151 protein-coding genes and 10 tRNA genes (1 of these 161 running past the window's edge) are annotated in these 187727 nt (G+C 63.0%); 94 read left to right on the forward strand and 67 right to left on the reverse strand.

The genetic code is table 11. The features are described from left to right. A protein-coding gene (locus tag MSG32_RS01125; protein ID WP_248377088.1) for a Dol-P-Glc:Glc(2)Man(9)GlcNAc(2)-PP-Dol alpha-1,2-glucosyltransferase crosses the window boundary here: on the forward strand, positions 1-316 show its 3' end. 1118 nt of this gene lie to the left of the window's left edge; the window shows 316 of its 1434 coding nt (coding positions 1119-1434); the start codon falls outside the window, past its left edge; the stop codon is at positions 314-316. A 44-nt stretch (positions 317-360) separates the two neighbouring features. Here the strand turns inward: MSG32_RS01125 and MSG32_RS01130 are convergent, their stop codons facing one another. The 7 genes from MSG32_RS01130 to uvrY all read right to left on the reverse strand — a co-directional run bounded on the left by MSG32_RS01130 (position 361) and on the right by uvrY (position 5938). After that, positions 361-813 (reverse strand): STAS/SEC14 domain-containing protein, encoded by a 453-nt coding sequence (locus tag MSG32_RS01130; RefSeq protein WP_248377090.1) that lies wholly within the window; start codon positions 811-813, stop codon positions 361-363. Positions 814-1156: 343 nt separating this feature from the next. Beyond that, a tRNA-Leu gene (locus tag MSG32_RS01135) sits at positions 1157-1241 on the reverse strand. A gap of 487 nt (positions 1242-1728) precedes the next feature. Beyond that, positions 1729-1802: transfer RNA gene (locus tag MSG32_RS01140), tRNA-Cys, on the reverse strand. 112 nt (positions 1803-1914) lie between these two features. After that, positions 1915-1989 (reverse strand) — tRNA-Gly (locus tag MSG32_RS01145). 156 nt (positions 1990-2145) lie between these two features. After that, positions 2146-2694, reverse strand: a complete 549-nt coding sequence (gene pgsA, locus MSG32_RS01150) for a CDP-diacylglycerol--glycerol-3-phosphate 3-phosphatidyltransferase (protein WP_043331361.1) — start codon at positions 2692-2694, stop codon at positions 2146-2148. 249 nt (positions 2695-2943) lie between these two features. After that, a complete protein-coding gene (uvrC, locus tag MSG32_RS01155) occupies positions 2944-4977 on the reverse strand; it encodes an excinuclease ABC subunit UvrC (protein ID WP_282459991.1) in 2034 nt (677 codons plus the stop codon). 298 nt (positions 4978-5275) lie between these two features. Further along, positions 5276-5938, reverse strand: coding sequence for a UvrY/SirA/GacA family response regulator transcription factor (gene uvrY, locus MSG32_RS01160; protein ID WP_043331360.1), 663 nt, complete (start codon positions 5936-5938; stop codon positions 5276-5278). A gap of 300 nt (positions 5939-6238) precedes the next feature. Between uvrY and MSG32_RS01165 the strand changes: the two genes are divergently transcribed. The 3 genes from MSG32_RS01165 (at position 6239) to MSG32_RS01175 (ending at position 7620) form a co-directional block, all read left to right on the forward strand. Continuing rightward, a tRNA-Ala gene (locus tag MSG32_RS01165) sits at positions 6239-6314 on the forward strand. Between the two features lie 74 nt (positions 6315-6388). Next, positions 6389-6464, forward strand: a tRNA-Ala gene (locus MSG32_RS01170). 283 nt (positions 6465-6747) lie between these two features. Continuing rightward, a complete protein-coding gene (locus MSG32_RS01175) occupies positions 6748-7620 on the forward strand; it encodes an AraC family transcriptional regulator (protein WP_248377092.1) in 873 nt (290 codons plus the stop codon). Positions 7621-7706: 86 nt separating this feature from the next. On the opposite strand, the gene MSG32_RS01180 is transcribed toward MSG32_RS01175, so the two are convergent. Next, a complete protein-coding gene (locus tag MSG32_RS01180; protein WP_248377094.1) occupies positions 7707-8786 on the reverse strand; it encodes an ABC transporter ATP-binding protein in 1080 nt (359 codons plus the stop codon). A 187-nt stretch (positions 8787-8973) separates the two neighbouring features. After that, positions 8974-9891 (reverse strand): ornithine carbamoyltransferase, encoded by a 918-nt coding sequence (gene argF, locus MSG32_RS01185; protein ID WP_043331358.1) that lies wholly within the window; start codon positions 9889-9891, stop codon positions 8974-8976. A 316-nt stretch (positions 9892-10207) separates the two neighbouring features. Here argF and grxD point away from each other — a divergent pair, with 316 nt between their 5' ends. After that, the gene (gene grxD / locus MSG32_RS01190) at positions 10208-10540 is read left to right on the forward strand and encodes a Grx4 family monothiol glutaredoxin (RefSeq protein WP_043331357.1); all 333 of its coding nucleotides are present in this window, start codon (positions 10208-10210) and stop codon (positions 10538-10540) included. 183 nt (positions 10541-10723) lie between these two features. On the opposite strand, the gene rnt is transcribed toward grxD, so the two are convergent. Next, the gene (gene rnt, locus MSG32_RS01195; RefSeq protein ID WP_054555724.1) at positions 10724-11419 is read right to left on the reverse strand and encodes a ribonuclease T; all 696 of its coding nucleotides are present in this window, start codon (positions 11417-11419) and stop codon (positions 10724-10726) included. 267 nt (positions 11420-11686) lie between these two features. On the opposite strand from rnt, the gene MSG32_RS01200 reads away from it, so the two are divergent. The 5 genes from MSG32_RS01200 to MSG32_RS01220 all read left to right on the forward strand — a co-directional run bounded on the left by MSG32_RS01200 (position 11687) and on the right by MSG32_RS01220 (position 18241). Next, a complete protein-coding gene (locus tag MSG32_RS01200) occupies positions 11687-12952 on the forward strand; it encodes an argininosuccinate synthase (protein WP_348983959.1) in 1266 nt (421 codons plus the stop codon). Positions 12953-13290: 338 nt separating this feature from the next. Beyond that, positions 13291-13578: an HlyU family transcriptional regulator gene (locus MSG32_RS01205; protein WP_306424366.1), complete on the forward strand. Its 288-nt coding sequence runs from the start codon at positions 13291-13293 to the stop codon at positions 13576-13578. Positions 13579-13630: 52 nt separating this feature from the next. Then, entirely contained in the window at positions 13631-14335 is a 705-nt protein-coding gene (locus MSG32_RS01210) for a glutathione S-transferase (protein WP_248377096.1), read from the forward strand. Between the two features lie 378 nt (positions 14336-14713). Further along, positions 14714-16012, forward strand: coding sequence for a diguanylate cyclase (locus MSG32_RS01215; RefSeq protein WP_248377110.1), 1299 nt, complete (start codon positions 14714-14716; stop codon positions 16010-16012). Positions 16013-16327: 315 nt separating this feature from the next. Next, positions 16328-18241, forward strand: a complete 1914-nt coding sequence (locus MSG32_RS01220) for a dihydroxyacetone kinase subunit DhaK (protein ID WP_248377113.1) — start codon at positions 16328-16330, stop codon at positions 18239-18241. A 181-nt stretch (positions 18242-18422) separates the two neighbouring features. Here the strand turns inward: MSG32_RS01220 and MSG32_RS01225 are convergent, their stop codons facing one another. Together MSG32_RS01225 and MSG32_RS01230 are read right to left on the reverse strand one after the other, a co-directional pair. After that, a complete protein-coding gene (locus MSG32_RS01225; RefSeq protein ID WP_131432527.1) occupies positions 18423-19307 on the reverse strand; it encodes a DMT family transporter in 885 nt (294 codons plus the stop codon). Positions 19308-19440: 133 nt separating this feature from the next. Beyond that, on the reverse strand, positions 19441-20292 hold the full coding sequence (locus tag MSG32_RS01230; protein ID WP_248377115.1) for an IclR family transcriptional regulator: 852 nt from the start codon (positions 20290-20292) through the stop codon (positions 19441-19443). Between the two features lie 253 nt (positions 20293-20545). On the opposite strand from MSG32_RS01230, the gene xsc reads away from it, so the two are divergent. Continuing rightward, the gene (gene xsc, locus MSG32_RS01235; protein ID WP_235506947.1) at positions 20546-22366 is read left to right on the forward strand and encodes a sulfoacetaldehyde acetyltransferase; all 1821 of its coding nucleotides are present in this window, start codon (positions 20546-20548) and stop codon (positions 22364-22366) included. A 164-nt stretch (positions 22367-22530) separates the two neighbouring features. Further along, on the forward strand, positions 22531-23544 hold the full coding sequence (gene pta / locus MSG32_RS01240; RefSeq protein WP_248377116.1) for a phosphate acetyltransferase: 1014 nt from the start codon (positions 22531-22533) through the stop codon (positions 23542-23544). A gap of 99 nt (positions 23545-23643) precedes the next feature. Here the strand turns inward: pta and MSG32_RS01245 are convergent, their stop codons facing one another. From MSG32_RS01245 to MSG32_RS01255, 3 genes are all read right to left on the reverse strand, one after another. Beyond that, the gene (locus tag MSG32_RS01245) at positions 23644-24948 is read right to left on the reverse strand and encodes a hypothetical protein (protein WP_248377117.1); all 1305 of its coding nucleotides are present in this window, start codon (positions 24946-24948) and stop codon (positions 23644-23646) included. Between the two features lie 194 nt (positions 24949-25142). Beyond that, positions 25143-26891, reverse strand: a complete 1749-nt coding sequence (locus MSG32_RS01250; protein ID WP_248377118.1) for a cobalamin biosynthesis protein CobT — start codon at positions 26889-26891, stop codon at positions 25143-25145. Further along, complete coding sequence (locus tag MSG32_RS01255) at positions 26888-28021, reverse strand: AAA family ATPase (RefSeq protein WP_248377119.1); 1134 nt, start codon at positions 28019-28021, stop codon at positions 26888-26890. Before MSG32_RS01255 ends, MSG32_RS01250 begins: the two co-directional genes overlap by 4 nt. Positions 28022-28192: 171 nt before the next feature. Here MSG32_RS01255 and thiO point away from each other — a divergent pair, with 171 nt between their 5' ends. From thiO to MSG32_RS01270, 4 genes are all read left to right on the forward strand, one after another. Further along, positions 28193-29332, forward strand: coding sequence for a glycine oxidase ThiO (thiO, locus tag MSG32_RS01260; RefSeq protein WP_248377120.1), 1140 nt, complete (start codon positions 28193-28195; stop codon positions 29330-29332). A 125-nt stretch (positions 29333-29457) separates the two neighbouring features. Further along, entirely contained in the window at positions 29458-29592 is a 135-nt protein-coding gene (locus MSG32_RS17935) for a hypothetical protein (protein WP_282460000.1), read from the forward strand. Beyond that, complete coding sequence (locus MSG32_RS01265) at positions 29589-29975, forward strand: nuclear transport factor 2 family protein (protein ID WP_054555520.1); 387 nt, start codon at positions 29589-29591, stop codon at positions 29973-29975. Before MSG32_RS17935 ends, MSG32_RS01265 begins: the two co-directional genes overlap by 4 nt. Positions 29976-30091: 116 nt before the next feature. Beyond that, complete coding sequence (locus MSG32_RS01270; RefSeq protein WP_197738684.1) at positions 30092-31555, forward strand: FAD-binding oxidoreductase; 1464 nt, start codon at positions 30092-30094, stop codon at positions 31553-31555. Positions 31556-31777: 222 nt separating this feature from the next. Here MSG32_RS01270 and MSG32_RS01275 read toward each other — a convergent pair whose 3' ends face one another. Next, a complete protein-coding gene (locus tag MSG32_RS01275) occupies positions 31778-33412 on the reverse strand; it encodes a PLP-dependent aminotransferase family protein (RefSeq protein WP_248377121.1) in 1635 nt (544 codons plus the stop codon). A gap of 487 nt (positions 33413-33899) precedes the next feature. On the opposite strand from MSG32_RS01275, the gene MSG32_RS01280 reads away from it, so the two are divergent. The 4 genes from MSG32_RS01280 to MSG32_RS01295 all read left to right on the forward strand — a co-directional run bounded on the left by MSG32_RS01280 (position 33900) and on the right by MSG32_RS01295 (position 37608). Then, positions 33900-34976: a TRAP transporter substrate-binding protein gene (locus MSG32_RS01280; RefSeq protein WP_248377122.1), complete on the forward strand. Its 1077-nt coding sequence runs from the start codon at positions 33900-33902 to the stop codon at positions 34974-34976. A 161-nt stretch (positions 34977-35137) separates the two neighbouring features. Further along, positions 35138-35746 carry a TRAP transporter small permease gene (locus MSG32_RS01285; RefSeq protein ID WP_248377124.1) on the forward strand — a complete coding sequence of 203 codons (609 nt, stop codon included), beginning with the start codon at positions 35138-35140 and terminating at the stop codon, positions 35744-35746. After that, on the forward strand, positions 35743-37086 hold the full coding sequence (locus MSG32_RS01290; protein ID WP_197738683.1) for a TRAP transporter large permease: 1344 nt from the start codon (positions 35743-35745) through the stop codon (positions 37084-37086). Before MSG32_RS01285 ends, MSG32_RS01290 begins: the two co-directional genes overlap by 4 nt. A gap of 45 nt (positions 37087-37131) precedes the next feature. Further along, complete coding sequence (locus MSG32_RS01295; RefSeq protein WP_216059931.1) at positions 37132-37608, forward strand: universal stress protein; 477 nt, start codon at positions 37132-37134, stop codon at positions 37606-37608. Positions 37609-37817: 209 nt separating this feature from the next. Here MSG32_RS01295 and MSG32_RS01300 read toward each other — a convergent pair whose 3' ends face one another. The 4 genes from MSG32_RS01300 to MSG32_RS01315 form a co-directional block, all read right to left on the reverse strand. Next, a complete protein-coding gene (locus MSG32_RS01300) occupies positions 37818-38576 on the reverse strand; it encodes an IclR family transcriptional regulator (RefSeq protein WP_225347069.1) in 759 nt (252 codons plus the stop codon). 171 nt (positions 38577-38747) lie between these two features. Beyond that, entirely contained in the window at positions 38748-40025 is a 1278-nt protein-coding gene (locus MSG32_RS01305; protein ID WP_054555518.1) for a TRAP transporter large permease, read from the reverse strand. A 10-nt stretch (positions 40026-40035) separates the two neighbouring features. Continuing rightward, positions 40036-40617: a TRAP transporter small permease gene (locus tag MSG32_RS01310; RefSeq protein WP_082388272.1), complete on the reverse strand. Its 582-nt coding sequence runs from the start codon at positions 40615-40617 to the stop codon at positions 40036-40038. Continuing rightward, positions 40617-41843 (reverse strand): TRAP transporter substrate-binding protein, encoded by a 1227-nt coding sequence (locus tag MSG32_RS01315; RefSeq protein WP_248377126.1) that lies wholly within the window; start codon positions 41841-41843, stop codon positions 40617-40619. Before MSG32_RS01315 ends, MSG32_RS01310 begins: the two co-directional genes overlap by 1 nt. A gap of 614 nt (positions 41844-42457) precedes the next feature. On the opposite strand from MSG32_RS01315, the gene MSG32_RS01320 reads away from it, so the two are divergent. The 3 genes from MSG32_RS01320 to trxC all read left to right on the forward strand — a co-directional run bounded on the left by MSG32_RS01320 (position 42458) and on the right by trxC (position 45940). Beyond that, the gene (locus tag MSG32_RS01320) at positions 42458-44101 is read left to right on the forward strand and encodes a choline dehydrogenase (protein ID WP_153636308.1); all 1644 of its coding nucleotides are present in this window, start codon (positions 42458-42460) and stop codon (positions 44099-44101) included. 79 nt (positions 44102-44180) lie between these two features. Next, positions 44181-45248 carry a YeiH family protein gene (locus MSG32_RS01325; RefSeq protein ID WP_225347067.1) on the forward strand — a complete coding sequence of 356 codons (1068 nt, stop codon included), beginning with the start codon at positions 44181-44183 and terminating at the stop codon, positions 45246-45248. 254 nt (positions 45249-45502) lie between these two features. Continuing rightward, on the forward strand, positions 45503-45940 hold the full coding sequence (gene trxC, locus MSG32_RS01330) for a thioredoxin TrxC (protein WP_043331344.1): 438 nt from the start codon (positions 45503-45505) through the stop codon (positions 45938-45940). Positions 45941-46081: 141 nt separating this feature from the next. On the opposite strand, the gene MSG32_RS01335 is transcribed toward trxC, so the two are convergent. After that, positions 46082-46936, reverse strand: coding sequence for an SDR family oxidoreductase (locus tag MSG32_RS01335; RefSeq protein ID WP_248377128.1), 855 nt, complete (start codon positions 46934-46936; stop codon positions 46082-46084). A 466-nt stretch (positions 46937-47402) separates the two neighbouring features. Between MSG32_RS01335 and MSG32_RS01340 the strand changes: the two genes are divergently transcribed. Then, positions 47403-47771 carry a hypothetical protein gene (locus MSG32_RS01340; RefSeq protein WP_043331343.1) on the forward strand — a complete coding sequence of 123 codons (369 nt, stop codon included), beginning with the start codon at positions 47403-47405 and terminating at the stop codon, positions 47769-47771. Positions 47772-47989: 218 nt separating this feature from the next. Here MSG32_RS01340 and MSG32_RS01345 read toward each other — a convergent pair whose 3' ends face one another. The 6 genes from MSG32_RS01345 to MSG32_RS01370 all read right to left on the reverse strand — a co-directional run bounded on the left by MSG32_RS01345 (position 47990) and on the right by MSG32_RS01370 (position 55743). Then, on the reverse strand, positions 47990-48325 hold the full coding sequence (locus MSG32_RS01345; protein ID WP_043331342.1) for a zinc ribbon domain-containing protein YjdM: 336 nt from the start codon (positions 48323-48325) through the stop codon (positions 47990-47992). 234 nt (positions 48326-48559) lie between these two features. Beyond that, entirely contained in the window at positions 48560-49501 is a 942-nt protein-coding gene (locus MSG32_RS01350; RefSeq protein ID WP_248377130.1) for a hydroxymethylglutaryl-CoA lyase, read from the reverse strand. Between the two features lie 5 nt (positions 49502-49506). Further along, positions 49507-51774 (reverse strand): acetyl/propionyl/methylcrotonyl-CoA carboxylase subunit alpha, encoded by a 2268-nt coding sequence (locus tag MSG32_RS01355; protein WP_248377132.1) that lies wholly within the window; start codon positions 51772-51774, stop codon positions 49507-49509. Positions 51775-51986: 212 nt separating this feature from the next. Then, positions 51987-52826: an enoyl-CoA hydratase-related protein gene (locus MSG32_RS01360; RefSeq protein WP_248377134.1), complete on the reverse strand. Its 840-nt coding sequence runs from the start codon at positions 52824-52826 to the stop codon at positions 51987-51989. Positions 52827-52909: 83 nt separating this feature from the next. Then, positions 52910-54517, reverse strand: coding sequence for a carboxyl transferase domain-containing protein (locus MSG32_RS01365; RefSeq protein ID WP_225347061.1), 1608 nt, complete (start codon positions 54515-54517; stop codon positions 52910-52912). Positions 54518-54573: 56 nt separating this feature from the next. Next, a complete protein-coding gene (locus MSG32_RS01370) occupies positions 54574-55743 on the reverse strand; it encodes an isovaleryl-CoA dehydrogenase (protein WP_043331338.1) in 1170 nt (389 codons plus the stop codon). A gap of 493 nt (positions 55744-56236) precedes the next feature. Between MSG32_RS01370 and MSG32_RS01375 the strand changes: the two genes are divergently transcribed. The 3 genes from MSG32_RS01375 (at position 56237) to MSG32_RS01385 (ending at position 58976) form a co-directional block, all read left to right on the forward strand. Then, positions 56237-56977, forward strand: coding sequence for an ATP-binding cassette domain-containing protein (locus MSG32_RS01375; RefSeq protein WP_248377136.1), 741 nt, complete (start codon positions 56237-56239; stop codon positions 56975-56977). Further along, a complete protein-coding gene (locus MSG32_RS01380) occupies positions 56974-58551 on the forward strand; it encodes a glycine betaine ABC transporter substrate-binding protein (protein WP_248377137.1) in 1578 nt (525 codons plus the stop codon). The genes MSG32_RS01375 and MSG32_RS01380 overlap by 4 nt, the downstream gene beginning before the upstream one ends. A 251-nt stretch (positions 58552-58802) precedes the next feature. Next, on the forward strand, positions 58803-58976 hold the full coding sequence (locus MSG32_RS01385; RefSeq protein WP_165873989.1) for a hypothetical protein: 174 nt from the start codon (positions 58803-58805) through the stop codon (positions 58974-58976). Between the two features lie 363 nt (positions 58977-59339). On the opposite strand, the gene MSG32_RS01390 is transcribed toward MSG32_RS01385, so the two are convergent. The 5 genes from MSG32_RS01390 to MSG32_RS01410 all read right to left on the reverse strand — a co-directional run bounded on the left by MSG32_RS01390 (position 59340) and on the right by MSG32_RS01410 (position 64192). Continuing rightward, on the reverse strand, positions 59340-60644 hold the full coding sequence (locus MSG32_RS01390) for a TRAP transporter large permease subunit (protein ID WP_043331336.1): 1305 nt from the start codon (positions 60642-60644) through the stop codon (positions 59340-59342). A gap of 1 nt (position 60645) precedes the next feature. After that, positions 60646-61203, reverse strand: coding sequence for a TRAP transporter small permease (locus MSG32_RS01395; RefSeq protein ID WP_043331335.1), 558 nt, complete (start codon positions 61201-61203; stop codon positions 60646-60648). Positions 61204-61463: 260 nt separating this feature from the next. Further along, positions 61464-62483, reverse strand: a complete 1020-nt coding sequence (locus MSG32_RS01400) for a TRAP transporter substrate-binding protein (RefSeq protein ID WP_248377138.1) — start codon at positions 62481-62483, stop codon at positions 61464-61466. Between the two features lie 224 nt (positions 62484-62707). Next, positions 62708-63619, reverse strand: a complete 912-nt coding sequence (locus MSG32_RS01405; protein WP_153636298.1) for a LysR family transcriptional regulator — start codon at positions 63617-63619, stop codon at positions 62708-62710. A 132-nt stretch (positions 63620-63751) separates the two neighbouring features. Further along, positions 63752-64192, reverse strand: coding sequence for a VOC family protein (locus MSG32_RS01410; RefSeq protein ID WP_248377139.1), 441 nt, complete (start codon positions 64190-64192; stop codon positions 63752-63754). A gap of 283 nt (positions 64193-64475) precedes the next feature. Here MSG32_RS01410 and MSG32_RS01415 point away from each other — a divergent pair, with 283 nt between their 5' ends. The 3 genes from MSG32_RS01415 to MSG32_RS01425 are packed head-to-tail and all read left to right on the forward strand — an operon-like array spanning position 64476 to position 66948. Next, positions 64476-65243, forward strand: a complete 768-nt coding sequence (locus tag MSG32_RS01415; protein WP_248377140.1) for a 5-oxoprolinase subunit PxpA — start codon at positions 64476-64478, stop codon at positions 65241-65243. Beyond that, positions 65243-65989 carry an allophanate hydrolase subunit 1 gene (locus tag MSG32_RS01420; RefSeq protein WP_248377141.1) on the forward strand — a complete coding sequence of 249 codons (747 nt, stop codon included), beginning with the start codon at positions 65243-65245 and terminating at the stop codon, positions 65987-65989. The genes MSG32_RS01415 and MSG32_RS01420 overlap by 1 nt, the downstream gene beginning before the upstream one ends. After that, positions 65986-66948: a biotin-dependent carboxyltransferase family protein gene (locus MSG32_RS01425; protein ID WP_248377143.1), complete on the forward strand. Its 963-nt coding sequence runs from the start codon at positions 65986-65988 to the stop codon at positions 66946-66948. The genes MSG32_RS01420 and MSG32_RS01425 overlap by 4 nt, the downstream gene beginning before the upstream one ends. Positions 66949-67402: 454 nt before the next feature. On the opposite strand, the gene MSG32_RS01430 is transcribed toward MSG32_RS01425, so the two are convergent. From MSG32_RS01430 to MSG32_RS01440, 3 genes are all read right to left on the reverse strand, one after another. Continuing rightward, complete coding sequence (locus tag MSG32_RS01430) at positions 67403-68398, reverse strand: class I SAM-dependent methyltransferase (RefSeq protein WP_248377145.1); 996 nt, start codon at positions 68396-68398, stop codon at positions 67403-67405. Then, positions 68395-70092 (reverse strand): AMP-binding protein, encoded by a 1698-nt coding sequence (locus MSG32_RS01435; protein ID WP_248378395.1) that lies wholly within the window; start codon positions 70090-70092, stop codon positions 68395-68397. The genes MSG32_RS01430 and MSG32_RS01435 overlap by 4 nt, the downstream gene beginning before the upstream one ends. Positions 70093-70436: 344 nt before the next feature. Beyond that, entirely contained in the window at positions 70437-70958 is a 522-nt protein-coding gene (locus MSG32_RS01440) for a MerR family DNA-binding transcriptional regulator (RefSeq protein WP_348983948.1), read from the reverse strand. 297 nt (positions 70959-71255) lie between these two features. On the opposite strand from MSG32_RS01440, the gene MSG32_RS01445 reads away from it, so the two are divergent. The 7 genes from MSG32_RS01445 to MSG32_RS01475 all read left to right on the forward strand — a co-directional run bounded on the left by MSG32_RS01445 (position 71256) and on the right by MSG32_RS01475 (position 79225). After that, positions 71256-72851: a CoA-acylating methylmalonate-semialdehyde dehydrogenase gene (locus MSG32_RS01445; RefSeq protein ID WP_248377147.1), complete on the forward strand. Its 1596-nt coding sequence runs from the start codon at positions 71256-71258 to the stop codon at positions 72849-72851. Positions 72852-73028: 177 nt separating this feature from the next. Beyond that, complete coding sequence (locus MSG32_RS01450) at positions 73029-74195, forward strand: acyl-CoA dehydrogenase family protein (RefSeq protein ID WP_248377149.1); 1167 nt, start codon at positions 73029-73031, stop codon at positions 74193-74195. A gap of 53 nt (positions 74196-74248) precedes the next feature. Next, positions 74249-75067 (forward strand): enoyl-CoA hydratase, encoded by an 819-nt coding sequence (locus MSG32_RS01455; RefSeq protein WP_054555504.1) that lies wholly within the window; start codon positions 74249-74251, stop codon positions 75065-75067. Beyond that, positions 75064-76248: an enoyl-CoA hydratase/isomerase family protein gene (locus tag MSG32_RS01460; protein ID WP_248377151.1), complete on the forward strand. Its 1185-nt coding sequence runs from the start codon at positions 75064-75066 to the stop codon at positions 76246-76248. Before MSG32_RS01455 ends, MSG32_RS01460 begins: the two co-directional genes overlap by 4 nt. An 85-nt stretch (positions 76249-76333) precedes the next feature. After that, on the forward strand, positions 76334-77248 hold the full coding sequence (mmsB, locus tag MSG32_RS01465; RefSeq protein ID WP_248377153.1) for a 3-hydroxyisobutyrate dehydrogenase: 915 nt from the start codon (positions 76334-76336) through the stop codon (positions 77246-77248). 63 nt (positions 77249-77311) lie between these two features. Then, positions 77312-77725, forward strand: coding sequence for a rhodanese-like domain-containing protein (locus MSG32_RS01470; protein ID WP_107336265.1), 414 nt, complete (start codon positions 77312-77314; stop codon positions 77723-77725). A 120-nt stretch (positions 77726-77845) separates the two neighbouring features. After that, the gene (locus MSG32_RS01475; protein ID WP_248377155.1) at positions 77846-79225 is read left to right on the forward strand and encodes an MATE family efflux transporter; all 1380 of its coding nucleotides are present in this window, start codon (positions 77846-77848) and stop codon (positions 79223-79225) included. Between the two features lie 159 nt (positions 79226-79384). On the opposite strand, the gene MSG32_RS01480 is transcribed toward MSG32_RS01475, so the two are convergent. Continuing rightward, entirely contained in the window at positions 79385-79672 is a 288-nt protein-coding gene (locus MSG32_RS01480; protein WP_043331318.1) for a pyrimidine/purine nucleoside phosphorylase, read from the reverse strand. 102 nt (positions 79673-79774) lie between these two features. Next, entirely contained in the window at positions 79775-80608 is an 834-nt protein-coding gene (locus MSG32_RS01485) for a pyruvate, water dikinase regulatory protein (RefSeq protein ID WP_043331317.1), read from the reverse strand. A 395-nt stretch (positions 80609-81003) separates the two neighbouring features. Here MSG32_RS01485 and ppsA point away from each other — a divergent pair, with 395 nt between their 5' ends. Together ppsA and MSG32_RS01495 are read left to right on the forward strand one after the other, a co-directional pair. Further along, a complete protein-coding gene (gene ppsA, locus MSG32_RS01490) occupies positions 81004-83391 on the forward strand; it encodes a phosphoenolpyruvate synthase (protein ID WP_043331316.1) in 2388 nt (795 codons plus the stop codon). A 383-nt stretch (positions 83392-83774) separates the two neighbouring features. Beyond that, a complete protein-coding gene (locus MSG32_RS01495) occupies positions 83775-85055 on the forward strand; it encodes a dicarboxylate/amino acid:cation symporter (protein ID WP_197738682.1) in 1281 nt (426 codons plus the stop codon). A 91-nt stretch (positions 85056-85146) separates the two neighbouring features. On the opposite strand, the gene rraA is transcribed toward MSG32_RS01495, so the two are convergent. Next, positions 85147-85647: a ribonuclease E activity regulator RraA gene (gene rraA, locus MSG32_RS01500; protein ID WP_043331314.1), complete on the reverse strand. Its 501-nt coding sequence runs from the start codon at positions 85645-85647 to the stop codon at positions 85147-85149. Positions 85648-85980: 333 nt separating this feature from the next. On the opposite strand from rraA, the gene MSG32_RS01505 reads away from it, so the two are divergent. After that, a complete protein-coding gene (locus MSG32_RS01505; protein WP_248377157.1) occupies positions 85981-86601 on the forward strand; it encodes a porin family protein in 621 nt (206 codons plus the stop codon). Positions 86602-86744: 143 nt separating this feature from the next. Here MSG32_RS01505 and acnB read toward each other — a convergent pair whose 3' ends face one another. After that, entirely contained in the window at positions 86745-89348 is a 2604-nt protein-coding gene (acnB, locus tag MSG32_RS01510) for a bifunctional aconitate hydratase 2/2-methylisocitrate dehydratase (RefSeq protein ID WP_043331313.1), read from the reverse strand. A gap of 420 nt (positions 89349-89768) precedes the next feature. Between acnB and MSG32_RS01520 the strand changes: the two genes are divergently transcribed. The 3 genes from MSG32_RS01520 to MSG32_RS01530 all read left to right on the forward strand — a co-directional run bounded on the left by MSG32_RS01520 (position 89769) and on the right by MSG32_RS01530 (position 95085). Continuing rightward, the gene (locus tag MSG32_RS01520) at positions 89769-90263 is read left to right on the forward strand and encodes a DUF1289 domain-containing protein (protein ID WP_192837576.1); all 495 of its coding nucleotides are present in this window, start codon (positions 89769-89771) and stop codon (positions 90261-90263) included. 16 nt (positions 90264-90279) lie between these two features. Further along, positions 90280-91092: a tRNA-(ms[2]io[6]A)-hydroxylase gene (locus MSG32_RS01525; RefSeq protein WP_248377159.1), complete on the forward strand. Its 813-nt coding sequence runs from the start codon at positions 90280-90282 to the stop codon at positions 91090-91092. Positions 91093-91170: 78 nt separating this feature from the next. After that, positions 91171-95085, forward strand: coding sequence for an AAA family ATPase (locus tag MSG32_RS01530; RefSeq protein ID WP_248377161.1), 3915 nt, complete (start codon positions 91171-91173; stop codon positions 95083-95085). A gap of 101 nt (positions 95086-95186) precedes the next feature. Here the strand turns inward: MSG32_RS01530 and MSG32_RS01535 are convergent, their stop codons facing one another. Both MSG32_RS01535 and MSG32_RS01540 read right to left on the reverse strand, forming a co-directional pair. Next, on the reverse strand, positions 95187-95960 hold the full coding sequence (locus MSG32_RS01535; protein ID WP_054555497.1) for a UDP-2,3-diacylglucosamine diphosphatase: 774 nt from the start codon (positions 95958-95960) through the stop codon (positions 95187-95189). Between the two features lie 152 nt (positions 95961-96112). Further along, positions 96113-96607 (reverse strand): peptidylprolyl isomerase, encoded by a 495-nt coding sequence (locus MSG32_RS01540; RefSeq protein WP_043331309.1) that lies wholly within the window; start codon positions 96605-96607, stop codon positions 96113-96115. A 238-nt stretch (positions 96608-96845) separates the two neighbouring features. Here MSG32_RS01540 and MSG32_RS01545 point away from each other — a divergent pair, with 238 nt between their 5' ends. Both MSG32_RS01545 and cysS read left to right on the forward strand, forming a co-directional pair. Further along, complete coding sequence (locus tag MSG32_RS01545) at positions 96846-98525, forward strand: glutamine--tRNA ligase/YqeY domain fusion protein (protein WP_248377163.1); 1680 nt, start codon at positions 96846-96848, stop codon at positions 98523-98525. Between the two features lie 202 nt (positions 98526-98727). Further along, positions 98728-100110 (forward strand): cysteine--tRNA ligase, encoded by a 1383-nt coding sequence (gene cysS, locus MSG32_RS01550; RefSeq protein WP_153636939.1) that lies wholly within the window; start codon positions 98728-98730, stop codon positions 100108-100110. 120 nt (positions 100111-100230) lie between these two features. On the opposite strand, the gene mtnN is transcribed toward cysS, so the two are convergent. Both mtnN and folD read right to left on the reverse strand, forming a co-directional pair. Next, positions 100231-100941, reverse strand: coding sequence for a 5'-methylthioadenosine/S-adenosylhomocysteine nucleosidase (gene mtnN, locus MSG32_RS01555; protein WP_043331304.1), 711 nt, complete (start codon positions 100939-100941; stop codon positions 100231-100233). Between the two features lie 84 nt (positions 100942-101025). Continuing rightward, positions 101026-101895, reverse strand: coding sequence for a bifunctional methylenetetrahydrofolate dehydrogenase/methenyltetrahydrofolate cyclohydrolase FolD (gene folD / locus MSG32_RS01560; protein WP_054555494.1), 870 nt, complete (start codon positions 101893-101895; stop codon positions 101026-101028). Between the two features lie 619 nt (positions 101896-102514). Here folD and MSG32_RS01565 point away from each other — a divergent pair. The 10 genes from MSG32_RS01565 (at position 102515) to MSG32_RS01610 (ending at position 112031) form a co-directional block, all read left to right on the forward strand. Beyond that, positions 102515-102591: transfer RNA gene (locus MSG32_RS01565), tRNA-Pro, on the forward strand. A gap of 86 nt (positions 102592-102677) precedes the next feature. Then, positions 102678-102754 (forward strand) — tRNA-Arg (locus tag MSG32_RS01570). A gap of 93 nt (positions 102755-102847) precedes the next feature. Further along, positions 102848-102922 (forward strand) — tRNA-His (locus MSG32_RS01575). Between the two features lie 68 nt (positions 102923-102990). Then, a tRNA-His gene (locus MSG32_RS01580) sits at positions 102991-103065 on the forward strand. Positions 103066-103380: 315 nt separating this feature from the next. Continuing rightward, positions 103381-104733: a trigger factor gene (gene tig / locus MSG32_RS01585; protein WP_248377165.1), complete on the forward strand. Its 1353-nt coding sequence runs from the start codon at positions 103381-103383 to the stop codon at positions 104731-104733. Between the two features lie 121 nt (positions 104734-104854). Continuing rightward, positions 104855-105475 (forward strand): ATP-dependent Clp endopeptidase proteolytic subunit ClpP, encoded by a 621-nt coding sequence (gene clpP, locus MSG32_RS01590; RefSeq protein ID WP_043331300.1) that lies wholly within the window; start codon positions 104855-104857, stop codon positions 105473-105475. Between the two features lie 84 nt (positions 105476-105559). Then, positions 105560-106849 carry an ATP-dependent Clp protease ATP-binding subunit ClpX gene (clpX, locus tag MSG32_RS01595; protein ID WP_043331299.1) on the forward strand — a complete coding sequence of 430 codons (1290 nt, stop codon included), beginning with the start codon at positions 105560-105562 and terminating at the stop codon, positions 106847-106849. 232 nt (positions 106850-107081) lie between these two features. Continuing rightward, complete coding sequence (lon, locus tag MSG32_RS01600) at positions 107082-109490, forward strand: endopeptidase La (RefSeq protein WP_107336273.1); 2409 nt, start codon at positions 107082-107084, stop codon at positions 109488-109490. A gap of 176 nt (positions 109491-109666) precedes the next feature. Beyond that, on the forward strand, positions 109667-109939 hold the full coding sequence (locus MSG32_RS01605) for an HU family DNA-binding protein (RefSeq protein ID WP_043331296.1): 273 nt from the start codon (positions 109667-109669) through the stop codon (positions 109937-109939). Positions 109940-110216: 277 nt separating this feature from the next. Beyond that, entirely contained in the window at positions 110217-112031 is a 1815-nt protein-coding gene (locus MSG32_RS01610) for a SurA N-terminal domain-containing protein (protein ID WP_248377167.1), read from the forward strand. A 217-nt stretch (positions 112032-112248) separates the two neighbouring features. On the opposite strand, the gene MSG32_RS01615 is transcribed toward MSG32_RS01610, so the two are convergent. Then, complete coding sequence (locus tag MSG32_RS01615) at positions 112249-113205, reverse strand: LysR family transcriptional regulator (protein ID WP_192837580.1); 957 nt, start codon at positions 113203-113205, stop codon at positions 112249-112251. A gap of 264 nt (positions 113206-113469) precedes the next feature. On the opposite strand from MSG32_RS01615, the gene MSG32_RS01620 reads away from it, so the two are divergent. The 3 genes from MSG32_RS01620 to MSG32_RS01630 all read left to right on the forward strand — a co-directional run bounded on the left by MSG32_RS01620 (position 113470) and on the right by MSG32_RS01630 (position 117477). Beyond that, complete coding sequence (locus MSG32_RS01620) at positions 113470-114468, forward strand: NADP-dependent oxidoreductase (RefSeq protein ID WP_043331293.1); 999 nt, start codon at positions 113470-113472, stop codon at positions 114466-114468. A 412-nt stretch (positions 114469-114880) separates the two neighbouring features. Next, positions 114881-116032, forward strand: a complete 1152-nt coding sequence (locus MSG32_RS01625) for an iron-containing alcohol dehydrogenase (protein WP_043331292.1) — start codon at positions 114881-114883, stop codon at positions 116030-116032. Between the two features lie 224 nt (positions 116033-116256). Continuing rightward, the gene (locus MSG32_RS01630) at positions 116257-117477 is read left to right on the forward strand and encodes a CobW family GTP-binding protein (protein ID WP_248377169.1); all 1221 of its coding nucleotides are present in this window, start codon (positions 116257-116259) and stop codon (positions 117475-117477) included. Positions 117478-117506: 29 nt separating this feature from the next. Here MSG32_RS01630 and MSG32_RS01635 read toward each other — a convergent pair whose 3' ends face one another. From MSG32_RS01635 to queC, 4 genes are read right to left on the reverse strand one after another with little or no spacing between them, the layout of a single operon-like run. Continuing rightward, the gene (locus tag MSG32_RS01635) at positions 117507-117794 is read right to left on the reverse strand and encodes a YkgJ family cysteine cluster protein (RefSeq protein ID WP_054555488.1); all 288 of its coding nucleotides are present in this window, start codon (positions 117792-117794) and stop codon (positions 117507-117509) included. After that, entirely contained in the window at positions 117791-118690 is a 900-nt protein-coding gene (locus tag MSG32_RS01640) for a 6-carboxytetrahydropterin synthase (protein ID WP_248377171.1), read from the reverse strand. The genes MSG32_RS01635 and MSG32_RS01640 overlap by 4 nt, the downstream gene beginning before the upstream one ends. 8 nt (positions 118691-118698) lie before the next feature. Next, entirely contained in the window at positions 118699-119391 is a 693-nt protein-coding gene (gene queE / locus MSG32_RS01645) for a 7-carboxy-7-deazaguanine synthase (protein WP_107336280.1), read from the reverse strand. Next, positions 119391-120134, reverse strand: coding sequence for a 7-cyano-7-deazaguanine synthase QueC (queC, locus tag MSG32_RS01650; protein ID WP_248377173.1), 744 nt, complete (start codon positions 120132-120134; stop codon positions 119391-119393). Before queC ends, queE begins: the two co-directional genes overlap by 1 nt. 744 nt (positions 120135-120878) lie before the next feature. Between queC and MSG32_RS01655 the strand changes: the two genes are divergently transcribed. Continuing rightward, complete coding sequence (locus tag MSG32_RS01655; RefSeq protein WP_248377175.1) at positions 120879-122606, forward strand: GGDEF domain-containing phosphodiesterase; 1728 nt, start codon at positions 120879-120881, stop codon at positions 122604-122606. A gap of 190 nt (positions 122607-122796) precedes the next feature. On the opposite strand, the gene MSG32_RS01660 is transcribed toward MSG32_RS01655, so the two are convergent. After that, positions 122797-123759, reverse strand: a complete 963-nt coding sequence (locus MSG32_RS01660; protein WP_043331288.1) for a LysR family transcriptional regulator — start codon at positions 123757-123759, stop codon at positions 122797-122799. 451 nt (positions 123760-124210) lie between these two features. On the opposite strand from MSG32_RS01660, the gene MSG32_RS01665 reads away from it, so the two are divergent. The 4 genes from MSG32_RS01665 to MSG32_RS01680 all read left to right on the forward strand — a co-directional run bounded on the left by MSG32_RS01665 (position 124211) and on the right by MSG32_RS01680 (position 129226). Then, on the forward strand, positions 124211-125542 hold the full coding sequence (locus MSG32_RS01665) for an MATE family efflux transporter (protein ID WP_215824600.1): 1332 nt from the start codon (positions 124211-124213) through the stop codon (positions 125540-125542). A gap of 410 nt (positions 125543-125952) precedes the next feature. Beyond that, positions 125953-127212, forward strand: a complete 1260-nt coding sequence (locus MSG32_RS01670) for a D-amino acid dehydrogenase (protein WP_248377177.1) — start codon at positions 125953-125955, stop codon at positions 127210-127212. 136 nt (positions 127213-127348) lie between these two features. Continuing rightward, positions 127349-127732 carry a RidA family protein gene (locus MSG32_RS01675; RefSeq protein WP_248377179.1) on the forward strand — a complete coding sequence of 128 codons (384 nt, stop codon included), beginning with the start codon at positions 127349-127351 and terminating at the stop codon, positions 127730-127732. Between the two features lie 267 nt (positions 127733-127999). Next, positions 128000-129226 (forward strand): LysR family transcriptional regulator, encoded by a 1227-nt coding sequence (locus MSG32_RS01680; protein ID WP_248377181.1) that lies wholly within the window; start codon positions 128000-128002, stop codon positions 129224-129226. 149 nt (positions 129227-129375) lie between these two features. Here MSG32_RS01680 and MSG32_RS01685 read toward each other — a convergent pair whose 3' ends face one another. The 3 genes from MSG32_RS01685 to phhA all read right to left on the reverse strand — a co-directional run bounded on the left by MSG32_RS01685 (position 129376) and on the right by phhA (position 131881). Further along, positions 129376-130569 carry an amino acid aminotransferase gene (locus tag MSG32_RS01685; RefSeq protein ID WP_248377183.1) on the reverse strand — a complete coding sequence of 398 codons (1194 nt, stop codon included), beginning with the start codon at positions 130567-130569 and terminating at the stop codon, positions 129376-129378. A 1-nt stretch (position 130570) separates the two neighbouring features. Then, positions 130571-130909, reverse strand: coding sequence for a 4a-hydroxytetrahydrobiopterin dehydratase (locus tag MSG32_RS01690; RefSeq protein ID WP_054555480.1), 339 nt, complete (start codon positions 130907-130909; stop codon positions 130571-130573). Positions 130910-130999: 90 nt separating this feature from the next. After that, positions 131000-131881, reverse strand: a complete 882-nt coding sequence (gene phhA, locus MSG32_RS01695) for a phenylalanine 4-monooxygenase (protein WP_248377185.1) — start codon at positions 131879-131881, stop codon at positions 131000-131002. Positions 131882-132293: 412 nt separating this feature from the next. On the opposite strand from phhA, the gene MSG32_RS01700 reads away from it, so the two are divergent. Together MSG32_RS01700 and MSG32_RS01705 are read left to right on the forward strand one after the other, a co-directional pair. After that, positions 132294-133847, forward strand: coding sequence for a sigma-54-dependent transcriptional regulator (locus tag MSG32_RS01700; RefSeq protein ID WP_043331281.1), 1554 nt, complete (start codon positions 132294-132296; stop codon positions 133845-133847). A 336-nt stretch (positions 133848-134183) separates the two neighbouring features. Continuing rightward, on the forward strand, positions 134184-134705 hold the full coding sequence (locus MSG32_RS01705; protein ID WP_052384225.1) for a MarR family transcriptional regulator: 522 nt from the start codon (positions 134184-134186) through the stop codon (positions 134703-134705). A gap of 164 nt (positions 134706-134869) precedes the next feature. Here MSG32_RS01705 and cfa read toward each other — a convergent pair whose 3' ends face one another. Together cfa and MSG32_RS01715 are read right to left on the reverse strand one after the other, a co-directional pair. Then, positions 134870-136048: a cyclopropane fatty acyl phospholipid synthase gene (gene cfa, locus MSG32_RS01710; RefSeq protein ID WP_192837591.1), complete on the reverse strand. Its 1179-nt coding sequence runs from the start codon at positions 136046-136048 to the stop codon at positions 134870-134872. 514 nt (positions 136049-136562) lie between these two features. Continuing rightward, positions 136563-136940, reverse strand: a complete 378-nt coding sequence (locus MSG32_RS01715) for a hypothetical protein (RefSeq protein ID WP_175088637.1) — start codon at positions 136938-136940, stop codon at positions 136563-136565. Between the two features lie 428 nt (positions 136941-137368). On the opposite strand from MSG32_RS01715, the gene fdhA reads away from it, so the two are divergent. After that, entirely contained in the window at positions 137369-138577 is a 1209-nt protein-coding gene (gene fdhA / locus MSG32_RS01720) for a formaldehyde dehydrogenase, glutathione-independent (RefSeq protein ID WP_054555477.1), read from the forward strand. A gap of 231 nt (positions 138578-138808) precedes the next feature. Next, positions 138809-140047 (forward strand): acetylornithine deacetylase, encoded by a 1239-nt coding sequence (gene argE, locus MSG32_RS01725; RefSeq protein ID WP_248377187.1) that lies wholly within the window; start codon positions 138809-138811, stop codon positions 140045-140047. Positions 140048-140089: 42 nt separating this feature from the next. Here argE and MSG32_RS01730 read toward each other — a convergent pair whose 3' ends face one another. Further along, a complete protein-coding gene (locus tag MSG32_RS01730) occupies positions 140090-141028 on the reverse strand; it encodes a LysR family transcriptional regulator ArgP (RefSeq protein WP_225347025.1) in 939 nt (312 codons plus the stop codon). A 135-nt stretch (positions 141029-141163) separates the two neighbouring features. Here MSG32_RS01730 and MSG32_RS01735 point away from each other — a divergent pair, with 135 nt between their 5' ends. Beyond that, complete coding sequence (locus tag MSG32_RS01735) at positions 141164-141769, forward strand: LysE/ArgO family amino acid transporter (RefSeq protein ID WP_248377189.1); 606 nt, start codon at positions 141164-141166, stop codon at positions 141767-141769. A gap of 358 nt (positions 141770-142127) precedes the next feature. Further along, positions 142128-143207: a 4-hydroxyphenylpyruvate dioxygenase gene (gene hppD, locus MSG32_RS01740; protein ID WP_216059963.1), complete on the forward strand. Its 1080-nt coding sequence runs from the start codon at positions 142128-142130 to the stop codon at positions 143205-143207. 126 nt (positions 143208-143333) lie between these two features. Here hppD and MSG32_RS01745 read toward each other — a convergent pair whose 3' ends face one another. After that, positions 143334-143822: an Lrp/AsnC family transcriptional regulator gene (locus MSG32_RS01745; protein ID WP_043331273.1), complete on the reverse strand. Its 489-nt coding sequence runs from the start codon at positions 143820-143822 to the stop codon at positions 143334-143336. 557 nt (positions 143823-144379) lie between these two features. Here MSG32_RS01745 and MSG32_RS01750 point away from each other — a divergent pair. Both MSG32_RS01750 and gltS read left to right on the forward strand, forming a co-directional pair. After that, on the forward strand, positions 144380-146104 hold the full coding sequence (locus MSG32_RS01750) for a 2-isopropylmalate synthase (protein WP_248377192.1): 1725 nt from the start codon (positions 144380-144382) through the stop codon (positions 146102-146104). A gap of 457 nt (positions 146105-146561) precedes the next feature. Further along, the gene (gene gltS / locus MSG32_RS01755) at positions 146562-147752 is read left to right on the forward strand and encodes a sodium/glutamate symporter (protein WP_043331271.1); all 1191 of its coding nucleotides are present in this window, start codon (positions 146562-146564) and stop codon (positions 147750-147752) included. A gap of 247 nt (positions 147753-147999) precedes the next feature. Here the strand turns inward: gltS and MSG32_RS01760 are convergent, their stop codons facing one another. Next, complete coding sequence (locus MSG32_RS01760; RefSeq protein ID WP_248377194.1) at positions 148000-149496, reverse strand: SLC13 family permease; 1497 nt, start codon at positions 149494-149496, stop codon at positions 148000-148002. Positions 149497-150019: 523 nt separating this feature from the next. Between MSG32_RS01760 and galE the strand changes: the two genes are divergently transcribed. From galE to ihfA, 15 genes are all read left to right on the forward strand, one after another. Continuing rightward, a complete protein-coding gene (gene galE / locus MSG32_RS01765) occupies positions 150020-151042 on the forward strand; it encodes a UDP-glucose 4-epimerase GalE (RefSeq protein ID WP_043337279.1) in 1023 nt (340 codons plus the stop codon). A 170-nt stretch (positions 151043-151212) separates the two neighbouring features. Next, a complete protein-coding gene (gene cysQ / locus MSG32_RS01770) occupies positions 151213-152040 on the forward strand; it encodes a 3'(2'),5'-bisphosphate nucleotidase CysQ (RefSeq protein WP_248377196.1) in 828 nt (275 codons plus the stop codon). 79 nt (positions 152041-152119) lie between these two features. Next, positions 152120-153970, forward strand: coding sequence for a sulfatase-like hydrolase/transferase (locus MSG32_RS01775; protein ID WP_248377198.1), 1851 nt, complete (start codon positions 152120-152122; stop codon positions 153968-153970). Position 153971: 1 nt separating this feature from the next. After that, a complete protein-coding gene (locus MSG32_RS01780; protein ID WP_107336295.1) occupies positions 153972-155324 on the forward strand; it encodes a UDP-glucose/GDP-mannose dehydrogenase family protein in 1353 nt (450 codons plus the stop codon). Then, positions 155321-156454 carry a glycosyltransferase family 4 protein gene (locus tag MSG32_RS01785; protein ID WP_248377199.1) on the forward strand — a complete coding sequence of 378 codons (1134 nt, stop codon included), beginning with the start codon at positions 155321-155323 and terminating at the stop codon, positions 156452-156454. The genes MSG32_RS01780 and MSG32_RS01785 overlap by 4 nt, the downstream gene beginning before the upstream one ends. 231 nt (positions 156455-156685) lie before the next feature. Next, positions 156686-157198, forward strand: coding sequence for a DUF2489 domain-containing protein (locus tag MSG32_RS01790; RefSeq protein WP_082388255.1), 513 nt, complete (start codon positions 156686-156688; stop codon positions 157196-157198). Positions 157199-157218: 20 nt separating this feature from the next. After that, entirely contained in the window at positions 157219-158373 is a 1155-nt protein-coding gene (locus MSG32_RS01795; protein ID WP_248377201.1) for an amidohydrolase, read from the forward strand. A gap of 277 nt (positions 158374-158650) precedes the next feature. After that, a complete protein-coding gene (locus MSG32_RS01800; RefSeq protein ID WP_043335655.1) occupies positions 158651-159526 on the forward strand; it encodes an OmpA family protein in 876 nt (291 codons plus the stop codon). A 338-nt stretch (positions 159527-159864) separates the two neighbouring features. Next, complete coding sequence (gene thrS / locus MSG32_RS01805; RefSeq protein WP_043335653.1) at positions 159865-161763, forward strand: threonine--tRNA ligase; 1899 nt, start codon at positions 159865-159867, stop codon at positions 161761-161763. Positions 161764-161797: 34 nt separating this feature from the next. Then, complete coding sequence (gene infC / locus MSG32_RS01810; RefSeq protein WP_082388253.1) at positions 161798-162337, forward strand: translation initiation factor IF-3; 540 nt, start codon at positions 161798-161800, stop codon at positions 162335-162337. 100 nt (positions 162338-162437) lie between these two features. Continuing rightward, positions 162438-162632, forward strand: a complete 195-nt coding sequence (rpmI, locus tag MSG32_RS01815; protein ID WP_043335648.1) for a 50S ribosomal protein L35 — start codon at positions 162438-162440, stop codon at positions 162630-162632. A 45-nt stretch (positions 162633-162677) separates the two neighbouring features. After that, positions 162678-163031, forward strand: coding sequence for a 50S ribosomal protein L20 (gene rplT / locus MSG32_RS01820; protein ID WP_043335644.1), 354 nt, complete (start codon positions 162678-162680; stop codon positions 163029-163031). A 358-nt stretch (positions 163032-163389) separates the two neighbouring features. After that, positions 163390-164409 carry a phenylalanine--tRNA ligase subunit alpha gene (pheS, locus tag MSG32_RS01825; protein WP_248377203.1) on the forward strand — a complete coding sequence of 340 codons (1020 nt, stop codon included), beginning with the start codon at positions 163390-163392 and terminating at the stop codon, positions 164407-164409. A 56-nt stretch (positions 164410-164465) separates the two neighbouring features. Then, complete coding sequence (gene pheT, locus MSG32_RS01830) at positions 164466-166850, forward strand: phenylalanine--tRNA ligase subunit beta (protein WP_248377205.1); 2385 nt, start codon at positions 164466-164468, stop codon at positions 166848-166850. A 26-nt stretch (positions 166851-166876) separates the two neighbouring features. Beyond that, positions 166877-167233, forward strand: coding sequence for an integration host factor subunit alpha (gene ihfA / locus MSG32_RS01835; protein WP_107336300.1), 357 nt, complete (start codon positions 166877-166879; stop codon positions 167231-167233). A 140-nt stretch (positions 167234-167373) separates the two neighbouring features. On the opposite strand, the gene MSG32_RS01840 is transcribed toward ihfA, so the two are convergent. Further along, complete coding sequence (locus tag MSG32_RS01840) at positions 167374-168768, reverse strand: potassium transporter TrkG (protein ID WP_248377207.1); 1395 nt, start codon at positions 168766-168768, stop codon at positions 167374-167376. Then, positions 168765-169418, reverse strand: coding sequence for a TrkA family potassium uptake protein (locus MSG32_RS01845; RefSeq protein WP_248377209.1), 654 nt, complete (start codon positions 169416-169418; stop codon positions 168765-168767). The genes MSG32_RS01840 and MSG32_RS01845 overlap by 4 nt, the downstream gene beginning before the upstream one ends. A gap of 433 nt (positions 169419-169851) precedes the next feature. Here MSG32_RS01845 and MSG32_RS01850 point away from each other — a divergent pair, with 433 nt between their 5' ends. Further along, positions 169852-171315 (forward strand): sodium-dependent transporter, encoded by a 1464-nt coding sequence (locus MSG32_RS01850; protein WP_248377211.1) that lies wholly within the window; start codon positions 169852-169854, stop codon positions 171313-171315. Positions 171316-171462: 147 nt separating this feature from the next. Here MSG32_RS01850 and lapB read toward each other — a convergent pair whose 3' ends face one another. The 3 genes from lapB to MSG32_RS01865 form a co-directional block, all read right to left on the reverse strand. Beyond that, positions 171463-172641, reverse strand: coding sequence for a lipopolysaccharide assembly protein LapB (lapB, locus tag MSG32_RS01855; protein ID WP_043335632.1), 1179 nt, complete (start codon positions 172639-172641; stop codon positions 171463-171465). Next, positions 172642-172947, reverse strand: a complete 306-nt coding sequence (locus tag MSG32_RS01860) for a LapA family protein (RefSeq protein WP_024952295.1) — start codon at positions 172945-172947, stop codon at positions 172642-172644. Between the two features lie 242 nt (positions 172948-173189). After that, positions 173190-173486 carry an integration host factor subunit beta gene (locus MSG32_RS01865; RefSeq protein WP_043335630.1) on the reverse strand — a complete coding sequence of 99 codons (297 nt, stop codon included), beginning with the start codon at positions 173484-173486 and terminating at the stop codon, positions 173190-173192. Between the two features lie 269 nt (positions 173487-173755). Here MSG32_RS01865 and MSG32_RS01870 point away from each other — a divergent pair, with 269 nt between their 5' ends. Both MSG32_RS01870 and MSG32_RS01875 read left to right on the forward strand, forming a co-directional pair. Further along, positions 173756-174031: a succinate dehydrogenase assembly factor 2 gene (locus tag MSG32_RS01870; RefSeq protein WP_043335628.1), complete on the forward strand. Its 276-nt coding sequence runs from the start codon at positions 173756-173758 to the stop codon at positions 174029-174031. Then, positions 173991-174845, forward strand: coding sequence for a hypothetical protein (locus MSG32_RS01875; protein ID WP_248377213.1), 855 nt, complete (start codon positions 173991-173993; stop codon positions 174843-174845). The genes MSG32_RS01870 and MSG32_RS01875 overlap by 41 nt, the downstream gene beginning before the upstream one ends. Before the next feature lie 36 nt (positions 174846-174881). Here MSG32_RS01875 and nadB read toward each other — a convergent pair whose 3' ends face one another. The 3 genes from nadB to MSG32_RS18055 form a co-directional block, all read right to left on the reverse strand. After that, positions 174882-176588 (reverse strand): L-aspartate oxidase, encoded by a 1707-nt coding sequence (gene nadB, locus MSG32_RS01880; protein ID WP_248377215.1) that lies wholly within the window; start codon positions 176586-176588, stop codon positions 174882-174884. Next, complete coding sequence (locus MSG32_RS01885) at positions 176585-177904, reverse strand: FUSC family protein (protein WP_248377218.1); 1320 nt, start codon at positions 177902-177904, stop codon at positions 176585-176587. The genes nadB and MSG32_RS01885 overlap by 4 nt, the downstream gene beginning before the upstream one ends. Positions 177905-178240: 336 nt before the next feature. Then, positions 178241-179173 carry a peroxiredoxin-like family protein gene (locus tag MSG32_RS18055; protein ID WP_248377220.1) on the reverse strand — a complete coding sequence of 311 codons (933 nt, stop codon included), beginning with the start codon at positions 179171-179173 and terminating at the stop codon, positions 178241-178243. A 71-nt stretch (positions 179174-179244) separates the two neighbouring features. Here MSG32_RS18055 and MSG32_RS01895 point away from each other — a divergent pair, with 71 nt between their 5' ends. Continuing rightward, positions 179245-180636: a class II fumarate hydratase gene (locus MSG32_RS01895; RefSeq protein WP_248377222.1), complete on the forward strand. Its 1392-nt coding sequence runs from the start codon at positions 179245-179247 to the stop codon at positions 180634-180636. 105 nt (positions 180637-180741) lie between these two features. Here the strand turns inward: MSG32_RS01895 and glpD are convergent, their stop codons facing one another. Then, positions 180742-182244, reverse strand: coding sequence for a glycerol-3-phosphate dehydrogenase (gene glpD, locus MSG32_RS01900; protein WP_248377224.1), 1503 nt, complete (start codon positions 182242-182244; stop codon positions 180742-180744). A 599-nt stretch (positions 182245-182843) separates the two neighbouring features. Beyond that, entirely contained in the window at positions 182844-183635 is a 792-nt protein-coding gene (locus tag MSG32_RS01905; protein ID WP_248377226.1) for a DeoR/GlpR family transcriptional regulator, read from the reverse strand. Positions 183636-184106: 471 nt separating this feature from the next. Here MSG32_RS01905 and glpK point away from each other — a divergent pair, with 471 nt between their 5' ends. From glpK to MSG32_RS01925, 4 genes are all read left to right on the forward strand, one after another. Next, positions 184107-185639 (forward strand): glycerol kinase GlpK, encoded by a 1533-nt coding sequence (glpK, locus tag MSG32_RS01910; protein ID WP_052384799.1) that lies wholly within the window; start codon positions 184107-184109, stop codon positions 185637-185639. A 2-nt stretch (positions 185640-185641) separates the two neighbouring features. Beyond that, a complete protein-coding gene (locus MSG32_RS01915; protein WP_052384798.1) occupies positions 185642-186364 on the forward strand; it encodes an MIP/aquaporin family protein in 723 nt (240 codons plus the stop codon). 216 nt (positions 186365-186580) lie between these two features. Then, entirely contained in the window at positions 186581-187303 is a 723-nt protein-coding gene (locus tag MSG32_RS01920) for an MIP/aquaporin family protein (protein WP_248377228.1), read from the forward strand. 347 nt (positions 187304-187650) lie between these two features. Then, positions 187651-187727, forward strand: a tRNA-Val gene (locus MSG32_RS01925).

Genomic DNA, 187727 nt, shown 5'->3' on the forward strand with positions numbered 1-187727 from the left:
CAATAGCTGGCTGTTATGGCTCAATGAGCACCCGGTGGGGCTGTGGGTCACCATGCTGCTGACCACCAGCATGGCGCTCTGGTGGCTGAGGGCACCGCTGCGGCTCGGCCATGGTGGTCTGTTGTTGGTGATGCTCGCCTTGATGATCTGCACGCGGGAGCTGATCGAGACGCGCTACATGCTGCCCTTGATCACGGTCTTCCAGCTGCTGCGCTGTGCAGAGCGTCCGCAAGTGGAGCGCGCAATGACGCTCTGGGCGATGGCGATGGGGGCGCTCTTGCTGGCGGGGTTGGTGCTGACGCGCACCCTGCCATGAGGCGGTGGCAGGGCGCTTTGGAGGCTCATTCGATGGCGGGGGCTTCAGGCCTGATGGCGTTTCGCCGCCGGGGTCTGGGCATCATGGCCGGTGGGGGCTTTATTGGCGCCAGCACCGATGCCAGAGCCACCACGCGGTGGCTCGGCGACCCAGGCGTAGGCAGCCTCGCGCTCGTCGGGCGAGAAGTGGCGCACCTCGATGGAACGCACCAGATGCTTGCTGAACTCGGTGACATGGCGCAGCCAGTCGGCCTTGCTGATGATGGCTTCGCGCTCGAAGTCTCCCAGGTGTCGCAGGGCATAGCCGATGTCATTGAGCAGGGCGGCGGGTGTGATCAGGCCAAAGCGTTCGATTTCCACCAGCAACGAGATTCGCTCATGGCGCGCCAGGCGTTCGTCGCATTCCTTGATGATGGGGGCGAGCGAGGCCTGATCGATATGTCCTGCGAGATGCAGGGCGACAACGTGATCGGCGGGACTCTTGAGCAGTGTCAGCATGTTTGGCTCCTGCACTGATGCATGTTGGCTGGGCGAGCCGTGCTGGAAGCCAGCGCTGGCGTCGCTACCTCTTCAGTGTAGTCGCATGTAAGCCGCTTGCTGGCGTCTGGCCGAGCGATTGTCGGCACTGTTCGTGTCGAGGAGCTGCCAGCAACGGCTATCTCCTTCGGCATCTGGCCGCGCGAGGCATGTCGAGCGGAGCAGTGCTCAGGCACCAAAAGCATCGGACACGAAAAGTATCAGACATGAAAAATGACCGGCTTGAAAAGTATCAGGCATGAAAAAGCGCCGCCCCTCGTGAGAGGAGCGGCGCTCTTGAATTCAGTATGGCGCTTGCTTGATCTGGTACGGCCAGCCGGACTCGAACCGGCACGCCCGAAGGCAGGAGATTTTAAGTCTCCGGTGTCTACCGATTCCACCATGGCCGCGCAGACTGGCGCATAACTTATCATATTTCAGATCAAGGTCAACTTTAATGGCGATGACACTCTACTGAATGCGTGATTTAACTGACTGTTATGCAATGAAATTGCGACGGTCTGTGGTTATCGTGAGCGGTGACATTGAGGAGGGAAAGCAGAGCGATTTTCACCCGGCATGATCGCGGCAAGCGACGCGAAAAGGCGCGCGGTGGAGAGGGGCGGGGCAACAGATAGTCAGTACCAAGCGCGAAGGCGCACAGGGGAAGTCGCTGACGGGTGCCGGAACACTGTCAGAATCACGGACAGATGAAAACAGAGAAATGATGTGGCAAGGCAATGGCTTGGCAAGGCGTAGATCAGACGATAACCAAGCGAAAAAGCGTCAGGGTTGCAGCAATGTAAATCGAAACAAGCAAGGGAAGTGTGACGACCCGAAGGGGGTGGGTGTCATAGCCATTCCAGAGGGAAACAGGGGATGTTTCGGTATCTGAAATGGAGGCTGGAGTCGGAATCGAACCGGCGTACACGGAGTTGCAGTCCGCTGCATGACCACTCTGCCATCCAGCCTCAATGATCGAGATGTCAGTCGAAACTGATGTCTGATCCGAGGAGTATCCACTGATGTTGCTGCAGATACATGAGTCAGTAAATCAGGTGAATGTTGCGCTACCTGTGTTACTGGAGCGGGAAACGAGATTCGAACTCGCGGCCCCAACCTTGGCAAGGTTGTGCTCTACCACTGAGCTATTCCCGCTGAACTCGAGGTCGAATTATACGGATAATTCCCATGCTGTCAAACAGTTAATGAAAAATTGTCTCGCGAGTCAGGTCACTGGAAACGAAAACGCCTACCGGCCAGAGGGGCGGTGGGCGTTGAGGCATTCGCAGCATCTCGTGGCTGAACGGGGTGTCAGACCGAGCGCACCAGTTCCGGCCAGGCGGCACGCAGGTAGCTGATCATCGACCACAGCGTCAGCGCTGCCGAGATATACAGCAGGGCCAGGCCGGCATCCCCCCCGACACTGCCCGGAGCGAAGAACAGCAGCATGAACAGTGCCAGCATCTGGGCAGCCGTCTTCAGCTTGCCGACCCAGGACACCGCGACGCTGCCGCGCTTGCCGATCTCGGCCATCCACTCACGCAGCGCCGAGATGACGATCTCGCGACCGATGATGACCAGGCTCGGGATGGTCATCCACAGGCTGTCGTAGCGTTCGATCAGCAGGCCCAGTGCCACCGCGACCATCAGCTTGTCGGCGACGGGGTCCAGGAAGGCGCCGAAGGGCGTGGTCTGATTCCACAGGCGGGCCAGATAGCCATCGAACCAGTCGGTGATGGCGGCCAGTGCGAAGAGCAGCGCCGTCAACGGCAGGCTCCATGCATAAGGCAGATAGAAACATACCACCAGCAGCGGAATGAACAGGATGCGGATCAGAGTCAGGATATTGGGGATGCTCATCGTGACGGCACGAGTCCTTGCATGAAGCGTAGGTGGCTGGGCGCAATCGAGGGCGAGTCGAGACCCTGAAGAAAGCCGATCGATTGGCGCCGCACAAGTCGTCTATTCTAGCCTGCCGGCGGCGCATTCAGCCATGCCAAACGGCAGGTTATTCAAGCCAACGCTCTGTCACTCTTCCTTGAGCGTTGAATCGATGGTGCCAGAGGCAGCCATGTCGTGCACGGGGGCAGCCATGCAGTGTCTGATCCATCAGCCATGCAGCGCCTGATGGATCAGCTCGGCGAGCGATTCGCTGATGCCGGGCACGCGCGCCAGTTCCGGTTTGGAGGCCTGCTTCACTCCCTGCAGGCCGCCGAAGAACTTGAGCAGCTCGCGGCGGCGCTTGGGGCCGACTCCCGCGATGCCCTCCAGGCTTGAGGTGCGCCGCGCCTTGTCACGCTTGGCACGGTGACCGGCGATGGCGAAGCGGTGCGATTCATCACGCACATGCTGGATCAAGTGCAGCGCCGGCGAGTGGCTGTCGAGGTCCAGGGTGTCATGCACCGTCTCGATGAACAGCGTCTCGAGCCCTGCCTTGCGGGTGGTGCCCTTGGCTACCCCGAGCAGGATGATGTCGGTCACGCCGAGTGACTCGAACACCCCACGCGCCATGTTGAGCTGCCCCTTGCCGCCATCGACCAGCAGGATGTCCGGGCGCTTGCCTTCGCCTTCCTGCAGACGCTTGAAGCGCCGCGTCAGTGCCTGTTGCATGGCGGCGTAGTCATCGCCCGCCGTCACGCCTTCGATATTGAAGCGGCGGTAATCCGACTTGATCGGCCCGTCATGATCGAAGACCACGCAGCTGGCCACGGTCGCCTCGCCATGACTGTGGGAAATGTCGAAGCATTCCAGGCGCTTGGGCACCTCATCGAGTCCCAGCGCATCGCGCAGCGACAGGAAGCGGTTGGATAGCTGCTGGCGGCTGGCCAGCTGGGTGGCCAGATGTTGCTCGGCGTTGGTCTGCGCCAGTGTCAGCCACTGGGCGCGATGGCCACGCACCTGATGCGCGACCCGTACCCGACGTTCGGCCTTCTCGCTCAAAGCGCCCTCCAGCAGGTTGGCGTCATCGAGGGCCAGCGAGGTCAGCACCTCATCGGGCATCTCCCTGTCCTGGCCGAGATAGTACTGGCTGACGAAGCTGGTCAGCAGTTCGCTGCTGGTCAGGTCCAGTCCATTGCCGGGCGAGAAGTGGCGCGCACCGAGCATGCGACCCTGACGGACCGAGACCACGCTGATGCAGAGCCCGCCGGGGCGCTCGGCCAGCGCCAGGATGTCGGCGTTGCCGGTGCCGGTGTCGACGTATTGCTTCTCCTGCATGCGGCGCAGCTGGGCGACCTGATCACGCAGTCGGGCCGCTTCCTCGAATTCCAGCCGCATGGCCGCGTCTTCCATCGCCTGGCTGAGCTCATCGGTGACCTTGTCGCTCTGGCCGTTCAGGCACATCACCGCATGTTCCATGTCGCGGCGATAATCCTGCTTGCTGATGTAGTCGACACACGGCGCGGTGCAGCGATTGATCTGATATTGCAGGCATGGGCGCTCGCGGTGGGCGAACACCGAATCCTCGCAATTGCGCAGGCGGAAGATCTTCTGCATCAGCGTCAGTGATTCGCGCACCGCGACGCTGCTCGGGTAGGGGCCGAAGTAGCGTCCATCGTTGCGCTTGTGGCGCACGCGCTTGAACTCCAGCGCCGGATAGTCGTGATGCTGGCTGATGAAGACGTAAGGGTAGGATTTGTCGTCGCGCAGCAGGATGTTGTAGGGCGGGCGCAGCTCCTTGATCAGGGTCTGCTCCAGCAGCAGGGCCTCGGTCTCGCTGCGCGTGATGGTGACCTGCACATCGGCGATGCGCCCGACCAGCGCCTGGGTCTTGGCATTCAGGCCGGTATTGCGAAAATAGCTGGAGAGGCGCGCCTTGAGGCGCTTGGCCTTGCCCACGTACAGCACGTCACCGGCGCTATCCAGCATGCGATAGATGCCGGGCGCGTCGCTGACATGCTTGAGGAAATGGCGGTCGTCGAAGCCGGTCGCCTCGCTGCCCTGCAGCAGATCACTGCTCGCGTCGCTGGTGATCAGGCGGCTCGAGACACGCGCGGCGTCACTGCGTGCGCGGCTGTCAGCCTGCGCACTCGCTGAGGACGCAGGTTGGGCATCAGGCTGGCTGGTGGTGCCTGCCGGCTCCTCATTCTCGGGCGACTGAGAAGTGGTGTCCGTCATCGTGGGATCAGTGTGCTGCTTGGCCATGAGGTTCCTCGTCCAGAGATGCCTCGAGTCTATCAAACAAGGGCGATTGCTCGCAGGCATGGGGGCAACAGGGCCATGCTGCAATGCCTGCTGTCATGGCCGCGTCTGTGAGGGCGTGCCATTCACGAACATCTCAGACAGAAACGCCTCATGCATGAACGTTCCAGACAGAAACGCCTCATGCAACAACGCCACCCGGGAAGGTGGCGTTGTTGCATGAGGCGTTGTCGGCGCTGCTCGGGAGTGTCATGAGTAGCGCGGGCCTGCAGTGTGTGACGGGCTGGCAAGTTGTGCTTGTTCAGGCCTCGTCAGGACGGTCCAGCACGTAGTCATCCAGCAACTGGTGCCGCATGGCCAGATGCGTCATCTCCACGTCGCTGGTCACGCCAAGCTTGTCGAAGATGCGGTAACGGTAGGTGTTGACCGTCTTCGGGCTCAGGTGCAGGCGGTCCGAGATCTCGCTGACGCGATGGCAATTGACGATCATCGTCGCCACCTGCAGTTCTCGGCTCGACAGCTGGTCGAAGGGATTGCTGCGCTGGGTGTCCATGCCCGAGAACACCAGGCGCTGGGCGATTTCCGGGGACAGATAGCGTTCGCCAGCGGCCACCTGATGGATGGCGCGAATCATCTCGTCAAAGGGCGTGCCCTTGGAGATGAAGCCGAAGGCTCCCGCTTCCAGCAGGCGTTTGGCGAAGGACTCTTCCAGATAGGCGGTCAGCACGATGACTCTGACGTCGGGCAGGCTGCGCACGATCTTCTGTGTGGCTTCCAGGCCATCGACGCCGGGCATGCGAATGTCCATGAGCACGATATCCGGGCTGTGCTCACGGCAGAGTTTGATCGCGGTTTCGCCATCCGAGGCTTCTGCAATCACCTTGAGCCCATCCTCTAGCTCAATGGTACGGACGATGCTGGTACGCACCAGGTGGTGGTCGTCAGCGACAAGAACCTTGATCAAGGCGGCTCCAGTAAAGATGTCAATAAGCAGTGAAGTGAATGCGGGATCCAATGTACCCATTGGACAAGGGCTTGTCGATGCCCTGTCATCCAGTGCGTCGCGTTCAGGATAACCACTACTGATATAGTGCTAGCGTGTTACCTGCTCCTTGTCGTCGACCGTGAGGCAGTGAGCGAGCCCCTTAAGGAAACCGTGCTCCACTATGCGATCCGCAGACTTCGCGCGCTCCACAAAGCGCAGCAAAAATAAGAGGTTGACGACGTATTCGTCGCTCTGTAACATGCGCTCCATCGTGAAGACGGGGCCTTAGCTCAGCTGGGAGAGCGCAACACTGGCAGTGTTGAGGTCAGCGGTTCGATCCCGCTAGGCTCCACCATGATTCACGACAAGCCTGTCCAGATTTCATGTGCCTCTTGCCTGCAAGTGACATGCGAAATGACAGTCTGATTCGGGGCCTTAGCTCAGCTGGGAGAGCGCAACACTGGCAGTGTTGAGGTCAGCGGTTCGATCCCGCTAGGCTCCACCAGAATTCTTGAAAAAGCGGTCATCCTTCGGGGTGGCCGCTTTTTTTTGTGCCCGGCTTTCAGCTCGTTCCGTTCTGCAGCTCGCCCCTGTCTGCTGCTCGCCCCTGTCAGCAGCTCGACCCTGTCTGCTTCACATATATAGCCGCCGGTGCCCGGGTCTGCCAATACTGAGAGGAATGGACGATAAATCTCACCCGGGTTCGTGATCGGCTGAAATTGCCGTCAATCGTTGCCTGATCGTCTCAAGTTGTTGATGAGAGGCAGGCATGGCGCTAGATTGGCGACATGAGCAGACAAAAGATCACACGACTCGTGGCGAGCCTCGCCCACGAGGAAGGCATTCGAGAGACCGCAGTGAAGGGCGTGCAGCTCTTTCGCATGACGGAGCCCGTGCGTTGCGCGCCGGCCATCTATGAGCCCGCCGTGGTGGTGATCGTCAGCGGTGCCAAGGAGGCGATACTGGACGGCGAGCGGCATGTCTACGACAGCCGCCAGTATCTGTGCTGTCCCATCTCTATGCCGGTCGAGGCGGGCGCCCCCGCGGCGTCGCCAGAAACCCCGCTGCTGGGTGTCTACCTCTCGCTGGATACGCGGGTGATGACGGAGCTTGCCATCGAGATGGAAAGCGCCGCGGGTCTCGTGCGCCAGCCGGCCCGCGGCCCGTTGCCGCCGGGGCTTGCCCTGGCGCATTGGGACGCCGCCTTCAGCGATGCCTTGTTGCGACTGCTGCAGGTGGCACAGAGCCCCGCCGATGCGGCGATATTGGGTGAAGGGCGGCTGCGGGAGCTTTATTACGCCGTCCTGAAGGGCGAGGCGGGGGAGTCGGCGCGACGTGCCTTCGGTGTGGGCAATGAGATCGCGCGGACAATCGATTACCTCTCCAGCCGACTGGATGAGCCGGTCAGCATTGAAGACATGGCCGGGCGGGTCGGCATGAGTCGCGCCGTCTTCCACCGCAAGTTCAAGCAGGCGACCACGATGTCGCCGATCCAGTTCGTGAAGTCCATGCGCCTCAACACCGCCGCCATGCAGATCGCCAATGGCAAGACCGTCAGCGAGGCGGCCATGGCCGTGGGCTATGTCAGCTCCTCGCAATTCAGTCGCGAATTCAAGCGTCTGTACGGGCAGTCGCCCAAGCAGTGGAGTCAGTTCAAATAGCGACACGCCACCAGCGGGGCAAGAAAAAACGGCCATCCGAAAGGAGGCCGTTTTTTCATGGTTGGCGATCATCCTGCGCGTAGGCGCTAGAGCACCGCTTCACTCTCCTCGACACGCTCGAAGAGGATCAGGTGATCGGCCTGGATACGCAGCATGACCTGCTCACCGGGCTGGTAGTCGTGATGACTGTTGAAGGCCGCCTCGACTTCCCGCCCGGAAGGCAGCGCCAGCCGGTAGAGGGTACTGGTACCGGCGAAGGTCGCGCTGAGCACGCGCGCCTTGAGATCGGTGGTTTCCGACTCCCCTTCGGCCAGCACCAGGTCATCCGGGCGCAGCAGCACATCCACCGGCGTGCCGGGTGCATACGGATAGGCACGGTTGCCGCGAATCACGCCCAGCTCCGTGCTCACGCATTCGTTGTCCTTCAACGTGCCGGGGATGAAATAGCCCTGGCCGATGAAGTTGGCGACGAAGCGCGTGGCGGGTTCGTGATACAGATTGAACGGCGTGTCCCACTGCTGCAGATGACCGCCGTGGATCACGCCGATCTGGTCGGCCATCGCGAAGGCCTCATTCTGATCATGCGTGACCAGCACCGCGCTGATGCCGAGGTGCTTGAGAATCCGCCGCACCTCCTGACTCAGCTGACGCCGCAGCTCCACGTCTAGATTCGAGAACGGCTCATCGAGCAGCAGAATGCGCGGCTCCGGTGCCAGCGCGCGTGCCAGGGCCACGCGTTGCTGCTGGCCACCGGACAGCTCATGCGGGAAGCGCTCGCCGAGATGGGCGAGGCCGACCAGCGTCAGCAGCTCCGTCACCTTGTCATTGCGCGCTTCACGCGTCATGCGGCGCACGCCGAAGGCCACGTTGTCCGCCACGCTCAGGTGGGGGAACAGCGCGTAATCCTGAAAGACCATGCCGACATGGCGCTGCTCCGGCGCGGTCAGATGAGTCGCGCTGGACAGCACCTCGCCTTCGAGACGAATCTCGCCCATCGCTACCGGTTCGAAGCCGGCAATCGCGCGCAGCAGCGTGGTCTTGCCGCATCCGGAGGGGCCGAGCAGGCAGGCAATGTCACCCTTGTTGAGGGAGAAATTGATGTCGCGAGTCACGACGGTGGTGTCGTAGCGACATTCCAGCGAATCGATCTGAAGGAGCGGTTGCATGATGGCAGGTCAGTCCGGATGGCGATGAAGGCAGCGGAGCAGGGGAGTGTCCGTCTCGCTTGAGCATACGCGAGCGCCGCCTGCGTGGATGCAGGCGGCGGCAGGGCCCCCCCTTCGGCTTGCTGGGCGGCGGCTCAGTCCTTGGGTGCAGCCCTGAGCTTCAGTGCTGAAATTCAGCCCTTGAGGCTCAGTCCTGGCGACCCAGCATCAGGAACTCGAGCAGTGCCTTCTGGGCGTGCAGGCGATTGCCCGCTTCCTGCCAGACGACGGCGCGCGGGTCATCCAGCAGACCCATGCTGATCTCTTCGCCGCGGTGTGCCGGCAGGCAGTGCAGGAAGATGACATCGTCGGCGGCCTTGTCGAGCATGGCTTCATCGACCTGGAAACCGGCGAAGTCGGCTTCACGCTTGAGCTGCTCTTCTTCCTGGCCCATGGAGGCCCAGACATCGGTGGTCACCAGGTCCGCGCCCTGCACGGCTTGCTGCGGGTCACGATGGATGCTGACGCGCTGGCCAGCCGCCGCGACGATCTCGCTGTCCGGCTCGTAGCCTTCCGGGCAGCAGATGCGCAGATTGAAGTCGAACTGACGCGCGGCGTTGATCCAGGAGTGGCACATGTTGTTGCCATCGCCGATCCAGACCGCCGTCTTGCCCTTCACGGAGCCACGGCATTCGGTCCAGGTCATCACGTCGGCCAGCAGCTGGCACGGATGATAGTCGTCGGTCAGCGCATTGATGACCGGCACGCTGGAGGCGTCGGCGAAGGCTTCGATATCGGAGTGGGCGAAGGTGCGGATCATCACGCCATCGACCATCTCGGACAGCACGCGGGCGGTGTCGCCGATCGGCTCGCCACGGCCCAGTTGGGTGTCGCGCGGCGACAGGAACAGCGCATGGCCACCGAATTGCGCCATGGCCGTCTCGAAGGACACGCGGGTGCGCGTGGAGGACTTCTCGAAGATCATCGCCAGGGTGCGGTTGGCGAACGGCGTATAGACCGGACCTTCCTTCTTCAGCCCATCCTTGATGGTGATGGCGCGCTGGATGAGGTAGTCGAGTTCTTCCGGAGAAAGGTCAAGCAGGGTCAGAAAGTGCCGGGTGGCCATCGAGCGGGCTCCTGTCAGGGTCTCGGGCAGCACCATCGAAAAGGGCGCCATGCGTCGGAGGGAAGGAAGTCGCCGACGATCACGGCGCCCGGATGGCGCTGCCTGTCAAAAGAGCCATCCTAGCCAGCTCGGCTCGAGCGTGCAACGCTCGCGCCGTTATCAGGGCGGTCATGACGCGCGCTGCAGGGCCGATGCGCGCTGCTGCAGACAGCAATCCACAACTCGGGCACTATCGGGGGCTGAATTCATGGCTTACCCCCAGTAGAATGAGGGAATGACACTCACGGGCCTTGCGCCCACCGTCCGAGGATTGCACATGAGCACTACCATCGAATCGATCGAAAAGCAGATTGGCGAGAACCCGATCCTCCTGTACATGAAGGGCACCCCGCAGCTGCCGCAGTGTGGTTTCTCTGCGCAGACCGTGCAGGCCGTCATGTCCTGCGGCGAGCGTTTCGCCTTCGTCAACATTCTCGACAACCCGGATATCCGCGCCGAGCTGCCGAAATACGCCAACTGGCCGACCTTCCCGCAGCTGTGGGTCAACGGCGAGCTGGTCGGCGGTTGCGACATCGTGGTCGAGATGTACCAGAGCGGCGAACTGGAGCCGCTGATCAAGCAGGCCGCTCAGGAAGCGTCTGCCGAGTGATCGGCATATTCTGATCCGCGTCTTCTGATAGGAGTCGCTCTGATCGGGCTCGCTTTGATCAGTCTCGCTCTGAGCCCAGCAGTGCCGAGCAGCAAAAACGCCCCCGCAGCCTGGCTGCGGGGGCGTTTTCATGTCTGGCTCTCAGAGAGTCTGTCAGCCGGAGGGGGGCAATAGCTCTGCCAGTCAGGGCGCGGGCGCGTCGAGCGAGGCCGGCACCTCATCATTCATGCCCTGTTCCTTCATCGCCAGGTCCCAGCCGCCCAGGTCCTTGAAGCGGTTGACCATCGCGCAGAACAGCTCCGCGGTGCGTTCGGTGTCATAACGCGCCGAGTGAGCGGAGGCGTTGTCGAACTCGATGCCGGCGGCGCGGCAGGCGCGGGCCAGTACCGTCTGGCCATAGACCAGACCCGCCAGTGAGGCGGTATCGAAGCACGAGAACGGGTGGAACGGATTGCGCTTGATACCGCAACGCTCGACCGCCGCGTTCAGGAAGCCCTGATCGAAGGCCGCATTGTGGCCGACCAGCACCGCACGCGTGCAGCCGTGCGCCTTGATGGCCTTGCGCACCGGGCTGAAGATCTCGCCCAGCGCCTGATTCTCGGCCACCGCGACCTGCTTGCGCACCGGGTTGTCGAGATCGATACCGGTGAAATCCAGTGCCGACTGTTCGATGTTGGCGCCCTCGAAGGGGGCCACGTGGAAGGCATAGGTCGCATCCGGCACCATGTTGCCATCGTCGTCCATGGTCAGCGTGACGGCAGCGATCTCGAGCAGTGCATCACCGGCGGCATTGAAACCACCCGTCTCGAGGTCGACCACCACTGGCAGAAAGCCACGGAAGCGCTGTGCCATCTGCGTGCGCTCGCTCGCCTGGGTCATCAAGATCTCCAATCCCGTCATAGCATCTCGTGCTGCGTCGTGCGTATTGCCGACGCTCAAGGTGGCCAATTGTAGCAGGGCGAAAAGGGCGCGTCGCGGCGCTGGCCGCGTGCCGGGGTGTCTCTGGCCCTCCTGGCAGTATCGGTGAGGTGCCAGCCTCGCTATAATCGGCGTCACATCGTGATTCGGGTAGATGAGCGGCTGCGCTTGCGCGGCCTTCGCTCGTCTGGACCGGGCGATCCAACCCCACCTGCGGCCACGGCGTTCATCAGTGGTACGTGGGAACTACAAGCATCAACTCAGGAGTCAAGCATGTCCGACGTGCAAAAGGTCGTTCTCGCCTACTCCGGCGGCCTGGACACTTCAGTCATCGTCAAGTGGCTGCAGGAAACCTACAACTGTGAAGTCGTGACTTTCACAGCTGACCTCGGTCAGGGCGAGGAAGTCGAGCCGGCGCGTGCCAAGGCAGAAGCCCTCGGCGTGAAGGAGATCTACATCGAAGACCTGCGCGAGACCTTCGTCCGCGATTACGTCTTCCCGATGTTCCGTGCCAACGCCATCTATGAAGGCGAGTACCTGCTGGGCACCTCCATCGCACGTCCGCTGATCGCGCGTCGTCTGGTCGAGATCGCCAACGAGACCGGCGCCGACGCCATCTCTCACGGTGCGACCGGCAAGGGCAACGACCAGGTGCGTTTCGAGCTGGGCGCCTACGCGCTGAAGCCGGGCATCCAGGTCATCGCGCCGTGGCGTGAGTGGGACCTGAACTCCCGCGAGAAGTTGATGGAATACTGCGAGCAGCACGGTATCGAAGTCGACTACGCCAAGAACAAGAAGAAGTCTCCGTACTCCATGGACGCGAACCTTCTGCACATCTCCTATGAAGGTGGCGTGCTGGAAGACCCGTGGACCGAGTGCGAAGAAGAGATGTGGCGCTGGAGCGTCAGCCCGGAGCAGGCGCCGAATGACGCGACCTACATCGATCTGACCTACACCAAGGGCGACATCACTGCCATCGACGGCAAGGAAATGGCCGCTCACGAAGTGCTCGAGTACCTGAACAAGGTCGGCGGCGCCAACGGCATCGGCCGTCTCGACATCGTCGAGAACCGTTACGTCGGCATGAAGTCGCGTGGCTGCTACGAAACACCGGGCGGCACCATCATGATGCGTGCTCACCGTGCCATCGAATCCATCACTCTGGACCGCGAAGCGGCCCACCTGAAGGACGAGATGATGCCCAAGTACGCCGAGCTGGTGTACAACGGCTACTGGTGGAGCCCGGAGCGTCGCATGCTGCAGGCGGCCATCGATGAGTCCCAGAAGGTCGTCAACGGCGTCGTGCGTCTCAAGCTCTACAAGGGCAACGTGATCGTCGTCGGTCGTCAGTCCGAAGATTCGCTGTTCGATGCGTCCATCGCGACCTTCGAAGACGATGCGGGTGCCTACGACCAGAAAGATGCTGCCGGCTTCATCAAGCTGAACTCCCTGCGCCTGCGTATCGCGGCCAGCAAGGGACGTGGCATCGAGTAATCTCTGATCCGATAGCCTGATCTCGGAACACCATGACGCCGGCCCCTGCTGCAGCCATTCGCTGCCATAGGGGTCGGCGTCGTGCTATCCGGCTGCCGGTGCCACGTTATCCGGCTGTCGTATCGCGCTTTAGGCGGCCAGAGTCGGCTACCAGAGTCAGGCGCGCTTGCGTCTGATGAGGTGCTGCTCATCCAAGGCACGCATGGCGCTCAGGGGCGTTGCTGAGCGCTTTTCTCCCCCGTGGGTGCATGCGATGCTGACAGAAGCCCCTTTTCATTGTCATTTCTGCACGTAGATTGCCGGCGTCCGTCATGGCGGCCGGCCAAGGAAGATGTCTCATGCTGGGTATGCTGAAGAAACTGTTTGCCGCAGGCGAGCCTGCGCCGGTCAAGGAACCGGAAGCCACCGAATACAAGGGCTATCTGATCGTGGCGATGCCGCAGAAGCACGATGGTCAATACCGGGTGTCGGGCGTGATCCGCAAGCCGGTGGAAGGCGGCGAGATGCTGGAGCACCGCTTCGAGCGCTCCGACACCGTGCCGGGCGAAGAGGGCGCCGTGGAGCTGACCCTGCTCAAGGCGAAGCGCACCATCGATGACCTGGGTGACAGCATCTTCGAGCGCTGATCGCCCCGGAGCTGACCGCTGAGCACTTGCCCCCACCCTCAGGAGCACGCCCATGATCACGGTTCACCATCTGGAAAACTCGCGTTCGCAGCGCATCCTGTGGCTGCTGGAAGAGTTGAATCTTGAATACCGTCTGCAGAGCTATGCCCGCGACAGCAACAGCATGCGTGCGCCCAAGGCGCTGAAGGAGATTCACCCGCTGGGCAAGGCGCCGATCATCACCGACACCACGCTGGCGGGAGAGAATGCCGAGCCGGTGGTGGTCGCCGAGTCCGGTGCGATCATCGAATACCTGATCGATCTGTACGCCGGCCAGGGCAGCGGCAGCACTGCCCATCTGCGCCCGCCCGCCGGCAGCCAGGCCGAGCGTGACTACCGCTTCTGGCTGCACTTCGCCGAAGGCTCGGCGATGCTGCCGCTGATGCTCAGACTGGTGTTCTCGCGTCTCGACAAGCCGCCGGTGCCGTGGCTGGTGCGCCCGATCGCGCGCAAGCTGGCCAAGGGGGTGAACGACAGCTTCATCAGCCCGGAGATCAAGGCGCATCTCGCCTACATGGATACCTGTCTCGAGCATCGCCAGTGGCTTGCCGGCGAATCGCTGACCGGTGCCGATATCCAGATGAGCTTCCCGATCCAGGCGCTCGATGCGCGCCAGGGGCTCAAGAATCACCCGAATATCCAGGAATGGCTGGCCCGCATCCGTCAGCGCGAGGCCTTTCAGCGTGCCGTGGCCAAGGGCGGCGAGCTGGCGCTCTGAGGTGCTGATGCTTTTGCGCGCTGCGCAAACATCATATGGCTTGCGCATTTTTGCGCTATTGATGTGATCTAGACTTTCGTCGGGATTCTTTCGGCATTCGGGCTGTCACATCTGGACGTTATATCGATAGGTTCTGTTTTAGGTATCTAAGCTACAGTTAGTGCTTATTGACCTCAGTCGGGTGACAACCGCCCAGTCACCGGGCTGGGCAGCGAGGCGCCAAGGACGCCAGGCACGACAGGCGGAAAAGCACCGCAAGACAGAACGATAAGACAGAACACAAGACCGTGAGCGATGCATCGGCAAGCGAGTGGGGAGTCCGCCGTGGTGCCGATGGATAAACAGGATGCAGGACAAGGAGTCGACCGGGGGCCTGGCATGGCACGCAAGAGTCTGCGTGAACAATCACTGGAACAAGCACTCCAGCAGATGGAACGCGACAAGGCTCGCCTTGAACGCCGACTAGCGGGTCTGGAAGAGAAACTGTCGACGACGCTCGACGGTACCGGCCTGCGCCTCTGGCAGCTCGAAGTGCCCAGCGGCAAGCTCACCATCTTCAACTATCGCTGGGGGCGCATGCTGGGCTATCAGCCCGGCGAGCTGAACGCCCATTTCGATGTCTGGCGTGAGCACCTGCACCCGGAAGACCGCGACGAAGTGCTCGCCAACCTCAATGATCACCTTGAGGGGCGCACCGAGGTCTATCAAGTCGTGCATCGCATGCTAGCCCGCGATGGCAGCATCACCTGGGTCGCCGACCGCGGGCGGGTGGTCGAACGCGATGAGCACGGCAATGCCCTGCGGCTGCTGGGCACGCATATCGACATCAGTCATGAGAAGGACTACGAATCGCGCCTCAATGCGCTGGCCAGCACCGATGCGCTGACGGGGCTAGCCAATCGTCAGGCCATCAACAGCTGGCATCAGCGACCGCTGGCCGATGACAGTGCCTTGATCTTCATCGACCTCGACGGCTTCAAGCAGGTCAACGACCAGTTCGGCCATCGTGCCGGCGACGAAGTGCTGGTGCTGGTCGCGCATGGCCTGAACGATGAGCTGCATCGACTGGGCATCCACCATCATCTCTCGGCGCGTTTCGGCGGCGACGAATTCCTCTTTCAGCTGCCCCGCATGTCACTGCCGCGTGTCGAACATGTCGCCCGTCGCTGGCTGGAGCGCTTCGCGCATCCCCTCGAGATCAGCGGTGGCCTCGGCCGCATCGGTCTGAGCATCGGCATCTGCTTCGGGCGCGATGCCGACAATCGCTTCGGGCTGGCGCTGGAACGGGCCGATCAGGCGATGTACCGGGTCAAGCACCACGGCAAGCACGGCTTCAGGGTGCACGCGCCGGTGGAGTACTCTTCTTGCGAATACCAGGCCTCGAATCTGGAAGCCTCGGCCAGTCGCCTGCCTTCCTGGCTGCACCCACAGCCCGCGCCGACATCAAAGCCCGAGCCGACATCAAGGCCCGCGCCGCTATCGCAGCAGGCGCCAGCGCCCAGGCCAGCCTCCCAGTCGCCGCCGAGGCAGCAGGCAGCTTCTGCCGGTGCCGGGTCTGCCGGTACTGAGTCTGCCGGTACTGAGTCTGCCGGTACCAAGCCTGCCGATACTGAGCGTGGCGATAGCGTGTCTGCTGATTCCGAGTCTGCCGAGGCCAGGGCCAAGGAGGAAAGGTGACTCGCATGACAAGCAAGCCCGCTTCCTGCTGGCTCCCGACATTCCAAGCCCCCCGCACGCGCAGGCGTCGGGGGGCTTTTGTCTTTCAGGCCGCTCGATTGCTGGACGTAGCACAACGCTGCAGCGCGAATGCCATCATTTTCTGATATGACTATTGCATCCGACAAAGTCGCGAACGACGCTGGGGAGGAACGGCAAGGCAGGATGAGTCGAGGCCCCCGAGCGTCATGGAAGCGTCGTGGCACGAGACAGGCATGAACGGCGGCCTCAAGTGCCGCCTTTATCAGCAGGGCGAGTGTCCTCAAGGAGAGAAGGATGAGTAGCAGCGAGTCTGGCCGACAGTTCATCAATCAGCCACGCCAGGTCGTCGGCGAGGCGCTGGAAGGCTGCGCACGACTGCGCCACCCGGATGGCAGTGGCGTGCGGCTGTCAGACCCCGCCAGTGGCATGCGCCTGGTGGTACGCGATGACTGGGCGCGTGATCAGGTCGCGCTGATTTCCGGTGGCGGCTCGGGGCATGAACCCGCGCACGCAGGCTTCGTCGGCGCGGGCATGCTGACGGCTGCCGTGTGTGGTGAGCTGTTTGCCTCGCCGACGGTGGACGCCGTGCTGGCGGCGATCCGCGAAGTGACCGGTGAGGCCGGGGCCTTGCTGATCGTCAAGAACTACACCGGCGATCGCCTCAACTTCGGGCTGGCCGCCGAGCGGGCGCGTCAGGAAGGCTTCAAGGTCGAGATGGTCATCATCGCCGATGATGTGGCGCTGCCCGACAACCCGCAGCCACGCGGGCTGGCCGGCACACTGCTGGTGCACAAGGTCACCGGTGCGCTGGCGGCCCGCGGGGCGGGCCTCAAGGAAATCACCGCCGTCGCACGGCGCGTCGCCGACAGCTGTTCGACCCTGGGCGTGGCCTTCAATGTCGGCCGCCATCCCGGCAAGCCGCGTGAGCAGCGCGTACCGGAACTGGGGCTGGGCATTCACGGCGAGCCGGGTGCCATGGCGCTGGAGCTTGGCAGCGACTCGGACACCCACGGCGTGCATGCGGTCATGGATACCGTGGTCACGGCGCTGGTGCAGGGACATTCGCGCAAGGATGTCGGCGGCGACCTGCCGGCTAGCGGCCATCTGCTGCTGATCAATGATCTGGGCGGTTGCTCGGCGCTGGAACGCGGTCTGCTGCTGGAAGAGGCGCTGACCCATCCGTCGCTGCAGGCGCTGGGCATCCATGCCGTGGTCGGCCCGCAACCGCTGATGACCTCGCTGGACATGCACGGCTTCTCGCTGACGCTGCTGCCGCTGGATAGCCTGCTGGAAGAGGCGCTGAGCGCGAGCTGCGCGCCGGTGGCCTGGCCGGGCGTGCAGCCGGTGACGCCACTGACGCACTTCACGCCGAGTCAGGACGCCGTCAGAACGGCCAGTGATGAGGCCTCGGATGCCAGACGTGCCCAGGCCAAGGCCGACTGCCAGGAGCGTGCCGCCCGTGGCGTGAAATCACGTGCCGGCCTGCCGGGCGATCCGCAGGTCGAGCAACGCCTGCGCGCGGCGCTGGAAATCCTGCTCGCCAGCGAGGCGGACCTTGACCGCCTCGATGCCATCAGCGGTGACGGCGATACCGGCAGCACCTTCGCCAGCGGTGCGCGCGCGGTGATCGAGGCGCTGGAAGACTGCGAGCTGGCGTGTGGCGATTCCGGCGAGTTGATGACCACCATCGGCAAGCAGCTGGCCCACGGCATGGGCGGCTCCAGTGGTGTGCTGCTCTCGACGCTGTTCACCGCCGCCGCCACCCGCTGGAAGGAGCAATCGGATGCGAATGGCCAGGCACCGCTGGGCCAGCGCTGGCACGACGCCCTGAGTCACGGCGTCGCCCGCATGCAGCACTACGGTGGCGCCTCACGCGGCGATCGCAGCCTGCTGGATGCACTGCTGCCGGCATTGGAGGCACTGCAAGCGTCGGTGCAGTCTGAAAAGCAGGTATCGGTGCAGGGTTATCAGTCAGCCTCGCCGGCCGAGAGCAGGCAGGAGATACGCGCCGGGCGGGTCGACTGGGCCGCGATGGCGCGCGCCGCCCGTCAGGGCGCGGATGCCACCGCCGAGATGGCCAAGGCGCGGGCCGGGCGCTCCGCCTACGTGCCCTCCGCCCATCTGGTCGGCAACAGCGACCCGGGTGCGGAAGCCGTGGCGCGTGTCTTCGAAGCGTTGGCCGATGCCGCCGAGGAAGCGGCGGGTTGATGTGATTGACCGGCTGAGCTGGTTGACCCGAATGACTGGCGCCTGAGCGCTCAAGCCCACAAAGCACAAAGCACAAAGCACAAAGCACAAAGCTCATAAAGCCAAAGCCCCATGAACCAAAAGGCCCGCCCCATGAACCTCGTGTTCAGGGGCGGGCCTTTTTGCGTCATGCGGCAAGCGGTCAGGCGACTTTCTGACGTGTCGGCAGGCGAATCAGACGGGTGGCGATGGCGGTGCCCAGCAGAGTGATGCCCATGCCGGTGAGGATGCGCGCATCGATCACCTCATCGAGCAGCATGTTGCCCCACAGCAGCGCGCTGACAGGTACCAGGAAGGTCACCGAGGTGGTCGCGGTGGCGCCGGCGCTGGCCAGCAGGCGGAAGAAGATCAGGAAGGCGAGGCTGGTGCTGAGCACCGCTAGTGCGATCGCGCTGCCCCAGGCCTCCAGGCTGACGCTGGTTGTCGGCCACATCCACAGGCCTGGAATCAGCAACAGCAGGGACGACATCAGCGAGCTGCCCGCGGCCAGTACCGGCGCCGGCAGGTGATTCAGGCGCTGGCGCGAGAAGTTGGAGGCGAAGCCGTAGCAGAAGGTCGCGCCGAGGGCGGCGAGGATGAACCAGCCGTCGCCGCCGAGCTGGAAATCGAGGCGATCGCTCGACAGCACATAGACACCGCTGAAGGCCACGGCCAGGCCGAGATACTGCTGCTTCTGGATCGGCGTGGCGAACAGCGCCATGCCCAGCAAGGCGGTGAACAACGGCGTGGTGGCATTGATCAGCGAGGTGAAGCCGGCCTCCAGCTGGGTGGTGGCCAGCGCCAGCAGGCAGAACGGCAGCGCCTGACTGGTCAGCCCCAGCACCGCAAGCGGGCCCTTGTGCTCCCACAGCATCCTCAGGCGTCCCGCGCCCAGCAGCAGCGGGGCGAGTACCAGCGCACCGATGCCCATGCGCAGCAGTATCAGCGTGGTCGGGCCGAATTCCGGCGCGGCCACGCGCATGAAGATGAAAGACATGCCCCACAGGGTGGACAGCAGGACAAGACGCAAGGCATCGCTGGCGGACATGGTGTTCTCGACGTGGCGTGTGAAAGGCAGTCCGCTAGGCTAGCCCCTCATGCGCGTCACGGGAAGCACGACCTTGTGCCTGTCGCTCTTCTTTCCCAGTCCTAGCTCCAGCTCCAGACCTAGCCCGCTGGCCTCAGGCGGACGGAATCGCGCCGCGCTGGATGGCGGCGATATCGCGCGCGGCGCGCTCGAGTGCCGGCAGATGCTTGAGCATGTCCTCGCGCGACTGGCGCATCACCGGTGCCTGGATCGCCACGCCGATGTTGGAGGGCCCATCGGGATTGGGCGCCAGTACCGCGATGCACACCAGGCCGGGCAGGAATTCCTCGTCATCCAGCGCGAAGCCCTGCTGACGGACCTGCTCGATCTCGGCCTCGACGGACTCGATGTCGGTCAGGGTATTGCGTGTCATCGCGTTCAGCGGCGTGCCGGTCAGCAGGCGGCGGCGCTGGGCGGGCGGCATCTGGGCCAGAAACAGCTTGCCGCTGGCGGAGCAATGTACCGGCACCCGTGAACCGGGGTGCAGATAGAAGCGCAGCGGGGCCTGGGTCTCGACGCGGTCCAGATACAGCACCTCGCTGCCGGACAGCGCGGTGATGTTGCAGCTCTCGCCGACCTCTTCCATCAGCCGGTTGAGCACGCCGTGGCGGGCACCCTGCACGGTGTCGTTGAGCAGCAGGTTCTCCGCCAGACGGCGCAGCCGGCTGCCCTTGCTGTAATGACGGTTGTCCGCCTCGCGCTGCAGCATGCCGCTGCCTTCCAGCTGCTGCAGCATGCGGTGCAGCGTCGGCTTGGGCAGGCCGGTCTCTTCCACCAGTCCCTGCAGGGTGAAGAACTGGTCCTTGGCGGCGATCACTTCCAGCAGCGCCAGCAGACGCTGGGCGGGCGTATCGCCATCTATCTTGCTGCCTTCCTTGCCGGTGTCCCTGTCAGCGTCCTTGCGGTCACGCGGCAGGCTTGCCTGGGGCTGGGTGGCACTGTTCATGGGCTATTCCCTCCTTCAATCCGTGCGCTGGGCAGTGTGGCGCCGAAACGCTCGGCCCGTCAGTGCCTTGCGTTGCTGTGCCTACTTTAACAGTACTCCATTCATCGAAAGAAGTTTCTAAAAAAGGAGTGTTTTTGATCATTTTCCGAAATCGGGCTTGACGGACCGCGCGGCGAGGGCTAATTTTGGTCACATGTTTCGGTAATCGGAACTAAATGTATCAATAAACATAAAATTTAGAGTTGGAGACGCCATGAGCACTCAAGACAGCGCAGACAATCGCAAGGTCGTGCAGGGCAAGCAGAAGATGACCCCTTCCGAGGCCTTCGTGGAAACCATGGTCGCCAATGGCGTCACCGACATGTTCGGCATCATGGGCTCCGCCTTCATGGATGCGATGGACATCTTCGCCCCGGCCGGCATTCGCCTCATTCCGGTGGTGCATGAGCAGGGCGCTGCCCACATGGCCGACGGCTATGCTCGCGTTTCCGGCCGTCACGGCATGGTCATCGGCCAGAACGGCCCGGGCATCTCCAACTGCGTCACCGGCATCGCGGCCGCTTACTGGGCGCACAGCCCGGTGGTCATCGTCACGCCGGAAGCCGGCACCACCGGCATCGGCCTGGGCGGCTTCCAGGAATGCAAGCAGCTGCCGATGTTCCAGGAATTCACCAAGTACCAGGGCCACGTGACCCACCCGTCGCGCATGGCGGAATACACCGGTCGCTGCTTCGACCGCGCCATGTCCGAGATGGGCCCGACCCAGCTCAACATTCCGCGTGACTACTTTTACGGCGAGATCGAATGCGAGATTCCGCTGCCGGCACGTGTCGACCGCGGCCCGGGCGGCAGCAAGAGCCTGGATGAGGCAGCCGAGCTGCTGGCCAGCGCCAAGTTCCCGGTCATCGTTTCCGGTGGCGGTGTGGTGATGGCCGATGGCGTCGAGGAGTGCAAGGCACTGGCAGAGCGTCTCGGCGCGCCGGTGGTCAACAGCTACCAGCACAACGATTCCTTCCCGGCCAGCCACCCGCTGTGGTGTGGTCCGCTCGGGTATCAGGGCTCCAAGGCGGGCATGAAGCTGATCTCCCAGGCCGATGTCGTCATCGCGCTGGGCACGCGCCTCGGGCCGTTCGGTACCCTGCCGCAGCACGGCATGGACTACTGGCCGAAGGACGCGAAGATCATCCAGATCGACGCCGACCACAAGATGCTGGGCCTGGTGAAGAAGATCTCCGTCGGCATCTGCGGCGATGCGCGTGAAGCGGCCATCGCCCTGACCGAGCGTCTGTCCGGTCGCAATCTGGAATGCGATGCCTCCAAGGATTCGCGTCTGACCCAGATTCGTGAAGAGAAGGCCGCCTGGGAAGCCGAGCTGGATGCCTGGACCCACGAGAAGGACGCCTTCAGCCTCGACGCCATCGAAGAAGCCAAGGACGAGAAGCCGTTCTCCGGCGGCGAATACCTGCACCCGCGTCAGGTACTGCGCGAGCTGGAAAAGGCCATGCCGGAAGATGTCATGGTGTCCACCGACATCGGCAACATCAATTCCGTGGCCCACAGCTACCTGCGCTTCGATCGTCCGCGCAGCTTCTTCGCCCCGATGAGCTTCGGCAACTGCGGCTACGCGCTGCCGACCATCATGGGTGCCAAGACTGCCGCGCCGGAACGTCCGGCCATCGCCTACGCCGGTGACGGCGCCTGGGGCATGAGCCTGATGGAAATCATGACCGCCGTGCGTCACGACATTCCGGTCACCGCCGTCGTCTTCCACAACCGTCAGTGGGGCGCCGAGAAGAAGAACCAGGTCGAGTTCTACAACCGTCGCTTCGTCGCCGGTGAGCTGGACAACGAAAGCTTCGCCGAGATCGCGCGCTCCATGGGTGCCGAAGGCATCACCGTCGACCGTCTGGAAGACGTGGGCCCGGCCCTCAAGAAGGCCATCGACATGCAGATGAACGAAGGCAAGACCTGCGTCATCGAGGTGATGTGTACTCGCGAACTGGGCGACCCGTTCCGCCGCGACGCCCTCAAGAAGCCGGTGCGTCTGCTCGAGAAGTATCAGGATTACGTGTAACGCCCATCGCTGATCGCGCTGTGCAGGTCATGGATGGCAGCGCGATGAAGCGGGTGTAGCGCGACGCGCAAGCAGGACTGGAACTCTCCCTTGCCCCGGCCATTTCAGATGTCCGGGGCTTTTTGGATGTGTCGGCTGCCTGCAGGGGCAGCGAGGAGACAGACATGAAGGCACTCAACAACATTCTGGCGCGGGCCAAGGCAGACCCGCGTCGTATCGTGCTCTGCGAAGGGCAGGACATGCGGGTGGTGCAGGCGGCGGTGAGCGCGGCGGAGCAGGGCCTGGCGCAGGTGATGGTGGTGGGTGACCCCATCGTCATCGCCGCCACCGCCAGAGACGCCGGGCTTGAGGATCAGGCGCTGGCACGGCTCGAGCTGATCGACCCCGTCACTTCCGAGCACACCGCCAGGCTTGCCGAGGAGCTGCACGCGCATCGCGCGGCCAAGGGCATGACGGCGGAGCAGGCCGCCGAGAAGATTCGTGATCCGCTGACGTTCGCCAACATGCTGGTGCGCGAAGGACTGGCGGATGGCTCGGTGGCCGGTGCCGTGCTCACCACTGCTGATGTGGTGCGCACCGCCATTCAACTGCTGGGGCTGGCGCCGGGCAGCAAGCTGGTCTCCAGCTTCTTTCTGATGATGCTGTGCAAGCCGTTTCACAACCTGAAGGGCGGCATGATCTTCTCGGATTGCGGGCTGGTGATCGACCCCGATGCCGAGGAGCTGTCGCAGATCGCGCTGGCCGCCGCCGACAGCGCCCAGGTCCTGCTCGGGGAAGACCCACGGGTGGCGATGCTGTCGTTCTCCACCAATGGCAGCGCGCATCACGCCTCGGTGGACAAGGTAGTGCAGGCCGCGCATCGGGTACGCGAGCAACGTCCGGATATCGCCATCGATGAAGACGTGCAGCTCGACGCCGCCATCGTGGCGGAAATCGCCGAGCGCAAGCTGCCCACCTCGCGCGTCAAAGGCACCTCCAACGTGCTGGTGTTCCCCAATCTGGAAGCCGGCAATATCGGCTACAAGCTCGCCGAACGCATCGGCGGCGCAGAAGCCATCGGCCCGCTGCTCCAGGGCCTCGCCAAACCCGCCAACGACCTCTCGCGTGGCTGCTCCACCGCCGACATCCTCAATGTCATTGCGGTCACTGTTGTCCAGGCACAGCAGCGTACTCAGTAAGACTTAATTTCTTTTCTTATAATCTTGGCTAGACAGGCGCAAACAACAAATAGAGCAGGCTTTAGCCAGCTCTATTTGTTGTTTAGTGTGCGACAATATTTATAAGGTTAGCTGGGGTGAAAATTGTTGGTCATGCGGTAGATCTATTAGGTCCAATAATTCGTCGCGATCTTGTCTAGATAGCCATATTAAGAAGCTTTTATCAACAATGCTCATCCTTAAGTTAGTCTGATCGTAGTCAAGTACCATAGGTTTTATATTTTTCTTAATCTGTAAAGATGTTAATGATTGCAATGATTGAGTAACATTTCCAGGATTTAGCTCCGCTCCCCTGGGGTGGACATCTTGAAGCTTATTTCTTATTTCTGCCTGTTTAAATCCTCTCTCTAATATGTCTGTTTCGCTAATTAGAATTGGGTATAGCAACCATTTATGCATCTCTAGCTCAGTATCTTGGAATCCTTCTGCAAACTGTGTTAAAAATGAGTTAAAGCGTCCACCTTGCTGATTAACCACTTGGCTTACCAATTCATTACACTCGTCTCTGCTTCCTATTTCTTTGATGTCGGCTTGAGTTCTAAATATATTGTTCTTGATGCAACATTGATAGCAGGTTTCTTGTACTATAAATACGCTTTCGTAGCAGGATTCAAGGAGTTCATTTTTGAACTCGGTCGAGAAGTTTATTCTTAATAGTTTTTCACCATCGAGGATGAGTTTCTCGAGTTCCTCTCTACGCCACTTGTCTGCGTTAATAGATAACAGTCTTCCTGTTAGATCGCCGTTATAAACGCTGAGTCTATTTTCTTCCAGCCATACGCCAATGATTATAAAACATAGTCTCGAATTCTCATGAAATGCTTTTAATGCAACAGAGAAATCTCTTTGTGTCTCTATAGGGAGATAATGGAAGTCTTCTAAAACAATATACTTGCTAAATTTAGATCTTTGTAGTGCAGATATTATGTCATTGACATCTAAAGGGTCCAGTTCTAGAGGGGACTTTGTTGTACTTTCTTCACTAGAACGCTCTGATTCGGCTCCTGCTTCAGCCATTGCCCCTAATATTCCAGCTTTCATCTTAGCCAATATTTTCTGCTTCCCTGAAGTTGCCTTCATAGTAGAAACAGTAAGTTCATATCCAGCTTGTTTTAATATAGCCTCATGCACATCATCTAAATTCCACTTGTTGGAGCAATGCACAACAATATAGTCGTCTGGATTTAAGCAGTGCTTTCTTAATGATGTTTTACCTTGCTTGGAACTTCCGTATATAACTAAGTGCTGACCCCTTGATAAATTATCAATTAATACATTGTCAGCGCTTTCACGCTCTACATAATTTAATGGAAGTTCTCGATTGATCCCAAACACATCATCGATAGCGTGTTCTTTAATTGTCATCTTGAATCCCTGATGTTATTCCCAAGCCTATCCTTGGTATGCTTTAGTATTTTTAAGTCATTTTTAAGTGGTTCTAGTTTCTACGGTCTAACTAACGAATTAATGTTAGTCAAAACTAATGGTATACCAGATACTATATTTTTCTAGTTTTTGTACGCTTAGCTTCTTAAGTGAGAGTACAAAAAAGCATTCACTCACATTCCCTGATGCCGGCACGCGAGCGCCATGTGATAGACGATTTCATCGGCGAGGGCGTTGTCGAGGGTGCGTTCGAGGTCGATGATCAGCTGGTTGGGGTAGTAGGCGCTTAGGTCCAGCCCGACGCCGAGGCCGAGAATGGCCTGGCGGCCGGAGCGGGTCTGTTGTGCGACGACCTGCTTGAGGTGGCTGTCGAGGTAGTGCTCGTCATTGGCCATGTTGGTGGCGCTGTCACAGGGGCTGCCATCGGAGATGACGACCAGCAGACGGCGCGCGCCTTCGTCGGCAGGAGTGTTATCGGCGAGTCGTGAGCAGGCCCATTGCACGGCTTCGCCATCCACGCCTTCGCGGTAGAGATCGGCCTTGAGCAGGGCGCCGAAGTTGCGGCGCGCACGTCGCCACGCCAGTGAGGCGGGCTTGAAGACCAGATACTGCACTTCATTCAGGCGGCCCGGACGCGCGGGCTTGCCGGCGCGTCGCCAGTCCTTCAGGGCGCGGCCGCCATTCCAGGCGCCAGTGGTGAAGCCGAGCACCTCGGTGGGCACACCGGCCATGTCGAGCGCGCGGGTGAGAATCTCGATCAGCATCGCCACCGCCTCGCCATGCACCTTCATCGAACCGGAGCAGTCGATCAGGAAACTGACCTGCGCACTGGCCTCGGGCACCCAGCGCTCGCGCTGGAAGACCCGCCGCTCGGCCGGCGAGGAAATCACCTGACTCAGCCGCCGCCCATCGATGATTCCTTCCTCCTCTCCGAAGTGCCAGCCCTCACGCTGCGGCGAGCTGAAATGGCGCGCCAGCTGACGTGCCAGGCGCCGCACGTTGATCTTCTGCTCCGCCAGACGCGTATCCAGCGCCTGCCGATACTCATCGAGCAGGGCCGCGCGCATGCGCCTGGCCGGTTCCAGCTCGCGATCATAGGCCGTGGTGAACACCTGATAGGGCAGCAATTCTTCCGGCGCGCCACGCCGATGACTCGGCAGCTGCGATGCCGGCTGCTCCTCGAGCAGACTCGCTTCTTCATCCTCGTTTTCCAGAAACAACGCGAAGCGCTGACTGGCCTCTGACTCGTCATCCTCCTCGCCGTCCTGCTCCTCCAGCGATTCGGCCAGTTCCTGCTCCAGCCACAGGCTGATGTTCAGCGCATGCTGCTGATAGGCCGCCTGATCGAAACGCGTGCGTCTCAGCCCCGCCATGTCAGCGCCCAGCGCCTGATAGAAGGAGGCGCGCGTCGTCTCGATGTAATCCTCCGTCTCGTGGATCACCGCACAGGCCATCAGGCGCGACCAGCACGACTGGATGACGCTGTAGATGAGGATGCCGCTGCTCGTCTCGGTCAGGCCCGCGTGATAGAAGGCCAGGCACCAGTCGGTGAAGCGCCGCGCCAGATTCTCCTTCACGCCGGGCATGTCAGGGTCGACCAGCGCCTCGACGCGCAGCTGCTCCAGCAGGTCATAGATCAGGCGGGTTTCCGGCAGCGCCGGACGCGCCGCCAGATGCAGCGCCTCGTCGGTGTGGAGCAGGCGCAGCGCGATGGCATCGCTGACCGCGCGATAGTTGTCGAGCGTGCAATCATCTTCCTCAAGGCGCAGATGCGGCGTGCGCAATGGCAGCGCCTGAGCATGCCGACTCAGGCGCCGTCCCCGATAGGCCCAGCCGGCCTGACCGCTGAGTGCCCCGAGACTCGCAGCCGAGAGCTCCTCGAGATACTGCTGACGACGGCGTACCTGCTGGGCCGCACTCATGCCCGGGCTCCCTTGTCGCTGTCCTGTTCATCCATCAGGTCGCTCTCCATCAGTGCCGCGGATTCCTCAAGCTCCTTGGCGAAACAGCGCTGATAGAACTCGGCGACCAGCGGGCGCTCATGCTCATCGCACTTGTTGAGGTAGGAGAGACGGAAGGCCAGCGCCGGATTGCGGAAGATCTCGCAGTTCTCCGCCCAGGTGATCACGGTGCGCGGCGACATCAGGCTCGACAGGTCGCCATTGGCGAAGCCCTTGCGGGTGAGGTCGGCCACCGCGACCATCGCGCGAATCAGGGCGCGGCCTCGCTCGTTGTCCTTGGCGGGCACACGCGCCAGCACGATCTTCACCTCTTCCTCACGCGGCAGGTAATCCAGCTTGGCGACGATGTTCCAGCGGTCTATCTGCGCATGGTTGAGCAGCTGGGTGCCGTGATAGAGCCCGTCCTGATTGCCAAGCCCGACGGTATTGGCGGTGGCGAACAGCCGGAACTGCGGATGCGGGCGAATCACGCGGTTCTGATCGAGCAGCGTGAAGTGGCCGTCGCGCTCCAGGATGCGCTGGATGACGAACATCACGTCCGGACGGCCGGCATCGTACTCATCGAAGATCAGCACGATGGGGCGGGTCAGCGACCAAGGCACGATGCCCTCCTGGAACTCGGTGACCTGCACGCCGTCGCGAATCACGATGGCGTCCTTGCCGACCAGATCCAGCCGGCTGACATGGCCATCGAGATTGACGCGCAGGCACGGCCAGTTGAGGCGCGCGGCGATCTGCTCGATATGGGTCGATTTGCCGGTGCCGTGCAGGCCCTGAACCATCACGCGGCGGTTGTTGGTGAAGCCGGCGAGAATGGCGAGGGTGACATCGGGATTGAAGCGATAGGCGTGATCGATCTCCGGCACGTGGGCGTCGCGCTCCAGAAATACCGGCACCTTGAGGTCGCTGTCGATGCCGAACAGCTCGCGCACGCCGCGCAGCTCAGTGGGCTGCAACTGACCGGCGGGCAGCGGCTGCTCGGCAGAGGCGGCGGGGCCTGCATCGCTGGCAGGACTTGCATCATTGGCAGAGCTTGCATCATTGGCAGAGCTTTCATCACTGCTGGAAGGCGTCAAGGTGGCGTCGCTCACGGGGTGTCTCCCTCGTCATTCTTGTTGGTGGCTGTCCGGTGGACCTGTCGCGGGGAGACAGGCAAGCCGGGCGGCGGCAATGCTGTGAATATAGCTTTGTTTCTAAAAATAATGCAAATCGTATCGAAATATGAGATTTGTGATTATTCATTCCCCGCAGGAGCAAGGCAGATGAGCGATACCCTGATCATTGGTGGCGGCGTGATGGGCATGATGATGGCGTGGCAGCTGGCCGAGGCCGGCCAGACGGTCACGCTGCTGGAGCGCGGTCAGTGCGGACGCGAGGCATCGTGGGCCGGTGGCGGCATCGTCTCGCCGCTGTATCCGTGGCGCTATTCGAGTGCCATCTCATCACTGTCACGCTGGTCAGAAGGCGAGTACCCCAGGCTTGCCGAGGCGCTCAAGGGCGCCACCGGCATCGACCCTGAATACCGCCAGAAGGGCCTGATCTACCTGCGGGTCGAGGATGAGGCGCTGGCGCTGGACTGGGCGCGCACCCAGCACAAGCCGCTGGAGGTGATCGAGCGTGAGGCGCTCTACGCGCGCGAGCCGCATCTGGCCAGTGGCCATCAGCAGGCGCTGTGGATGCCGACGCTCGGCAGCATCCGCAATCCGCGACTCGGTCAGGCGCTGCGTGCGCGTCTGCTGGCGCATCCGCGTATCCGGGTGCGTGAAGAGTGCGAGGTCACGCAGCTGGTGCTTGCCACGCCATCGCGTGTCACGGGCGTCCGGCTTGTTGATGAGACCGTCAGTGCAGACAACGTCGTGGTATGTGGCGGCGCCTGGAGTGGCAGGCTGCTCGCCGCGGCCGGCGTGCTGCTGCCGGTGCGCCCGGTGAAGGGCCAGATGATGGTCTTCAATCCGGTGGCGGCGGGGCTTTGCAGTGTGGATGCGCCGCTGCTGTCGCGGGTGGTGCTGTGCGATGGCCGCTACGTGATTCCGCGCGCCGATGGGCGGATTCTGATCGGCTCGACCCTGGAGCATCAAGACTTCGACAAGTCCACCACCGCGCAGGCGCGCGAGTCTTTGCATGCCAGCGCCGCGAGCATTCTGCCGGCGCTGGGTGAGCTGGCGCCGGAGCATCACTGGGCCGGCCTGCGTCCGGGCACGCCGGATGGCACGCCTTTCATCGGCGCGGTGCCGGGGCTTGATGGCCTCTACGTGAATGCCGGTCACTATCGCAATGGCCTGGTGCTGGCGCCCGCCGCCACGCGCCTGCTCAGCGACATCCTGCTCGGGCGCGAGAGCTTCATGTCAGCGGAGGCCTTCACGCCACCGGGCGTGGCAGCGCCTGAGGCAATCGCAGGCTGAGTCGTCCCAAGGCGGCGCAATGGGACCAGTTGGCACCAGGGCAGCCCCGCTGGTGCCAACTGGCCCAATCGGTGGCAGCCAACTGGTGCTAAAGGGCGGTGCGAGTGTCGGCGTAGTCTCGGGTCATGGCGCAGCGCTTGCTGCCGCTCCTTAATCTCAGCAAAAAGCTCAACAACAAGCCCGACAACAAGCTCAACAACAAGCTCAACAACAAGCCCAACAACAAGCCCAACAACAAGACTGCGGAGCCCGACCCATGACTCACCAAGCCACCATCGAACTGCTGACCGCCTTCTGCGACGCCCTCAACCGTCACGACATCGACGACTGCCTGTCGATGATGACCGATGACTGCGAATTCCTCGCCATCGCCGGGCCGGAACTCGAAGGCAAGACCTTCGCCGGTCAGGACGCCGTGCGTGCGGGCCTCTCCGCCGCCTGGCAGAACGCGCCGGATGCCCAGTGGATCGACGCGGAAATCTTCGCCGATGGCGAGCGTGGCTTCGTCATCAGCACCTACACCGGCACCACCGCCGATGGCGCGCGTAGCGAAGCGCGCATGATCGACGCCTTCACGCTGCGTGACGGCAAGATCGCGATCAAGAACGCCTTCCGCAAGAACCGTCCGCCCGTCAACGTCTGAGCGCCAGCGGCGCACCGATCAGGGAAGAGGTTTCTGAAGCTGTCTTTGCCTTGGGGGAAGCGCGTCATGGCGTCAGGTCATGACGTGCGCCCCGTGGGTGAGAGGAGGTGTTCGAGATGGAAACTATCGTGCAGCACGGCGCCCGGCCGTCGGACATGGGCAACGAATCAGAGCAGCGCCCGGCCACTCAGGCCTCGCGGCCGTATGACCCGGCCTACGACCCGCTGGTGAGCGCCACCCCCGGCGAAGGGCGCGACTACGCGCCGACCTACTGGGTAGCCACCGCCGGTGAGCCGCCGGCAGACGATGGCCCGGTGATGGGCGATATCGACGCCGATGTGGTGATCGTCGGCTCCGGCTTCACGGGGCTGACCGCCGCCATCGTGCTGGCCGAGAAGTACGGCATCAAGGCCACCGTGCTGGAGGCCAATCGGGTCAGCTGGGGCTGTTCGACCCGCAATGGCGGTCAGGCGCAGTGCGCCACCGGTCGCCTCAAGCGTTCGCAGTGGATCGAGCGTTACGGGCTCGAGGCCGCCCACGGCCTGCACCGCGAGTGCGTCGAGGGCATGGAGAATTTCAAGGAGCTGATCAAGGACATCGACTGCGATCCGCAGCCGGGCGGCCATCTGTACATCGCCCACCGCGAGCGCATGATGCCGGGGCTGGAGAAGGAAGCGCGCCTGTTGCGCGAGACCTTCAATTACGATGCCCGCATCATCGATGGCGCCACGGTGCGCAATGAGTGGGTCGGTGATGAAGAGGCCTGCGGTGCGATGCACGAACCGGAAGGCATCGGCGTGCACCCGGGCAAGTTGGCCTTCGGCTATCTGCGCAAGGCGCGCCGCCTGGGCGTCAAGGTGCACCCGGCAAGTCCGGTGGAGAGCTGGGAGACCCGCGATGGCGTGCACTATCTGACGACGCCGGGTGGCGTGGTCAAGGCGCGCTCGGTGGGCATGGCGACTGGCGGTTACACCTCCGGCAAGCTGCATCCGGAGCTCGACAAGCGCCTGATGCCGGTGCTCTCCAACTCGCTGGTGACGCGCCCGCTGACGGCGCAGGAAATCGAGGCGACCCGCTTCCATACCCATCAGGTGCTCACCGACACCCGCGTGCTGCGCCACTACTACCGCCTGCTGCCGGACAACCGCCTGCAGATCGGCAGTCGCAGTGCCGTCTCGGGGCGTGACGCGCCCAAGGCGCAGTACGAGCAGCTGCTGATCGCCGACATGCACCGCAAGTTCCCCGCGCTGAGCGGCATCGAGGTCGATTACTCCTGGTGGGGCTGGGTGGATGTCAGCCACGACATGATGCCGCGCATCCATCAGCCGGACCCCAAGCAGAGCATCTATTACGCCATGGGCTATGGCGGCAACGGCGTGATGTATTCCGCCCAGGCGGGCAAGCGCCTCGCCCAGTGGATCGCCAGGGACGCGGCGGACCTGGTGCTGCCGATCTTCCAGTCACGCCTGCCGTATCCCAATGTGCTCAACAAGGTCGAATCCCCGCTGTTCGCACCGTTCCGCCGCACCGGCCAGCGTTGCCTGTATCGCTGGTACGCGATGAAGGATGAAGCGCAATAGAATGTGACTCGCCACTGATGCCACGTTGACCCGGATGCTCCCGCATTGATCGATTTAATGATCAGTTCGGGAGCATCTTTGTTATCCAGAAGATAATCATTGTGGGTTGTCGTTGCTTGGGAGGGGGCAGGGTTTGCCTCAGCCATGGCCGATACGGCGGCTCGCCTCGCCTTTTTTCTCCTTGCCTTTCTCCTCGCCTCTCACCTCCTCGCAAGGATCAGGCTAGCTGGCGCGCTGCCGACGTGATGCGCCGTGGGGAGTGGGCAGGGCGGGCTGAGGGGGTAACGGCTGTGCTTGTGTTTCCGGTGCGTCCGTCTTCGTTGCGTCTGTCTCTGGTGCGTCCGTCTCCGGTGCTTCGGTCTCTGCGCCCGCAACTGACGGCGCCTCCTCCATCGCCAGCGGCACCAGCGCGGCCAGCTTGAGGATGCCGGCCTCGATGCGTGATTCCGGAATCGCCGAGAAGCCAAGCCGGAAGTAGTGGCGGTGGCTGTCGCGATCACAGAAGAAGTGCAGGTCACCGACCTCGATCAGGATGCTCTGCTCGCGGGCGAGGGCGGCCAGGCGGTGGGCATTCAGGCTCTTCGGGCCGTGCATCCAGAAGCAGGAGCCGCCGTAGGTGGCCGGCGTGCTCATCATCGGCAGATGGCGCTGGATGGCGTCACGCATCAGCAGGAAGCGCCGCTGCATCACCTGGTGCATCTGATTGATCAGGCTGTCGTGATAGCCGCGCGCGATGAACAGCCCCACCGCACGCTGATTGTTGGTCGGCGGATGGCGCAGCATCAGGCGGCGCAGGGCGCGGGCCTCTCGAATCAGGGTCGGGTGCGCCACCATGTAGCCCAGACGCAGACCGGGGGCGAGGGTCTTGGAGAGGCTGCCGACATAGATGACGCGCTTGTGGCGGTCGAGGCTCTTGAGCGCGGGTGTCGGGTTGTCGGCGTAGTTGCTCTCGCTCTCGTAGTCGTCCTCGATGATCAGGAAGTTGCCGGTCTCGGCCATGTCCAGCAGCTGGCGGCGGCGCTCCAGCGGCAGGGTGATGGTCGTCGGCGACTGGTGGCTGGGCGTGACATATACCAGGCGACAGTCCTTGAGCGATTCCAGCGGCTGCATGCCCTTGTCGTCGATGGGCAGCAGCTGGATGTCATCGGTGAAGGTGCTGGCGATGTTGTACATGTCGACGTAGCCGGGGTTCTCCATCGCGAAGCGCTGGCCCTGCTTGAGCAGCAGCATGCAGCTGATCCACAGCGCCTGCTGCGTGCCCACCGTGATCAGGATTTCCTCCGGGCTTGCCCAGACGCCGCGACGGGGCAGCAACCGCTGGTGGATCTGCTCGATCAGCAGCGGGTCGTCATTGTTGAGATGGTCCACCGACCAGCTGCGAATTGACGGCACGCTCATCGAGTCGCGGCTGCATTCGCGCCAGTGCTGGGTGGGGAAGAATTCCGGGTCCAGCTGGCCATAGAGAAAGGGGTAGTCGTACTGGTGCCAGTCGCCGGGCTTCTCGATGGCGCGCTGCACAGAGGGCTTGAAGGCCAGCCGCTCATCCCAGTCGAGGCTGTCGGCCTCGATGTCATTGAGGCGCACCGGCGTGTCGGCGCGGCCCTTGAGAATCTCGGGATTGATGAAGTAACCGCTGCGCTCGCGGGCGATCAGAAAGCCGTCTTCCAGCAGCTGCTCATAGGCCAGCATCACGGTATTGCGCGCGACATTCAGCTCGCGGGCCAGCTTGCGACTGGAGGGCAGCGCGACATCACGTGGCAGATGGCCTTCGAGAATCGCCTGGGAAATCTGCTCGCGAATCTGGAATTGCAGGCTTTCCTTGCGCGAGGAATCGAGGTGAAACAGCGGGTGGCTCATGCGTGTTCTCTATTGTTTTCGCGAGCGTGTCGTCACGAGGACTTTCCAGCGGAAGTGCCCGTTTTATATGCATTTTCTGTACCTGATTGCCCCGCGGTGCGCCGTCAGTGAGTGGCGCGCGGGGCGCTGCCTGCCCTGAGGTGGCAGCCACCGGTACGGCTTCATTGAGGCAGACCCCCGTCGGGAGAGCAATAGCCAGTCGGGACTGGCCCCATCGATGCCGACGGACTGGTTCTATCGAGGAATGGCGCACGGGGAGAAAGTGATCTGGCAGGTACAACGAAAGCACAGTTCAAGCACGACGCGACTTCACACTCCCTTTCCTGGGGCTGTAGATGAGCAGGTGATGGCAAACGTGAATGACATGAGGCGCTGCAGGATAGTGGTGCAGACGCGAAGTCATTGACGATATGAAGTGCAGTACCCCGCTCGCTATCACGCGCAGCCGTCAGGAGCCCGCAACAACAATAACGACGGGACAGACAAGATGATCGACTCGACACAGACCCTTTCAGACCTCCGCTTGCTGACTCGCACTGGCGTATCTCGCACCAGTGCCTTCAAGTCCACGCTGGCCATCGCGGTGACTGCCGCGAGCCTGAGCATGGCCGCCGGCGCCAATGCCGCGACCTGGAAGATGGCCCTCGGCGATGCGGCCGGCGGCACCCAGTATGAACTGGGCAAGACCTTCGCAAGCCTGGTGGAAGAGAAATCCGGCGGCGACATCAAGGTGGACCTGTTCCCCAACGGCCAGCTGGGCAGCGAGCAGGATACCGTCAACAACGCCAGCATGGGGCTCGTTGACCTGTCCGTGGTGGCGATCAACAACCTGACGCCATTCTCGCCGACCGTCGGCGTGCTGACCCTGCCGTATGTCATTCACGGCCCGGACGATGCCAAGGCGCTGACGCAAGGCAAGATCGGCGATGAGCTGCGCGAGAACACCCTGCGCGATTCCGGTATTCGCATTCTGGGCTGGGCCTATTCCGGCTGTCGTCGTCTGACCAATTCCAAGCAGGCGGTCGCCTCACCGGAAGACCTGGAAGGCATGGTCATTCGCGTGCCCAAGAACGAGATCATGATCTCCTCCTACCAGTCCTGGGGCGTCAACCCCAACCCGCTGGCGTGGTCCGAGACCTTCACTGCCCTGCAACAGGGTGTCGTCGATGGTCAGGACAATCCCTACATCACCATCGATGCCATGAAGTTCTATGAGGTGCAGAACCACGTCACCGACAGCTGTTACGTGTTCTCGATGGAACCGCTGATCATGGGCGAAGGCACCTTCCAGAGCCTCAGCGAAGAGAACCAGCAACTGGTGCTGGCGGCCGGTGAAGAGGCGACGTCGCACAGCTATGACTACCTGCTGGCCACCGAGGATTCCATCAAGAAATCACTGGTGGAAGAGCACGGCATGACCATCACCCAGCCCGCCAATGACGAGCAGGAATGGATCGCCAAGGCCTCCAGCATCTGGCCGGACTTCTATGACAGCATCGGCGGCCGCGACAAGCTGGTCGAGGTGCTCGAGACCCTCGGACGTGATCCGTCCACCGCGCCCTGATGATTCGCTGAACGGCTGAGGCTTTCAAGGCCCGCCCGGATTCCCCTGCCTGCCGGCACCTGTCATGAGCATGCCAAGAGCATGTCGTCGACATGTGATCGCTGGCAGGGGAAGCGTGGCGTCAAGTGGTCATCGCTGGCGATGTCGGGGGATGTGTATCCATGCGGGTATTGTTGAAGTTTCTGGATAATATCGAGAACTATCTCTGCCAGTTCCTGCTGGTGGTGTTCGTCATCATTCTCTTCACGCAGATCATGCTGCGTAACCTTTTCAGCTACTCGATTCCCTGGGGAGACGAGTTGGCGACCTATGCCTTCGTGTGGTTTGCCTATCTGGGCGCTGTCTACGCCACACGCATGTCGGCGCATAACCGCGTGACCTTCCAGTTTCGATTCCTGCCGCGTTGGGTGGAAACCCTCTGCGGTGTGCTGACCGATATCATCTGGATCGCCTTCAATGCGGTGTTCATCTATTACAGCTACGACTTCGTGTTCAACAAGATGAATCTGTTCTGGAAGTCACAGACGCTGGGTGTGCCGATGAAGTACTTCTATCTGATTCTGCCGCTGGCCTTTACCGCCATGACGGTGCGCATCATCCAGACCAATTATCTCAAGTTCGTGCGCAAGGAAGACATCGTGGACCCGGATTCCCAGGCAATGGAGGAATTGAAGCAGGGCGGTGACGGCCAGGCCACTGATCCACAGGCCAGCGACGCACAGGCCAGTGATGGACAGCCCAGTGACAGACAGGAGGGCGGCAAGTCATGATCGATTCCACCATCATCTACATCCTGTTTGGCGTCTTCTTCCTGCTGCTGGTACTGGGCGCACCGATCACCGTCTCGCTGGGTGTCGCGGCGCTGGCGACCTACCTGAGCATCGATGAAAATCCGATGGCGTTCGTGCAGATCGCCTTTACCTCGGTGGGTTCCTTCCCGCTGATGGCCTTGCCGGCCTTCATTCTGGCCGGGGCGCTGATGGAGGCCGCCGGCATCTCGCGACGGCTGGTCGATATCGCCGAGGCCTTCGCCGGGCCGGTGACGGGCGGACTTGCCGCTGCCACGGTATTTGCCTGCATGTTCTTCGGCGCGATTTCCGGTTCGGGTCCGGCCACCACGGCGGCGGTCGGCATGCTGATGATTCCGGCGATGGCCAAGCGCGGCTACGACCGTGGCTATGCCTCGGCGATCACGGCCTCTTCCGGGGGGCTGGGGGTGGTGATTCCGCCGTCGATCCCGATGGTGATCTTCGGGATTTCCGGCATGGGCCTGCAGCCGCCGCCCGAAGCGGTGGCCATGCACGGTGATTTCCAGACACTGTCGATCCCGAAGCTGTTCATCGCCGGCGTCATGCCCGGCGTGGTGATCGCCGGCTTCCTGCTGATGATCAACTACGTGATCTCGAAGAAACGCGGCTATCGCGGGCTGACCAACAGCTGGTCGTGGCCGCACATCCGCGCCACCTTGAAGAAGGGCGTCTGGTCGATGCTGGCGCCCTTCATCATCCTGGGCGGCATCTACAGCGGCCTCTTCACGCCGACCGAATCCGCCATCGTCGCCATCGTCTACACCCTGATCGTCGGCATCTTCCTGCACAAGGAACTCAAGTGGAAGCCGACGCTGCGCACCCTGGAGACCACCACCTGGATCACCGGTCGCGTGCTGCTGATCCTGTTCACGGCGACGGTCTTCGGGCGGTTGCTGGTCGAGCAACGCGTGCCGGCGCATATCGCCGAAGGCATGCTGGCGATGACCGACAACCTCTACCTGATCTGGGCGATGATCATCTTCTTCCTGCTGTTCGTCGGCATGTTCATGGAGACGCTGGCCGCGATCATGATTCTCACCCCGGTGCTGCTGCCGATCATGTACATGCTGGGGATGGACCCGGTGCACGTCGGCATCGTGGTGGTCTGTGCGTTGGCCATCGGCTTCCAGACGCCGCCATTGGGGGAGAACCTCTTCGTGGCCTCGGGAATAGGCGGGGCCTCCATCGAGGAGATTTCCCTGAAGGCATTGCCGTTCGCGGCGGGCTCGGTGGCGGCCATCTTCCTGATCGCCTATGTGCCTGAAATCTCGCTGTGGCTACCCAGGGTGATGGGGTACTGAAGCGCCATCTGAACGCTAGCCCTGCAATGAACGAGGAGAAGGACGATGCCGGCAGTCAAACGAATTCTGTGTTGTGTAGGCCTGCGCGGAGACTGTGAGCGGGTACTGGCGCGCTCGGTGTGGTTGGCGGGAGCGACCGGCGCCGAGTTGCATGTGCTGCATACCGTCAAGTCATTGTCGGATGACGTGATGAACACCCTCAAGGTCAATATTCGCCACAAGCCGACGCTGGAGGGCCTGATGCAGCAGCGGCTCGATCAGGCCAAGGAGAGCCTGGAAAAGATGCTGGAGGACTTCTGGAGCACCCATGACGACGGCGACCCGCGCCCGGTGATCGCCGGACTGAATGTGGTGGAGGGCTATCCGGCCTCGGAGATCATCCGCTACGCCACGCGCCATGACTGCGACATGATCATCATGGCCACCAACAAGCGCGGCTTCGTGGCCTCCTATGCGGGCAAGGTCACCAAGGGGGTGATCAAGCGCGCCAGCATTCCGGTGGTGGTGGTACCGACGCCCTGAGCCTCAGGAGAGAGACGCTTGAGGAAAAGCGGTACTCAGCAAGTTGGCAGATGAAAAACGCTCGCCCCCACAGGACAGTGACTGTCTGCGGGGGCGAGCGTTTTGGTTCATGGCCCATCGTCAGCGTGGCCCATCGTCAGCGTGGCTCAGGTGTCACTCGGGGCTGGACGGGAGCGCCTCATGCGTCATGTGTGCTCAAGGCGCGCGCCTCAGAGCGTGCCTTCCAGCTCAGTGGCGATCTGACGCATCAGCGGCGCCCACTCCAGCAGGGAGTCGATGGAGTGGCGCAGGCGCGGCGCGTGGATCGCCAATGTCGCCTGGATCTGGCCGACCTCATCGAAGACCGGCACCGCGATGGCGACCATGCCCTGGATGAACTCCTCATCATCGGTGCTCAACTGATTGCGCGCCACGGTGTCGAGCGCCTCTTCCAGCGTGGCCCGCGAGGTCAGGGTGCAGGGCGTGTGCGCCTCCAGCGCCAGATTTGCGAGCAGGGCGCGGCGGCGATGCAGCGGCATCAGCGCCAGAAACAGCTTGCCGCTCGCGGTGCAGTGCAGCGGCAGGCGTGAACCGGGCGCCAGCTGGATGCGCACCGGCCAGTTGGTTTCCACGCGGTCGTAATACATCACCTCGTGGCCATCGAGCAGCGTCAGGTTGCAGGTCTCGCCGACTTCCTTCGCCAGCCGTTCCAGCAGGACACGGCGCGGCACCTTGAGGCCTTCATTGGCCAGTGCGCCCAGCGACATGCGCCGAAAGCGCGGGCCGGGCAGCAGGTGACGGCCATCCAGATCACGGCTGATCAGCTGCTGTTCTTCCAGCTGCTTGAGCAGGCGATGGACGGTCGGCTTGGGGATGTCGAAGCGCTTCTCGAGGTCGGCGGCGCTGACGGCGTGCTGGGTGGTGACGATTTCTTCCAGCAGGCCGAGTGCGCGAAAGAGCGTCGAATTGGTGGGCGTGTCTTTGCTCATCTAGTGTCCTCATCCTGCTGTCGGGCGCATGTCACTCGGGGTGACCGGGGCCGACAGGGGCAGGGTGGCAAGGCGTCAGTGCATCGATTCATCACGGCAGCGGACCCCTTGGCGAAGGCTGCCCTGATGAGACGAAGACAGCCCCTCGCGGGGCTGTCGATGAGGCTAGTGTTACAGGTTTACCAGGAACAGGGAAAGGGAAGGCACCAGGCAGATGGCCAGCCAGCAGGCGATCAGCGCGATGAAGTAGGGAATCACGTACTTGACCAGTCTGACGTAGGAAATGCCGGTGATGCTGCTGGCCACGTACAGGTTGAGCCCGAAGGGTGGCGTGACGAAGCCGATGGCGGCACCGACCAGGAAGATGACCGAGAAGTGGATCGGATCGACCCCGGCCTGCTGGGCGATGGGCGCGAGAATCGGCGCCAGGATGATCGTCACCGGCAGGCTTTCCAGAATCATGCCCGCCAGCAGGATGATCAGCATGCAGGTGCCCAGCGTCAGGTAGTAGTTGTCGATGCCGCTGAGCATCTCGCTCAGCGCCTGACCGGCACCCAGCACCGACAGCAGCTGCTGCATGACCACCGAGATGGCGATCAGCGGCGCCAGCATGCCGGCGATCTGGCCTGAGCGCAGCATGATGGTCGGCAGCTTCCTGAGGCTGATCTCGCGGGTGATCAACAGCCCCGCGATCATGGTGAAGCCCACGGTGATGGCGGCGGCTTCGGTCGGCGAGAACTTGCCCGAGTAGATGCCGTAGACCACCACGCCGATGGTCGCGAAGCCCAGATAGGCCTTGCGCGCCAGCCTGGCACTGACCCCGGCCTTGAAGGGCTGCAACTGGCCCCAGCCATTCTTGCGCGCCACCAGATAGCAGGCGCCCATCATCGCGACCACCATCAGGGCGCCCGGCACCATGCCGGCGATGAACAGGTCACTGATCGACAGGTTCATCATGAAGCCGTAGACGATGAAGATGATGCTGGGCGGAATGATGATGCCCACGGTGCCGCCGGAGGCCGCCGTGGCGGCGGCGAAGCGTTCGTCATAGCCGTTCTTGACCATCTCGGGCTGCATGATCGAACCGATGGTGGCGGTGGTGCCGGCGTTGGAGCCGGAAATCGCCGCGAACAGCCCACAGGCGCCGAGGGTCGACATGCCCATCCCGCCGCGCATCCAGCTCAGCGTCGAGTAGGCGAAGTCGGAGAGTCGCTTGGCGATGCCCGCCGCGTTGATCAGGTCCCCCGTGAGGATGAACAGTGGCAACGCCAGCAGGCCGAAGAAGCTCAGCCCCTGGAAGAGGGTGACGCCGACATTGGCCAGCGTGAAGTCGATCACCAGACTGGTGCCGACCACCCACAGGCCGATGACGAGGAAGATGGGCACGCCGAGCAGGAAGAAGGCGGTCACGCCCGCCGTGATCAGGGAGATCCAGATACCGTCTGTCATGCTGACCTCCTCAGTCCATGATGGACGGTTGCAGGTTGAAGGAATCGCCGCGGCGATAGCGCGCCCAGTCGGCGTAGAGGTTCTGCAGTACGCGATAGATGATCATCACCCACGCCAGCGGCGTGGCGAGGTAGAACCACCACTGCATGACATTGTCGGTGCCCGGCACGATGGCGTAGTTGTCATAGGCCAGCGTCACCTGGGTGGTGGTGAAGTAGATCACCATCAGCCCGAAGCCGATCCACAGCACGGCATCGAGGATCAGGCAGGCGAACTGGCCGCCGCGCGGCAGCTTCATGCGTATCTCGTTGAGGCTCAGGTGGGTGCGCTTCTTGACGTTGAGCGAGGCGCCGAACCAGGTCAGCCACAGAAACAGCAGCACGGGAATGCTGGTGCTCCAGGGGGCCTGCAGGCCGAAGAAGAAGCGCCGGATGACTTCGACGAAGATGATGCCGGCCATGCCGGAATAGGCGATCAGGATGACGACCTGTTCCAGATGGGCGTCCAGCCACAGGAAGGGACGCGCCCAGGGCGCGGCCTTCTTGAGGGCAGGTTTCTTGGTCGGTTGGCTGAAGATGGTGGTATCGCCCATTACCCCCTCCACCAGCGCTGCGGCTTGACGTTGACGGCGGCGACATCACGCGGAATCTCGCGCGCGACATCATGGATTTCCTGATAGATATCGAGACCGCCGGACCACTTGTTGAGGCGTTCACGCCACTGCTCCCACGGCTCGGGATTGAATTCCGGCGAGCACATCTGCTCGGCGCGTGAGCGTTCGGCGTCCGACAGCGGCGCCACGCGCACGTTGTTCTCGGCGAAGACGGTGCCGGCGGCGGGGTGCTCGGTGGCTCCGACGATCTCGAAGCGCCCGGCCTCGTTCATGCCCTGGGTGAAGATCTGCGCGCAGTAGGCGGACTCCATCACCTGGTCCTGCAGCTCGGAACCGAGGCTGTCGAACTTGGGCAGGCTCATGCCGGTGTGCTCGGTGCCGGCGAAGAAGCGCAGGTCGACCGCCTGCGACACCACCGGTGCCATGCCGGCGTAGGCCACGGCGCTCATCCAGGTCTCGGCGCCATCCAGCAGGCCCTGACGCAGGCCATCGAGGGTCTCTTCCCAGGCGACCGGCACCGGGTTCAGGCCCAGCTGCTCCATCGCGATGCGGCCCATCTGGGTGCCGGTGACGCGATTCTTGGTGCCCTTGAGGTCATCGATGCTGGTGATCAGCGGTTTGTCCTGCCACTTGAGGCCGAGCATGATGCCGCGCAGGTCACAGTGGGTGAACAGGAACTGCAGGTTGTGGCGCTGGCGCAGCGGTTCACGCAGCAGCTGCTCACTCTTCTTGTGATAGAAGAAGTGGAACATCGAGGCGACGGTGGGGAACAGGTAGGCGAAATCCAGCACGTTCAGATACGGCGCGCTGCCCGAGGAATTCTGGGTGGAGGCCGAGTAGATATCGACGATGCCCTGCTGGGTCTTGCCGACGCAGTCCAGCTGGTTGCAGACCTCGTTGCTGCCCATGAACTCGACGCGGATGGCGCCGTTGGTGCGCTCTTCCAGGTCGCGCGCGAAGAACAGCTGACCGGATTTCTGGATATCGAGATTGCGCTCATTGAAGCCCGAGGCACCGAAGCGCAGCTGGAACTTGGGCGCTGTCTTGTAGCGTTTCTGCTGCTCCTGGTCGGCGGCGCGCGCCAGCGTGGACGCGGTGAGACCTGCGCCGAGGCCGGTGGCGGCCAGCAGGGTCGAGGTCAGACCGAAGCGACCCGAGATGTCGAGGAAGTCACGGCGTGACAGCTTGCTGAGTGGCGATGGCATGGTAGTGCTCCCGGTATTGTGTTTGCTTTTGTGGTGGGATGCAGGCCTGGCGGCCGGGAAGTGATGTCGTATCACTCGCCCTGTGTTGGCGTTGTTATGGGTCTTGCGGTGCGGGGCTTGCTTCCGCTGCTTGTCTGGCAAGCCGTTCGTTGATCACTTCTTTAGCCAAGTGCTTGTTTATCCGTCCTTATTTGTTGTCCTGATTTGCCCGTCTTTATTTGTCAGGCGTTTTCGCAGTGCCTGTTCAGAGAGTGTCTCTTCAGAGCGTGTCGGGGCGCTTGTCAGACATATCCGCTATTTCTTCAAAGCCACTCCAAAGTCTCTTCAAATTCTCTTCAGAGTCTTCTCAAGCACGTCTTCAGAGCCCATGAGCCCTGCTTCTGGCCTCTCTGGTGACTGCCATTGATGGCGGTCTGTGTCGTTCTCGCTAGTTCGTCTTACATAGTTGGTCGTATAACGAGACGAAAAGTACCGTTACCGGCGTTTCAAATCTCAATGTAGGGCACTTTTTCAGCTTTGGCAAAGATATTGAGACAATACGTTTCGTATTTGACGAATCCCAATTTTGATACCATGATTATGAGACAATATGTCTCGATATGGTATATAAAATAATGAAAACAACACGTTACGCCAATGCCGACGCATCAGCCGCCTATGACTACATCGTGATCGGAGCGGGTTCAGCCGGTTGCGTGCTAGCCAATCGTCTAACCGAAGACCCCTCCATCAAGGTCTTGCTGCTGGAGGCCGGCGGCTCGGACTGGAATCCGTGGATTCATGTGCCGGTGGGCTACTTCAAGACGATGCATAACCCGGCCACCGACTGGTGCTATCTCACCGACCCTGACAAGGGCATCAATGGTCGTCGGCTGCAGTGGCCGCGGGGCAAGGTGCTGGGCGGTTCCAGCTCGCTCAATGGGCTGCTGTATATCCGTGGCCAGCACGAGGATTACGATGACTGGGCGGCCGCGGGCAATCAGGGCTGGGACTACGCGTCAGTGCTGCCGTACTTCCGCAAGTCGGAGTGTCAGGCGCGCGGCGCCAACCAATGGCACGGCACCGATGGGCCGCTGCATGTCTCTGACCTGCGCCTCAAGCGCGAGATCGCCGAGCGCTTCATCGAGGCGGCGGTGGAGGCGGGGATTCCGCTCAACCAGGACGTCAATGGCGAGCGCCAGGAAGGGGTCGGCTATTTCCAGCAGACCACCTACAAGGGCCTGCGCTGCAGCACGGCCAGGGCTTTCCTGCGCCCGGCGCTCACGCGCAGCAATCTGACGCTGGTCAAGCATGCGCACTGTCGCCGCGTGTTGCTGGAAGGCAAGCGTGCGGTGGGAGTGGAATACGAGGTGAAGGGCACGATCCACACGGCGCGCGCCGAGCGCGAGGTGCTGCTGTCCAGCGGCGCCATCGGCAGCCCGCAGATTCTGCAGTGCTCCGGTATCGGTGAGCCCGAGCATCTGGCCAGTGTCGGCGTCGAATGCCTGCACGCGCTGCCGGGGGTCGGGGAAAACCTGCAGGACCATCTGCAGGTACGGCTGGTGTTCAAGACCCAGTGCCGCACCCTCAATGACGAGGTACGTCATCCGCTCAAGAAGCTGGCGGTCGGCACCCAGTACCTCTTCACGCGTACCGGCCCGCTGACGCTGGCAGCCAGTCAGGTGTGCGCCTTTACCCAGTCGCGCGAGGGGCTGACGCGCCCCGATATCCAGTTCCACATGCAGCCGTTGAGTGCCGACAAGCCCGCCGATGGCGTGCATCCGTTCTCGGCGTTCACGTCCTCGGTGTGTCAGCTGCGCCCGCACAGTCGCGGCCAGGTGCGCATCACCAGCGCCGACGCCAGCATCTATCCTTCCATCCAGCCCAACTATCTGAGCGCCGAGGAAGACCGCCGCGTGGTGGTCGATGCCATCAAGGTAGCGCGGCGCATCGCCCAGGCAGCGCCGCTGGCCTCGGTGATCAGCGAGGAGTACGTGCCGGGCGCGCACTACCAGAGCGATGAGGAGTTGCTGGAAGCCGCGCGTCAGTTCAGCCAGACCATCTATCACCCGGCGGGCACCTGCAAGATGGGTCACGATGCGCTGGCGGTGGTGGATGACGAGCTGCGTGTCCATGGCCTGCACGGCTTGCGCGTGGTGGATGCCTCGATCATGCCGGTGATCGTGTCCGGCAATACCAATGCGCCGACCATCATGATCGCCGAGAAGGCCGCCGACATGATCAAGGCCGCCCAGGTGAACATGGCCCAGGCCAGCTAGCAGGCTTTCGTGCCTGAACGACACATCGCGGCGGGGCAGCTTGCCCGTCACCGCTTGCTGGTCTTCAAGAGGAATCCGCGTGGCCACTGACAACAGTTCATCACTGCACGACACACCCACCCCGCCCACCAGCCTGTGGCGGACCCTGGAAGGGCGCGTGCGCACCATCATGCCGGGCCTGTTGATCTGCATCATCATCGCGCTGGCGACCACCTTCATCGCTGATCATTACGGCGGCCCGACGCTGCTCTATGCGCTGCTGTTCGGGATGTCGCTGCATTTTCTCTCCGAGGAGGGGCCGTGCAAGGCGGGCATCGAGTTCGCCTCCAAGACGGTACTGCGCCTCGGCGTGGCCCTGCTGGGCGTGCGCATCACGCTGGAGCAGGTCGCGAGTCTCGGCCTCGGCCCGGTGATCACGGTGGTGCTCGGGGTGGTGGCGACCATCCTGTTCGGCGCGCTGCTGGCCCGCGTGATGGGGCTGGACCGAGACATGGGGCTATTGACCGGTGGCTCGGTGGCCATCTGCGGTGCCTCGGCGGCACTGGCGCTGTCGGCGGTGATGCCGCGCAACGCCACCAGCGAGCGTCACACCATCATGACCGTGGTCGGGGTGACGACCCTCTCGACCGTGGCGATGATCACCTATCCGCTGATCGTCAGGTTGCTGGGGCTGGATGATGCCGAGGCCGGCATCTTCCTCGGCGGCACCATCCATGACGTGGCTCAGGTGGTGGGCGCGGGCTATATCATTTCCGAGCACACCGGGGACGTCTCGACCTTCGTCAAGTTGCTGCGGGTGGCGATGCTGGTGCCGGCGGTGATGGTCTTCATGCTGCTGTTCCGCAGTGCGCGCCAGGCCAATGGCGATGAGGGCGGCAAGGTGCCGATGTTCCCCACCTTCCTGATCGCCTTCGTGGCACTGGTGTTGATCAACAGCCTCGGCTGGGTGCCGAGCGTCGCCGTGGAAGGCTTCACTGATCTATCGCGCTGGTGTCTGGTGGCGGCGATTGCCGCGCTGGGCGTCAAGACGTCGTTCCAGAAGCTGGCGGTGGTGGGCTGGAAGCCGGTGATCCTGATGGTGGTGGAAACCCTCTTCCTGCTGGTGCTGGTGACGCTGTGCATCAAGTTCGGGCTGGCCAGCATCTGAGCGACGCTTGGGTGTGCTCAAGCGCGAAGGGCCCCGCCGTGACTGGCGGGGCCCTTCAGGTTGGGGCAGGGGGGGGGCGTTCAGTTCGTTCAGTTCGTTCAGATCAGGCGGGCTCATACAGCCAGCCAATCAGGGCGATAAGGTGGCTCAATTGCTTCCTGGCCCACGAGTCGTATGATCTGCGCTTATCGGTACGCGCCTGACGGTTGACCGTCACGTGGCGCGCCGTATCCCCATTTCTCTGGAGTCCGATCATGTCTGAATCCCTCGTGCTGGCCTGTCCGCAATGTCTCGCTCTCAATCGTGTGGCCACCGCGCGTCTGGATGACAACCCCAGCTGCGGCAAGTGCAGCGCCGCCGTACTGCCCAAGGAGCCGCTGGAACTGACCAGCGACAACTTCGAGGCTCTGGTGGTGCGCAGTGAAATGCCGGTGGTCATCGACTTCTGGGCCAGCTGGTGTGGCCCGTGCAAGATGATGGGGCCGATCTTCAATGAAGTCGCGGCGCAGATGGGCACCCGTGTACGTTTCGCCAAGATCGACACCGAAGCCCAGCAGGCGCTGGCCGGTCGTTTCGGCATCCGCAGCATACCGACGCTGCTGGTGATGAAGCAGGGCAAGGAGCTGGCGCGCGAATCAGGCGTGATGCAGGCCGGTCAGCTCAAGCAGTGGCTGGCACCGCACGCGGTGTGACCACGGCCCGCGCGAGACAAGTCCGCAGTTGAGCGTTCAGGGAAACCCGGACGCAGCTCAAGAACTGACAACGCCTGACGTGCAATCGCGTCAGGCGTTGTCGTCTCAGTCGGCCTTGTCGTCTCGGTCGGCGTTGTCGTATCAGTCGACGTAAACCATCTTGCGCGTCATGCCGCCATCGACGACATGATTCTGGCCGGTGATGAAGCCGGCCTTGTCCGAGATCAGGAAGGCCACCAGCGCGGCGATGTCATCGACATGGCCGACGCGCCCGACGGGATGCTGGGCATGGTCCTCGTCACTCAACGATTCAGCCTCGCCGCTTTTCTGCAGGGCGCTGACGTCGATCCAGCCCGGGCTGATGGCATTGACGCGAATCTCCGGCCCCAGGCTCATCGCCATGGCGTGGGTGAGGGCGACGATGCCGCCCTTGCTGGCGGCGTAGGCTTCGCTGTGCGGCTCGGACTGCAGCGCGCGGCTGGAGGCCAGATTGACGATACTGCCGCCAGTCTCGCGCAGATGACGCGCCGCATACTTGGCGGTCAGGAAGCTGCTGGTCAGGCTGGTGTCGAGTACCTGATGCCAGCGCTCGAGTGATAGCTCCTCAAGCTTGCCCTGGAAGGGGTCGGCGATCGCGGCATTGTTGATCACCGCGTCCAGCCGCCCGAAGGCCTCGCAGGTAGCCGCGATGCTGGCGGCCACGGATTTCTCGTCACGCACATCCAGCGTGAAGACGCGCAGGCGCTCGCCGATGTCCTCTGCGGGCTGCTCACCAGGCGGCGCTCCCGAGCATTCTGCAGGATCCCCCGACGGCGCTGCAGGTTCTTCTGCGAGCCCGCTCGCCTGTCGCTTCTTCATCTCTCGATATTGCTGGCCTGCCTCGGCATCGATATCCGCCACGGCCACGCGCCAGCCGTGGGCGAGCAGGTAGTCGCTGATGCCGCGGCCGATGCCTTGAGCACCGCCGGTGATATAGGCCACCTTGGCTGTCTTCATGTGATTCTCCTGATGAGGTGCCGGCAGGGCGATATGACGAAGCGCTTCACACATGCTTCGTCGATGGCGCGGTGTGCCCCTGCGGGCAATGATATAGGTGCGGCGGGCGCGCGAGACAAGGGCGGTACCCGCAGACACCGCGCGGCGACCATGCCTCAGCATGACAGGCCTCAGAGTCGTGATGGGGTTGGCGGGTGGCGCGGCGCCTCACGGCCTGCGTTGAGGGCTGATCCTGATGGCTGATTCTATTGGTCAGGGAGTTATCGCCTCGCGTGGCAGCTGTCAGACTGTGCATGAGTCCACGTCAGGCGTCAGGTGCGTCTGGGTGACCACGAGATATCGCCATTCGATGCGAGGGGCGAGGAACTCGACTGCCGGGCCGTTGCCCGAGTCCCCTCAAGCCGCAAGCGAGTGAATGAGCGAGCGGGTAGCTCCCGATGAAGTATCAGTCGCGCGAGGAATGAAGATGAACAAGGGGATGCAACACTGGCTGGCGATGGTGGCCGTGGCGGTGATGCTGATGGCCACTACGGGATGCGATGGCGTCAATGGCCCGCGCCCTACCAGCGTGGCGACGCTGCTGGAACACTCCGAGGCCTGGCAGGGCGAGCAGGTGGCCGTGCAGGGCAGGGTGCGCAGCGAAGACGTGCCCAACCGCTATTGGCTGGAAGGCGAAGGACAGCAGCGCCTGGAACTGCTGCCACCGGAGCGCATCGGTGCCTATATCGGGCGCGAGGTCCAGGTGAGTGGCCGCTTTGAATTCGAGGTCGGCGGTCAGCGCCGCATACGCCTGTCCAAGGTCACGCCGCTCGACAAGACATCGCCTGAGGAGTGAGTGAGCACTTGCTGGGGTGGTGGGCTGGAGCGGGCTTGAGAGGACTGGAGCGTATTGGCGCGGGCCAGGGCTAGCCAAAGCGGACTGAACAAGGCGCCTCGGCAAGCCGGAAATGGCGGGCTGGAAACGATAGTCCGAAAACGACAGTCCGCAAACGACGATGCCCCGTCGCGCACAGAGCGCAGGCGGGGCATCGTCGTGTCAGGCGAGCGGATCGATCAGGCTTTCTTGACGAAGATCGACTTGAGCTTCATCGGGCCGACGCCATCGATCTTGCAGTCGATGTCGTGATCGCCATCCACCAGGCGGATGTTCTTGACCTTGGTGCCGACCTTGACGACGGAGGAGGTGCCCTTGATCTTCAGGTCCTTGATGACGGTGACGGTGTCGCCATCGACCAGCTCGTTGCCGTTGGCATCGCGGAATACCGGGCCGGCTTCCTCGACGGCGGCTTCCTTGGACCACTCATGGGCACATTCAGGGCAGACGTACTGCATGCCGTCGTCGTAGGTGAATTCGGAATTGCAGGCCGGGCAGTTCGGGAGGGCGCTCATCACGGTGTCCTGAAAGCTGTCTCGCGCTTCACCCGCTAAGAAGTCGGGCGAAGATTCAGGCCGAGACATGGTGTTGGAAGGCGCGCATCGGGCTCAAGCGGTGCGCGAACGGCGGCAAGCCTACACCGATTCCATGACAGCGACCATCCAGTGCGGCCCTTGGTCGCAATCAGCGCGCGCCATTGCGGCCTCGCTTGGCAGCGTCTCAAACTACTGGTCTTGAGCCACCCACCCTCAACAACTCGCCATCAGCGCCTGACCGACGCGTGAGCCATTCGGCCGCCCAAGCGTGCGGCTGATCCAGTCGCCGGTGCGCGCCAGCGCCATCAGATCCACCCCCGTCTCGATGCCCATGCCCTCAAGCAGATAGAGCACGTCTTCACTGGCGACATTGCCCGAGGCGCCCTTGGCGTAGGGGCAGCCGCCCAGACCCGCCACCGAACTGTCGATCACCGCGATGCCTTCTTCCAGCACGGCGTAGAGGTTGGCGAGTGCCTGGCCGTAGGTGTCGTGGAAGTGGGCGGCGAGCTGCGCGATCGGCACCTCGCGACTGACCTGCTCCAGCATGTGCTTGGCCTTGAGCGGCGTACCGACGCCGATGGTGTCGCCCAGCGACACCTCGTAGCAGCCCATGGCCTTGAGCTCGCGAGCGACGGCGGCCACCTCGGCGGGGGCTATCTCGCCTTCATAGGGGCAGCCGAGCACGCAGGACACATAGCCGCGCACATGTACACCGGCCTTGAGGGCGTGTTCCACCACTGGCGCAAAGCGCTCAAGCGATTCGGCGATCGAGCAGTTGATGTTGCGCTGCGAGAAGGACTCGCTGGCCGAGCCGAATACGGCCACTTCGCGCACACCACACTCAAGCGCCGCCTCAAGCCCCTTCATGTTGGGCGTGAGAGCGGAGTAAGTGGTCGCTGACTTTGAGGTTGTTGACTTGGTAGTTGGTGACTTGGCGGAGCTGTCGCGCAGCGCCAGCATGATCTCGCGGTGATCGGCCATCTGCGGCACCCATCTGGGCGAGACGAAGCTGGCAGCCTCGACATGCGCAAGTCCGCTGTCGCTCAGACGCCGGATCAACTCAAGCTTGGTGGCAGTCGCGACGGGCACCGACTCGTTCTGCAGTCCGTCGCGTGCGCCGACCTCGACGATGCGTACCTTGCGGGGAAAGTGCATGCTGACTACTCCTTGTCCGACTCGACCTGCGCGGCCGTGAATTCGAGCAGCACATCGCCCTGGACCACGCTGTCACCGGCCGAGAAGTGGAACTGGGCGACCTCACCATCGGCAGGGGCATTGAGGGTGTGCTCCATCTTCATCGCCTCCATCACCATCAGGGGCGTGCCCTGCGGGACATGGCTGCCCGGCGCGACCAGCTGCGCGACCACGGTGCCATTCATCGGCGCATTCAGGGTCGCCTGGGTCTCGTGGCGCGCGTGGTCCACGGCATCGGCACGTCGCCACAGCAGGCGTGACTCCCCCTGTGGAGTGCTGCCGGACTGGCTGTGCTGCGCTGACGACAGCACCAGCACTTCACCGCCGCGGGCCGGCGCGTGACTAGCCTGGAAGCGGCGACGATAGCCATCCAGCGTCACGGCAATGGCGTTGCCTTCAAGGTGGGTGAGTCGGCCGAGATGCTTCGTAGTCTGTCTTTCTTCGCCGCAGTGAGCGGTCACTTCAATCTGCCAGTCGCCGTGCGAATCGCTCACCAATGACGTACCTGAGGTGTGCGTATTCGCCAGGGAGGCATGCGTTACAGGGCGGCGCGCGATGATATGCGCCACCTTGTCGCTGCGCTCATCGGCATCGGCGTCAGCGGGCAGACACAGCGCCAGGCGCACCTGGTGTGGCAGGCCATTGCGCCAGCCATCGCGGCGCTCCCATGGGCCGGCGCAGGGCTGGCGCGAATGTGATGTGGAGCGCGAAGGTGATGCGTGGCTGGCTTGCTCATTCAGGCGCGAGAGCGCCAGCAGGGCACTGGCCGCCAGGCTGTCGTGCTCCAGCGTCGCGCTGGGGAACAGGCTGTCGTGATGGCGTTCGATGAAGCGGGTATCCAGCTCTGCGGCGCGGAAGTCAGCATGGCCCGCCAGGCGGGACAGGAAGGCGCGGTTGGTGGTGACGCCGCGCACTTCCAGCGCTGCCAGCGCGCGCAGCAGCGTCTCGAGGGCCTGTTCACGAGTCGGGCCGTAGCTGATCAGCTTGGCCAGCATCGGGTCGTAATGCATCGAGACTTCATCGCCCTCGGCGACGCCGCTGTCCAGGCGTACCTGCCGGGCGCTCAGCCCGCCCCCTGCCAGGTCCAGCCGGAAGCGTTCCAGTACACCGGTGGCGGGCAGGAAGTCGTTGTCCGGGTCTTCGGCGTAGAGACGTGCCTCGAAGCTGTGACCGGTCAATGTCAGTTCATCCTGCTGACGCGGCAGGCGTTCACCCCGCGCGATGCGCAGTTGCCATTCGACGAGGTCTTCGCCGGTGATCATCTCGGTCACCGGGTGCTCGACCTGCAGGCGGGTATTCATCTCCATGAAGTAGAAGGCACCGTGGCTTTCGCTGCCCGGTTGCGGCGCGTCGAGCAGAAACTCGATGGTACCGGCACCGACATAACCGATCTCGCGCGCTGCCCGCACGGCGGCCTCGCCCATCTCACGGCGCAGCGACGGCGTCAGCCCCGGCGCGGGCGCCTCTTCCAGCACCTTCTGGTGGCGACGCTGGACACTGCAATCGCGCTCGAACAGATAGACACCGCTGCCGTAGCTGTCGCAGAACACCTGGACTTCGACGTGGCGCGGCTGGGTCAGGTATTTCTCGATCAGCATGCGTTCATCGCCGAAGGCGGCGCGGGATTCACGACGACAGCTGGCCAGCGCCGCCGCAAATTCCCGTGCGCTCTCGACCACGCGCATGCCCTTGCCACCACCGCCGGCGCAGGCCTTGATCAGCACCGGATAGCCCATGCGATCCGCTTCGGCCTGCAACAGCTCATCCTGCTGATCATCGCCGTGGTAGCCGGGCACCAGCGGTACATTGGCCGCCTGCATGCGCATCTTGGCGGCCGACTTGTCGCCCATGTCGGCGATCGCGCTCTGGGGCGGGCCGACGAAGATGATGCCGGCCTCGGCCAGCGCGCTGACGAAGGCGGCGTTCTCGGACAGGAAGCCATAGCCGGGATGCACGGCATCGGCACCGCTTTTGCGTGCTGCAGCGATCACCTTTTTGATATCCAGATAGCTTTCGCGGGCGCTGGCGGGGCCGAGACGCACGGCCTCGTCGGCCTCGCGCACATGCAGGGCATCGGCGTCGGCATCGGAGTAGACCGCCACTGTCTGGATGCCCATCGCGCGAGCGGTGCGCATCACGCGTACGGCGATCTCACCCCGGTTGGCGACCAGCAGCTTGCGGATCTCGCCGCAACCGGCGGGGAGGGTCTGGTCTGTCTCGCGGTTGGCGTTCATGGCAAGCGTCCTGTGGCGAAGGTGGCAAGGGAAATCAGGAGTAGGAAAGTTCGGAAGAGGCAAGTCCGGAAGAGACAAGTCCGGATAAAGACAGTCCGGCAGTCTCATGGCCGAGGTGGATGTCTGAGATTGCTGGCCCAGATTGATGACCGAGAGTGATGACCAGTGCCGAGAGCGTCGACATGCCGTCAGCGGCTTCAGGCCTCTGGTGTTCACGAAGATTTCGACGTCTCGGTTGTTTGGTTCTCGGTCGGCACCCAGGGCGCCGGCGTGCCGGCGAAGAAGGCGGCCAGACCGGCCTGACCCTGCTCGCTGACGCGCAGCTGGCTGATCACCTCGCAGCAGCGTTCACGGGTCGCGGCGCTGGCAGGTGCCTGAGCCACTTCGCTGAGCAGGGCCTTGGTGGCGCGACTGGCGGCAGGCGAGGTGGCCAGCAGGGTCTGCACCATCTCCGTGACGCGCGCCTCCAGCAGCTCATCGGGGCAGGTCTCGTGGACCAGGCCGATGCGCTGCGCGGTGGCGCTGTCGATCACCTCGGCGCTGAGGGCATAACGGCGCATCTGGCGTGAGCCGATGGCGCGCTGCACGTAGGGACTGATGGCAGCCGGTGCCAGGCCGATGCGCACTTCGGAAAGACAGAAGCGCGCCCGCTCGGCGGCAATCACGATGTCGCAGCAGGCCGCCAGACCGACGGCACCGCCGAAGGTGGCGCCCTGGACACGACACACGCTGGGGCAGGGCAGCTCATCGAGCAGCTGCATCAGTCGCGCAAGCTCGCGTGAGTCGGCGAGGTTATCCTCCAGCGAATACTCGACCATGCGCTGCATCCACTTGAGATCGGCGCCGGCAGAGAAGCTCTTGCCCTCGGAGGCCAGTACCACCACACGCACTTCATCGCGACTCGCCCTGGCGTGCAGGCTCTCCAGATGCTGATTCAGCTCCGCAATCAGCAGATCATCGAAGGCGTTGTGCACCTCGGGGCGCAGCAGGGTGAGGCGGGCGACGCCGTGTTGATCTATCTCGAGTCGACTCGATTGGCGTGCTTCTGTCATCGTGCTTTCTTCCATTCTGTTAGCTTCAAGATGACTATCGCTATTCAGTGCAAGCCACAAGAATTGTTGTGGCGCTTGACGGGTTACATGCGCAGCACACCGAAGCGACTGTCCTCGATCTCGGCATTCATGGCCGCGGCCAGTGACAGACCGAGGATGTCGCGGGTCTGCAGCGGGTCGATCACACCGTCATCCCACAGGCGCGCACTGGCGTAGGTCGGGTGGCCCTGACGCTCGTACTGCTCGCGTACCGGCGCCTTGAAGGCCTCTTCTTCCTCGGCGGGCCACTCGCGCCCCTCACGGGCATGCTGGTCGCGCTTGACCTGTGCCAGCACGTTGGCGGCCTGCTCGCCGCCCATCACCGAGATGCGTGAGTTGGGCCACATGAACAGCAGGTTGGGGTCATAGGCGCGCCCGCACATGCCGTAGTTGCCCGCGCCGAAACTGCCACCGATCAGCACCGTGAACTTGGGTACCTTGGCGCAGGCCACCGCCGCCACCAGCTTGGCGCCGTGCTTGGCGATGCCTTCGTGCTCGTAGCGCGAGCCGACCATGAAGCCGGTGATGTTCTGCAGAAAGATCAGTGGAATCCGGCGCTGGGTGCACAGCTCGATGAAGTGCGCGCCCTTGAGGGCGCTTTCCGAGAACAGCACGCCATTGTTGGCGAGAATGCCGACCGGATGGCCATGCAGATGCGCGAAGCCGGTGACCAGCGTCTCGCCGTACTCGCGCTTGAACTCGTCGAAGTCCGAGTCATCCACCAGTCGGCCGATCACCTCGCGCACGTCGTAGGGTTTCTTGAGGTCGGTGCCGACGATGCCGTAGAGCTCCTGCGGGTCCAGGCGTGGCGGACGCGATTCGCGCAGCGCGAGCTGGCCCTTGCGTTGCCAGTTGAGGCGCGACACGGCGCGGCGAGCCAGCTGCAGGGCATGGGCGTCGTTGTCGGCCAGATGGTCGGCCACGCCGCTGATCTTGCAGTGCACCTCGGCGCCGCCCAGCGCCTCGGCGCTGATGTCCTCACCGGTGGCGGCCTTCACCAGCGGCGGCCCCGCCAGGAAGATGGTGCCTTGCTCGCGCACGATGATGGATTCGTCCGCCATCGCCGGCACATAGGCGCCGCCTGCGGTGCATGATCCCATCACCACGGCGATCTGCGGGATACCCTCGGCAGACAGCGTGGCCTGGTTGTAGAAGATGCGGCCGAAGTGGTCGCGGTCCGGGAAGACCTCGTCCTGGTGGGGCAGATGCGCGCCACCGGAATCGACCAGATAGAGACAGGGCAGGCGATGCTTGCGGGCGATTTCCTGAGCGCGCAGATGCTTCTTGGCCGTCATCGGGAAGTAGGTGCCGCCCTTGACGGTGGCGTCGTTGGCGACGATGACGCACTCCACGCCGCTGACGCGGCCGATGCCGGTGACCAGGCCCGCGCCGGGGACGGGGCTGTCGTAGACGTCGTGGGCCGCCAGCGCGGAGAGTTCGAGGAAGGGCGAGCCTTCATCGATCAGGTGGTCGATGCGTTCGCGCACGAACAGCTTGCCGCGCGACTCGTGACGTTCACGCGCCTTGTCACCGCCACCGGCCGCAACGGTCTCCAGCAGCTGGTGCAGGCGATCGACCTCGGCCTGCATCGCCGCTTCATTGGCGCGGAACTGGTCACTGCGCGGATTGATCAGGGAGGTCAGTATGGCCATCGAGCAAGCTCCAGCGGCGAAGGGTTGCGAAAAAGAGTAGGGGATGACGAGAGGTATCAGGCGCTCTCGTTGAACAGTTCACGCCCGATCAGCATGCGGCGAATCTCGCTGGTGCCGGCGCCGATCTCGTAAAGCTTGGCATCACGCAGCAGGCGTCCGGTGGCGTACTCGTTGATGTAGCCGTTGCCGCCGAGCAGCTGGATGGCATCCAGCGCCATCTGGGTGGCCTTCTCGGCGCAGTAGAGAATGACGCCCGCGGCGTCCTTGCGTGAGGTCTGGCCGCGATCACAGGCGTTGGCGACCGCATATAGATAGGCGCGACAGGCATTGAGCGTGGTGTACATGTCGGCGACCTTGCCCTGCACCAGCTGGAATTCACCGATGGCCTGGCCGAACTGGCGACGCTCATGCAGGTAGGGCACCACGATGTCCATGCAGGCCTGCATGATGCCGATGGGGCCGGCGGCCAGTACGGTGCGCTCGAAATCGAGCCCGCGCATCAACACCTTGACGCCACGATTGACCTCACCCAGCACGTTCTCCACCGGTACCTGGCAATCCTGGAAGACCAGTTCGCAGGTGTTGGAGCCGCGCATGCCGAGCTTGTCGAGCTTCTGGGCGGTGGAGAAACCGGGGAAGTCACGCTCGATGATGAAGGCGGTGATGCCCTTTGAGCCGGCGTCCGGGTCGGTCTTCGCGTACACCACCAGGGTGTGGGCATCCGGGCCGTTGGTGATCCACATCTTGTTGCCGTTGAGCACGTAGTGATCGCCGCGCAGCTCGGCCTTGAGCTGCATCGAGACCACATCAGAGCCGGCGCCGGGTTCGGACATCGCCAGCGCGCCGACATGCTCGCCGCTCATCAGTTTCGGCAGATAACGTGCCTTCTGCTCGGCAGTGCCGTTGAGCTTGATCTGGTTCACGCACAGGTTGGAATGCGCACCGTAGGAGAGCGCCACCGAGGCGCTGGCGCGCGAGATCTCTTCCATCGCGATGCAGTGCGCCAGATAGCCCATACCGCTGCCGCCGTCCTCGTCGGGCACGGTGATGCCGAGCAGCCCCATGTCGCCGAATTTCTGCCACAGGTCATCGGGGAAGGCATTGCTGGCATCGATCTCGGCGGCGCGCGGGGCGATCTCGTCGCGGGCAAAGGCGTTGACCTGCTCACGCAGCAGGGTGTGTGTCTCGTCGAGTCCGAAATCCAGCGGTGAATAGAGGCTGTGCATGATCTGGCATCCTGTAGATCGGTGAAGCGCGATGAGCAAGGCCCGCCAGGGGCTGTGATGACCTGATGGCGAACGGTCTGTCGCGACCGGCTTATCAAGTCCGCCCGTCATGGGCCGCCTTGGCGTGTGATGGAAATTACTCTAGGTCAAAGTTGACGTTAACGTAAAGGTCATTATGCGGCGCTTTGACCAAGGTCGCAGGGCTTGCGGCAGAAGGTCAGCAGGGAGACTCGGGAAGAGGAGTGTCAGGTAGAGAAACTCAAGTCGAGAAAATCAGCTCAGGAAACGAAATTGCTCCGGCATCGCCGAGGTGACTTGATAAGCTGAGACGCTGTAGTCACTGTTGATTGAGGAAGTCGTGAGGGCGTCAGTGGGGGAGCATTCCCGTCACCTGCCTGGTGTCACCGGCACTCTTTAGTGTGCAAGTGCGCTGACTCGCCAGCGCTTTTTACCATTCCAGACTCATGCTCACCTGCCTAGAAGGACCTACTCGATGAGTGATGACGCCGCCCCGGCAGTCCGCTTCAGCGGCCTGCACAAGGGCTTTGCCGGTCAGCGCCTGTTTGAAGGCATTGATCTTGAACTGCCGCGTGACCGTATCACCGCCCTGGTCGGTGCCAGCGGCTGTGGAAAATCGACCCTGCTGCAGCTGATCAACGGCCTGATCCGCCCGGATGAAGGTGAGGTGAAGGTATTCGGCGCCGCCGTCGATTACGCCAACCTGCCAGCCATGCGTCGCCGCATCGGCTATGCCGTCCAGCAGATCGGCCTCTTTCCCCATCTCAGCGTACGCGACAACGTCGCCATTCTCGCTGACCGCGAAGGCTGGAGCGCCGAGCGCGTCAAGGCGCGTATCGCGCGTCTGTTCCAGATGATGGATCTCGACATGGCGCTGCTGACCCGCTATCCCCACGAGATTTCCGGCGGTCAGGCCCAACGCGTCGGGCTGTGTCGCGCCATGATGCTGGAGCCACCGTTGCTGCTGCTCGATGAGGCCTTCTCGGCGGTCGACCCGATCACGCGCATCGAGGTGCATGCCCAGTTCCAGCGCATGCAGCAGGAGGAACCGCGCAGCGTGGTGATGGTCACCCACGACATGAACGAGGCGCTGAGCCTGTCCGATCACATGGTGGTGATGGCGCCCGGCGTGGTGCTGCAGGCCGCCAGTCCCGAGACCATCACCACGGCGCCAGCGGATGAGCGCGTGGCCCGACTGCTGGAGGCACGCGCATGAAGACGCTGATGACGACTCCCGTCCTGCAACGCTCGCGTCGCGGACTGTCTGGTGCGCTGATGGTAGCCGGCCTGGCGCTTGCCAGTCTGGGAGCGCTGGTGTCCAGCCCGCTTGCCAGTGCGGAAGAGGAAGCCGCGACATGGCCCGAGGACAAGCCGATCGTGGTCGGCTCCAAGGCTGACCGCGAAGGGCATCTGCTGGGCGAGATATTCGCGCAGGTACTGGAGGACGCCGGCTTCACGGTCGAGCGCCGTCTGGGGCTGGGGCAGACCATCATCACCTATCAGGGGCTGGCGGAAGGCGAGCTGGATGTCTATCCCGAATACACCGGCACCCTGGCCCACGCCATTCTCAAGCTGGACGACGTGCCCCCGCTCGAGAAGCTCGATGAGCTGAGCCGCGAGCAGGGCCTGCGCGTGCTCGAGCCGCTGGGCTTCAACAATACCTACGCCGTCAGCATGCGCCGCGATCAGGCCGAGTCGCTGGGCATCAGTACCATCGGCGATATGGCCGATCACCCGGATCTGTCCGTCGCGATGTCGCATGAGTTCATCAAGCGTCCGGATGGCTGGCCGGGGCTGGCCGCGGAATACGGCCTTTCCCAGGTGCCGCGTGGCATCGAGCACGGCATCGCCTATCAGGCGCTGCGCGAGAGCAAGATCGACGCCACCGATGCCTATTCCACCGAGGGCGACATCAAGCGCTTCGACTTCGTGCTGCTCGACGATGACAAGGGCTACTTCCCCGAGTATCTGGCGGTACCCTTCGTGAATGCCGCCTTGCCGGAAGATGCCGTCGCGGCGCTCAACCAGCTGGCGGGGAGCCTCGATGAAGACAGCATGCAGGCGCTCAACGCCCGCGTTTCCACCGATGAGCAGAGCTTCGCCCAGGTCGCCAGTCGCTTCATTCAGGAACAGGGCATCACCACCGAGCAGCGTGAAGTCAGCGGCGCCAAGTGGGACAAGCTGGGTACCAATCTGATCGAGCACCTGCAGTTGACGCTCTCGGCGCTGCTGCTGGCGTGTCTGGTCGGCCTGCCGCTGTCCTTGCTTGTCTATCGCAATCCGAAGGTCTCGCGGGTGGTGCTCTACGTCACCGGCCTGCTGCAGACCATCCCCTCCATCGCGCTGCTGGCACTGATGATTCCGCTGTTCGGCATCGGGGTGGTACCGGCGGTGATCGCGTTGTTCGTCTACTCCTTGCTGCCGATCATCCGCGCGGCGATCACCGCGTTGCTGACGGTGGACCCGCTGCTGGTCAAGGTGGCACGTGGCATGGGCCTGACGCGTCGCGAGCAGTTGCGTCACGTCATCCTGCCGCTGGCGACGCCCAATCTGCTCACCGGTATCAAGACCGCCGCCATCATCAATATCGGCACCGCGACGCTGGCAGCCTTCATCGGCGCCGGAGGGCTGGGCGAGCCGATCGTCACCGGGCTTTCGCTCAATGACTATGATCTGGTGCTTTACGGGGCGATTCCCGCGGCATTGCTGGCCATCTGCGCCGAGCTGCTGTTCGAGCTGTTCGAGCGCCTGGTGATACCGGCGCATATGCGGGGCTTGAAGTCGCGCTGAGCCGGAAAAAACGGCGTAGTACATTACACGACAATCATGTCGCAACTCTTGTACAAGGCGTGCAGTAAAAAAGGAAGGCTGCTGCGAAGGTTTAACGTTGGTCGTCGATCAGAGTAATGTGAAGGGGAAAGTAAGGGCTTGCTGACAGGGCTTGCAGACAGCGCTTGCAGACAGCGCTTGCAGACAGCGCCGGGCAATCTTGTACGGCTCGGTCCTGCAGCAGCCTCTACCCCCCTTTGAAGGAGAGATTCATGCGTATCAAAAATCTGTTTCCGATTGCACTGGTCGCGGCGACTCTGGCCCTGAGTGGCTGTGGTCTGTTCGGTCATGGCCATGGCCATGGTGGACACGGCGGTGGCGGTGGTGGCAAAGGTCACGCGATGATCGACACCCCGGCCAGCGCACCGGCGGATCATCTGTCCTGATCTAGCCTCGCCTGTCGGTTGACGAAAAAGCCGCCCCTTTCTGCCTCACGGCAAGGAAGGGGCGGCTTTTTTGTGTTCGTGTCCGAGTGCCGATCTGAGCTGAGCTGTGTGGGGTTGGGCTGTGTGCGAGGACGGTGCTTTCCGTCGCGATGCTTTGAGTCGCGATGCTCTGCGAGCGGCAAGCGCCGGGCAGGCGGCAAAAAAAAGACCTCCCCGAGGGGAGGCCTGCAAGCACGTCACCGTATGTCTGCCGTGACGCTCGGCGCCCTTGAGGCAAGGGTCGACCGATAGAGGTGCCGACAGCTGCGGTTCCTGAGATTGGAAGCGCTACCAGCTGCCATCCATGGCATCGGGGTCAGATGATCAGTTGTTCATGGCCTGCGGAAGATAGAGCACGATCTCCGGGAAGACGTGCATCAGCACGATGGAGAAGATCATCAGCAGGAAGAACGGCAGCGTCGCCTTGGTGATGGTGATGATGTCCTTGCCGGTCAGGCTCTGGATCACGAACAGGTTGAAGCCGACCGGCGGGGTGATCTGAGACATCTCGACCACGATGATCAGGTAGATACCGAACCAGATCAGGTCGAAACCGGCGGCTTCGATGACCGGCATGATGATGGAGGTCACCAGCAGGATAAGCGAGATGCCGTCGAGGAAGCAGCCCAGGATCAACAGGAACAGCGTCAGCACCACCAGCAGCATGGTCGGCGACAGCCCCAGGGTGGCGATGCCTTCGGCCAGCTGCATCGGAATCTGGGTGAAGCTCATCGCGGAGGACAGGAAGGAGGCACCGGCGATGATGAAGGCGATCATGCACGAGGTGCGCAGCGCCGCGAACAGTGATTCCTTGAAGGTGGCGGCGGTCATGTGGCCGTTGAGGCGCGCGATGATCAGCGACAGTACCACGCCGACCGCGGCCGCTTCGGTGGGTGACGCCAGGCCACCGTAGATGCTGCCGAGGATGCCGCCGATCAGTGCCAGCAGCGGAATCAGCTGGGCGCTGTTGCGCAGCTTGGCCATGAAGCCCATGTGCGGTTCGTCATGGCCGGCGCGGCCCTGCGGCTCACCGACGACCTTCGACCAGATCGCCAGGTAGCCCATGAACAGTGCCAGCAGCAGCATGCCCGGCAGGACACCGGCGATGAACAGACGCGAGATGGACTGCTCGGTGACCACGCCATAGACGATCATCATGATCGACGGCGGAATCAGCAGGCCGAGGGTCGAGGCACTGGCGAGGGTACCGATGGCCAGGTTGCTGTCGTAGCCGCGGCGCTCAAGCTCGGGCAGCGTCATCTTGCCGACGGTGGCACAGGTGGCGGCAGAGGAGCCGCACACGGCGGCGAACAGACCGCTGCCGATGATGTTGGAGTGCAGCAGGCGGCCCGGCAGGCGATTGAGCCACGGTGCCAGCGCGCGGAACATGTTGTCGGCCAGCCCGGAGCGGAACAGGATCTCGCCCATCCACACGAACATCGGCAGGGCGGTCAGGTCCCAGCCGTAGCTGGCACCCCAGAAATCGGAGGCCAGGATCGGGCCGGTCTCGAAGGTGGAGAAGAAGGTCAGCACGATCCAGCCGGTGCCGATCAGCGAGAAGGCGACCCACACGCCGCTGCCGAGCAGCAAGGCGAGGGCCAGCAGAGTGACGAGGATGAGTGTCAGCATGTCATTCGGCTCCGTCTTCGGGCTCGGGCGCCACGTAGCTTGAGGGCGCGGTGAAGGCGGTGCGCAGCGTGGCGATCAGGGTCTCGAGAATCGCCAGGCACAGCAGGCCGGTACCGGCGACCAGCACGCTCTGCGGAATCCACAGCGGCAGCGCCAGCAGGCCGGAGGAGATGTCGTGGTACTCGAGGCTCTCGCCGACCAGCAGTACCAGTTCATGGGTGATCAACACGCTCAGGCCGAGTGCGATCAGCAGCGCGAGGCTTTCGATCCATACGCGCACGGCGGCCGGCAGGCGGTTGATGACCAGCGTCACGCGGATATGGGCGTGATGCGTGAAGGTGTAGGCGAGGCTCAGGAAGGTGGCGCCGACCAGCAGGAAGGCAGCCATTTCCGACACGCCGGAGATCTCGAAGCCGAGACGCTCGGCGCCGAACATCACCATGATGGCGTCGATCAGGCGCAGGAAGACTTGCAGGCTGACGAGGGTGCAGATCAGCAGCATGCAGGCCGCCGCACCCCACGCACCGAGGCGATAGAGTCTGTCGAAGAAATAGGTCATGACGGGCGCTCACAGGGAAGGTGAGGGTGGCCACGCGATGCTGCGCACAGGCTTGTCCGTGGGTCACCTGCCGGCGGACGGCAGGTGTCGGAGTCTCGAGTGGCAAATCGCGTGGCGGGATAGCAACGCTGCAGCTGGGGTCAGTCAGGACATCTGCAGCGCTCAGGCAATGCTCAGACGTTGCTCAGGCAGTGCACGGTCGATGCGCTCGGCCGCATGTCCAGCGTTCAGCGCCGGGCAGTCGGGCTTGCGAGCGAATCTCAGGCATCCAGGTCTGCGCGGTAGCGCTCGAGCAGCTGCTGGCCTTCTTCACCGGCACGCGACTTCCAGTCCTGGAACAGCTTGTCACCGGCGGCCTTCAGGTCTTCGGCCAGCTTGGCGTCAGGCTCGCTGATGGTGAAGCCATTCTCGGTCAGCACCTTGGCGCTCTCGTCGGCATCGGCCTTGCTGGCTTCCCAGCCGCGGGTCTCGGCGGCCTTGGCGGCATCGAGCACGGCTTGCTGGGTGCTCTCGTCGAGACGATCGAAGGCACGCTTGTTGACGAAGACGATGTTCTTCGGCAGCCACAGCTTGGCGTCGTTGTAGTGCTTGACGTAATCCCAGGCCGACATGGACTTGCCGGTGGAGCTGGAGGTGATCATCGCGTCGACACGGCCGGTGCTGAAGGCGGTGGGGATGTCGGCTTCTTCGGTCTCGGTAGGCTTGCCGCCGACGTTCTCGACGAAGCGCTGGGTGTTGATGTTGGGTGCGCGGATACGCAGACCCTTGAGCTGGGAGACGTCGGTCAGATCGAAGTCGGTGTAGATGCCCTGGGCCGGCCAGGCGACCGCGTATAGCGGCATCAGACCTTCCTTGGCGAACAGCTCGGTGATGTCCGGCTTGGAGGCCTGCCAGAGGGCGAAGGCTTCTTCGTAGCTGGAGGCGACGCCCGGCAGGGTGTCCAGCTCGTAGACCGGCGATTCGTTGGAGAGAATCGACAGGAAGATCTCACCGGCCTGGACGGTGCCGCGACGCACGGAAGGCTTGATCTCGCCGTGGGAGATCAGGGAACCACCGCTGTGCACGGTCACGGTCAGCTCGCCATCGGTGGCCTCGGTGACGTCCTCGGCGAACTGCTTGGTGTTCTTGGTGTGGAAGCTGGCATCGCCATACGGAGTGGCGAGGTTCCACTGTGCCGCGAGTGCCGAGCCACTGAAGGCCAGGGCACCCACTGTCGCCAGCCAGGCGAGGGACTTGACTGTCGGGGTCTTGCGAGTGAGGGAATCGTTGGGCTTACGCATGTCCTGTTCCTCATTATTATTGAATGTTGTCGGCAGACAATTTCATTCTTCAAGCGACGGGCCATCCCGTCCAATCGTTAATTCTGATGCGTAGTATCGATGAAATCTTTCACAGTGTCGTCGCATGAAAGCCTTTGACGATATTGTTAGACCTTGGTCTGACGCTGATCTGATGCGAGGCAGGGCGCGATCAACCCTGACTCAGCGCATGGCAGGCGGCCTGATCAGGGATCGGAATGCGCGTGTTGCTGCGAGTAGGTCTCGGCACACTGGCGGCCGAGGCGTGCCACGCTGGCGCAGAAATCGGGATAGTTGGCATTGCGCCAGATGGCTTCATAGACCATTGGCGGCAATGGGGTCTTCAGTGGCAGGCGCACCAGTTCGCCGTGGCTGATGACATCCTCCACCGTGGCGACCGGCAGTACGCCGATGCCGAGTCCTTCGCTGCTCATGCGCAGGATGGTCATCAGGGTGCTGGTGCAGTGCACCTTGGGCTGGGTGATGCCCTGTTCCGACAGATAGCTGACCAGCTCGGTATAGGGGCGCGCCTGCTTGCTGAAGGAGATGAATGGCGTGGAGGCGAAGCGCTCGCCATCCTCGGCCAGCTGCCCGGCGAGGGTCGGCGAGGCGAACATGCCCATCTCGAAGGTGCACAGCGGGGTCTGGGTGGCGTAGGGCCCCATGGCGGCGCTGTCCATCGCGAACAGCATGTCGAGATCATTGTCGGCCAGACGCTGATGCAGGGAGGGCGAGATATCGACGGTCATTTCCAGCGTCAGCTTGGGATAGCGTTCGGCCAGCTGGCGCATGAAGGCGGGGAACCAGCTGTTGGCGATGGTCTCGATCACGCCCAGACGCAGGGTGCCTGAGAAGGCGCCTTCTTCCTGAAACAGGCGCATGGCTTCGTCGCGGCCACTGAGCAGGCGCTCGGCGTGGGCGAAGAACTCTCGCCCGCGCAGGGTGGGCTGGATGGGCCGGGTGGCGCGTTCCAGCAGGGATTCGCCGACGGTGGCTTCCAGACGGTTGATGCGGTCCGAGATGGAGGGCTGGGTCAGGTGAAGCTTGGTCGCGCCCTTGCGGAACGAGCCAAGCCGGACCACCCAGACGAAGGCCTCGAGTTCCTTGAAGTCGAACATGGCAGATGCCCCGTGATGAATCGTGAAGACCGCCCATCTTGCCGCATGCGGCGCGGGGCGTCAGCTTTCATCACGGGGCATGGCCCGCGTCAGGCCGGGCGTGGGCTCATTCGCTTGCGCGGGTCGCTCACGTCATTTGCGAAACAGCTGGCTCTCGCGGTCCTTGAAGGCCTTGAATTCCAGCGCATTGCCGGTGGGGTCGAGGAAGAACATCGTCGCCTGTTCGCCGGGTTCGCCCTTGAAGCGGATATAGGGTTCGATCTCGAAGGTGACGCCCTCGGCGATGAGGCGGTCCGCCAGTGCCTGCCAGGCGTCCATCTCCAGCACCACGCCGAAGTGCGGCACCGGCACGCCATGGCCATCGACCGGATTGCGGTGCTGAGCGACGGCGCTTGCCGGGTCGGCCAGCGCCGGGTTCAGGTGGCAGACGAACTGATGGCCATAGAGGTCGAAATCGACCCAGCTGTCGGACGAGCGGCCCTCGGGGCAGCCCAGAAACTCGCCATAGAAGCGGCGTGCCTCGGCGATATCGCGGACCTGGATGGCGAGGTGGAACGGGTCGCTGACGGCCATGGTGAAACTCCTGTTGTTGTTGGGGGATTCGGCTGAGCAAGGAATGACTTCAGACAAGCGGTGGGCGGGGTGACAGGCCCTGAAGTCACCGCTCGGCTCGCCCAAGACAGAAGCATGACGCGCGCTGTCGGGCAAGCGATACACGGCCGGTGCTTTCATGGCGCAAGATGATGAAAGATTTCACCGATATGACGAATCATAAAATACGATTGGATACCAAGGCGGCCCCTTACATAAAGTGGAGGCATAACAACACACAAGATCTGACCTGTGAGGTTCCGCTATGTCCCGCTCTGCTCCCTCCCTCCCCCTGCTCAACTGCGATATGGGCGAAAGCTTCGGCAACTGGAAGATCGGTCTGGATGAAGAGGTCATGCCCTTCGTCGACTGCGCCAATATCGCCTGTGGTTTCCACGCCTCCGACCCTAGCATCATGCGCCGCACCGTGCGTCTGGCGGTCAAGCATGACGTGCGCATCGGTGCGCACCCGGCCTATCCGGACCTGCAAGGCTTCGGCCGTCGCTCGATGGCGTGTTCGCCTGCCGAAGTCGAGGACATGCTGCTCTACCAGATCGGCGCGCTCGATGGTATCTGTCGCGCCGAGGGCACTCGTGTCCAGTACGTGAAGCCGCATGGTGCGCTCTACAACGACATGGCCGCCGACCCGACGCTGCTGCGCGCTGTCATGCAGGCCGTGGTGCGCTATGACGCCAGCCTGCCGCTGATGGTGATGGCGACCGCCAACCCCGCGCCGATGCAGGCGCTGGCCGACGAGATGGGCATCACGCTGTGGTTCGAGGCCTTCGCCGACCGCGCCTACGACTCACGCGGCCACCTGGTGTCGCGCCGTGAGCCGGGCGCCGTGCATCACGACAGCGAGGTGATCATCGCCCAGTCCGTGACGCTGGCGCGTGGTGAAGCGCTGACCGACAGCAGCGGCGGTGACCTGGTGCTGTCCGCCGATACGCTGTGCGTGCACGGTGACAACGCCGAGTCCGTGGCCGCGGTGCGCGCCATTCGTGAAGCCTTCGATATGTTGGCGGGTGCCTGATGGCGGGGGTTGACAGCCACGGCCGTGGCACGTCACCGCAACTGCGCCTCGAGACCGTCGGCATGGACTCGCTGATCATCCGGCTGTTCGATCGCATCGAGGAATCCAACATGGCCTGGGTGCTGGCCGCCGACAGTGCGCTGCGTGAGGCCTTCGGTGCGGCGCTGGTCGATCTGGTGCCGTCCTACACCACGCTGCTGCTGCATTACGATGTGGCCGCGCTGGAAGAAGGCGAGGCGCGTGCCCGCATCCAGGCCGCGCTGGCGGATCTTGCGCCGGGCAGTGGCCAGCAGGGCCAGCTGCATGAAGTGCCCGTCTGGTATGACGACAGTGTCGGGCCGGAGCTGGCGCCGATCGCCGCGCGGCTGGGCATCAGCGTCGAGGCGCTGATCGAGCGTCACGGGGCGCATGACTATTGCGTGTTCGCCCTCGGCTTCGCGCCCGGTTTCGCCTTCATGGGCGTGCTGGAAGAGGCGCTGACCACACCGCGCCTCAAGACGCCGCGCCAGAAGATCGCCCCTGGCAGCGTCGGCATCGCCGACCGTCAGGCCGCCATCTACCCGTCCCGCTCACCCGGTGGCTGGAACATTCTGGGCCGTACGCCCATCACCCTGTTCGGGCGCAATGAGGCCGGTGAACCGTCCAGTCGTTTCATGCCCGGTGATCGCGTGCGCTTTGTCTCCGTGAGCCGAGAGGAATTCGTTCGCCTGGGCGGCGATGTCACCCCGCTGGAGGAGCGCGCATGAGCGACGTGAAGACGAAGACGACACTGCGCGTCGAGCGAAGTGGAGCCCTGGCACTGGTGCAGGACGCTGGCCGTCTGGGCGTGCGTTATTTGGGCGTGACCCAGGGCGGCGCGGCGGACTGGGTGTCGCTGGGCTGGGCCAACTGGCTGCTGGGCAACGCCCATGATGCGCCGGGACTCGAGATCACCATGGGCGGCGGCTTGTTGCTCAAGGTCGAACAGGCCGGCACTCTGGCGCTGTGCGGCGCGGACCTGGCCGCGACCCTCGACGGCGAAGCGCTCACGCCGGGTCAGGCCTTCGAGGTGACCAGCGGGCAGCAGCTCAAGTTTGAGCGTCCCGTTGCTGGCCTGCGCGCCTATCTGGCCTTCCCCGGTGGCCTGGATGTCGCCCCGGTGCTGGGCAGTGCCGCCAGCACGGTGCGCGACCGCCTCGGCGGGCTGGATGGTGAAGGGCGAGCCCTGGCCAGCGGTGATGTGTTGACGGCTGTCAGCAATGAGCTGTCGCTGCGCGAGCTGCCGGCGTCGGCACAGGCATGGCAGCAGTCGCTGGCCGCCAGGGAAGGCGAGGCACTGGAGTTGCCGCTGGTCGTGGGGGCGCAGATCGCCGAGTTCAGTGGCGACAGCCTCTATCGCGCCTTCAACAGCGAATGGGCGGTGGATGGGCGCGCCGATCGCATGGGCGTGCGCCTGACCGGCCCGCGTCTCGAGCGTGAAGGAGCGGGCATGGTGTCCGAGGGCATCCCGCTGGGCGCCGTGCAGGTGCCGGCCGATGGCCAGCCCATCATATTGCTCAATGATCGCCAGACTATCGGCGGCTACCCGCGCCTTGGCGCGCTGACGCCACTGGCCTGTGCACAGCTCGGGCAATGTGTGCCGGGCACCCGGGTGCGACTGGCGGCCGTGACACCGGGTCAGGCGCGTCGTGATCACCTCGAGGTGCTGGCCGGTTGGCAGTCGTGATGCGCCGCAGCGGAGCTTTCAGCTCAATGCCTGCAGATCAGAGCGTCTAGATCTGAACGTGCAGACCTGAGCGACTGGACCGAAGCGCGCAGACAAAAAAAGGGCCTCCAAGTGGAGGCCCTTTCGGTTTTCCCGTGAGGGAATCTTTGATGCTGTTGGGAGTGATTGATCAGATCACACCCTTGATGAACAGATTCCCGGAGAAACGTTGCGCGAGCATCGGGAAACGTTGCACTGACTCGTGGGTATCGATGAAACACGAAGCAATGCGGTCATCATGTCGGGCACATTACCCTCACATGCTGACGGGTAACGAACGGCTTATCCCCCGAACGGGACTGTACTGGCAAGAATAACGGTTGAGGCAGGCGGATGCCAGTCATTTGCGAGCGCTGTTTCCTAATTTTTTCCTCGCTGCATCCCTGCGGTGAGTTCTGCTGATTCATCGCGCCTTTCATTGCCTGGCAGGACGCTTGCGCAGGCGCCACAGGTGAACCTCCAGCCAGCCGGCTTCCAGGGCCAGCATCAGGTTGCGTTGCATCTGGGAAAAGGCCGGGCCGAACACTAGTTCCGGCGTCAGGCCGCGAGCGGCCAGCATGGCCGGCGAGGGCGCAGGCGCATCATCCCGGTAGGCACCGGGCTGCTCGCTGGTGCTCTCGCGCATGCGCCGCGCCTGCCAGCTCAGCACCTGATCGGTCAGCTCGACATGGGCATCGACCTCGAAGCCACTGCTGGCCATCGCCTCATGCAACTCCTCGCAGCTGGCCAGCTGGTCGCCACGCGGTGACAGTGCCCAGGGCAGTGGCAGGGCAGGGCGCTCGCCAAACGCCTGCGCCTGCACGCTGAGCACCGGCTCGTGCAACAGGAGATAGCCATCCTGCTCGAGACAGTCATGCCACTGGGTGAGCGTGCTGACCTTGTCGCTCAGATGCACCAGCAGGTGCTGGCTGAAGAGGCGATCAAAATGGCGGCCCGAGAGTGCTGGATGCAGCTCGGGGTAGCAGGCGTCTCCCTCCAGCACGCGAATCGACTCGCGCAGTCCGGTGGCCCGGTTGAGGGCGATCGCCAGCTCGCAGAGGCTGCTCGAGAGATCCAGCGTGGTGATGTGGTGGTCCGCGCCGGTGTCACGCGACTGGCTGGCAATATGCCGTGCCAGCCCGCCAAGGCCGGCGCCGAGTTCGAGCATCGCCAGCCCCCGCGACTGGGGTTCCAGCCGGGCGAGGGCCAGCAGCTCGCGGGTGCCCGTCACGCCACCCAGATGCAGTTGGTCCAGCCCGGCCAGTGCCATGATCGGCAGTGCGCCGCTCGGGTGGGCATCGATCAGCGTCTCGAGTGCCTCGTCGAGGGCCGCATGATGGTGGCTCGCCGCATAGTGGGCGACCTGCTGACGAGCGCTGCTCAGGTGGCGTGTGGCGGGGGCGTCATCCTCCTCCTCACGTGAGGTGCTCACCTGGCCAGGCCCAGTTCTTGCGTCGCGGCCTCGCGCATCTTGAACTTCTGGATCTTGCCGGTCACGGTCATCGGGAATTCCTCCACGAACTTGATGTAGCGCGGCACCTTGAAGTGAGCGATACGTCCCTGGCAGAACGCCTTGAGCGCCGGTTCATCGAGCTGCTCGCCTTCCTTGAGCTTGACCCACGCCATCACTTCCTCGCCATACCGCTCATCGGGCACGCCGATCACCTGTACGTCCGACACCGCAGGGTGGGTGTAGAGGAAGTCCTCGATCTCGCGCGGATAGATGTTCTCGCCACCGCGGATGATCATGTCCTTGATACGTCCCACGATCGTCACGTAGCCGTCTTCATCCAGCGTAGCGAGGTCGCCGGTATGCATCCAGCGGCCGGCATCGATGGCCTTGGCGGTGGCCTCCGGGTTGTTCCAGTAGCCCAGCATCACGCTGTAGCCCCGCGTGCACAGCTCGCCTTTCTCGCCGACTGGCACCACGCGCCCGCTGTCAGGGTTGATGATCTTGATCTCCAGATGCGGATGCAGGGTGCCGACGGTGGAGACACGCTTGTCCAGCGGCGCCTCACGGGTGGTCTGCAGACTCACCGGACTGGTCTCGGTCATGCCGTAGGCGATGGTGACCTCGCGCATGTGCATGCGCTCGATGACCTGGCGCATCACCTCGATGGGACAGATGGAGCCGGCCATGGTGCCGGTGCGCAGGCTGGTGAGGTCGAATTCGGCGAAGCGCGGGTGTTCGAGTTCGGCGATGAACATCGTCGGCACGCCGAACATCGCGGTGGCGCCTTCCTCGCTGACCGCCTGCAGGGTGGCCAGCGGATCGAAGCCCGCTTCCGGATAGACGATGGCGGCGCCGTGGGTCAGGCAGCCCAGATTGCCCATCACCATGCCGAAGCAGTGATAGAGCGGCACCGGCATCACCAGTTTGTCGTGCTCGCTGAGATTCATGCGCTCGGCGACGAAGAAGCCGTTGTTGAGGATGTTGTGGTGCGAGAGGGTCGCGCCCTTGGGCGCACCGGTAGTGCCGGAGGTGTACTGGATGTTGATCGGGTCATCGAAGGTCAGGCTGGCCTGCAGCTCGCTGAGTGTTTCCCGCGAGACGCTATCGGCACCGCTGAGCACATCCTGCCAGTTGAGCATGCCGGGCAGGGCATTCTCGGCCTCGAAGCAGATCAGGCGCCTGAGGTCCGGCAGCGCGCCATTGTGAATGCCATCACGGCCGCGGGCCTCCCTGGTCTCAGGGAACAGCTCCTCGAGGATCGCCACATAGTCGGACGCCTTGAAGCGAGACTGGAAGATCAGCGTCGCCGCGCCGGACTGCTTGAGGGCGTAGGCCAGTTCATGGCCACGATAGCTCGGGTTGAGATTGACCAGCACCACGCCGATCTTGGCGGTGGCGTACTGGATCAGCGTCCATTCGGCGCGATTGGGCGCCCAGATGCCGACGCGGTCGCCGCGCTCAATGCCCATCGCCAGCAGGCCGCGCGCCACGCGCTCGACCTCTGCGTGCAGTTCGGCCCAGGTGTAGCGCAGTCCCTGATGGCGACTGATCAGGGCGTCGCGCTCGGGCCAGCGCGCGCAGATACGATCAAGGCAATCCCCGATGGTTTCTCCCATCAGTGGGGTGTCGGAGGTAGCGCTGAGATAGCTGGCTGATTGGCTTGCGTGTGCCATTTCGCTGGCAGGCTGGCGTGTGGCGATGGCGTCCTGTGACATGGTGCTTTCCTGTGTCCTTGGTTGTTATTGGTGAGGCAAGGCTTGTCAGGGGGAGTCGCCTCAGGGAGGCGGTGACGCAGTGTTGTTCTTTTCGTTTTTGTCGTCTGGTCGTGCTGTCGTGAATCGCGTGATCAGCGGGCGACGCGCTGCTCTCCGGCAGTCTGCTGTCGCCCGCACTCGCGAGGCGCTGGTCAGTTTTCGACAGACAGTTATCTACAGTCAGTCTAGTCGCTGTCACTTGTGTAGCCGGCAGTTATATAGCTGCTGCTGGCGCGAGTGGGTTCTGGTGTTGTTGACTCCAATCAGCTCTCGCTGTCGCCGGCCAGGCGGGCGAGGGCTTCGCGGGCACGTGTCTCGACGTCATCCAGCTCGCGCTGCATGGCGGTGAGATCGCGCAGCTGACGCTCAAGGCCCTCACGCTTTTCGCTCAGGATGCCAAGCAGGCGGGTGAGCTGCTTCTCGCCACCGCCGTCGGCGGCGTCGTAGAGGTCGACCACTTCACGAATCTCGGCCAGCGAGAAGCCCAGTCGCTTGCCGCGCAGGGTCAGCTTGAGACGCACGCGGTCCTTGTCGCGATAGACGCGCGTCTGACCGCGTCGCTCCGGGTGCAGCAGACCTTCCTGCTCGTAGAAGCGGATGGTGCGCGTGGTCACGTCGAAATGGCGTGCCAGCTCGCCGATGCTCCAGGTGCGCTGGGTCGGACGGATGGCGTCGCTGGTGCTGGTGGTGCTCAGCAGGGACTCCACACCGGTATCGTGCGTCGTGCCATCAGGCGTTGCCCGGGATTTGGGGTCAGGACTTGGGGTCATCATCGTATCTGTCATGGGCGCTGCCGCTCCGGATGCTGTGCGCGCCAAGGAGAGGGGAATGCTCCTTGGCGCAGTGGGTGCCAGCGGCGTCTGGCCGTGAATTTTCTACAGACTAGCATTGTTTACGTTAACGTAAAGGGTAATAGTATTTGCAGCCAACCAAGCAGATGCTAGGTTGAATCAGATCACAGTCTCGGCTTGCCGTTTTCTGCAGAACGTCTTCAGCTCTGCAATGCGGCTCAGCCTGACGACTTCGGCTCTGTTGACACACTGTCTTCCTCCCAATAACAACAGCCACAGGAATGCCACGCCATGTCTTCGACGTCTCTCACGCCCTCTACTGGCTCGCCCTCTACCGGTTCACTGGAGCTGCTGTCACGCCTGCGCGCCGTGGTCGCCGGTGACAGCGCGTCGCTGCTGCTGCCTCAGCTGATCAATGGTCACTTTGTCGAAAGTCGCGCCGATCAGCACTTGAGCGTCACCAACCCGGCCACCAACGGCGAGATCGCCCGCGTGCCCCTGTCACCGCTGAGTGAGCTGGATGAAGCGCTGGACCACGCCGAGCAGGCCTTCCTGCGTTGGCGCAACACGCCGGTGCCGACCCGTGCCCGGCTGATGCTCAGCTATCAGCATCTGCTCAAGCAGCATCATGACGAGCTGGCCGAGATCATCTCCCACGAGCTGGGCAAGACCTTCGAGGACGCCAAGGGCGATGTGTGGCGCGGCATCGAGGTGGTCGAACACGCCGCCAACATTCCCAGCCTGCTGATGGGCGAGACGGTGGAGAACGTCGCCACCGGCATCGACAGCTATTCCGTGACCCAGTCGCTGGGGGTCTGCCTGGGCATCACGCCGTTCAACTTCCCCGCCATGATACCGCTGTGGATGTTCCCGCTGTCCATCGCCTGTGGCAATGCCTTCGTGCTCAAGCCGTCCGAGCAGGTGCCGCTGACCACGCTGCGGCTGGCGGAGCTGTTCATGGAAGCAGGTGCCCCCGAGGGCATCCTGACCGTGGTGCAGGGCGGGCGCGATCAGGTCAATCATCTGCTCGCCCACGAGATTGTGCGCACCGTCAGCTTCGTCGGCTCGGTACCGGTGGGTCAGCACATCTATCGCACCGCCACCGACAACCTCAAGCGCGCCCAGTGCTTCGCCGGCGCCAAGAATCACATGGTGATCATGCCGGACGCCCCGGCGGACCAGGTCGTCAACGCGCTGGTCGGTGCCAGTGTCGGCGCGGCGGGTCAGCGCTGCATGGCGATCTCGGTGGCGGTCTTCGTCGGTGATTCGAAGGCCTTGATCGAGCGGGTGCGCGACGCCCTGGCCGAGGTGCGCCCGGGCGCCTGGGATGACAAGGGCGCCAGCTACGGGCCGCTGATCTCGCCGCAGGCGCTGGAGCGCGTGACCGGCTGGATCCAGCAGGGCGAGCAGGAAGGCGCCGAGCTGCTGCTGGATGGTCGCGGCGTCTCGGTGGCGGGCTATCCCGATGGCAACTGGCTGGGGCCGTGTCTGTTCTCCAGGGTGACGCCGGAGATGGTGCTCTATCGCGAGGAAATCTTCGGGCCGGTGCTGTGCTGCATGGAGGCGGCGGACCTGTCCGAGGCCATCGAGCTGGTCAACAACAACCCCTACGGCAACGGCACCTCCATCTTCACGCGCTCCGGCGGCGCGGCGCGGCGCTTCCAGAACGAGATCGCGGTCGGTCAGGTCGGCATCAACGTGCCGATTCCGGTACCGCTGCCGTTCTTCTCCTTCACCGGCTGGCGCGGCAGCTTCTTCGGCGATCTGCATGCCTATGGCAAGCAGGCGGTGCGCTTCTATACCGAGACCAAGACGGTGACGGCGCGCTGGTTCGACGATGCGCCGGCCGAGGGCAATCAGCCCAACTTTTCTATTCAAATGCGCTGAGGGTTTTCTTTACAAAGCCGCTGAGGGCTCTCTTCACAAGACCGCTGAGGGCTCTCTTCACAAGACCGCTGAGGGCTCTTCAGATGCGCTGATGGCTCCTCAGATGCGCTGAGCCGCTTTGACAGGCCCGGGCGATAGACCCGGGCCGACAGAACAAGGACAACAGGAGGCAGCTGCATGAACTTTTCGCTGACCGATGACCAGCGTGCCCTCCAGGAGGGGGCGCGTGCCTTCGCGGATGCCGAGCTTGCCCCGCATGCCGCCGAGTGGGACGCCACGGCCCACTTCCCCATCGAGACACTTCGCAAGGCGGGCGAGGCCGGCTTCATGGGACTTTACGTCCCCGAGGAGCACGGCGGCCTTGGCCTGCCACGTCTCGACAGCTCCATCATTCTCGAGCAGCTGGCGACCGGCTGCATCTCGACCACCGCCTACATCACCATCCACAACATGGTGGGCTGGATGATCGCCAGTTTCGCCACGGACAGCTGCCGCGAGCAGTGGGTGCCGGCGATGGTGGCGGGTGAAAAGCTCGGCTCCTACTGCCTGACCGAGCCGGGCAGCGGCAGTGATGCCGCCAGCCTGCGCACCCGCGCCGAGCGCGAGGGCGATGACTACTATCTGAGTGGCTCCAAGATGTTCATCTCCGGTGCCGGCGCCACGGACGTGCTGGTGGTGATGGCGCGCACCGGCGAGCCGGACAGCGGCGCGGCGGGTATCTCGGCCTTCGTGGTGCCGGCTGACGCCGAGGGCATCAGCTACGGCAAGAAGGAAGACAAGATGGGCTGGAACAGCCAGCCGACCCGGCTGGTGAGCTTCGATCGCGTGCGGGTTGCGGCGGTCAATCGTCTGGGCGAGGAGGGCGAGGGCTTCCGCTTCGCGATGAAGGCGCTGGATGGCGGTCGCATCAACATCGCGACCTGCTCACTGGGCGCGGCCCAGAAGGCGCTGGAGCTGTCGCGGGATTATCTCGGCGAGCGCAAGCAGTTCGGGCGCGAGCTGGCCCAGTTCCAGGCCCTGCAGTTCAAGCTGGCCGACATGGCCACTGAGCTGACCGCGGCGCGCACCCTGGTGCGGCTGGCGGCCTTCAAGCTCGATGAGGGCGACGCCGAGGCCAGCGCTCACTGTGCGATGGCCAAGCGCTTCGCCACCGACATGGGCTTCGAGGTCTGCAATCAGGCACTCCAGCTGCATGGCGGCTACGGTTATATCCGCGAGTACCCGTTGGAGCGGCTGGTGCGTGACACCCGTGTGCACCAGATTCTGGAAGGCACCAACGAGATCATGCGTCTGATCATCGCGCGCCGTCTTCTGACGCCGGGCATGATCGAGTCGCTGGCGTAACGCCGCCTCCACTTCAATTCGTCATTGGTTACCATCTTTCAGGGAGTTACATGATGTCATCCAGTCAAGGGCCATGCCTCGTTCTCGAGAAGGATCGTCATATCGCCCGGGTCACCATCAACAACCCGCCGGCCAACACCTGGACGGAAGCGTCCTTGATCGAGCTGGAGCAGCTGCTCGACGAGCTGGAGGGCGATGGCAGCGTGAGTGCGGTGGTGATCACCGGTGAGGGCGACAAGTTCTTCTCCGCCGGCGCCGATCTCAAGACCTTCGCCGATGGTGACAAGGGCGTCGCCGCCACCATGGCGCGTCGTTTCGGGCTGGCCTTCGAGCGGCTGGCCAACTTTCCGGGCGTGACGATTGCCGCCGTCAACGGCTACGCGATGGGCGGCGGGCTCGAGTGCGCGCTGGCCTGCGACATGCGCATCGTCGAACGGCAGGCCAGGCTGGCGCTGCCGGAGGCCAAGGTGGGGCTGTTGCCGTGTGCGGGCGGCACCCAGCACCTGCCGTGGCTGGTCGGCGAAGGCTGGGCCAAGCGCATGATCCTGTGTGGGGAACAGGTGGACGCCGAGACCGCCGGTCGCATCGGGCTGGCCGAAGAGGTGGTCGAGACCGGCCAGAGCTTCGAGCGCGCGCTGGCGATTGCCGAGAGCGTCGCCAACCAGAGCCCGAGCGCGGTGGCGCGCTGCAAGGCGTTGATCATGTCGTCGCGCCATCGCGGCATGAGCGATGGCCTGCGCATGGAGCGCGAGCTGTTCGTCGAGCTGTTCGATGACCCCAACCAGAAGGAAGGCGTGAGCGCCTTCCTCGAGAAGCGCGCACCGCAGTGGGTCTCGCGTCAGGAAGAGGTGAAGGGAGGAGGGCGCTCATGAGCCAGATAGAAGGTGTCACCGCCAAGGCCGCGACCGATGTCGAGGCACCCGTGGTGTTCGAGACGCGTCGCGCCCGCGACGGCAAGCAGCTGGGAATCGTGCGCCTGAACGCGCCGCGTTCGCTGAATGCGCTGTCGCTGGCCATGATCGAGCGCATCGAGGCGCAGCTGGATGCCTGGGAGCTGGACAGCAGCATCGCCATGGTGTGGCTGGAAGGCGCCGGCGAGCGTGCGCTGTGTGCCGGTGGCGATATCGTGGCGCTCTATCAGGCGATGACCACGGCGCCTGCCAACGAAGGCGCAGACCCCCTCGAGGCGCTGGATGATTTCTTCGCCACCCGCTACTTCACCGCCGAATATCGTCTCGATCACCGCCTGCATACCTTCCCCAAGCCGCTGCTGGTGTGGGGTGGCGGCATCGTGATGGGCGGCGGCATGGGGCTGTTCGCCGGCGGCTGTGAGCGCGTGGTCACCGAGAGTTCGCGACTGGCGATGCCGGAAGTCAGCATCGGTCTGTACCCGGATGTCGGTGCCAGCTGGTTGCTCAATCGCCTGCCGCGTGGCATCGGAGAATATCTCGGCGCGACCGGTGCGCAGCTGAATGCCCGCGATGCGCTGGATCTTGGCCTTGCGACACGCCTGATTCCCGATGAGCAGCGCGAGGCGCTCAAGCAGGCGCTGTGCGAGGGTGAATTCGGCCGTCACCCGTCGCGTCATCTGAGCCAGGTGCTGAGCGAGTTCGAGCGCCGTGAACTGGCGCCGCCAGGGCAGGTGCTGCCGCTCTTCGATCATCTTCAGCAGCTGGTCGCCGGGCGTGAAGTGCTGAAGGCCTGCCAGCGAATCATTGATGACCCCCAGGCGCGCAGTGACTGCAATGCGTGGCTGAACGCCAACCGCGAGCGTCTGCTGGCCGGCTGCCCCAGTTCACCGCATCTGGTATTTCGCATGCTGGGGCGCCATCGCCACTCCTCGCTGGCGGAAGCCTTCCGCGACGAGCTGACCCTGTCGGTGCGCTGCTGCATGGGTACCGAACTTGCCGAAGGGGTGCGCGCCCTGCTGATCGACAAGGACAAGCAGCCGCAATGGGCCTATACCTCGATCGCCCAGGTCTCCGAGGAATACATCGACGGCTTCTTCGCACCGCTGTGGGAAGAGGATGAGCATCCGCTGATGGACCTCTGAGCGCGCCTTTCAGTACAGGCGGCAGGCGCGGCCATGCCGCCGGACGCCAATGACAACAAGAATCTGTTCACAAGGAAGCATTGCCATGACATCCATCGGTTTCATCGGACTCGGCAACATGGGCGGGCCCATGGCGCTCAATCTGGTCAAGGCTGGCCATGCGGTAAGGGTCTTCGATCTGGTCGAGTCGGCCATGAACGAGCTGGTCGAAGCGGGCGCCACCCGCGCGGCATCTCCCGGAGAGGTCGCCGAGGGTGTCGAGGTGTTGATCAGCATGCTGCCGGCCGGTCAGCACGTGCGAAAGCTCTATCTGGGTGACAAGGAAGACGGTGCGGGTGGCCTCTTGGCTGCGCTCGACGCCTCGGTGCTGGTGATCGACGCCTCGACCATCGCGCCGGATGATGCCCGTCTGGTCGCGCGTCACGCCGCCGAGCGTGGCATCACCTTCATGGATGCTCCGGTGTCCGGCGGGGTCGGTGGTGCACGTGCCGGTACGCTGAGCTTCATCGTCGGCGGTGAGGCCGACGGCTATGCGCGTGCCGAGCCGCTGCTGGAAGTGATGGGCAAGAATCTGTTCCATGCAGGCCCGGCCGGCAGCGGCCAGGTCGCCAAGATCTGCAACAACATGTTGCTGGGCATCCTGATGAGCGGCACCGCCGAGGCGCTGGCGCTGGGGGTCAAGAACGGACTGGACCCGGCCGTGCTCTCGGAGGTGATGAAGCAGTCATCCGGCGGCAACTGGGCGCTCAACGTCTACAATCCCTGGCCCGGCGTGATGGAAGCCGCGCCGGCCTCCAATGATTATCAGGGCGGTTTCCTGGTCGATCTGATGACCAAGGATCTTGGCCTTGCCTGGGAGATGGCGCTGGGCTCGAAATCGGCGGTGCCAATGGGCTCCCAGGCGCGTAATCTGTTCGTCCAGCATGCCGCCCAGGGCGCAGGACGCCTCGATTTCTCGAGCATCCAGCGCTTCTATCGCTGTGGCGAGGCGGATGCGTGAGCTGTCATGCCGTCAGCCGCTGACATGCACCCCGAGGACAACACCATCTGCAAGGAGCACCCCATGATTCGACCGGTCAGTGAGCTGGTGGCCGCCGCCGAGACGGAGATCGAGACCCTGTCGCCCCGCGAGCTGCGCGAGGCGCTGGAAGAGGCCCGCGCCGGTGGCACGCCGCTGACGCTGGTGGACATCCGCGATGTGCGTGAGCTGGAGCGCGAAGGGCGCATCCCCGGCGCCATCCACGCGCCGCGCGGCATGCTGGAGTTCTGGGTCGACCCGGCCTCGCCCTATCACCGCGCCGACTTTGCGCGCGAAGGGCGCTATGTGCTGTTCTGCGCCGGTGGGCTGCGCTCGGCGCTGGCCACCAAGTCGCTCAAGGACATGGGGTTCGGGCCGGTGGCCCATCTGGGGGGCGGCTTCGCGGCCTGGCGTGAAGCGGGCGGAGAGGTCGTCTCGCCCTTCATGCAGGGCAACTGACGTAGCGCGGGGATCCTCGGCGCGATCCAGCGTTGCCCCTCACCTGACACGCTGATGCTTTACACTGTTCGACCCCGCTGGCGCCTCGCCGGTCGGGGTCGTTTTCTGTCCGGAGCCTGTATGTCTGACCCTGATACCCCTGCCACCCCCAGACGTGCCTCGTCTCGGCGTGGCACGCGCGATCTGGTGCGTGACCCGATCGCCTCGACGCTGGCGCGCATGACGGGGCCGGTAATCGGCGGCATCGTCACCATGATGCTGTTCAACCTGGTGGATGCCTGGTTCATCGCCCAGCTGGGCACGCCGGAGCTGGCGGCGGTGACCATGACCTTCCCGGTCACCTTCGGCGTGATCAGCATCGCCATCGGGCTGTCCATCGGCACCACCGCGGTGGTGGGGCGTCGGCTGGGGCGAGGCGAGCTCGAGACCGTCAAGGCGCGCACCACGGATTCCAGTCTGCTGGGGCTGCTGCTGGGGCTGGTGATGCTGGTGCTGGGGCTTGCCAGCATCGAGCCGCTGTTCGGGCTGCTGGGGGCCGATGACACCCTGATGCCGCATATTCGTGACTACATGCAGGTGTGGTATTTCGGCGCGCCCTTCGTGTTGCTGCCGCGCGTGCTGGGCAGCGTGCTGCGCGCCGAGGGCAATACGCTGGTGCCCTCGCTGGTGATGGCGGCGGCGGGGGTGCTCAATGCGCTGCTCGACCCGCTGCTGATCTTCGGCATCGGTGGCTGGCAGGGCATGGGCGTGGCGGGCGCGGCGCTGGCCACGGTGCTGTCGTGGCTGGCGATGACGCTGGGCTTGCTGGCATTGCCACTGCTGCGCGCACGGCTCGATTTCCGTCACCTGAGCGTGACGCGGCTGGTGACGTCATGGCGTGAGGTCGGGGCGATCGGCCTGCCTGCCGCGCTGACCAGCGTGATGACGCCGATTGCCACCGCGCTGGTGACGCGTATCGTCAGTCAGCATGGGCACGCGGCGGTGGCGGCCTACGGCATCGGCTCGCGCATCGAGTCGCTGGCGCTGATTCTGGTGCTGGCGCTGTCCATGACGCTGTCGCCCTTCATCAGCCAGAACGATGGTGCCGGGCAGCAGAGGCGTGTGTGGCGCGCCATCCACGGCGTGCTGGCCTTCATTCTCGTCTGGCAGCTGGTGGTCTGGTTGGGGCTCGGGCTGGGCGGCGAGTGGATCGCGGCGCGCTTCGCCGAGAGTCAGGAGGTCGCGGGGCTGGTCAGCACCTATCTGTGGCTGATACCCGCCGCCCTCGGGGCCCAGGGCGTGATCATCCTCGCCAATTCCAGCCTCAATGCGCTGCACAAGCCGCGCCGCGCGATGATGCTCTCGCTGGTGCGTCTGTTCGCCTTGCTGGTGCCGCTGGCCTGGCTGGGCGGCGCCCTGTATGGCGTGATCGGCATCTTTGCCGGGGTGGCGACAAGTTACCTGTTGATGGGCGGCATCAGTTATCTGGCGCTGCGTTCGGTCCTCAGGCAGCGCGCCTGAGCCTGGTAGCGAGAGACTGCTGTCGTGACGAAAAAAGCCGCCGTGACCCGAGAGGGTACGGCGGCTTTTTCATGTCTGGCTTTCAGTGCCTTGGGCGGCTGTTTTCCAGTGCCTTAGGCGTCTTATTCCCAGTGCCTCAGGCGGCTGTTTTCCAGTGCCTTAAGCGTCTTCGTACTTGCACAGGTAGGCGGATTCGACCGTGGTGCGCACCTCGAAGCTCTGGTTGGCTTCGACGATGAAGCTTTCACCGGCGGCGAGCTGATACCACTCTTCCGCGCCCGGCAGCAGTACCTGCATGTCGCCGCTGATCAGGGTCATGTATTCGCGTTGGCTGGTGGCGAACACGAATTCGCCGATGGCCATCACGCCGACCGTGGCAGGAAGGTCTGCGCTCTGGAAGGCGATGGAGGCCACCTGGCCGTCGAAGTAGTGGTTGGTGTTGAACATGGGAGGATTTCCTGGGTGAGTAGCGGTGTTGTTGTGGTCGATGTCTGTCGTCGTGGTCGACGTGTGTTGTTGTGTTCGACTTGTGATGATCTGGCGTCGGGATCAGCGCGGTGAGAAGCGGCGTGCCAGGCCGGTCTCGGCGATCATGCGTGTCGAGATCTCTTCGATCGAGAAACGCGTGGTATCGATGTAGGGCACCTTGGAGCGGCGGAAGAGTGCCTCGGTCTGCTCGACTTCCTGCAGGCACTGATCGATCGAGCAGTAGCGGCTGTTGGGACGACGCTCGGTACGAATGGCGGCCAGCCGGCGCGGGTCGATGGTCAGCCCGAACAGCTTGTGACGATATTGCGCCAGTGAGGCGGGCATCTTGAGGGTGCCGGACTCGTCCAGATCATCCTCGGTCAGCGGGTAGTTGGCCGCGCGGATGCCGAACTGCAGCGCCAGATACAGCGAGGTCGGGGTCTTGCCGCAGCGTGAGACGCCGATGAGGATGACGTCGGCCTTGTCGTATTGATGCGTGCGCGCGCCATCATCGTTGTCGAGGGCGAAGTGCACCGAATCGATGCGATTCATGTAGACGTCGTCCTGCCCGATGGAGTGGGTCTTGCCGACGCTGTAGGACGAGTGGGTGTCCAGTTCCTCTTCCAGCGGCTTGAGGAAGGTCGAGAAGATATCGACCTTGAAGCCGGAGGATTCGGAGATGATGTCGCGGATGTTCTGGTCGACGATGGTATCGATGATGATCGGGCGCTCGCCGTCATTGGCATGCGCGCTCTCGATGGCCTTGACCAGTGCCGTCGCCTTTTCGGCCGAATCGATGTAGGGCTTGGTCACCATGCGGATGTCGGTATTCTCGAACTGGGCGAGCAGACTGCGTCCCAGTGTCTCGGCGGTGATGCCGGTGCCATCGGAAATGAAGAAGGCGGTTCGGGTCATGACGGGCACTCGTGAAGAACGAATCGAAGACACCAGCCCGCTCTGGCTGTTGCCCCGTGAAGACCCCAAGTGTCGGTGTTCACTGTCGAGCTTGCAATATCCGGCACAGGGCCAGTGGCGCGATATGAGAAATCCCGTGTTCCCGTTCTCTACAAAAGCGCCTCATGACTACATTCCTGTAGCGGCCGTTCCTGGCTTGTCGACATGTTCGCCGACGATGGCGACATAACGTCTGAAACAGGCTCAGGGTTGTAGTCCTCCTCCACTGACTAGCCGGTTAGACCAATGGCTAATACTAGAGAGAGCTTGTTAGGGTGGCGTCATTGCTGAACGGAAGGCGGTTCATCGTCCTCCATCGGTCATTCGTTTCCATCCATTGGTACCAGGGGGTTCCCTTGTCACAGCAAGCCACATCCGAATACGTCGTCGATTTCGATCAGCTCGGCATGAACGATGTTGATCGCGTTGGCGGCAAGAACGCCTCGCTCGGTGAGATGATCTCCAATCTGGCCGATGCCGGTGTCACCGTGCCCGGCGGCTTTGCGACTACCTCCTATGCCTATCGCGAGTTTCTGGCCCACGAAGGCCTCGACAAGCGTATCAATGCCGCCCTCGATGCCCTCGATGTGGACGACGTGGTCGAACTGGCGCGCGTCGGTGCCGAGATTCGTCAGTGGATCATCGACACGCCGCTGCCGCCGGCCTTCGAAGCCGAGATGGAACGTGCCTATGCCGAGCTTCAGGCCAGGCACCCGAACCTGAAGGTCGCCGTGCGTTCTTCCGCCACCGCGGAAGATCTGCCGGATGCCTCCTTCGCCGGTCAGCAGGAAACCTTCCTCAACATCGAAGGCTTCGACAACATCAAGCGTGCGGTTCACGAGGTGTTCGCGTCACTGTTCAACGACCGCGCCATTTCCTACCGCGTGCACAAGGGCTTCGATCACTCACTGGTCGCGCTGTCTGCCGGCGTACAGAAGATGGTGCGCTCCGAGACGGCCGCTTCCGGCGTGATGTTCACCCTGGACACCGAATCCGGCTACCGCGACGCCGTCTTCGTCACCGGCTCCTGGGGCCTGGGCGAGACCGTGGTGCAGGGCGCGGTCAATCCTGACGAGTTCTACGTCCACAAGACCACGCTGGCCGCTGGCCGCCCGGCGGTACTGCGCCGCAACCTGGGCTCCAAGCTGATCAAGATGGTCTACACCGACGACACCAGTGCAGGGCGCTCCGTCGAGACCGTCGACGTGCCGGTGCCGGACCGTCACCGTTTCTGCATCAGCGACGCCGATGTCGAGGCACTGGCGCGCCAGGCCATGATCATCGAGAAGCACTACCAGCGTCCGATGGACATCGAATGGGCGCGTGATGGTGACGACGGCAAGCTCTACATCGTCCAGGCGCGTCCGGAAACGGTCGTCAGCCAGGAAGAGGGCGGCAACCTCGAGCGCTTCCAGCTGCGCGAGAAGGGTCGCACTCTGGTCACCGGGCGTGCCATCGGCCAGCGTATCGGCCAGGGTGCGGTGCGCGTGATCGACAACCCGGAGCAGATGGACAAGGTGCAGGTCGGCGACGTGCTGGTCACCGACATGACCGATCCGGACTGGGAGCCGGTCATGAAGCGCGCCTCCGCCATCGTCACCAACCGTGGCGGTCGTACCTGCCACGCGGCGATCATCGCGCGTGAGCTGGGCATTCCGGCCGTGGTCGGCTGTGGCGACGCGACCTCGGTGCTCGCCGAAGGCCGCGAAGTGACGGTCTCCTGCGCCGAAGGCGATACCGGTCATGTCTATGACGGTATCCTCAACTTCGATCGCACCGTCACCAGCGTCAACGAGATGCCGGAGATTCCGTTCAAGATCATGATGAACGTCGGCAACCCGGACCGCGCCTTCAGCTTCTCGCGTCTGCCGAATGCCGGTGTGGGCCTGGCGCGCCTCGAGTTCATCATCAACCGCATGATCGGCGTGCACCCCAAGGCGCTGCTCGACTACGCCACCCTGCCCATCGATCTGCAGCAGACCATCGATGCGCGCACCGCCGGCTATGCAAGCCCGGTCGACTTCTACGTCGACAAGCTGGTCGAGGGTATCTCCACCCTGGCGGCCGCCTTCCACCCGCAGAAGGTCATCGTGCGCATGTCGGACTTCAAGTCCAACGAGTACGAGAACCTGATTGGCGGCAAGATGTACGAGCCGGGCGAAGAGAACCCGATGCTGGGCTTCCGTGGCGCCTCACGCTACGTGTCCGACACCTTCCGCGACTGCTTCGATCTGGAATGCCGTGCCCTCAAGCGCGTGCGTGACGAGATGGGGCTGACCAACGTCGAGATCATGGTGCCCTTCGTGCGCACCACCGGCGAGGCGGAGCAGGTCATCAAGCTGCTGGGCGAGAATGGTCTGGTACGTGGCGAGAACGGCCTGCGCGTCATCATGATGTGCGAGCTGCCGACCAACGCGCTGCTGGCGGATCAGTTCCTCGAGCACTTCGATGGCTTCTCCATCGGCTCCAACGACCTGACCCAGCTGACCCTGGGGCTGGATCGCGACTCCGGCATCGTCGCTCACCTCTTCGATGAGCGTAACCCGGCGGTCAAGCAGCTGATGTCGATGGCGATCCGTGCCTGCAAGGCGCAGGGCAAGTACGTCGGCATCTGTGGTCAGGGCCCGTCGGACCATCCGGAGCTGGCCAAGTGGCTGATGGAAGAGGGCATCGACAGCGTCTCCCTCAACCCGGATTCTGTGCTGGAAACCTGGTTCATGCTGGCGGACAAGGAGCTGGTGTAACCCAGGCTTCCCAGGATGGTGACCTGACGCGCTGAGGCGCAGACGGTCGTTGTCACCCAGGGCGCCCATCGCACTCAACGTGCGGTGGGCGCTTTTCGTTTCGTGCCTGAAACCTGAATGATTGGTCAGTTCAGGCATTAGACCAATGGGGGAGAAAGCAGCACAAAGACGCCAGTTAGTAACAAATGGCAACAAAATGATCTCGCTTGCGCGACTAAATGATTATCTTTCTACCTTATGTAAAAAAGGCAGTCATTTATAATCCCAGCCACCCCGCTGACCACAATATCCATGGTGGCAATGACGGCAGGCCTCACCGGTAGCCAGCACTGCGGTGGCACGCAACAACCGACCTTTCAGACACAATCCAAGGTAGTCGTAACGTGAAACAGTCTTTATGGAAAAACATCGGCGTCCAGGTAGTCATCGCCATGATCCTGGGTGCAGGTGTCGGGGCGTACATGGGCGAAGACGCCTCGATGTTCGCGCCACTGGGTGAGCTGTTCATTCACCTGATCAAGATGCTGGTCGTGCCGCTGATCGCGGTCTCCATCGTGTCGGGAGCCGCCAATCTGGGCGACAGCCCTTCTGCCGGCAAGATCGGCATCTCCACCTTCGCCTTCTTCATGCTGACCTCTGCCGTGGCCGTGATGCTGGCGCTGGTGATGGGGCATGTCTTCCAACCGGGCAGCGGAGTGGACCTGGAAAGCGCCAAGGGCATGTTCTCCAATGCCTACGCTGACAAGGGCAGCGTGCCGGGCGTGATGGACACCATTCTGGGCATGGTGCCGACCAATATCTTCGGGGCACTCACCGATGCCAATATCCTGCAGATTCTGGTGTTCTGCCTGTTCCTCGGCATTGGCCTGTCCAAGACCGGTGAGCGTGGCAAGCCGCTGATCGAAGGTCTCAACACCGTCATCGAAGCCTTCGTGTGGATGATCAACGTGGTGATGCTGATCGCGCCGATCGGCGTCTTCGGCCTGATGGCAGACGCCGTCGGCACCTTCGGCTTCGATGTACTGACGCTGGTGATGAAGCTGTTCCTCGTCTACATGGGCGCCATCCTCATCTACGGCTTCGTGTTCTACCCGCTGGTGGTCAAGTTCGGCTCTGACGTGCCGCTGGGTCGCTTCATGTCCGCGATGAAGAAGCCGCAGGCCGTCGCGCTGTCCACGGCGTCCTCCATGGCGACCCTGCCGGTCAACATGGAAGTCTGCGAGAAGGAGCTGGGCCTCAAGAACGCCACCTCTGCCTTCGTGCTGCCGCTGGGCGCGACCATCAACATGAGCGGCAATGCCATCTATTACGGGCTGGTGGCGATGTTCTTCGCCCAGGTCTTCAATGTCGATCTCGGCTTCTCCGCCTACGCCGCCATCGTGTTCACCGCGACTCTGGGTGCCATCGGTCAGGCCGGTGTGCCGGGGCCGTCGTTCCTGGTGGTCGCTGTGCTGCTGGCTGCCGGTATTCCCATCGAAGGTCTGCCGTTGCTGTTCGCGCTGGATCGTATCTTCGACATGACGCGCACCGCGCTCAACATCACCGGTGACGCTGCCTGCGCCGCCGTGGTGGACCGCTTCGCGCGTGCCGATGATGCGGCTGCGGCCTCTCAGGCCAGTGCTCAAGCCGGCTCACAGACCGCTGAGCCTGCCAGCACTCGCTGAGTCCGCGACTTTGAACGCGAAACGCCCCCGCAACCTGCCTGGTTGCGGGGGCGTTTTCATTGCGGCGTGCACCGCGGCGCGAGACGGCGACTCAGGGAGTCGGCTGGGTACGGATCAGCGCTTCCTTGGCGGTGATGACGCCATTGTTGTCGGCGTAGAGATAGTCGCCCGGCACGATGGTGACGCCGGCGAAGGTGACCGGGATATCGCGCTGGCCTTCGCCGCGCTTGATGCTGGGGCGCGGGTAGCAGCCCAGTGCCTGCACGCCGAGGTTGGTGGCGTGGATCTCATCCACGTCGCGGATGCAGCCATACATGATCACGCCGGCCCAGCCGCTCTTGGCGGCCTGTTCGGCGAGCATGTCGCCCAGCATGGCGCAGCGCATCGAGCCGCCGGCATCGACGACCAGGACGCGGCCTGCGCCGGGTTCCGCGACGGCTTCCTTGACCAGCGAGTTGTCCTCGAAGCACTTGATGGTCACGACTTCGCCGCCGAAGGACTCGACGCCGCCGTAGTTGATGAACAGTGGCTCGAGCACCTGCACGTCGGGGAACTCATCGCAGAGGTCGGGGGTGGAGATGGGATGCGTCATGTCGGATTCCTTGTGCTGGGCGGCCGGGGCAGGCCGCTTGAGGGACGGAGCGCTTTGATTGCTGCAATGCCACAACCCCGAGAATGCCCGATACGCCAGGGCTTTGCATCTGTGCGAAGGGCTAAGCGGGCCTCGGGCACGCGCAAGCGGGGGGAGCGGGAAGGTCATGAGGACATGTTGCTGACTGGCGACGTGACAAGTAGTCAAAACGCCACTCTTGAAACACTGTTCTATATCTACCACGATGCTCCTGCAACCCATGACAGGCGCGGTCTTGCCGTCAGTACCTGGCCGGCAGCTGCCTGTGCCGCCCATTGGATCAAGGAGCAATACATGAGCAAGTCACGTCTTATGGCCGCCCCGTTGGCTACCGTTTCCTTCGCCGCTCTCGCTCTGGCGCTCAGTGGTCTCGCTCAGGCGGCAGGCAATGCCAGCGAAGGGCTCTACATCGGTGCCGGTACCGGCTTCTCCAGCCTTGAGAACGATGATTCCGATGAGGCGGGTGACTTCATCGAATCCGGCAGTGATGACTTCGATGTCGATGATGACGACAACGTCTACAAGGCCTTCGTGGGCTATCAGTACAATCCGTACTTCGCCACTGAGGCCTTCTACACCGACCTGGGGACTGTCCAGCTCAAGGGCAATGACTTCAGCAATACCGAGCTCGAGTCCAAGGCCTACGGTGTCAACGTGGTGGGTATCCTGCCCATCGGTCAGTACTTCTCGCTGTTCGCCAAGGCGGGGATGGCCAAGTGGGAAACCGATGTCGATGGCAATCTGGGCAATTCCAGCGTCGACCTGAAGGACAACGACGGCTTTGATCCGGTCTATGGTGCCGGTGCACAGGTCAATCTGGACCCGTTCCTGATCCGTGCCGAGTACGAGCGCTATGACTTCGACAGCGATTATCAGGTGGATGCCTTCACCGCCTCGGTCGGCTACAAGTTCTGAGGCAGGGCGCTTGCACCACTGAGCTTGTCGCAGGCATGAAAAAACGGGCCGTCCCTTGAGGGGCGGCCCGTTTCGTTGTCTGGCATGACGCCAGTGCTGCTGTCAGAGGGGAGTCATGCAGTGGTGCATGACTCCCCGCCTGATCAGGCTTCCTGGGTGACCGGAATCACGTTGGAAGCGGCGTTCTGGAACTCTTCGATCTCATGGAAGTTCAGGTAGCGATAGATCTCGCCCGCCATGGCATCGAATTCGCCCATGTAGCCCTGATATTCCTCGACGGTCGGCAGACGACCGACCACGGCCGCGATGGCCGCAAGCTCGGCAGACGCCAGGAAGACGTTGGCGCCGTCGCCCAGACGGTTCGGGAAGTTGCGCGTGGAGGTGGACACCACGGTGGACTTGGCGGCCACACGTGCCTGGTTACCCATGCACAGTGAGCAGCCCGGCATTTCCATGCGCGCGCCGGCACGGCCGTAGATGCCGTAGTAGCCTTCCTCGGTCAGCTGGTGCTGGTCCATCTTGGTCGGCGGTGCCAGCCACAGCTTGGTCTTCAGGCTACCGGCCGGCTGCTTCTCGAGCAGCTTGCCTGCGGCGCGGAAGTGACCGATGTTGGTCATGCACGAGCCGATGAAGACTTCGTCAATCTTCTGACCGGCGACGTCGGACAGCAGACGGGCATCGTCCGGGTCGTTCGGCGCGCACAGCACCGGCTGGTCGATCTCGGCGAGGTCGATCTCGATGATCTCGGCGTATTCGGCGTCCTTGTCGGCACGCATCTGGCTCGGGTTGGCCAGCCACTCTTCCATGCCTGCGATACGACGCTCGATGGTACGGGCATCGCCGTAACCGTTGGCGATCATCCATTTGAGCAGGGTGATATTGGACTTCAGGTACTCGGTCACGCTCTCGTCGGACAGCGTGATGGTACAACCGGCGGCGGAACGCTCGGCAGAGGCGTCGGACAGCTCGAATGCCTGTTCGGCCGTCAGATCTTCCAGACCTTCGATTTCCAGAATGCGGCCAGAGAAGGCGTTCTTCTTGTTGGCCTTGTCGACGGTCAGCAGGCCCTGCTTGATGGCATACAGCGGGATGGCGTGGACCAGGTCACGCAGGGTGATGCCCGGACGACGTTCGCCCTTGAAGCGCACCAGGATGGATTCCGGCATGTCCAGCGGCATCACGCCAGTGGCGGCGGCGAAGGCCACCAGGCCAGAACCCGCCGGGAAGGAGATGCCCATCGGGAAGCGGGTGTGGGAATCACCACCGGTGCCGACGGTGTCCGGCAGCAGCATGCGGTTCAGCCACGAGTGGATGATGCCGTCGCCCGGACGCAGGGAGACGCCGCCGCGGTTCATGATGAAGTCGGGCAGGGTGTGGTGGGTCTCGACGTCGACCGGCTTCGGGTAGGCAGCTGTGTGGCAGAAGGACTGCATCACCAGGTCGGCCTGGAAGCCCAGACATGCCAGATCCTTCAGCTCGTCGCGGGTCATCGGGCCAGTGGTGTCCTGGGAGCCGACGGTGGTCATCTTCGGCTCGCAGTACATGCCCGGACGCACGCCTTCCAGGTTGCAGGCCTTGCCGACCATCTTCTGTGCGAGGGTGAAGCCCTTGCCGGTGTCCTTCGGCTGTTCCGGCAGGCGGAAGACGTCAGACGCCTCCAGACCCAGCTCGGTACGCGCCTTGTCGGTCAGACCGCGACCGATGATCAGCGGGATACGGCCGCCAGCACGCACTTCGTCCAGCAGGACCTGAGTCTTGAGGGAGAAGGTGGAGATGACTTCGTCGGTGTCGTGGCGGCAGACCTTGCCTTCGTACGGGTAGATATCGATGACATCGCCCATGGCCATCTTCTCGACGTCCATCTCGATGGGCAGAGCGCCGGCATCTTCCATGGTGTTGAAGAAGATCGGTGCGATCTTGTTGCCGATGCAGAAACCGCCGGCGCGCTTGTTGGGCACGAACGGGATGTCGTCGCCGAAGAACCACAGCACGGAGTTGGTGGCGGACTTGCGTGAGGAGCCGGTGCCGACCACGTCACCGACGTAGGCGACCGGGAAGCCCTTGGCCTTCACTTCCTCGATCTGGGCCAGCGGGCCGACGACGCCATCTTCCTGCGGGTTGATGCCTTCACGCGGGTTCTTGAGCATCGCGTTGGCGTGCAGCGGGATGTCCGGACGTGACCAGGCGTCAGGCGCCGGAGACAGGTCATCGGTGTTGGTCTCGCCCGGCACCTTGAAGACGGCCAGCGAGATCTTCTCGGCCAGCGCCGGCTTGGACAGGAACCATTCGGCGTCGGCCCAGGACTGCAGCACGGCCTGGGCGACGGCGTTGCCGGCCTTGGCGCGGTCAGCGACATCGTGGAAGGCGTCGAACATCAGCAGGGTGTGCTTGAGCTGTTCGCCGGCTTCCTTGGCCAGGCTTTCGTCGTCCAGCAGCTCGACCAGCGTGGCGATGTTGTAGCCGCCCTGCATGGTGCCGAGCAGCTTGACGGCATGTGTCTTGTCGATCAGCGGAGAAGCGGCTTCGCCACGTACGATGGCGGTCAGGAAGCCAGCCTTGACGTAAGCGGCTTCATCAACGCCCGGGGGAATGCGATTGGTGAACAGATCGAGGATGAACTCTTCTTCACCGGCCTGCGGATTCTTGAGCAGTTCGACCAGCTCGGCGGTCTGCTCGGCAGTCAGCGGCTTTGCCGGGATGCCCTGCTGGGCGCGTTCTTCAACCTGTTGACGGTAGGCTTCAAGCACGTGGGAGACCCTCATCTGTAATCGTGTCGAAATGCGCGGGCCAGTCGTCTTGAAGACGCAGGGCGGGGCACCTCGAGGCTTCTTGCGGGTAATTCAAGCGTCTTATTGCGAGCGAATCAGGCGCTACGGGGCGAATGCGAGTCTACTCAACTTTGTCGACAATGTTAAGGAGCGCCCAGTGGCGGGGGCTGAGACTTTGGTCGCCTATTGCGGCATAACATTCTGATATTTCATCTGATTGTCAGGAAATCACGCTGAGCAAACACTATGCGGCAACGCTGATGACGCGCTGATGACGCCTAGCGCGGTGCTGACAAGAGGTTCTTTGGGCACAGACGGCGCGATGCTGTCGGCTCTCAGGTACGCACGGTATGATGGGGGTTACCCCGAATCACACTTTCCGCCTCCCCCGAGGGCAACATGAGCCGTATTCTTTCTCCTTGCGTAGGTGTCTGCTCCACTACGGTCGGCGATAGCGTCTGTCGCGGCTGCCAGCGTCATGATCATGAGATCCTGGCCTGGTTCGGCTATGACAGTGACCAGCGCGCCCAGCGCATGCTGGCACTGGACGAGCTGCGCAGCCAGGTCGCCGCCCGCTGGCTGCGCGTCGCCGATGACGCCATGCTGGCCGAGCAGCTGACCCGCCATCGCATCCGTTTCCGTGCCGATCAGTCGGCGCTGTCACGCGCCGTTGAGCTGCTGCGCGTCGGGCGCACCCGCATCAAGGACCTGTCGGCATATGGCATCGCACCACTGGCCCATGCGCGAGAACTTGAGCCCGAACAGCTTTTTGCCCATATAAACGATGAAATCATGGTGGAAGCGGCAAAGCGTGCCGATAATGATATGAACTCCGTCGTTGAGGTGTCTCCTGTCAGTCAGCAGCAGACGCAAGCGAGCGAGACAAAAGACTGACGTGACAATGAATTCAATGACCGACGTGACCGAGCGCAATGTGATTGCGCCTGAGCAGAGCAAGCAGCATGATGATGTTCATGCTGGCCAGTATGGCGAGAGTGAGGCTGGGGCGCGCGTGATCGCAGCGTCGCAGGGGCCAAGCGATGAAGATACCGATGCCTTGCTGCCGGCGTCGCTGCTGGCCTTTCTGCCCTGCAGGACGCCCCTGAGCTGGGTCGAGGCGGCGCTCGAGAATCCGGAGCTGTTGCTGATCGATCATGCGCAGTGCGAGAAGAAAGCCGCCTCCACCGCCATGAGCCTGATGTACCGCTACGTGAACCGGCCACTGCTGTTGACCAAGATGTCACAGCTGGCGCGCGAAGAGCTGCTGCACTTCGAGCAGGTGGTCGGGCTGATGGAGAAGCGAGGCATCGTCTATCGGCATATCAAGGCCTCGCGCTATGCCGAAGCCCTGCGCCAGCAGGTCAGGGACGAAGACCCGCAACGCCTGGTGGACATCCTGCTGATCGGCGCCCTGATAGAGGCAAGGTCGTGTGAGCGCTTCGCGCGCCTCATCCCGTATCTGGAACCAGAGCTTGCAAAGTTCTATCGCACTTTGGTTAAGTCAGAAGGACGTCACTATGAGGATTACCTCATGTTGGCGGAGCAATACACCAATGAACCACTGGAACCCCGTCTCGCGGTGCTACGTGAAGTGGAACGAGAGCTGATCGAAACCCCCGATGCTGTCTTCCGCTTCCACAGTGGTCAGCCGAGCGTACGACGGGCAGCGCGCGCCTCGGCCAGGGTGGGTCGGGACGCGATGGATCAAGGCACGAGAGACTAAGGCAAGGATCAAGGACAGGGGATCACCGGCGCCGTGGCAGGGCTGGCGTTTCGTTCGCGACTTTGAAATGGATGACACATGACGCAGGAAACATCTGGTCAAGCTCAACTGGCACTGCTGGGACATTTCCAGCTGACGTTGGGTGATGACACGCTGACGCAGTTCAGCTACGACAAGGTCAAGGCGCTACTTCTGCATCTGCTGCTGCATGATCAGGCCGTCTCCCGTGCCGGGTTGGCGGAGTTGCTCTGGCCGGATCAGGGACTGTCCTCCGGACGGACCAACCTTCGCCACGCCTTGCACTGTCTGCGTCAGAGTCTCGGCGAAGAGGCCGACAACCTGTTGACGGTGTCGCGCCAGACCATCGCGCTCTCGCTGCCGGAGCACTGGGAGCTTGATCTCGACGAGCTCAACGGCCTGCTGCTGGCGCCGCCCTCCGTCGCCACCCTGGGGGAGATTCTCACCCTGTATCGTGGCGACCTGGTCGAGGAGCTCTCCTTGACCCAGTGCCCGGACTTCCAGCGCTGGATGATCAAGGTGCGTGGCGAGTGGCGTCAGCGCGTCATCCAGTTCGCCGAGCGGGTGCTGGCCACGGACGAGCCGCTGCCCGATGACGTGCTGCGCACGCTGGTCAGTCGCTTCTCCGGTTACGGCCCCTTCCATGAGCGTCTCGTGCGTCAGCTGGCCGAAGGCGGCCAGTCGGCCGCGGCCCATGAGCAGTTCAATGCCTTCCTGCAGCAGCTGGCGCTCTCCGGTCAGCAGCCGGACCCCGGCTTCCTGCAGCTGGCGCGCTACTGGTCCGATGGCAAGAGCGAGACGATGAGTGCCATGACGCCGCAGGGCGCCATCTCACGGACCCTGTCGCTGGACAGCGCGCCGCTGCGCGAAGAGGAAATCGATCACCGTCAGCTGTCGGTCATGGCCATTCGTCTGAGCGTCAAGGACAGTCATCGTGACCGCGTCTGGGCGCGTGCCTGCCTGACGCTGCAGATCGAGCTGCTGCGCTGGCTGGAGCAGCAGTGTCATCACCTGGGCGGCTTCTGGCTGCCGGGCGCCACGGGTGGCGTGGGTCTGGCATGCTTCGGCACCCACGGCCCGGCGCATCAGCTCGCCGAGCTGGTCGCGCTCTATGAGCACTGCAGCAAGGCGATCCCCGACGAGATCGCCAAGCTGTGGGACGGCGAAGGCAAGCCGCCGGCCTTCTCGCTGTCGGCGGGCCTGCACTCCGGTCAGGTCATCTACCTGCCGGAGCGCCAGCTGGCCGACCCGCTGGGGCAGGTCACGCAATATTCCCTCGAGTTGATGACCGCCGCCGAAGGCAGCGAGCTGGTGATCTCCCAGGAGGCCAGTCAGCACATGCCGCCGGCACTGGACCTGCAGCCCCGCTTGACCTCGCGCCTGTTGGCCGCTGACGGTCGCGTGCGTCTGCGTGCGCTGGTGCTGGGCAGCAGTGTCGCCACTCGCGAATCCTCGCTGCCGACCTTGATCGGTCGCGAGGGCGAGCTGCGTCGTCTGCGCGATGCGCTAGCCCGCGCCAGCATCGGCCTGCGCCAGAGCGTGCTGGTCAGTGGCAACTCCGGCATGGGCAAGTCGGCCTTGATGGTCAATTTCCGTCAGCTGGAGCAGAGCCAGGATGTCGGACTGTGCTGGATGCCGACCACGCGTCTCTCGCAGCTTGAGCCCTACAGTGTCGTCACGGCGCTGATTCGCTGGCGTCTGGACGGCAATATCGATCGCGAAAGCGTCGAGCAGCTGTTCGAGTCTTCCGAGGCGTTGCAGGGCATCAGCGAGGAAGTGCGTCGCTCCTTCCATGCGGTGCTGGGCACGGCGGAAGATACTGCCGAAGACGAAGTGCTGATCCAGTCCAGCGAGACGGTCGAACGCGTCGTGCGCGTGCTGCATCTGGTGATCGAGAAGTCAGCCAGCCTGCGTCCGCTGGTGATGATGATCGATGACCTGCAGTGGCTCGACGAGCCGTCGCTCAAGGTGCTGGCTGGCCTGCAGGCGCGTCTGCCGATCAACATCGGCTTCATGCTGGCCGCGAGCCACAACGGTCGCGACAGCCTGGCGGTCAAGCTCAACTGGGACCAGCACATCGCACTGGGTCGCCTCGATCCGATGCAGGTCTCGCGCCTGCTGTCACACCTGTCACGTCGCTATCGCCTGCACCTGAGTCCGCGCATGCGCAGTCAGCTCATCGAGCGCTGCGATGGCGTGCCGCTCTACCTGCAGGAAATCTGCCGGCGTCTCGACATGGACCGCCGCGAAGGGCGTCCGGTGCAGCTCGACGAATTGCCCAAGGGCCTGATCGGTCTGCTCTCCAGTCGTATCGATCAGCTGGAAGAAGGGCGCGATGTCGCCCACGCCGCCGCGGTATTGGGGCGTGTCTTCAAGCTGAGCTTCGTGCGCCAGAGCTGTGAGTTCGAGGAGGGCCGCCTCAAGCGCGCCATCGAGAACATGCAGCGCCTGGAGATCATCGAGGCCTGCAGCAGCGACAGTGAATTCGACTACCAGTTTACCCATCAGCTGATCCAGGAAGCGGCCTACCTGTCGTGTCCGCGGGATGTGCGGCGCCGGATTCACCATCAGGTGGTCGCGCTGATCGAGGACAAGTATCCCGCCTGGATCAGTCGTCACCCCGGCTACTTCGCCGTTCACCTGCGCAAGTCGCAGAACTTCAGCCGTGCCGCGCGTTACTTCGAGCTCTCGGCGCGCGAGGCGCTCAAGATCAGCGCCAACCGCACCGCGCTCAAGATGGCGGACAACGGCCTGGCCTGCCTCAAGCATGTCGATGGTCAGGAAGAGCGCGAAGTCAGCCTGCTGACGGTACGTGGCCAGTCCGGCTTCGCGCTGGAAGGCCATGGCTCACGCATTGCCCACGAGAGCTTCGTGCAGGCGCGCAACCTGCTCAGCAGTCCGGCGCTGGTCGAGGACGACGAGCCGGACCTCGAGCAGGCCTTCATCGTCAAATGGGGCCTGTGGGTCGGTTGCAGTGAGCGTCATGCCCACGCCGATGCCTTCGCGCTGGCCTCGGGCCTCAGTGAGCTGGCGGAAGAGCTTTCCGATGATCGCTATCGTCGCCTGGCCGATTATGCGCGTGCCCACTGCGAGTTCTGGGCTGGTCGCGTGCGTGTGGCGGGCGAGCACCTGGATGAGATCGATCCGGTCAACCATCCGATGGTGCTCGAATGGCTGCCGTTCAGCGATCACCCGCAGGTGGCGGCCTCCTGTCTGCAGAGCTGGACATCGTGCCTGCGCTGCGACTACGTGAAGGCCGAGCAGCAGGCCGAGGCGGCGATTCGCATGGCCGAGCAGATCGGTCAGCCCGGTTCGCTGGCGATGGCGCTGATGTTCTCCACCTCCCTGTATCGCCAGCTGGGTCACACCCATCTGGCGACCCAGCGCGCCGAGCGCGCCCTGGAAGTGACGCGTTCAGCGGACCTTCACCTGTGGCACATGGCTGCGCATGGCGTGCTGGGCTGGGCGCGGGCGATGAACGGCGACCGCGATGGCCTGTCCATGCTGCAGTCGAGCATGAACGAGTTCGCCGAGCTGACCGGACGCGAGCGTCATCAGCGTCCCAACCTGTGGTACATGGACGCCGTGATGGCGCTGGGCGAGCACGCTGCCGCCGAGGAATACATGGAGAAGGTGCTGCTGGTCGCCCAGGAGCGCAATTCCTTCTACCTGTCAGAAGTCAGCTATCTGGTCGCGAGCCTGCGCAGTGCTCAGGGGCTGCCGCTGGAGAAGGTGCGCTCCCTGATCGAGCAGGGGCTGTCCTACTCCATCGAGCAGGAAAACACCCACCATGAGGCCATGGGACTTGCCACCTGGCTGCGTCTGGTCGATGCCCATGATGCCGAGCGGTGTCAGCGTCTGAAGGTGTTGCTGGAAGAGCTGCCGAGCGCCGATGCCCCCGCGGTACTGGGCTGGCATCAGCTGGTGGAGGTCGCCGAGGGGCGTGCGCGCCGCAAGGCATCGTCACCGGCCTGAGCGCAGCGTCTGGCGCAGCGAAGCGCCTGATACTGTGAGAGCGTAAGAAAAAAGCCCCGCTGCCGTGATCGGCAGCGGGGCTTTTTGGTGTGTGCAAGCGATCAGCCGTGGGTGATCGCATCGACCAGCGGCAGCGCAAATTCACGCAGCTCCGGCCCCTGGCCACGGGCGATGATGTCGAAGGCCTGAGTCGGGCGCCAGTCGCCGAGCACGATGCGGCGCGCCGGCTCGCCATCGATCTCGAGTTCATGCACCGCCGGGCGATGCGTATGGCCATGGATCAGCGTGCGCACGTCGTGCTCACGCATCTCGCGCACCACTTCCTCGGGCGTGACGTCCATGATCGCCTCGTCCTTCTCGCTGTTGGTCTCGCCGGACTGCATGCGCAGTGACTGGGCCAGCGCCAGACGCTGCTCCAGCGGCATGGCCAGAATCTGCGCCTGCCACTGAGGGTCGCGGGTCATGGCGCGGAACTTCATGTAGGCCTCGTCGCGGGTGCACATGCTGTCACCGTGCATCAGCAGCACGCGCTCGCCGTCCAGCTCGATCACGCTCGGGTCGGGCAGCAGCGTCACGCCGGCTTCGGCCGCGAAGGTCTCACCGACCAGGAAGTCGCGATTGCCGTGCATGAAGAAGATCGCGGTGCCGCGCTCGGCGATGCGCTTGAGCGCAGCGCTCATGCTGTCGGTGAAGTCGTTGCGATAGTCATCGCCGACCCAGACCTCGAAGATGTCACCCAGCAGGAACAGACGCTCGACGGCAGGCTGGCAGGTAGCCAGGCGTGCCAGATAGTCGAGGAAGCCCTGGGCGATCTCGGGCGTGTCGGGTTGCAGGTGCAGGTCGGAGATGAAGAGGGTGGTGGCAGTCGTGTTCATGGTCGGGATCCGCGAAGGTGGGCGGTCAGCAGGGCATCGCAAGGGCGCACTGCCGTGGGAGTTCATAACGCAAACCGCCCAGCCTGACACTCGCGATCACGAGGCAAGGCCGGGCGGTAGGCACGCCTTGCGGCGTGATCAGGCGAAATCGCTTATTCGGTGATTTCAGCGCTGGTGATGATCACGTCTTCTGCCGGCACGTCGGCGTGGCCGTCGCGACGGGTGGTCTTGACCGCTTCGATCTTCTCGACCACGTCCATGCCTTCGACGACCTTGCCGAACACGCAGTAACCCCAGCCCTGGCTGGTCTTGCTGGTGAAGTTCAGGAAGTCGTTGTCATTGACGTTGATGAAGAACTGGGCGCTGGCGGAGTGCGGGTCCATGGTGCGAGCCATGGCCACGGTGCCGCGGTCGTTCTTGAGGCCGTTGTCGGCTTCGTTCTCGATCACGCCATTGGTCGGCTTCTGGTTGAAGTCGGTGTCAAAGCCACCGCCCTGAACCATGAAACCCGGAATGACGCGGTGGAAAAGGACATTGCTGTAGTGGCCTTCACGCACGTACTGCTCGAAGTTGGCCGCGGTCTTCGGGGCCTTCTCATGGTTGAGTTCGAGGGTGATATCGCCGTAGTTGGTGTGAAGAACGATCATTCGGGCTTCCCGGTCATCTGTCTTGCTCAAGTGTCAGGCAGGCGCGGCTTCATGGCATCGCCTGCGGGCGTCGCGCTATAATAGCGGCTTTGCATCCAGACACGAAAGCCTGAGCGGGCGGCAGGCGCGTGGATGCAGCCCCGATCATCCGTCTTGTTGTCCTTGCGCACGTTCGTTCAACCACATGACGACCCGCAATACGACGCCCAGGAACCACACAGAGGTGCAGCGAAACTTCATGAGTACCGAGACCCAGAGCGCCCCGAACTTCGTGCTTAACCAGATCCGCGAAGAACTCGAGGCCGGCCGTGCCGATAAGGTTGTCACGCGTTTCCCGCCGGAGCCCAATGGCTTCCTGCATATCGGGCACGCCAAGTCGATCTGTCTGAACTTCGGTCTGGCGCAGCAGCTCGGTGGCGATTGTCACCTGCGCTTCGATGACACCAACCCGGCCAAGGAAGAGCAGGCCTATATCGACGCCATCAAGGAAGACGTCGAATGGTTGGGCTTCGAGTGGGCCGGCAAGGTGCGCTTCGCTTCCGATTATTTCGACCAGCTCTATGCCTGGGCCCAGCACCTGGTGCGTGAAGGCAAGGCCTATGTCGATGACCTGTCGCCGGACGAGATTCGTGAATATCGTGGCACGCTGAAGGAGCCGGGTCGCCCGAGCCCGTACCGTGAGCGTAGCCCCGAGGAAAACCTCGATCTGCTCGAGCGCATGAAGAAGGGCGAATTCGGCGAGAGCGAGAAGGTGCTGCGTGCCCGCATCGACATGGCGGCGCCCAACATCAATCTGCGTGATCCGATTCTCTATCGTATCCGTCATGCCAGCCATCACCAGACCGGCGACAAGTGGAAGATCTACCCGTCCTACGATTTCACGCATGGTCAGTCCGATGCGCTGGAAGGCGTGACGCATTCCATCTGTACGCTGGAATTCGAGGACCATCGTCCGCTGTATGAGTGGTTCCTGGCCAACCTGCCGGTACCGGTCACGCCGCGTCAGATCGAGTTCGCGCGTCTGAACCTGGATTACACCGTCACCTCCAAGCGCAAGTTGAAGCTGCTGGTGGACGAAGGCGTCGTCGATGGCTGGGATGACCCGCGCATGCCGACCATCTCGGGCATGCGTCGTCGTGGCTACACGGCCGCTTCCATTCGCAAGTTCTGCGACATGATCGGCGTGAGCCGCGCGGATGGCGGCATGGTCGAGATCGGCATGCTGCACCACGCCATCCGTTCCGACCTGGAAGACAACGCGCTGCGGGCCATGTGCGTGCTCAATCCGCTCAAGGTGGTGCTGACCAACCTGCCGGAAGGTCACGAGGAAGTCTTCGAGGTGCCCGGTCATCCGGCACGTGACGACATGGGCACGCGCCAGATTCCGCTGACCCGTGAACTGTGGATCGACGCCAATGACTTCATGGAAGATGCGCCGAAGAAGTTCTTCCGTCTCGCGCCCGAGAAGGAAGTGCGTCTGCGCAACGGTTACGTCATCCGCTGTGATGAAGTGATCAAGGATGAGGCCGGCGAGATCGTCGAGCTGCGTTGCAGTGTCGATCTCGATACCCTCGGCAAGAACCCGGAAGGCCGCAAGGTCAAGGGTGTCATCCACTGGGTCAGCGCCGAGCACGCGGTGCCGGTCGAGGTGCGTCAGTACGAGAACCTGTTCCTGGAAGCCGAGCCGGACCGTGACAAGGATGTCGACTTCCTTGAGCACCTCAATCCGAACTCGCTGAGCATCGTCAAGGGCTTCGGTGAGCCGAGCCTGCGCAATGCCGCGCCGGAAACGCGTTACCAGTTCGAGCGTATCGGCTACTTCGTCGCCGACCGCCATGACTGCGTCGATGGCGCGCTGGTCTTCAACCGTACCGTCAGCCTGAAGGACGGTTGGGCCAAGGCCCAGAAGAAGGGTTGATGGCAGCCAGGCCTCCTGAGGGAGGTCTGCTGGCATGACTTTTGACCCGCTTCACGGCCCGCAGGCTGATCCTGTACCTTCGATGACGAAGCTGCATGACCGGCCTGCGGGCCGCTCCATTTCGCAAGGCTGACAGCGCACTGTCAGCAAAGTAGCCAAGGGCGATGACTGAATGATTTCACTCGAAGATGCCGCGAGCACACTGTCCATCTACAGTACCCTGAGCCGGACCAAGGCACCCTTCGTGCCATTGGAAGGCAACAAGGTGCGCATGTACGTCTGTGGCGTGACGGTCTATGACCTCTGTCACATCGGCCATGCGCGTGTGATGGTGGCCTTCGACATCATCACGCGTTACCTGCGTGCGCGTGGCTATGACGTCACCTATGTGCGCAACATCACCGATATCGACGACAAGATCCTCAAGCGTGCCGACGAGAATGGCGAAGCCTTCGAGGCGCTGACCGAGCGCATGATCCAGGCGATGCATGAAGACGAGGGGCGTCTGGGGATCCTGCGTCCTGATCGCGAGCCACGGGCGACCGCGCACATCGGCGATATCATCGCGATGACCGAGACGCTGATCGACAAGGGCTTTGCCTACGCGGCCAGCAACGGTGATGTCTACTACCGTGTGCGTCGTTTCGAGGGCTACGGCAAGCTCAACAACCGTCAGCTCGATGACATGCAGTCCGGCGCGCGCGTGGAAGTGGAAGAGGCCAAGGAAGACCCGCTCGACTTCGTGCTGTGGAAGGCCGCCAAGCCGGGCGAGGCCAGCTGGCCGTCTCCCTGGGGCGCGGGCCGTCCGGGTTGGCATATCGAGTGCTCCGCGATGTCGACCTGCTGCCTGGGCAATACCTTCGATATTCACGGCGGCGGGCCGGACCTGACCTTCCCGCACCACGAGAACGAGATCGCCCAGTCCGAAGCCGCCACTGGCCAGCAGTATGCCAACGTGTGGATGCACGCCGGCGCGGTGCGTGTCGGGCAGGACAAGATGTCCAAGTCGCTGGGCAACTTCTTCACGATTCGTGATGTGCTGGAGCAGCACAACCCGGAAGTGGTGCGTTACCTGCTGGTGGCCAGCCACTACCGCAGCGCGATCAGTTACGAAGCCAACTCGCTGGATGAGGCGCGTCGTTCACTGGAGCGCTTCTACAATGCGCTGGAGAACGTCACGCCCGAACAAGGCGAGGTGTCAGGCGACTGGCGGGCGCGCTTCGTGGCTGCCATGGATGACGACTTCAATACGGCCGGTGCGCTGTCGGTGCTGTTCGAGCTGGCCCGCGAGCTGAACCGTGCCAAGAAGGAGGCGCCGCAGCAGGCGCCGGCGCTGGCCTTCGAGCTGACCGCGCTGGGCGGTCTGCTGGGGCTGTTCGGGCAGGACCCGGCGGTCTTCCTCAAGGGCGATACTGCCGCATTGGCGTTGTCGGAAGACGAGATCCAGGCGCAGATCGAGGCGCGTGCTGCCGCCAAGAAGGCCAAGGACTTCGCGGGTGCTGACCGTATCCGTGACGAGCTGGCCGCTCAGGGCATCATCCTCAAGGATTCCCGCGAGGGGACGACCTGGGTGCTGGAAGGCTGATGCCGTTGGCATGACGCATTGTCGCCGCGAAAATGTCACCGCGAAAAAAAACCGCCGTCCCGAGAGGGGCGGCGGTTTTTCATGGCCAGTCGGGCGGGGTCGCCGTCGGGCAGCTGCTAATCAGCTGGCGAGGCGCTTGACCATGGCCTCGACCATGCGCGAGGACTGACGCGCGGCGACGTGCAGGAATTCCTCGAAGGACTGGCTGTTGTTGTCCTTGCCGGCGATGTCAGACAGCGCACGGATGACCACGAACGGCATCTCATAGACGAAGCAGGTCTGGGCGATGGCGGCGGCTTCCATCTCGGCGGCCAGCATGTCCGGGAAGCGTGAGCGAGTCAGCGCGACCAGTTCCGGGTCTGCCATGAAGATGTCGCCGGTGCAGATCAGGCCTTCACGCGCCTTGATCTCGCCCTGGGCTTCGACGCACTCACGCGCGATCTTCACCAGTGCCGGGTCTGACGGGTAGGCGGCCGGCATCTGCGGCACCTGGCCATATTCGTAGCCGAATACTACGGCATCGACGTCGTGGTGACGCACTTCGCTGGAGATGACCACGTCGCCGATCTCCAGATCAGAGGCGAAGCCCCCGGCGGAGCCGGTGTTGATGATGGCGTCCGGCTGATAGCGCTCGATCAGCTGGCAGGCGCCCACGGCGGCATTGACTTTGCCGATGCCGGACTGCAGCAGCACGATCTTGAGGCCGTGCAGCTGGCCGACGTGGAAGGTGGAGCCGGCATGTTGAGTCGTGGTGCTGTCTTCCAGCAGCTCGGCGAGGATGGCGACTTCCTCGGCCATGGCGCCGATGATGCCAAGTGTCTTGAGGGACATGGTGAAATCCTGAAGCAGGGACTGCGGGGCATCCTGTCATGCGATGCCCCGCGGCAGGGGAGGTGTCAGCGAGAGGGTGCGTGCTTACTTGCCGGCCAGCTGGGCATCGTGCAGCTCGGCGGCGAACAGGGTGTTCTCCAGCAGCGAGGCAACGGTCATCGGCCCTACGCCGCCCGGAACCGGCGTGATCCAGCCTGCGCGCTCCGCCGCCGGGGCGAACTCCACGTCACCGACCAGCGAGCCGTTGTCGAGGCGGTTGATGCCCACATCGATGACGATGGCGCCTTCCTTGATCCACTCCCCCTTGACCAGGCCCGGCTTGCCGACGCCGACCACGACGAGGTCTGCCTGGCGGACCTTGCTCTCCAGGTCCTTGGTGAAGCGGTGGCAGACGGTGGTGGTGCAGCCGGCCAGCATCAGCTCCAGTGACATCGGGCGACCGACGATGTTGGAGGCGCCCACGATGGTGGCGTCCATGCCGCGCACCTGCAGGCCGCTCTCGGACAGCAGCGTCATGATGCCCTTGGGGGTGCAGGGGCGCATTACCGGCAGGCGCTGCGCCAGACGACCGAGGTTGTAGGGGTGGAAGCCGTCCACGTCCTTGTCGGTACGAATGCGCTCGAGAATCGGGCGTGAATCGAGATGCGCCGGCAGCGGCAGCTGCACCAGGATGCCGTCGATGCTGGTGTCGTCATTCAGCTGGTCGACCAGGGCTTCCAGTTCCTGCTGAGTGGTGTCAGCGGACAGGCGGTGCTGGGTGGAGAGGATGCCAGCCTTCTCGCAGGCGAGGTGCTTGTTGCGGACATAGACCTCGGACGCCGCGTCTTCACCGACCAGCACGACGGCAAGCCCCGGAATACGTTCACCGGCATCACGACGCGCATCGACCTGACGGCCTACCTGTTGGCGTACGCGTTCGGCAATGGCCTTGCCATCTATCAGTTGTGCTGACATCAGCGATCATTCCTTCTCGTGGGCGATAAATGCAGGAGGGACAACGATGGCCAATTTTCGCATGCCTTGCCCTCCAGTCAACGCCGAATGACGACCTTGGTCGAAAGCTGTCATGGCCGTCAGGTCTTTCACGGGCGCCCGACAGGCCAGAAGACGGCGCCAAGTCACAGTCGAGAGTGGGGTCATGTCATGCGGTTATCGCCCTGATGCTCCCTCTGTAGAGGCGCAAGCAGAGGTAGAAGCAAAGGGAGAGGCAAAGGGGGAAGCAGAGAGCGGGGTAAGGAGAAGGCTGGGGCGGATGGGAGAGGGTGAATGGCAGAGGGTGAATGGCAGAGGGGCAAAAGGCGAAGGGACGATAGTCAGTCCACCGGCGGCGCTCAGCCGTCGCAAGTCATCACTGCGTCAGTGGCAGAAGCGATGAAAGGCGTGGCGTCTTGTATCAGCAAGGAGAGATGTTGGGGGCTGCAGGGATGAAAGCCCGCGACATGACATTGGCATGACAGCGCGAGGGGCAAACGAATCTTTTGGAAAGAATTCACGTAAGGGCTTGACCGCAGACGAAAGTTCGGTAGAATACGCCTCGCATCGACGGGGTTCGACGGTCGGTTGAAGACGGTTTCGGGATATAGCGCAGTCTGGTAGCGCGCCTGCTTTGGGAGCAGGATGTCGGGGGTTCGAATCCCTCTATCCCGACCACTTGAATACAACGTATCGCAAGGCTTCGGTCTTCTGAAACAGTATTCAGGGCTTTGTCCGGAGGTTGACTCGCAGCATTAGTTTCTGCGCCTATAGCTCAACCGGATAGAGCAACGGCCTTCTAAGCCGTAGGTTGCAGGTTCGAGTCCTGCTGGGCGTGCCATCGAGATGACGTTTGTCATCGAAGTGGATGTCGGAATGCTCTTCATTGAGCCTGATGACTGCGACCAGACGATGTGAAGATGTTCATGCAGTGGTGGGTGTAGCTCAGTGGTAGAGCCCCGGATTGTGACTCCGGTGGTCGTGGGTTCGAACCCCATCATCCACCCCATTGCATGTCAGCTTGAGCAGTATCAACGAGATGGAGACGGCAGGCTTTCTGTCCAACCTCCAGAAGTGGTGGGTGTAGCTCAGTGGTAGAGCCCCGGATTGTGACTCCGGTGGTCGTGGGTTCGAACCCCATCATCCACCCCACGTCTCGATGAATATCAGGATGCTGCCTGGCCCACTTGGGCGGGCGGCATGCCGCAAAAGGGGGAGAAGGCCAATGGCTTTCTCCTCCTTTTTTTTGGTTTTTTCGCACTGCTCCATGCATGACGATTCCGGGTTGCCGGGCGCTCCAGGTGCCTGTCTGGCGGGTAGGTGGAGCAGAAAATGGCCGGGGTCCTTGAATAACTTGGACCAAGGCACCATATGAAAGGGTCATATCCGCGCTTGCCAGCGCGTGGCGGGGTTTCTACAATCTTCGCCTTTATGATTCGAACGCCACCAGTGGGTAGAGGAACTTTCATGCAAGCTTCTGTCGCAACGACTTCTCCGATCGAGCGCACGGTCACCATCACGGTGCCGGCTTCTGAAGTCGACCAGGCCGTCAACGCCCGTCTTCTGGAAACCGCCAAGACCGTTCGTCTGAACGGCTTCCGCAAGGGCCACGTGCCGATGGCAGTGGTGCAACAGCGTTACGGCAAGGACGTGCGCAACGAAATCGTTGGCGAGATCATGCGCCAGCATTACGTGACCGCCGTCACCGAAAACGAACTGAACCCGGCTGGCTGGCCGAAGATCGACGCGACCGTCGATGAAGCCGGCAAGGATCTGGAGTTCGTCGCGACTCTGGAAATCTACCCGGAAATCGAACTGAAGCCGATCGAAGGCGCTGAAATCGAGCGTCCGCAGGCTGAAGTGACCGATGCCGACGTCGAAGAGATGATCGAGACCCTGCGCAAGCAGAACGCCTCCTGGACCGACGTCGAGCGCGCTGCCGCTGACGGCGACCAGGTCAAGATCGACTTTGAAGGCTTCCTCGGTGAAGAGGCCTTCGAAGGCGGCAAGGCAGAAGGCCACGAGCTGGTGCTGGGCTCCAACAGCTTCATCCCGGGCTTCGAAGAGCAGCTGGTCGGCGCTGCTGCCGGCGACGACAAGGAAATCAAGGTTTCCTTCCCGGCTGACTACCAGGCCGAGCACCTCGCCGGTCAGGAAGCGACCTTCAAGGTCAAGGTCCACGCCGTCAAGGCTCAGGAACTGCCGAAAGTGAACGAGGAGTTCATCGCCCAGTTCGGCCTGGAAGCTGCCGATGTCGAAAGCTTCAAGGTGGAAGTGAAGAAGAACATGCAGCGTGAGCTGAAGAACGCGATCGAGAATCGCGTCAAGCAGCAGGTGCTGGCCGAACTGACCAAGGCCAACGACATCCTCGTGCCGCAGGCTCTGGCCGACCAGGAAATCGACGGTCTGAAGCGTCAGGCTGCACAGCAGTTCGGTCTGGGCGAAGACTTCGACGTCTCCCAGCTGCCGGGCGAGCTGTTCCAGGACCAGGCGGTCCAGCGCGTCAAGACTGGCCTGCTGCTCAGCGAAGTCGTCAGCAGCAACGAGATGGACGTCAGCGACGAAGAGCTGAATGCTCGCGTTGAAGAAATGGCTCAGCAGTACCAGGACCCGGCCCAGGTCACCGAGTACTATGGTTCCAACGAACAGGCTCGCAACCAGCTCAAGTCCGTGCTGCTTGAAGAGAAGGCCGTTGACAAGCTGCTGGCACAGGCTCAGGTTAAGGACGTTGCCATGTCCTACCAGGAAGCCCTGCAGGCTGCACAGCAGCAGGAAGAAGCAGAAGAAGAGTCTGCTGAAGCCGAAGGCGAGCAAGCCTGAAGCTGGTTGACCCCTAGTGCTTGCTAGACCAGGACCCGGCTACGGCCGGGTCTCTGGTCAGTGGGCGGGGTAAAGTGGCATGCTCAATGGATATCAATGTCATCGGATGAAGGAAGCCCCCATGAACGACTTCGACATCAAGAATGCTGGCGGTCTGGTTCCGATGGTTGTCGAGCAGAATGCTCGCGGCGAACGGGCCTATGACATCTATTCCCGCCTGCTGAAGGAACGGGTGATCTTCCTTGTGGGTCCGGTTGAGGATTACATGGCCAATCTGGTCGTGGCTCAGCTGTTGTTCCTCGAGTCTGAAAACCCGGACAAGGACATCCATCTGTACATCAATTCGCCGGGCGGCTCCGTGACTGCAGGGATGGCGATCTACGACACCATGCAGTTCATCAAGCCCGACGTGTCCACCGTGTGCATCGGCCAGGCAGCCAGCATGGGTGCCTTGCTGCTGGCTGGCGGTGCCGCCGGCAAGCGCTACGCGCTGCCGAATTCCCGCGTCATGATCCACCAGCCGCTGGGCGGCTATCAGGGTCAGGCCACGGATATCGAGATTCACACCAAGGAAATCCTGACCATCCGTGAGAAGCTCAATCGCATTCTCGCGCACCACACTGGCCAGGACTTCGACACCATTGCCAATGATACCGACCGTGACAACTTCATGGCGGCCAATCAGGCAGTGGAGTACGGCCTGATCGATGCCGTGCTGGAACGCCGTCCCGACGTGGAGTGATCCGCGTAAACGGCTGACCTGACGTCGGCAAACATGCATTTCCGGCGGCTCCCCGGGGAGTCGCCGCCATTGAGAGGTACGCGAATGGCTGACGGCAAAGGCAAGGACGAGAACGGCAAACTGCTGTACTGCTCCTTCTGTGGCAAGAACCAGAATGAAGTGCGCAAGCTGATCGCGGGACCTTCCGTCTACATCTGCGACGAATGTGTCGATCTGTGCAATGACATCATTCGCGAAGAGGTCCTCGAAGCCGACGCCGAAGGTGATGATGATCGCCTGCCGGCGCCGCGTGAGATTCGTTCCACTCTCGACGATTACGTGATCGGCCAGGACCGCGCCAAGCGTGTGCTGTCCGTGGCGGTGTACAACCACTACAAGCGTCTGCGTGCCGGTCAGAAGGCCGCGGATGAAGTGGAACTGGGCAAGTCCAACATCCTGCTCATCGGCCCGACCGGTAGCGGCAAGACGTTGCTGGCCGAGACGCTGGCGCGCCTGTTGAACGTCCCGTTCACCATCGCGGATGCGACCACCCTGACCGAAGCGGGCTATGTCGGTGAGGATGTCGAGAACATCATCCAGAAGCTGCTGCAGAAATGCGATTACGATGTCGAGAAGGCCGAGCGTGGCATTGTCTACATCGATGAGATCGACAAGATCTCACGCAAGTCCGACAACCCCTCCATCACGCGTGATGTCTCGGGTGAAGGCGTGCAGCAGGCACTGCTCAAGCTGATCGAGGGCACCACTGCCTCGGTGCCGCCGCAGGGCGGTCGCAAGCACCCTCAGCAGGAATTCCTGCAGGTGAATACCGGCAACATCCTGTTCATCGTCGGCGGTGCTTTCGCCGGGCTGGACAAGGTGATCCGCGAACGCGCCGAGAAGGGTGGCATCGGCTTCAATGCCGAGGTCAAGAGCAAGCAGGACGAGAAGACCGTGGGTCGCGTGCTGGCAGACGTCGAGCCGGGTGATCTGGTCAAGTTCGGTCTCATTCCCGAGTTCGTTGGCCGCCTGCCGGTCATCGCGACATTGACTGAGCTGGACGAAGATGCCCTGGTGCAGATTCTGACCGAGCCGAAGAACTCGCTGGTCAAGCAGTACTCGCGCCTGTTCGAGATGGAAGATGTCGAGCTGGACCTGCGCGAAGATGCGCTGCGTGCCGTGGCTCGCAAGGCCATCGAGCGTCGTACCGGCGCACGTGGTCTGCGCTCGATCCTCGAGTCCGTGCTGCTCGACACCATGTATGACATCCCGTCCGAGGAGAGTGTCAGCAAGGTGGTGGTGGATGAGTCGGTGATTGCCGGCGACAGCAAGCCGCTGCTGATCTACTCCAAGAACGAAGAGAGTCAGGGCAAGGTGGCCGGCAAGGACGGCTGAAACGTCCGGGCCTGAGTCGCACCAACGGGGGGCCGCAAGGCCCCCCGTTGCGTTTGCGCTCACAAGCCATCCTTACTGTGATGCATTCGCGGGTCACGCACGGCTTCATTCAGCGTTGAGTTACCGCCAGGCGTGTCGGGATCATTGCAAAATCATGACCTTGCCCCCATGGTCTCAGTATCAAAGTGCCGTGTGAGGCGGCCCACCCACAGAATACCGAGGAACGTCTGCCATGGAGCAGAACGAAGATCAGACCCTGACACTTCCGCTGCTGCCGCTGCGGGATGTGGTGGTCTATCCCCAGATGGTGATTCCGCTGTTCGTCGGCCGAGAAAAGTCGATCCAGGCCCTCGAAGTGGCCATGGAAGGCGACAAGAAGATCCTGCTTGCGGCGCAGCGTGAAGCCAGCCAGGACGACCCGACGGCGGAAGACCTGTTCGCCATCGGCACCGTTGCCGACATCATGCAGCTGCTCAAACTCCCTGATGGCACCGTCAAGGTGCTGATCGAGGGCAGTTCGCGCGCCGATATCCAGGCGATTCGCCTGCACGACGACGGCCACAGCATCGCCGACGTCGCGCTGCGTGACAGCCAGCCGCTGTCCGAGCGAGAGCAGGAAACCCTGGTGCGCGTGCTGCTCAACCAGTTCGAGCAGTATGTGAAGCTTTCCAAGAAGGTGCCCAACGAAGTGCTGGGCAGCCTGCAGGGCATTGAAGACCCGAGCCGTCTGGTGGACACCATCAGCGCGCATCTGTCGCTGGGCATCAATGACAAGCAGGCGCTGCTCGAGATGGACAAGGTGCGTGACCGCATCGAGCACCTGATGACGCTGATCGAAGCGGAGATCGACCTGCTGCAGGTCGAGAAGCGCATTCGTACCCGCGTCAAGGAGCAGATGGAGAAGTCGCAGCGCGAGTACTACCTCAATGAGCAGATGAAGGCCATCCAGAAGGAAATGGGTGAGCTGGATGACGTGCCCAACGAGGTCGAGCAGTACGAGCGTCGCATCAAGGACGCCGGCATGCCGAAGGAGGCAGAGGAGAAGGCCACTCAGGAGCTCAACAAGCTCAAGATGATGGGGCCGACTTCCGCCGAGGCGACCGTGGTGCGGACCTATCTGGACTGGCTGTGCGACGTGCCGTGGAAGAAGCGCACGCGTGTGCGTCACGACATCGACCACGCCGCCAAGGTGCTGGACGAGGACCACTACGGTCTGGATGAGGTCAAGGAACGCATCCTCGAGTATCTCGCCGTGCAGAAGCGCGTCAAGAAGCTCAAGGGGCCGGTGCTGTGTCTGGTCGGTCCGCCGGGTGTCGGCAAGACCTCGCTGGGCAAGTCCATCGCACGTGCCACCAACCGTCAGTACACCCGTATGGCGCTGGGCGGCGTGCGCGATGAGTCCGAGATCCGCGGTCACCGCCGCACCTATATCGGGGCACTGCCGGGCAAGATCATCCAGCGCATGGCCAAGACGGGCGTGAAGAATCCGCTGGTGCTGCTAGACGAGATCGACAAGCTGGGCATGGACCACCGCGGTGATCCGGCCTCGGCGCTGCTTGAGGTGCTGGATCCGGAGCAGAACGACAAGTTCGCCGATCACTACCTCGAGCTTGATTATGATCTGTCCGAGACCCTGTTCATCTGTACGTCCAACTCGATGAACATTCCGGGCCCGCTGCGCGACCGCATGGAAATCATCCGTCTGCCGGGTTACACCGAAGACGAGAAGCTGGCCATCGCGATGCGCTACCTGGCGCCCAAGCAGCTCAAGGCCAATGGTCTGAAGCCGGGCGAGCTGACCTTCAGCGAAGCCTCCGTGCTAGAGCTGATCCGTTACTACTCGCGTGAAGCCGGTGTGCGTGAACTTGAGCGCCAGCTCGCCAAGGTCTGCCGCAAGATCGTGCGTGAGCGTGTGGTCGCCGAGGCAAAGGAGGGTGCACTGTCTTCCATGCACCTTGAGGCCGAGCAGGTCGAGCACTACGCGGGTGTGCGCAAGTACAGCTTCGGCCTTGCCGATGCCGAGGACCAGATCGGCCGTGTCACTGGCCTGGCCTGGACCTCCGTCGGCGGTGAGCTGCTGACCATCGAATCTGTCGTCACGCCGGGCAAGGGCCGTGTCAGCAAGACCGGGTCACTGGGCGACGTCATGAAGGAATCGGTGAGTGCGGCCCACACCGTGGTGCGTGCGCGTGCCGAGGCCTTCGGTATCGAGGCTGAGCGCTTCGAGAAGGAAGACCTGCACATCCACGTACCGGAAGGCGCCACGCCCAAGGACGGCCCCAGTGCGGGCGCTGCCATGGTCACCGCGATGGTATCCGCTTACTGTGGACGCCCCGTGCGCTGTGACGTGGCAATGACCGGTGAGGTCAACCTGCGCGGCGAAGTCATGCCGATCGGTGGCCTCAAGGAGAAATTGCTGGCGGCGCGACGCGGTGGTATAAAGCTTGTGCTGATTCCCGAGGAAAATCGCCGTGACCTCAAGGAGGTTCCGGACACCATCAAGGATGCACTCGATATTCGGCCGGTGCGCTGGATCGACGAAGTGCTTGAGGTGGCTCTAGCAGAAAAGTCTACTGCTGAGAAGGACGATTCTCGTTCAGACGATGCCAGTGGTCGTCAGACAATGATCAGTACACATTGACGGGATTTTTTGGCCATGCCGCTGTCGAAACGGCGGCGTGGTGCGGTTTTGCGCGTGAGGTTGCTTGACAGTCGTTTGAGGGCGTTGCTATAAACTCCGCTTCGTCGCGATCGCGTTTAGCACCCGTAATTTTCGCGCTGATTTCTGGTAATTTTTGCAAATTCAAGGGGTGAAGAGTGAATAAATCCGAGCTGATCGAAGCCATTGCTGCATCTGCCGATATTCCGAAAGCAGCAGCTAGCCGTGCACTCGATGCGATGGTCGACACCGTCACTGATAGCCTGAAGAAGGGTGAGACCGTGGCACTGGTCGGGTTCGGCACCTTTATTGTCAAGGAACGTGCTGCACGTACTGGCCGTAACCCGCAGACTGGCGCTCCGATCGAGATCAGTGCTGCCAAGGTGCCGAGCTTCAAGGCTGGCAAGGCACTGAAAGACGCCGTCAATTGAGGTCTGCCTGCTTCGCAGGCACCCGGTGGCGCGGTACCGGTTCGGGAGTGGTCTGATGACTGCCGAACCGGCACCAGAACATCGAAGCGCATCGCCTGGCGATGCGCTTTTTTTGTGGCTGAACCCGGCCATGTCGGCAGGGCGCAAGCGTTTGATGACCCTGGCGAGTCAGTCAGTCGTGCAAAGTCACCTGCATCTGTCTGCGGCATGCGTATAATCATCAGTCACTGAGTCGCGGCCCTTGTGGCCATTCCAATCCCTGTAGTTCGAGGCCTGCATGCTGCAACGAATTCGAGACCGGTCGCATGGCTGGGTGGCCAAGACGATCGTTGGTTTCATTGTCGTCACCTTTGCCTTCTTTGGTGTTGAGTCGATCATTGGCGCCTTCACTGCCAGCAGTGACGACGTGGCCACGGTCAATGGCGATACCATCAGCCGCCAGGCGGTGGAGACCGAAGTCCAGCGTGCCATCCGTTCTGGCCAGGTAGCGCCGGAACAGGAGCGCGAAGCACGCAATCAGATCATCAACCAGATGATCGATTCCCGCCTGCTGGATCAATACGCCGAGGAAGGCGGCCTGCACATGTCCGATGCGCAGCTCGATCAACTGATCGTGAGCATTCCGGACTTCCAGGACGACAAGGGACGCTTCGATGCCGACCTGTTCCGCAATCGTCTGGCCAGCGCCGGCTATTCGCCCACCTCCTTCCGCCAGCAGCTGAGCAGCGACACCCTGCGCCAGCAGTTGACCGACGGCTTTGCCGCCAGTGCCTTCGTGCTGCCGGGCGAAGAAGAGAAGCTCAGCCAGCTGCAGCGTCAGACGCGCACCTTCCGCTATGCCACGCTGAGCAGTGCGGACCTCGATGCGCCGGTGACGGTCAGTGAAGACGAGCTCAAGGCCTGGTATGACAGCCACCAGGACAACTACCGCCGCCCGGCACAGGTCAAGCTGGCCTACGTGCTGCTGGACCAGAACGAGCTGGCCAGCGGTGGCGATATCAGCGAAGACACGCTCAAGGCCGAATATGCGGCCAAGCGTGCCGACGCGCCGCGGGAAATCGCGCACATCATGGTTGAGAAGGGTGACGATGATGCGGCGGTACGTGCCAAGCTCGAGGGCGCACGTGACGCACTCGCCAACGGCGAAGACTTCGCCAAGGTAGCGGCCGAGGTCTCCGAAGACAGCTCCACGGCCGAGGACGGCGGTGAGCTTGGCGTGATCACCCGCGGTATCTTCGGTGAAGACTTCGACGATGCGGCCTTCGCACTGGATGAAGGTCAGGTCTCGGATATCGTCGATACCGGCGACAGCCTGCACCTGATCAAGGTGACAGGTCTGGACATCGCGCCCTTCGAGGACATGCGCGACGAGCTGCTGACGCAAGCCCGTCAGGCCGCTTCCCGCGATACCTTCAACGAGAAGGCGCAGCAGCTGAAGGATGAGAGCTTCGCGGCGGATGATCTGTCCAGCGTCGCCGAGGATCTGGACCTGCCGCTGAAGAAGACCGACTGGGTCGCGCAGGAAAATGATGACGAACTGCTGTCCGAGCCGGGTGTGATGGCGGCAGCCTTCGGTGACGAAGTGCTGGAAGATGGCTACAACAGTGACGTCATCGAACTGGATGACAGCCGTCGTCTGGTGCTGCGTGTCCTCGAGCAGCGTCCGGCCACCACGCTGGCGCTGGATGAGGTCAAGCAGCAGGTTCAGCGCGAAGCCAAGGCCGACAAGACTGCCAAGGCACTCGAGGCACTGGCCGAGAAGCGTCTGGAGACGCTGCGCCAGGGCGGATCACTCGAGGGGATCGACTGGCAGCAGGCTGATGACGTCAGCCGTCAGGCCAGCACCCAGCTGCCGCAGAGTCTGGTCAAGCAGGCCTTCACGCTGGCGCACCCGCAGGATGGCCAGCCGGTCTATGGCAAGGCGTCGCTGAGTGGTGGCATCGCGCTGATCGCTCTCACCGAGATCGGCGAGGCCGAGCCGGGCGAGATGGACCAGTTCCTCTCGCGTCTGGCCACGCGTCTGCGTGCTCAGGCCGCTGTCACGGGCCTGCAGGAATCTCTGCGCGAGCGTGCCGAGATCGAGCGCAACTGATCGAGCGCAAATGAGCCAGGCAACTGGCGTGGGCAGCTTTCCCTGCCAATGAGACCGTCACCCCTTGGGGTGGCGGTCTTTTTTGGTTCAAGCCATTGGTTCAAGCCATTGGGTTCAAGCCTCGCAGGCTCAGGTATCGAAGCTCAGGCCGCGAGGCTACGTGCGGGTGTGGCGTCAGGTCACGAGCTTGGTGTCAGGTCACGAATCATGTATCAAGTCACGAGCCCAGCCGCTGACGCAGGCGCTGGGAGAGTTCGCGGTGACGGGCCTGAATGCCCGTGGAGAGCGTCTGGCGTAGCCAGCGGTGGCCGGCGTCATGGTGCAGGCGTTCGTGCCACACCAGCCAGTAGGAGAAGCGGTTGAGGGTGATGGGCAGCGGACGCAGAGCCAGCGGCAGCTGATCGAGCATGCTGATGGCCAGACAGCCCGGCACGCACAGCAGCAGGTCGCTGTGGCAGCTGACACTGAAGGCGGCCAGGAAGTGGGGCTGGCGCATGACGACCTGACGACTCAAGCCCAGTTCCGCCAGCTTGAGGTCCACCGCGCCTCGCTCATCACCGCCCATGCTGATCAGTTGGTGACTGGCGGCGAGAAAGTCCTCCAGGCTCAAGGTCTCCTTCGCTGCCAGCGGATGGTCCTGGCGCATCACGCAGACGAACTGGTCATCCCCGATCTCGCGACCATGCACGCCGGCCGGCACCCTGGCGGTGGGCACGCACATCGCAAGCTCCGGCCCGCCTTCTTCCAGCTGCTGTTCGACATTGCCACCATAGGCCTGGATATCCAGACGGATGCCGGGCGCCTGCTCGTGCAGCGGAGCGATCTGGGGCGCCACGAAGGCGTGCATGCCGTAATCGGTGGTGGCCAGCTGAAAGCGACGTTGGCTATCTCCAGGCGAGAACTCGGGCGGTGCCAGCAGGGCGCCCAGCTCCTGCAGCAGGCGGGCGAGGGGCTGCCTGAGGGCCTCTGCGCGTGCGGTGGGGCGCAGACCGCGTTGCGCGCGCACGAACAGGGGGTCATCGAAGGCCTCGCGCAGCCGGCCCAGGGTGCGGGACACCGCAGGTTGGCTCAGGTTGAGGCGCTCTGCGGCCCGCGACACGCTGCGGGTTTCCAGCAGCGCATGCAGCGCGACCAGCGTATTGAGATCATGGCGGGCAAGTTCAGCCAGGTGCATGGCAAGCGGTTCCCGGTAGCGAGGCGGCCCAGTCACTGGGATGAAAGTGTGCAGTTTCAACCGCACATGATATCAGTCTCATGCATACCGGGATTCAGTTTCTGTCATTGGTGTGATATCGGGAGCGCGCGTAATCTGGGAGCACTTCGTCGCCGAGCAACGCTTGCGGCGGCCAGTCGTCACAGGGTTGAGGCCACGGGCCAGCGGCCTGATGACGATTCTGATCACATGTCGTTTGACCAGATCATTCGCAAGGAGCATTGCATGCAGACACGCTATTACACGATCACTGACTATCCGAAAGGCACCCCGGAACGCGATCTGTTCCAGTTGCGTGAGGAAGAGCTGAGCGAGCTCGGCGAAGGCGAGGTGCGCATTCGCAACAGCTGGCTGTCCGTCGATCCCTACATGCGTGGCCGCATGAGCGGCGTGAAGACCTATATCGACCCCTTCGAGCTCAATGAGCCGCTGCAGGGCGCAGCCGTCGGTGAAGTGATCGAGTCACGTGACTCTCGCTTCAAGAGCGGCGACAAGGTACGTCACATGGGTGGCTGGCGTGACATCGCGCAGCTCTCTGGAGACCAGGTCGAGCCGCTGCCGAGCATCGAGGTGCCGGAGCAGGCCTACCTGGGCGTGCTGGGCATGCCGGGCATGACCGCCTGGACCGGCCTCAACATCATCGCCGAGATGAAAGAGGGCGATAACGTGCTGGTCAGCGCGGCCTCCGGTGCGGTCGGCTCGCTTGCCGTGCAGCTGGCCAAGGCCAAGGGCGGCACCGTCGTCGGCATCGCCGGCAGCCAGGAGAAGCTCGATTGGCTGGAAGCGCGGGGCGTCAAGGCGGTCAGCTACAAGGGCAAGGACGCCGAGCAGCTGACGAAGGCGCTCAAGGAAGCCTGCCCGGACGGCTTCGATGTCTACTACGAGAATGTCGGCGGTGATTGCCTGGTGGCGGCGCTGAACAACCTGAATGTCGGCGCACGCATCGCCGTCTGCGGCATGATCTCCAGCTACAACGATACCGAGGCGGCGCCTGGCCCTTCGAACATCTCGATGATCCTGATCCGCCGCGCGCGCATGCAAGGCTTCATCGTCTTCGATCACTGGCAGAACTACAGCCGCTTCCTCGAAGAGGTAGGGCCGCAGGTCGCCAAGGGCGATATCGACTATGAAGAGACGGTGGAAGAAGGGCTCGAGCAGACGCCGGACGCCTTCCTCAAGCTGTTCTCGGGTGGCAACAAGGGCAAGATGCTGGTGCGTCTCTGATCTGAGAACTGAGTGCTGAGAACTGAGAGCTGCGACAGCATTGCTGAACAACCGGGCTGAAGACCCGAATACCTGACGCCGCGCGAATGCGCGGCGCTCAGGGAATCACGAAAGGCTCGCTGCGGCGGGCCTTTTGCGTGGATGGTCAAACGTTTGCCATCACGCATTACTGGTCGTCAAATATCACTGGTCGTCAGTATTGGTGACTCTCACGAACCAAAGACGTGCGGCCTGCGCTCTACTTTGGTCTTGGTCACTGCTCTAGAATGCAGACCATCGTTCGTGGGCAGGTGACGTCATCGTCGCGCTTTTCTGTCATTTGCCCACATATCACTCTGTGTCAGGTGGCGCCTGACCACGGCCCTGTCATCTCATGTTGCCGTGTCGCCCCTGACTCCGCGAGGAGAGCATCATGCAGGACTTTACCTATCAGAACCCGACCCGCGTGCACTTCGGTGCCGGCCAGATCGCCAAGGTGCGTGACGAGATTCCGGCGGATGCCCGCGTGCTGGTCACCTACGGTGGCGGGTCGATCAAGCGCAACGGCGTGATGGATCAGATCGAAGCCGCGCTGGAAGGCCGTCAGTGGTGGAGCTTCGGCGGCATCGAGCCGAACCCGAGCTATCACACCCTGCTCGAAGCCCTGGAAGTCATCAAGCGCGAGAAGATCGATTATCTGCTGGCGGTCGGAGGCGGCAGTGTCGCCGATGGCAGCAAGTTCCTCGCGCTCGCCGCCTGTCATGCCGGTGATCCGTGGGAGATTCTCGCCGAGGGCAAGCACCCCGAGACGGCGCTGCCGCTGGGTGTGGTGCTGACACTGCCGGCCACGGGCTCCGAGTCCAATGGCAACGCCGTGGTCACCAACTACGAGACCCACGACAAGCTGCCGATGTTCAGCGAGCTGGCCTATCCGCGCTTCGCGGTGCTGGACCCGGCCACCACCCTGACCCTGCCGGAGCGTCAGAGCGTGAATGGCGTCGTCGATGCCTTCATTCACGTCAGCGAGCAGTACCTGACCTATCCGGTCAATGCGCCGGTGCAGGACCGCTTCTCCGAGGGGCTGCTGATGACGCTGATCGAGGAAGGCCCCAAGGTGCTGAGTCAGCCGGATGATCTGGCCGTGCGCGCCAACATCATGTGGGCCGCCAACCTGGGCCTCAACGGCCTGATCGGGCGTGGCGTACCGCAGGACTGGGCCACCCACATGATCGGTCACGAGATCACCGCACTGCACGGTGTCGATCATGGTCGCACCCTGACCATCGTGATGCCGGCGCTGTGGGAAGAATTGTTCGAGGCCAAGCGTGCCAAGCTGGCGCAATACGGTCGTCGTGTCTGGGCGCTTGAAGGCGATGAGGAGAGCGTCGCGCGCGCCGCCATCGACAAGACCCGTGACTTCTTCACTCGTCTGGGCGCGCCGGTGTCGTTGAGCGAAGCCGGTATCAGTGCCGACAGCATCGATCAGCTGGTCGACAATCTGACCCGTCACGGCTTCACCGCCATCGGTGAGCACGGCGATATCACGCCGGATGTGGCGCGCCGTATCCTGACCCGCGCTGCCTGATCGCACGCGTCAGTCAGGGCCGATTGTCAGCCTCAAACCCCTCGTCACTCCTGGTGGCGAGGGGTTTTGCGTATCTCCCCCTTGTCTTCCCCCTTGTTGCAGCTTGCCGATCGCCAGATCGCGTCACGCCCAAGAGCTGGATTCGCTTGACGAGACTTCGTCGCCGGCCGGTTTTTGTTACTCTATAACCTTTTGCACGCCCTTCATCTTGCGGAGATTTCAGCATGTCTGTGGCTTCACGCGGCGCCAGAAGTGGCGACGCCCCGACGGAACCAGCTCCGATTCCGGTGCATCTGATCACCGGCTTTCTGGGAACGGGCAAGAGCAGTCTCATCCAGGCATTGGTCGCGGCCAAGCCAGCGGATGAGCATTGGGCGATCCTGGTCAATGAATTCGGGCAGGTGGGAATCGATCAGGCACTGTTTGCCGGGCGCGAGGATGTCAGCGTCAAGGGACTGCCCGGCGGGTGTCTGTGCTGCCAGCTGGCCTTCGTGTTGCAGGCGGGGCTGGTCAGCCTGATCCATCAGACGCGTCCTGATCGTCTGATCATCGAGCCCTCGGGGCTAGGGCACCCGGCGGGGCTGATCGATGTGCTGCGCAGCGAAGGGCTGGCCTCGGCGCTTGCGCTTGAGGAAGTCATCACCCTGCTGGACCCGCGTGCACTGGACGATACCCGCACGCGTGAGCACGGCACCTTCCAGGATCAGCTGACGCTGGCGGGCGGCGTGGTGCTCAGCAAGCGTGATCTGGCGAGTGATCAGCAGCTGGCGGCCGCGCATGAGTTTCTGGCGGGGATGTGGCCGCGCAAGCGCTGGATCGGTGAGCTGGGCAGAGCCGACGGCGAAAGCCAGCCGCCGCAGGCCCGCATGGCCGGTCAGGAGGTCGCGCTGATCGATTGGCTGCTGTCAGCAGAGCGCGCGCCTCAGCGCCAGGGCGGCGGGCACGTAAGCGCAGCGCGTGAAGACCAGCCCGAGATCAGCATGCCGGCCGCCCATCGCGCTGCGCGGGATAGGGCGCGTCTGGCGCAGGCCAGTGAAGAACCGTCCGCCTCAGGTGTGATGCCGCTGCCCGGCGCACCGGTGATCGAACAGGCCGAAGGGCTTGAGCATGCCAGTCTGGGCTGGCGAATCGCCGCAAGCGAGGTCTTCGATCTCGATCAGCTGACCCAGTGGCTGGATGGCCTGCCGCGCGAGTGGCGCATCAAGGGCGTCTTTCACACCCAGGATGGTTGGCGCAGCTATAACCGCGCCAATGGGCGTGCCGAGCTTGCGCCTTCCAGTTGGCGCGAGGATTCGCGGCTTGAGCTGATTGCACCGCTGGACGGGCAGGAGCAGGAGGGGATGGTGGCTGCGTTGCCGCTTGAGGATTCCCGTCAGTTGAATGCGGCCTTGCTGGCCTGTCGCAGCGACGGCGCCGCCAGGCCCTTCAACTTCTTCGGCGAGTGAGCTGAGGCGTATGCCTCAGGGCGCGCCTTTCACGTCAGGCGCTCCCACTCGCCGATCAGGCGCAGGGCCTCTTCGCGGGAATCGCCACACAGCTCGTGATCGAAATCGAAGTCGCCGCACACCGCCGGGCGCTGCGGCGTGCCGAACAGCTTGCACAGGTTGTCGTCATCCAGCTGCACGCAGCGCACCCCCGCCGGCTTGCCATTCGGCATGCCGGGAATCGGGCTCGAGATCGAGGGGGCGATGCAGCAGCCGCCGCAACCGGCACGACAGCCGGGAGCGGCAGCTTCTGCAGAAGGGGCGGCAGTCTGCGTCATGAGGTAGCGGTCGTGTCTTCGTGCTCGGGGAGGACGAGCGGCTCACGCGCCGTCTGTGGGGTATGGCGCGCGATGGCGCCCTTGTTGATGCCCTCGTAGGCTTCGACGCGGATGCTGTCACCGCTGTCGAGGGCGATCTGGCGCGCCAGCCAGTCGGCGATCCACTCGATGGTGGTCGGTGTCGGCAGCAGCCAGACCTGCTTGCGCGGCAGGCGGATGCGGAACCTGCCCTGCGGCGCTTCATAGCTAAATACCAGCTCACGTCCCGGGCGGTCGATCAGATCGCCTTCCTCGGCCAGGTAGCGGTCGTTGAGTTTCTCGGCCCACTCGGCTTCCAGCGCCGTGTCCCGCACGCCATTGCGCTCGATGATCAGCGGCGAGCGATGCCCATGCGCGATACGCTGGCAGTTGCCGCTGTGATGGCGCAGGCCATGGCTGTAGGTGTAGGCGGCACCGTCGATGATCTCGTCTCGCAGACGCACGCGCAGCGCCTCGACGCGCGGCGGCAGACGGCGAGTCAGCAGCTTCTCGAAGTGGTTGGCCAGTACCTCGGTGGTGACCTCGGCCACCGGCAGCAGGCAGAAGGCCTGACGCGGGCCGCGCACTTCCATGGCGTAGGGCTGGGTGAAGCGCAGGCACAGTCCTTCCGGGCAGTCCGTGACGCTCACGCCTTCGGCCTGGCTGGGCACGATCAGGGTGTGATCGGCGTCCTGATCGATCATGCGCTTGGCCCACGGCTTGACGTCGCCGAAGTCGAACAGCATGCCGTCATGGCCGACGGCGCCGTCCAGCTCCAGATCCAGATGCTGGCTGATGCCGTACAGGCCGCGGGTATTGCTCCACACCGAGGCATCCACCGCGGTGAGGGCCCTGACGAACAGGGTCTTGGGAGTCATTGCGGTCATCAATCGATACCACTGATCTTGTGAGTCTGCAGCGAGAGCTGCCACTGGGGATTGCGCATGCAGTAGCTGACGCACTGGTTCATCGGCGTGTCGGACGCCAGCACCTCGCGGTAATGCTCGCGGGCTGCGGCAGGCGCGGGCAGGGCGTCGAGGGCGGCGGTATCCAGTGGCTGCAGATAGAAGTGCGCGAAGTCCAGGCTGACGAAGCGCTCCGGCAGGGCCTCCGGCTGCGGGTAGACGAGCTTGAGCTCATCGCCGCCGGTGAGGACCAGCTCGCTGGCGCCCTTGGGGCTCACACATAGCCAGTCGATGCCGGCAGGCGGCTCGACGGTGCCGTTGGTCTCCACCGCGATCTCGAAGCCGCGGGCGTGCATCGCGTCCACCAGCTCACTGTCGAGCTGCAACAGCGGCTCACCGCCGGTGAAGACCACATAGGGCGTGGCGATGCCGGTGTGCTCCGGCCACAGGCTGGCCAAAAAGTCCGCCAGCGCGTTTGCGGTGCGGAACTTGCCGCCATTCTGGCCGTTGGTGCCGACGAAATCGGTGTCGCAGAAGCGGCAGACCGAGGTGTCGCGGTCCTGCTCGCGGCCACTCCACAGATTGCAGCCGGCAAAGCGGCAGAACACGCTGGCGCGCCCTGCGCGAGCACCTTCGCCCTGCAGGGTGTAGAACGCTTCCTTTACCGTATACATCAGAGAGTGCCTGCGTCCTTGGCCGAGTCGGTCGTTTCGTAACCGAGCGGATCGCTCAGCCCATGGGCGGCGAAGGCCTCGAGACGCTCACGGCAGCTGCCGCATTCCCCGCAGGCCAGTTCGCGGCCTTCGTAGCAGGTCCAGGTCTGGGCATAATCGAGCTGCATGGCGATGCCGGCGGCCAGAATCTCGTCCTTGCTCGCGTGCAGGAAGGGCGCGCGAATCTCGACTGGGGAGAAGTTGGCGATCGCGGCGACGGCGTTCATCTTGTCGACGAACTCCGGACGGCAATCCGGGTAGAGCACGTGATCGCCACCGTGGGCACCATAGAAGCAGACCTCGGCCTCGATGTTGACGGCCTTGGCGATGGCCAGTGACAGCAGGATCATGTTGCGGTTGGGCACCACGGTCGAGGTCATGGAGGCCTCGTCGTAGTCGGCCTTGGGCATCGCCTGGTCACTGTTGGTCAGTGCGGAGTTGTCGATCAGGCCATGGATGGCGCGAATGTCGACGACTTCGTGGGCGACGCCCAGCGACTCGCAGACCTGGCGTGCGACGTCGAGCTCACGCGAGTGACGTTGGCCATAATGGAAGGAGAGGGCATGTACCTCGAAGCCTTCCTTCAGCGCCTGGTGCAGGACAGTGTAGGAGTCCATGCCACCGGAGTAGATGACGACGGCGCGGGGGCGCTCTGCAGAGGAGGCAGAAGCGGAGACAGCGGAATTCTGGACGTTGAGAGTCATGACGGAGAATTTCTTTGACCGATGGATTCGGCGCCCGGGATCCGGTCCGGGCGAAACGGGCGCCTATCCTACTCTTCCACACGCCTTGACGCCACTCGTGCACTGGTGCGGGCCGCGGATACGCCGCCTGTCGCCAGGTTCGGAAGCGGCCATGGCAGCCAAGCGTTGAGTCGGCGAGAAAATAGCCTTGGTACCCGCACCACAGGCTGGCATAGACTCGGAGTATTAGCGAAGCGTAGAGAGAGTCGTCTGCGTGCTGCACGCTTGTCCACCTAGTGCTTTCCCTGACAGCACGAATTTCGGAATGACGGGTTGAGGGGCAGGTCGAGGAGCCGGCTGAGTGACTTGCCGAATGGCTCCGGGAGCGGCTCTCGCAATGGCGCCTGGTGCAGCGTCAAGTGACAGGCGAGACGGGGAGGCGCTGGCGTTCAAGTGTGTGCTCAAAAGGGCGATCAGAAGAGACAAAGTGCAGCAGTCTGGTGCCTGGTGATGTCCATAGGAGGAGTAGCATGGGCGCCCGGGCCTTGCCGCATTAGCCATGCGGCCCGGGCCTTGCGGCAGCCAGCGGCGACAATGAAAGCAGGTGTAAGCAGATAAGCGCGAGAACAGCCGGAAGCGTGAATGACGTGTCATGTCCCGGCGGTGTTATCCGCGTTGCGCCAGCCAATGGCCAGCATCACTGGCGACAAGGCGGCCCTTGCGGGGCATCAAGCCATTTTCCTTATGACTGCAGGTGGAGTGAGCGTGCCTCTCGATATCTTGATCAAATTGCTGTCGTCCATCGAAGAGCCGTTGTGGATTCATGACCGCTTCGGCCAACTCGCCTGGACGTCGCCGCGCGCTCGACAGGAAGACAGGGTGCCGGAGCTGCCATCCCCGCTGCCCAAGCAGCCGGAGCCTTGTGGCATCAGCGGCCAGCCCGGTTTCTGGTTGATGGGCATTACCGGCGAGCTGGGAGAATGGCTGCTGGTGCAGAAGGCCAATCTGCCGTGGCGCATGGCGATCTTCGATGCCGAGTGTCTGGTGGCCAACACCTGTGGCTGGCAGGAGCTGTTCGGCACCGAGCGGCCGCGTCTCGAGCCGGTCAGCGAGCGGCGAGTCCGCCTCAAGGCGCCGTTCTCGGGGCTGGCGGAGGCCCGTGCGGCCGGGGTGGATGACAAGGTCTTGATCGCCCTGCGCCGTCTGCAGCCCATCAACCTGCTGTCGCGCGATCGCTTCAATGCCCAGATCGATGAACTGCTGCTGGAAGAAAGCGTCGACGGCAGCATCGATGGCGGCATCATCTATCTGTCACTGACCCACCTGGAAATCATCAACTCGGCGCACGGTGCCGAGCGTATCGATCCGCTGCTGGAGCGGGTGGCAGAAGCCATGTCCCTGCAGTATCGCGACGCCCTGGTCTGCCGCCCGTTGGGCAATGCCTTCGCGCTGTTCTTCGTCGGGGATGAGGCCAGCCTGATCGTGCGAGCCAACGAGCTGTGCGAACGGCTGGTGATGCTGATGCGACTGGATGGCAAGGCCCTGCCGGTCACGGCGCGGGTCGGCATCAGTCTGGCGCCGCAGCATGCACGGCGTGCCCATCGCCTGATGCATCTGGCCGAACTCGCCATGTTGCACGGGGAATACGATGACATCGATGTCTGCGGCCCCCTGCACGTGTTCTCGCCCGGCGCGCACATGCAGCACCTCAACGACTATCGCCTGACCAGTGACCTGCGCGAGCATCTCGAAGAGCTGGATCTCGCCTTCCAGCCCCAGTTCGACCTCGCCAGTGGCGAGGCCGTCGGCGTCGAGGTGCTGGTGCGCTGGGACCACCCCGAGCTTGGCACCATCGGGCCGGGTCGCTTCATCCCGCTGGCGGAGCAGTACGGCTTGATCGGTACCGTCGGCGCGCGGGTGATGGACACGGCCCTCTCGGCGACGCGTGACCTGGTGACGCCGAACGGCAAGCCATTGTCGGTGGCGATCAATGTCTCGGCTCAGGAGTTTCGTGACCCCGGCTTCCCCGAGCGCGTCTCGGAGGCTCTGGCGCGTCATGACTTCGCGCCGGAACGCCTGGAGCTTGAGATCACCGAATCCTCACGCGTGCCGGATCTCGATCGCGTCGTGGAGCGACTCACCGGCCTGATCGAACGCGGCGTGCGCCTGGCGATCGATGATTTCGGCACCGGCTTCGCGTCACTGCTCTACGTGCGCGACCTGCGTGCTTGCCGCCTCAAGGTCGATCAGCGCTTCGTAGGTAGCCTTGATCATGATGCCCGCGACCGCGCCATCGTCTCCCACGCGATCTCGCTGGCCGACAGTCTGGGCATGGAGGTGCTGGCGGAGGGCGTCGAGACCGCAGAGCAGGAGCGCCTGCTGGTCGAGATGGGTTGTCATCTGGTGCAGGGTTTCCGCTATGCGCGGCCCAAGCGCCTGCCGGAGCTGGTCGGGTGGCTCAAGCGCAAGCCGTCGATCCATCCCTGCCCCTGAGTGTTTCTCTTGTTGGGAGCTTGATTAAGGGCGCTGAAGTGAAAGGCGCTTGCAATGAAGGGGCCTGAAATGAAAACGCCCGCCACGCAGTGACTCTGCATGGCGGGCATTTTCATGCTGGGCATTCGGGTCTTGCAGTGGCCGTGGGAGGTGACGGCGTGCGTTCAGGCTCGAGAGCCGTGGCGACGTCTCATTCGCTGCAACCGCTACCGTAGCCGTACATGTTCTCGAAGCCCGGAATGCGCTGCTCCCAGACGGGCGGCGTACCGACGACCTCCTGCAGGCAATCGCTGAAGCGACGCGTCTTCTGCGGCAGGTACTGGCGGTGCGGGTAGACCAGGTGGATCGAAGGCAGTGGCTTCATCGGCACGTTGGTCAACAGCGGCACCAGCTCGCCGTTCAGGATCTCGTCCTTGATGTTGATCGCGGACACCATGCCATAGCAGGCACCCGACTTGATGGCACCGATCAGCACGTCGGCATCATTGACCTTGAGGCGCGAATCCAGCGCCACCTTTTCCTCGACACCGCTCTCGGTGCAGACGCGCAGGCGATCGAGAATGAAGCCATCGCGGGAATACACCGCTGCCGGCAGGCCAGACAGATCGGCGGGGGTCTGGGGCATGCCGTGCCGCTCGATGAAGGCCGGCGAGGCGCAGATCAGGTGACGGTGTGCAGCCAGCGGCCGCGCGATCAGGTTGGAGTCTTCCAGCTCCGACATGCGAATGGCCAGGTCATAACCGCCGCCGATCAGGTCGGTCAGGTGGTCTTCCAGGCGCACTTCCACCTGGGTATCCGGGTAGCGCTCCATGTACAGACGCACGGCCTGGGCGACGTAGGTGCGCCCGAAGTGGCTCGGGCTGGTGATCTTCAGGATGCCGCGCGGGCCATCCTGATAGGCGCCGGCCACATCGTCGGTATCTTCCAGCACTTCACGCAGACGCAGTGCGTGCTGATGGATCTCGCGCCCCGCATCCGTCAGGGCCAGCGAGCGAGTCGAGCGATTGAACAGGCGAATCTGCAGTTCTTCTTCCAGACGGCTGATCTGCTTGGAGACCACCGAGCGGTTGACCTGACGATGGTCAGCCGCCTTGGAAAAACTCTGTGCTTCTACTACATCGAGAAACAGCAACAAACGGGATGCTTTATCCACGGTCTGACCTCTCGTGATGCCATGGGGAGGGGAACACTCTGCCAGCCATCCGTGAGGCAGTCAGTGCATATAAAGCGACGGTCCAACTTCGGTAGCAGTCGATAATCGGTGACATTGCATGGGTCATCATCACGAATCCAGGTGACGGAAATCCCTGACAAGGTAAGTTTATCACGGTCACTGTTTCCTCTAATACCACGCATCAACGCGTTTCTCGCTCTTCCTGTTGCCGACAATGCATCAAAGACATGTCCCACTGAGCCTATCTGGGGTCTGGCGAAATCCCTAGAATCATCCCTCCAGCGTCACGGAAGTGTTCCGACGCCTTTACCTCCATCCAACCAGCCATGCTCGACATGCTGGGAGTGAGTTCATGTCTTCTTCTATGTCCACCGACGCCTCTGCAACATCGACCCCGCCAACGTCGGAAACGCCGACGACGCGTGAGCTGATGTCACGCCTGTGGCGCAGCACCTTGCCGATGACACTCGGCATCATGGGATTGCTGGGCTTCAACCTGGTCGATGCCGCCTTCGTCTCGCACCTGGGCACCGCGCCACTGGCCGCGCAATCCTTCACCTTCCCGCTGACCTTTCTGATCATCGGGGTGCAGGTCGGCATGGGCATCGCGATCGCCGCGATCGTCTCGCGTACCTTGGGCGCCGAGGATGAGGCGCGTGCCCGGCGTCTGGGCGGTGTGGTGCTGCTGGGGTCCGGTGTGTTGATGGCACTGCTGATGCTGCTGTTGTGGGTCATCAGGGTGCCGGCCTTCGAGTTGCTGGGTGCCAATGCCACTGAAATGACGCTGATCGAGGTCTATTGGGGCCCATCTCTGATCGCCAGCTGGCTGGGGGCCATGGCCTATGTGCTCTACAGCCTGTTCCGCGCCCACGGCGACACGCGTCTGCCGGGCGAGATGATGCTGCTGACCAGTGTCTTCAACCTGGTGCTGGACCCGCTGCTGATCTTCGGCGCGGGGCCGCTGCCCGGCTTCGGTCTGGCGGGCGCTGCCTGGGCGACCGTACTCTCCTTCGGGGCCGGGCTTGCCATCACGGCATTCAAGCTCTCGCGCCGCGACTGGATGGAATATCGCGGCCTGTGGGCCGAATGGCAGGCCTCACGCCGCCAGCTGGCGGGAATCGCGATACCCGCGATTCTGTGCCAGATGATGCCGGCACTCTCCGCGATGCTGGTCACCGCCATCGTCGCGGGACTGGGCCAGACGGAGGTGGCCGCCTGGGGGATCGCCTCACGCCTGGAAACCTTCTCGCTGATCGTGGTGCTGGCCCTGACCATGTCGTTGCCGCCGTGGCTGGGGCGCTGTTATGGCGCCGGCCGTTGGCAGGAAATTCGCCGCCTGATGAACCTGGCCGCCCGCGTGGTGGTGATCTGGCAGCTGGTGCTGGGCATCATCGCGGCCGTGCTGGCGACCCCGCTGGCCTATGTGCTGGTGGGCAGTGACGAGGTCTCGGCGGCGCTGGCGGTCCTGCTGCCGTGGATGTTGCCCAGCTACTCCTTCCTCGGCATCTGCATGCTGGTCGTGTCGGCTGCCAACGCGCTGGGGTGGCCGCTGCGTGCCACGGCGTTATCCTTCGTGCGTCTCTTCATCTGCTTCATGCCGGCGGTATGGTTGGGGGCACATCTGGACGGGCTGCGCGGTGTCGCCATCGGCTCGGCGATCGGCAACCTGCTGGCGGGTGTGGTGGCATGGCGCGTCTATCGTCAGGCCCTGGGCGACCGCGGCAAGTCAGTGCGTCGCCATGCCTATGTCGCGACGACCTGATCGCCCGGGCCCTCATGGCGTCCAGCACGAGCGCTCCCTTGAGATGTCAGGCGCTATTCAGAAGATTCTGCCCGGAAGACCCTACGGGAGACTCTGTCAGTAGACCTTGCCAGAAGCCCCGTCAGCAGTCCCGCTGAGAAGCACCGAAAGCGGCCATTCCAAAAATGGCCGCTTTTTTGTTTTTTATCACTGCCATGACACGAAATTTACCTGCTTATTTTCTGATATAGAGTCTCATAACAGAATATTAACCGTGGTTTGCGCCTCTATACTGGATGCATTCAGGCCAAGCCACTGTGAGTCGCCTTGTCGACCGGTGTTGGCCTTCATCATCTTTATTCGCTGCCGAGTGCGCGAATACGCCCGTCATTTGCCGTGGGGCGCGGCTTGCAGTCATGGGGTAGGCCAACATGAAGATTCTTGTACTCGGTAGCGGCGTCGTCGGTGTCACCAGTGCCTATTATCTGGCGCGTCAGGGGCATGAGGTCACGGTCGTCGACCGTCAGGCCAGCCCGGCGATGGAAACCAGCTATGGCAACGCCGGTCAGGTCTCCTTCGGCTTCTCCTCGCCGTGGGCGGCGCCGGGCATTCCGCAGAAAGCCGTCAAGTGGATGTTCCAGGAGCATGCGCCGCTGAAGATCCAGCCGCGCATGGACCCGCAGATGGCCAAGTTCATGGTCAAGATGTTCGCCAACTGCAACGCCGACCGCTATGCCGTCAACAAGGAGCGCATGGTGCGGGTCTCCGAGTACAGCCGCGCCTGCATCAACGCCCTGCGCGAAGAGACCGGACTGCGTTACGAAGACCGTCAGAAGGGGCTGTTGCAGCTGTTTCGTACCCAGGCGCAGGTCGATGCCGTGCAGAGCGACATGAAGGTGCTGGCGGGCTGTGGCGTGCGCCACCAGCTGCTGGACGCCGACGCCTGTGCCACGGTGGAGCCCGCTCTCACCCGGGTACCGGGCAAGTTCATCGCCGGCCTGCACCTGCCGGATGACCAGACCGGCGATTGCCATCTGTTCACCAACCGGCTGGCGGATTACTGCCGTGACACCTTGGGCGTCAATTTCGTCTTCAATACCACCATTCAGCGCATCCAGCGCAGCGGCAGCCGCATCGAGAAGGTCATCACCGACCGTGGCGAGATGAGCGCAGACAGCTATGTGATGTGTCTGGGCAGCTACTCGCCGTTCCTGGCGCGTGATCTGGATCTGGACCTGCCGATCTATCCGGTCAAGGGCTACAGCCTGACCGTGCCGATCATCAATGCCGATGCCGCGCCGCAGTCCACCGTGATGGACGAGACCTTCAAGGTCGCGCTGACGCGCTTCGATGACCGTATCCGAGTCGGTGGCACCGCCGAGCTGGCCTCGTTCGATCTTTCCTTGATCGAGAAGCGCCGTGCGACCATCAACATGGTGGTGCGTGATGTATTCCCGGAAGCCGGTGACTATGCGCGGGCGGAATTCTGGGCCGGCCTGCGTCCGATGACGCCGGATTCCACGCCGATCATCGGTGGCACCAAGTACGACAATCTGTGGTTGAACACCGGGCACGGCACCCTGGGCTGGACCATGAGCTGCGGCAGTGCGAGTCTGTTGGCGGACCTGGTGGATGGTCGCAAGCCCACCATCGACCCCAACGGTCTCAGTCTTGGTCGCTACGCTGCCTGATGCTCGGCGCAGTGTCTGTGTCTGTATCTGTGACAGTGTCAGTGGCTGCGCCAGGGTCTGCCAGGCAGTGCGTACTGCCGTGTAGTCGTCTTTTTTCGAGTGTCTCTCCGTCAACTGATTGAACAAGGAATTGCGCATGACCAAGCAGATTATCTCTACCGAGTCCGCACCGGCTGCCATCGGCCCGTATTCCCAGGCGGTGCGCACGGGTAATCTGGTGTTCCTGTCCGGCCAGGTCCCGCTGGACCCGGCGACCATGGAAGTGGTGGAAGGCGGTTTTGAAGCCCAGGCAGACCAGGTGTTCCGCAATCTCAAGGCGGTGTGTGAAGCCTCCGGTGGCAGCCTGGATCAGCTGGTCAAGGTCAATCTGTTCCTGACCGACCTCAGCAACTTCGCCGTGGTCAACACGCTGATGGAGCAGTACTTCAGCCAGCCGTATCCGGCGCGTGCGGCCGTCGGCGTCAAGGAGCTGCCCAAGGGCGTGCTGTTTGAAGCAGAAGGTGTACTGGCACTCTCCTGATCGCTCGTCGATTGTCGGTCTGATCGACTGGCCGCTCTGAACCAGTGGCCGGTCTGAACGAACGACTGGCGTGAATCGATGCCTTGTCTCTCACTCCCCTCGCTGATTCATCAGCGGGGGGAGTGTCGTTTCAGGGGGGGGCGTGACGTCCTCTAGGCAGCTTGAGCGTGACATTTGGCGCCAGCATGATTAGCGTAAGGCTAAATAAGCCAGCGCCCAGCGCTGACTCTCGGAGCATCGCGGACGAACCCTTCAAGGAGCAATACCATGGCGCAGTCAGACACAGGCACCCGTGAACCCGGCATACGGCTGCGTCAGCTGGAAATGCTGTGGGCGGTGATCGAGTGTGGCTCGATGAAAGGCGGTGCCGCACAACTGGGGATCAGCGTGCCGGTGGTCTCGCGGGGCTTGGCACAACTCGAGCAGACGCTGGGATATTCGTTGTTTCTGCGCGAGGGTGGCAAGCTGGTGCCGACCCCGGAAGCCGAGCGCCTGACGCCATCACTCGCCCGGATGTTCAGTGCTCAATCCGAGCTCAGGCGACTGGCCTTCGGGCCGGGCAGCGGCAAGCGTCCGCGTCTCGTGCTGGCGGTCACACCTGGTCTGGAGGCCTTCAGTGCCGGTTGGCTGACGCGCATCGCGGCCAGTGAAGCCTTGAGTGAGTGGCTGCCCAGCCTGGAAGTGCTCGAGGTGTCACAGCATGATCTCGCCATCCGCGAGGGGCGGGTCGCGATGGCGGTGAGCCTGGAAGCACCGCCGGAGCCCCAGGGCGGCAAGCGTGCCAAGACGGCGGCGGCACGCGCCCGCGAGCTCAAGGCCAGCCTGCGTCAGCGCGCGCGCGAGGAGACGACTCTCATCGAAGGCGATGACGATGAGGCAAAGCCCGCCGCCAAGGCTGCCATGCCCGAGTTGGGGGATACGCCGGAGCTGCCGTTTGACGTCGAGGATGATGCGCACAATGCCGAAGGGACCGCTTCCCGCAGTGGGAAAAGTGAAGAGGCCAGTGACGAGGCGCAAGCCGAGGCACCGCCCGCGCTGAAGCTGCCCTTGATGCTGCTGTGGCCCTCACGCTGGCCGCTGCTGGACAAGCCGCTGACCCTTGCACGTCTCAATGAACGCCCCTTCGTGGATCTGCCGGAAACCAGCAGTCAGGGGCGCTTGATTCGTGGACTGCTCAAGCGTGAGCGCGTGACGCCGGCGAGTCTGCTGGAAGTCGCTACGCCGGCCAGCGCCGGGCGTCTGGCGCGCGCGGGCAGTGCCGCCACCATCATTGATGCGTTGTCGGCGCTGCAGGTGCTCGAGGATGCCAGAGGCGACCTGATCGGCCTGCCGCTCTCGATGCGCAGCGAGCGCTATCTGGAGCTCAAGTGGCAGTTGCCGACGGCCGAGGAAGGGGAGTCGCTGCACGCGGTACAGGCCTTGCTGATCAGCCTGCTCGAAGAGGAGGTGGCGGCGAGTCTTGCCCGCTTGCCGCTGGCGGACGAGGAAGGCTGATGGCGCAGGCGCAGGCGCAGGCGCCTGGCTGAAGCCTTGCCTCAGAGTAGAGAGCAGATCAGGCAACAGGCCGGACAACCGACCATTCAAGAAAAACCCCGCCGATTGGCGGGGTTTTTCTTGTCTTTCACGACAGCGCTCGCTCGGGCTCAGCCCTTGACGACGGTCGCGATGGCCTTGGCCACGTAGGGCAGGTTCTCGGTGGAGAAGCCGGCCACGTTGGCACGCCCGGAGCGCACCATGTAGATGCCGAACTCGTCACGCAGGCGATCGACCTGTTCCGGCGAAAGGCCGGTGTAGGAGAACATGCCACGCTGCTCGGCGATGAAGGCGAACTGCTCGTCCAGACCATACGGCTTGAGCGCCTCGACGAAGTCACGACGCAGGCCGTTGATGCGCTCACGCATCTCGGTCAGCTCGCTTTGCCACTCGCCGCGCAGGGTGTCGTCCTCGAGGATGTCGATGACCACCGCACCGCCATGAGCCGGCGGATTGGAGTAGTTTTCGCGCGCGGTGATCGCGGCCTGGGAGCGCACGTCGAGCATGCTCTCCTCGTCCTTTGCGATCAGGATCAGGCAACCGGTGCGCTCGCAGTAGATGCCGAAGTTCTTGGAGCAGGAGCTGGTGATGATGGCTTCATCGACATTCTCGGCCAGCAGGCGCACGCCGTAGGCGTCTTCTTCCAGGCCGTCACCGAAGCCCTGGTAGGCGAAGTCGATCAGCGGCAGCAGCTTGCGCGCCTGGACGACTTCCAGCACCTGGTCCCACTGCTCGCGGCTCAGATCGAAACCGGTCGGGTTGTGGCAGCAGGCGTGCAGCAGTACCACGTCACCTTCCGGGATGGTCTTGAGCGTCGTCAGCATGCCGTCGAAGTCGAGGCGGTTGTTCTCGTCGACATACGGGTAGCTGTGGCGCGTGACGCCTGCGGCGTCGAAGATGCCCAGGTGGTTCGGCCAGGTCGGGGTGGACAGCCAGATATCACGGCCCTTGAGGTTGCTGGCGATGAAGTCCGCGGCCAGACGCAGGGCACCGGTACCGCCGGGTGCCTGGGTGGCGCTGGCGCGATTGGCGGCCAGCACCGGCGACTCGGCGCCCAGCACCATCGGCAGTACGACCTTGCCGAAGCGCGGGTCACCGTGAGAACCGATGTAGGTCTTGGTGGCCTCGTTCTCGACCAGGCGGCTCTCGGCCTGCTTGACCGCACGCATGACCGGCGTATTGCCGTTGGCATCGCGATAGACGCCCACGCCGAGGTCGACCTTCTGCGGGTTGGTGTCCTTGTTGAAGGCTTCGATCAGGCCGAGGATGGCATCCCCGGGTACACGCGCAATCTGCTCGAACATCTTATTTCGCTACCTCGTCGGTTCTGGCGGCCATGATGAAATCGTTCTTGTGCAGACCCTTCATCTCGTGGGACCACCAGGTCACGGTGACCTTGCCCCACTCGGTGAGAAGTGCCGGGTGGTGCCCGACTTCCTCGGCAATCTCGCCTACGCGATTGGTGAATGCCAGTGCCTGCTTGAAGTTGCGGAACGTGAAGCACCGTTCCAGTTGCATGATGCCATCGCGATTGAGCAACTGCCACTCGGGAATGGCGGTCTTGAGCGTCTCGATGTCGCTATCGCTGACCTTGGGCGCATCGAAGCTGCAGGCTTCACAGGACTGTCTGGCGAGTTCGGTCATGTCACTATTCTCCGGCTTGAGGAAAGAGGGGGCTGGTGAAAAGGCGTACCCCTTGGGGCAAGGGCGTCGGTGCGATCAGCGTCTGTGCGATCAACGTGGTGGGAAGCGCGGCGTCTTGAGGCCGAGAGCCATCGCCTCGTGGACCAGCGCCATGATGTCGCGACTGGCGAGCTCATGCAGATCGTCCAGTGACTCAAGGACATAGTAGAGCGGCTGCAGGATGTCGATGCGATACGGGGTGCGCAGTGCCTCGACGGCATCGAAGGGCAGATGCGCGGGGCGCTCGAGACTGTCCGCAAGCTCACCCAGGGCGTAGCGGGTCTCGCGCGGCGAGGAGATGATGCCGCCGCCGTAGAGGCGCAGGGCGCGACTGCCATCGGGTTGAGTCTCGCGCAGCATGCCGAATTCCACCGTCATCCAGTAGAGGCGGGCCAGATAGACGCGCTCTTCCTTGCTGGCGGCGAGACCGAGGCGTCCGTAGGTGGCGGTGAACTCGGCGAAGGCGGGGTGGGTGAGCATCGGGCAGTGGCCGAAGATCTCGTGGAAGATGTCCGGCTCCTGCAGGTAGTCGAGTTCTTGCGGGGAGCGGATGAAGGTGGCGACCGGGAAGCGCCGCTCGGCGAGCAACTCGAAGAAGCGCGTGAAGGGGATCAAGGCCGGCACGCGAGCGGTTCGCCAGCCGGTGGCGGCCTCGAGGACACGATCGATCTCGCCAAGCTGGGGGATGCGGTCCTCTGGCAGGGCAAGGCGCTCGAGCCCTTGCCGATACTCGCGACAGACACGCCCCTCGACCAGCGCCATCTGGCGCGCCATCAATGTCTGCCAGGTGGCGTTTTCCTGATCGCTGTAATGGATCCGGCCCCGGGCATCCGGCTCATGGGCCACGTAGCGGGTGCCCTTGGCCTTGGTTTGCGAGCCGGGCTGAGCTTCCTGGGATGTCTGTGGCCAATGACGACCCTGCGGTGCGTTCATGCATCCTCCCCAACCAGATGGCGGCGCTGCCGAGCAGGCTGCCGTGTTGTCATTATGGCGTACATGCCAGTCCTTGCATGTCGATGACAACGCTAGGCCTTGTCGGGTGGCGTTGACCAGTGGTCAGGCGTGGCTCTGCGCCGCAGATAACGCTGCGTTGGCGCGTATCTTGTCACATAATTGTGACACTGGAGCGGTAATCGGGCGCATTCAGTGCCATTCGGGCGCTCATGCACTGCTGTGTCGCCGTCTTTTGTAAGGAATGCTTTACGACGTTTTTGATAACGCTTACGTTAACGTCACTCAGCCGCCCGTCGCCAAGCCGTCCGTCACTCGAGCGGCGCCGCCAGGCCGGCGACACCATTTCGATGACAATGCCAACAAGAATTCCAACGACAATGCCGAGAACGCCATGCGCCTCAAACTGACCTGCCAGAATCGAATCGGGATTCTGCGCGATATCCTGGCCCCCTTTGCCGATTACGGCCTCAACGTGCTGCGCGGTGAGGTCGGTGGGGAGGCCAACAACTCTATCTATCTGCATGTGCCCAACATGCTGCGCATGCAGCTCTCGACCCTGAAGCCGACCCTCGAGGAGATTCCCGGGGTCTTCAAGGTCAGTCGTGTCAGTCTGATGCCCACCGAGCGACGCCATCTGGAGCTCAATGCACTGCTGTCATCGCTGTCAGACCCGGTGATGTCCATCGACATGGATGGGCGCGTGGTGGCGGCCAATCGCGCGGCGGGCAAGTTGCTCGGAGTGCGCATCGATGAGGTGCCGGGGCTGGCGCTGACGCGTCATGTCCAGGATGTCGACCTGCCGGAACTGATCCGGCGCAACAATGCCCGCGTCAATGGCCTGCGCCTGCGGGTGGGGGAGGAGACCTTCCTCGCCGATATCGCGCCACTGCACACCGAGAATGAGGATGTCGCCTCGCTGGCGGGCGCCGTGGTCACCCTGCATCGTGCAGACCGCCTGGGCTCGCGTATCTATCAGATCCAGCGCACCGAGGTGCGCGGCTTCGAAGCGATATTCCAGGCGAGCCGTCAGCTGTCGGCGGTGGTCAAGGAGGCTCGCCGCATGGCACCGCTGGATGCGCCGCTCTTGATCGAGGGCGAGACCGGCACCGGCAAGGAGCTGCTGGCGCGGGCCTGCCACCTGGCTAGCCCCCGCGGCCAGGCCCCCTTCATGGCGCTCAATTGCGCGGGGCTGCCGGAGTCGATGGCCGAGACGGAGCTGTTCGGTTACGCCCCGGGCGCCTTCGAGGGCGCACGGCCGGAGGGCAAGCTGGGCCTGCTGGAGCTGACCAGCGGCGGCACCATCTTCCTGGATGAGGTCGGCGAGATGAGTCCGCGCATGCAGGTCAAGCTGCTGCGCTTTTTGCAGGACGGCGGTTTCCGACGTGTCGGCAGCGATGAGGAGACCTTCCTCGATGTGCGCGTGATCTGCGCCACTCAACAGGACCTGCCGGCACTGTGCAGCGAAGGGCGCTTCCGCCACGATCTCTTCCATCGCCTCAATGTGCTGTGTGTGCAGATTCCGCCGCTCAGGGAATGTCTGGATGGGCTCGAGGAGCTGGCGCGGCATTTCCTCGAGCGGGCGGTGCGCCAGATCGGCGCTCGCGTGCGGGATATCTCGCCCGAGGCCATGGCGCGCCTGCAGGGCTATCACTGGCCGGGCAACGTGCGTCAGTTGGAGAACGTGCTGTTCCAGGCCGTCTCGCTGTGCGATGGCGAGGTGATCGAGGCGCAGCATCTGCGCCTGACCGGCGAGGCGCGTGATGAGGGGCTGGACAACATCGACCTGACCGGCAGCCTGGGCGATATTCATGACGAGGTCGAACGGCGCATCCTGGCGCATCTCTACCCCGAGTATCCGTCCAGCCGATTGCTGGCCAAGCGTCTGGGGGTCTCGCATACCACCATCGCCAACAAGCTCAAGCGTCACGGCATCGCGCAGGAATGACCGGCGGCGCTGGTGATGGCGGGAGAGAAGAGGCAGCAGGGCGAGAGGAAAGCAGACGAGCCGCAAAAGGAGAAAGAGGAGAAGGGGAAGAAGACAGGCAAGAAGACAGAGACGGAGAGGCGCTTAAATGCGTGTTTGAATATCGGAATTGGTGAATTGTTTTGCTCGCTAATAAAGGGTATGATCCCCCATATTGTTAGCAAGCTAATATAGATGGCGTCTGATATCGGCGGCAACAGCCGCCCTGACGCCGCACCAATCAAGGCTCTCGTGGGTCTTCCGCTCAGTACCGATGAGGGGGAGTGTCATGGGAGCCTTCATGTCGAGAGATGATACATGAACGCACATTCTCCGGGGACGGATTCGACACAGGAAATCCCGTTTCACGAGCAGATCAAGCCCTCGCTGGGTGGCCAGGTCGGCCGGGTCCACCGTCTATGGCGCACCGCCATCACCAGCGCGGTGCGTAGCCTGGACATGACGGAATCGCGCTGGACGGTTATGGTCCATCTGGAAAAGCTCGGCGAGGGCTGTACCCAACAGATGCTGGCCAGCGAGCTGGGCATCGAGATGCCGTCGCTGACGCGCACCCTCAACCAGCTCGAGGCTCAGCAGCTGATCGCGCGCGTGCCGCACGAGACCGACAAGCGGGCGCGTTGCCTGTGGTTCACCGAGCAAGGCCGCCAGTGCCTGACCCAGTTGACGGAGCGCATCGAGCGAGTGCGTGCCGAGCTGTACGTCGGCTTCGATGACGAAGCGCTCAATGCCTTCGCCCGCACTCTGCTCCAGTTTGAAGACAATGCCAGTGCCAGCATCGCGCGCTCCCAGGCTGAATATCAGCGGAGTCGTCAGGGGTGACATCCGATCAGCGCTTTCGGCGCTGGTCGCTGTCTGCAGCGCGATGCTGCTGATCTACCTGATGCATGCGCTGCTCAATCGTTTCGCGGCGACGCGTCTGATTCGCCCCGCCGCTTGAGGCAGTCGTCGCTGGTCGAGACTGCCAGCGCCCCGCGAGCGGCAAATCAGCGTGGCGCGTCGTAGCGCCCTGCGGTGCCGTGGGTGAACACCACCTGCCACAGCTGCAGCTGGCGGGCGCGGAAGGCGCCTGCGCAGGCGCCGAGATAGTACTCGAACATGCGCTTGTCGCGCGGTGAATAGGTATCGGCCAGCTCATGCCAGTGCTGGTCGAGATTGGCGCGCCACGCCATCAATGTCGGGTCGTAGTCGGCGCCGAAATTGTGCCAGTCCTCCATCACCAGATGCGCTTCGCTGGCGCGTACCAGCTGGCTGGCGCTGGGCAGCACGCCATTGGGGAAGATATAGCGGTTGACCCAGGGGTCGGCCGAGATATCACTCTGGTTGGATCCGATGGTATGCAGCACGAAGCGTCCGCCGGGACGCAGCAGGTGCGCGGCATGGGCAAAGTAGGTGGCGTAGTTCTTGTGGCCGACGTGTTCGAACATGCCAATCGAGGCGATGGCATCAAAGCTGCCCACCGTGCGCCGGAAGTCAGGGTCGCGATAGTCCTTGAGCAGTATTTCCACCGGTAGCCCTGCGCAATGCTCGCGCGCCAGCGCGGCCTGCTCGGCGGAGATGGTGATGCCGACGACCTCCACGCCGTAATGGCGCGCGGCGTAGGCGGCAAGGCTCCCCCAGCCACAGCCGATATCCAGCAGGCGCATGCCGGGCGCCAGCCCCAGCTTGCGACACACCAGATCCAGCTTGGCCTGTTGCGCCTTGCCCAGGTTCTCCGCACTCACCGGCAGGTCTTTCCAGTAGCCGCAGCTGTAGCACAGGGTGTCATCCAGCATGCGCGTGAAGAGGTCATTGCCGAAGTCATAATGCACCTTGCCGACCACGCCGGCGCGGCGGCGGCTCTGCAGGTTGATCACCCCGGCCTGCAGGCGATAGGCGATGCGCTCGCTGGTGGTGTGGGCGCGGCTGCCCAGGCCATGTCGCAGCAGGCGACAGATCATCTCGTCGATCTGCTCACAGTCCCACCAGCCTTCCATATAAGCCTCGCCCAGTCCCAGGCTGCCTTGCTGCAGTACCCGCCGGAAGAGGTCCGGATGGCGAACGCGAATGTCCCAGGGATCAGGCCCATTGAGCCTGACGCCGGAACCTGCCAGCAGATGTTCGACGGTGCGTCGATGACGGGTGTCGGGGAGTGCAACGGGGGCCAGGCGTTGTTCGATACTCATGGAAAAGCCTCCTTGACGGCGCGCGGGCGCAGAGAGTCCTGATGGGTTCGTCATGGCGTATGGCAGTGATCGACAGCCCTCGGGCGATAGGGCTGTCGAACGTCTCGCATGGCAATGCGCGAGCTTCATGCTGCGAGGTGCATGCAGCGAGGTTGCAGGGTCAGCGTCCGAGTCGCCACTGTCGTGCCACCCGGGCGGCGGGGGCTCTCTCTTCACCAGTTCCACATGGCGATCAGGGGCAGCGCTGGGACAGCTTTCGTCTCAGCATAGTCAAGAGTCGTCTAATGCGGTGACGCAATTGACTGATTTGTGGGGCAACCGATGGTTGCGCCCTCGGAACTCAAGTGCCGCAATGCCGGTTTCCCTGGGTTATCGCCTGGTGTCGGAACGCAAGAAAGCCGCCCCTGGGGGCGGCTTTCTGACGGATGCTGCGCTTTCGCTTTCGCCGTCGTTGCGACTTTCGCTTTCGCGTTCGAGCGCGCTGTCAGGTCACGCTACCTGACGGGGGAACGCCTCAGCGGCAGCGCACGGTCCAGACGACCTTGTAGCCTTCGCCTTCATGGGTGGCGGCAGCCATTTCGGTGTCTTCATTGACGGTGCCACCTTCCAGCTGGTCATTGCCATCGGCGGCCTTGGCGGTAGCGTCGTGCGGGCCGAAGACGCGCGAGTCGAGCACATCGTACTTGTCGCGGTCCTGCTCTTCACACACCTCGAGCGCGCGTTCCTTGACCTGTGCGATGGCATCATCGCGGTCTTCATCGACGGCGCTGACTTCGTAGCGCGTGTCCTGCTTCTCGATCACGCTGGTGTTGCCGCAACCGGCGATGAAGGCGGAACCGACGATGGCCAGGGTCATGCAGGAATTGCGCAGGGCGTTGGATGTCAGGGTCATGATCTCTCCTTGAAGTGTCTTTCAGAGCTGTCTTCCAGAGCCGCCGTAAGCGGGCTCGGGTCGCAATGTCTGTCGTCAAGATGACGCTGACATCAGTACTGGGGGGTATGGGCGCGTGCTTCAAGTGTCGAGATGCATCGACGCTGACTGTCGCCTGCCGCCAACAGCAGAGGCGCGAGGGCACTGGCGAGTGGGCTTGCGGGCAACCGAAGTGACACTTTGGTCGTGAACTGTCTCATTTAGGCATGTCGATGCCTCATCTGGACAGCCAACCTGTGACAACTGACCTAGTCTGCATAAGCCCTACCGGTTGGACGCCACCGACCGGGGGCTGGTGGCCGATGCAGGAGAAGTGACGGGCAGCGCAAGCCAGCTTGTCTGCCTGTCGCCGGCCACCTGCCAAACCCCATGCCAGCCAGGAGCACGTCATGTCAGCCAATGCCAATCGCGGAGTCGTATACCAGGGAGCGGGGAAGGTGAGTGTCGAATCACTGGACTATCCGACCCTGGCGCTGGGAAATCGCAAGTGTGAACACGGGGTCATTCTCAAGGTCGTCTCGACCAATATCTGCGGCAGTGATCAGCACATGGTGCGTGGCCGCACCACGGCGCCTCAGGGTCTGGTACTGGGCCACGAGATCACCGGTCTGGTCGTCGAGGCCGGGCGCGATGTGGAATTCATCAAGGTCGGTGACATCGTCTCGGTCCCCTTCAACATTGCCTGCGGCCGCTGCCGCAACTGCAAGGAAGGCAAGACGGGGATCTGTCTGAACGTCAATCCGGCGCGTCCCGGCGCGGCCTACGGCTATGTCGACATGGGCGGCTGGACTGGCGGTCAGACAGATTACGTCATGGTGCCCTATGCCGACTTCAACCTGCTCAAGTTCCCGGATGCCGACCAGGCGATGGAGAAGATCCGTGATCTGACGCTGCTGTCCGATATCTTCCCCACCGGCTTCCACGGCTGTGTGACCGCGGGTGTCGGGCCGGGCTCCACTGTGTATATCGCGGGCGCCGGGCCGGTCGGGCTGGCGGCGGCCGTGTCCGCCCAGCTGCTGGGGGCGGCCTGTGTCATCGTCGGCGACATGATCCCCGAGCGTTTGCAGCAGGCCGAGAGCTTCGGCTGCGAGACCATCGATCTGCGTCAGGAAGGCTCGATGGAAGACAAGGTCGAGGTGATTCTCGGCGAGCGCGAAGTGGATTGCTTCGTCGATTGCGTCGGCTTCGAGGCGCATGGCTGTGGTTGTGACCACGGCCGCGAGCAGCCGGCCACGGTGCTCAACTCGGCAATGGCGCTGACGCGTGCCGGCGGCCAGATCGGCATTCCTGGGCTTTATGTCACCGAAGACCCGGGCGCCGAGGATGAGGCCGCCAAGGTCGGGGCGCTGTCGATGCGCTTCGGGCTGGGCTGGGCCAAGTCCCACTCGCTGCACACGGGCCAGTGTCCGGTGATGAAGTATCACCGTCCGCTGATGCAGGCGATCCTGTTCGGGCGCGTCAATATCGCCGATGCGGTCAATGTGCAGGTCATCAGTCTGGAAGAAGCGCCGCAGGGCTATGCTGACTTCGATGGCGGCGCTGCCAAGAAATTCGTCATCGATCCCCACGCCATGGTGCGCAACGGCCGTGCCGCCTGATGCCATCACGGCCTGAATTCCGCCCGTAGCGGAGTTCTGTCGCCACAGACGACGCCGCCACGCCCTCTGATCGGGTGTGGCGGCGGCGTCTTTTTTGAAGCGTGCCTGTCAGTCGGATGTTGCAGCCAGGCCCTTGTTGTCGAAGAAGCGCTGCGCTATACCGGTGAGCATATGAGGCCAGCGCGCTGCGCGTGGTGCTCTCCGCTCTGATGTCTCTGCACAGGAATGCCCATGTCCGCTCCAGCGTCCCCCATCGCCAATACCGCCAGCCTGATGCCACAGCACGCCGATTTCTCCGACTGGCCCAACAGCCGCGACTGGCTGGCGCATCTGGTCAGCTTCAATACCGTGTCGCGCGAGTCGAATCTGGCGTTGATCCATTGCCTGCGCGACGCCCTGGAAGTGGTCGGCGTCAGTGCCGAGGTCATCCACAATGATGGCGGCTACAAGGCCAATCTGCTGGCGGTGATCGGGCCGGAAGTCGAGGGTGGTGTGGTGCTCTCCGGGCACACCGATGTGGTGCCGGTGGAGGGTCAGGCCTGGGACAGTGATCCCTTCACGCTGCGTGAAGCCGAGGGTCGCCTTCATGGGCGCGGTTCCGCCGACATGAAGGGCTTCATCGCCTGCTGCATGGCGGCGGTGCCGGCACTGGTGAATGCCCAGCGTGCGGGTACGCTGAAAAAGCCGGTGATTCTTGCCTTCTCCTATGACGAGGAGATCGGCTGTCTGGGGGCGCCGCGCATGATCGCGCGCCTGCGTGACCGCCTGCCGCGTCCGGCGGCGGTGCTGGTGGGCGAGCCGACCATGATGGCGATCGTCGATGCCCACAAGGGCATCACCGATCTGCGCACCACGGTGACCGGCAAGCCGTCGCATTCCAGCCTGGTCTATCAGGGAGTGAGTGCCATCCATCTGGCGGCGCGCATGGTGACCTTCATCGAGGATCGCATGCAGGCGCGCATCGACTGCGGCCATCTGGACGAGCGCTTCGATGTGCCCCACGCCAGCCTGCACGTCGGGCGTATCGAGGGCGGCACGGCGGTCAACATCACCGCCGGGGAGTGCATCTTCGACTGGGAGCTGCGCCATCTGCCGGGCGAGGATGTCGAGGCGATGCTGGCGGAGATCGATGCCCACGCCGAGCGTCTGGTCGCTCCCTATCGTGAGCGGGCGCCAGAAGTGACGATTCGTAGCGAACGCACGGTGGAAACGGTGCCGTCACTCGGGCATGGCGATCGGGACCCGGCCATTCGCCTCTGCCAGCGTCTGCTGGGCGATGAGCGGGCCAGCGAGGCCGTGGCGTACACCACCGAGGCGGGACAGTTCCAGAGCGAAGGCTGGCCGACGGTGGTCTGCGGGCCAGGCTCCATCGGGGTCGCGCATCAGGCCAATGAGTACATCGAGCTCAGCCAGCTGGCGGCCTGTGATCGCTTCCTGGCCCAGCTGGTGCGTGAGCAACAGGGCGGCTGAGCCCCCTTTTTGCCGGGCCTGATGCACGACTGACACGTGATCTCACAGCATGCCGGGGCGGGGCGTCTCCTGCTCCGGCATCGGGCGCAATGTCGTGGCACATTCCCGCAGCAGGTGGTCGGTGAGCTTGTCCAGCGTGCTGCCACCGTGGCGCCAGTGATGCCAGTAAAGCGGTACATCGAGGGCATGGTTCGGCGCGATATCCACCAGCTCACCACTGGCCAGCAGATGCGCCGCCTGCTGCTCGGGAATCATGCCGTAGCCCATGCCGCTCAAGGCCAGACGCACGAAACCCTCCGACGACGGGCATAGGTGGTGGGGGAAGGGCTCATCGAAGCCCATGGTCGACAACAGCCGGTGCTGCAGGCGGTCATCACGGCCATAGACGATGGCGGGCATGCTGCGCAGGGTCTCGGCCGGCATAAGGGGCGGGATGGCGTGGCCTTTCTTCGCGATATGGCGCTGCACGAAGTCCGGGCTGGCCAGCGCCCGATAGCGCATGCTGCCCAGCGGGTGGGAGCGCGCACCCTGCACCGGGCGTGGCGTGGCACAGATGCAGCCCGCGACTTCTCCGTCGCGCATGCGCCTGAGCGCCACTTCCTGATCCTCCACCAGCATGTCCAGCAACAGGTCACGCTCGCGACAGAAACTGCCGGTGACGGTCGGCCACCAGGTGGCCAGCGAATCGGCATTGATGGCGATGCGCAGTCGCTGCTCGCTCTCGCCGAGGGCGGGAATCTGGTCGAGCAGATCATGCTCCAGCAGACGCACCTGCTGGACATGATTGAGCAGGCGCCGCCCGAGCGGTGTCGGCCCCAGCCGCGGTGTACGCACCAGTACCGGCTGCCCCAGCCGTGCCTCCAGCAACTTGATGCGCTGCGAGACCGCTGACTGCGTCAGCCCCAGTGCTCGCGCCCCGCGTTCAAAGCCCGCCTGATCGATGACGGCCGCCAGCGCCTCCAGCAGTTTATAGTCCAGCATCAGTATTCCTTATGATCCATTCCCTGAATCAATTTCCTTGATGGATTCATCCTAGCGTACTCTGCCTGCCTCAGCACTGACTGCCGTGGTATGCACCGTCAGTCACGGCAACGACACGACGAAAGGACAGGCGATATGTGGTGGTCATTCTTCAATGGGGCAGGGGTAGGCGCAGGCTTGATCATCGCCATCGGGGCGCAGAACGCCTTCGTGTTGGGACAGGGTCTCAAGCGCGAGCATCAATGGTGGGTCGCGGGACTCTGCGCGCTGTGCGATGGCGTGCTGATCATCGCCGGCGTGCTCGGGCTGGGCGCGCTGATGCAGCAATCGTCGCTGTTGATGAGCATTGCCCGCTGGGGAGGGGTGGCGTTTCTGCTCTGGCAGGCACTCAAGGCGTTGGGGCGCATGCGCACTGGCGGCCAGCTGACGGCGAGCAACGCGCTCAAGGCCAATCTCGGCAAGGTGCTGGCGGCAACGTTGGCCGTCACGCTGCTCAATCCCCAGGTCTATCTGGATACGCTGGTGATGCTGGGCGCGATCGGCGCGCAACAGCCGTCCCCGCAAAGCTTCATCGTCGGGGCGAGCCTGGCCTCCTTCGGCTGGTTCTTCGGCCTGGTGACATGTGCCGGTTGGCTGGCACCACGTCTGACCAGTCCGCGTGCCTGGCAGGTCATCGAGGCCTTCATCGCCACGATTCTGCTGTGGGTGGCCTGGCAACTGGGCAGCGGTGCCTGGCTCTAGCGGCCAACGCAAGACGGGCAAGAGGCAACAGCAGGCGTGACGCGCCGATAGGTGTAAAGAAAGCATGACGCAGTGTCAGGCGCTGGCGGCAGTGGGAGCGCCCCGAGTGGGCAGTGTCGAGATGGCCGTCAGCGCCATGGCAGGGTTTCGTTACATGTCTGGCGTGGGAAGAGGCCGGACACGGCACCAATGCAGGCGCAAGGCGCATGGGCAGGGCGGCAGGCAAGGCATAGATTTCCGATAACGGAATCGGGACACGGCAGGTGATGCGCGCGATGCGTTCGCCTGTCGTGAAGGATGTTGCCCGCCTTTTCTCTACCTTGCCTGCCTTGTCGGCAGCCTGACTCAGGAGCCTCCCATGAACGCACCGGCACGTATCGAACAGCACAATCCCATCGGCACGGACGGCTTCGAGTTCGTCGAATTCACGGCCCCGGATGCGGCCGGCATCGATGCCCTGCGCAAGTTGTTCAACCAGCTCGGATTTACCGAGACCCGTCGCCATCGCTCCAAGCAGGTGTTCCTGTTCCAGCAGCACGGCATCAATGTGGTGCTCAACGCCGAGCCGAACAGCCCGGCGGCGGAATTCGCGGCGATCCACGGCCCGAGTGCCTGTGCGATGGCCTGGCGCGTGGCGGATGCCGAGCAGGCGCATCGCTACGCACTGGCGCACGGTGCGCGCAGCGTCGAGCATCCGGTCGGGCCGGGCGAGGTGGGCATCCCCGCGGTGCAAGGCATCGGCGGTTCGGTGCTGTACTTCGTGGACCATCACCGCGAGCGCTCGATCTACGATACCGACTTCGTCGCCATCGACGGCGCAATCGAGAATGCCAACAGTGTCGGCCTGCATACGCTGGATCACCTGACCCACAATGTCGGGCGTGGCCAGATGGATGTGTGGGCCGACTTCTATGCGCGTATCGCCAACTTCCGCGAGATCCGCTATTTCGATATCGAAGGCAAGATGACCGGGCTCTTCTCGCGCGCGATGACGGCGCCCTGCGGCAAGATGCACATTCCCATCAACGAGTCAGCGGATGATGACTCCCAGATCGCGGAATTCATCCGCGAATACCATGGCGAAGGTATCCAGCATCTGGCGATGGCGACGGATGATATCCATGCCACCGTCAAGGCGCTCAAGGCCAATGGCGTCACCTTCCTGACCACGCCGGCCACCTATTATGAGAAGGTCGATGCGCGGGTGCCCAATCATGAAGAGAATGTCGAGGACCTCAAGGCATTGAACCTGCTGGTCGATGGCGCGCCGGGGGAGGGCATTCTGTTGCAGATATTCACCGAGACGGTGATCGGGCCGATCTTCTTCGAGATCATCCAGCGCAAGGGCAACGATGGTTTCGGCGAGGGCAACTTCAAGGCGCTGTTCGAATCCATCGAGGAAGACCAGATCCGCCGCGGCATCATCGGTGGCGAGTGATCCACCCATTCCGGCACGCCCTGATCAGGGCGTGATCACGATGGCATCTTCAGCAACACGAAAGCCCCGTCGGCTATCACCGACGGGGCTTTCATGTTGATGAAGGCTTGATTCAGGCAGTCAGGCTCAGGAGGTCGTCGGGACGCGTTGGTGATCGATCACCTGACGCAGCACGAAGCTTGAATGCACGCCGGTCACACCTTCGATCCGCGTGATCTGCTTGAGCAGCAGGTCGTGATAGTCATCCATGTCCTTGACCACCACCTTGAGCTGGTAGTCGGCTTCCTGGCCGGTGATCAGCAGGCATTCCATCACCTGGGGCAGCGAGGCGATGGTGTCCTCGAAGTTGGTGAAGCGCTCCGGGGTGTGGCGGTCCATCGAGATATGCAGCAACGCCATCAGGCTGAGTCCCAGCTTGCGGGCATCTATCTGGGCGCGGTAGCCGGTGATCATGCCGCTTTCTTCCAGCGCACGGACACGGCGCAGGCAGGGCGACGGGGACAGGCCGATGCGCTCCGCGAGTTCCTGATTGCTGATGCGACCCGAGTGCTGAAGCTCGTCAAGAATGCGACGGTCGAAGCGGTCCAGTGTCGGGAGAGGAATATTCTGGCTCATTTTCGCAATCCATTAGCGGTGAAGATGTGAATGGTGAAATAATCTGCTTTTAAGATGGCGATGTCATGTGGTTTTCGCAATCGTCCGCCCTGATATGCGGCATATACTGTAATCACTGCTCAGCGATGAAGACGCCCGTTCGGGTCGTGGCTGTCGCATGACACGACGTACGACGCGAACGACAGACCTGAGCAGGATGAGCCACCGGCGCTGGCGACACGCCTCTTGCAACCGGTGAACGCGGAACGCAGTCGGCTTCTGATCGAAGCGAGGCTGCCGAAAGGGCTCTGGTGGTGATCCCACCGTCCTTCTCTCCGCGCTGGAGACCGTGATCCGGTCCCGGAGCTTGCGGCGGGCAGTGACGTTACGCTGCCCCCGACTTGCTTGCTTGCCCTGCTGACGGCAAGCTTTCGGATGCAAGGCCTTCACGCCTTCGTCATCTCACATTTACTCAGGCGCCCCGATTGGGACACTGTTGAGTGCGAAAGGTGCCATCGATCTCCCGTATCGGGCCTCGATTGCCGGTTTTTCGCACCCAGACCGCCAAGGACACGACCATGACTGCTGCATCCACGCCAAGTGCTGCCTTCGACCACACCAAATATCGCCCCGTGACCCCTGTTGCACTGACCGACCGCCAGTGGCCGTCGCGTATCGTGACCCAGGCGCCGCTATGGGCGAGTGTCGACCTGCGTGATGGCAATCAGGCGCTGCTCGAGCCGATGACGGTCGAGCAGAAGAAGCTGATGTGGAAGCTGCTGGTCAAGATCGGCCTCAAGGAGATCGAAGTCGGTTTCCCCTCCGCCAGCCAGCTCGATTTCGACTTCGTGCGCTGGTTGATCGAGGAAGACCAGGTTCCGGAAGGCGTCAGCATCCAGGTGCTGGTGCAGGCGCGTGAGCATCTGATCGCGCGTACCTTCGAGTCGCTGGTCGGTGCGCGTGATGCCGTCGTTCACGTCTACAACTCCACCTCCACCGTGCAGCGTGAGCGGGTGTTCGAGATGGACCGTGACGGCATCAAGGCCATCGCCGTCGAGGGCGCACAGCTGGTCAAGGACTACGCCGAGCGCTACCCGGACACCAACTGGGTGTTCCAGTACTCGCCGGAGAGTTTCACCTCCACCGAGATGGATTACGCCGTCGAGGTATGTGAAGCGGTGATGGATGTCTGGCAGCCGACGCCGGAAAAACGCTGCATCCTCAATCTGCCGGCCACGGTGGAAGTGGGCCCGGCCAATCACTTCGCCGACCAGGTCGAGTACTTCATCAAGCACCTGAGCCGTCGTGACTGCGCGATCATCTCGCTGCACACCCACAACGACCGCGGTGGCGCTGCTGCCGCCGCCGAACTTGGCCTGCTGGCCGGCGCTGATCGCATCGAAGGCACCCTGTTGGGCAACGGTGAGCGCACCGGCAACATGGACCTGATCACCCTGGCGATGAACCTCTACAGCCAGGGCATCGATCCGGAGCTGGATCTCTCCAACCCGGACGAGATCATCCAGGTCTACACCGAGTGCACCAATCTGCCGGTTCACCCGCGTCACCCGTGGGTCGGCGAGCTGGTCTACACCGCCTTCTCCGGCAGCCACCAGGACGCCATCCGCAAGTGCCTCAAGAAGCAGCAGCCTGACGAGCCGTGGCAGGTCGCCTATCTGCCCATCGACCCGCAGGACCTGGGCCGCGACTTCCAGGCGGTGATCCGCGTCAACAGTCAGTCCGGCAAGGGTGGCATGGCCTTCCTGCTCGAGCGCGATCATGGCATCAGCCTGCCGCGCTGGATGAGTCTCGAGCTTGCGCCGCACGTGCAGAAGGCCAGCGAGCAGGTCAGTGGTGAGCTGTCCAGCGACCAGATTCGCGCGATTCTCGATGCCAGCTTCAAGCGTGAGGCGCCGCTGAGTCTCAAGGGCTATCGTCTGGATCGTGAAGGGGCCGAGCAGCTCACCGCGACGCTGGTCGATGACAAGGGCGAGCAGATCGCGCTGGCCGGTGAAGGCAACGGTGCCATCTCCGCCTTCATGGATGCCTGGCAGCGTCACACCGGTTCCACCGTCAGCGTGGTGGACTACGGTGAGCACGCCCTCGGCGAAGGCAGCGATGCTGTCGCGGTGGCCTTCGTGATGCTCAACCTGGATGGCAAGCGTGTCTGCGGCATGGCCGAGGATGGCGATACCGTGAGCGCGTCGCTCAAGGCCGTGCTGTCGGCGGTCAATCGCGGCCTGGAAAGCAGTGCACGCAGCGAAGCGGAACGTGCCGAGGAAGCCGGCCCGGTCGCTGTCTGACGACAACACGCCTCATGCGTGACTGATCAGGGGCTTTTTTGCCTCTCTTGAGACCCTCGCTCATCAGAGCGGGGGTCTTTGCGTTTCGTGGCAGGGCAGAAGTTGCCCGGCTGGCGCTCACGCCCGCCGTTGCTGGGCTGACGCGGGCAGGCTTGCGTGGAAAATACGTGTCATGCTCGCCAGGCCGCTATAGACTTTTGTCTGATGTTGACGGCTCAGTCAACATCCGGGCTTGCACCGGTGCCCACCCTGCGTATCATCGCTGCACCCGCATAATGATAACGATCTGGTGGCAGACCGGATTCGAGAACACAACAATTCCAAGCGGTGCAAAGGCAAACCCCCTGATTGAAGAGATAATGGATGCGTCCCCATCCCTGCTCTGATCGGGCATCGCCAGTGCACCTCTCGTTCAGGAGGTCCGCTAGAACAACCCACAACTACTCATCGGTATCGCATGATTCAACTTGATGCTATCACCACCCTGTTGCTGGCGGCGCTTGTCCTCGTCGTTGGCCATCTGATCGTCGAGCGCGTGCGCGTGCTGCGCGAATTCAATATCCCCGAGCCTGTGGTCGGCGGCCTCATCGCTACCATCATCGTCACCGGCCTGCGCGGCCTGGGTTACGAGTTCCAGTTCTTCGGCGGTCTCCAGACTCCCTTCATGTTGCTGTTCTTCGGCTCCGTTGGCCTGTCGGCAGACGTTCGCATGATTCGTGCCGGCGGCAGCAAGCTGGTGCTGTTCCTCGCGCTGGTCATCGGTCTGCTCATCCTGCAGAACCTGCTGGGTGTCGGTGTTGCCAGTCTGTTCGGTCTTGATCCGGTACTGGGTCTGCTCGGCGGTTCCATCACCATGTCCGGTGGCCACGGTACCGGCGCGGCATGGGCCAACGTCTTCGCTGACGAATATGGCATCAATGGCGCGATGGAAGTCGCGATGGCCTGTGCCACCTTCGGGCTGGTGTTCGGTTCCCTGATCGGTGGGCCGACGGCGCGTTTCCTGATCAATCGCATGAAGCGTGAAGGGCAGGACATCAACGCCCAGGTCAGCGATTCCGAATATGACGAGACGGAAGTCCAGCATCCGCTGAACACGTCCAATGCCCTGAAGACACTCTTCATGCTGCTGCTCGGGGTCGTCTGTGGTCAGCAGCTGCAGTCACTCACCTCGGGCACCGCCTTCTCGCTGCCGACCTTCGTGTGGGTGCTGTTCAGCTGTATCGTCATCGGCAACGTGGTGCGCGCCTTCGGCGACAAGCACCTCAATACCCACGCCGTGGATGTGCTGGGCAACATCAGCCTGTCCATCTTCCTGGCGCTGGCGCTGATGACGCTCAAGCTCTGGGATCTGGCCAATCTGGCACTGCCGATTCTGGCCATCCTGCTGGCACAGGTCGCGCTGGTGTTCCTCTACACCACCCAGGTCACCTTCCGCCTGATGGGCAAGAACTATGACGCTGCGGTACTGGTCGCGGGTAACTGTGGTTTCGGCATGGGCGCCACGCCGACGGCGATCGCCAACATGCAGGCGGTCACGCAGCACCACGGGCCGTCGCGTCTGGCCTTCATCATCGTGCCGGTGGTGGGTGGTTTCCTGATCGATATCGCCAACTCGCTGATCATCAAGGGCTTCCTCGGCTTCTTCTGAACATGACAGCAGATGTCATGATGAGAAGCCGCAGAATCTGCCTGGCATGAACGACAACGCCGGACTCCATTGGAGTCCGGCGTTGTCGTTTCGGGGGGGCTGAGGCTTGCAGGTTGCGATGTCTCAGGCTTCAAGGGCTCAGGCTTCAAGGGCGGTGAGAAGCTCGTCAGGCGCTTGTGCTCTCGCCCTCGTTCTCACCTTCGCTTTCACCTTCGCTCTCTTACAGGCCCCGCGTCAGCACTTCCCTCTACACCCACAGTGCCACGATCAGGCCATAGGCCAGCAGGGTGACGACCACGGTACCGGCCAGGTTCAGGAAGAAGCCGGCGCGCATCATGGTCTGGATCTTGAGGTGGCCTGTGGCGAACACGATGGCGTTGGGCGGGGTCGCCACCGGCATCATGAAGGCACAGCTGGCCGCGATGGCCGCCGGCACGGTGATCAGCAGCGGATCGATGTCCAGTGACAGCGCCAGTGCCCCCAGCAGCGGCAGGAAGGCGGCTGCCGTCGCGGTATTGGAGGTGACCTCGGTCAGGAAGATGATCACCACGACCACGATGGCGACCAGGCCGATGAGCGGCAGCACGCTGAACATCGACAGCTGGCCGGCGATCCACTCGGCGAGACCCGAGCTCTTGATCACGCCCGCCAGTGCCAGACCACCCCCGAACAGCAGCAACACGCCCCAGGGCAGGTCACGCGCGTCTTCCCACACCAGCAGGCGGCGGCCGCGTGAGGTGCCGGAGGGAATGGCGAACAGGCCCACGCCGATGGCCATGGCGATGCCGGTGTCCGACAGCCAGGCAAGGCCTATCTGGTTGATCAGCGGACGGAACATCCACAGCAGGGCAGCCACCAGGAAGGCGACGCCGACACGTTTCTCGGCGCTGCTCATGGCACCCAGTGCCTTGAGTTCACGGCTGATCATCTCGCCGCTGTCTGTCGTCTCGGACTTGAAGGAGAAGGGCGTGCGCGTCAGCCACCACCAGGTGATGGCGCACATCGCGATGGCGACCGGCAGGCCGACGAGCATCCACTGGGCGAAGCCGATCTCGATGCCTTGATCACTGGACAGGTAACCCGCCAGCAGGGCATTGGGCGGCGTGCCGATCAGGGTCGCGATCCCGCCGAGGCTGGCGGAATAGGCGATGCCCAGCAGCAGGGCGGCGGCGTAGCGCTTCAGTTCCGGGTCATTGCTGTCGCGCTCGTCCTGACCACTGGACATCAGGCTGACCACTGACATGCCGATGGGCAGCATCATGATGCTGGTGGCGGTGTTGGACACCCACATGCTGATGAAGCCGGTGGCGATCATGAAGCCGGCGATCTGGCGGCGCGGCGAGTGGCCGGCAAGCTTCAGCGTATGCAGGGCCACGCGGCGATGCAGGTCCCAGCGCTGCATGGCGATCCCGAGCAGGAAGCCACCGAGGAAGAGGTAGATGGTCGGGTTGGCATAGGCGGCGGTGGTGCTCTTGATGTCGTCGATGCCAAGCGCTGGCACCAGCACGATGGGCAGCAGCGAGGTCACCGGAATCGGCAGGGCCTCGGTGGCCCACCAGGTGGCCATCAGCAGGGCAAGGCCGACGCAGAGCCAGGCGCTGTCCGGCATGTCACCCGGCGCCGGTGTCAGCCAGGTCAGCAGCAACAGGAGGGGTCCGAGTATCAGGCCGATGCGCGCCGCGAGTGGCGCTTGTGGCGGCGTAGTGGATTGATCAGCGACGTGATCGGGAGATTGCTCAGGCATGTCGACTCCAGAGAAGCCGGTCGGCGACTGGCTTCCTCATCATGGTGGTCATCGTGTTGTTGGTATGGGTCATGGTAGGTGATGGCGAGTTGTCGTGTTGGTGTTATTCATTACATGTCGCGCATGTATCCCCGGTCGGGGTGACGTGCACGACGTGTCATGTTGCCTGCCTTGTCAGAAAGCCGCTCGCGAGTCGATCAGCCGGGCGCTCAGGCGGCAAGGCGCGGCCATTGTCTCAGCATTGCGGCGCGGCTCAATAGCCTTCATTGCCTGTTTTGAAACTCCGGCAAGTGAAACCTTGACGCCGCGCAAGCGCGACGCTTGATCCGAGGTGCTCACACCTCGGGCCAGGCCCTGTGTGACGCCATCTTGCACGGGGCAGGTTGCTGTCTGGCGACAGACGCTGTCGTTGGCTGTGGACTTGTGAGCGCAAGGGCTGGAAGGTAGGGTTAGCAGCCATGAACAGGGCCAGCGCAGGACAACTGCGTGGCCCACTGTCGCGTTACTTTCACAAGGAAGATGATTGATGATTCTGGTCACGGGTGGTGCAGGCTACATCGGCTCTCATACGGTATTGGCGCTCATGGAGGCCGGCCATCAGGTGCTGGTGCTGGACAACCTGTCCAATGCCAGTGAAGCCTCTCTTGCGCGTGTGGCGACGCTTGCCGGGCGCGAAGTGCCGTTCGTCGAAGGGGATATCCGCAACGGCGCGCTGCTCGACAGCCTGTTCGAGCGTCACGATATCGAGGCCGTGGTCCACTTCGCCGGGCTCAAGGCGGTCGGCGAGAGCGTCGCCAAGCCGCTGGCCTACTACGACAACAACGTCAACGGCACCCTGGTGCTGTGTGACGCCATGGCGCGTGCCGGCGTCAAGCGTATCGTGTTCTCTTCCTCCGCCACCGTGTATGGCGATCCCGCCTCCACGCCGATCCGTGAAGACTTCCCGACCTCCGCGACCAACCCCTATGGCCGCTCCAAGCTGATGGTCGAGGAAGTGCTGCGCGACCTGGCCGTCGCGGATGACAGCTGGCGCATCGCGCTGCTGCGCTACTTCAACCCGGTGGGCGCCCACGAATCCGGCACCATCGGTGAAGACCCCAACGGCATTCCCAACAACCTGGTGCCGTATATCAGCCAGGTCGCCGTGGGTCGCCTCGAGGAACTGGCCGTGTTCGGTGATGACTACCCGACGCCGGATGGCACCGGGGTGCGCGACTACATCCACGTCGTCGACCTGGCCGATGGCCACCTCAAGGCGCTGGACTACCTGGCCGGTGATGCGCGGGATGGCGTTCACACCTACAACCTGGGCACCGGTACCGGCTACAGCGTGCTGGACATGGTCAAGGCATTCGAGAAGGCCAGCGGTCGTCCGGTGCCGTATCGCATTGCACCGCGTCGCGCCGGTGATATCGCCGAATGCTGGGCAGAGCCGGACAAGGCCTTCAGCGAGCTCAAGTGGAAGGCCGAGCTGGGTCTCGACCGCATGATGGCCGACAGCTGGCGTTGGCAGTCACGCAACCCCAACGGCTATCGCAGTGCCTGAAAACTGACACTGCAGGGTCAGTGCGCCTGAGTTGATCGAGCTTGAGTTGACGGCGCTTGTGTGAAGTCCTCTCGAAGCGGTCGCGGGCAGCATCCGCGGCCGCTTTTGCGTATGATGACGGCGGGCCGAAGGGCCCGTGTCGACTCCTTCGAATTCTCTGCGAGACCCCCATGACCCAGTCTGATGTCACCCTCGATCTTGAACTGCTGACGGCCATTGAACAGCTTTGCCGTGAAGCGGGGCAGGCGATACTCGCCGTTGCCCGTGGGGGAGAGCTCGGCACGCGCGCCAAGGCGGATGACAGCCCCGTCACGGCGGCGGATATGGCGGCGCATCATGTGCTGGTCGAGGGGCTGGCCCGTCTGACGCCGCAGATTCCGGTGCTCTCGGAGGAGAGCGACAAGGCCGATATCGCGGCGCGGCGTGACTGGCAGACCTTCTGGCTGGTCGACCCGCTGGATGGCACGCGTGAATTCGTCACCGGCAGCGGTGAATACACCGTCAACGTGGCGCTGATCCAGGGTTCGCGCAGCGTGCTGGGCGTGGTGGATGCGCCGGTACTGGCGACGACCTGGAGCGGGCTCGCCGGCGTGGGGGCCTTCCGGGAAGACGCCACCGGGCGTGTCGCGATCACGGTCAGTCCGGAGCCCGAGGTATTGAGAGTCGTGGCCAGCAAGTCGCATCTCGATGCGCGCACGGCGGCGCTGATCGAGCGACTGACACCGGTGGAGAACGTCAGCTGTGGCAGCTCGCTCAAGTTCTGTCGCATCGCGGAAGGCAATGCGGATCTCTATCCGCGCTACGCGCCGACCAGCGAGTGGGACACCGCGGCGGCCCAGGCCGTACTGGAAGCGGCCGGCGGCCAGGTCTTCGATGCCGAGTCATTGCCCGCACAACCGCGTCGTCTGGACTACAACGCCCGCGATACGCTGGTGAATCCCTTCTTCATCGCCTGTGGCCAAGCGGATGGTCGCTGGCGCCAGGCGCTGGACGTCTGAGGGTGGCCGGGGCTCGACGGCTCGTGCATCCATTGGCCCGCGTAAGGGCTGAAGCGCTCATGTCATGGCGAGGACGCGCATGAAGGGCCTGCTGCAGCGCCTCGTCCGTCGCCTGTTTGCGCGCAGTGATCAGGCGAGCAAGCGGGCCGGGGTGATCTCCGCCATCACGCTGGCCCTGCTGGCGAGTCTGGTGCCGTTGATCTATCACGGCCTGCTCGAGGGCGGCCTGATCCTGTTCGGCAATCTGTTGCTGTGGCCGTGTCTGCTGGCGGCGCTGCATCGTCCGCGCTGGCGTTGGCCGGCGCTGGGGCTGATGGCGGCGCTGGGCGTCAATCTCTCCGCAAGCGTGGTCAGCGCCGTCTATTACGATTCCCGCTATGGGCTGGCCTTCGCGCTCAGCTCGCTGGATACCAGCCGCAGCGAATCGATGGCGATGCTGTTCAAGTTCCCGCTGGCCCTGATCGTGCCGCTGGGATTCTTCCTGCTGGCGCTGTCACTGGGCAATCGCTTCGGGGCGGGGCTGGCTCGCGCCCGGCTGGGCGGACGCAGCGGAATTGCCTTCGTGCTCTGGATGCTGATGCTGCTGGCCGGTAGCTGGCAGTGGGGCCGGGCCAGCGTGCCGCTGGCTATCACGACGCTGTCGGTCTCGCCGGGCTGGAACCTGGCCACCACCTCGCATGCCTGGTGGGAGAAGGAGCGCTACAAGGCACTGATGGCGGATGACTATGATTTCGGTGGCGTCTCGCGCAGCCCCGAGGTGTCGGATGATGCTGTCTTCGTCCTGATCATCGGCGAATCCCAGCGCCGCGATCAGCTGTCGCTGTATGGCTATTCCCGCGCCACGACGCCGAATCTCGATGCGCGTCGCGACGAGCTGGTGGTCTTCGATCAGGCAATCGCGCCGGCGCCGCAGACCGTGCTGGCGGTACCGATGCTGGCCAGTCTGACCGACCCGCGAACCTTCTCGCCGCGCTATCTGGACGCCAATCTGATCTCGCTGGCCAATCAGGCCGGCTATCATACCGAGTGGCTGTCGCGCCAAGGGCTCGATATCACCTCCGAGCGCACCTGGATCACCGCCATCGCCCAGCGTGCCGATGTCGCTCGCACCATCATGACCGACTATGACGATGGCTTGCTGGATGCACTGGATGAAGCGCTGGCGCGCGAGGTCGAGGGGCCGCGGCTGATCGTGCTGCATCTCTACGGCAGTCACCCGCCGGCCAGCCTGCAGTACCCGGATTCACTGCGGTATTTCCTGACCCCGGACAGCCGCTCGCCGCTGACCGATGCCTACGATGACAGCATCCGCTTCACGGATCAGGTGATCGAGGGCGTCTTCCAGCGTCTCGAAGGGCGACCCGCTGGCGTGCTCTATCTGTCGGACCACGGCCTCGAGCATGACCCGCTCAGTGACGCCTATGTGCATGGCGGTGATCGCCCCAGTCAGGCGCCGTACCGCATTCCGCTGTGGCTGTGGCAGACGGGGCAGGCGCCCAATCCCGCGCGCGAGCTGACGCGCCTGCGCTCGCACGCCGATGAGCCTTTCGCCAGTTTTGACCTGCCCTATCTGGCCAGCGACTGGCTGGGCATCCGCTTCTCCGGTGACAAGCCGTGCCTGTCGCCCTGGGCGGTCTGCTATCAGCCGCGTGAACGTCATCCGGTGCTGGACCAGCTGGGACGATTGAACTTCTATGAAGCCCTGCCGTCGGACTTTCTTTCCCGACCTCTCGCGCCGGGAGCCGAAGAGCTCGAGGAAGCGGTCGAGGCGACCACCGAGCTGCTGGAACGCCCTGAGTTCATGTCCGGGCAGGGCGCGAAACGCGACGGGCAAGCCCCACAACCGGATTCCCGCGTGACGCCGTCAGAGGAGTCGTCGGCGTTCACCTTGTCACCTGCTTCATTACCTTCAGAAACCCTCAAGGACTGACATGAAAATCACTGTCTTCGGAACAGGCTACGTAGGCCTGGTGACTGGCACCTGTCTGGCCGATGTCGGCCATGACGTGATCTGCATGGACGTTGATGCGGCCAAGATCGATGGCCTCAAGCAAGGCGAGATCCCCATCTTCGAGCCGGGGCTGGAGAGCATGGTGCTGCGCAATGTCGAGGCCGGCCGCCTCAACTTCACCACTGACGCCCGTCAGGCCGTCGAGCACGGCGTGCTGCAGTTCATCGCCGTGGGCACACCGCCGGACGAAGACGGCAGCGCCGACCTCAAGTACGTGCTTGCGGTGGCCGGCACCATCGGCGAGCACATGAATGACTACAAGGTCATCATCGACAAGTCCACCGTGCCGGTGGGCACGGCGGATCGTGTCACGGCGCGAGTCGCCGAAGTGCTTGCCGAGCGCGGCGAACGTGTCGACTTCGATGTCTGTTCCAACCCGGAATTTCTCAAGGAAGGCGCGGCGCTGGAGGACTTCACGCGTGGCGCGCGCATCGTGGTCGGCACCGATTCCGAGAAGGTGCGTGAGCGCATGCGCGAATGCTACGCCCCCTACAACCGCAACCATGAAAAGCTGATGTTCATGGATGTGCGCGCCGCCGAGCTGACCAAGTACGCTGCCAATGCCATGCTGGCGACCAAGATCAGCTTCATGAACGAGATCTCCAATCTGGCCGAGCGTCTTGGCGCGGACATCGAGGAAGTACGTCGCGGCATCGGCAGTGATCCGCGTATCGGCTACCACTTCATCTACCCGGGCTGTGGCTATGGCGGTTCCTGCTTCCCGAAGGATGTCCAGGCACTGGCGCGTACCGCCAGTCAGGTCGGCTATGACGCCGAGCTGTTGACTGCAGTCGAGTCGGTCAACAAGCGCCAGAAGGTCACGCTGTTCGACAAGCTGTCGCGGGCCTTCGATGGCGACCTCAAGGGCAAGACCATCGCTGTCTGGGGCCTGGCCTTCAAGCCCAACACCGATGACATGCGCGATGCGCCGAGCCGTACGCTGATGGAAGCGCTGTGGGACGCTGGTGCGACCGTGCAGGCCTATGACCCGGAAGCGATGAAAGAATGCCGCCGCATCTACGGCGAGCGCGATGAGCTGGTGCTGGTTGCGGACCGTCAGCAGGCAGTCAAGGGCGCCGATGCGCTGGTGGTGTGCACCGAGTGGAAGGAATTCCGCACCCTGGATGGCGAGTGGCTCAAGGCGCAGCTCGGCTTCCCGGTGGTGGTCGATGGCCGCAACCTGTTCGAGCCCGCCGCCATGAAGGCCGCTGGCCTGATGTACTACGCGGTCGGTCGCGGTGACTCCATGCGTCGTGTGCAGGAGGCGTCGTGAGCACTGGTGCAGGCAAGCTGGCCGCGATCGCCATTCGTCAGGTCGAGAAGAATACCGGTGCCAGCCGCAATGCCTTCGAGCAGGCGGATGCGTTGCGCGCGCTGGGCTATCGCGTGGTGATTCTCGCCGAGCGCGGCAAGCCTGAACTGGCTCGCTCCCACGGCGCGGAACTGGTGCGCCTGTGGCGGTGGCCCTTCAAGGGGGCGTATCGACGTTTCTGGTTCAATCGCCGTGTTCAGGCCTGGGCCAGCCGCCATGCGCCCGACCTGCTGATCAGTCATGGTGACTGCGAAAGCCCGGATACCGTCTATCTGCACAATTGCGTGCACCTTGCTTCGCAGTGCATCCATGGCCGTGAGCTGCCTCGCGACCACGAAGTGGCGGCGATTCATGATCACGTGCTCAAGGGGGGCAAGTTCCGTCAGGTTGCGGTCAATTCGCGCATGATGGGCGAGGATCTGATGGCGCGCTACGGTATCGCGCCTGAGCGGATCGAGATCAGTTACCCGGGCTATGATCCGGAGCAATTCACGGTCGAGCGCGCGCGCGCAGGGCGCACCGCCCAGCGTGAGGCATTGGGCGTGGCCGAAGATGAGCTGCTGGTCGGTCTGGTGTCATCCGGCAACTTCACCAAGCGCAACGTCGCCGGGTTCGTGGCGATGGCGGCGCTGATGGAGCAGGCCTCACCGGGCCGCTATCGCTTCCTGGTGGTAGGCAAGGATGATGCCGCGCCTTACCAGCAGCAGGCCAAGGAGGCGGGCATCGCCGAGCGCATGATCTGGCGCTCGACCATTCCCGAGGTCGAGACGCTCTATGGTGCGCTGGACCTGTTCGTGATGCCGGCCCATATCGAGGAGTTCGGGCGTGTCGCGCTGGAGGCGATGGCCTGTGGTGCGCCGGTGCTGCTCAATGCGCGGGTCGGCTCGGCCGAGTTGCTCGATGATTACCCTGAGCTGGTCATGGCGGCAGAGTCCACGCCACAGCAGTGGGCCGAGCGCTGCACCCATCTGCTCGAGAGCGATACGCAGGCGCTGAGCGCTGCGCTGGCCAGTCTGGCATGCAATTACTCGCATCAGGCGCAGAATCTCAAGCTCAAGGCCAGCTTCGAGGCCTTGATGGCGGGGCGGTGAAGATCTGCGCTGACAGATTGACCGCTCGCGTGCCGGACGAAGCATGAGTGCGACAGAGCAAAGCGTGCAAGAGTGAATGACACGACTGGCCCCGTATCCCTGATGCGGGGCCTTTTGTTGACACAAGGCGTGGGTGAGGGCGGGCTACGTGGTCATCGGTCGCAGTGCCCCACCTTGGGTGTCGCGTGTGCAGTCCCTATACTCATGGCTTGTTTACCGCAGGAGAAAGGCATGTCCCTGACTATCAGCATCATTCTGGCTGTCATCGCGATCATCATCATCGCGGGATTGGCGTTCTATGCCCTCAAGCTGCGCCGCGAGGTCAAGGTGCGTGAGGCGCGTCGCGAGCAAGAGCTCATCCAGGCGCGCGCCAACTGTCTGGAAAGCCTCGAAGCCATCGCACGCGCCATGCAGGCCGGGCAGGTCGACATGGTGGAAGGCGGTCTGCGCTGCAAGGTGTTGATCGAGATTCTCGATACCAGTCTGGCCGAAGATGACGTGCTCTCGGTCTTCGGTGTCCTGCATGGGCGGGTCTCACACCTGCACACTCATTCGGCGCGCAAGGAGCTGTCGCCGCGTGAACGCCTTGCCGAAGACAAGGAGCGGATCGCCGTCGAGGAAGCGCTGGCGGAGCCGCTGCAGCTGGCGGCGAGTCGCGTGCTGAGCAACATGGAGTTCTGGCATCAGCATTACCTGGGGCGCAAGCGTCCCGCTTCGCCAGCAGATCTGGGGCAGGCCGTCTGATGAGTCTTCAAGAGGCAGGCATGAACACGACACTTCCCTTGCTGGTCACGCCGCTGGCCGAGCTGCGTCACGCCCTGCACCGCTCACCGGAACTCTCCGGACAGGAAGCCGCCACGGCGGCCTGCATCGCCGGCTGGATGCAGGAGGCCGGCGCCGAGGTGGTCAGCGGGCTGGGCGGGCATGGTCTGGCCGCCATCTTCCGCGGTACTGAGCCAGGCCCGCGCGTCATGCTGCGCTGTGAGCTGGATGCGCTGCCCATCGATGAGGCGCCACGCGGCGACTGGTCCTCCTGTCATCCGCATGTCGGGCACCTGTGCGGCCATGACGGCCACATGAGCTGGATGCTGGGCGTGGCGCAGCGCCTGGCGGCGTCTCCGGTCGCCAGGGGCGAGGTGGTGTTGCTGTTCCAGCCCGCCGAGGAAACCGGCGAAGGCGCGCGCGCCGTCGTGCGCAGCAAGGCCTTTGCCGCGCTCAAGCCGGACTATCTCTATTCGTGCCACAACCTGCCGGGGCGCCCCCTCGGGGAAGTCAGCGTGCGCGACCATGCCTTCACCTGCGCCTCACGCGGCATGATCGTGCGGCTGTCCGGGCTCTGTGCACATGCGGCCCACCCGGAAAATGGTCGCAGCCCGGCGATGGCCATGTGTCGCATCATGCAAGGCCTGTCGCGTCTGCCGTTGCAATTTGCCGATGAGACCGGACTTGCGATGGTGACCCTGATTCATGCGCGCCTGGGCGAGGTCGCGTTCGGCACCTCACCGGGCGACGCCGAGGTGATGGTCACTCTGCGCACCGAGAGCGATGACATGATGAAGGCGCTGGCCGAAGCGGCGGTGTCACTGGCGCGCAGCGAGGCGGAAGAAGACCGTCTGGGCATCGACGTGGACTGGTGTGACACCTTCGATGCGACCTGGAATTCGCCTGAGGCGAACGACATGATTCGTCGCGTGGCGCGACAGCAAGGGCTTGATTGCGTGGAACTTCCTCAGGCACATCGCTGGTCCGAGGACTTTGGCGTGCTGGCACGTGACTGCCATGCCGCCATGTTCACATTTGGCGCAGGTGAGGAAATGCCGGGCCTTCACCACCCCGATTACGATTTTCCTGATACGCTGTTGGCGCCCGGCGTCGAGATTTTCGAGGGGCTGGTGCGCCAGCACCTTGGAAGAGAGTAAAACAGGGGGTTTACAGCGTCGCTATTCTGATACAGTTAGTGTCAAAGTTTTTCGACGTTGCAAAAAACACTGTTTTCCTTCACCGTATGCATGAGGATCGGTACCGTTTTCAAGGGAAACAGACCCGATCAGAGCTGGAAGGACGCACCTGCATGTGCTTTCTTCTTAAAGGAAGATTTGAATAAAATTCCTTTCATCGTAACGAGTTCGGCTCTTATACTGAGTCGATACGTAACACCCTCGTTACATATTGCGCTGTGTTAAGAAGGAGTCTTACATGAAAAGATCTACGACTGGCCTGGTTCTGGGTTCTGCATTGGTTGTTGGCCTGTCTGGCTGCGCAAGCTCTGCTTCCCAGTCTTCATCTGCTGAGAAGCCCTGGTACAGCCAGCCGTTCGTCTGCGGTCTGGCCGGTGGCCTGATCGGTGGCGGGATTGGTTACGGCGTCTCTGGCGACAGCGACGAAGACACCGGCGCTTCTCTGGGTGCTGTCGGCGGCGCGACTGCCGGTGCACTGCTGTGTGCTGACGATGCTCCGAAGTCCATGGACGACGATGGCGACGGCGTGCCGAACGACCGTGACGAATGTCCGGGGACTCCGGCAGGCGTCGCTGTTGATGCGAAAGGCTGCCCGCTGGACACCGACGGTGACGGCGTTGCTGACTACAAGGACCAGTGCCCGGGTACTCCGGCCGGCGTCACTGTTGACGCGAAAGGCTGCCCGCTCGATTCCGACGGTGACGGCGTGCCGGACTACCAGGACCAGTGCCCGAACACCCCGGCCGGCGCCAAGGTCAATGCCCTGGGCTGTGTCGCTGACCTCGTCCTGCGTGACGTGAACTTCGAGTTCGACTCCGCCAAGCTGACTGCCAACGCCGAGAAAGTGCTGAACGGTGTGGCGGCCAAGCTGGTCTCCAACGAGAACGTCCGCGTTCGCGTCGAAGGTCACACTGACTCCGTGGGTTCTGACTCCTACAACAAGCAGCTGTCCCAGAAGCGTGCTGACTCCGTGAAGGCCTACCTGGCTTCCGAAGGTGTTGGCGCCAACCGTATCCAGACTGTGGGTTACGGTGAAGAGCAGCCGGTCGCCAGCAACGATACCGCTGCAGGCCGTGCCGAAAACCGTCGTGTCGAGCTTGCTGAAGTCAAGTAAGCCGAACGCGGTAAGCTGAATCAGACGGGGCGCCTCAGGGCGCCCCGTCTGCGTTCGTGTCGTGCATGGTCTTCAGTGGCTCAAGCGTATCTTTACGACTTTTGAACGGGCTGCTAAGGTCTTGCCTCGTTCATGTTCCCGCGTTATGTGTCCACACCCTGACTGGTCGCTCGATCAGCATGGGGCAGTGGGCGGCGCCCCAGGCATTGTAGGCCGGGGTCAGTAATGCGAGGGGCGTGATCGTCATTGCCCCCATTTCGAGCCGACGCCCCGCGTTCGGCCAAATTCGCTTCACGTGACCCTTGGTAAGGGCCACCACTGAACGCAAGGAATTCTTCATGCCTATCGTTACTCTGCCTGACGGCAGCCAGCGTACCTTCGATACTCCGATTTCCGTGATGCAGCTGGCCGAGTCCATCGGTCCCGGTCTTGCCAAGGCCTGCGTGGCCGGCAAGATCAATGGCGTCGAGGTCGATGCCGCTGACATGATCACCGAAGACGCCAACGTCGCCATTCTCACGGCGCGTGATGCGGAAGGCCTGGACGTGATTCGTCACTCCTGCGCGCACCTGATCGGTCATGCCGTCAAGCAGCTCTACCCGGAGGCCAAGATGGCCATCGGCCCGGTCATCGATGACGGTTTCTATTACGACATCGACTTTGGCCGCTCGGTCACCCCGGAAGATCTCGAGACCATCGAGAAGCGCATGAAGCAGCTGATCGACAGCGAGTACGATGTGGTGCGTGAGTATGTCTCGCGTGACCAGGCCATGGCTGCTTTCGAGAAGCGCGATGAGCCGTACAAGCAGGAGATCATCGAGGGCATCGGCGAAGGCGACACCATCCGCCTTTACCACCACGAAGAATACACCGACATGTGCCGCGGCCCGCACGTGCCGAATACCCGTCACCTCAAGCACTTCCAGCTGCTCAAGCTGGCCGGTGCCTACTGGCGTGGTGATTCCACCAAGCCGATGCTGACCCGCATCTATGGCACCGCCTGGCCGGACAAGAAGCAGCTCAAGGCCTACCTCAAGCGTCTCGAGGAAGCCGAGAAGCGCGATCACCGCAAGCTGGCCAAGAAGCTGGACCTCTTCCATATGCAGGAAGAAGCGCCGGGCATGGTGTTCTGGCACCCGAATGGCTGGACCATGTATCAGGTGCTCGAGCAGTACATGCGTCGTATCCAGCGTGCCAATGGCTACCAGGAGATCAAGACGCCGCAGGTGGTCGATCTTTCGCTGTGGAAGAAGTCCGGGCACTGGGGACATTACAACGAGCTGATGTTCACCACCGAGTCCGAGAAGCGTGAGTACGCGGTCAAGCCGATGAACTGCCCGTGTCACGTCCAGGTCTTCAATCAGGGCCTGAAGAGCTACCGTGACCTGCCGCTACGTCTGGCCGAGTTCGGCTCCTGTCATCGCAACGAGCCGTCCGGCTCTCTGCATGGCCTGATGCGCGTGCGTGGCTTCACCCAGGATGACGCCCACATCTTCTGTACCGAGAATCAGGTCGAGTCCGAGGCCGAGGACTTCATCCGTCTGACGCTGGAAGTCTACCGTCAGTTCGGCTTCGAAGACGTCGAACTGAAGCTCTCCACCCGTCCGGAATCCTTCATCGGTGAGCCGGAAGCGTGGGACAAGGCCGAAGCCGGCCTGCAGGCAGCACTGGATGCGACTGGCCTGCCGTGGGAGCTGCAGCCGGGTGAGGGTGCCTTCTATGGACCAAAGATTGAATTCTCTCTGCGAGATTGTCTGAATCGTGTCTGGCAGTGTGGTACTCTACAGCTCGACTTCAATCTGCCTGAGCGTCTCAGTGCCCAGTTTGTCGATGAAAGTGGAGAGCGTCGCATGCCGGTCATGTTGCACCGCGCGATTCTCGGCTCCTTCGAGCGCTTCCTCGGCATCCTGATCGAGCACCACGCAGGCGCGATGCCATTCTGGCTCGCCCCGGAGCAGGTTGTCGTAATGAATATCACGGATTCCCAGGCAGAATATGCCAAGGATCTGGTCTCCCGCCTCGAGAAACATGACATCCGTGTCAAAGCAGACTTGAGGAACGAGAAGATCGGCTTTAAAATCCGTGAGCATACTCTGCAGAAGGTTCCTTACCTCATCGTCGTTGGCGACAAGGAAGTGGAAGCTGATGCAGTAGCTGTCAGAACCCGTTCCGGTGAAGACCTCGGCACCATGAAAGTTTCAGAATTCATGGAACGCCTGAAGGAAGAACAGGTCTGACAGTAACGAATTTCAGCCAAACGGAGACGCAACGATCAAGCGGAATAATCAGCGCGGACGCCCCCAGGAAAAGCGGGCTCCCATCAATGACCGTATTCGTGCGGACGAAGTCCGCCTCATCGACGCAGATGGCGAGCAGGTTGGCGTAGTGTCAACCAAAGATGCGCTTGTCAAGGCCGAAGAGGCAGGGCTCGACCTCGTCCAGATTTCCAATGCCGACCCCATCGTCTGCAAGATCATGGATTACGGCAAGTTTCTTTTCGACGAGAAGAAACAGAAGAATCTGCAGAAGAAGAAGCAGAAACAGATCCAGGTCAAGGAAGTCAAATTCCGTCCTGGTACCGATGAAGGCGATTATCAGGTCAAGCTACGCAACCTGACTCGCTTCATCGAAGGCGGAGACAAGGGTAAGGTAACCTTGCGCTTCCGTGGTCGCGAAATGGCGCACCAGGACATCGGCCGCAAGCTGATGGAACGGATCGCCGGCGATCTCTCGGAGCTCGTGACCGTCGAGTCCTTCCCGAAAATGGAAGGCCGTCAGATGATCATGATTCTCGCGCCGAAAAAGAAGTGATCCATAGGCAGTAAAACGGACACATCAGGGTCACGCCTGCGGGCGTGGCTCTTTTTGTCGGCCCTGGATTTTCTCAAGAAACCGAGCGGAGTTAATACTCATGCCGAAGATCAAGACTAACCGCGGCGCTGCCAAGCGCTTCAAGAAGACTGCCAACGGCTTCAAGCACAAGCAGTCCTTCCGTAGCCACATCCTGACCAAGAAGTCGACCAAGCGTAAGCGTCAGCTGCGTGGCATGAAGCAGGTTCACGCTGCAGACAAGGCGCTGATCCAGCGCATGCTGCCGAACCTGTAAGCCGTCCTTACCTCGGTCCAACTTTCTTAATATCAGGAGTACGCTATGTCCCGCGTCAAGCGTGGCGTCGTCGCACGTCGCCGTCACAAGAAGATCATGAAGCAGGCCAAGGGTTACTACGGAGCGCGTTCACGCGTCTTCCGCGTAGCCAAGCAGGCTGTCATCAAGGCCGGCCAGTACGCTTACCGTGACCGTCGCGTCCGCAAGCGTCAGTTCCGTGCCCTGTGGATCGCGCGTATCAACGCTGCGGCCCGCATCAATGGCATGTCCTACAGCCGCTTCATCGCTGGCCTGAAGAAGGCCAATATCGAGATCGACCGCAAGGTCCTCGCCGATATCGCGGTTCACGAAAAAGCTGCCTTTGCTGCCATCGTCGAGAAGGCCAAGGCTGCTCAGTAAGTGACCGGATCAGATGTCGCCCAGACCCGGCGAGCCGCTCAGGTGGCGAATCGGGTCGTGACTGTCGAATGCTTGCATTGGACAACTCAGGCGGTATCGAGATGACGTGTTACGTCACAGGGGAAGAGCAGCCGCTCTTCCCCTGTTTTTGTTTGGCCTGCCGTCAGAGAACCGGCGGTGGGTCGACAGCGACATGAACGGGATTGGCCGCGTTGTGGGCCGGTCTCTGGCAAGGGCGCGATCGTCTGTGTGACTCACCGCAGGCGGAGCGCTCTCCCTGCCGACCTTCGGGTCGGCGCGACTTCCATTGGTGGCGGACATTGCCGCGCCAATGACTCAAGCGATCGGAGCTGAACGGATGGAACATCTTTCCACCCTGGTGGACGAAGCACGCACCGCGATCCAGGCGGCCGAAGACGTCCAGACCCTCGACGAGGTACGGGTACGTTTTCTCGGCAAGAAGGGCGAGATCACCGCACTGCTCAAGGGCCTCGGCAAGCTGTCCCCCGAAGAGCGTCCCAAGGCCGGTGAGACCATCAACGAAGCCAAGCAGCTGCTGAGTGGCGAGTTGGATGCACGTCGCAATACGCTGGAAACGGCGGCGCTCAATGCGCGTCTTGCCGCCGAGCGCGTCGATGTGACCCTGCCGGGCCGTGGTGAGCCGGTAGGCGGCCTGCACCCGGTCACCCGCACGCTTGAGCGTATCGAAAGCTTCTTCTCGCACATCGGCTACGGTGTCGAAGAAGGGCCGGAAATCGAAGATGACCATCACAACTTCGAAGCGCTGAACATCCCGTCGCATCACCCGGCGCGCGCGATGCATGACACCTTCTATTTCGATGCCACGCGTCTTCTGCGCACTCACACCTCACCGGTGCAGGTACGCAGCATGAAGGCCAGTGAGCCGCCGCTGCGCATCGTCTGCCCGGGCCGCGTCTATCGCTGCGACTCCGATCTGACCCATACCCCGATGTTCCACCAGGTCGAGGGTCTGCTGGTCGACGAGAATGTCAGCTTCGCCGACCTCAAGGGCACCGTCGAAGAGTTCCTGCATGCCTTCTTCGAGCGTGATGACCTGGAAGTCCGCTTCCGCCCGTCCTACTTCCCGTTCACCGAACCGTCCGCTGAAGTCGATATCCAGTGCGTGATGTGTGCCGGTGACGGCTGTCGTGTCTGCTCCCACACCGGCTGGCTCGAGGTGATGGGGTGCGGCATGGTGCATCCGGAAGTCTTCCGTCACTCCGGTATCGATAGCGAGCGCTTCCGCGGCTTCGCCTTCGGCATGGGTGCGGAGCGTCTGGCGATGCTGCGTTACGGCGTCAACGACCTGCGGTTGTTCTTCGAGAATGACCTGCGTTTCCTTCGCCAGTTCAGCTAGGCACTCATTCACGTATCGCGCCTTGAGGGCGTGAACTTACGGAACAGGACAGCAAGATGAAATTTTCCGAACAGTGGCTGCGTGAGTGGGTGTCGCCGGAACTGAACACCCAGCAGCTGGCCGATCAGGTCACCATGGCCGGTCTGGAAGTCGATGGTATCGAAGCGGTCGCCGGTGAGTTCACCGGTGTGGTCGTGGCCGAGGTCAAGGACAAGCAACCGCACCCGGAGGCCGATCGCCTCAATGTCTGCCAGGTGGATGATGGCAGCGGTGCGCTGGTGCAGGTCGTCTGTGGCGCGCCGAATGTCGCCGCTGGCCAGAAGGTGCTCTTCGCTCAGGTCGGCGCCAAGCTGCCGGGCGACTTCAAGATTCGCAAGGCCAAGCTGCGCGGTGTCGAATCCCGCGGCATGATCTGTGGCGCCTCCGAGCTGGGTCTGGAAGCCGAAGCCTCCGACGGCATCATGGTGCTGGCTGCGGACGCGCCGGTGGGCCGCGATGCCCGTGACTTCCTGAATCTTGACGACAACGCCATCGAGGTCGATCTGACCCCGAACCGCGGCGACTGCCTGAGCGTCAAGGGTCTGGCGCGCGAAGTCGGCGTGCTCAACCGTCTCGCTGTCACGGCGCCGAGCATCGAGCCGGTCGCCGCCCAGATCGACGATACCTTCCCGGTCACCGTCAGCGCGCCAGAGGCGTGCCCGCGCTATCTGGGGCGTGTCGTGCGTGACGTCAATGTCGCGGCGACCTCGCCGCTGTGGCTCGAGGAGCGTCTGCGTCGCAGTGGCATCCGCAGCATCGACCCCGTCGTCGACGTCACCAACTACGTGCTGCTCGAACTCGGCCAGCCGATGCACGCCTTCGATCTGGCACGCCTGAACGGTGGCATCGAGGTGCGCATGGCAGCCTCTGAAGAGCCGCTGACGCTGCTCGACGGTCAGGAAGTCGCGCTGCGTGACGACACCCTGGTCATCGCCGACGAGAATGGCCCGCTGGCCATCGCCGGTGTGATGGGTGGTGAAGGCAGTGGCGTGAACGCCGAGACGCGCGACATCTTCTTCGAGTCGGCCTTCTTCGCGCCGTTGAGCGTCGCTGGCAAGGCGCGCAGCTACGGCCTGCACACCGACAGCTCGCATCGTTTCGAGCGTGGTGTGGACGCCCAGCTGCAGCGTGATGCCATCGAGCGCGCGACGGCCCTGCTGCTCGAGATCACCGGCGGCAAGCCGGGCCCGGTCATCGAGGTCGCAAGCGACGCAGCGCTGCCCAAGGCCGCCGTCGTCAGCCTGAGCGGCGCCAGTGTCGAGCGCACGCTGGGCATGGCACTGCCGGATGACGAGATCGTCGAGATTCTCGAGCGTCTGGGCATGCAGGTCGCCGCGAATGGCGATAGCCAATGGCAGGTGACGGTGCCGAGCTGGCGTTTCGATGTCAGCATCGAGGCTGACCTGATCGAAGAGCTGGCGCGCATCCATGGCTACAACAATCTGCCGGTCAGCCGCCCGAACGCGCGTCTGGCGCCGGCCGTGGCCAATGAGACCACCCAGCCGCTGACCAGCCTGCGTCGTCAGCTGGTGGCGCGGGGCTATCAGGAAGCGATCAGCTACAGCTTCGTCGCCCCTGAGCTGCAGAAGACGCTGGACCCGCAAGGGGTGGCGCCGGCACTGGCCAACCCGATTTCCAGCGACATGGCCGTGATGCGCAGCTCGCTGCTGCCGGGGCTGGTCAAGGCGCTGAGCCACAACCTCAATCGTCAGCAGTCGCGCGTGCGCCTGTTCGAGACCGGGCTTGTGTTCCGCGGCGAGCTGGACTCCCTCGAGCAGACGCCGATGATCGGCGGCCTGATCACCGGTGCACGTCTGCCGGAAGGCTGGAATGGCGGTCGTGACAAGGTCGACTTCTTCGATCTCAAGGGCGATGTCGAGGCACTGCTGGCATTGGGCGGCAATCTGGATGCCTGGCGCTTCGAAGCCGCCGAGCATCCGGCACTGCACCCGGGCCAGTGCGCTCAGCTGTTCTTCAATGGCGAGCCGGCGGGCTGGATGGGCGCCCTGCACCCGGCGGCGCGCGCCAAGCTTGGCCTGAAGGTCGAGGTGTTCGTGTTCGAGATCACGCTGGCCTCTGCCTGCGCGGGTCGTCTGCCGCGCTTCGCGCCGCTCTCCAGGTATCCTGAAGTGCGTCGTGACCTGGCCTTCGTGGTCGAAGAGGGCGTTCACGTGCAGTCGCTGCTCGACGCCATCCGCTCGCAAGCCGGTGAATGGCTGACGGACCTGCGCCTGTTTGACGTCTATCAGGGCCAGGGGGTAGCCGATGGTCACAAGTCGCTCGCCCTGGGCTTGACCTGGCAGCATCCTTCGCGCACGCTGAATGATGAGGAAATCAATCAGTTAGTCGATGCGATCGTCACCGATGGCCACACACGTTTCGGGGCGGCGCTGAGAGCATGAGTCGCCACTTGAACGAGGGAGCGGACATGGGAGCGTTGACCAAGGCGGAACTTGCCGAGCATCTGCACGCAGAACTCGGCATGTCCAAGCGCGAAGCCAAGTCGATGGTAGAGGTATTCTTCGACGAGATTCGCGGTTGCCTGCGGGAAAATGAACAGGTGAAGCTGTCCGGTTTCGGCAACTTCGATCTACGTGACAAGCGCGAACGTCCGGGGCGCAATCCCAAGACAGGCGAGGAGATTCCGATCTCCGCGCGTCGCGTGGTGACATTCCGCCCAGGTCAGAAGCTCAAGGCCCGAGTGGATGAGTACGACGGCGAGACGCACGCACATCAGCGTCTTGAAGAGCATGATGACCACGATGATCATGATGATGATCACTGAGGTCATTGCCTGACCTCACCCGCCGCTCCCTGAGCGGGTGACCATGCTCACGAAAGCCCCGACGCCTTGCGTCGGGGCTTTCGTCGTTCTGAGGCGTCGTTTGTGGTGTGCCATCAGCCGTGCGCCATCACCCGTGCACATCAGCCGATCGAGAGCTCGGTACGCGCATAGCTGATGCCGGGGCGGCTGCGGGTCGCCAGCAGGTAGCCGAGGGCGAGTGGTCCGGTGCGGCCCAGCAGCATGGTCGCGATGATCAGCAATTGCCCGCCGGGCGAGAGCTCGGGCGTCAGGCCGTGGCTCAGGCCGACGGTGCCGAAGGCCGAGACGGTCTCGAAGGCCAGCGACAGAAAGGCGTGGTCCGGGTCGGTGATGGTCAGGCCGAACAGCATGCTGAAGATCAGCAGCATCGCCGCCAGTGCCACGGCGATCGACTTGAAGACGGTGTCATCGCCGATGCGGCGGCCATGCAGGGTTGGGGAGGGCTCGCTGCGCAGAAAGGCGCGCGTGGTCAGCAGCAGCACCACGAAGGTGGTCAACTTGATGCCGCTGGCCGTCGAACCGCTGCCGCCGCCGATGAACATCAGCGCCATGGTCCACAGGGTCGAGGCTTGTGTCATCTCGGCGGAATCGATGACGCTGAACCCGGCGGTGCGCGGTGTGATGGCCATGAAGGCGGCGGCGAGCAGGCGTTCGCCATGACTGGCCATGGCGCCCAGCGTGCCGGGGTTGCGCCATTCAAGCGCCAGTATCATCACCAGGCTCAGCAGGTTGAGCGCCACGGTGGCTTCGATCACCAGGCGTGCCTGCACCGAGAAGCGTGACGGCTGCAGCAATACGCGCCAGCCATGTTGGCGGCGCCGCTCGCGCAGCTCGCCGATGACGGCAAAGCCGATGCCGCCAGTCATGAACAGGATGCCGATCACGCCGCTGGTCAGGGGGTTGGCCGCCTCGCGCATCAGGCTGTCCGGCCACAGGGTGAAGCCGGCATTGTTGAAGGCCGAGACCGAGTGGAAGAGGCTCAGCCAGAGCCCCTCCTGCCAGCCGTACTCGGGCACCCAGTCCAACGCCAGCAAGGAGGCGCCTGCCAGCTCGAGCGTCAGCGCAAAGGCGGTGATGATCTTGAGCAGGCGGCCTATCTCGCGTGAGCTGCTACGATTGAGTGCCTCGCGCAGCAGACTGGTCTGATGCATCGGCAGGCGCTGGCCCAGCATCACCAGCGACAGGGCGGCGATGGTCATGAAGCCGAGGCCGCCGAGCTGGATCAGTATCAGCACGACGGTCTGGCCCGCGAGGGTGAAGTCGCTGAGCGGCGTGACGGAGAGTCCGGTGACCGTGACGGCAGAGGTTGCGGTGAACAGCGCCGACAGCCAGCTCAGCCCTTGCTGGTGCATGCCGGGCAGTTTCAGCAGGCAGGCGCCCAGCATGCCGAGGCCCAGAAAGCCGCTCAGCAGAATCTCCGGCGGCGACAGATGGATGATGGGCCCACGTGGGCTGCGGGTCAGGGGGCGGAGGTAGCGCCGGTAGCGCTGCCTCATATATGTGCTCCCAGCTTGCGCAGCGCGCTCAGCTCGCCGATCAGGACCAGATGGTCACCGGCGGCCAGTTGCGTGCTGCCGGAGGGTTGGCGATCGAGGGTCTTGCCCTTGCGCAGGGCGATCACGCTGATGTCGTCATCGATGGGCAGCTGATCGAGCTGCTGGCAGTCATCGCCCAGTCGTGCACTGACCTCCAGCTCGACCACGAACTGGTGATCGCCGAGATGGATGAAGTCGACCATGGCATGGTAGGCGAGGCTTTCCGCCACGCGCACGCCCAGGTCGTACTCCGGATGCACGATGTGATCGACTCCCAGACGACTGAGCAGCTTGTGGTGTGCATCCGAGGTGGCCTTGACCCACAGCTCCCTGGCGCCGAGCTCCTTGGCCAGCAGCGCGCAGATCAGGCTCTGTTCCATCGAGTCGGCCAGATCGATCAAGACGGCGTCGTACTGCTCAAGCCCCAGCTCCTGCAGGGCATGTTCGTCGGTGGGGTCCGCGATCACGGCCTGATTGAGCAGGTCTGCCACGGCATTGAGGCGCTTCTCATCGGCGTCCACGCCGAGCACTTCATGGTCATGGCGCCTGAGTTCCCGCGCGACGGTGCTGCCGAAATAGCCCAGTCCGATAACCGCGAATTGACGATGCATGACGACTCCTTGTCTGCGCTGCTGGGTGAGGCCAGACGCTCTTTGTCCCGACGCTCTCAGGCCAGGCACTCTCAGGCCCAGCACTCTCTGGCCAGAGCGTTCTCGTCTGCGTCTCTTGAATGAGCCTACTCCAGTGATGCGGGGATGTCGGGTCCTTTTGCGGCGCGGTGCGTCTCAGGCGAGGTTGCTTGTCAGACCTGGGAGGCAGGCATCGTTTCAAATGCTACCAATTTGAAGCATCTAATGTAGAGTGATTGCCGTCGTGTGGTGATGGCGTTTTCGCAGAGGAATTCTGAGGGAATCGTGGTGATTTTCGATGGGAATCGCGGACGAACCTGCTTCATATCAGTAAAATGGTCTGTGTGAGCACCCAAGGCGGCCAGGCGTTGCGTCGATCACCACTGGCTCACAACAATAACTCGTAAGGTATTCCATGACGGCAAGACAGCAACCCAAGAATCTCTGGATCAGTCGCTGGGGCTTCATCCTTGCAGCTACCGGTTCCGCGGTAGGGCTGGGCAATATCTGGAAGTTTCCCTATATCACCGGTGAGTACGGCGGAGGCGCCTTCGTGCTGGTGTATCTGGCCTGCATTCTCGCCGTGGGCGTACCTGTGATGATGGCGGAGATCGCCTTCGGGCGGCGCGGGCGCGGCAGCCCCATCGAGGCGATTGCCAATCTGGCGCGTGAGGCGGGGGCCAGCCCGTTGTGGAAGGTCTTCGGCTGGATCGCGATGCTGGCCGGCTTCATGATCCTGTCGTTCTATGTCGTGGTGGCGGGGTGGTCGTTCAGTTACCTGTGGAAGATGGCCAGTGGCGCGTTGTCCGGACACAGCGTCGCGGAGCTGGGCGCCATCTTCGAGGCCGGCAACGCCAACCCCTGGGCGCTGGGTGGCTGGGCCACGCTGGTGACGGTGGTGACGATGCTGATCGTCGGGCGCGGGGTGCAGGAAGGCGTCGAGAAGAGCGTGCGCTGGATGATGCCGGGCATGGTGATCATGCTGCTGATCATGATCGGCTATGCCCTGACCTCGGGCAACTTCTCGGCAGGCTTCCACTTCCTGCTCGATTTCGATGTCACGCGCTTGAGCAGCGAAGGGGTGCTGGCCGCGCTGGGGCATGCCTTCTTTACCCTGTCGCTGGCCTCCGGCGCCATCCTCACCTATGGCTCCTACCTGCCGTCGGGAACCTCCATCGCCCGCACCACCTTCACGGTGGCGATCGCCGATACCTTGGTGGCGCTGATGGCGGGTCTGGCGATCTTCCCGATCATCTTCGCCAATGGCATGGACCCGTCCTCCGGGCCGGGGCTGATCTTCATGAGTCTGCCGGTGGCCTTCAACCAGATGCCCTTCGGGCAGCTGTTCGGGGTGCTGTTCTTCGCCATGCTCTCGATCGCCGCCCTGACCTCCGCCATCTCGATGATCGAGGCGACCGTCGCCTGGCTGAGCGAGAACCGCAACATGAGCCGCACCAAGGCCTCGTGGCTGGCCGGCAGCGTGCTGTGGCTGGTGGCGATGTTCGCGATGCTGTCGTTCAATCTCGGCGCGGATTGGACGCTGGCCGGCAAGCACTTCTTCGATTGGCTCGATTACCTGACCTCGCGCTGGATGATGCCGATCGGTGGCATCGCCATGGCGCTGCTGGCCGGGTTTGTCTTCAAGAGCAGCATGCTGCGCGATGAGCTGAATCTGAGCGATGCCGGCTATCGTCTGTGGCTGTTCATGATTCGCTATGTCAGCCCGCTCTGCATCCTGGCGATCTTCGTCGATGCCCTGGGCGTCGCAGAGCTGTCATTCGGCGACTGGCCGTATTTCGTGGCCGTCATCCTGGCAACCTGTCTCGTGGGCGAGCTGCTCTCGCCACGCCTGCGCGAGCGTGCCGCCGAGCAGGGCTGATAAGCTCGGTAGCGTCAGTTCGATAGCGCCAGCCCGGAAGTCATGAAAGCGGCATGAAAAAGCCCCCTGCAGCGTGCTGCAGGGGGCTTTTCGTTCTGATGTCTGTGGTCTGTCTGTCTGCTGGTATCTGTCTAGCAGCTGGCGCCGTTACTCGCCTTCCAGGCCGGTGATCGGCTTGACCGTGCCCCAGTGGCGGCACTTCGGACATTGCCAGAGCAGCATCGAGGCTTCGAAGCCGCAGCGATGACAGCGATGGCGAGGACGCGCCTGGATCAGTTGCTGGGTATGACGCTTGAGCAGATTGAAACGCTCGGTCTCGCGCTCATCGGCATCCAGCAGGTAGAGATCAAGCAGGTAGTCGACGCCGCGCAGGCTGGGGTGGCGATGCAGTTGCTCGCTGGCGAAGCTGGCGGCGGCCTCGACACCCTCGCGGCGCTCGATCAATTGCGCAAGGCTGATGACCGTCGTGGTGTAGGGCGCGCGCTCGACTTCCTGATGCAGCAGGCGTACCAGGCCACTCTCGTCATCCAGCATGCGAAAGGCGTTGCCCAGTGGCTCGAGGATGATGGGGGTGAAGCCGGTGTCCTGACGTGGAATGCGCTGCAGCAGGCGAATGCACTGCTTGTAGTTGGCATGATCGAATTCGATCTCGGCCAGCATCCAGTTGGCGCGTACGCATTTCTCATCGGTGGAGAGCGCCTGCTTGAGGCGCTTGCGGGCCATCGCCTGACTACCTTCGGCGATATCCAGCGCGGCCAGTTCGCAGTGCCAGTGGGCCGCCGCGCGGCGGATGCCGCCTTCCTGACGCAGGATGGCGTGGGCGACTTCGAGTGCGGCCTCCCATTCGCGTTCCCGCTCGAGGAGGTCGATCAACAGGCGGCGGCCGGCACGCCGATGGCTGTCGTGTTGCGCTTGCTTGAGGAGGGTTTCCAGCAGCTTCTCGGCGCGGTCATAGACACCGCTGCGCATGAAGTCGCGGGCCAGTTCCAGCTGGACACGCTCGCCCTGTTCGCTATCCAGGGCAGGGCGGGCCAGCAGGTTCTGGTGAATCTTGACGGCACGATCGACTTCGCCGCGACTGCGATAGAGATTGCCCAGCGCGATGTGGGTATCGACGGTATCGCTGTTGACTTCCAGGGCCTGAACGAAGGTTTCGATGGCACGATCAGGCTGCTCGTTGAGCAGATGATTGAGGCCGACGAAGTAGTCGCGGGACAGGGTGGCAGGAGCCGGTGCTTGTTCATCGGGGCGACGATCACGCCGCCCCAGCCAGAATCCGATGGCGATGGCCGCCATCAGCAATCCCAGCAATATCAGATCAGGCATTTATGCCACTTCCTTGATCTCCTGGATGCGCAGTTGGTCCAGTTCCTTGCGTTGCTGCTGGTTGCGACGCTGGGCACGGGTCAACAGCGTGCGCAGGCGCAGGTACATGCCGGTCATCGCGACCATGCCAAGCACGACGCCGATGGCCAGCGAGAACAGCAGCCACATGGAAAGGGACGCAGCAGGCAGCTCTACCCAGATGAGGTCGAGGGGCACGGCTTGCTGGTTGTGAACGGCAAAGAGAATACCGACCAGCAGGACGATCAGCAGGATCACGGCCAGAACGAGACCTTTTAGCCAACGCATAACGGTTTCCTTGTCATGAAATGCAGTCGTGAATCATCTGGGAGCGAGTGTATCACTGCCCATCGCGCGAGTCTTGGCGGCGACGCCGTGAGGTGGGTGGCTGTCGTCTCTGGCATGACGGCTTGAGCAGATGTCGGCCGGCGCTGAGCCAGCCGGCCCCGTCACACCGGGTCTTCCTCTGCGGGCAGCGCTGTCAGTCAGCCGCGCCGTCGTCTTTGGCACTGTCATCAGTCGCGCTGTCGTCAATACCCCAGCGCGCGACTGGCATCGACCTGCTCGCGCAGCTCCTTGCCGGGCTTGAAGTGGGGGACGAACTTGCCATCCAGGTCCACCGGCTCACCGGTCTTGGGGTTGCGCCCCAGTCGTGGCTCACGATAGTGCAGCGAGAAGCTGCCGAAACCGCGAATCTCGACGCGACCGCCGTGGGCCAGGGCGTCTGTCACATCATCGAGGATGATGCGAACCGCGGCCTCTACATCCTTGAGCGACAACTCAGGCTGTCGCATGGCTATCTGTTCGATCAGCTCGGACTTGGTCATCGGATCTCTCCATGCCTGCACCTTTCTCGCGAAAGGCGTTCGTGATGCGGCAGCCGGGCGACCTCTTGTCACCGGACAGGCACACGCATCCTTGTGATTGTTATCTCCTCAGCATAATGGGCAAATCCTGAGAAAACAACGCACTAGGGACATCATTGCCGATCACGGCACGGATTGCCAATTCCTGCCCGAGCAACGGGTCAACGGATGCCGCTGACGCCCCCCTCGGGTATACTGCGCGCATTGATGTGACGACTGAGGTTCAGGCAATGGAAGATGTGATTCGCAAGCGGCTTCATTGGCATTCGCGTCGCGGCATGTGGGAGCTCGATCTGCTGCTGCTGCCGTTTCTGGAGCAGCGTTTCGACGCCTTGAGCGAAGACGACAAGGCGCTCTATGTGCAGCTGCTGGCCGAAGAGGATCAGGACCTCTTCGTGTGGCTGATGAAGCGCGACCCGTGCGGCAATGCCGAGTACCAGCGCCTGATCAACATGGTGATCGCCAATGCCGAGAATGGCGAGCGCGATCAGTTCAAGGGCCTCTAGACAGGCGTTCGCGACCCACGCCAGCCTGCGCGTCGGGCTGTTGGCGGCGAGTCTCGCCTTGTGGGTCCGGCTTGCCGAGCTGGCGACTGGCCAGTTGGTTGTCAGTACCTGGTGGACCTGTCAGTGGCAATATCTACGCAATGCCCTGCCTTTCGAGGCGGGGCATTGTGCGTTTGAGGGGCTCGCTCAGCTGCCGGATGGTGTCATGGCGCTGCTGAGCGTGTTGGGGCTGGGCTGGCTGCTGCAGGCCGGAGAGCTGGTGTCATGGTGGCGCCAGGCTCGGCGGCGTCTCAAAGGCCCCGAGGCGCGAGTCTGGCTGGCCCTTGGAGGCAGTCTCTGCGCCGATGCGGCGCTTGCCAGCGGTGGCCAGGCGCCAGTGCCGGAGAACGAGGCTGAAGCCGAGACCGAAGCCAGCGACACCCCGCCTGCGTCAGGTGCGCGCCATCGTCACCCGGAGATGCAGCTCTGCTGGTGGTGGGCCGATGGTGCCTCACGCAGCTGGCAGCCCGTCAACGTGCGCTGTCTGTGGTGCTCACCACGTCTGCTGGGGCTCGAGATCTCGCCGCAGGGCTTCGGGCCACAGGGGGTGGGGCCACAGGGGATGGGGCTACAGGGCTTGAGAGCGCAGGGCGCGGGCCAGCAGCACCTGAAAAGCCAGCGGGTATGGCTGTGGCCGGATAGCGCCTCCAGCGAAGACCTTCACCAGCTGCGGCTGTGGTTGCTGTGGCCGCCATCGCCGCATGGTTTGCCGCGTCAGCCGCCGCCATTGGAGGCCCTGCGGCGCGTCGCTGCCCAGGGCTCCCGCCCACGCTGAGCCTGCTCATGGGCCTTAAGCCTTCTCAAGAGCCGCTCAGGTCGCGGCAGCGAAGGCCGAGAGCCGAATGACGCTATCGCGGGCGCGTGGCGCCGGCATCGGGAAGTCGCGGATGAAGTGCAGTCCACGTGACTCATGGCGTTGATGGGCGCTGAGCAGTAGCAGCGGTGCCAGTGTCAGGGCTTGATAGAGCGCAAGATGATCGAGACCTGCCCGCGGCGCTGAAGCTTGCCTGTGCTGCTCGGGCTCCGCCGTTTGCCCCGCCTCCAGCGAGACCCACTGTGCTATCTGCTTCAACGCCTCCCTCAGGCCGTGCTGGCTGCGCTCGATCCCCGCTTGCAGACTCATCAGTTGGCGCAAGCTGTGCAGGCGCGTGCGCGCCTCGTCGGCGCTCAGGCGCATCACGCAGCGCCAGACCTGACCATTGTCGGCAAGCTGTGTGAGCAGGGTGGCGTGCTGCGGCATCAGCGAGTCGAGCGTGCTGATCAGGCGTGGTTCGTCGGCGCGGCGCGGCTGTCCCAGCGCTTCACCACAGGCACGCGCCTGCACCAGGCACTCGAGCAACGAGTTGCTGGCCATGCGATTGGCGCCGTGCAGGCCCGTGCAGGCGACTTCGCCGATGGCCCACAGCCCGGGCAGGTCGCTGGCGCCATCCAGCCCGGTGGCGATGCCGCCGCAGCTGTAGTGGGCGGCAGGGACGACGGGAATCGGTGCATGACGAATATCGATCCCGCGTGCCAGGCAGTGCTCGGCGATGGTCGGGAAGTGGTGTTCGATCGCCTCGGCCCCCAGCGCGCTGATATCCAGACAGACATGCTCGAGACCGTGCGTGCGCATCTCGGCGAGGATGGCGCGTGCTACGACATCACGCGGCGCCAGCTCCAGGCGCGGATCATGATCGGCCATGAAGCGATGCCCATCCGGGCGCAGCAGCAGTCCCCCTTCGCCCCTTACCGCCTCGGAGATCAAAAAGGGCGTGCCATCGGGGTCATACAGGCAGGTGGGATGAAACTGCTGGAACTCCAGGTTCATCAGGCTGGCGCCGGCGCGGATCGCCATCGCCATGCCATCGCCGACGCTGGCGCTCGGGCTGGTGGCGTGGGCGAACAGGCCGCTGGCACCGCCGGTGGCCAGTACCAGGTCATTGGCTGCCAGCCATTGGCGCTGGCCCGTGCCATCCATCACCCACAGACCACTGGCGCGGCCGGCGTTGACCGCGATGTCGACGGCCAGCAGGTCTTCGAGAATCTCGATGTTCGGGTGGGCTTCGACGTGGGCGCTGAGCGTATCGAGCAGCGCCCGCCCGGTGGCGTCGGCGGCATGGATGATGCGGCGGCGACCATGCCCCCCTTCACGGGTGAGGTGGAAGGGGTAGCTGGCGTCGGCGTCGGCCGGGGTGAAGGGCACGCCAAGCGCGATCAGCCATTCGATGGCCTCCCGCGAGTGACCGACGGTGAAGCGCACCGCGCGCTCGTTGCACAGGCCATCGCCGGCAATCAGGGTGTCGGCGACATGGGATTCCACATCGTCCTCGGGCGCCAGCACCGCCGCGATACCGCCCTGCGCCCAGCGGCTGGCGCCCTGTGCCTCACGCGCCGGACGCAACAGCGTGACGCGGCGGGTACGCGGGCCGGCTGGCAGGCGATTGGCGAGGCTGAGTGCCAGGGTCAAACCTGCCGCGCCGCCACCGACGATCAGCACGTCATGCTGGCTTGCGGGAGTCACTCCGGATACTGAGTTCATGTGTCTTTCCTGGCAGTCTCATTGCCGGCCGAGTCCGGCTGGTGCCTGTCGTGGCGGTCTGGCTCATCGCTGCTGTTGTCACTGATGCTGTCATCACTCGCCGGCGCTTTGCTGGCAGGCGCTTTGCCGACTGCAGAGTGTTGCTCGCCAGCGCTGTTCTCGCGTCTGGTGGGGGCTGCCGTATCGCCCGGTGTCGGGTCTTCCGGCAGGAACAGGCGGCGTGCATCACTGATCAGGCCATGGCCCGGCAGTCGGCGTTGCAGGCGCTGGCTCGGCAGCCGCTCCAGCAAGGCCAGGCGCTCGCCCAGGGCTTCGGTCAGGCGTGCCAGTTCGCGGTTGAGCCACAGGTAGCCTGCCGGGCTGAACAGCGCGCGGCCGTTGCGGCTCTCGACATTGCGAACATCGGCATAGCGTTGCAGGTCGAAGGGCGTCACCGTCAGTTCGATGCTCTGGCCGGTGCGCACCTGAAAGGCCAGGGTCCCCAGGGCGCGGGCCAGACGATGCTGGGCATCGCGCAGGCCATCCAGCCCCTCGATGAATTCATGCCCCTCGCGGGTGTTCCAGTGGGTTTCCTGCAGCAGCTCGATGGTCGAGATCATGCGGCGCTCGAAGGACAGGATTTCCTCGATGTCGGCACGATTGATACGGCCTTCCTGAGCGACGGCATCGACCAGCCCGCGTTGCTTGACCAGCTGTGCCGAGGTGGCACGCACCAGCGCGAGACCCTCATTGACGCCCTCCCGCTCGGCCTTGGTATGGCCGTGGTAGAGGCGTGCCAGCTTGTCGAGGTTGTCGGCCAGCAGGAAGCGGAAGACATCCGTCGCCTTCTGGGGCAGCAGCACCATGCTGACTACGATGCTGATCAGGGTGCCCAGCACCACATTGAAGACGCGCCATAGCCCGATGCCGAGATCATGATTGCCATCACCGATCACCATCAGCAGCGTGACGCAGAACAGCAGCGAGCTGTAGCCATAGCGATTGCTGAAGGTGGCATTCAGTGCCAGGGCGATGCCGACGATGCTCCAGAAGGGCACCACGCCCGGCAGAGGCTCGGCGACCAGAATCAGGATCAGGCCCCACAGGCCGCCAAGCAGCGTGCCGACCAGACGTTGCCAGCCCTTGTCGATGACACCGCCGACGTGGGGCAGGTTGCCCATGACCATCACGGTGCTGACCAATGCCCAGGAACTGTGCGGCAGGCTGAACAGCTCGATGATGGAAAAGCACAGCGTCAGGGCGACGGTCACGCGCAGGATATGCAGGCGCTGGCGGTGCAGATAGGTGAAGTAAGGGTTGTGCGAGAACCATTTCATCGGGCGTATCTCACTGTGCTTGTCATGAGGAAGAGGCTACCCGAGGGTGAAGGGGTTCAGTCATCGTGACCGAGAATGAGGTGAACATCTGGAGCGACAGGGTCCCGTTGCTGGAGAAGATGAGGTGGTGGTCGACATTGATGTAAATGCAGTGGAGGCGTGGAATCTCCACTGCGCTGCTGATCCAGGCTCGAGGTGGCTCAAGGCTGCGGTGGCGCAAGACTATGGTTATTCAAGACTGTCGCGGTTCAAGACTGCTGCCTCTCGCGCGGGAGATATTACCCCAGACGCCGGCGGTGGCAGGCGTCTAGGGCGCCTCAAGCGCCTGTGAGGGTGTCAGGCGAGTTCCTTCAAGGCGTTGACGATATCTTCGGGTTCCGAGCGTGTCCGGTAATCGACATCGACATGACGCCAGCTCACGGTTCTGTCCTGTGCGATGACGAAGGTCGCCGGGATGGGCAATACACTGCCATCACCGTTGTTGATGGCATCCAGATCGAGTTCACGGTCCACGCGCATGTGTTCCATCAGATAGTCCGGCACCTTCCAGGCGACGCCATAGCGAGAGGCGACCTCTGCGTCCTGGTCTGACAACACGTGGAACTGCATCTCGTCGATCTCGGTGGCGGAGAGCGAGTCATCCGGCACCTGTGGGCTGATGGCGACCAACTGTGCGCCGTGAGCGCGAATGTCTTCGAGTCGCTCATTCAGGGCTCTCAGCTGCAAGCTGCAGTAGGGGCACCAGTCACCACGGTAGAAGGTGACCACGACCGGGCCTGATTCGAGCAATTCCTCGAGAGACACTGCCTGGCCTGCGGCGTTGGGCAGCGCGAACCCGGGTGCCTTCTCGTCCACGGAGAGAGCATTCGCACCCTGTTGCAAAGCCTTGGCGTTTTCGATGATCTCATCGACATTCTTCATGAAATCAGGCTTGGCCTGGCGCCCAGCTTCAACCTTCGCTTCAGTCTGCTCTTTCAGGCTTTTCATGCTGTCCTCGCTAAGGTGGTAGTGGGCCGCTGGAAAGGGCCAGCCATAGGCCCTCGCACGCTCGGTAGTGTAACCGAGGCCTCGTCTTGCGTAACAGAGGATTGGTGACAAGCCATCTTGCAAGCGTGCGTCCGCGCCGTTGCAAGGCGGGTGATGACGGAGCCCGGCCATGAATGTGTAATTGTTATTGATAATCACTACCATCAAGCGGCTTGATTGGTATCCTGTGCGTCCCCAAGTGATCATCAGGGGATCGAAGCTGGCGATCAGGTCATTGATCACGTTATTGCCAGCCGCCCACCAGTGACGCCAGCCAGGTGCGACGTCATATGCAACAGCACAGGGAGACAAGCATGAGCAGCCAGACCCGCCGTGAACGCGACAGCATGGGTGAACTCGAAGTGCCGGCCAGCGCACTCTATGGTGCCCAGACTCAGCGAGCGGTCGACAACTTCCCCGTCAGTGGCCAGCCGTTACCTGCTGCCTTCATTCGCGCCGTGGCGCGTATCAAGCTGGCCGCCGCCGAGGTCAACCGTGACCTGGAGCTGCTGGATGACGTGCGTGCCGAGGCGATCATCAAGGCGGCACGCCAGATCATCGACGGCGAACATGCCGATCAATTCCCGGTCGATGTCTTCCAGACCGGTTCCGGCACCTCGACCAACATGAATGTCAACGAGGTGCTGACGCAGCTTGCCAATCAGCATCTGGGCGAAAAGGGCGTGACCGTCGGCGCCAACGACCACGTCAACATGGGCCAGTCGAGCAATGATGTCATCCCGACGGCCATTCATCTGTCCGCCGTCATCGCTGTCTCGGACACCCTGTTGCCGGCGCTGCGCCATCTGCATGAGGTGATCGCTCGCAAGGCCTCTGAGGTGGACGATGTCGTCAAGACCGGCCGCACTCACCTGATGGATGCAATGCCGATCCGCATGAGTCAGGAGCTGGGCGCCTGGCAGGCGCAGGTCGGGCAGGCCATCGAGCGCATCGAGCAGGTGCTGCCGCGCCTCGAGCGCCTCGCCCAGGGCGGCACCGCCGTCGGCAGTGGCATCAACGCGCATCCGGAATTCGCCGAACGCATCGCCGACCGCCTCTCGCACCAGACCGGTCATGCCTTCCGTCCCGCCGAGAGCTTCTTCGCGGCGCTGTCCTCCCAGGACACGGCAGTCGAGCTCTCCGGCCATCTGCGTACCTACGCCGTGGCGATGATGAAGATCAGCAACGACCTGCGCTGGATGAATTCCGGCCCGCTGGCAGGGCTGGGCGAGATCGAGCTTGAGGCTCTGCAGCCGGGCAGCTCCATCATGCCGGGCAAGGTCAATCCGGTGATTCCCGAGGCGGCCGCCCAGGTGGCGGCGCAGGTGATGGGCAATGACGCCACCATCGGCATCGCCGGGCAGAGCGGCAACTTCCAGCTCAATGTCATGCTGCCGCTGATCGCCAACAACCTGCTGTCCTCGATCACGCTGAGTGCCAATGTCAGCCGCCTGCTGGCGGACAAGGCCATTGCCACCTTCAACGTGCGTCAGGACAACATCGAGGCCCCGCTGGCCAAGAATCCGATTCTGGTCACGGCGCTCAATCCGGTGATCGGTTACAACGAGGCGGCGCGAGTGGCCAAGGTGGCCTATCAGGCCGGGCGTCCGATTCTGGATGTAGCCGAGGAAGAGACCGAGTTGTCACGCGAGGAGCTGGAGCGTCTGCTCGACCCGGCCAAGCTGACGGCGGGCGGTATCCAGTAAGTCGTCAATACATGACCTGAAATCCCGCCTGTCCCTGAACGAAAAGCCCGCCCCTCCGGCAAGGAGGGGCGGGCTTTCTTTTGCTGCTGGCTCAGCCGGTTTTAATCATGCGGCGCGTGCCAGCAGGCGTTCCTTGAGGTAGTCGCCGATGCGCGTCTTCTGCTCATCGCTCAGGCGCAGCGTCAGCTTGGTGCGGCGCCAGACGACGTCCTGCACCTCACGCGCCCATTCGTGCTCAACCAGGTAGTCAATCTCGGCGGCGCTCAGGCCTGCGCCGAAGTCCTCGCCCAGGTCCGCCTCGCTCTTCTTGCCGTCGAGGAAGTGCAGGCACAGGCTGCCGTAGCTTGAGGCGAAGCGTCGGGCGCGTGCTTCGCCGAGGAACGGGTAGTCGCGCTGCAACTGGCGGGTGAAGGCTGCGCGGCTCTCGATATCGCCACCGGGCAGGGCCTTCTCGTGGGTCCACGGCTCGCCCATGCTCGGCAGCAGCGGCTTGAGGTCTTCGAGTGCCGATTCGGCCAGTTTGCGATAGGTGGTGATCTTGCCGCCGAAGATGGACAGCATCGGTGCGCCGCTGTCATCCAGATGCAGGGTGTAATCACGAGTCATCGCGGACGGGTCTGCCGACTCGTCGTCACACAGCGGGCGCACGCCGGAGAAGGTCGAGACCACGTCATCGCGGCCGAGCTTGCGCTTGAAGTGATGGTTGACCACCTCGAGCATGTAGTCGGTCTCATCGCTGGAGCAGGCCACCTCGGAGGGGTCGCCCTTGTAGCGCACGTCGGTGGTGCCGATCAGGCTGAAGTCTTCCTGATAGGGCAGCACGAAGACGATGCGCTTGTCCTTGTTCTGCAGGATGAAGGCGCGGTCATCGGTGTTGATGCGCGGCACGATCAAGTGGCTGCCCTGGATCATGCGGATGCCGTAGCGCGGCGTGCGCTCGGTGGCGCCCTTGATGAAGGACTCCACCCACGGGCCTGCCGCATTCACCAGGGTGCGTGCGCGACGGATGAAGGTCTCGCCGCTGCTGACATCTTCAAGCGTCAGCTCCCAGTGGCCTTCGACATCACGGGCGCCGACACAGCGGGTGCCCGTCATGATCTCGGCGCCTTGCTCGCGCGCCTGCAGCGCATTGGTGATGACCAGACGAGCATCATCGACCCAGCAATCCGAGTATTCGAAGCCCTGGTTGATCTCGCTGACCAGCGGGCTCTGCTCGCCGAACTTGAGGCCCTTGGAGGCTGGCAGGGTCTCGCGCTTGCCGATGTGGTCATACAGGAACAGGCCCGCGCGAATCATCCACGCCGGACGTAGATGCGGCTGGTGCGGCAGGATGAAGCGCAGCGGCCAGATGATATGCGGCGCCTTCTTGAGCAGTACCTCGCGCTCCTGCAGGGCTTCGCGCACCAGACGGAATTCGTAGTGCTCCAGATAGCGCAGGCCGCCGTGGATCAGCTTGCTGCTGGCGGAGGAGGTCGCACTGGCGAGGTCATTCTGCTCGCACAGGGCCACGCTCAGGCCACGGCCGCTGGCATCGTTGGCGATACCGGCGCCATTGATGCCGCCGCCGATGATGAAGAGGTCAAGAAGTGCATCGTTGTCGCGGGACATGGGCTGCTCCTGCTCGTGCCCGGCGCTACCGGGTGGGGCGAATGAGTCTGCACCGGCAAGGTGCGCGATAATAGGTTTTCGAAAGTGAACATAGCTTAGCAAAAGTCGAACATCAAGGGGATTCTTCTGTGCTGATAGCTTTCGGAAGTGATCATTTGGGCGAGTGTCTGGCAACCGAGGATTGCCTGATATTCAACCTGTTGTCTTGCCGGTGTTTTTTCTCAGTCTCTGATCATGGCGTGACATTTTCATGAAGCGCCTGGCTGTCATGTTGCCGTGCGGGCGGCGCAGACGATGCCCGCAGTGACTGATCAAGCGTCGTGACACGATATACGGAGACGAAGCAGTGCCGCTGGGCAGCGCACAGTCAGCAGCTGGGTAGCTTTCGTGATATGCGAGGGTCATTGGTGCAAAGGGGGCAAAAGGGGCGAGGGGGAAGAAGTAAAGGGGGCGAGGGATAAGGGATGAGAGCCGGGCCAGGCTGCACGTCGGCGTATTGCCTGGCCCCTTGATGTGCGATGACCGGATTGCGCGATGACCTGATTATGAGATGAGTCGGTTGCGAGACGACTAGTGGGTTGGGTGACGCGTCATCGAGCTCAAGCGCCACCACTCTCGTCCGGCGACTCGTCACCGGCGACATGCAGCGCGACTTCGTGCTGACGCATCAGGGTCAGGATGCTTTCCGGGGGCTGGATGTCGGTGAAGAGCGCATCGAGCTGACTCAGGTTGCCCTGGCGCACGACCGCATTGCGCTGGAACTTGGAGTGATCCGCGATCAGGAAGACCTGGCGTGAGTTGTGGATGATCGCCTGGGCGACTCGCACTTCCTGATAGTCGAATTCCAGCAGCGAGCCATCTTCATCGATGCCGCTGATGCCGATGATCCCGAAGTCGACCTTGAACTGGTTGATGAAGTCGATGGTGGCCTCACCGATGATGCCGCCATCGCGAGAACGCACCATGCCGCCGGCCACGATGACATTGAAATCCTCCTTGTGCTGGAGGATGGCCGCCACGTTCAGGTTGTTGGTGATGACTTCAAGTCCGTGGTGATCACATAGCGCCTCGGCCACCATCTCGTTGCTGGTGCCGATGTTGATGAACAGCGAGGCGTGGTCGGGAATCTGCCTGGCCAGGGCGGCCGCCATGCGCCGCTTGGCGCCCAGGTTCAATGTCTTGCGGGTGCTGTAGGCGGTGCTGACGGTACTGGATTCAAGCCCCGCGCCCCCGTGCACGCGCTTGAGCGCACCGGCCTCGGACAGCTGATTGAGGTCGCGACGAATGGTCTGTGGCGTGACATCGAAGTGACTGGCCAGCTGCTCGATGGAGGCATATCCCTGACGCGTGATCAGTTCGACAATGGCGCGATGGCGCTTTGGCTGCATCATCCTGCTCTCTTGTTGTCAGCGGCTTGCGAAACGTGAGTTCACTTCATGTCAGCAAGTGCGCATCACGGTTGCCGTTGGGGAGTGGGGTCGTCCAGTGAGGCTACATCCTAATCCAACAGGGGGGCGTCAGTGCAATTTGACGAATGGCGTCAAGGTGTTGCGAAGCTGCAACAGGCCATGTCGGCGCAATGGACATGAGACCAAGGTACAATGATATTGATTGGTAATACGTTTGTGATAGCGCGCATTTGGCGCTAACGTTTGCAGCGATATTCGAAGACGAACATTTCGTGTTCGGTTGTGATGGTTCAAGAGGAAGTGTTCTCGCTGCGCCTGCCAAGCGCGGAGAGGACAAAGCCAACCCGCTTTCTCCTGTCGCCCTCACATGATACCCGAGCCAATATAGTGAAGTACCGCAGTCCCCGCTGATGTGTACTCTCAGAAGCAGCCTCGAAGCCAAGGACAGTCATAATGTCTAGCCCCAAGCCAGAGAAAGACTCTCGCGTCGATGGACCCACGCGCATTCTCGCGATCGACCAGGGTACCACCAGCTCCCGCGCCATCCTGTTCGATCGTGAAGGGACGGTGACAGGTCTGGCACAGGAAGAATTCCCGCAGCATTTCCCGGACAGCGGTTGGGTCGAGCACAACGTCGATGATATCTGGGGGTCGGTGAAGCGCACCGTGCGTCAGTCGCTGATCAATACCAATGTCGGCGCCGAGCAGGTGGCCGCCATCGGGATCACCAACCAGCGTGAGACCACCATCGTCTGGGACCGCGAGACCGGCGTGCCGGTCTACAACGCCATCGTCTGGCAGGACCGCCGCACCCACGAGTACTGCCGTGAGCTTTCCGATGCCGGTCATGGTGACATGATCCAGCAGAAGACCGGTCTGCTGATCGACCCGTATTTCTCCGCGACCAAGCTGCGCTGGATTCTCGAGAATGTCGAAGGCGTCCGCGCACGCGCCGAGAAGGGCGAGCTGGCCTTCGGTACCGTCGACAGCTACCTGATCTGGAAGCTGACCGCTGGCAAGCGTCACGTCACCGATGCCACCAACGCCTCGCGTACCTGCCTGTTCAACATTGTCGATCAGTGCTGGGATAGCGAGCTGCTGGAGCTGTTCGGTATCCCGGAAAGCCTGCTGCCGGAAGTGCTGGATTCCAGTGATGATTTCGGCACCACCGACCCGCAGCTGTTCGGTGCGGCGATGCCGATTCGCGGCGTGGCCGGCGATCAGCAGGCGGCGCTGGTCGGTCAGGCCTGTTTCACGCCCGGCATGAGCAAGAGCACCTACGGCACCGGCTGCTTCATGATCATGAACACCGGCGAGAAGATGGAGCTGTCCCGCAATCGTCTGCTGACCACGGTGGGCTATCGCCTCAATGGCAAGCCGACCTATGCCATGGAAGGCAGCATCTTCGTGGCGGGCGCTACCGTGCAGTGGCTGCGTGATGGCCTGAAGCTGTTTTCCGATGCCTCCGAGACCGAACCGCTGGCGCGTGCGGCCAAGGCCGATCACGGCGTCTACATGGTGCCGGCCTTCACTGGCTTGGGAGCACCGCACTGGGACCCGCAGGCGCGTGGCGCGATTCTGGGGCTGACCCGTGGCACCGGCATCACCGATATCGTGGCGGCCGGCCTGCAGTCGGTGTGCTATCAGACGCGTGACCTGCAGGAGTGCATGCTGGATGACGTGGCCATCAACTGCGCGAATCTGCGCGTGGATGGCGGCATGGTCAGCAACAACTGGGTGATGCAGTTCCTGTCTGACATGCTGGGCGTGAAGGTGGATCGTCCGCGCGTGCTGGAAACCACGGCGCTGGGTGTCGCGTATCTGGCCGGCCTGCATATCGGCTGGTATGAAAGCCTGGATGAGATCAGCGAGCTGTGGCATTGCGAGCGTACCTTCGCGCCGGAAATGGCGGAAGAGCAGCGTGAGCGCCTCTACGCCGGCTGGCTGGAAGCGGTGGAAAGAGTGAAAAGCGACGGAGGCCACTGAGCATGTGGACCGATGTCATGACAGGCGAGTTTCTCGGCTGTCTGTTCCTTATCCTGTTCGGCGGTGGCGTGGTCGCCAATGTGGTGTTGTCTGACACCAAGGGCAATGGTTCCGGCTGGATCGTGATCACTACCGGCTGGGGCTTTGCCGTGATGATCGGGGTGTTCGTGGCCGTCTCGACCGGCTCGCCCCAGGCGGACCTCAATCCGGCGGTGACGCTGGCCAAGTATCTGCTCGGGGTGCATGCCACCCTCATGGATGTGGCGCGGCATGTCATCGCGCAGATGCTCGGTTGTTTTGCCGGTGCCGTGATGGTGTGGCTGGCCTATCTGCCGCACTGGAAGCGCACCAGCGATGCTGGCCTCAAGCGGGCGGTGTTCTGCACGGACCCGGCAGTCGAGTGTCGTCTGGGCAACATGCTCAGCGAAGTGATCGGTACCGTGGTGCTGATCTTCGGTATCGGTGCCATCGTCGGCTCCGGCACCATCAGCGCTGGCCTGCTGCCGTATCTGGTCGGCATGCTGGTGTGGGCCATCGGCCTCTCGCTGGGTGGCGCGACCGGTTATGCCATCAACCCGGCACGTGATCTGGGCCCGCGTATCGCGCACTCCTTGTTGCCGATCCACGGCAAGGGCGCCTCCGGCTGGGGGTATGCCTGGGTGCCGATCGCCGGCCCCCTGGCGGGTGCCTTGATCGCGGCCTCGATGTGGCATCTGCTGCTGTAACAAATCCTTGCCGCAATCCGCTGGAGCAGCCCCCTGCACCTGTGGCACTGTAGCCTGACTTCGCCCCGTCCCTCGACGGGGCGAAGTCATTTCGGGTCTCCGCCTTTTCTTGCCATCACCCGGCGATAGCACCACTCCATCGTCATGGGGCGCGTTCGTGCGGGCGAGAGGTGGCGGTAGACGACTGACAGGGGGCAAGTGGCGGAGGTCATCAAGATGTGGACTGACGTCATGACGGGCGAGTTTCTGGGTACCACCTTCATGATTCTGCTGGGAGGTGGCGTGGTCGCCAATGCGATGCTCAGGGGCACCAAGGGAGCGGGTTCCAGCTGGTTGATGGTCAATGCCGGCTGGGGATTTGCCGTGATGGTCGGGGTGCTGGTCTCGACCTCGACAGGGTCGCCCTACGGCGATCTCAATCCGGCGGTGACGATCGCGAAATACCTGCTGGGCGTGCATACCGACGAGCTCAAGGTCGCCAGGATGATGCTGGCGGAGCTGCTGGGCTGCTTCATGGGGGCGGTCCTGGTGTGGGCGGCCTATTACCCGCATTGGGAGGTGACCCGAGACCCGCTGCGCAAACGCGCGGTCTTCTGTACTGATCCGGCAGTGGCCAACAAGGCGGCCAATGTCATCAGTGAAGCGATCGCGACGGTGGTGCTCATCTTCGCCATCGGCAGCATGGTCGACAGCGCGCTGGTCACCGATCAGGCGCTGCCATATCTGATCGGTGTGCTGGTCTGGGCGATCGGCCTGTCGCTGGGTGGGCCGACCGGCAACGCGATGAACCCGGCGCGTGACCTGGCGCCGCGCATCGCGCATTGGGTATTGCCGATTGCTGGCAAGGGCAGTTCGGGCTGGCAGTATGCCTGGGTGCCGATCGCCGGTCCCTTGCTGGGGGCCGTGTTGGCAGCTGCGCTGCGTCGGGTCTTCCTCTAGCCGTCGAGGCGCTGCGGCCAGCCATTGTCGTGTCCGTGCGCTGCCAGCCAACCTTGTGCCATTCGACAGGAGTGGTTGGCGGCGTAGGGCAGAGCAGGGCAGATCAGACCGGATGAGTCCTTTTCAGGCCTGGCCGCGATGACGTGCCTCGCTTGCGTGCCACGCGCGCGGCCGGTCCGTGCCCACTCTGTGCCCGTTCTTTTTACCTGATCATGGCAAGGCGGAATGGCGAGAAAATTTTTTATCATCAGGGGGTTGCATCAAAACGGGAGTTGCGTAGAATACGTCCTCGCTGACAGGGCAAAGCACTTCGCGCCACACTGCTTCGCATTTCAGCATGCTGACATAGGACCATAGCTCAGTTGGTTAGAGCGCCACGTTGACATCGTGGAGGTCGGCGGTTCAAATCCGCCTGGTCCTACCA

The organism is Cobetia sp. 1CM21F, from assembly GCF_023161745.1.
Lineage (GTDB): Bacteria > Pseudomonadota > Gammaproteobacteria > Pseudomonadales > Halomonadaceae > Cobetia > Cobetia amphilecti.

Excerpts from the sequence above, each read along its gene's own strand:
- MSG32_RS01400 (WP_248377138.1), bottom strand. The coding sequence starts at position 62,483 with ATGCGTAAGCCCAACGATTCCCTCACTCGCAAGACCCCGACAGTCAAG.
- MSG32_RS01340 (WP_043331343.1), top strand. The coding sequence starts at position 47,403 with ATGAACAAGGGGATGCAACACTGGCTGGCGATGGTGGCCGTGGCGGTG.
- MSG32_RS01295 (WP_216059931.1), top strand. The coding sequence starts at position 37,132 with ATGCCGGCAGTCAAACGAATTCTGTGTTGTGTAGGCCTGCGCGGAGAC.
- MSG32_RS01795 (WP_248377201.1), top strand. The coding sequence starts at position 157,219 with ATGAACACGACACTTCCCTTGCTGGTCACGCCGCTGGCCGAGCTGCGT.
- MSG32_RS01730 (WP_225347025.1), bottom strand. The coding sequence starts at position 141,028 with ATGCTGGACTATAAACTGCTGGAGGCGCTGGCGGCCGTCATCGATCAG.
- MSG32_RS01290 (WP_197738683.1), top strand. The coding sequence starts at position 35,743 with ATGATCGATTCCACCATCATCTACATCCTGTTTGGCGTCTTCTTCCTG.
- MSG32_RS01415 (WP_248377140.1), top strand. The coding sequence starts at position 64,476 with ATGTCCCGCTCTGCTCCCTCCCTCCCCCTGCTCAACTGCGATATGGGC.
- MSG32_RS01450 (WP_248377149.1), top strand. The coding sequence starts at position 73,029 with ATGAACTTTTCGCTGACCGATGACCAGCGTGCCCTCCAGGAGGGGGCG.
- MSG32_RS01365 (WP_225347061.1), bottom strand. The coding sequence starts at position 54,517 with ATGGCCATACTGACCTCCCTGATCAATCCGCGCAGTGACCAGTTCCGC.
- MSG32_RS01410 (WP_248377139.1), bottom strand. The coding sequence starts at position 64,192 with ATGGCCGTCAGCGACCCGTTCCACCTCGCCATCCAGGTCCGCGATATC.
- MSG32_RS01220 (WP_248377113.1), top strand. The coding sequence starts at position 16,328 with ATGAGTAGCAGCGAGTCTGGCCGACAGTTCATCAATCAGCCACGCCAG.
- MSG32_RS01275 (WP_248377121.1), bottom strand. The coding sequence starts at position 33,412 with ATGAGCCACCCGCTGTTTCACCTCGATTCCTCGCGCAAGGAAAGCCTG.
- clpP (WP_043331300.1), top strand. The coding sequence starts at position 104,855 with ATGAACGACTTCGACATCAAGAATGCTGGCGGTCTGGTTCCGATGGTT.
- MSG32_RS01350 (WP_248377130.1), bottom strand. The coding sequence starts at position 49,501 with ATGCACTTTCCCCGCAAGGTACGCATCGTCGAGGTCGGCGCACGCGAC.
- MSG32_RS01530 (WP_248377161.1), top strand. The coding sequence starts at position 91,171 with ATGACGCAGGAAACATCTGGTCAAGCTCAACTGGCACTGCTGGGACAT.
- fdhA (WP_054555477.1), top strand. The coding sequence starts at position 137,369 with ATGTCAGCCAATGCCAATCGCGGAGTCGTATACCAGGGAGCGGGGAAG.
- MSG32_RS01475 (WP_248377155.1), top strand. The coding sequence starts at position 77,846 with ATGTCTGACCCTGATACCCCTGCCACCCCCAGACGTGCCTCGTCTCGG.
- MSG32_RS01285 (WP_248377124.1), top strand. The coding sequence starts at position 35,138 with ATGCGGGTATTGTTGAAGTTTCTGGATAATATCGAGAACTATCTCTGC.
- MSG32_RS01690 (WP_054555480.1), bottom strand. The coding sequence starts at position 130,909 with ATGACCGAACTCGCCAGACAGTCCTGTGAAGCCTGCAGCTTCGATGCG.
- MSG32_RS01685 (WP_248377183.1), bottom strand. The coding sequence starts at position 130,569 with ATGTTCGAGCAGATTGCGCGTGTACCCGGGGATGCCATCCTCGGCCTG.
- MSG32_RS01345 (WP_043331342.1), bottom strand. The coding sequence starts at position 48,325 with ATGAGCGCCCTCCCGAACTGCCCGGCCTGCAATTCCGAATTCACCTAC.
- MSG32_RS01735 (WP_248377189.1), top strand. The coding sequence starts at position 141,164 with ATGTGGTGGTCATTCTTCAATGGGGCAGGGGTAGGCGCAGGCTTGATC.
- MSG32_RS01470 (WP_107336265.1), top strand. The coding sequence starts at position 77,312 with ATGATTCGACCGGTCAGTGAGCTGGTGGCCGCCGCCGAGACGGAGATC.
- MSG32_RS01870 (WP_043335628.1), top strand. The coding sequence starts at position 173,756 with ATGGAAGATGTGATTCGCAAGCGGCTTCATTGGCATTCGCGTCGCGGC.
- MSG32_RS01790 (WP_082388255.1), top strand. The coding sequence starts at position 156,686 with ATGTCCCTGACTATCAGCATCATTCTGGCTGTCATCGCGATCATCATC.
- MSG32_RS01355 (WP_248377132.1), bottom strand. The coding sequence starts at position 51,774 with ATGAACGCCAACCGCGAGACAGACCAGACCCTCCCCGCCGGTTGCGGC.
- thiO (WP_248377120.1), top strand. The coding sequence starts at position 28,193 with ATGAGCGATACCCTGATCATTGGTGGCGGCGTGATGGGCATGATGATG.
- queC (WP_248377173.1), bottom strand. The coding sequence starts at position 120,134 with ATGACTCTCAACGTCCAGAATTCCGCTGTCTCCGCTTCTGCCTCCTCT.
- MSG32_RS01535 (WP_054555497.1), bottom strand. The coding sequence starts at position 95,960 with ATGAACACGACTGCCACCACCCTCTTCATCTCCGACCTGCACCTGCAA.
- MSG32_RS01375 (WP_248377136.1), top strand. The coding sequence starts at position 56,237 with ATGAGTGATGACGCCGCCCCGGCAGTCCGCTTCAGCGGCCTGCACAAG.
- MSG32_RS01860 (WP_024952295.1), bottom strand. The coding sequence starts at position 172,947 with ATGCGTTGGCTAAAAGGTCTCGTTCTGGCCGTGATCCTGCTGATCGTC.
- MSG32_RS01615 (WP_192837580.1), bottom strand. The coding sequence starts at position 113,205 with ATGCACCTGGCTGAACTTGCCCGCCATGATCTCAATACGCTGGTCGCG.
- MSG32_RS01175 (WP_248377092.1), top strand. The coding sequence starts at position 6,748 with ATGAGCAGACAAAAGATCACACGACTCGTGGCGAGCCTCGCCCACGAG.
- xsc (WP_235506947.1), top strand. The coding sequence starts at position 20,546 with ATGAGCACTCAAGACAGCGCAGACAATCGCAAGGTCGTGCAGGGCAAG.
- lapB (WP_043335632.1), bottom strand. The coding sequence starts at position 172,641 with ATGCCTGATCTGATATTGCTGGGATTGCTGATGGCGGCCATCGCCATC.
- MSG32_RS01750 (WP_248377192.1), top strand. The coding sequence starts at position 144,380 with ATGACTGCTGCATCCACGCCAAGTGCTGCCTTCGACCACACCAAATAT.
- MSG32_RS01395 (WP_043331335.1), bottom strand. The coding sequence starts at position 61,203 with ATGACCTATTTCTTCGACAGACTCTATCGCCTCGGTGCGTGGGGTGCG.
- MSG32_RS01715 (WP_175088637.1), bottom strand. The coding sequence starts at position 136,940 with ATGACCCTGACATCCAACGCCCTGCGCAATTCCTGCATGACCCTGGCC.
- MSG32_RS01270 (WP_197738684.1), top strand. The coding sequence starts at position 30,092 with ATGGAAACTATCGTGCAGCACGGCGCCCGGCCGTCGGACATGGGCAAC.
- MSG32_RS01460 (WP_248377151.1), top strand. The coding sequence starts at position 75,064 with ATGAGCCAGATAGAAGGTGTCACCGCCAAGGCCGCGACCGATGTCGAG.
- nadB (WP_248377215.1), bottom strand. The coding sequence starts at position 176,588 with ATGAACTCAGTATCCGGAGTGACTCCCGCAAGCCAGCATGACGTGCTG.
- MSG32_RS01440 (WP_348983948.1), bottom strand. The coding sequence starts at position 70,958 with ATGACAGATACGATGATGACCCCAAGTCCTGACCCCAAATCCCGGGCA.
- MSG32_RS01305 (WP_054555518.1), bottom strand. The coding sequence starts at position 40,025 with ATGACAGACGGTATCTGGATCTCCCTGATCACGGCGGGCGTGACCGCC.
- hppD (WP_216059963.1), top strand. The coding sequence starts at position 142,128 with ATGAACGCACCGGCACGTATCGAACAGCACAATCCCATCGGCACGGAC.
- thrS (WP_043335653.1), top strand. The coding sequence starts at position 159,865 with ATGCCTATCGTTACTCTGCCTGACGGCAGCCAGCGTACCTTCGATACT.
- MSG32_RS01505 (WP_248377157.1), top strand. The coding sequence starts at position 85,981 with ATGAGCAAGTCACGTCTTATGGCCGCCCCGTTGGCTACCGTTTCCTTC.
- pgsA (WP_043331361.1), bottom strand. The coding sequence starts at position 2,694 with ATGAGCATCCCCAATATCCTGACTCTGATCCGCATCCTGTTCATTCCG.
- pheT (WP_248377205.1), top strand. The coding sequence starts at position 164,466 with ATGAAATTTTCCGAACAGTGGCTGCGTGAGTGGGTGTCGCCGGAACTG.
- MSG32_RS01675 (WP_248377179.1), top strand. The coding sequence starts at position 127,349 with ATGACCAAGCAGATTATCTCTACCGAGTCCGCACCGGCTGCCATCGGC.
- MSG32_RS01390 (WP_043331336.1), bottom strand. The coding sequence starts at position 60,644 with ATGCTGACACTCATCCTCGTCACTCTGCTGGCCCTCGCCTTGCTGCTC.
- MSG32_RS01920 (WP_248377228.1), top strand. The coding sequence starts at position 186,581 with ATGTGGACTGACGTCATGACGGGCGAGTTTCTGGGTACCACCTTCATG.
- tig (WP_248377165.1), top strand. The coding sequence starts at position 103,381 with ATGCAAGCTTCTGTCGCAACGACTTCTCCGATCGAGCGCACGGTCACC.
- pheS (WP_248377203.1), top strand. The coding sequence starts at position 163,390 with ATGGAACATCTTTCCACCCTGGTGGACGAAGCACGCACCGCGATCCAG.
- rpmI (WP_043335648.1), top strand. The coding sequence starts at position 162,438 with ATGCCGAAGATCAAGACTAACCGCGGCGCTGCCAAGCGCTTCAAGAAG.
- MSG32_RS01780 (WP_107336295.1), top strand. The coding sequence starts at position 153,972 with ATGAAAATCACTGTCTTCGGAACAGGCTACGTAGGCCTGGTGACTGGC.
- glpK (WP_052384799.1), top strand. The coding sequence starts at position 184,107 with ATGTCTAGCCCCAAGCCAGAGAAAGACTCTCGCGTCGATGGACCCACG.
- grxD (WP_043331357.1), top strand. The coding sequence starts at position 10,208 with ATGAGCACTACCATCGAATCGATCGAAAAGCAGATTGGCGAGAACCCG.
- MSG32_RS01745 (WP_043331273.1), bottom strand. The coding sequence starts at position 143,822 with ATGAGCCAGAATATTCCTCTCCCGACACTGGACCGCTTCGACCGTCGC.
- MSG32_RS01225 (WP_131432527.1), bottom strand. The coding sequence starts at position 19,307 with ATGTCCGCCAGCGATGCCTTGCGTCTTGTCCTGCTGTCCACCCTGTGG.
- MSG32_RS01210 (WP_248377096.1), top strand. The coding sequence starts at position 13,631 with ATGATCACGGTTCACCATCTGGAAAACTCGCGTTCGCAGCGCATCCTG.
- MSG32_RS01300 (WP_225347069.1), bottom strand. The coding sequence starts at position 38,576 with ATGAGCAAAGACACGCCCACCAATTCGACGCTCTTTCGCGCACTCGGC.
- MSG32_RS01545 (WP_248377163.1), top strand. The coding sequence starts at position 96,846 with ATGAGTACCGAGACCCAGAGCGCCCCGAACTTCGTGCTTAACCAGATC.
- MSG32_RS01250 (WP_248377118.1), bottom strand. The coding sequence starts at position 26,891 with ATGAGTGCGGCCCAGCAGGTACGCCGTCGTCAGCAGTATCTCGAGGAG.
- mtnN (WP_043331304.1), bottom strand. The coding sequence starts at position 100,941 with ATGTCCCTCAAGACACTTGGCATCATCGGCGCCATGGCCGAGGAAGTC.
- uvrC (WP_282459991.1), bottom strand. The coding sequence starts at position 4,977 with ATGGCCAAGCAGCACACTGATCCCACGATGACGGACACCACTTCTCAG.
- MSG32_RS01370 (WP_043331338.1), bottom strand. The coding sequence starts at position 55,743 with ATGCACAGCCTCTATTCACCGCTGGATTTCGGACTCGACGAGACACAC.
- MSG32_RS01335 (WP_248377128.1), bottom strand. The coding sequence starts at position 46,936 with ATGAAGACAGCCAAGGTGGCCTATATCACCGGCGGTGCTCAAGGCATC.
- phhA (WP_248377185.1), bottom strand. The coding sequence starts at position 131,881 with ATGAACGCACCGCAGGGTCGTCATTGGCCACAGACATCCCAGGAAGCT.
- MSG32_RS01310 (WP_082388272.1), bottom strand. The coding sequence starts at position 40,617 with ATGGGCGATACCACCATCTTCAGCCAACCGACCAAGAAACCTGCCCTC.
- MSG32_RS01520 (WP_192837576.1), top strand. The coding sequence starts at position 89,769 with ATGAGCCGTATTCTTTCTCCTTGCGTAGGTGTCTGCTCCACTACGGTC.
- MSG32_RS01230 (WP_248377115.1), bottom strand. The coding sequence starts at position 20,292 with ATGAACAGTGCCACCCAGCCCCAGGCAAGCCTGCCGCGTGACCGCAAG.
- MSG32_RS01245 (WP_248377117.1), bottom strand. The coding sequence starts at position 24,948 with ATGACAATTAAAGAACACGCTATCGATGATGTGTTTGGGATCAATCGA.
- MSG32_RS01680 (WP_248377181.1), top strand. The coding sequence starts at position 128,000 with ATGGCGCAGTCAGACACAGGCACCCGTGAACCCGGCATACGGCTGCGT.
- MSG32_RS01360 (WP_248377134.1), bottom strand. The coding sequence starts at position 52,826 with ATGACAGAAGCACGCCAATCGAGTCGACTCGAGATAGATCAACACGGC.
- MSG32_RS01865 (WP_043335630.1), bottom strand. The coding sequence starts at position 173,486 with ATGACCAAGTCCGAGCTGATCGAACAGATAGCCATGCGACAGCCTGAG.
- rplT (WP_043335644.1), top strand. The coding sequence starts at position 162,678 with ATGTCCCGCGTCAAGCGTGGCGTCGTCGCACGTCGCCGTCACAAGAAG.
- MSG32_RS01215 (WP_248377110.1), top strand. The coding sequence starts at position 14,714 with ATGGCACGCAAGAGTCTGCGTGAACAATCACTGGAACAAGCACTCCAG.
- MSG32_RS01420 (WP_248377141.1), top strand. The coding sequence starts at position 65,243 with ATGGCGGGGGTTGACAGCCACGGCCGTGGCACGTCACCGCAACTGCGC.
- MSG32_RS01540 (WP_043331309.1), bottom strand. The coding sequence starts at position 96,607 with ATGATCGTTCTTCACACCAACTACGGCGATATCACCCTCGAACTCAAC.
- MSG32_RS01620 (WP_043331293.1), top strand. The coding sequence starts at position 113,470 with ATGCAGACACGCTATTACACGATCACTGACTATCCGAAAGGCACCCCG.
- MSG32_RS01205 (WP_306424366.1), top strand. The coding sequence starts at position 13,291 with ATGCTGGGTATGCTGAAGAAACTGTTTGCCGCAGGCGAGCCTGCGCCG.
- trxC (WP_043331344.1), top strand. The coding sequence starts at position 45,503 with ATGTCTGAATCCCTCGTGCTGGCCTGTCCGCAATGTCTCGCTCTCAAT.
- MSG32_RS01850 (WP_248377211.1), top strand. The coding sequence starts at position 169,852 with ATGACGGCAAGACAGCAACCCAAGAATCTCTGGATCAGTCGCTGGGGC.
- MSG32_RS01915 (WP_052384798.1), top strand. The coding sequence starts at position 185,642 with ATGTGGACCGATGTCATGACAGGCGAGTTTCTCGGCTGTCTGTTCCTT.
- glpD (WP_248377224.1), bottom strand. The coding sequence starts at position 182,244 with ATGTCCCGCGACAACGATGCACTTCTTGACCTCTTCATCATCGGCGGC.
- MSG32_RS01665 (WP_215824600.1), top strand. The coding sequence starts at position 124,211 with ATGTCACGCCTGTGGCGCAGCACCTTGCCGATGACACTCGGCATCATG.
- MSG32_RS01455 (WP_054555504.1), top strand. The coding sequence starts at position 74,249 with ATGTCATCCAGTCAAGGGCCATGCCTCGTTCTCGAGAAGGATCGTCAT.
- MSG32_RS01320 (WP_153636308.1), top strand. The coding sequence starts at position 42,458 with ATGAAAACAACACGTTACGCCAATGCCGACGCATCAGCCGCCTATGAC.
- MSG32_RS01705 (WP_052384225.1), top strand. The coding sequence starts at position 134,184 with ATGAACGCACATTCTCCGGGGACGGATTCGACACAGGAAATCCCGTTT.
- cysQ (WP_248377196.1), top strand. The coding sequence starts at position 151,213 with ATGACCCAGTCTGATGTCACCCTCGATCTTGAACTGCTGACGGCCATT.
- MSG32_RS01630 (WP_248377169.1), top strand. The coding sequence starts at position 116,257 with ATGTCTGTGGCTTCACGCGGCGCCAGAAGTGGCGACGCCCCGACGGAA.
- MSG32_RS01280 (WP_248377122.1), top strand. The coding sequence starts at position 33,900 with ATGATCGACTCGACACAGACCCTTTCAGACCTCCGCTTGCTGACTCGC.
- MSG32_RS01700 (WP_043331281.1), top strand. The coding sequence starts at position 132,294 with ATGCGCCTCAAACTGACCTGCCAGAATCGAATCGGGATTCTGCGCGAT.
- pta (WP_248377116.1), top strand. The coding sequence starts at position 22,531 with ATGAAGGCACTCAACAACATTCTGGCGCGGGCCAAGGCAGACCCGCGT.
- folD (WP_054555494.1), bottom strand. The coding sequence starts at position 101,895 with ATGTCAGCACAACTGATAGATGGCAAGGCCATTGCCGAACGCGTACGC.
- MSG32_RS01480 (WP_043331318.1), bottom strand. The coding sequence starts at position 79,672 with ATGTTCAACACCAACCACTACTTCGACGGCCAGGTGGCCTCCATCGCC.
- gltS (WP_043331271.1), top strand. The coding sequence starts at position 146,562 with ATGATTCAACTTGATGCTATCACCACCCTGTTGCTGGCGGCGCTTGTC.
- MSG32_RS01445 (WP_248377147.1), top strand. The coding sequence starts at position 71,256 with ATGTCTTCGACGTCTCTCACGCCCTCTACTGGCTCGCCCTCTACCGGT.
- rraA (WP_043331314.1), bottom strand. The coding sequence starts at position 85,647 with ATGACGCATCCCATCTCCACCCCCGACCTCTGCGATGAGTTCCCCGAC.
- MSG32_RS01425 (WP_248377143.1), top strand. The coding sequence starts at position 65,986 with ATGAGCGACGTGAAGACGAAGACGACACTGCGCGTCGAGCGAAGTGGA.
- mmsB (WP_248377153.1), top strand. The coding sequence starts at position 76,334 with ATGACATCCATCGGTTTCATCGGACTCGGCAACATGGGCGGGCCCATG.
- rnt (WP_054555724.1), bottom strand. The coding sequence starts at position 11,419 with ATGACCCAGGCGAGCGAGCGCACGCAGATGGCACAGCGCTTCCGTGGC.
- MSG32_RS01525 (WP_248377159.1), top strand. The coding sequence starts at position 90,280 with ATGACCGACGTGACCGAGCGCAATGTGATTGCGCCTGAGCAGAGCAAG.
- argE (WP_248377187.1), top strand. The coding sequence starts at position 138,809 with ATGTCCGCTCCAGCGTCCCCCATCGCCAATACCGCCAGCCTGATGCCA.
- MSG32_RS01485 (WP_043331317.1), bottom strand. The coding sequence starts at position 80,608 with ATGACCCGAACCGCCTTCTTCATTTCCGATGGCACCGGCATCACCGCC.
- queE (WP_107336280.1), bottom strand. The coding sequence starts at position 119,391 with ATGTATACGGTAAAGGAAGCGTTCTACACCCTGCAGGGCGAAGGTGCT.
- MSG32_RS01405 (WP_153636298.1), bottom strand. The coding sequence starts at position 63,619 with ATGTTCGACTTCAAGGAACTCGAGGCCTTCGTCTGGGTGGTCCGGCTT.
- MSG32_RS01610 (WP_248377167.1), top strand. The coding sequence starts at position 110,217 with ATGCTGCAACGAATTCGAGACCGGTCGCATGGCTGGGTGGCCAAGACG.
- MSG32_RS01315 (WP_248377126.1), bottom strand. The coding sequence starts at position 41,843 with ATGCCATCGCCACTCAGCAAGCTGTCACGCCGTGACTTCCTCGACATC.
- MSG32_RS01435 (WP_248378395.1), bottom strand. The coding sequence starts at position 70,092 with ATGGCACACGCAAGCCAATCAGCCAGCTATCTCAGCGCTACCTCCGAC.
- MSG32_RS01635 (WP_054555488.1), bottom strand. The coding sequence starts at position 117,794 with ATGACGCAGACTGCCGCCCCTTCTGCAGAAGCTGCCGCTCCCGGCTGT.
- MSG32_RS01640 (WP_248377171.1), bottom strand. The coding sequence starts at position 118,690 with ATGACTCCCAAGACCCTGTTCGTCAGGGCCCTCACCGCGGTGGATGCC.
- lon (WP_107336273.1), top strand. The coding sequence starts at position 107,082 with ATGGAGCAGAACGAAGATCAGACCCTGACACTTCCGCTGCTGCCGCTG.
- ihfA (WP_107336300.1), top strand. The coding sequence starts at position 166,877 with ATGGGAGCGTTGACCAAGGCGGAACTTGCCGAGCATCTGCACGCAGAA.
- MSG32_RS01130 (WP_248377090.1), bottom strand. The coding sequence starts at position 813 with ATGCTGACACTGCTCAAGAGTCCCGCCGATCACGTTGTCGCCCTGCAT.
- MSG32_RS17935 (WP_282460000.1), top strand. The coding sequence starts at position 29,458 with ATGGCGCAGCGCTTGCTGCCGCTCCTTAATCTCAGCAAAAAGCTCAAC.
- MSG32_RS01180 (WP_248377094.1), bottom strand. The coding sequence starts at position 8,786 with ATGCAACCGCTCCTTCAGATCGATTCGCTGGAATGTCGCTACGACACC.
- argF (WP_043331358.1), bottom strand. The coding sequence starts at position 9,891 with ATGGCCACCCGGCACTTTCTGACCCTGCTTGACCTTTCTCCGGAAGAA.
- MSG32_RS01875 (WP_248377213.1), top strand. The coding sequence starts at position 173,991 with ATGCCGAGAATGGCGAGCGCGATCAGTTCAAGGGCCTCTAGACAGGCG.
- MSG32_RS01885 (WP_248377218.1), bottom strand. The coding sequence starts at position 177,904 with ATGAAATGGTTCTCGCACAACCCTTACTTCACCTATCTGCACCGCCAG.
- clpX (WP_043331299.1), top strand. The coding sequence starts at position 105,560 with ATGGCTGACGGCAAAGGCAAGGACGAGAACGGCAAACTGCTGTACTGC.
- MSG32_RS01380 (WP_248377137.1), top strand. The coding sequence starts at position 56,974 with ATGAAGACGCTGATGACGACTCCCGTCCTGCAACGCTCGCGTCGCGGA.
- MSG32_RS01385 (WP_165873989.1), top strand. The coding sequence starts at position 58,803 with ATGCGTATCAAAAATCTGTTTCCGATTGCACTGGTCGCGGCGACTCTG.
- MSG32_RS01775 (WP_248377198.1), top strand. The coding sequence starts at position 152,120 with ATGAAGGGCCTGCTGCAGCGCCTCGTCCGTCGCCTGTTTGCGCGCAGT.
- MSG32_RS01265 (WP_054555520.1), top strand. The coding sequence starts at position 29,589 with ATGACTCACCAAGCCACCATCGAACTGCTGACCGCCTTCTGCGACGCC.
- MSG32_RS01625 (WP_043331292.1), top strand. The coding sequence starts at position 114,881 with ATGCAGGACTTTACCTATCAGAACCCGACCCGCGTGCACTTCGGTGCC.
- MSG32_RS01845 (WP_248377209.1), bottom strand. The coding sequence starts at position 169,418 with ATGCATCGTCAATTCGCGGTTATCGGACTGGGCTATTTCGGCAGCACC.
- MSG32_RS01905 (WP_248377226.1), bottom strand. The coding sequence starts at position 183,635 with ATGATGCAGCCAAAGCGCCATCGCGCCATTGTCGAACTGATCACGCGT.
- MSG32_RS01895 (WP_248377222.1), top strand. The coding sequence starts at position 179,245 with ATGAGCAGCCAGACCCGCCGTGAACGCGACAGCATGGGTGAACTCGAA.
- MSG32_RS01670 (WP_248377177.1), top strand. The coding sequence starts at position 125,953 with ATGAAGATTCTTGTACTCGGTAGCGGCGTCGTCGGTGTCACCAGTGCC.
- MSG32_RS01840 (WP_248377207.1), bottom strand. The coding sequence starts at position 168,768 with ATGAGGCAGCGCTACCGGCGCTACCTCCGCCCCCTGACCCGCAGCCCA.
- MSG32_RS01800 (WP_043335655.1), top strand. The coding sequence starts at position 158,651 with ATGAAAAGATCTACGACTGGCCTGGTTCTGGGTTCTGCATTGGTTGTT.
- cfa (WP_192837591.1), bottom strand. The coding sequence starts at position 136,048 with ATGAGTATCGAACAACGCCTGGCCCCCGTTGCACTCCCCGACACCCGT.
- MSG32_RS01760 (WP_248377194.1), bottom strand. The coding sequence starts at position 149,496 with ATGCCTGAGCAATCTCCCGATCACGTCGCTGATCAATCCACTACGCCG.